We start from the raw sequence: 187720 nt of genomic DNA, 5'->3' as shown, positions 1-187720 counted from the left end.
AGTGTGTTCGAGGACTTAGACAAGTGGATACGTCACCGATTGAGAATGTGCTTCCTTAAGCAATGGAAGAAACCTAAGACAAAGCGACGAAACCTCGTCGTCCTTGGGATTCCCGAGGAATGGGCAGTCCTGATAAGCGGTTCCCGCAAGGGCTACTGGAGACTCTCAAATACCCCACAAATGAATAAAGCCCTCGGTCTTGCCTATTGGCGTGACCGAGGACTGGTTAGCTTAGTTGAGCGATACGATGTGATTCGTTCCACAACATGAACCGCCGTATACCGAACGGTACGTACGGTGGTGTGAGAGGACGGGGGTTAGTCACCCCCTCCTACTCGATTGTCAAAGCTGTCCAATGGGATTGGCTTCAGATGAAAATAAAAATGCAAAAAAATGGAGGTAACGATGTTGGAACACCAAATTACGCTCAAAGACGGTCAACAAATTGCGGTGGAGAGCGGTACCACCTTGCAACAACTTGCTATGCGCCTCTCTGCCCGGCTTGGCAGAGAGGCAGTAGTGGCTAAAGTGAATGGTCATTGGATGGATTTGCAGCGCACTGTTCATGAAGACGCTGTAGTCGAGTTTTTTACTCTAGCAGACGCAGAAGGTTTGGAAGTTATGCGCCATTCCGCAGCTCATGTAATGGCGCAGGCAGTAGCAAGACTGTTTCCAGGTACCAAGTTTGCCATTGGACCCGTGATTGAAAATGGATTCTATTACGATTTTGCCGATCACGATTTTTCTCCTGAAGAGTTTTCTGCTATAGAAACTGAAATGCAAAACATTATTCGCGAAAATCTACCTATCATTCGAGAAGAAATTAGTCGTTCCGATGCGCTCGAATTTTTTCGAACCCGTGGCGATCGTTTCAAGGTAGAAATTATTGAAGACTTGCCTGCGGATACGACACTGACACTCTATCGACAAGGCGAATTTGTCGATCTTTGTCGAGGCCCGCATCTTCCATCTACAGGCTATATTAAAGCCTTCAAAATTATGTCCTTGGCGGGAGCTTATTGGCGAGGAGATAGTCAACGAGAGATGTTGACCCGTTTATACGCAGTAGCGTTTGCAAAAAAATCTCAACTGGAAGATCATTTAAAATTTTTGGAAGAAGCGAAGCAACGCGATCACCGTAAACTTGGCAAGGAGCTAGAACTATTTATGTTCTCTGAAGATGCTCCGGGTATGCCGTTTTATTTGCCAAATGGATTGGTTATTCGCAATGAGTTAGAAATATTTGAACGGCGTTTGCAAGTTGAGGCCGGATACCAGGAAGTCCGCACACCAACGCTGATGAATCAGCGGCTCTGGGTCGAATCAGGCCATTGGGATCATTACAAAGAGAACATGTATGTCTCGGAAGCTGACGATGAACTTTATGCGCTCAAACCGATGAACTGTCCTGGACATATGTTGATTTACCGCAATAAACTGCGCTCTTATCGAGAATTACCGTTGCGCATAGCAGAGTACGGTCATGTACACAGACATGAATTGCGCGGAACACTCGGTGGTATGATGCGTGTGCGGGCGTTTACGCAAGATGACGCTCACATCTTTTGCCAACCGAATCAGATTGGCAGAGAGATTGAGAATGTGCTTGAATTAGTCTCTAAAATCTACGGCGTGTTTGAATTCCCTTATCATATCGAGCTATCCACTCGTCCAGAAAATTCTATGGGTTCGGATGAACTGTGGACAGAAGCTGAGTCAGCTTTGCAGGCAGCTCTTGATGGAGCGGGTGTTGAGTATCGCATCAATCCGGGGGACGGGGCATTTTACGGACCTAAAATCGATTTTCACATTCGTGATGCGATTGGACGTACATGGCAGTGTGCAACAGTCCAATTGGATTTCCAATTACCAGTGCGTTTTGATTTGGAATACGTCGGTGAGGATGGAAAAATGCATCGTCCGGTGGTTATCCATCGCGCAATCTTTGGGTCTATCGATCGTTTTTTGGGAATTTTGACGGAACATTTTTCGGGAGCTTTCCCGGCTTGGCTTGCTCCTGTACAAGTACGTGTCGCTAGTGTCGCTGAAGAATTTTCAGGCTATGCTCAAGAAACGGCGGAGTTTCTCTCTCAACGTGGTTTTCGAGCAGAAGCGGATGTTCGGCCAGAGAAGATTGGCTATAAAATTCGTGAAGCTCAAGTGCGCAAAATTCCATACACACTGGTTGTGGGTGAAAAAGAACGGGATAATGGCAGTGTATCGGTAAGAAGGTATGGAAAAGGAGATATGGGTCCCCTACAATTGTCCGAGTTTACTGAAATGCTCGCTCAAGAGATTGCAGAGAAAAAATTGTTGGTATGATGTTTTTTTTGTGAATTGCTGCTATAATGGTATTGTGTGTTTACACGTAATTCTAAAGAAGAAGCGCTCGCTTCTCACCTGGCTGGTACGGCTGGCGGGTTGAAGAATTGTTGATTTGCGATTATTGGGTGCAAATAAACAAGAGCGCGGATGATTGCCGCGCTTTTTTTATGGCGGGCTTGAATTCATCCGGAGGTGACAGCAGATTAGCAAAGAAGAGTATCAAGTCAATGATGGGATACGCGCCAGAGAAGTGCGGGTAATTGACGAAAACAACAATCAGTTGGGTATTATGCAGTTGCGTGATGCTCGCCGTTTGGCTGAAGAACGCAGCTTAGATCTCGTCAATGTGGCGCCTACGGCGAAGCCGCCCGTTTGCCGCATCATGGACTATGGCAAGTTCAAGTATGAACAGAGCAAGAAGGAAAAAGAAGCTCGTAAAAATCAAAAAGTTATTCTGCTCAAGGAAATTCGCATGACCCCGAATATTGAGGAGCATGACTTTCAGGTTAAGCTAAAAAATGTAATGAAGTTTTTGGCGGATGGGGATAAAGTGAAAATTTCTGTTCGCTTTCGTGGAAGAGAAATTACACACGCTTCTCTCGGTCAGCAGTTGTTGATGAAATTTGCTGAAGCCGTCAAAGATTCAGCAACGGTTGAACGCGTTCCTCGCCTTGAGGGACGGAGCATGATTATGATTCTGGCGCCCAAATCGTCCACTTAAAATGAAGAGGCTCTCGGCAAGTTGTATAGAGTGGTACGACTTGATGTAGGAAGTAAGCGGAACAGTAAAATCTATACCATGTTTTTTGATGAATAGATGAAATCCGCCGCCCGGCGGTGTACTGCAGGTTGCGGCGGGTTTACATGGTTTGGGAGGAAACGAATATGCCAAAAATGAAGACTCATAGTGGTCTCTCCAAGCGAGTAAAGCGTACTGGCAATGGCAAACTGAAGCGAGCCCACGCTTTTGCGTATCATAAAGCCGAAGTGAAGTCGGCAAAACGCAAGCGGACTTTGCGGGGGACGACACTTGTCTCTCCATCAGATGTCAAGCGTATTAAACATTTGGTCAGCTATCTTTAATTAGTTTTGGAATGAATTTAGATTGGACAACCCCATACGCACTCGATAGCGGAGTGAGGTTTGCAGATTCGCTGTGAGGCATCTGAGGAGGAAGTTGGAAAATGGCAAGAGTAAAGTCTGGTAAAGTCACTCGTCGTCGTCATAAAGCGATTTTGAAACTTGCGCGTGGTTATCGCGGTTCTAAACATCGTCTGTATCGTACGGCTAAACAGCAGGTTATGAAATCTCTCGTATACGCGTACCGTGATCGTCGAGTCCGTAAACGTGATTTTCGTCGCCTTTGGATTCAACGTATTAATGCGGCTGCGCGTCAGAGCGGTTTATCTTACAGTAAGATGATGCATGGATTGAAATTGGCAGGTATAGAAGTGAATCGCAAGATGCTAGCTGATTTGGCTGTGACAGACGGTGCGGCCTTTGCTGAATTGGTCAAGGTTGCGCGCGCTAAGATAGAGGCGTAATCAACCGTCGGTCAACACACATTGCAACACTAAGGTCAACCCGGCTTTTGAGCGTTCGGTGAATTTGATCCGAACCGTCTCTTTGTGGCCGGGTTTTCTTTCTTCATTTTGGTGGGGAGATGAATCAATGACCGTACAGTATATCGAGTCGCCGCAAAATCCAAAAATTCGCTCTTTAGCTCGCTTAAAGAAAAAAAACGAGCGTTGGCAAAAGCGTAGCTTTTTGGTAGAAGGTGAGCAACTCGTTCGAGATTTATTGGAAAGTGAACTATGCATCGAGACACTGGTATTGCTCTCCACTCGGCAGAGAGATTTTTCCGCACTCGAGTCACTGTCTGGCTATAAGAAAATTGAACATGTATGGGAAGTATCTGAACAAGCTTATGCTCTCGTCAGTGATACAGAATCTTCACAGGGTATTTTGGCTGTTGCTGTCTGGCCGGAAGAAAAAACTCGCCCTCAATATCCTGAACATGTTCTACTCTTAGATGGACTACAAGACCCTGGGAATGTCGGTACACTGATTCGCAGTGCGGAAGCGTTTGGCGTTCAAGAAGTATGCTGTGGAATAGGGACTGTTGATTTTCTTTCTCCAAAAGTGGTACGCGCTGCAATGGGTGGATTGTTTCGGCTATCGGTTGTGGGAGAAGCATTGTCGGTTTATATTGAAGAATGGAAGCGTTGCTATCCTGGAGGTCACGTGATTGCTGCTCAAGCTGATGCTGAAAGAATGTGCCATGATGTTTCTTTAACTGCTCCAACTCTCTTGGTCATTGGCAGTGAAGCGCATGGAATTTCGGCTAGCCTTTTGCATTTGATTGATGAAACGTTGTCTATTCCCATGCAGAAAACAGTAGAGAGTCTCAATGCTGCAATGGCTGGCAGTGTTCTTCTGTATGAAATGTATCGTCAACGTCTAACTCAAATCCTTTAGTGGGTTCCCACAGCAAGTAAGGATTTGATAATGGAGGAAACTAATGTGATATTGAGAGAATCCGCTTATATCTGGATTGCTCCGCTGGTGGCTATGGTCACTGCCCAGGTACTGAAGCCTATTCTCATCATGATTCAAGCTCGCCGTTTTGATTGGCAGCGTATGCGGCAGTCTGGCGGTATGCCGAGTTCACACACAGCTTTGGTGGTTGCTTTGGTTGTTGAATTATGGCTACGTTATGGCGGTCAAAATCCAGTTTTGGGATTAGGCTTGTTTATTGCCATCATTGTCATGTACGACGCAGCTGGGGTGCGCTGGCAAACTGGTCGTCAAGCCGCTGTGTTAAATCGATTGCTGCACGATTTAAAAGGGCAACACGCTTTGCTCCATTCTCAAAAAAATGTGAACCAGGGAAGTGGGCAAGGTCGAGTGGATTCTACAAACTGGAAAACCAACAAAATACCAGCTATGCGGATTGCAAAATTGCCTTGGTGGCTGACAGATTGGCCCGTACTGAATGAACATGTTGGCCATAGGCCAATTGAAGTACTCGGCGGCGGTGTGGTGGGGCTTGTAGTAGCCTTACTATTGCACTAATATTTTCAAATGAGTCGTGGTATTGCAGCAGTCTGGCGTCTGTAAACTGTCCTATTCGCATATCTCTATGCTATACGTATCGTCATAGAGAAGGGCTTAGCCTTTTTAAAGGCTGCTAAGACCTGCGAAAGCGAGGTTTTGCCAGTGCAGTTTCACCAGTGGGCTGCTTACGCACCCTACCGCAGTCCGTACGATCCTTGTCCCGGCAGGGGATTTGTTCGTTTTGTCATTCCACCCAACCAGTGGATAACCGTACAACCTACGCAATTGAAACAGTATTCTCCTCAACAGGCACTTCGCCACGGAGTACTGTGGCCCGACTTGTTCAGCCCCTATCCTTACCATGATGGCAAAGGGGGGCGATGAGTATGTCAGTTTCCTCCCAATACTATCACTATTTGCAGGAGTTGCAGGCTGTCGATTTTGTACTGGTTGATTTGACCCTCTATTTGGATACGCATCCGAATGATTCAGCAGCACTGGCTCAATTTCAGCAATTTCAAAAGCGTAAAGCCAATTTAATGAGTCAGTTTGAAGCCAAATTTGGTCCTCTTCAACAGTATGGCAACAGCCCAACAGGTGAGAGCTGGGCGTGGTCGAATACGCCTTGGCCCTGGCAAATTTGAAGAGAATATCGTGAAATGTTGAATGGCAGGAGCGCTAGCTGCTGCCTATTTTTATATTGTCTTTCTTGAAGAAAATGTAAACTTTTTCTATGAGGCGCAAAATCCACTTTTCAACCGTAGGATGCCTTACGGGCATCTTGCTTGAAGAGGGGGAAGCGTGTCATGATGAGACATATCCCATCCTATTTGGAGCGAAAAAAAAGCAAGCGGAGAAGTGAAGGGTATTTTAACTGGGATACAATAGGTCAAACTCAGGTATGGGTAGGAGAGAATGGTTACCTGAAGGTCGTGGTTGTGCCATCATTGGGCGGCAAAATCGTCTCACTGTCAACAGTCAACGGCCGTGAGTGGTTATATCCAGCCAATGGCCATATGGAAAATTCAGGATATGATAGTGTGGTTGAGATGGGTGACGCACGTGGTTGGGACGAGTTGTTTCCAAATCTGGATGCGTGCCACGTCGATAAATTTCCCTGGCAAGGTGTGATTCTGCCCGATCACGGTGAGGTTAGGTCGTTGCCGTGGCAAGTGCAGGAAGCTCGTGCAGAAGAGTTGGTATTGTCCGTGCACGGTGTGAGACTCCCATACACGTTGACGAGAGCCTTGCGATTGGTTGCTGAGGATACTCTGCGTCTTGAATATATACTGGAGAACCATTCACCGTTTGAGATGCCATATTTTTGGTCAGCCCACCCTTTATGGACGGTCAGGCCGGGAGATAGAATTGAACTGCCAGATAGCGCTCAGCAATTCAGGGTTGCGCATTCCACTGACTCTGAGCTCTTACCAGAGACAGTCTTCCGCTGGCCCAATCCGGAGACAACAGAAAAGTATCATCTCGATAAACCAGGCTGTTCGTTGAAACCATATGCCCATAAAATTTACTTCGTCAATCCAATCCCGGAAGGTTGGGCAAGAATCGTCACTGCAGATGGCGGAGAGTCGCTTGAATTGCGTTACGATACTCAATACTGTCCTTATTTGGTGCTATGGCTGAATGACAAAGGTTGGAATAATCATCTCAATGTATCCATACAGCCTGCAAGTGGTATGTTGAATCCAATTCAATCCGCAAGGAAATTGTGGACCAGCACGAATGTTCCTGGGTTTGGCAAAGTTTCGTGGTGGGTAGAAATTACAGTCGTTCATCAGAGCGGATCGACTTAAGAGAAGGAATGATTTGATTGGCTACCAGAATTGACGTCGCAAAGCGAGCAGGCGTTTCGCCTACCACTGTCTCACGAGTCATCAATGACAATGGTTACGTAGCTGCTGACGTACGTAAACGAGTTTTAGAGGCAATAGAATTTTATCATTACGTACCGAATAAGTTTGCTCGTGTTTTGCGAACGCGGCAAAAGAAAGAGATAGCGTGCATTACGCATAGTATCACTAATCCTTTTTATGGAGAAGTAGTTTTGGGGATTGAAGAAGTAGCCTTTCAAAATGGTTATACCTTTTCTCTCTATAACGCTAATTTTCACGATCGCGATTATCGCCGTGTGCTGGAAGAAGGTTTTTATGGTGGATTAATTGTGCTTTCACCTGTAGAGTTAAGCAAATTTGTCCGCCTTGAACAGGTGAAAGAAGCATTGCCGACAGTAGTTTATTGGGATTGGCGAGGAGAAGCGCCTGTTCCGGCTGTCTATGTTCAATTGCAAAACGCTATGCGAGAAATGGTTCATTTTTTATTGTCGCAAGGTCATCGGGAGATTCTATTTCTTGGTCATGATTCATCTCAGGAGTGGGAAAATCCAAGACTTTTTGGCTATCGGCAAGCGATGCAGGAAGCTGGCCTGGATGCTGAGAAGCATGTCACGTTAATACCAGAGTGGCAAGACTCGTTGCAAACAGGGTATACAGTAATGAAAAAAATTTTGCAAAGTAAGCAAGGTTTTACGGCAGTTGCAGCCTCAACAGATCTTTTGGCCATCGGTGCTATGCGTGCATTGCAAGAAGCGGGTTTGCGAGTACCAGCAGATGTATCTGTTGCAGGTGTAGACAATCTTGAGATTTCAGCGCTTGTCACACCTTCTTTAACAACAGTTCACCTGCCAAAGCGAGAGATTGGTCAGCGATTGATGCAATTGCTATTGCAACAAATACAAGGAGTTTCCCATTCCCTGAAAGATATTTTTCCTTATCAACTAATGGTCAGGGAGTCAGTAGGAGCGTTCCGTCCTTCTTCATCTGTACACCCATGCTGAACTAAAGAGCATCGGTCAGGACAGGATCTGTTCATCTCCGTTATTGGGATGGTGAGCAGGTCCTATTTGCCGTGTCCCATTTTTCTTAGGATGCGTAAGGTAGCATAGATGAGGAGTCATTTGGCAAAGGATGTGTTGCTTTGGAAAAATTAGTGGATATTGTTGTGGTGAGCTACAATACGCGTTCGCTCCTTTTAGAATGTTTACAGTTGATTTATAAACACACTTCTCTACCATTTCAAATATATGTGGTGGATAACGGCAGTCAGGATGGGTCAGTACAGGCTTTGAAGAAGAACAGTTTTCCTCATCTGCAAGTATTAAGAAATACTCGAAATCTCGGCTATGCACGTGCATGCAATCAAGGTATTTTGCAAGGGAACAGTCCTTATATCGTTTTATGCAATAGCGACGTGATGGTGCAGGAAGGATGGCTTGAACCCTTAATGGCATGTATACAATCTGATCCTAACATAGCCGTTGTGGGACCTAAAATGATAGATGGACAAGGAAGAATTACAGCGGCTGGAGTATTTGGCACTGTTTTTGATCACCAACCTCGAGGTTATTTAGAACCCAATGGACTCCATCTCTACAATGAACAAGAAGATTGTCTCAGTGTCTGTGGCGCACTGTACATGATACGCAGAGATTTGTTGTCCGAACTGGGCTTGTTTGACGAGAACTACTTTTTTTACTTCGAAGAAACTGACTATTCGATAAACGCTCGCTGGCATGGATACAGGGTGGTTTATTGTCCGCAAAGTGTGATTCGTCATGATGTTGGCGGGAGTAGTCGAAATCACCGTCAACTGCGGCAATGGTTTGAAAACAGTCGAAACTATTTTGAAAAGAAATGGAAGACAAATTGGGCAGAACACCCAGGAGAGGAAGTAGGAATATGGCAGGCAGGAAGTCATCAGGAAACAAATTGACCGCCATGATGCAAGTTAAAAATGAAGCTCATCGCTATCTGCGTATGGTTCTTAATGATTTATCGGAATATGTAGATGAAATCGTAATTTTGGATGATGGGTCTACCGATGAAACGGTAGAGATATGCAGGTCCTATTCCAAAGTGGTTTCACTCGCTACTTCCAATGAATCCATGTTTGGAGTCAATGAACGAAACTTGAAAATGAAGCTTTTTTATCGCACTCTGGCCACGAAACCTGACTGGATTCTAGCTATTGATGCAGATGAAATGTTTGAAGAGAGATTTAAACAAGAGGTTCGTTCTATGATCAATCAAGCACGATGGGATTGGTACGCATTCCGCTTCTATCATTTTTGGCATTCTATGACGCACTACAGAGTGGATAAATTATGGGCTCCCGTACAATATGGTCCGAGGCTGTTTCGCTATCTTCCCGGATCAAAATATACATGGAATCCGCAAGCTTTACACGGTGGCAGTATTCCTCAGAATGTCATAGCCGATTTTCCAGGCAAAAAATCAGACCTTCGCATTCGTCATTTTGGGTATGCTGGAACTCTCGAAGAAACGAGACGCAAATACGAGTTTTACATTCAGCGCGATCCCGATTCAGAATTTTGTCCACGTGAACACTATGAATCTATCCTGGATGAGAACCCTGTCTTGGAAGCATGGGTAGAGTGAATTGATCAGGCGGATGAGGAATTCGGAGAGTCTATTTTGGAATATATCCAACGACTGTCCCATTCATTGATTCAATCATTGGAATAATGTAAAAGAAAAAAATTTACTTTCAAGGAGAGTTGAACATGGTCAAACTGGAAGTGCAATCGTTGCAACATTTTCCGCGCTTTCGAAGAAGAGTAAAGATGAAGATTAAGCATCTTGAACATGTTGTCCACAGAATTCAAAGAGAACTGGCAGAAGAAAGAGTTCGATTGCGGCACTTAGAAGGCGAAGTTCATGAATTGACAGGGCGTATACCAGGACGCATGTTCATTGAAGGACAAATTGTAGCTTTAGAACAACAAATTCGTTTTATTAGGCAGGCATTGGAAAGTGGCTTAGCAGCTAACCCAGCCTTGCGCAGTTTTTTTGAACAACACAAAGGCTCGACGGTCACTGTTGTTACACCTTCCGGCAGTTTGACAGGTACAGTTCAAATTGCAGGTATCAATGCAGTGCAATTAATAGAACAGAATAGTGATGTCGTGATAGTTCCGTATAGCAAAATCAGCGCTGTTTATGCATAAGGAGTGAAGACAATGACATTTCAAGAGATGGTAAGGAAATTTATTGGCAACCAAATCGAAGTTGCAGTTAACCCGTCGTATTATGAAGGAACGTTGAAAGAAGTAACAGAAACGGTCATTGTTATTGAAGAATCTACAGTGTATGGCCAGTCAACTGAGGTAATATTGAACGATGCACAAATTGATTATGTGCGTGTGTTGGCGTAAAATTTCCAATTCTCAGGAACAAAAGGTTGGATTTGGCGATTTGGGTACTGGCTAAAATATGCACTGAAAAGCGATGAATAAAGATTTTTTGCTTGTTGGCTGTTACTTTTTCGATGCAGGACGCGATGATAGAGCACGTCATTGCAACGAGCAATTTGATATTGTTGGAGGAGAACGGTTGTCAGAAAAGCATCTTCAAAAAAGCGGCCTTCAGCATAAGCTAGCCACTCTGACCAACCTCTTGCTTGTTCCACTGCTGAGCGGCGATAACATCGAGGAATAGGAACTGAAGCGCGTGTAGGCAATATGAAAATAGGGTAAGCTGCCATGGCTCGACGATAGACCATGCCTCTGACCTTGTCGAAAGACCATAATGTATAAGATGACGTGAGTAAGGCCACGTCCTCCGGAAGATGGGAAAAGTATTGAAATACTTTGCCGGCCGCTTCAGGGGCAAGCCAATCGTCATCGTCAAGTTCTATCCAGATATTTGCACGCGCTATATTTCTAGCCTGTTCGAGCGCCCAAGACTTCCCACGGTTTTTTTCTAAGTGGCAAGCAGTTATTCTAGAGTCTTGAAATGATTGTAAGACTTGTTTGGTTTCATCGGTCGATCCGTCATCAATTACTAAACACTCCCAATCCGGAAAAGTTTGATTGATGACGGATTGCAAAGCTGTTCTCAAAGAAGATGAGTGGTTATACGTACAGAGTAAGATGCTGATTTTAGGAGCGATTTTTGAAACAGTCAATGATAGTCCTCCTCTCTATAGTTTAAAATGACATATAGAGCATTTTCCGGACGGTTTTAGTCTATGCCTGATTAGCTTGCACTGGTGAAAATGTAATGGTTTCGACAATGGACAAGCGTTAGAGGCATATGCTTGACGAATCGCAGACATTCTCATAGCATTACGGGAGAATTGAATGTGTAAGATTTGCTGGTACTCCGTTGTGAGCCAGTGATTTATGATTTGGCGTAAAGGAGTACGGTCAAAATGGGATTTTTTTTGGTGCTTGGTGGTGCCAGAAGTGGTAAAAGCGCATATGCAGAACGTTTAGCTGCAGGTTTAGCCCATCGCCATTCACTCAATGTGACTTATGTGGCAACCGCACAAGCCAGTGATAAAGAAATGCTGACACGTATTGATCGCCATCGCCAAGAGCGTCCGGATACTTGGGAAACTGTAGAAGTGCCTCTTTTATTAGAACAATGGCTGAAAACGTGTGAAACGTCGAATGTGTTGCTCATTGATTGTTTGTCTTTATTGTTGAATAATTGGATGTTTCTGGATGGTTGTGACGAGGATGAGATACGTCGACGCAGTGAAAATTTGCTTCTTGCTATGAAGGAACGGAAGCAACCGGTAGTTATCGTCTCTAGTGAAGTGGGACAAGGTATTGTCCCAATGGATTCTTTCACAAGACAGTATCGAGACAGTCTTGGTTGGATAAACCAAAGGATGGCCAGAGACGCTGAAAAAGCAATCTGGGTTGTGGCTGGAATCCCAATTGACTTAAAAAGTATAGAGGTTACTCTCCCATGAATTTATTTTTCATAACCTTCTTAGCGTTAGTTTTGGACAGGATCATTGGAGATCCGCATTGGATTCCGCATCCCGTTATTATTTTAGGCAAATATATTGCCTGGTTTGAGAAAAGATGGAATACCCCCGGTCATTCTCGACAGATGCAACGGATAAAAGGAATACTATTGACCTTATCAACTCTTTTGATAGCTTCTGTTCCATTCGCTTGCCTACTTTTTCTTCTCTACCACTACATATTCTGGTTAGCTGTAGCCATCAATGTTTTCGTCATTGCTACGACTATCGCCTGGAAAGGTTTGGAGGATGCTGGATGGGGCGTTCTGCACCGATTGCAAAAGGAAGGACTAGATTCCGCGCGTAATGAGGTTGCCAAAATTGTCGGTAGGGATACTGAAAATCTGTCAGAAGTCGAAGTATTGCGAGCAACTGTCGAAACGCTTGCGGAAAATATTGTGGATGCCATTGTATCGCCCGTTTTTTACGCTTGTATAGGTGGAGCTCCGCTGGCGATGCTTTATCGTGCAACTAATACGCTGGATTCTATGGTCGGTTATAAAAATGAACGATATCAAGAATTTGGCTGGGCCTCAGCCCGGTTTGACGATTTTCTCAATTTTATCCCGGCGCGGTTTACGGCTGTGCTTTTGTGGATAGCTATTGGATTAACAGGAAACAATGCGCGTCGGGCATGGAAAATAATGTTTCGCGATGCCCGTAAACATCCCAGTCCAAACAGTGGAATCGCTGAGTCCATGGTAGCGGGTGGTTTAGACCTACAGTTAGGGGGCGTGAATTATTATGGGGGTGTTCCATCCCATCGCGCTCTGCTTGGGAATCCCACTCGTTCTTTGGAATCCAAAGATATTGTACGTGTGATTCGCATCATTCAAGTTACATGCCTTATCTTGCTGATGTTGACTGCACTTGGAGGAGTTCTGATATGGCGATTGTGAGATGGCTCCTTCTGGCTTTTCAATTTACAACCATTGTACCTACGCCTGAAATTCACAACGTTTCTGAACAAGATATTCGCAAAAGTGTAGTTTGGTTTCCAATCATCGGAGGGTTATTGGGGGGTGTCCTCTGGCTTTCAGATTGGTTTTTCTCCAGATATTTGTCCTCAATGGCAGCGAGTGCGATATCGCTTACGCTCTATACATGGCTCACCGGAGCTCTCCATTTAGATGGTTTGATGGATACAGCTGATGCACTAGGTAGCAGACGCTCTCGTGAAATTGCGCTCGAGATTATGAAAGACAGCCGTATTGGTGCCATGGGGGCAGTGGCGGCACTCTTATTGTTGATAGGCAAGTTTTCTGCTTTATCTAGTTTATCTCCTCCCTATTTGGGTTATTTTGTGGTTGTCCCCATGTTCTCCAGATTGAGTATGGTATGGTCTATGGCGTTTTTCCCTTCAGCTCGTCAGGAAGGACTAGGATGGTTTTTTTCTCGAAAACTTCCTTTTTGGGTGACCTTGGTAGCCACATGTATGACATTGTTGTTATCTGTTTTGCTCTTGCCTATCCAGGAAGTCTTTTGGTTATGGCTTGTTTCCGTGTTCGTCGTTTTACTTTTTAATGGATGGATGTTCAAAAAATTTGCTGGCAACACAGGCGATACCTATGGGGCTTTAAATGAAATTGTTGAATGGGTTGGGTGGATGTTACTCGTATTTTTCAATCGATAGGAGAGATTGTCCATGCATGGAGGGCGAATTTATGAATATGCAGAGCAGAGTGGCAGAAGCTTGACAGAACTGCTTGATTTCAGCGCTAACATTAATCCACTTGGTCCTCCAAGCAGTGTGATGTCTGCAATTCAGGATGCATTAAAAGAAATTCGTCATTATCCAGACGCGCGTCAATCTCGAGTCATTGAAACCATACGCAGCAAATACGGCTTATCAGAAGATTATGGAGTATTTTGCGGGAATGGAGCTTCAGAGATCCTTGATTTAACTATCCGGTCACTCAGTCCGAAACGCGTCTGGATTCTGGAACCTGCCTTTTCCGAATATCGTCAGGCAGCATATCGAGCGGGCGCAAAAGTGATGGAAAAAACAATCGGAAATACTTCTTTGCAGAATACTCTCTTGGAAATTGCGGACACTTCCATGAAGGGAGATTTGCTGATTATCAATAACCCGCATAATCCAACAGGATATTGTTGGCGCCAGGAAGAATTCTCGGCTTCTTTGCCCATGCTCTGTAGAAAAGAAGTTACAGTACTTTTGGACGAATCGTTTATGGACTTTCGATTGGATGAAGAGAACAGGACATTGATGCGTCAGGTGATCCACCTGCCCAATTTGGTTGTGGTTCGATCCGCCACTAAAATGTATGCCATTCCAGGACTGAGATTTGGTTATGGCATCGCCCATCGAGAATTGTCTAATCGAATCGAGCATAACCGAGACAGATGGAGTGTCAATCATCTTGCTCAAGCAGCTGCAACAGCAGCTTACCAAGATAGAGCATTTTCTGAAGCTACCTGGAATTGGCTGTCCCATGAACAGCAGTATATTTTAGCTACTTGGGGCAGCTCAAATGCTGGACATCTGTTTATGCCAAGCGTGAATTATTTTCTATTTCGTTTCCATGAAAACATACCTGTGCACAAAATATTGAAACGTCTTGAAGCAGAAGGGATATTTGTTCGGCGCTGTCATGACTTTGCTACGTTGTCAGAAAGGGATATACGAGTAGCTATTCAGACACATTCTGCAAATGAGAGCTTATGGAACGCATTGAATCAAGCATTACAAGCTTTTTAGCGGTTGTCAATCAGCAGAAAAGAGTCATTCTTTCGTTCAACTCGTGTGATGGTACCATGACGAGGTTGCCAATGCCTAAAACGACCTAATGAATCTCCATGCAGAGTAGCTAGCCAGAGTCCTAACAGACCACCGTGTGTCACAACACAAATATGACCATGAGGATGGCGTGAGCAGATCTTATTCAGAGCTGTATGGAACCTTTGCAATGCTTCGCTTCTTCGTTCCCCACCTGGAAACGCAAAATCGGTAAGAGACTCGTCTAGTGCTTCATCGAGTAAAGAACGATAACGTTCGTAGGCGAGAAAGGAAGACATACCATCAACGATACCAAGGTTTATCTCCTGCAGTGAAGGACAAATTTGTACAGGTAATGAATGGTGTGTTTGAGCAATACATTCGGCAGTTTCCAGGCAGCGTTTGAGAGGACTAGTATACACCGCTTCTATTTCCTCATTCATTAATGTTTTTGCAACTTGATGGGCCTGCTCTATACCCTGTGGGTGCAAAGAAGGGTCCGTATGCCCGATGAGCGTATATTGGAGATTTTCTTCAGTTACGCCGTGTCTGACAAAGAACAGCGTAGTCATTTTCATTCACTCGCTTTCAATATCAAACTAACATGATGAAAAATCGTGATCGAACTTATTTTTGCTATGATAATTTGCATAGGTACAAACTATTTTCGCATATCCATCCCTGACAGTATCTGCAACGGGGGTGGTTTCATGTGGATATATGAGAAAAAACTGCAATATCCTGTACGTGTAGGAAAATGTGATGTACGTCTGGCGAAAATATTGATGGAACAGTATGGCGGTTCAGATGGAGAATTAGCAGCAGCTCTGCGTTATTTAAACCAGCGATATACCATTCCAGATAAAGTGATCGGGCTTCTTACCGACATTGGGACAGAAGAATTTGCCCACCTCGAAATGATTGCGACAATGATTTATAAATTAACGAAAGATGCCACACCTGAGCAAATGAGAGAGGCAGGTTTGCAACCTCACTTTCTCAATCATGGTCCGTCTTTATTCTACACCAATGCAGGCGGTGTGCCTTGGACAGCGGCTTATATCGCTTCCAAGGGCGATCCGATTGCTGATTTATATGAAGATATTGCAGCTGAAGAAAAGGCGCGTGCTACTTACCAATGGATGATTGATTCAACAGATGATGTCGATATTCAAGACAGTCTAAAATTTTTGCGAGAGCGGGAAATTATTCATGCTTTGCGTTTCCGCGAAGCTGTTGAAATGTTGAAAGAATATCAAGAGGAGCAAAAAATCTTTTAATAGGGTTTGGAGTTCATTCAGACATGGTAAACTTATATTTGTCGTATACGCTTTCATGAAGATGCAAGAATTTCTGCTCAGAAAGGTCTGGTTGTTTTGCGGAAATTTGTTTTATTGACTGGTTTTGAACCATTCGCCGGAGATATTGTCAATCCCTCCATGGAAGCAACACGCTGTCTACAGGGGAAAACATTTGAATTGAACGGTGACGAAGTTGTTTTACAAGCAGTAGCTATTCCTACTGAATTTCATAGAAGCATAGAAATACTTCAGCAAGCGATTGAAGATATCCATCCAGAGATAGTGATTTGTGTAGGTCAAGCGGGTGGACGTATGCACATGACTCCAGAAAAAATTGCGATTAACCTAGACGATGCGCGTATTCCGGACAATGCAGGACAACAGCCCATCGATAGACCGATAGTGGAAAATGGACCTACAGCTTATTGGAGCAGTCTGCCTGTTAAAGCTATGGTTCAAGCTATGCGCGACGCAGGCATACCTTCTTCCGTTTCCTATTCGGCTGGAACCTATGTATGCAATCATCTCTTTTATGGGTTGATGCATCTTTTGGCGACACAATATCCACATATACGAGGCGGCGGGTTTGTTCATATTCCCTTTTTACCCGAGCAGACCGTGCAGCGTTCGGAACCTTCTATGAGTTTGGAGATGATTGTTCAAGGATTGGAAATTTGCGCGCGTACAGCAATGGCTGAGAAGAAGGATATTTTTCTTGTGACTGGAACGGAACAGTAGGTTTTCATTCTATGAATTCAAGAACGGGTCGATCGTAGAGAATAGAATCTTCAAAGATGCCCAGACAGGGCAAGGCAGTTTATTCCCATCTTAAAATCTGATAGGACACCATGTCTGGGCGATGGTTGTAAGAAGCGTTCATGATAGACAGCGATTTATTGATAGTGACCGTTAGGATACAGAGGAGTATATGCGGAAGTCTGGTTTGGTGGGATGGGTTGTTGTGGCTGTGACCTATGCTGTTGAGCCCATTGACGCGTTTTTTGCTCAGACTGGCGATACTGCTGTACCTGCTTGTCTAATTCGCTGCGTATCGCTGGTGATGATGTGTTATACCAACCTTGCTGTTGCATCAGGTGATAGAGTTCGGCCTGAAGTTGAAGTGAATCGTTTAAAAGACTGACAAACATTTGCCGCACTGCTGGACAATTAGATTCTGTAGCGGCTGTTGTGTATTCGCGGCAGACGCGTTTCAAATCTGCCAAAACGGTATATGCCAAATCCTGATCTTCCATCCAGGAATTCGCTGCCATTGATGTTTGTGTATAGGGATTGGGAGATTGCGGATACACTTCCATTCCTCCTATCTTTGGCTCTGTGAAGGCGCTAAGGGAGCATGCTGTTGAAGAACGTCTAGCAGATGTTGATAGTGTCTTGCGTGACGATCTTGCAATTGGTTGCAGAAATTTTGCAATACCTGACTTTTAGCCTGTCCTGTGGCAATGACACTCTGCTTAAGAAGCAAATCTTCATTGGACATGCTATCCACGATATATTCAAGTTCTTTAGCCGTCAAAGGTTGCATAGGGAGCCTCCTTATCGCATGAATGACAAGCGGGTGTAGTGTATGCGATGAGGAAGCTCCTTATACAAAATGTGGTTCTGGCCTTTGCCCTTGAACAGGAAATTTAATGGGCGATCCGCTCAGGCCATTTGGCATGTTTTCTTCGTTCCCAGAGGCGATTCAGCCATGCGGATTGTTCATCGCTGTTGAGTGTTGTTGGCAATCGTTCAAGCTGTGAGCGAATATCAACTGCGATGGACTGGATGCTGGATGGAGATAGATTGGACATGTGTTGTTGCAATAGTTGCTCGCATGTTTCCATTGTTTCTGGCTGGACTATCTTTTCAACTGCCTGTTGGTATTGATTTAAAAAATTTTCAATCAGAGGCGAATGTCTATGTTCAGAAAGACATGCCGCAACCAGTAACGGATCGTCCAGAGAAGGTGCAGCAAGAATAAACCAGTCGTTTGCCTGTGCCAGATTGGAAAATGGTGCGTGCAGTAAACCAAGTTCTGCTTTACCGTGCAACATTGCTTCATATCGCTGACGTGTGCCTCCAGCGGAGACAACTTCTATATCTTGCAGAGACAAACCTATACTCTGAACTGCCTGATAAGCAATGAGGGCATAGCCGCTCGCAGGATGATCAACTGCCAGTCGCTGGCGTTCTCGAAAGCCCGGAGTTGCCATGAGATAGAGCGGCATCATCGCTGCTGGGTGAATCATTTCTATATCTTTTGCATCATCTTGCAGCAGGTTGTCGGGAGCGGTATAAATCAAGTCAACCTGTCGGTCGTTTAATAGCTGAAACTGTTCATCACGGGATGAAGTGTATTGCAAATCCAGCATAGTCTCCGGGAAATTTTTTTGCATATACCAAAGGGGTAAATTTTGTGCTCCAGGAAAAACGCAAATTCGGCAAGTTTGACTCATATGGCATGCTCCCAAAACCATTCTGTGCTCAGACTGCCCATGAATTCTTCGTGTAATCGCCGCGTCAATGGACCTGCACACCCGTTTTGTACAGGATGATGATCAATCTCTACCACAGCGGCAATTTCTTGCAGAGTTGATGTGACGATGACTTCATCAGCGTTAAGTAATTCCTGTAAAGAAAAAACCCTTTCTTCATAAGGGATTTGTAAGGACTTCGCTAAAGCCAGTACGTATTGGCGAGTAATCCCGTTTAAAATCCATTGGTTTGCTGGATGCGTAATGAGCGTTCCTGATTGAACCATAAAAATGTTAGAACTGCTTCCTTCTGTGATATGTTCGCTAGAACGATAAAGAATGGCTTCATCCGCACCATGCCGATACGCTTTCTCTTTAGCCAGAATATTGGGAAGCAAACTGGTGGCTTTAATGTTGCAGTGCATCCAGCGTTCATCTGGAAGTGTGACCGTTTTTAGTAGTTGAATAGCGTTCTTTGCGGGTAGAGGAGAGAATGTACATATGACATTAGGACGGGTATGCTCAGGAAATCGATGATTTCGTATGGCAGTGCCCCGTGTGACTTGTATGTAGATCTGACCGTCCTGGCCGCTGGCTTTTTGTAAAATTGCCTCAAGAGAAGCTTGCAGTTCGTTTTCCACACACCCATAGTCGAGCATAATAGCTGCGGATGAAGCGGAAAGTCGGGCCAAGTGTTGCTTAAGAGCAAATGGTGTACCGCGATAAAGGCGGATAACTTCGTAAACACCATCACCAAATTGCAGCGCCCGATCTTCTACAGGCAACAGCGCTTCTTCAGTCGGAAGAAGTTTTCCGTTTACACATGTCCAACGATTTTGCAAGATTCAGTCTCCTCCTTCGCAATCTCGCCATCTCTTGATGTTATCTATAGTAGCAGTTCTGTCACGATTTTTGTGCAAATTGACGCAGGGAATTTGGGAATGGAATGTACGGTTATGGTACAATAGTCAAGGTGTAATTTTAGGAGTCGCTCATGAGGAGGACGCTTCAATGCAGGATCCCAGCAGACAAACTGACACAACGTCATGGCGGAGCTTCTATGGTCCAAATCTTGGTTATGCTGCCGAGATGTACGAGTTGTACAAAACCAATCCAGATGCTGTTGACGCTTCATGGCGGGAATTTTTTGCGACGCATGGGGCGCCGTTGCCAACCAGCGAGGAGCATGTTGGTGAGAGCCAATCGGCGGCTGGATCCGCTTATGCGATTCAGAAAGTCGTCGCTTTACATGAATTGTTGCGCAATGTTGTGGAGTATGGTCATCTGCTTGCAGAAACAAATCCGCTCCAACCTGAGAAAGTGGATACCCCTGTACTCGACCCAGCCTATCATGGCTTAAGTGAAGAGGATATGCGTTCTATTCCAGCGCAAATGGTTTTGCCAGACGCGCCAGCATCTGTGGAAACCGGGTGGGACGCTTTTCTCTGGCTGAAGTCGCTCTATACGGGCAACATTTCGTTTGAGTTTGCTCAAGTTCACCGTCCGCGTGAACGGGAGTGGCTACGCAAGTTTGTCGAACAAAATGAAGCTTCTTGCCATCTTGGTTCAGATGAGAAGAAACAACTTCTTGAACGTCTCACAGAAGTTGAAGAGTTTGAGACGTTCTTGCACAGGACATTTGTGGGGCAGAAACGATTTTCCATCGAAGGCGTGGATGCTCTTGTGCCCATGATGGATGAAATTATTCGCAACGCCATAGCTAAAGGTGCGAAAAACGTCATGATTGGCATGGCGCATCGCGGTAGACTCAATGTATTGGCACATGTGTTGCAAAAGCCTTATGCCAAAATATTCTCAGAATTTCATACTGCCGTCAATAAGGAACTTGTCCCTTCTGAAGGTTCTACGGGTATCAACTTTGGCTGGTCAGGTGATGTCAAGTACCATTTAGGCGGAACGCGCACCATGAATGGCGAAGGCGCGCAGTCCGTACGTTTGGTATTGGCGAATAATCCTAGTCACCTGGAATTTGTCGATCCGGTTGTCGAAGGTTTTGCCCGCGCAGCTCAGGATGACCGTCAACGTCCGGGGACTCCACAGCAAGATGTGGATTCCACACTGGCGATACTGGTACACGGTGATGCGGCGTTTCCCGGTGAAGGTGTTGTGGCTGAGACGTTGAATCTGTCTCGACTCGCTGGGTACAGCACAGGTGGAACCATTCATATTATTACAAATAATTTACTCGGATTTACGGCCACATCCCAGGAAGGTCGTTCGACGCGATATGCCAGCGATTTGGCCAAAGGTTATGAGATTCCCATTGTGCATGTCAATGCGGACGATCCAGAAGCTTGTTTATTCGCTGTACGTTTGGCACATGCCTATCGTGCTGAATTTCATAAGGATTTCTTGATTGATTTAATTGGCTATCGCCGTTGGGGACACAATGAAGGTGACGATCCGTCTGTAACCTCACCGCTTTTATACGAGAAAGTCAATGCCCATCCACGTGTGCGTGAGATCTACGCAAAGCGTCTCGAGGCCAACCAAGTCATACGGCAGGGTGAAGCGGATGAGTATGTGGCCCGTATCCAGCAGACGTTGAAAAATGCTTATGCTGATGTGGCTAAGGTAACGGAAGATGAGGCCGACAATGGTATGGCTGCGGAACTGTTGCCGCCTGCTCAAACGGGTGTCAGTAAAGACGAATTGATGCAAATCAATCAAGAATTGCTGCAATTTCCGGAGTCATTCACACCCTATCCTAAGTTGCATCGCATTCTTCAACGTCGCCTGCAGGCATTTGAAAAAGATGGTGCAGTAGACTGGGGACATGCAGAAACGCTTGCCTTTGCTACTATTTTGCGCGAGGGAACACCTATCCGACTGACTGGACAGGATTCTGAGCGGGGTACCTTTAGTCAACGCCACTTGGTTTTGCATGATATGAATGGGGGTTCCAGTTATTGTCCGCTCCATGATTTATCTGGTGCTAAAGCCAGTTTTGATATCCATAATTCGCCTTTGTCAGAGATGGGTGTACTTGGTTTTGAGTATGGATATAACGTATTGGCTCCAGAAACGATGGTTCTGTGGGAAGCGCAGTATGGAGATTTTGCCAATACGGCACAGGGGATTATTGACCAGTTTATTTCAGCGGGCTATTCCAAATGGAAACAACCTTCAGGATTGGTTCTGCTCTTACCGCACGGATATGAAGGTCAAGGTCCAGAACACTCAAGTGCTCGCTTGGAACGCTATTTGTCGCTTTCGGCTGAAAATAACTGGCGTGTGGTTTATCCTACAACCGCCGCACAGTATTTCCATTTGTTAAGAGATCAAGCTCGCCGCTTACAGTCAGAGCCGCGACCTTTGATTGTGATGGCGCCAAAGAGTCTATTGCGTAATCCTCATGCGGCTTCTGCTTGGGAAGAGTTTACTAAAGGCGGCTTCCAACCTTTGTTGTTAACAGCGGGACAGGAATTGCCTGATGCGGATGTTCGTCGTCTGGTTGTCTGCACAGGTAAAGTAGCTGTGGAATTTGAAACTGCCTTGTCTGAAACTAAACAGAAAGTTGAAGATTTGCGTGTTTTGCGTCTCGAACAATTGTATCCTTTCCCGGAAAAAGAGATTCAGGCACAGTTACAGCAGTTGCAAAATCTTAAAGAAGTCGTCTTCCTGCAGGAAGAGCCTATGAATATGGGTGCGTGGTCTTATGTACAACCACGTCTGCTGAATCTGCTTTCCAAAGAAGTGGAGCTTCGTTACTGTGGTCGTCCGGAGCGTTGCAGTCCTGCTGAAGGTAAAGCTGGTATGCATACAGCAATGCAAAAAGCAATTCTGGAACAGGCAATGGTTCCTTCGACAGGGCGCGTTTTGGCGTAAACAGAGTATTTTATGGACGGAATAAGCAATCTCAACTAATAGCCAATATTACTGACGATGGATTGTGATGGAGAGAGGGAGTTGGACAAAATGGCAGAAGTTCGCGTACCAGAAATGGGCGAATCGATTGTAGAAGGCACCATCAGCCAATGGTTGAAAAATGTCGGCGATACAGTCAATGCTGGCGACGCCATTGCAGAGTTGGAAACCGACAAAGTAAATCTGGAAGTCATGGCAGAAGTGTCTGGTGTACTTGCTTCTGTGAATAAACAAAATGGGGATACAGTGACTGTTGGAGAAGTTATTGCTGTGATTGATGAAAACGGATCGGCAGCTACACCTTCTACACAAACGGCTGCCAAGCCGGCAGAACCTGCTGCCCAAGCTGTTCAACCGGCAGCTAGCACGGCGACTTCAACCAATACTTCAACAGCTGCGCACTCGCCAGCTCCACAGCGCGAAGATGTAAACGCGCCACCGTCCATTCGCAAATTGGCGCGTGAAAAAGGTGTGTCAGTGGCAGAATTGCAAAAAACTGTCGTATCAGCCTCCGCTCCTCAAACGCAAACCAAGGCTCCAGATGCACAACCCTCAACAACTTCATCAGCATCGGTGTCTGGAAAGCCGGAAGAACGCGTGCGTATGAGTCGTCGTCGCCAAACAATTGCCAAGAGACTGGTAGAGGCTCAGCATACAGCAGCCATGTTGACTACTTTCAACGAAGTGGACATGACCGCTATTATGAATGTTCGTAAACGTCGCAAAGATGAATTTAAGGACAAGTTTGGTGTTGGACTCGGGTTTATGTCATTCTTTACCAAGGCTGTAGTGGGCGCATTAAAGCAATTCCCTCGTCTCAATGCAGAGATTCAGGGCGAAGATATGATTCTTAAACACTATTACGATATTGGTGTGGCTGTTTCAACCGGAGAAGGATTGGTCGTGCCAGTAGTTCGAGATGCGGACAAGTTGACTTTTGCTGGTATTGAGAAAGAAATTGCTTCATTAGCAGCACGTGCTCGTGAAGGCAAACTCACGCTGGCGGAATTGAGTGGTGGCACATTTACCATCACCAATGGCGGTATTTTCGGTTCGCTCATGTCCACTCCGATTTTAAATGCTCCGCAGGTGGGTATTTTGGGCATGCACGGTATTAAAGATCGTCCAATTGCTGTCAATGGGCAAGTGGAGATTCGTCCCATGATGTACATTGCGCTGTCTTACGATCATCGCATTGTCGATGGTAGTGAGGCTGTAAGATTTTTGGCAGCCGTGAAAAACATGGTGGAAGACCCTGAATCACTGTTGCTAGAAGGTTAATTCATGTAAGCCAGTTTCTTTTTACCCACAGTTCCCGTGTACCCTTGTGGTATGCGGGGATTTTTTTATGAAGCGGAAATGAATTTCCTCTGAAGTAACAATTTTTACATAGGCTATTTTTGAATTCAATGTAGAAAAAAACAAATCAAAAGGCTTCTTTCAAGAGTATTTCAAGAAAGTCTGTCTATACTGTAAGACGTTGAAAGTGATGGTTCGAGACTGTAGTTCATTAGCCCTCAAGGCTTACAAAACCTCTATTTAGAGTTTATGAAAAGCGCACAGTCAGAACCGCAAAGCGAGGAGGAGTTGTGATGGGTTTCTATCGTGATAGAGAGCCAAAACACCTGCAAGCTACTGGCAGCACAATTCGCTCTGTGGGAAAATGGGCAAGCGTTGTCATACTCTCGGCACTTGTCGGTAGCGGAGCTACTTTTGCCTTTTCGTCATTTTTAAATACGCAAAATAGTAACAATACGGGTTCCTTTCTACCCTATGGTTCAACTCCTAATGTAGCACCCGTATCAGAGAATATTAATGTCAATGTAAACAGTGCTATTACTCAAGTTGCAAAAAAAATGAAACCTGATGTTGTGGCAGTGGTCAATTATGATTCGGTCCAGAATCCGTTCAGCAATCAGTCTACTCTCCAGCAATCGGATATCGGATCGGGTGTATATTTCTATCAACATCAAAATACAGCCTATATTGTGACGAACAATCACGTCGTTCAAGGTGGAGCAGGTGTACAGATTGTATTGAGTAATGGTAAAACTGTCAAAGCACAGGTGGTTGGGACAGATCCCTATACCGATTTGGCCGTGCTCAAGGTGCCTAGCAAAGTATTTGCAGGTGTACAGCCAGCACAATTTGTCAACTCGAATCATTTACAGGTTGGAGAACCTGCTGTGGCCATTGGTACACCGGGTGGTTTAAATTTCTCGGAAACTGTGACATCCGGCATCATCAGTGGTCTTAATCGCGATATGCCAGTGGAAGAGCCCAATTCTCAACAAATTCTTGATTATCAACCGGTTATTCAGACAGACGCGCCCATTAACCCTGGCAACAGTGGGGGTCCATTACTGAATTTGCAGGGGCAGGTCATGGGCATAAACAGCAGCAAAATTGTGGCTCAAGGATTTCAGAGTATGGGTTTTGCCATTCCTTCCAATGAAGTGCAAGAAATAGCGTTTGAAATTATTCGCACAGGTCATGCTGTACACCCGGCACTTGGTATCACAGCAATGTCGTTGCAGTCGGTTCCTCAACCGTATTGGCCGAATGTTCCTGTAGATTACGGCGTGTATGTGCAGTCGGTGGATACACCGTACGCTCAAGCATCTGGCTTAAAAGTGGGCGATGTTATAGTGGCTTTGAATGGTCATCAAATTACAGATGCTGCTGATTTGCGTACAGAGTTATTTGGTATGAAACCAGGAGACGTTGTAACGTTGACGGTTTATGACGGTTCGAAAAAAGAGACCTTACACGTAAAACTGAGTGAGTTGAAATCACCAAATACAACTGATATAGGTGGAAACAACAGTCAAAGTAACCAGAACAGCAATCCTTTCATAACGCCGCAAGTTTCTGGCGGAAATAGCAGTTCGCTCTTTAATTAAAATTGGACGATCCGTTCATTTCAGTATGTGGCAGGGACGCGTAACGTCTTTCTGCCACTTTTTTGCTGTTGTATACAGTTGAAGAGAGAAGTTACAGGTTATCTGACATCAAGCCGTGCTTTCGGCGGCGATCAATAAGGGCTTGTTTGTACCAGGTTAGCCAAACGGGTAAAAACGCTTCGTTTAAAAAAGACTGATGGATCGGTCCCTGATAGAGTATTTGTTCATCGGACCAAGCTTGTCCTCGATCTGACCACTTACCATTGTTTACGGTAAGTTTGACATCTTCAGTTCCTTCCAGCATTGTGAGTGTCACAGTACATGCAGCCAAATCGTCCGTTATCAGCAAACTGTTGACTCCAACCGTAGGATTGAGGCAGACGTGAATAGCAGGATCGGTCTGCTCAATCGTAGTTTTCCAGGCTTTTAAAATTTCTGTTAATGTATCCGTATTTTCTTGTATCGTATTTGAGCTTGTTTTTGTCGGAACAGGTTGGCCGGATGGAAGACGCAATTGCTCCTGCAGATGAATCATGCCACTTTCCAGCTTGTCTACGATACCATTCCCTCCTTTCATTCCTCAAAAACATGCCTGATTTCTTCGCAAGGATATGTACATTTTGCCCAAAATTCTCAAGATGAACTCTTTTTTTACGAGATCTTCATAATGGCGTACTATCATAGATGTAGCTGTGATTATATCCTGGTAGTGGAGGAAATCCATTGGAAAAACGTACACAAATTTGGGCGCATAGAGGATATTCTTTAAAATACCCGGAGAATACAATGCTTGCATTTGAACAAGCAAGCATTCATGGTGCGGATGGTATAGAACTGGATGTCCACTTGAGCGGTGATGGTGTGCCTGTCATTATCCATGATAATAGATTGGAACGCACTACGAATGGTAGAGGATGGGTGGAAGAAAAAAGTTCTCATGAACTTCGACAACTTGATGCGGGAAGTTGGAAAGGTGCAGAGTTTTCTGACTGCCGCATTCCTACTTTGGAAGAAGTTTTGGACTGGGTTGTAAAGCGGGCGCCGTATATGACTGTCAATCTGGAATTGAAAAGGAGTAGGGGCAATCCGTCCTATGACAGACTGGCACAACGTGTTTTATCCTTGGTAAAGCAATATCGAATGTTGGAGAAAGTTATTTTTTCGTCTTTTCAGCACCCTTTGCTATGTATTTTAAAGGAAATGGAATCTCAAGCTCAGACAGGTCTTCTGGTAGCAGAGCCAATTCATCAACCATGGGTTTATATGAAACATTGGAAGGCAAACGCTTACCATCCGGACTATCGGCTGCTTGACCTGTCCACGCTTGAGATCCTACAAGCCCAGGGCATACGAGTTCATGTCTATACAGTCAATCACCGAGAGGCAGCGCAAAAACTGACAAGTGCAGGAGTTGACGCTATGATCACAGATTGTCTGGAAGACATTCGCGATGCCCTGGAAGAAAAGAATTGAAGCAGAAGCACAGCGGGTTGATGCATCGGGCCGATGGTTAAGCCGCATCCATAGATTATATAGGATAATCGGCTGTGTCTCTTATGGCCATTTCAATTGCTGTGCGCCGACGGTTATCAAGCAAATGAGTAGCCAGTACTGAGAGAAGCACAAAGGCAACCAGTAACGGGAAAATCCAAAACGCTTTTTGCAGTCCGAGTTCTGTTGCCAAAAAACCAATGATGGTGTTAATAGCCAGGCTGCCAATGCCAGCTGCTGTAAAGAGAATTCCTAAGACTGTTCCTACATTGCGTGGGAATGCGTGACTCGCAATAGCCACAACAGTTGGAAAGATAACGGAGCATCCGGCTCCAGCTACCATAAGGAGGACGGTTGTGGATGGGAAGCATACAGTCACTAAGAGACTGAGCAACAAGAGACTTCCAGCCAAATAAATGGAGCGGTATTCTCCTAAGCGATGTACCCAAAACTGTCCGCTCAAGCGACCACAGGTGAACAAAAAATAGAAGCCTGTTAAGTAGAGTGAGCCTACATGAAGGGTTGTTCTGTGTACATGTACCATATAAGTGGGCAGCCAAGAAGCCAGCCCGCTTTCGATCATGACATAGACGGTAAGTGCAGTAGCAAAGCCAAAAAAAACAGGGCTACGCCACGGGGAATGCTGCTTTGTCACTTTCAAAGTATTTTTTACAGGCGATTCTTTGCTGGGGGCGACTTTGCGATATGGAAAGAAAAGCGTTGCAAGAAATAGGGTTACCATTAAAGCAGATGTGAGCCAGTAACCACTTTGCCAGTTACCGCTGCGATGCATAAGCCAGGCAGCAAGAACTGGGAATATGACACAACCTACACCGTAGAAACCGTGCAAGGTATTGAAACGACGTGAATTGTCGGAAGGTTCTCTAGAAATTAAGGGTACAATGCCGTTGACACCAATTTCCAATACACCTGTACCAGTGCCGACAAAAGCGAAACTAACCATGGCTAGTTCATAGTTTGGAGATTGTAAAACGCCAATAAGACCCATACTGGAAAGCAGTGCACCTGCTTTTGAACAAGCAGATATGCCAAATCTATCAAGAATCCAGCCGGCGATAAAGGAACCGAGCAAGTAGCCGAGAGAGTTGATGGTAAATAAATAGCCTAGTTGTAAGTAACTGAGATGCCATCCTGATTGCATGAGTGGCGCTGCTACACCGCGTGTCATGTCGATCGCGCCAAACGTGAACATGCCAAAGAGGGATAAGAAAAACGCTAGTCTGTACACCAAGGTGCTCACGTTCCTTCCTTACAATCTACAGACGCAAGCATACACGTGTCTTCCTTGGTGAGCAAGACGTAAAATAAAGAATTTAATTTTAGTCGTGCAGGTTTTCAGATGTTTTTGGATTTCCTGGCTGGGGCTGCCCATAATCTATCGAGATGGCTTATGGGCAGCCCCGTTTCAGAGGATTGTTAAAAGTTGTAGGTTGCCGATATGGATTCGCGTCGTGCCACTCCTGAAGCGACTGCTGCTTTAGCCACAGCGTCAGAAACAGCTTTGACTACGCGCGTATTAAATACAGAAGGAATAATATAGTCTTCCGTCAATTCTTCGTCCTTAACACTGTTGGCAATGGCGTGCGCCGCTGCCAGTTTCATTTCTTCGTTAATGGTGTATGCTCGTGCTTGCAATGCGCCTTTAAAAATACCAGGGAAGCAGAGCACATTATTGATTTGGTTCGGATAGTCCGAACGACCAGTAGCTAGTACTCGCACGTACGGCGCAGCTAACTCAGGTTGAATCTCAGGTGTTGGATTAGCCATGGCAAAAACAATGGGATCTTTGGCCATACTCTTAATATGTTCTACTTTGAGGACGCCTGGGCCAGATACACCAACAAAAACGTCTGCCCCCTGAATGGCACTGGCGAGATCGCCCTCAACGTTTTCTGGATTGGTATGTTCAGCATACCAATTCCATATGTCGTTTTCATACGTTTTGCCGCGATGAAGAACGCCTTCCAAAGTTACGCCGAGAATATTTTTGATTCCTGCCGCAAGCATCATTTTTGTGCAGGCTACACCTGCAGCACCAATTCCTACGACGACAACTTTCAGAGATTCCATCGGTTTTTGGACGATTTTGGTGGCGTTAATAAGACCAGCCAAAAGTACAACAGCTGTGCCATGCTGATCGTCATGGAAAACGGGGATATCCAATTCCTGTTTCAATTTTTCTTCAATGTAAAAACAACGTGGTGAAGCGATGTCTTCTAAATTAATGCCGCCAAATGCTGGTGCAATAGCTTTGACAATAGAGACAATTTCGTCAGGGTCTTTTGTATCCAGGCAAATGGGGAAAGCGTCAACATTGGCGAATTGTTTGAAGAGCATGGCTTTCCCTTCCATGACAGGCATTGCGGCACGAGGTCCAATATCTCCCAAACCTAAGACTGCCGTGCCGTCCGAGACCACAGCCACCGTGTTGCGCTTGATGGTCAACTGGAACGCTTTTGATGGGTCTTCGTGAATAGCCTCGCAAATACGAGCAACATGTGGCGTGTATACACGGCTTAAATCGTCGCGGTTTTTCACTTGAAGTTTTGGCGTTACTTCAATTTTACCGCCCAGATGGACAAGGAAAGTCCGGTCTGATACAGCAACCACTGTAATACCGTTTTCTTCATTGAGAAGCGATGCAATTTTATGACCGTGATCGCGATTATTTACATTAATGGTGACGTCGCGGACCATGGTCTCTTTGCTGACGCGAATGACGTCCACAGCGATGATGTCTCCGCCGTTGTCACCAACCAAGCTTGCCACGCGTGCAAAAGACGTGACGTTTGTATTCAACTCAAGGCGGAAAATGAGAGAGATAGCTGCACCATTATGGACTTCCATAAAAAATGATGCCTCCTTGTAAAAGTAGTGGTCTCGGAGGAAGCAAAGACACAAGTCCGTTGAAAAAGAAACCCGCTGACACTGGGAGCAAGGAACTTGCAATGCTTCATGTTGTATTGAATGTCCTTCATTGTATCATGTTTAATAGAATCCTTGGGTCGATTACTGTCGATAGAATCGTACATTTGTTGGGATGGCCTAATTCATGGGGGTGAAATGCTTGTGGAATGAGTTGAAACCTTTGCTGGAGTACTGGTTGCAGGCTGCGCAGGCGGAGTATCGCTGGGTTTCTGCTGCTTCCAGAAGCCAACAGTCACTTTCCAGTGAGGAATCGTTCTTTGCCTTTGATGACGATGTCTGGTTGGTGGTGAAAAATCAATATCTGACGGCATCCTTGCGCAATGCGATAGAAGAGACTCGTCGTCTGTTTCGTGCCCGGGTCGGAATGGGGAGAAAATCTTTTCAACCCCATGTTTGGTTAACAGAGGCCAACTTGTTAACGTTACCAGCGCTCATAGAGCGTTGGTCAACCATAAAGGTGGAAGACGAGGATAAATTGGATACTTTGGTACCGGCTTATTTGCTCTGGTTTCAAATGAAACCAGGTGTTTTAGAAGATGAAATACGTCAATTGACGGAAGAAATTATACTGGCCCATCTCTCTCCCGATTGGATGTATTGGTTTGAGCAAGGAGAATCAGCTCTGCTGTTGGCGCAACCTTTGTCATCTTTGGATACGGGGTTTCAGTTACTGGGCTCTCCTTTGGCAGATGGAGAGGAAAGTGAGCGGACAAGTCTCTGTCAATTGCTCTATAGCGTGATTGCTGCATTGGAGTCGGATGCACTTTTGACGGTACGTGTATTGGTCTCGGAGCGCATGGATGATGCACGGCTGACCAAGCGTGCTATTCTCAGTCTGGCAATGGTCCACCAATGGTTTGTGCAGCGTCACCAACAGGAGGCGCAGCAGCGGCTGCTGACTTTTGCGGAAGGTTTGCCATATCTCACTTTGATGTCGATTGATGGCTCCTATGACCGATTGCTTTTACATGCTGCTTCTTCACGAGTCAATGGGTATCCATTTCCTCTGCCACCCGATTTGGCGGGAACTTTGCAAGCTATGATGCAGGCTCATTTGAATGTCAGTGAGGCAGCACGCAGAATGTTTGTCCATCGCAATACGCTGCTCAATCGAATTGAGCGTTTGCGCGAATCTACTGGATATGATGTACGCCGCTTTGAAGATGCACTTTCTCTCTACTTGGCCAATGAAGTGGCAAAGCGAAACAGCCATCAGAAGTTTCCGGGAACAGAAACCGAATAGGCAGGTTGCCTATCTGAATGAACAAAGAGCGTGCAAGTTGCCCATCGCCTGCAAAACGAATTTCAGTTACGATGGAATGAGCAGAAGACGGGTTCGTCCTGTCATACTTGGAAATGGGGAGGAACTTTTGTGGCACGCGTGAAATTAGATCATATTTATAAAAAATATACTGCTGACACAATTGTTGTAAAAGATTTCAATTTAGAAATTCAGGATAAGGAATTTGTTGTTTTTGTCGGACCATCCGGTTGTGGTAAAACTACCACGTTACGAATGATTGCTGGTCTCGAAGATATTACAGGCGGCGATTTATATATTGGCGATCGCCGTGTGAATGACGTAGCGCCTAAAGATCGAGACATTGCTATGGTTTTCCAGAACTATGCGCTCTATCCTCACATGTCAGTATACCAGAATATGGCTTTTGGTTTGAAGTTGAGAAAATTCTCTAAATCAGAGATTGACAAACGTGTTCGTGAGGCAGCTAAAATTTTGGATATTGAGCATCTGCTCGATCGTAAACCAAAAGCTCTTTCCGGTGGTCAGCGTCAACGTGTTGCGCTCGGTCGAGCTATTGTTCGCGAGCCGCAAGTCTTTCTGATGGACGAACCGCTCTCCAACCTTGACGCCAAATTGCGCGTTCAGATGCGCGCGGAAATTCGTAAATTGCATCAACGGATTCAAACAACCATGATTTATGTAACCCACGATCAGACGGAAGCTATGACAATGGGTGACCGGATTGTGGTAATGAAAGATGGTATTGTCCAACAGTGCGACACACCGCAAATTGTCTACAGTCGTCCTGCCAATATGTTTGTCGCTGGATTTATCGGTTCACCAGCCATGAACTTCTTGCGTGGTGAAATTGCTGAAGAAGCAGGGAAACTTTATTTCCGTGCTCCAGGCTTCTCCATCCTCTTGCCGGAAGGGCGTTATGCAACCCTGAAGAGTGAGGGGGCGGTAGGTAAAGAAATGGTTCTTGGTGTGCGTCCAGAAGATGTACACAATGAAGAAATGATGCTTTCTACTTATCCAGAAGCAGTAGTCGACGCTAAAGTTGAAGTTACGGAGCATATGGGTTCTGAGGTTTATCTGCACGTGTCGGCTGGTAGTCAGTCTATGATTGCGCGTGTAAATTCCAGATTCCATTTCCATCCTGGTGAGCCAGTGAAATTGGCGATTGATTTAAACAAAATTCATCTTTTCCACGCAGACACAGAGCAGGCGGTAGTTTTCCACCACACGGAAAAAACTTCGCCCGTGACAGTAGACGCGTAAGCGTCTGGATGGCAAAATAGTCTGAAGGAAAATCAGGAGGGATTTGCATGCGTGAAAAAGATGTGCAGATTCAACTAGTGCAAGGCTTATCAGCGAGATCGGCGGCAAATTTTGTAAAAACTGCTTCTTCGTTTAGCAGCGATGTAAAAATCGGAAAAAATGGTCAGTTTGTAGATGCTAAAAGTATTCTGGGTGTTATGTCTATGGCCTTTGCCAAAGGAGAACAAATTACACTCCGAGTTGATGGATCGGATGAAGAGGCCGCTCTGGATTCGCTGGTCAGTCTTCTTGAATCGAACGAATAAGCAAATTATTCTTGGGATACCCCGACCATTTCGGTGCGGGGTTTTTCTCTGATAAAAGTTTGTGCAAAATTCATGTCAATCCAAAGCTTGTCTAGTACGTGAAAATGGAAGCTATCCCGTGATAGAATAAATAGAGAAGAAGTTGGATAGGCGAATCAGTGGTTCTGCAGACCTTGCGGGACTGATTTTGTCAATGCGGGACTAAAATTGTCCTTTATTGGAGGTGGCGCTTTGAAAAAAATCGCGGTACTCACGAGTGGCGGTGATGCGCCCGGTATGAATCCAGGTATTCGAGCTGTAGTTCGAGCCGGGATTTATCACGGATTAGAGGTCGTTGGTGTGCGACACGGATATGCGGGTTTATTGCGTGGGGACTTTATCCCTATGACTTTAGAGTCGGTAGGGGACATTGTGCAACGAGGTGGTACGTGTTTGTACACTGCCCGGTGTCCAGAATTTATGACACCAGAAGGTCAACAGCTCGGTTTTGAACATTTGCGCCAATCAGGGATTGAAGCGTTGATTGTTTTTGGGGGTGACGGTTCTTTCCATGGGGCGTTACGTTTACACGAAATGGGTATTCAAACGATTGGTGTACCTAGTACGATTGATAACGACATAGCCTGTTGTGATCTAACCATAGGATTTGATACGGCTGTACAAACCGTGATCGAGGCGATTGACAAAATCCGCGATACTGCCACATCGCATGAACGCACATATGTGGTGGAAGTCATGGGGCGCTCGGCAGGTCATATTGCTTTGCAGGCTGGCTTAGCTGGAGGTGCGGAGTCGGTTTTGATACCAGAAGTGCCGTACCAGTTGGAAGACGTCATCAAACGTCTGGAGCGCGGTATTGCTCGGGGCAAAAAACATTCCATTATTGTAATTGCCGAAGGTGCCGGAAGCGGAGTGGAAGTTGGGCAATATGTGCGTGAACACACGGGTCTGGACGTGCGTGTCACGGTTCTTGGCCACGTCCAGCGCGGCGGTGCTCCCACGGCGACCGATCGCGTTTTGGCCAGTCGCTTAGGGGCATACGCGGTCAATCTTTGTATGGCTGGAGAATCAGGCAAAATGGCGGCGACCCAGAATGGCGAGTTGTGCGCCGTGCCCTTCGAAACAGTTTTCAACAGTGTACGCGCGCCGGAAATGTCCGTTTATCAATTGGCAGATATTCTTTCTATTTAGTCACATTCTCGCATGGTTTCTCTGCGTAGAAAAAGAAAATTGCAAACGGATAAATTCTCTAGGCAAGGAGACGCTAAAGGTCACGAGGTGAGATGAGAGATGAATCAAGTGCGTCGAAGACTCGTGACCCTTTGCGCTTTCATGTTGGCTGGAACCGCCAGTATACTATTTTCATGTGCGAATGCAGAAGCTGCTGCTCCGCATATGCCGCTCAATCGGCAGGATCATCGTATGTTATCTTTAGATCAGCAGTCGCCACACCTCATCTTTGCTGTGGCCCATTTGCAGCCAGAACACCATTCGAATGTTCATGGTAAAGCAGAGCTGATATGGGATGAAGCTACCCAATCCCTCAGTGTTCGAGTAGATGCCACTGGCTTGCAACCACAACATAACTATCCCCTGCGGCTTCACAATTTTACTGTGGCCGATCATGGTCCTACGCTGTATGCATTGACTAGCCTTTACACTGACAAAAACGGCTCTGGTCATTCTCTGACGATACTGCACAATGTGACCTATATACCGGATGGTCACTGGTTTGTTGCGATTCACGCCGGGCTAAATTTTGACACGGAATTGGAAACTCTTGCCGCGGGCAATATTCACGTGTTGCATCCGCTGCTGGGAGAACACCTGGAAGCCCGCTGATGCGTCTTTATTATGAAATAGCCATGATGGTTGAAAATTGCGCCTGATCGCCACAGCGACAGGCTTTTTTTATAGACGGAAAGCTATTCTTTGCCTAAAAAAGATACCGTTTGTTTGGTATGATACACTGTAGAGCAGTCGAGGATGATAAAGAACGAAACAGGTTGTGGAGGAAGATTATACATATGGCACAGCCATGGGTTGGAGTGATTATGGGAAGCCAGTCTGACTGGGAGACCATGGAACATACTTGTAAATATCTGGACGATCTCGATATTCCCTATGAGGCCAAGGTTGTCTCTGCCCACCGTACGCCGGATGAAATGTTTCAATATGCTGAAACTGCCGCAGAGCGCGGTCTGCAGATTATCATAGCCGGTGCAGGCGGTGCTGCGCATTTGCCGGGAATGGTAGCTGCTAAGACCGATTTGCCGGTCATTGGTGTACCTGTGCAATCCAAAGCATTGAATGGGCTGGATTCCTTGCTCAGCATTGTTCAGATGCCTGGTGGCGTCCCGGTTGCTACGATGGCCATTGGCAAAGCAGGTGCCCAAAACGCAGCCCTCTTTGCTGCACGCATCTTAGCGGTACATCATCCAGAGTTGGCTGAAAAATTGGTCACTCGCAGAGAACTCATCCGGCAAAGCGTGGTGGAAGGAGGTCTTCCCCATGTCCAGCGCGGCTAAACATGTGATATTGCCAGGTCAAACCATTGGTATACTGGGTGGCGGTCAACTGGGACGCATGATGGCATTGGCTGGACGAGCTATGGGCTACCGATTTGTGGTGCTCGATCCTGCTCCTGATTCTCCTGCTGCCCAAGTAGCCGATGCACAGGTTGAGGCAGATTACAGCGATGTGAAGGCAGCTCGTCAGTTGGCTAAAGAGGCTGACATTATTACGTATGAGTTTGAGAATGTTGATGCGCAAGTGGCTTCCATTCTTAGCGATGAGGCGTATATGCCACAGGGTAGCCATCTGCTCTTTATCACCCAGCATCGCATTCGTGAAAAACAGACGATGGAGAAGGCTGGCGTACCAGTGGCAAAGTGGCGTGCTGTTTTCACATTCAACGACTTAAAAACTGTCTTTCAAGAATCGGGACAGCGCGGAATATTGAAAACAACTCGCGGCGGTTATGATGGTAAAGGACAGTGGAGAATTGTACCAGAAAGTCGGTTGGAGGATATTTGGAATGAATGCCAGCCGTATTTGCGGGTGCATGGACAAGATGAAGCTGGCCCTTTAATTTATGAGTGGCTGGTACCGTTTGTGCGTGAAATATCAGTCATTGTTACGCGAGGAGTCCAGGGGGAACAATCGCTTTTTCCTGTCATTGAAAATCACCACCAAAACGGCATTTTGTACATGTCTATCGTTCCCGCTCGTATTCCTGAAGAGGCTGTTCGTTTGGCTCAACAAGCTGCGGTGAAAATAGCTGATCAATTGCAATTGGTAGGAACACTCGCTGTGGAAATGTTTCTCACGGAGAGCGGTGAGGTGTTGGTGAATGAGTTAGCCCCGCGTCCTCACAATAGCGGCCATTTAACCATCGAAGCTTGTGCTACTTCACAATTTGAACAGCATATCCGAGCCATTTGCGGACTGCCTTTGGCGGAGAATCGATTGCTTACACCAGCAGTTATGGTCAATGTGCTTGGTCAACATCTTCATCCTTTGCTTGAGCAAATCGACCGTTTGCCGCGTAATGTAAAACTGCATCTTTACGGGAAACGCGAGCCTAAAGTTCATCGTAAAATGGGGCATCTCACATGTCTTGGAGATATCGATACAGCTTTGCAGTTTATCGGATCGTCCAAAATATGGGCAACCGATTCTGAAAGGTGAGGAAAATTGCATGGATATGGATAAGCTACAGCGCGACATTCCCGACTTGCGGAGCAAGGCGCTGGCCGAACTGTCAAGCCTTGAAGACCGCCGGACTTTAGATGCTTGGCGTGTAGAGTATTTAGGCAAGAAAAGTGAGATTGCACAGTGGATGAAAATGCTTGGCAATCTTAGTCCAGACGACCGACGTATGGCAGGGCAGCAAATTCACGCGCTTCGACAGACTTTGGAATCCGCGTTTACTGAACGTATGCGGGAAATGGATGAATTAGAAATCGAGCGGAAGCTGCGAGAAGAGACACTGGATATTACTTTGCCAGGCACACCCCAGGCCATTGGCCATTTGCATCCTATTACTCGAATCTTAATGGAGATTGAAGATATTTTTGTCAAAATGGGATTCGCGGTTGTAGAAGGTCCGGAAGTTGAAACGGACGCCTATAATTTTGAGATGCTGAATGTCCCTAAAGATCATCCAGCTAGAGACATGCAAGACACTTTTTATTTGTCGGAAGAATTGTTGTTGCGCACGCATACATCGCCTATGCAAGTGCGTGTAATGGAGCAGATGCGGCCCAATATTCCAGTTAAAGTGATTGTTCCAGGGCGTGTTTATCGACGCGACGAAGATGATGCTACCCACTCGCATGCTTTTCATCAAGTGGAAGGACTGGTTGTAGATCAAAATATTCGCATGAGTGACTTGAAAGGGACGCTTGAAGAGTTTGCCAAAGCTTTATTCGGTCCGGAACAAGCTGTGCGATTGCGACCCAGTTTCTTCCCATTTACAGAACCTAGTGCTGAGGTTGACGTGCGTTGCATTCATTGCAAGGGCCAGGGATGTCGTGTTTGCAAGCAAACAGGCTGGATTGAAATACTTGGTGCAGGCATGGTGCATCCGAATGTTTTGGCCGCCGCTGGCTACTCGCCCGATGCTTATAGCGGATTCGCGTTTGGCATGGGTCCAGAAAGAATTGCCATGCTAAAATATGGAATCTCCGATATTCGTTTACTCTATCAAAACGATCTGCGTTTTTTGCGGCAATTTTCGCAGTTGCGTTGATGGCCTGGAGAGGATGATGGGTTTTGCGGGTTTCTTATCAATGGTTATCTGAATATGTCGATTTAAATGATGTCACACCTGAGCGTCTGGCTGAACTTTTAACTTCCGGTGGCTTGACGGTCGATGCTGTAACGACGCGCAATCAAGGTGTAGAAGGTGTAGTTGTGGGAGCGGTTCTTGCTTGTGAGCAACACAGCAATGCTGACCGTTTGAAAGTATGCCAAGTGGATGCGGGTACAGGTGAAATTCTGCAGATTGTATGCGGCGCAGCAAACGTACGCGCTGGTGTTCGTGTTCCCGTCGCTTTGGTTGGCGCCAAGCTTCCTGGTGGCGTGGAGATCAAGCGCGCTAAATTGCGCGGGGTAGAATCGAGTGGTATGCTCTGCTCCGCAAAGGAATTGGGTCTTGAGGTTCGACTTTTGCCCACCGAACAAACCAGTGGGCTGTTTCTCTTGCCAGAGGATACTCCGATTGGGCAATCGATTGTAGATGTACTGCATTTGGATGACGCTGTGCTCGATCTCGATTTGACGCCCAATCGTGGTGATTGCCTTTCCATGCGTGGTCTGGCCTATGAAGTGGCTGCTTTACTGGGTCGCCGTTCTCATTTTGAGGAGAAGGCAGAGGGGCATCATCTCGATGTAAGTGATACACCGCAAGTGCGTGTGCGCATTGAAAGTGCAGGTTGCCACGCTTATGCAGGACAAGTGCTTCAACTCACAGGCAACCATCAACCTTCTCCGCTATGGATGCAAATGCGGCTGCTTGCTGCAGGCATCCGTCCCATCGATGCGATTGTCGATGTTACCAATTTTGTCATGTTGGAGTGGGGTCAACCACTTCATGCTTTTGACTTTGCCACAGTTGAAGCTGGACAGATTATCGTGCGTGATGCTGAGCAAGGAGAACTGATAGAAACGCTGGATGGGCAAAAACGTGTTTTAGCTGAGGGCATGACATTAATTGCTGATCCGAAAAAAGCATTGGGCATAGCGGGAGTGATGGGCGGTGCCAACAGCGAAATCAGCGTGGGTAGTCGCTCCGTATTGCTCGAATCTGCCTTATTTGAGAGAAGCCATGTACGCAGAACGGGTCAGAAACTAGGTTTACGTTCAGAGGCTCAGCAACGTTTTGAACGTGGTGTAGATCCGGCAGTACAAATTCCTGCACTGAAACGTGCAGTTGCACTCTTGCAACAAATTGTTGGCGCAACGCCACAGGGGGGCGTATGTCAAGTCACGTCAGACAGCATGCCAAGCATGCTGGCGCATGAAGTCTGTTTTTCGCCCGCACGATGCAATCAAGTGCTTGGCACAAGTTTTCAGGCCAGTGAAATGAGAAATGTTTTTTCCCGGCTAGGATTTACGGTTATTGGTCAGGGAGAGACAGAAAATTGGCGAATTATGGTGCCTTCAAGACGAGCGGATATTCAATTGGAGGCGGATTTGGTTGAAGAAGTAGCTCGTCTCTGTGGTTACGATGCTATTCCTGCTACCTTGCCGATGCTGGCCAATGCTCCAGGGCGTGTCGGAGAAAGTTATAAGTTGCAGAAGATGACACGCAGTCTTTTCACGAATTGTGGTATGGACGAAGTGGTGACCTACGCATTTGGTCATCCAGAATCGATATCCTGTTTGCGATTGCCTGAAAATCATTCTTTGCGACAGAGCATTCCACTTCTGTTGCCTATGTCGGAAGAACGTTCCCATTTGCGCCGACATCTTTTGCCTAGTTTAGCGCAAGTTGCTCTTTACAATTTGAATCATGGTGTGAAGGGCGGAGCCATTTTCGAAATTTCTCGTGTTTTTCACCCATACCAGTTGCCACTTGTTCAGCAACCGGAAGAAAGACACTCGCTCGGGGCTCTTTGGTTTGGACATACGGATATAGAACTGGGGCGTCCGACGCGCGCCTATACATTTTTTGATGCAAAAGGCGTGTTGGAATATTGGCTGATGGTTCTGGGACTACAAGAAAACTTGCAATTTACGCGTTCTCATTTGCCATGGTTACATCCAGGACGAAGTGCGGATATCCTTGTGAATGGCGTCACGATAGGCTCATTGGGTGAGTTACATCCGGAGAGCGCTTTACAGTTAGAGTTGCCGCGGGCTATTTGGGCCGAGATCGACCTGACAACAGTAGCGTCGTTACCTGTACACGCTTGGCAGGTTCATCCTGTATCCCGTCAACCATGGTCATATCGGGATTTAGCTGTTCTGGTAGACCATGAAGTACCGGCCGAGTCTTTGCTTATTCAAGTTCGGAAAAATGCATTGGCCGTCATGCCTCATTTACAGTTGACAGCAAAAATCTTTGATGTGTACAGTGGCAAGGGTATACCTGTGGGCAAAAAAAGCGTCGGTATTTCCATTTCTTTGGGTCTTGAAGACGCAACTTTAGATGACGACTCTATTCAGCGGATTATGGATGCTATTCTTCATGGCTTGCGTTTGGAATATGGAGCGGAATTGCGTGGGCAGGATTCTTAAAGTCAGACGAGAACATTTTTAACGTACAGGTTGGCATCATTTTGTAGAGAAGGCGCTCGAAAACGGGGGGATAAAGACATGGAAGACGCGCATCACAATCGAGTGAAGGTTGAAATTTTCGGAACAGAATATACGTTGCGCGGTGATGCTTCCAGTCAACATATGCGGCAGGTGGCTCAGCGTGTTGATCGGTTGATGGCTGCAATTTCCAGTGCTATCCCCCATCTGGACGAGCGCAGAGTGGCGGTTCTTTCTGCAGTTAATATGGCTGATGAATTGATTCAAACTGAAAATAAGTTAGAGCAATTACAGGCGCAGTATGAAAAATTAGAAAAGGAACATAGAGAACTTTTAGAATTGCTGGATGAGCAAACGAGACAGAGCAACTGATAGCAAGTCAATCTTGCTGGACGGGAAATGTGGTGAACAGTTTGGACGCGTTAGATATCATCATGCTGCTGGTGTTGTTGCTTGGGGCATGGAACGGTTATCGGACAGGTTTCATTCGCCAGGTAACGCGGCTTTTTGGTGGAATTATCGCTTATGCGGTTTCTTATTGGTTGCGCCCATATGTTGCTCCAGTCATTGAAAAATGGCATATCTTGCCGAATATACCGCAAGGTTTTGCTACTGAGATTTTTGGGAACTTATCGGGTGCTGTCGCTTTCCTGCTGATTTTTGTAGTGACTTATTTAATTTTGCGATACGCAGCAGGGTTGTTGGAAACTCTCTTTTCTCTGCCTGTGCTTTCTTTTATTAATCGTCTGGCTGGATTGGCAGCTGGGATATTATTGACGCTGCTCTTTCTGTATATTGCTGTGCTGGTACTTCATTACATCCATAATCCAGCCTTACAAGCCCAGTTGCGCCATTCCCAGTTTGCTGCTTGGCTAAGTGGCAAATCGTTGGAAGAAGCGCATTCCATTACCATAGATTTTCACACGTAATGGATAAAAGTTGCCAATCTTTCCGCATAGGATGTGGAAGGGTTACTGAGGAATTTGGCGCGGCTCAAAAAGCCGCGCTCCAACTTTGTGGGTATGTTATAGAAGAATTTTTAAATGTATATGCTTTGTCTCTTTTGTCAATCGTGTAATCGGCTGCGCCGAAACTCAGTAGGTACAAACAGATCGATAATGCCAATGACCAGGGAGGCCAGCAATGCTCCAAGAATTGTCACGCGCATACCTGGTACAAATAATTGGGCAATGTAGAGGACGACTGCGCCAGAAATAAAACCCACGACGCCTCTTCCATAGGGAGAGATGTGGTGCCCAAAAATAGCTTCAATGACCATTCCCAATAGGGCAATGACCACAGCAGCAACAAGAGCCCAACCAAAAGAAGCCACAGCGAATCCTGGTACAATGAAGCCTACAAACATAAGAACAAGTGCGGAAACAATAAAACGAACAATCGTGCCGATCCAATTCATGCGTATGCCTCCTCGTCGCAAAAAAGTTAAGTCTTAGGGTGCAAAACTTGAGCAAAGTGGTTCCTTACAGTTCGTTATGCGGTCGGTTGACGAACCTGTCCTCAGTTTGCCCGATATGACCTGAATCCTATCCGTCCACTGGGTTTTTTCTTTCTCCATAGGATTATGTTACATTGATTGAAGTTTATTTGTTGATTTCTGGGGCTGCGAAACGAGGGATTACATGTGTTGGAAAAATCGCTAGCCACGCTCGAATTTTTCAAAGTTAGAGCGCAAATAGCGAAATTTGCCGCTTCTGGTTTAGGACAAAATCGATTGGAAGAACTTTCTCCCTATACCCTGTGTACAGAAGCAGAGCAGGAACTCGAAGCTGTAGATGAGGCGTTTGTGTGCATACAGCGTTTCGGTCAACCTGCTTTTGGGGGTATCAGTGATATTCGAGACGCCTTGAAAAGAGCACAGTTAGGAAGCGTGCTCAATATTGAACAACTATTGGCGATTCGTCGTTGTATTGAAGGTACAGCGAATCTCAAGCAATATATCAGAAATGCAGTTGGGCAATACGAGACAGCAGAAGGTTTGGGAACATCCAATATCTTTCCTCACGTCCGTGAATTGAGTGAAGCGCTGTTTGACGCACGGAGATTGGAAGTGGAAATTGCCAGGATTATCTTGGATGATGCCACGATTTCCGATCACGCTAGTCCAGAACTGCGTCAGTTACGCATTGAAAGGCGCACGGCAGAAGCTAGAGCCCGCAAAATATTAGAAGATTTGTTGCGCAAAGAAGCGCGTCACTTGCAAGAGCCAGTGATTGCTCTACGCGGACAATCTCTCTGTTTGCCAGTTCGGGTGGATGCCAAACACCAGATTCCTGGAATTGTGAGAGATACGTCTGCTAGCGGATCGACCGTATATGTTGAACCGCAAGCTGTACTCGAGCAGGGAGAAAAAGTACGGGAATTGCTGGTTCGTGAAGAACGGGAAATTGAAAAAATTTTACAACAACTGAGCGCTTTGGTAGCTGAAGTAGCGGACGAATTGCGAGAAAACTGTCAGCTTCTCAGTAACTTAGACGCCTGGTTTGCCAAAGCCCGCTATGCATTGAAGCATCATTGCAGCAAACCGAAATTGAATTCGGATGGATACTGGTTATTGCGTAGTGCCCGTCACCCACTTCTTGATGAGAAACAAGCGGTCCCAATTGATCTGGAATTAGGCCGCGAATATCGCATGCTTATGATTACCGGTCCCAACACTGGGGGTAAAACGGTCACTCTCAAAACTATGGGTTTGCTAACGCTTATGGCTATGGCGGGCTGTTTTATTCACGCGAATGAAAATAGTGAAATCGCTTTTTGCCGAACTATTTTTGCGGATATTGGCGATGAGCAAAGTATTGAACAAAGTCTTTCCACCTTCTCCTCACATTTAAAAAATATAATTCACATGCTTCAACAGGTTCATGAGCAGGATTTAGTGCTGCTGGACGAACTGGGGGCAGGGACTGACCCGGGAGAAGGGGCAGCGCTTGCCGTCGCTATTTTAGAAACATTAGCCGAATGTGGAGCGCGCGTTGTAGCTACCACTCACCATGCAGAGCTTAAAGCGTTTGCTTTTCGAGAACCGGCCGCCATCAATGCTAGCATGGAATTTGACGTGCAAAGTTTACAGCCAACGTATCGATTGTTAATTGGTGTACCTGGTCGATCCAACGCTTTTGCGATTGCTCGACGTCTCGGTTTACCGGAAAAAATTATAGAACGAGCGTCCCGCTATATTTCCAATGAACAGGAAGAAATGGATCGGTTGATTGGTGAAATGGAAAAAGCTCGCAAACAACATTTGGAGGCCTTGGCGGCAGCTGAAGAAGCGCGAAACAAAGCGCAGTCTTTGGAAGAACAGTACCAACGCGCTTTGGTCGAATGGGAAGAAGCATCTTCCAGAAAAGAAGAAGAGCTTCTTCAGGAAGCGGAACGTGTACTGGTAAACGCTCGCCAAACTGCGGAACGCGTTATTCAAGAATTACGCAGGGAACGAAAGGACTGGAAAGATCACGAGTTTGTCGAGTTGCGTAAATCTTTAGAAGAGGCACTGCCAACACGAAAAAACATTCAGAGAGCCAAGAGTGGCAACAAAAAAGCTATTGCTGTCGGACAAGCCGTGCGCGTGCTTTCGCTTGGACAAAAAGCGGAAGTGATTGAGCTATCTGGCCAATATGCGACTGTCCAAATGGGGCCATTGCGAAGCAAAATTGATGTAAGAGATTTGGAGCCTATTGAAGGCGCAAGTAAGCCACCCGTTCAAGGCGTTCGTGTGAAAGGCGGCGAGAGCATACGTATGGAAATCGATGTACGCGGCGAAACAGTCGAAGATGCCTTGTTACGTATCGATCGTCACCTAGATGCAGCAATGCTACAAGGTCTAGGTCGTATTGTAATTATTCACGGTAAAGGTACAGGTGCTTTGCGTACCGCCATTCGCCAACATTTAAAGCACCATAAAGCTGTTAAGTCGTTTGCTTCCGGAAGCCTTGGCGAAGGCGGCGATGGGGTTACGGTTGTGTCAGTCCAGGTATGAGGTCCGGTGGTTGTGATGCTTCAGGCCATAAATCATCAGGTAAAGGAACTGGCAAATTCGACGGAATTTGCTTGGATTCGGTCTGTATAGGCGAATGTATGCGAGAACAAATTTTGTCTGGCACGCTGCCACGCTCAAAATACTCCTTGACTGCTCGATGAGTCATAAGGCATTGTAGATTGGCTAATTCTCCAGTATCTTTACATATTAAGGCGCTGGTCACAGTTTCTGGTACTGGAAAATTTGCTTGTGCGTTCAAAAGAGGTTTCATCATTGCTTCCCAAAGTTTCATTTTCGTCTGATAAACTCGCATGGGAATGGATTGGTTGTGATTGTAGCCAGTCCACACTCCCAATGTGTAATCAGGCGTATAACCAATAAACCAGCCATTTTCCTCATTGTCTGTGGTGCCTGTTTTTCCGGCTATATTAATATGTGGGTAAGTTTGATGAATATGCCATCCAGTTCCCCGCTTCACTACATCTTCAAGCATAGAAGTGACAATAAACGCTGTGGAGGGACGGAAAACTCGACGTGATACAGGTTTCGCTTGATATAGCAGATGTCCATTGGCATCCGTGATTTTTTCTATGAGATAAGCTTGCCGCCAAATCCCTTGATTGGCGAGCGCGGTGTAGGCGTCCGTCAGTTGTGTGACTGAAAGACCATGTGTCATACCGCCAATGGCGCTGGCTAGTTGCACATCCTTTTCCACCAAGCTGGAGCCACCAGTCAAAGTCTGCGCGCCAATAGGCAGACCTAGACGCTCAAGATAGGCAAAACCTAATTGTGGAGAGATTTTTTGCAATGTTTCGACGGCAGGTACATTGAACGAATGAATCAGCGCTTCGCGAACGGAGACGTCGCCACGAAATTTTCCATCATCATCTTTTGGAGCAAATAAAGGTTTTTTGGAAAAGATCGTAGGTCGGTCAGAAAGAATGCTGGCTGCTGTAAGCTGACCACAATCGATAGCTGGCGCATAATCAAGAATTGGCTTGATGGCCGATCCCGGTTGACGGGCCAAGTTTGCATGGTCAATTTGATCGTCACGGTAGTCGCGTCCTCCACTCATAGCCAGGATGCCTCCAGAATGGTTGTCAATCAGCGTCATACCGGCTTCCAGTAAATCGTATTGTTGTGGATGTACAGGATTTGGCAAATTACAATTGGATAAACTCGGGTTATTTGCAAGAATGTCTTCTAAACGATTTTGCAGATGTGCATCCACCGTAGTATAAATTCGTAATCCAGAGAATGGCAGTGCGTTGATGGCGGATTCTCTATTGGCATATAAACCGTGATCGACCAATAACTGAGCGACAAGTGGCTGAATGTCATCGAGCATTAAGTAAGGGTGATTGCCAAACAGAGGCATGTTGGGGTGCTTCAATTCTTTTAAAATCGGCTCATTCAGCGCCTGTTGATATTCTGCTTTGGAAAGTGTGCCGCAACGGTACATTTCCCCTAGAATCCAATGACAGCGAGTCAAAGTGGCGTGCGGATGTTGAATTGGATGAAACTCGCTTGGATTGTTCGGGATTGTTGCCAAAAAGGCTGCTTCTGCAGGTGTCAAGTTTTGCAAGGATTTACCTAACATAATGTGTGCAGCTGCCTTGACACCATAAATTTGTTTACCATCATACTTGCCGAAATACACATGGTTTAAGTAATCAATTAAAATTTCTTGTTTGCTAAGAAAATGATTGGCTTCTATGGCCAGAACCGCTTCTTCTAATTTGCGCTCTAGTGTGCGTTGTTGCTCTGGAAAATAGACTAGTTTAATGGTTTGTTGGGTAATCGTACTTGCTCCGCTGACAATATGATGCCATACGACGTCTTGATAACAGGCGCGCAATAGTGAAAGCGGTGCAATCCCTGGATTTTTAAAAAAAGTTTTATCTTCAGCGTCTACATACGCTTGCACCAGTAAGGGCGACACTTCTTGAAGAGAATGAATGCTTTCAAAATCTTCGCTGCGGGCAAAATTGCCAAGCCATTTTCCGTTTCTGTCGTATACTTCTGTAATGTGTGGCTGTGATGCCAGGCGATTGACATCAAGCGTTGGCAAATGGTGGGCTGCTACATAGCTGTAACCGCCAGCTGCGCCAATCAGAAAGAGAGCGGTACTGACACAGACACCTGCTACAATTGAACTGACAAAGCGCATTCCTTTTTGCCAGCGAACCACTTTGGAACGGCGTTTTTGGCGATGCTTGTATCTCTTTGTCATGACCGCAGGTCTCCTCTCTTTCTATACATCATGCATCAAACTATGGACAGTTATGAGAGCCATTGACAGCAGATTGGCTTCTGTTATAGATTGAATCAAAATCATTGTTTCATGCTGTTGACGCAGAATCAGTAGGCAGGAAGAATAAAAAGGTCCAGAGAGTCGGCGGTTGCTGCGAGCCGAACCTGCTTCCAGGCTGAACTTACAACTGCTGAGGTTGTGTTTGCACTTTTGCAAAGACACGGATGGGTCCGTTATCGCCTGGAGTGGCTGAAGTGTTTTGAATAGATTCTTCAGCAATTCAGGTGGTACCGCGGGGAATAACACCTCGTCCTGTAGTAGGATGAGGTGTTTTTTATGATTCCTGGGAGTTATACTTCCCATTTTATTTGATGGAGGTCGATCTCAATATGACGGCTGCGCATGTGCCGGTTGAAATTGAAAAAGAAGTGGAAAGACAGTTTGCCATGATTGCTCAAGGTACGGCGGAAATCGTTCCCGAAACAGAATTGAAAGACAAGTTGCGCAAATGTCTGATGGAGAACCGTCCTTTGCGTTTGAAATTGGGAATGGATCCTACAGCTCCTGATATTCATCTTGGTCATGCCGTTGTTTTGCAAAAAATACGGCAAATGCAGGAATTCGGCCATCAAGTTCATTTGGTGATTGGTGACTTTACTGGCCAAGTGGGCGACCCTACAGGCAAGTCGGAAACACGCACACAACTGAGCAGAGAACAAGTTCAAGAAAACGCCAAAACTTATGTCACTCAGGTTTTTAAAATTCTCGATCCGAAACGGACAGAGATTGTCTACAATTCAAGCTGGCTTTCAGCGCTGACATTTGCGGATGTGGTTCGCTTGGCTTCCTACGTGACGGTGGCACGCATGTTGGAACGGGACGATTTTCATAAACGTTATGTAGAAAATAGACCTATTCACATTCATGAGTTTTTTTACCCGCTCATGCAGGCTTATGACTCAGTTGCATTACAAACCGATATTGAATTTGGCGGTACGGACCAAAAATTCAACCTTCTCATGGGGCGCACCTTGCAGAAAGAGTTTCAACAGGACATGCAAGTTGTTTTGATGATGCCGCTTCTCGAAGGGTTGGACGGCGTGCACAAAATGTCCAAAAGTCTCGGCAATTATGTAGGTGTTAATGAAGATTTACACACCATGTTCGGCAAATTAATGTCGATTCCAGATGAATTGTTGCCAAAGTATTACCTTCTGCTTCTCACTCCAGCTCAAACGGAATATGAGAACTGGCTCCAAAGTTTAAAAAATGGCACTCTTCATCCCCGTGATGCCAAAATGCAAGTGGCTGCTGAACTAGTAAGACGTTTTCACGGTGACGACGCAGTACAAAAAGCGCTTGAACATTGGCAACAGGTGTTTCAAAAGCGAGAACTGCCATCCGATATTCCAGACGTATCCGTGTCTGAATCTCTGATCTGGGTGGTGAAAGCTCTGACAGAATTAGGGCTTGCCAAGAGCAATGGAGAGGCTCGCCGGCTGATTGAGGGCGGTGCGGTTCGTTGGAATGGAGAAAAAATTGACAATGTAGACGCTGAGTTGAATTTTTCTGATGGGGATATTTTGCAAGTGGGCAAGCGGCAATTTGTGCGCATTCGCCTGTCCTAGTTTTATTTTTCGATGCATACAAGAAGCATGGGGGGTGCGCATCCATGCTGCGTCGAAAATTTCACGCGCGCCGCTCTGCCCGCTCTTCCTCCGTGGAAGTGCAGGCAGGCGCAAAATTTTTTTTGCGGCTCAGATTACCGATGGTTATCCTTTTATTTACTGCTGCACTAGTATCTATGATGTTTTCTGCAGAACGACGTCTTCAACCCGTCATGGTTAGCCTGGCTGCTACAGAGGCGCGTCATGTTGCTTCAGAAGCGTTGACACAGGCACTCGATACTGAACTGCTCAAAATTTCAGATGCTGATGAACTTGTCAGTCTCTCTCCAGCGCCGGGACAGAGTAATTTAACAGTTGCTCGGTTCCATCTGCACGCTCTCACAGAAATTCAAGCAGATGCTACTCAAAGAGCTAAACAGCTAATCAATCAGGTTAATCACACTACAATCTCTGTACCGATTGGCCAAGCCATTGGTGGACCGCTTTTCTCTTTGGCTCGCATGAGCGTACCTGTACACCTTATTTTACTTGGAAATGTTCATTCCACTTTGTATATCGATTCAAGTAATACAGGACTTAACCAAGCCGTCCATGTTTTAAAATTGCGTTTAGTAGCGGATGTCAACGTGATCGCTCCATTTGTCTCTTTGCCTCTTAGTGTACAGTCCGACGCACCTCTGGCTGTCATTGTTATGTCAGGTCCGGTTCCTGGAGCTTACGCTGCTGGCGGGTGGAACAATTATAGCCATTCAAACGGACAAAGTTCGACAAAATTTTCCGCTCCCCGATAGGAAAACTCATGCTGGAAGTCGAATTCATCTCTGTCATTTTGACTAGGGTATAGGAGATGGGGGCGAAGTTCAGTTGAGTTTGGAACCACAATTACAAAATTCAGAGCTGCCCAATCGCAGTTCGTCACCACTACACAAAGTACGAGATTGGTACAGGAAAAAAGTCCCTTTTTTATCCATTCAAATTAAAATTGGTGGAACATTTGGCATCATTTTACTGAGTATTATCGTGATTGGCGTGGTCAGTACGGTGCAATTGTTAAACATGCGCAGTCAAATACAGACGGTAGCCACAAAAGATGTAGAAATCTTGCAGGACGGGCACCGACTACAGGAAGATCTGCTATCTATGGATTCAACCATGCACAGCTATCTTATGACGAATAATCAAAATCTATTGAACAATGGCTTTTACGATAAATCGGGCGATTTTATAAACACTTACCATGTACTCAAAAACTTGCTGGCCGATAATCCAAAGAGCCTTGCAGAACTTGAGAATGCCAAAGCTCAATTTGTCAATTATTCTACCGAAGCGAATGAATTGGTAACGTATATGATGGACGATGAAGGGAAACAAGCATTGCAGTTGGTTGCAGAGGGCAAAGGCACACAACGATTAGCCAATGCTTCTGACTCCATCAATGAATTTTTAAATACGGTGCAAACTTCCGCCAATCGTTCTGCTTTACACCTCAAACAAACTGTCAATGTTACTTTTGTAGTATTGGGAGTCCTTATTTTATTCACTATTCTCATTGGCCTTATTTTTGGAATTCCTGCAACGTTTCAAACTCCCCGCAATATTAGACGAGTTACGCGAATTCTCGATCAAATTGCCAGTGCAGATGGGGATTTGCGCCGACGTATTGAAGGGGTGCACAGCCGTGATGAGATTGAAAAATTAGCTGAAGCCACCAATCGGGTGTTAGCCTCGGTTGCTGATTTAGTGCGCAAAGTTGTGCAGACAGCCAATACGTTGGCGTCCAATGCACAAGATTTGACAGCTTCCACGGATGAGACAGCCCATGCTGTCAATGAAATTGCTGAAACGGCTGGTGAATTTGCACTTTTAAGTGAAAAGGCCGTTCTCTCCTTGAGTGACATGAAAGAAGGAATGACACGCGTGGAGGAACAGGGGAACGCTACTGCTAACCGTGTACAGCACGTGCTTCAAGCTGTGGATGAAGTGGTGAAAGCGACGGAACAGGGAGAGGCAGCTGTCGTACAAGCAGAAAGTACCATGCAAACTGTCGCTGAAATTGCTGCTAAAACCAATGAGGAAGTTTCTCGCTTGGCTTCATCATCAAAAGAGATTAACCGTATTCTGGATACCATCCGTGACTTGGCTGATCAGACAAACCTTCTTGCGCTCAATGCTGCGATTGAGGCTGCACGTGCTGGTGAAGCAGGACGCGGCTTTGCGGTTGTTGCTCAAGAAGTGCGCGCATTAGCGGAACAAAGTCGCTCTGCGACCTTGGAAATCGACGAGATTGTTCGGCAAAACGCCGAACTCACTGAACGGGTTACCGAAGTGATGCAAGAAGGTGTAGTTTCTGTTGAGGCCGGTAAGGCAGCAAGCGTGCAAACCAAATCTGTACTGAATGGTATTTTGCAGGCTGTGAAACAAGTGGTTCCCACAACAGACAGTATCGCAGAAAGTGTAGAAAAAACCCGTGCAGTTGTACAAAGTTGTCTGAGTGTCATTCAAACTTTAAATGCTTATATGGAACAAGTGGCTGCCGGTTCACAAGCTAACGCCGCTAGTACAGAAGAAAGTTTGGCAACGGTTGAAGAAATATCCGCAGCCTCACACGAGTTATCTCATTTAGCCCAGGAACTGCAATCCTTAGTGGGTACTTTCAAAGTCTAAATTTCCTTTCATTCTTCTCTGACATTCGACTGGGCGCCTGCATATACTGCCGCAGACCGTGCGCGGAAAGTCTGACTTTCGCGCAGAGGAGGGAATCGGTAGTGAAAAAATATGTTGTGCGCCCAGGAGACAGTCTTTACAGTATCGCCAAGAAAACTGGCGTACGAATTCCACTCATCCTAGCAGCCAATCCAGAAATAACATCTCCAGCCAAACTTATTCCTGGCATGACACTCAGTATCCCGGAACTTGGTAAATCATCTGCTGGTGGGCAGAAAAAAAGTAAAACCAGTAAAGCAACCGTGAAAGTGCCCAGTTATTTTGGGTTTGTTTGGCCGCATGTGGTGCAAGAAGGTGAAAACGTAGAATCGCTTTCTGAACTCTACAACGTTTCAGTTTTAGAACTTTGTCATTTAAACGGAATGAGCCCAAGCGATACACTGGATCCCGGACGTGTGGTCTACATTCCCAGTGCTGCACCTCCCAAGAACATGATGAAAGATAAAACGGTGATGCCAACCGGATCGGAAGAAAATATAAACGACTGGGAAGGCCCCCACACACATACAGGAGGATTGCGCAAAGATATAGGCAGTCCAGCGACTGCTGAAAGCAGTTATGATTTGTCTTCTTGGTCTGATATTTTGACAGATACGCGGGGGCAATTAGAAACAGTAGCCTTCAACAATGATTTGCCTGCATCCGGCCAGACTCCTGTGGGTGGATTAGATGATGAGGGATGGTCAGATACCATTACCTATGACAAGGGTTGACTACACATGGCTCTGCTAGCAGAGGGTGCTATTCGTGAAATCGCATCCTATTACGGGCTCAATGTTATTGCCAGTATAGAAAGACGAACTGTGACAGGTTTGATTACCGCAGATGGGCAGAACTATGTCTGGAAATTTGCAGAGGAGAAAGACAGTGAGAAACGTTTAGCAGCGTTGTCGAAAGTCTCTCAACTTTTGCAGGAAAAAGGTATACGTTTTGCTGTAGCTTTGCCTAATCAGAATCATGTATATTTAACCAGACTTCACACCATTCCATCTCTCGGCTATTTGCAACCTTGGTTACCTGGACGGCATTTGAATCTTGGTTTGCCGAATGAACGAATGGCGGCTATCCATGCGCTGGCCCAGCTTCATCAACTTCCAGTCCAGCGCATGGACGCCTCTGTTCTTTCTCACCATACGCCATTGCAGCAGAGAATATTTCTCAAGGCAAGAGCACTCTCCGGTGTCTGGAAGGATGCTTGCGAACGCTGTCCGCCACTTGAACCTTTCTCGGTTGGTGTGCTGAAGCAGGTTTCCCAGGTGCTGGAAGAGCCCGCTCCGTTTTATCGTCAGCTTGTAGAATTTCGCCAGCTATCCTTCTGCCACCGCGATTTAGCTCCCCATAATCTTCTTGTTGGACCAGCGCAGGAGGTACAGTTGATTGATTTTGACCAGTCAGGTTTGGACGATCCGCTTTATGACGTGGCTCAAATAGCTAACCACAGTTTATTTCTTGGGAATCTTCAAGCTGGCGATTGGCGGAAGATGATGGATGCTTATGTGGAGGCTGCGCATTTGTCGCCTTTGCGAGAACGACTTCTTTGGCGGATTTTGGCTTGGCCGGATATTCTGGCTCGGTCTCTTGTGGAATGGGCGAAACGAGGCTATCCGGCTGACGATTGGGCGCGTGTGCATTACGCACTCAAATGTGAATCAAAAAGGCGTCAACTTCTATACAGTGACAGTCCTTATCCGATTCGCATGTAGTTCTCAGCTTGCATTCGTCAGGTGCCTAGGTATACTAAGCCTAGGATTAAGCAGACGAAAGCAGGTCTGTATAGGACAGTAATAGATAGGAGAGTTGCGATCGTGGATCGCCTACAAGTGGTTCTTGCCCAGTTGAGTCCAAGACTGGGCGACTTTGAATGGAATCTGGACAAGCATCATGAGTGGATTAGGGAAGCTCGGGCGCGTGGGGCGCAGTTAATTATTTTTCCTGAATTAGGATTGACAGGTTATCAAGTGCAGGATATGACACTGGACATTGCCAGACCTCTCATTCATCCGCAAATACAATCTTTAATAGAGGCTAGCCGCGAAATCGATATTGTCTTTTCTTTTGTTGAAGAAACATCACACCATTTGTTCCATGTCAGTGCTGTTTACGCATCTGAAGGAAAAGTACGAGCTGTTCACCGCAAAGTATACCTACCCACTTATGGGATGTTTGATGAGCGAAGGTATTTTGCGCCAGGAACACGTTTTCAAACATTTTCTGGTACGCCTGCTGGGACTGCTGGAATGCTTCTCTGTGAGGATGCCTGGCATGTCACCAGTCCATATTTGTTGGCTTTAGGCGGTGCAAATTTCATGATTGTTACAGCTTCTTCTCCAGCTCGTGACGTGACAGACGCTCATTATTTTGGCTCACAACGTTTTTGGCGTGAACTTTTACGAGTGTATGCACAAACGTATGGCTGTCCTATCGCTTTTGTGAATCGAGTAGGTGTGGAAGATGGCATTTCCTTTTTTGGGGGCAGCGGTGCAGTCAGTCCTGAGGGTGATTGGCTGTTTACTGCTCCTACGGTGGAAGAGGGAATGTTCTCAATTCAACTCGATTTGCGATCGGTACGGCGAGCTCGCTTCAGTACGCCTATCTTACGAGATGAAAGACCCTTGTTGGTTCAGCGCGAGCTGGAGAGAATTTTGCGTCAACGAGAAGAAACTCAGTGTGATTGGGCGCCAAACAGTCAGCCAGAGGGGGAGCGAACATGAAACCTGAAGTTGCCAATCGACTGCGTCTGAATGAGGATTTAACACTGGCGCTGCTAGAACGATTTATTCGAGATGAAGTCGATAAGTCAGGGTTTCAACGAGTGGTCTTTGGTCTCTCTGGCGGCATCGATTCGGCGTTGGTTGCTTATCTCGCAGTTCGCGCGCTTGGTCGTGATCGGACGCATGCCGTTTTAATGCCTTATGAGACGAGTAGCCCAGCCTCTTTGACGGATGCGTTTGCGGTTGTCCATGATTTACAAATGCCGCATACGGTCGTTCCTATTACAGCGCCAGTAGACGCTTATTTTGCTCAAGTTGATGCTCTGCTTGGCAGTCCAGCGACACCGCTCAGGAAAGGCAACCGTATGGCGCGCGAGCGCATGTGTACACTCTTTGACTTTTCAGCCCATTTAGCTGCACTTGTTCTTGGGACAAGTAACAAGACAGAGTTGCTGCTTGGCTATGGCACTCAATTTGGCGATATGGCTTCAGCGCTGAATCCCATTGGTGATTTATACAAGTGTCAGGTGCGTCAACTATCCAACGCTGTTGGTGTGCCACGGTCGATTTTAGAGAAAGCGCCAAGCGCTGATTTGTGGGAAAATCAGACAGATGAACAGGAACTTGGATTTACATACGATGACGCTGATGAAGTACTTTATTACTTGGTAGATGAACGGTATTCATTGGACGAGACCGTGGCACTCGGCTATTCGGAGGCTCTTGTTTCGCGGGTGATTCAACGGGTAAGGCGCAATCAGTACAAGCGCAAACCACCTGTGATTGCCAAAATATCGCCGCGTACGGTTGGTATTGACTTCCGATATTTGCGAGATTGGGGGAATTGAAAGATGTCAGGCCACTCTAAATGGCATAACATACAGCGTCGCAAAGGCAGGCAAGATGCCATTCGGGGGCAGTTGTTTACGAAACTGTCCAAGGATATTTATCATGCAGCTAAAGAAGGCGGCGGCAATCCGGATACCAATTTTCGTTTAAAAGTGGCAATTGAAAGAGCGAAACGAGAAAATTTGCCAGCAGACAGCATTGCTCGTACAATTGCTAAAGCTACCGGATCGTTGCAAGGAGCACATTATGAGGAAGTACTCTACGAAGGATATGGTCCAGGCGGAGTAGCCATCTTACTGGATATTGTCACAGACAATCGCAATCGAACAGCAGCGGATATTCGTCATATCTTTAAAAAACGAGGCGGCAATCTTGGTGAAAGCGGAAGTGTTGCCTGGATGTTCCGGCGGATTGGCCGTATCACGCTCAAAAAAGATACGCTTTCTTTGAATGTTGACGAACTGATGCTTCAGGCTTTGGATGCTGGTGCAGACGATTTACGTGAAGATGAAGATGAATGGGAAATTGTCACTTCACCTGAAAACTTTACAAGTGTTCGAGATCATCTGGAAAAACAGGGCTTGCCTTTAGAAGATGCAGAATATACTTACGAAGCGGTAACACCCATGGAAGTTGATCCAAGTCTGACAGAAGAAGTGCTCGATTTATTGGAGTCATTAGAAGCGCACGATGATGTGCAGAGTGTCTATACTAACGCTGAACTATAAAATACAGAGACTTATCGCCGGTTTTGCATAAGAACTGCCTTCCTTGGCATGATAAGAGTGACTTGGAGAACAGTTTTTATGGCAAATGAGGTGATTTTCATGCATTGGCGTTTATCTATGGCTGCTGTCTTTGCGCTGCTTTTTTGCACCACAGAAGTCATGTCTACAGTGCAGTGTAAAGCTGCAACTCATATATCTCAGAATGATTTTCAGCAAGTGAAAGAAAAATCGGGTCATTCAGCAACACGCGCTAAGCGTTTGGCTCTTTATTGGACAGTGGACGATCGCGGTCAACAGACGTTGCAAATGGCTTCGATGGGCGATGGAAGTGTCAGTGCTTTTGCAAACAATGCTTCCGATTGGAAGTTTAATCCATTGCTTTGCGGCTTTTTTGGCGTACCAGTTTTTGAGCGTCATTTGCAGGCATCTGGTACAGCAGAGTCAGAATCCGTTTAATGACTGTTTTTGTCAAGTAGGAAAACGTGTATACTATGGCGAACCTCTTTTATGGACACGAGTCTGTCTCGTTACACAGTCTCGCGATTTATAAAGGAGGCTTTTCTTTTGTCATCCTTGCGCGTTATGGGGATAGACCCTGGACTTGCTCGTATGGGGTATGGCATCCTTGATTCTTATGGAAATCAGCTACGCGCAGTCGTTTTTGGCTGTTTGGAAACACCAGCCAATACTCCTTTGGCAAAGCGTTTATCCATTTTGTTTCATGGTTTGCAAACGTTATTGGAGCAATATCAACCTCAGGTCATGGCGGTAGAAGAATTGTTTTTTAATCGCAATACCACTACAGCATTTACAGTGGGTCAAGCTAGAGGTGTAGCGATTTTGGCCGGTTATGAGCATCAGGTTCAACTAGCAGAGTACACGCCTATGCAAGTGAAACTTGCCGTCACTGGATATGGCCGCGCGGATAAAGTCCAAGTGCAGACAATGGTTAAAACTTTACTCAGTCTCCCAACCGTCCCTAAACCAGACGATACAGCAGATGCTCTTGCTGTTGCTATAACGCATGCTCATATGGCACCCTTTGTGGCGCAGGAAGAACGGATTCGTCGCGCGCTTTCTGGAGGTACAACGCCATGATTGTGTTTTTGCGCGGCAATGTTTTTGCTATTCATGAAAATGCGGTCGATCTCGATGTCAATGGAGTGGGTTATCGCGTCTTTGTGGCCGAACGTGTTCTTCATGCGCTCAGTCTGCATAAATCGGCTTTTCTTTATACTTATCAACATTTGCGTGAAGATACACAGGAATTGTATGGATTTTTACAGGATGAGGAACGCGGTTTATTTCTGAAGCTATTGGCCATATCTGGTGTTGGTCCCAAAAGCGCTTTGGCCATGGTGGGCAGTACGGATGCAGAGACATTCATCCGTTGGATTGAGTCGGAAGATGTTGATACCTTGTGCCGTTTACCGGGGATTGGGAAAAAAACAGCTTCTCGATTGATTCTGGAGTTGAAGGGAAAATTGGTCGTTCCCATCAGTCCGTCAGCCAATGTGTCGACTCCAACAACTATTTCTTTACCTGCCATGGATAAAGAAGTAGTGGAGGCACTCATTTCTTTGGGATACAGTGAGAGAGAGAGTCTCGATGCCCTAGCCAGTGCTAGGGCAGAATTGCCTGATGCCTCTGTAGAGACATTGCTCAAAGCAGCACTCCAAAAATCTTTTCGTGCTTAACATCAAGAAGTTGAGCGTTTCGATATAGTTATGCAAGACTCTTGCAGTTTTAAGAAGAGGGGGACACAGGTGTGGAACATCGAGTGGTTTCAAGTGAATGGGCCCCAGAAGACCCTGCGCTTGACAGTGTTCGCCCGCGGTTTTTAGAAGATTATATTGGTCAGGATGGCGTTAAAGAAAATTTGCGCATTTTCATTCAAGCTGCCAAAGATAGAGGAGAATCGCTCGATCACGTATTGCTGTATGGCCCTCCAGGTTTGGGTAAGACTTCTTTATCAATGATTATTGCGAATGAGCTTGGCGTCAATATTCGCATTACATCAGGCCCAGCTATAGAACGTCCAGCGGATTTGGCTGCTCTCTTGACCAATTTACAAACAGGTGACGTTCTTTTTATTGACGAAATTCACCGTCTTTCACGTTCGGTTGAAGAAGTACTTTATCCGGCTATGGAAGATTTTTCGCTGGATATTATGATTGGCAAAGGGCCGAGTGCACGCAGCGTTCGACTGGATTTACCTCCTTTTACGCTGGTTGGTGCAACGACCAGGGCAGGTTTGCTTTCCTCACCTTTACGTGATCGGTTCGGAGTGATACTCCATCTTGATTATTATTCGATAGATGATTTAGCTCAGATTGTCACTCGTACCAGCCGAATTTTACGCCTTGTAGTGGACGATGAAGCAGCTAGAGAAATCGCCAGGCGTTCACGCGGTACGCCGCGTATCGCCAATCGTATTTTGAAACGGGTTCGGGATATCGCTCAAGTACAAAAGGCGGCTGTGGTGACCGAAGATATTGCTCGACAAGCGTTGAGTCAGTTGCAGGTAGACAGACTTGGTCTGGATCAGACAGATGTTCGCTTGTTAAAAACCATCATTGAAAAATTTTCCGGCGGTCCCGTAGGACTGGATACACTTGCTGCTGCTATAGGAGAGGAAGCTGGAACAATAGAAGAAGTTTATGAACCATTTCTTTTGCAGCAAGCACTTATTCAGCGGACACCGCGGGGGCGCATAGTAACACCTTTGGCTTATCAGCACTTTGGATATCCATTGCCAAGCAGTGCATCAGAACGTTCCATAGAAGAATTGCCGCTATAATTGACAGACGCCAACCCCTGAAAACGTCTGGACATGAGCGAATCTTATGAGCAGAGAGGTGGAACGTGTGGGCCTATTGCCAACGCGGCGTCGGAAAGCAGCCGATACGCGTGACCTGACCACATTGCTCCACGCTGCCAAGGCAGGAGATACAGAGGCGCGTGAGCGAATGCTTCATGAGTACACTCCGTATATCCTGAAAATTGCTTCCCAGGCAGCGCATCGGTACATCGACCGCCAGACGGATGATGAGTTTAGTATTGCCTTGTCTGCTTTTAACGAAGCTATCGACAGTTACGATCCTGAACGCAGCAATGGTTTTTTGGCGTTGGCTGAAACCATTATTAAACGCCGTCTGATTGATGAGCATCGCAGACAGCAACGTTCCGTGCAAGGAAATCCATGGAGTGATTTTGAAGTTTCTGATGAAGAAAACAATGTCATGAACTATGTGGAAATCCGATCCTCCTTGGAAGACTACGCAAAGGAACAGGAAGCAGCAGCGCGTTCGTACGAAATTGAAGAATACGAGCGTGAACTGCAGTTGTTTAAGTTATCTTTTTCTGCTTTGATAAAAGTTTGTCCCAAACATGAAGATGCTCGGCAAAATGCTATTGCTGTAGCTAAAATGATTGTTCGTGATGATCATTTGCTTTCCTATGTACGGCAAAAGAAATCCTTGCCGATGAAAGAGCTCGAGCAGTTGACAACTGTCTCGCGGAAAACGCTTGAACGACAGCGCAAATATATCTTGGCTGTTGTACTCTTGTTGGCTGGAGATTATCCATACTTGCAATCCTATGTAGCAGGGGTATCGGATGGCGATTGAAGGAGGTGTGGCCAGTGAAGGTTGAAAAAGTAAGAGGAGTGGTGTTGAAAAAAAGACGCCGCTCAGCCTTGGTGCTTACACAAAATGGTCAATTTGCACGCGTTTCGCTTCAAAAGGAAATGCGACTTGGGCAAGAAGTATATGCTGAATTATTACCTCGCTTCCCACTCCTTCAAATTTGGTCTGAGTGGTTTACTGGCACTCGGTCACTCTATCCGAAAAAGGTTTTGTTGATTGGCCTTGCTGCATTGCTTGTTCTTGGTGTAGGTGTCGGTCGCGTGGTCTATCGGCTGAGTCCTTACGCTCAAGCGGAAGCGTACGTTGCCCTTGGGGCAGCTCCTAACTTGATTTTGACTGTGGATAATACGGGTCATGTAAGGTCTTGGCAGGTTGTGGGTAATACAACCTATCCTTGGCTTTCCAAAATACAATTGAACGGACGTTCTATAGATACAGTATTGCCTGAAATTATGCAGTATGCCGTGGTGTCTGCACCCAATACGCCCTATCGTCAATGTGATGTGATGGTAGTCACAACAGCTCCTGTAGGAAAAAACCACAATATACATTATATCACAGAACGAACCATGCACGATTTGCAAAAGGAAACCAAAATAGATGGCAAACCATTGCTTATCATGAATTTGCCAATGACCACAAGTTCTTGGCAGCAAGCTATACAAGCTCAAGTATCGCCTGTACAATTGGCTGTGGTGATGGCCCTTACAGAAATTCGTCAAAAACAGCCTAATATTCCCGGTTCCTTAGATCTTTTGGCGAAAATGTCCAGTCATAGTTCTGGAGTAGACGTCAAAGTTACGCAAGCACTTTTACATCCTAGTCCACAGATTCTTCAAGCAGCGATAAAAAAATTGGAGAAGGGCTATTCGGTAAAGAAAATGTTGCCTATGCCGATCCATGTTCCGGCTCTGAATCCTGAGGATCAACCTCGACCGCCTCATTCTTTGCCTTTGAATGCAAATCCCAGGCAACAAAGTAACAACATTCATCCTGAGATTGCAGGTCTTCATCATGCGCAACAGCATCTTGTACCTTCGCTTCCGAAAAAAAACGACAGTCATCAACACCGTCCTGCTATCCTTCCGTCTGCAAAAGGTCTCCCTGCCATGCACATACCGTCGCAGATAAATAAAATACCTAAAAAAGTGATTCAATTGCCTGCCCATGCGCTTCACGCATTGCATCAATTGCCCCGTTGGATACACCATTCATTGAGAATTCCTCAGGGACAAATTCAAAAGATCGTAGCTCCGATCCAAAAGTGGTTGCCCTGATCATATCTACTTGAACATTCACTTGTCTTGTTTTGACCCAATTCTGGACAACCTTTATAATCGTTAAAGATGTAGCGCTATAAAGGCAAGATGGTCCGGAAATGAGGTTTTTACATGCGAGTGGACGAATTTGATTACCAACTTCCTTCTCATTTGATTGCTCAACATCCTATTGAAAATCGTTCAGAAAGCCGTCTCATGGTGGTTGATCCCGTCACAAAGACGTGGCAACATCGGCGTTTTGCACAGATTGTCGAGGAGTTGCAGTCGGGAGATGTCCTGGTTGTTAATGATTCCCGAGTTTTACCGGCTCGTCTGGTGGGTGAAAAATGCGATACGGGTGGGCGCTTTGAACTGCTCCTCTTGCAGCCTACGGGTGAAGATACATACACAGCTTTAGCCCGGCCAGCCAAACGTTTGCGCCAAGGGTCTACATTGCAGTTTTATCCAAAAGGTGATCTGTCTCAACCGCTGGTTGGCGAAGCCGAAGTTTTGAAGGAATTGCCGGACGGGGTTAGAGAAATACGATTTACTCAGATGAGTTCTTCTGATACGTTGCATGCTTATATTGAAAAAATTGGCGTCATGCCGTTGCCTCCCTATATACGGGCACCACTGAAAGATGAAGAACGGTATCAAACAGTTTATGCGCGTGTGACAGGCTCAGTAGCTGCTCCAACTGCGGGGTTGCATTTTACCCAAGAACTGTTGGAAGAGTTACGCAGTCAGGGTGTTTTGATTGCTCCGGTTACTCTACATGTAGGATTAGGTACTTTCCGTCCGGTTCAAGTGGAAGAAGTATCTGCTCATCAGATGCACAGTGAGTGGTATGAAGTGCCAAAAGAAACGGCTGATATTGTGAATCAGGCTCATGCAAATGGCAAACGTGTGGTGGCTGTTGGCACAACAGCTTTGCGTACTTTGGAGAGCGCTGGATCGAGTGGTGTTTTGCAAGCAACTTCTGGCGAAACAGATATCTTTATATATCCAGGTTATCGCTTTCGAATGGCAGATGCCTTGATTACCAATTTTCATCTGCCTAAATCTACTTTATTTATGCTCGTTTCAGCCTGGATGGGACGTGAGTTTGCCTTGCAGGTATATGAAGCTGCCATTGCTGAGGAATATCGATTTTTTTCCTTTGGTGATGCCATGTTTTTAAAACGAAGAGGTGAAGCATGACCAGTTCTATACAATTTAAGATTCTCAGCACAAGTTCAAATACGAACGCTAGGCGTGGTCGATTGATTACTCCTCATGGAACCATCGATACGCCTGTTTTCATGCCGGTTGGCACTCAGGCTACCGTCAAGACACTTTCACCTTTTGAATTACGTGAGATGGGCGCGGGCATCATTTTGTCCAATACTTACCACTTGCATCTTCGTCCCGGAGAAGATTTGGTGGATGAGGCAGGCGGGTTGCACCAATTCATGCGCTGGCCAGGTGCTGTATTGACTGATAGCGGTGGATTTCAAGTGTTCAGTTTGGCCAAATTGCGCAAAATCACCGATGAGGGCGTGACCTTTCGCTCGCATATTGATGGTAGTCCGCGTTTTTTTTCTCCCGAAACGGTTATGGAAATTGAAAACAAGCTAGGAGCCGACATTATTATGGCATTCGACGAATGTCCTCCTTATCCGGCTACCCGAGAATACATTGAGACTTCTTTAAAACGAACGCTGGCTTGGGCTAAGCGTTGTAAGGCGAGTCACCAGCGATCGGATCAACAAGCTTTGTTTGGCATAGTCCAGGGTGGCATGTATGCAGATTTACGCCGAGAAGCGGCACTTTCGCTGGTCGATCTCGATTTTCCAGGTTACGCGATAGGTGGATTGAGCGTAGGCGAGCCGAAGCCTATGATGAATGAAGTTTTGGCGGATGTTGTGTGCCACCTGCCAGTAGATAAACCGCGCTATCTGATGGGGGTGGGCTCTCCAGACGATTTGTTTGAAGGTGTGGAGCGAGGCGTGGATATGTTTGACTGCGTTTTGCCAACGCGCATTGCCCGCAATGGCACAGTCATGACAAGTCGGGGCAAAGTAGTTTTGAAAAACGCTCAATACTCCCGAGATTTCGGTCCGCTTGATGAGAACTGCGATTGTCAAGTATGTAAAGTTTATACACGGGCGTATCTTCGTCATTTGCTCAAGGCTGGTGAAGTGCTTGGTATTCGCCTTACGTCCTATCATAATGTATACTTTTTACTGGACATGATGAAGAAAATTCGCAAATCAATTGAAGAAGATAGGTTTTTAGCCTTTAAACGCGAATTTTATGAGTCTTACGGTTTTGCCAGCAATGACTCGGAATAAACAAGATTAGGTTTTGAGGTATGGTTCTAAATGCAGTAGGCTCACAGAGTAAATCCAAAAATGAGGTGAATTTTTTGAAACCATCCGCTCTTCTTATTATTGTTGTATTTATTGCGGTATTTTATTTTCTCACAGTCTTGCCGCAGCGTCGCCAGCAAAAAGCTCGCCAGGCTATGATGAATCAATTGCAACCAGGTATGCGCGTTGTGACAGTAGGAGGCATTTATGCGACTGTGGTGCGTGCAGCCGACTCTATGGTAGAAGCTGAAATTTCTAATGGTGTAGTGATTGAGATCGACCAGCGTGCCATAGCGCGTGTGGTAGAAGATAGTCTATCTCGTACCCCAGTTGAACAAGAACAACCTACATGGCAAACGTCAGAGGAGGCAGAAGAGGAGACAAACGCTGCTCCTGTTTTGGCCGAACACTCTGACAGTGAAGTGACCCAGGGCAAAGAAGAGAAAGACGAAGAGTAAACCTAAGGGATTGTAGGATAGAGTAAGCAAGAAAACCGAAGCGGCCAGAGTGCAAATCTGTTGCGCTTCGGTTTTTTATGCTATGAAACATCTATCAGTATTTTTCCAAATGACGATGAGCGCCGATAATGCCGACGAAAGATCCAGCCAAGGTCATTAAGAGTATGCGAAGTACTCCACCTGCGTCAAGGGTGAATGTATGAAAAGACCAAAACCCAATCCCTGTCATGATTAACGAGAAGAAAAATCCTGTCATGCCGCCCACATACCAACCGGGTTTGGATACTGTGTGTCTACTTGCTGCGTAGGCGCCGCATACAGTAGCGAGAGCATGTACGATATAACTGCTCGTAATCATCATACCGTCGTCCCACTCATAGGATTCGGCCAACCACAAGGAAATGAGAATTCCTGCTATGGAGAGGACAATAGCCACAGAAATACCCAAAAGGACTGGATAGGTCTTTTGATCAGACGGCTCCCACGCATTGAAAGCGGGCAAGTCGTTCACCTCCAGAGTTCACCTACTTGTCAGGGTTGTTCTTTCGTGATGTTTCACATGTATTCAATGATTATGTTTTCTATGCAAAAATACTTGTTACATTTTTCTGTATATATAGTACAATAACGTCAATCCCTAATATATTTTCAATCTTACATGTCAAATGTTCTGTTGTAAGATTTGATGGATAGAAAGCAGGTGAATCATCCATGATTCACAAATCACTCAAGCTATTTTCCAGTCTAGCTTGGTTAGTGGGTATAGTGGGTATTCTGATGGCTATTCTTATGAGCGGTAATCTATTCAGGGTAGATCCTCTGCCTTTTTTGGTACTTGTGGTACTCTCTGTTTTTTTGGAGATGTGGCCAGTACAAATGGGAGATGTTCTCTCTTCGTTAATTATGGCTGTACCTCTTGGTATGGTTGCAGCTTTTAACGGGAGTTACGCCATCTGGATACCTGCAGTAGCTTTTTTCATTTCTGCTGTAGCCGTGCAACGACGTTCATCGAGTTGGCACGTGATTGTCTTTAATGTAGGGCAATATTGTCTCTCCAGTCTTGCGCTCGTGAAAGTGTTTCATGCCCTCATGCAAACCAATGAAGCGCCGCGTTCGCTAAATCTTCATGTTGCGTATGCTATGGCCATAGCTGGTATTGTGTTTATTCTGGTGAATCATCTTTTGCTCAATTTGTTGAGCAGCGCGATTCGTAAATTTTCTATTCGTTCAGCTTTGAAAATCATTGGCATTGATATCTTAAATTTAGCATTTGTGTATCCGTTTTCTATTTTTATGGTGCTTCTCCGTCCGCTGGGTAGCTGGCTTACAGTTGTCGCATTGATTCCTCTCGTGGTATTAGCTTATACACTGCGTACCCTGCGCATTTTAAAAGATATGCAAATGGTTCATGAGACAACTATACGTTTGACCAGCGAATTTGACTTGACAGAAATCGGTAAAGAAACTGCCCGCGTCATCAAAAAATTATGTAACGCAGATGAAGTCGTTGTGTTTCAACTCAACATGCAGACGAATGTATTGGTTCCGATTGCGGTAAATCCAGAGCATCGCTTTCACAATTATATTGCTGTGGAGGAAAGTTCAACTGGCATCCCGCAAAGTTCTGGTGGTTTGATTTGGAGTGTACTGAATAGCCGTCAGCCTGTTTATGTACCTGATACTCGTAAAGATCAGCGTGTTCGCTGGATTGGTAATGATGGGCAACAGTTATTGAGTATGCTGGTGGTTCCTTTACATAGTCATGGCAAAGCACAGGGCGCTATTGTTCTTTATTCCAAAAGAACGTTCGCCTTTAAAAGTTCAATGGATTATGCTACGGCTCTCGGTGCACAGGTGTCGGTATTGATGGAGAACGCTCGCCTCTATCAAGAATTGAATGAGCGCTCAATTCATGACGAAGCCACTGGGCTTTATAACTACAGATATTTTTATCAACAACTCGAAAAACGTATGGCGTATGCTGTCAGTTCAAAAACTCCTCTATGTGTTTCTATATTAGATATTGATTTCTTTAAAAAATTTAATGATACTTACGGTCATTTGGCTGGAGATGTTGTGCTGCGTGAAGTAGGAAAGAAAATCGAAGAAATTGTTGGAGAATCCGCGCTTGTAGCCAGATATGGAGGCGAAGAATTTGCGCTTGTTTTACCTATGCCTTTGGCCGAAGCTTTTGAACTCATAGAGAAGATTCGTCGCGCTGTTGCAGGAATTGTTGTTGAGTATGGTGATTTTCAATTACAAGGGATTACCGTTTCCATTGGGTTGGCAGCCTATCCGGAACATAGTTCGTACGATCGCGATTTGTTGAGCAAAGCGGATTCAGCGATGTACTGGGGTGCAAAAAAGCGCGGTCGGAATCGTTCAGCTATTTATCTTCCTGAATTTGATAATCCGAATAATATCGATGGTTTAACGGGGCTTTATAAACATCATTTTATCAATATGCGTGTCAGTGAAATGATTGCGCAAGGAATTGTCCGCTGGGGCTTAGTTTGCATTGACATTAAAGATTTTAACTCGGTCAATACTCGGTTTGGATTTTCCACAGGAAATCAGGTACTCTATGACTTTGCTCAAAGGTTGCGCGATACTGTCCGCCACGGGGAATTGGCTTGTCGTTATGGCGGGGATGAATTTTTTTTATTGGTTCCTGACGCGCAAATGAATGAAATGGAATCAATTGCTAACCGATTGGAAAATGTATTAACGCACGCTACTTTTGATGTTGCAGGCAATGTGGCTCTTCGATTGAAAATTAGTATGGCTTACCAATATATGAGTTCTCTTCATGAGTCCACTGAATTATTTGACGAAGTGGGTAGACAGTTTGCGCTCATCAGCAGTCATCTTCCTCTGGTGGGGGAGAGGTAAAATCGATTCGATCCCATAAAATCGTTCAGTCTTGCCATGAACTTACCCTTTCTCGGTCATACTAAAGGCTGGGGGGTAGTTTTTTGTGATGATAATGCCGATTTGGTTACTCATTGTACGAGTGGTCATTCTTTATTTTTTTGTTATGATTGCGCTTCGCATTATGGGTAAGCGTGAGATTGGTCAACTTTCAGTTTTTGATTTTGTTGTTTCGGTGATGATTGCTGAAGCATCCACATTGCCTATTGAAGACGGGAAAATTCCTTTATGGCACAGTCTCTTTGCAATTGCCCTTTTGGTGGCTTTGCAAATATCTGTTGCTTTTTTGCAATTATATAGTCATCGGTTTCGGCATTGGGTTGATGGAGAGCCTGCCATATTAATTAAGCGTGGAGAAATTAATGATCAAGAAATGAAAAAAACAAGGTATACCATGCACGATTTACTCACACAACTGCGACAAAAAGGATATTTTAGCCCTTCGGATGTAGAGTTTGCCATTCTAGAAACTTCAGGAGAATTATCCGTTTATCCTAAACCGCATGCTCGACCAGTCACTCCAGCAGATTTGAAGGTTATAGGAGCAGAAGGCGGTGTACCTGTACCACTTGTAGTGGATGGACAAATAGTGGACAAGTCTTTGCAAACCTTATGTGTTGATGCCTCATGGGTGAAACAGGAATTAAAAAAAAGGGGTTTTTCGAAATTGGAAGAAGTCTTTTTTGCTGAGATTATGCAAGATGGCACTTGGTATATTGATGCTGCTTATTCCCAGGTCCCCTTAGACAGAAAAGGGAACCCAGGAGACTATCGTAGCTAATAATTGACCGATTTTTGGCAAACGTTTTACATTGTCGGTAGTGACAACACGCATGCCGCAAAGTAGAAGAAAATAGAGCAAAAATCCAGCAAATATCGCTAGCCAGAGCTTTCCGCCGACAGCGGTAGTGGTTCTTTTAGTGATGATTTCTAAGAATCCGTAAATGATCAACGAAGCGAAAATGGTTTTGAGCAAACTTTCTAGTCGCACTGGAAAACCAATTCTCCTGCCGACGCTGATCATATGCAGAATGGTGGTTACTACAATGGAAATGGTAACTGCGTATGCAACACCCATAATATTGAGATGGGGTTGACGAGCTAGAAAATAGATCATTCCGAGCCGTAAAATGCCCCCTATAATCGAGTTTCGCATAGCAATTCCAGCGTGATCGAGACCTTGTAAAATTCCGGTTAAGGGGGCTTGTAGATACAAAAAGAATCCAGCTGGTGCCATGACAGCAAGAATTTTTCCAACTTCTGCTTGGTGATAGATAGAAGCGCATAACGGTGTTGCAAACAACGCCAGCATGACAGAAGACGGAAAACCAACAATAGCAGTGGCTAAGAAACTTTGTGAAAGGCGCACGCGAACTCGTCTTAAATTTGAACCAGCAATAGCTTCGGAGACATTGGGGACTAAATTGGTTGCCAATGACCAAGTGAATACGGTAGGAAATAACAAGAGTGGAATAGCCATTCCGCTGTATTCCCCATATGCTGAGGTTGCTGCATGTGTTGTCATGCCTGCTTTCAAGAGTGCCCGGGTTACCAAAATAGGTTCCAAGGCAAAGATTGCCGAGGAAATGAGTCGACTTAATGTGACAGGAGCGGCAATTGCCGCCAATGAGCGCAGTGTTTGACGGACAGTCTCGCTGCTTCTGGCAGGAGCGTTTGGTAAAATTTGATTGATTCTTGCTCTTTTTTTCTGCTGAAAGATGAGATAGAGCAATCCTGACAATTCTCCGAATACCATTCCCATCATGGCTGCTGCAGCGGCAAATGGCAGGGAGAAACGAATAAAATAAGCAGCCAGTCCCCAAATGGTTAAAATACGAACAGTTTGTTCAATGATGGAGGCTACTGCAGTAGGAGTCATATCTTGAATTCCCTGGAAGTAACCGCGATAGATCGTTGCTATAGCAATGATGCTGACAATAGGAATCATGGCTAAATAAGATGGGTAAGCACGTGGGTCGGATAGCCAATGATGGAGAATGAAGTGTCTGGCAAACCACATGATGGCAGTAAAAATAACAGCCAGCACACCGATAACCCAGGAACTGACACGAATGATGCGTAAAATCCGAACGCGATCGCCCGCTGCTACAGCTTCAGCAACAAGTTTGGAAATGGCTATGGGCAAACCAGCGGTTACAAAGGTAAGGACCAGATTAAGCAACGGAAAAACGAGCTGAAAGAGGCCCATTCCAGATGCACCAATGAGACGCGTAAGAAAGATTCGATAGACGAATCCCATAATACGTGTCACCAAACTAGCTGCCATAAGCACGAGTGCGCCGTGCACAAATGTTTGGCGTTTCATGTTGTCGGCCTCCTTTGGCCTGCCCATGGAACGGTCGTTCATAGACAGAATATCGATACAAGCGTATGCCTGTCTGTTGACGGTTAGTCCAAGTGAATGTTCAGATGATTTGTTTGGTAGGAAATTTCACGGGAACGGAGAATCTAGCTGTGTGATAGCCTTTAGAAAATGGTCAGGATGGAGGTACAATGGGTGAATGAACAGGATGTGGATAGAGATGATTTTACAGCAGAAATTCAGTCCATTTGTCAAGTGAAGGTAGAGGAATTTACAGCCCTTGGCTATGAAAGTGTAAAAGTCAGAGATATTTGGCGTTGTGCAAAATGGCTGACGCGAGGAACGAATCGTCTGTATGCTTTGGTAGATGCTATTTTATCTATGCGCATAGACCAATTTATGAATTTTCAAATGGCGAATGCCTATCGAGGCATGTTGGATGAAAATGACGAAGAACACAACGAATCAAATAAACCGATGGTTTGACGATATTTAACAACCGCCATTATACTAAGGTCTGGAACTTTTGGCTCATCGCGAGGAGGACAAGCAATGAAATGGAGCCGTTTTGGCTCGTTTCTGCTGATTGCTGTAATAATTATTGGCCTGGCAGCAGGAACAACCATGAAACTGTGGCGGCAGATTCCACTTGGACTTGATTTAAAAGGTGGCATCAGTCTGCTCTATAAGATTGAACCTGTCAATAATGAACCACTGACACAAGCAGGTATTGAAGCAGCTTTACAAGCGGTGGAAACGAGAGTGAATTCTCTCGGTGTCAGTTCACCGCAAATTAATCTGGAAAACGGCAATGAAATTAGTGTCCAATTGGCGGGAGCTTTCAACCAGGCTCAGGCTGAGCAAATTATTGGCGAGACAGCAGTTTTGCAGATTTATGGAAACATTAAAATGGGCAAGGACAATAAGCCTGTTCCGGTGCCGGGGACGTTGCTCATCACTGGTAGAGATATGGAAAGCAATGCTACAGCCGGATTGGATAGCACAACAGGTCAACCTGTTGTAGACGTAACCTTTAAAAATAAAGCGTTATGGGCTAAAATTACTAAAGAATATCTTGGAAAAACAGTTTATACTTTCTTGAACGGAAACTTGATACAATCGGCAACCGTACAGAGTGTCATTGAAAACGGTCAAACACAAATTTCTGGTGTTGGAAGTATGCAACAAGCGCAACAATTGGCTAAAGAATTAAATGCAGGTTCACTTCCATATCCCTTAAAACAGATTGCTTCAACAAATGTGGGACCGCAATTGGGGGCTGCCTCTTTACGAGCAACCTTATATGCAGGCTTAGTTGCTATTGTCCTTATCTTCCTCTTCATGATTGCGATTTACCGGTTGGCTGGTCTGATTGCTGACATTGCGATTATTGCTTACGCTTATCTGACTTTACTTGTATTTGCTGGATTCCCAATTACTTTGACGCTACCCGGACTCGCGGCGTTGATACTTGGGATGGGTATTGCAGTCGACGCCAATATTATTACGTATGAGCGGATTAAAGATGAAGTGAGAAATGGTAGAAGTTTACAATCGGCTACCATTGCGGGTAGCAAGCGTGCTTTACGGACCATTCTCGACTCCAATGCAACAACTTTCATAGCAGGTCTTGTGATGTTCTGGTTCGGTCAAGGAGATGTTCGTGGTTTTGCCATTGCCTTAATGGTCAGTATCATTGTATCGCTATTAACGGCTGTTTTCTTGTCACGTACCATGTTGTTGCAATTGACAAAATCCAACCTCTTTAGAAACCCTGCTTGGTACGGCGCGCGCAAAGGAGGCGCTGGAAAATGAATGTGAAGTTTGATATTGTCCGCCGGCGCGCTTGGTTTTTTACGCTTTCTTCGTTGATTACAGTTGCAGGACTGATTGTGTTTCTCGTCTCCGGATTTAATCTTGGCACGGATTTTAAAGCTGGCTCACAGGTGCAAATTCAATTGAATGAAAAAGTTCATACGGCAAAAGTGGATGAATGGCTGTCAGATGCTGGTCTACCGGTCGCTTCAAGCAATGTTACTGTAGCTGGCTTAAATGGAGAAACAGCGATTATTCGTTTTCCAGAGGTACTGACAAACCAGCAAATTAATACTCTTACGAATGACGTCACAAAAGTTTTTCCCAATGCTTTGCAGCCCCAAGTGAATACAGTCGATCCGTTTGTTGCCAATCAAACCTCTCGAAAAGCTGTTTGGGCTGTTTTACTGGCCTCGCTCTTTATAGTCATATATGTTGCGATTCGCTTTGAATATCGTTTTGCTCTTGCTGGAATTGTGGCTTTGCTGCATGATGCTTTTATAGTCATGTCAGTCTTTGCTTTATTTCGCGTAGAAGTTAATTTGACTTTTGTAGCGGCAGTTTTAACCATTGTTGGATATTCGATTAATGATACCATCGTTATCTTCGACAGAATCCGTGAGAACATGAAATTAACTCCGCCTAAAAGCTACGAAGAATTACAAGATCTGGTTAATCAAAGCCTATGGCAGACTATGACTCGTTCGATTAATACGGTAGCGACTGTCTTAATAGCAGCGCTCATGTTGTTCTTCTTTGGTGGGCAGTCGATTCATGATTTTACGCTCGCGTTAATCGTAGGCTTGATAAGTGGTGCCTATAGCTCCATCTTTATTGCTGCACCACTTTGGGTCGTATGGCGAGGACGGAGTTATATTCGTAAGACACAGGTGGAATCTGCTTGAGTGGGACTACAGCAAGAATAGCGTGGATCAATACCCTGCTCAATATCTTGTTGACCTTTGGTAAAGGTATAGTTGGAGTCATTACAGGTAATGAAGCCATCATCGCCGACGCTGTTCATTCAGGTGCAGATGTAGTTGGCAGTGTAGCAGTCGTAGTAGGCTTGCGAATTGCTCGTAAACCGCCCGATGATGATCATCCGTATGGTCACGGAAAAGCGGAGTTAATTGCAGCTTCCATTGTTGCGGGCTTTTTGATAGCCGCTGCTTTGGAGGTTGCCTACTCCTCTTTGCGTTCCCTCTTTTTCCCTCCTATTCAACCAGATTGGTTAGCTGCTTGGACAGCGTTTATCTCCATGCTCGTTAAAGAATCGATGTTCCAAGTCAATATCCGTATAGCTAAGAAAAAACGAAGTCAAAGTCTGATGGCCAGCGCTTATGACAATCGCTCCGATGTCTATTCATCTCTGGCCGCTCTGTTGGGTATTCTCCTTTCACTGTTGGGCCGCTATCTTCATTGGGTCTGGCTGATGCAAATGGATGGAGTGGCAGGAGCAGTTGTCGCGATTTTAGTTGTCAAAATGGCTTTGAAAATTGCTCGTGACTCCTTACAACCTTTAATGGATCGCGTGGTTCTTGAGGATGCCGATTTAACACCTTATCGGGAATCGATAGAACATTCAAGTGGGGTCTGCCATATTGACGATTTGCGTGTGCGCGATCACGGTTCATATGTGGTTGTAGATGTTGAGATTAGCGTGGATGCAAATCTCACAGTGGCTGAAGGGCATCAAATTGCCGCCAGTTTGCGTCAATCTATGAAAGCAAATTTTCCACGTATTTTGGATGTATTTGTCCATGTGAACCCGTATGTGGAAGGAGAAGAGGAACATGGACAGACTCATGATTGATGTTTATCAAGAAGTGAATGACAGAGAAGACAAGCTACTTTGGGTCAATAGCTCTGCTGATTCTGAAGAAATAGACAGGATTGCAGAACATTTTTCTGTACCGCATTTGCTCGTCGAACTATTGTGGAAACGTGGATTTCATACTTTATCGGAAATAGCTGAATTTCTTGCTGAATCTCCTTCCTACTCACCACCGGATGATTTTCTGGACATGAATTTAGCTTGTCAAATCATTGCTGAATGTATATCTAGTCATCAACCCATTGTGGTGGTTGGAGATTACGATGTGGACGGCGTAACAGCCTCGACTATACTGACCGACGCTCTAGAACGTCTTGGCGCAAAAGTGGTTTGTTGGATTCCGCATCGTGTAGAAGATGGATACGGTTTGCAAGTTAAGCATGTAGAGAAAGCTGTGCAATTGGAGGCATCGCTGCTTATTACTGTAGACAATGGAATAAGAGCAATAGAAGCTGTGAAAACAGCGAGATTATATCACTTGCCAGTCATTGTTACGGATCATCACGAACACGGTGAGGAACTACCCATAGCTCATGCTATAGTGCATTATATCCGGCATAGAAATGCCATAGTTGCCAAACGATTATCAGGAGCAGGTGTAGCATTAAAATTAGCTGCTGCATTACACAACGGCCATATCGAAAACGAATGGATCGCTTTAGCTTCACTCGGCGCACTTGCGGATGTAATGCCAATGCTTGGAGAGAACCGACGATTGATAAAGGATGGCTTACAGGTACTCTCTCAATGGTCTCATGCGGGTTGGCGTGCACTTCTGCATGTTGCAGGATTACCTGAAGGTGAGTCAATCACTCTCCAACAATTGCTTTGGCGAATGATTCCTCGTCTCAATGCAGCAGGTAGAATGGATTCAGCCGATATTGCATTTCGTTTGTTGCATCGACCAAGTTCAGAAGAAGCGAAGTCACTGGCGGAAACCATAGAGTCATTAAACCGAGAACGAAAGTCCTGGACAGAGATAGCTACCGCTGCGGCCATTGAGCAATACCAAAACCAACTGGAAAATGCTCGGGGCATTGTTGTGTGGGGAGAATGGCCGCTTGGAGTGGTAGGGATTGTGGCTGCTCGTCTTGCGGAAAAATTCCAATCACCAGCTATTGTATTTGCCAATAACGGCCAACATCTCTTGCGCGGATCCGGTCGTTCTTATGGAAATGATTCGCTGCTTGCCATTCTGGAATCCTGTCAGGAAACATTGCACCATTTTGGGGGACATGACTACGCTGTAGGCTGTGCTGTAGAACGCCATCAATTAGAGGCATTTCGGAGACAGTTTCAATCAACTGTAAAAAACCAGGCAAAAGATAAACATGATGTGCATGTCCCACTGACTAGTGATGGAAATCTTATGTTTCGTGAAGCAACGCCTGAACTTGCGCATTGGTTAACAAGGCTCCAACCCTATGGAAACGGTTTTAAATCCTTTTGTTTTTATATGGGACCTGTAGAGTTAATCGACATGCAGTGGATTGGTAAAGAACAGAATCATTTAAGATTTACAGTCCGTGATGAGGAAGCGACAATCGGTCAATGGATTTGGTTTCAAGCTCCTAAAATTTGCAATTCATGGCATCCTGGTGATTGTCTGGGGGCTATCGTTGAAATTGTGGAAAATCAATGGCAAGGACAGAAGCGGGTACAAATACACGTTAAAAATGCTTGGCGTCATTTGCACCCTCTTCGTCGACAAGAAATCTCAAAATATTATCATTGGTTTTCTCAACAATCTCAGATTGACAAGCAAAATCTGCATCATTGGCAAAAAAAATTACCGCGCCTAAATCTTCTTATGTCTATCTTTTGCGAATTGGGATTTGCTGTTGAGGATGCGACTGCGTATTATAAGGTGCAAGTAGAGTCTGCTCGAAAAATCCGCGACTCGTTCATTTACCAACAACATCTCATCGAAAATATGGAGATTGTTGCTGATACAAGTAGTCTTTCATCTGCTAGATAATCAGGAAGACATTCGTTACCAAGTTTATGATTTTGGAGAGGGTATTATGCGATTTCGTGAAATGATTCGGGACATCCCTGATTTTCCAAAGAAAGGTATATTGTTTCGGGATATTACGCCTCTATTGGCTAATGGTTTGTTATATCAACAATCGATACAAACTCTGGCTGAGTTTTGCAACCAGTGTCAAGCGCAAATGGTTGTAGGTCCGGAGGCTCGAGGCTACGTCATAGGAGCTCCCCTTGCCGTCGTAACTGGTTGTGGATTTGCGCCTGTAAGAAAAAAAGGGAAATTGCCATATAAAACGAGATCAGCCAGTTATGCACTTGAATATGGAGAGGATACTTTGGAAATTCATGAAGATGCCATCATGCAGGGTCAACGCGTTTTAGTAGCGGATGACTTGTTGGCCACTGGTGGGACAATGAGCGCAACTATTGATTTGGTTCAACAATTAGGCGGTATTGTGGTTGGAGCGGCGTTTTTGATAGAACTAAAAGAACTTGGTGGACGGCAAGTTCTTTTGGACAAAATTCCTCAGTTGCCTATTCAGACATTGGTTCAGTACGATTGAAAGGGACAAATGGCAACGAGTCACCTATAGACTCGCAAAGCGAGGAGGTTTCGGTGGATGGTAAGCGAAGAACGTTCACTGGACGATCTCTGTCATATTGTGTCGGCGTATAGTGAGGCGGATGAAGTTGAGACGATTCGTCGCGCTTACGAATTAGCGCGTAAAGCCCATGAAGGACAATTTCGCAAATCAGGAGAACCTTACATCACGCATCCGTTGGCGGTTGCAAACATATTAGCTGATTTAAAATTGGACGCAACTACAATTGTGGCGGGCCTGCTTCATGATGTCGTGGAAGACACACAAGTAACAGATGCAGATTTAGTGCAGCATTTTGGTGCGGACGTTGCAGCGCTAGTTGACGGTGTTACGAAACTGAAGCGGATTAAATTTGATTCTCGTGAAGAACAGCAGGCAGAGAATTTACGCAAGATGTTTCTAGCCATGGCACGTGATATTCGTGTACTGATTATTAAATTAGCCGATCGATTGCATAACATGCGCACACTTAAATATCAACCTCCAGACAAACAGCTGCGTACAGCTCGTGAAACTTTAGAAATTTTTGCACCTCTTGCTCATAGATTGGGGATTTACACGGTTAAATGGGAACTTGAAGATATTGCTTTTCGATATTTAAATCCAGAGCAGTATTACAATATCGTGGAACTGATGGCGCAAAAACGTCAAGAGCGCGAACGATTTATTAATGAAGTGATAGACGTATTAAAACATAAGTTGGACGATCTCGATTTGAATGCTGAAGTTTCCGGACGGGCAAAACATATTTATAGTATCTATCGAAAAATGATTACCCAGAATAAAGAGTTTAACGAGATTTATGATCTGTTTGCTGTACGAGTAACGGTGGAAAGTATCAAGGATTGTTACGGCGTCTTGGGGCTGGTTCACACAATGTGGAAGCCAATGCCAGGCCGTTTTAAAGATTATATTGCCATGCCGAAAGCGAATATGTACCAAAGCCTTCATACAACGGTGATTGGTCCTCGGGGAGAACCGTTGGAAATTCAGATTCGCACATGGGAAATGCATCAGACAGCTGAGTATGGAATTGCGGCTCACTGGGTTTATAAAGAAGGGAGCGCAAGAGCGGAAGGCAAATTTGCTCAAAAATTAGCGTGGTTTCGTGAAGTGTTGGAATGGCAGCAAGATTTTCGGGGTGCTCAAGAATTTATGGAGACCCTTAAGATTGACTTGTTTGCTGACGAAGTGTTTGTTTTTACTCCTAAAGGGGACGTGTTTGATTTACCAGCTGGAAGTGTACCTATTGATTTTGCCTATCGTGTTCATACGGATATTGGCAATCGATGCATTGGAGCGCGTGTTAACGGGAAAATGGTTCCTCTTGACTATCGATTGCGTACTGGTGATATTGTAGAAATTTTGACCGCTAAAACAGGCTATGGTCCGAGCAGAGACTGGCTAAAAATCGTCAAATCTTCACAGGCGAAAAGTAAAATCCGGCAATGGTTCAAACGTGAGAAACGTGAAGAAAATATTGCTCGCGGGCGTGAAGCGATTGAGCGTGAATTAATTCGTCAGAGATTGGATGTCTCCTTATTAAATGGCTCATATTTAACGGATATCCTGCAAAAATTTTCATTTACTCGTGAGGAAGATCTCTATGCCGCAGTGGGTTATGGCGGACTGAGTGCAGGACATGTAGTTTCTCGCATCCTTGAGAAATTCCGTCGTGAACAACAGACTAAAGATGTGGATTCTCTCACATTGGAGCGAAAAAATCGTGAACTTGTGAGTGAAATGGGAGTTCGAGTTAAAGGAATTGACAATTTGCTGATTCGCTTTGCAAGATGTTGTCATCCTGTACCGGGCGATGAAATTGTCGGTTTTATCACACGTGGTCGCGGAGTATCGGTACATCGTAAAGATTGTCCTAATGTACAACCGTTAGTTGCAGATGGTAATCGCATGCTCGAAGTCGAATGGGCATCAAGCCGAGATTGGTTTTATCATGTAGAACTTGAAGTCACAGCTATGGACAGGCATGGCTTGATTAATGAAATGATGAATGCTATAGCAGAAACCAAAACGGATATTATGGGCGTGAATGCTCGTGTAGACAAGAAAAAAATCGCTCATGTACATTTGGATTTAAGAATACGCAATCTTGATCATTTGCGTTCTGTTTCGGAACGTTTGAAAAGACTCAAAGATACGCTCTCTGTTGAACGTGTTACTCAGTAGAGAATTCAGGCAGGTGAGGAAAATTCAATGCGCATAGTCGTTCAAAGAAGCCGGGAAGCATGGGTGGATGTAAATAAAAATACAGTGGGGAGAATTCCTTTTGGCTTGGTTTTGTTAGTGGGTATTAAATCTGGAGATAGTGCTAAGGATGCAGACTATTTAGCTGAAAAAATTGTACATTTGCGCATATTTGAAGATGATGAGGGAAAAATGAATCGCAGTGTTTTAGATGTGGGCGGCGCTATTTTATCTGTATCACAGTTCACACTCTTTGGTGATGTTCGTAAAGGAAGACGCCCGAATTTTATGGCAGCGGCACAGCCGGATGAAGCCCAATCACTCTGGTTTTATTTTAACGAATTGCTGAAAGAATATGGGCTGCTCGTGGAAACGGGGCAATTCGGAGCCATGATGGATGTGCATCTTTGTAATGACGGTCCTGTCACTTTGTTGCTTGATAGTGAAAAATTATTTTAAAGAAGAGGCTAGGCTGTTGGTTTGTTTGAATGTATCCATGTATCGGGTTGATTTGGGTAAATGATGTCAAACAATTTCCACAACTTCGCCAAGCGTTGACAAGATTCGACTTTGTTCCATATAATAGAGCCATGATAACCTCTACAGTTCAGCAGGGGTAGCTCTAAAATTTGAGCTGCACCTTGTGGGGACTGTAGATTTTATTTTTTTAAGAAGGTATGATGAAGTCACTTTGATTATCATTGTTTTTTTATATTAATGATGGGATGTACCAAGGGTGGATAGGAAGGTTGGCGAAAGATGAATCGTTGCGCCGTATTTATGGATGGTGGCTATATTGACAGTATACATAAGGGACTTGGCAGCCCGCAGATTGATTTTGTGCAACTGATTGAACGGACAACAGAAGATTGTCAATTATTAAGAGTTTACTATTATAACTGTTTACCCTATCAAACTCAAAATCCGAGTCCAGCAGAAAAGAGTCTCGTCTCAAGTAAGCAAAGATTTTTTGCTGCTGTCAGTAAGCTTCCCTATTTCACAGTCCGTGAAGGAAAACTTGCTTATCGTGGGCAAGATAAAGACGGTCATCCCATACTTGAACAGAAGCGTGTGGATGTGATGTTGGCCACTGATTTGGTCATGCATTCAACGAAACATTTAATTACACATGCCATTTTAATCGCCGGTGACAGTGACTTTATACCTGCAGTTGAAATTGCCAAAAACGAAGGAGTGAGTATTCACTTATTTTCTGTTGGTGGTGTAAGCGCTCGCCCCCATGATGAATTGATTATGGCTTGTGATCGCCATACCATCTTGGCAAAGGAAGAGTATCTATCATTTGAGCGTCAGTCAGGCATTAAAAGTTGCTAGCTAGGGAACAGCTTTGCTATTCTTCCAAGCTCTGAGATTTTTCATTTGTATCAGATTGAACGTGTAGTGATGATTCAATTTTCTTATGAATCAGTCGATAACCATAAATACCTATTCCTATCACAATCAAGGCTGGCAATAAATAAATTTTCCAGTGTAGGCGAACCAGATTCCACAAGAAATCAATAACACTTCCGGCGGCTAGAAATGTAGTCGTCCAAACAATGGATGTAAGAAGAACCGCTGGAATAAAAACTCGCAGGCGAACTTTTTGAATACCGGCAATATAAGGTATAATATCACGCGCCACAGCAATAAAGCGTGATAGGATCAGAGTTGGCAACGTATAACGGCGAAACAGTGCTTCACTTTGCTCAAATCGTTTGGGGGTGATGAAGACATATTTTCCGTATTTCAAAATGACGGGTCTGCCCAGTATTCTGCCAATAGCGTAGGCAATCATCGATCCGCTGAATGTGCCCATTGTGGCTGCTACAATCATCCAGGGCAACTGTAAATGCAGAGCTCCGCTTTTCCATAAGGCACCGCTTGTAGTTAAAGTGGTCTCACCAGGAATAATCAATACCAAATATTCGAGCAACAACATGACGTAAAGAGCAAAGTAGCCGTATGTGTGAAGAAGATAAATAATTTCATGCAAAAGTATAAAACCGCCTCTCAGGGTGATTCAAGAGCTTTCTATCACAGTATAGGATGGTTAAGAGATACCCACAATGCGTAAAATCAACAGTTTATAGACAACACGATAGTTGGACGCTTTCACTCAATATAGTATCATGGGGTAAAGATAATTGTTCGAAAGGAGCTATTTCTTTGCATTCTTATTGGTTCCATATAGGTGCTTTTCCGGTACGCTCTTACAGTACCATTTTTGCTGCAGCATTTTTGCTTGGATTCGGCGTGACATTGTATTTTGTCAAAGCTAAAGGCGAACCGGGTGATGTGGAACATTGGTGGAATCTTGCACCCATTTGTTTGTTGGGCGGAATTATTGGTGCTCGTTTTTGGCAAGTCTTCTTCTTTGATTTCCCGTATTATGCTGCTCATCCTGGACAAATTCCACTTATCTGGCATGGGGGATTGTCGATTCAGGGCGGTATTGTAGGTGCTGTTCTTGCCGCCATGGTTTATCTGAAAAGATATCGATTGAATTTCTGGCGATTTGCCGATCTCGCTGCGCCGGGTATTCTTCTTGGACAGAGCATCGGTCGTGACGCTGATTTTATGAACGGGAGTGCCTATGGGGCACCAACTCATCAAGGATTTGGCATCGTTTTTCCACCTGGAACTTTAGCTCACGATCAGTATGGAGCTCAGCCTCTCTGGCCGGCTGTTATATGGGAAGGACAAGCTGATATTTTCCTTTTTGCCATTTTGTTGATTCTCTGGCAACGTAAAAAAGGGTGGCCACAGGGATTCTCGATTGCTTATTATTTGGTAACCTATAATATTGTACGCTTTTTTATGGAAATGTTGCGTGGTGATTCTCCAAGATATGCTCTTCATTGGGATGCGGCGCAATATACAGCCATACCCATGGTGGCCATTGGGTTAGCCATTTGGATTTACGGATTTATGAAAAATCGCAAGCAGAAACAAAATGTCGAAGTCTAGAGTTGAAGTTTGAGTGTGGAGGAGGGGCTGAATTTTATGGATACTTCGTCCCAGCCAAGTGGAGAACATTTGGATATCATGAAAGATGAGCGCTATGTGTTCATGCTGTTGGAGGAACTGAAAAATTATGAATGGCTGGAGCGCTGTACACAAGTCGCTCTGGAAAGTAAGAGTATTATCGATATGATGCAACGTATCAAGGACTTGTTTTTTGAAAGATTTGAGTTTGACCGGTTTGGTATATTACTAGGGGCATTTCATCATCGTTATTGCGTCATTCATGAAGTGGTAACAAGAAACGGTTTACAAGCTCTTCCCTCGGGCTCGCTCATGATTGTGAAAAACACAGGATTAGAATGGGTTTATCAACAAAAGAAATTGCATTATAACCCAGATTTAATGTAGAATCAACAATTTATTGAAGATGAAACAATGTACAAATTAGGATTGCGGAGTATGGTCCGTATTCCCCTCATGTTTCAACAAGAAGTTTTTGGTGTCATGACCTTAAAAATTCAGTATCCCAACTTTTACTCACCCACAGAGTTGACATTGATGAACAAAGTAGCCCAACGTTTGAGTGGTATTTTATATTCAGCGCAACTTTATTACCAGATCCGTCGGCAAGCTTACACTGATGCACTAACAGGATGTTATAATCGGCATTTTCTTACAGAACTTGAAACCTATACGACTCAACCACTCAATCCAAATGAAATTACTGATTACCTGGAAGAAAAAGTTGGAGTGGTGTTTCCTCCTTCAGAAAAACTGTCGCTTCTATTCATAGATGTCGATAGATTTAAAGATTATAATGACCGATTTGGGCACGCTGCGGGGGATGAATTATTGCGCCATCTTATCAGTGCCGTAAATCATTGGCTTGCCGATCGCGGTTTTACGATTCGTTTTGGTGGAGACGAATTTTTAGTTCTGCTACCTGGTTTAAATTTGGAGGATGTTTTGGATGATATTTCACGTTTACAGGAGAATATTAACAATATAAGATGCATTCCAGATCTTCCTCTGCATGCTCAGCAAACGTCTCTTTCCATTGGCGGTACAGAAGGGGAATGGATGCGTTTAAAAGATTTAGTCAATGAAGCCGATCAACATATGTATGAACAGAAAAAAATCTCTCACAGGAATTTTCGTGATGAAAATATGGACGTTAATTGGGAATCACTATAAAAAATTTTTCAATGTCAAAGTGCATGACCTTATAGTGATTCCTCTAATTTATGCTTTGCTTTAAATTGATTAACTGCTCCGCATTCTGGGCATTGTAATTGTACACCTATTGGCAGATAGCCCTGTTCATCCAGATCTCCTGCAACTGTGAGGGTGGCGTGAATATCACGACCATGTCCTACGGTCCACTCACCACACAAATTCCCTACCCAGGCAATAGGATGCCTGCAAACATAGCAGGTGTGAAATGCGTGAATATCTCTCACTGTTTGTGATTCTCCTTCTCCTGATTTAATTTGTATCCTATTGCATCTGAATCCAATAAGGATGCAATGTATGGACTTCAAGGCAACTTTATAGGCTAATTTGCCCTGCTAGGGGCAGAGATTATACCTTTTTTTTAACATGCAGGTTTCTTACACTTTGGATTCAATTCGATTTTGCATGGTGCTCACAAATATCACAGGTGAAATTAATGCTGTAATGGCTGCAACCAGCACAATAGAATCAGCCACAGCGTGTGTGAGTTGATGGACAGTCACACCAATTTGTGCTGCTGCTGCAATCAGAGAGAGCCTAGCACAAAGCAGGCTTCCACCAGCTATCATATTGCGCCAGCCATAGGGCTTAACTAACCAAAGAGCAGGAATAATTTTGCTGGAAAATGCTAGAAAAAGAAGTATGGGCAAGAAAAGTAGTGCTGAAGAAGAATGGAACGTATCGAGATCAAAATCTAAACCTACGGATAAAAAAAATATAGGAATTAAAAAACCGTATCCAATACCGTGACTGTAGTCACGAATTTTGTCTTTATCACGACTTGGAAGAGCAGATACAAGCATCCCTACAAGAAAACTCGCCAATATAGGTTCTGCTCCTGTGGCTGTAGCAATAATACAAAGCAGGGCAAGTATTGCGAGTATTGCGCGTAAGCGATTTTTGGCATCACCAGCATATTTTCGAATATATGATAGGCGTTGAATAACACGTAGTATTAGATACATCACCAAAGTCATGGGGAGTATAGCAAGCGTCATGAGGGTAGAAAATGCTCCATCTCCGGATAGTCTGCCAAGATATAAGGAAAGAATGACCATGGTCAGAAAGTCGGACAAGAGTGCACTCATGAGAATCGATTGTCCGAAATCTGTGTGAATCAGTTCACTTTCTTCCAAGATGGGCAATATGATACCTAGCGAAGTTGTTGAAAATAATAGGCAGAGAAAGTATGGATTAGCATTCATATGAAACCACTGAACCATACTTAAACACAACAAGTAAGAAAGTAACAAAGTTGAACAGTAGATGAGGATTCCTAATAGCATTGGATTGTTCTTTTGATTGTCCACTTTTGAGGGGAATTGCAAAAGACGCATATCCACTTCCATTCCAGAGATATACATCAGAAACAATAAACCAAAGTCGGCTAAATGATTGAGCCATTGCACATCATCTTCTGAGAGTGGTATCCATTGCGTTTGTAAAATAATCCCGAATATTAAATAAGATACAGTTACGGGAATGCGTAGTATGGGTAGACGACTGCTCAGCTGACTGAAGAGATAAGCAAAAAGTAAAATAATCAGAAATGAGTATAGTGTATGGTTCATAACTTGCCTCCTCAAGGAACAAGTTGAGAAAATCTATTCTCAATTCGGGTTCCATTATAGAGGTATGACAAGCTTTCTCATTTCATCACGAAGAAAATTTTACAAATGGTATGGGTGGGATGATCAGTTATTTAAAACTCTGTTTTTTATGAGTGAGGATGAGACAAGATACTCCATAGTTGTTGAACAATCATGCTACAAGTCATGAGAATAAATACAGGTCGAATGTATTTTACACCGTAACGGATGGCGATTTGAGAACCTGTCAGAGCACCGGCGATCATGCCTATACCTAATAAAAGCCCCCAACTATAAACAACAGTATGGGCATATGAAAAAAAAGCGAGAGCACCAGCATTGGAAGCAAGGTTAACTGATTTCGCATTTCCGGAGGCAGGCACATATTGAAACCCAAGTAAGACAAAACTAAGGATAAGAAAAGAACCGGTTCCCGGTCCAAAAAAGCCATCATAGGCGCCAATGATTAGAGAAGCGAGACATGCACCAAGAAAAGCGAATTTCTTTCCGTCTATATAGCTGTGAATGGAGCCAGCTTGGGGTTTGAAAAGAGTGTAAAGTGTTACAGCAATTAAAAGGATAATGACAAGTGGTCGTAAAAAATGTGGAGATATTTGATGTATAGCTGCAGCACCAAGCAGTGATCCAACAAATCCAAGAGGCATGAGCCACCGGACAAGTCTGAAATGGATATTACCGGTACGGGCATAATTACTAAAGCTGGTAATTGATGATAAAGTGCCAGCCAATTTATTTGTGCCAAGCGCTAAAGTAGGCGGCAATCCCAACACAATCAATGCAGGTAAGGAAATAAGTCCGCCTCCTCCGACTGAGGAGTCGATGAATGCGGCACAAAAACCGGCAAAGAGTAGTAACAGCGCATGAAAAAGAAAAAGATGCAAGGCCATCCTTCCTTCTTGTCGATTAACTTCAATTTTCTTATATATCCTCTTTATTCTACTGATCTTGTCAATCTGTTGTGTAAAATAGCGTATGATTAAATTAAACGGAAAGGATTGATGTTGAATGGGAAAAGATTGGTATTCAATGCTTGCGAGTTATTTTCCAGATGAAGAAATGAAGAAGAGAGCTCAATTTGAAGATTTGCTTGCTGAACACGATGCGTATTTTAAAAAGGAAACAGATGAGTACGTAGTTATATACGCTGAATTTAGAGATTTTATCTTTATCGATTATTTACTGGTTAAACCAAATATTCGTAGTAAGGGAGTGGGCAGTAAAGTTTTACAGGCATTTAAAAAGAAACAGAAAATGATTTTACTTGAAGTGGAGCCTGAAAATGCAGAAGATGCTGACACGCTTAAACGAATACGGTTTTATGAAAAAAATGGTTTTCAAAAAGCAGAAAATATCGAGTATGTAAGAGAAACGGCAGATGGTAAACCCTTATATATGGATATCTATTATTGGAGTCCAGAATCACTTGACGAAAGAGAAATTCTTAATGCTATGACACGAATTTACAAGGAAATTCATAATTTCAAGTCCCACAAATATCAGCGTCGACCACAATTGGATCCTTCCGATGTATTGATCTGGAAAGAAGAAAATGGTTCGGAAATCCAGAAAAATCAGCTTTCTTAATCTTTTTGCTCTATAATATTTAAGATAGAACAAGGATTTCGTTTGAACGGGGGCGCTGGTTGCTTTGGCGGAATCAGAATTAACCATACAGGAGACAAACCAAGCAGCTGCTGTTATTGACGCAGTTTGCAAACGAATTATAGGTCAGAAGCAAGTTGTCAAGGAAGCTTTTGCAGCCATTTTGGTCTCAGGTCATATTTTATTCGAAGATATACCTGGTACAGGAAAAACCACTTTAGCTAATACAATTGCCCGCGTTCTTGGTCTTTCTTTTCAGAGAATCCAGGGAACACCTGATTTACTTCCTAGTGATATTACTGGAACATTGGTACTCAACCCAACCCAAGGTGATTTTAGTTTTCGTAAGGGGCCAATTTTTACACAACTATTGCTGATGGATGAAATTAATCGCGCAACCCCGCGTACGCAATCTGCGTTACTAGAAGCTATGGCAGAAAGACAGGTTACTGTGGATGGAGTGACCTATGCATTAGAGGCTCCTTTTTGCGTAATGGCTACAGCCAATCCGATTGAGTCACAAGGTGTTTTCCCTCTTCCAGAAGCTCAATTAGACAGATTTTTAGTTCAACTCAAACTTGGTTACGTAACTGCGGATGAAGAATTGGAAATGGTATTTCGTCATACTGTCCCACCTGTCATGCCTGAACCCATTCTATCAGCTATGGATTTACTAGAACTGCAAAATAAAGTTCAGAAAGTGAAAATTCACAGTGATGTACTTACTTATTTAGTTCATCTTTGTCGAGCAACACGGGAAGATTCTGAGGTGCTGCTTGGTGCCAGTCCGCGAGCAATTGTAGCGCTTTCGCATTTTGTGCGAGCTATGGCTTGGATAGAGGGCAGGGATTTTGTTACTCCAGATGATGTTCAAACTGCGATTAAGCCTATCCTTCGTCACCGGATTGTGTTTCGAAATTGGTCTTCCACAGATTCCGAAGAGCAATTCCAACAGTTTATCGACCGCATTGTCGACCATGTGCCTGTACCTACAGAATGGGAATATTCGGAGTGAGGTGGAGGGATGGTCTGGTACTGGATTCTTCCCATTCTTTTGCTCATTGCGCCATTGGTATGGCCTGGAATATGGTTTCGCAGGGTGCAATCCTCAATAGAATCCACTGCATCCATTACAAAGCGAGAATGTGCTGTGGGCGATTTTGTCCAGTTAGAAATCTGTATCCAACAACATCGAGGTTTACCGATTCCTTATTTGCACCTTACCTTACATGCACCAGAAGGAACGGCTTTTAATAAAGAAGGGGATTTGCGGTATTTAGAATGGACTTCTTACCTTTTGCCAGGTCAACAGATCTCTTTTGTCTGCCAGCTGTATGCTATGCGACGAGGTCCTAAATCGTTACGAGATATCTGTTCTATAGAAATACATGAAGGTTTTGGACTGCGAAGATTTCGTTTGTCGCCCCATTTCCCGGAACAGCTTGGCGTATATCCTGATGCTGCTTCATCGCAGACGCTTCATTCCATATGGCAGGCGCTCACTGGAACTCGTATGACGCAGCGCTGGATACTGCCTGACGAGTCCCTGTTTAAAGATGTTCGTCCCTATGTTGCGGGTGATCCGCCCAAGTACTTTGCTTGGAAAACCATTGCTCGTACTGGAGATTGGTGGGTAAAGCAGTTTGAAACCACAACTTCAGAAGAATGGGTGGTTATCTTAAATGCTCAAATGCAGAATCCATATTGGATGGAGGCAGATACTCCTACTTTTGATAGGCTCTGTGCATTATTGCTTGCAACTGTCTCTCAATGGCAGAGAGGAGAGCGTGGAAATTCTCTATTCTTCGCAAGTAATGCACTTCTGTCAAATTACCCTCAAAAACATTGGTATGGTTCTGTGACATTTGGTCGATTACGCAGTCTGTTAGCTGTTCTTGAATCTTATCCTACCTGTTCCTTGATAGACGTTCTTCAGGAAGCTCGACGATTTTCAACTTCTCCGCGCACGCCTTGGCTGATTGTGGGTGCTTTTTTTTCTGCCGAACAGGAGCAATGGATGGAGGCTGAAAAGCGTCGCGGACGCCCCATCGAAATTATTAAATTACCAAGATGGAAAGAAGAGGTGGAAAATGATACGCCCATCACTGCGGAAAGATAGAATAGAGCAAAGAGGGAATGATTGTTTGCGAGAATCGAAGCAGGATCGATTGTCACAAGATCCATTTCGCTTTTCATGGTATTGGTGTTTGGTTTCTTTTATATTCCCAGCTATTTTAATTTATGTGATTTCTGAACAGTTTCATCATCAAGATTTGATCTTGTCATCCACTTTGTGGTTGTTTGGATTTTTATTGGTACTCGCTTGGACTAAGTTTTTGGCACCTCGTTCTATGCTGCCGATATTTTTAGTATTTGTTCTCGTTGCTTGCTTGATAGCTATTGTCAAAGATGTCTGGCTATCAATTGTATGGAATATTCTCCTGTTCTCTTTAGCTATTTTTCGTTATCGCCTTTCCATGACTACACGAGATTTACTTCGTCATAATCTTATACAATATTGGATAGATGCTGTGGCTAGCTTTTCAGTGCTTATATATGGATTGTCATTCCTCTCTTCTGTGTGGGCTATTCGCTGGCTGACGGCCATGATTGTTTTTCTTTTGCTGATGCGGTTAGTTCTTTCATGGAAATTAGCAGGGAGTTACTCAGAGAAACGATTTTTCATGTTAAAAACACTACTGCTCCTTGTTGTGGGTTGTGTATTCGTAATGGTTGTATTACCTTTTGCGTTACTTTTTGTGATTGGCGGTTTGGGAGAAGCGACGCTCTATCTGCTGAGTCCATTATTAGAATCATTATTAGGAAAAATCTTCGAGATTTTTAGATTATTGGATCGTTTGAAAAGACATGCGTCTGTTTCGGAGCAGAACGCTCATCAAGCAAATAGCGTGATACATCCAACAGCTGCTTCTCCGTTATCGGAATGGACAGGAATTCTACTGCTTCTTCTTATTGCCATTTTTGCAATATGGCAGATTCGTAGATTTCTTCGTAAGCGTAAAGTTCCTCGTGAAAAAGTGGTTCCTGGTATGGTAATTACCAGAAGCTTGATTGACAAAGAGCGCCATCCCATACCACGCTTTCTGTCTACACAAGATAAACTCAGACTAGAACTTCAAAAGGCTATGAAATTGTATTTGCGCAAAAAGAGAAGATTTTCTTATTCTTGGACAGCGGCAAATTGGTATAAGGTACTCGGTGAAAGTGAAGAAAATTTTCAACTGCCCGATTTACAAGCTTACGAAAAACAACGCTATGATACTACTGGAGAGCCTTCCAATGAAAGCAAAAACCGTTTTACTTCCAATCCTCCGCTGTAACCGCCAAGTTTACCTTGAACAGCGATGACGCGGTGACAGGGAATGAAGATAGGCAATGGATTCGCTCCATTTGCTCTGCCGACTGCTCTATAGGCGCGAGGATGACCAATATTTTGGGCAAGTTTTTGATAGGACCAAGTGTGACCATAAGGAATTTTCAGAAGGGTTTGCCATACTGATTTTTGAAAAAGAGTACCGTGCAAATCGTAATCGAGATCGAACACTACTCTTTTTTTATTAAAGTATTCTTTTAATTGTGTTTTATATTTGTCAATAGGAAGACTATCATGTACCCATTCTGTTTTCCCCCAAATTTTTTCACAATACTCGTGAGCAGTGCTTTCTGTATCGGCTGGCAGGCATACGTAGCATAGTCCCTGTTGGGTAGCGTAGAGACGTATATCTCCTATGGGCGTATCAACGGTATCCCAATATATGGTGGTCTCCTTGGAACTCATGATGTTATTCACCTTTTTTGCTCTCCTTTCTGGGCAATCGATTCAGAAGCCATCAATATCGTTCGATAGACTTTATACCATTGTAAAAATAGAAAAGAAATCAAAATTGTTACGATGAATAAAATAATGGAAAAAAGAATGATTCTCTGAAATTGGCTTCCTGATAGTTGCAATGAGGTAATCAATAAAATATAACGCTCAGCAAACAGTAAAAGGGGAAGAATGGCTGATCCGCTTAGAAAATAAAGCGCCAACTTTCTCTGAACTTGGGGATAAAGGTGACTGAGTCTATCAAGTGCTAAACTGCCACTCACAACTAGCCGTATCCAGTAAGCGAACAATAATAACATGGCTGCCAGTCCAAGATAGAATGGCCATAGTGAAAGGTGGAGTGGTGAACGCTGTGAAAATGTTGAATCGTTCCATTTAGATAAATCGAGCACAAATGTATCTGGATTCGGATTTCCTAAGCCTTGACCAGGTCTCCATCTTGCATCTTTAAAGGCAGTATTTTTTACGGATATAGATGAAAAAGCATGAGGGTCTTGAAGTGCTAGGTGATAAAGCAACGCATTGGCGTTTTTGGGCAAGTGGCGACCAGTATTTTCAACGTGTGCTGCATCGGCTAAAGCAAAGAGAGCTGCAAAAGTTGGCGTAGCCAACGATGTTCCTTCAACTCCCCCTAAAAAACCTCGTGAATCCGAGAGAATGACACCCGGGTTACCACCGAACCACACAACATCCGGTGTTTGTCGATACAGAAAAGGGTGTTTTGCAGCTTCTCGTTGCAAAGAGGATGCAAATGCAGTCCAAACTGCTGGACCAGCACCCTCCCAAGGTGCTACTTGCCATGTATGGTGTACAAACTGACTAGCGCCGACAATGACCATTTGTGGCGCAAAAACAGTTTCTGAAACATGTCCCGGCTGATCTCCAGAAGCTTGAAAAAACGGATAATGACTAGCGATCCATTGTAATACTTGTCGACTGCCAAATGTCCTTTCTTGAAGCAACGGGTTATGCGTCATCAGAGGCTGTAATCCCTGTTCTATAGATGAACTCACTACAGTCACATGTAACTTTTTAAATAAACTTTGCATAGTTGACAAGGTGAGTGGATGTTGAATGCCGGACTGGTGAATATCTACGATAAGTAATCGAGCTTTGGGGGCTACAACATGAGCCCATTCCGTATCTAAAAGTGTCTCTGCATTTGGGCGGATAATTTGTGATGAACGGTTTAAGTGAAGTAGCTTTCCATCTGTCCAAACATCAATCTGATTAGGGTATAGCAAGGATGGATCGGTAGAAGCAAAACTTTTACAGAAAGAGAGGTAAGAAGGCATGCTGAAATAACCATTGGTTTCAAATAAGGCAATGGTTTCACCTTTTCCAAAGTTACCAAGTTGCTGTGCCTTCTTCAAATGAACCAGTTGTATCCATTCGCTTGGTGTTAGACTGTTTTCATAAAATTGATTATGCTTCGCACCAGCAGCAGTTGGATAAGAAGGTGCTGCACTTACCCCTGTCCCTCCGCCGAAAACACTTGGATTCCATAAATTGAGTCCATCGCCAAGAGCGCTGAAAATCCCAAAGCAAATCAGTACAAACAGATAAAATACACGCCATCGAGGAAACTTTCTCATTTCCGCCCTCCTGGGTCTGTTTCCTAAACTTTGTCCCAGCTTACTTCTCTATATTATAGCGTATCCAGAAGGTGGCTCAGGTTAGTCCATATTCATGACTTTTTCCATCTTGCAGAAGTGAAAGGATTACTTTTTTGCGGATTAAGGTAGGAAATACGCGTTTTATGTCGAATTAGGCGTGCAGACCAAAAGGTCAGGAAGATATGAAGAGAAGATAGGAGTTGTGGTGTGTTTGCGTCGAGTGTCTCGCATTCTCTGCTCGGCGGTGGCAGTTCTGGCAATGTCCTTTTCAGCGCAAAAAATTGCCCAGGCTTCCTCGTTGACGCAGGAAAAAACGTTGTTGCAGGAGCTTCAGCAGCAATCCAATCAAACCTATCAACAAATTGCAAAGGAGAAAGTGAAAGAAACCGTACTCCAAAATAAACTCAGTGAATACAAAGATTCGTTACAGAATGTCCAGCAGGCTATTCTTCTCAATCAGCAGCAAATGAAAGATTTGCAGACAGAATTAATCAGTTTACAAAAACAAATCCATCAGAATGATATCAAGCTGAATACGTTTAAAAGCGACTTATACGCTAGATTGCGTTTGATGTATGAGAATGGCAACGTTCAGTATTTATCCGTTCTTTTACATGCAACAAGTTTTCAAGATCTGTTAAATCGATTACATGGATTAGAAGTAATTTCTCAAGAAAACCATGTGCTTTTGCAAGAAGTACAGACGATTGAAGCACGCTTGGCTGCCCAAAACGTTCAAAAATCTCAAAAACTCCACCAGTTAGTTCACAAACATGATGAATTGCTGACTCTGCAGCATACAGACGCGGTTCTTGCAGCAGATGAATCCACACTGTTGCATCAGACACAGAACCAGGTTCAGCAAGAAGAACAACAGCGAGGCTTGCTGGAGAGCCAGATTCATCTTACCCAGTCGCAAATTCAGCAGATTGAATTGCAAACAGAGGAAGCCAATCTGCTCATGCAAAATAAAAGTTATATTAATACAACCATTTCTAATATGCCTACGGGCAATGCAAGTGCGATTATTTCTTTTGCTGAACAGTTTTTAGGTGTCCCCTATGTATGGGGAGGCACTTCGCCAAGTGGCTTTGATTGTTCTGGATTTACTCAATATGTGTTGGCTCATTTTGGCATTCAAATAGAGCGCACTTCTGAAGAACAGTTTGCTGAAGGTATTCCGGTTTCTGAAAATAATTTGCAACCTGGAGACTTGGTGTTTTTTAGCACATATGCCCCTGGTGCCTCGCATGTAGGCATTTATATCGGCAACGGGTTGATGATTGATGCTCAAGATATGGGTGTTAGTATTGATAGTGTATTTAATTCCTATTGGGGACCCAAGTATCTTGGTGCCCGACAAATGTTTAAGTCATAGATTCAACCTTCAAAATAAGTATCAGCAACTTGTGTCCTCTATAATGATTAGACGAAGCAGCGGGAGAAAATGTTACATTCTCCCGTTTGCTTTTTGAATGAAACTGCCAGTTTTTTAAAAAAAACAGAAAGGAGCAAGGTGAGTTTATCGAAAGATTTCAGTATGCATGTACATCCAAGCATCAGTTGCGGTTTTTTGTCCTTGTAAAACACAATCTGGAATACCTACACCGCCATCGTAAGAAGCACCAGCTACCAGAAATCCTGGTGTATGAGTTGCCATGTGTTGCTTAAATGTGCGAATTCTCTCGCGATGCCCGACCAGATATTGTGGCATCGCTTCTTGCCAACGAGTTATATGTGTAAAGTATGGTGACGCCTGAATCCCCATTAAATCCTCTAAATCTCTGCGCACTTTTTGTAAGATTTGTTTGTCATCTAGTTCTAGAATTTCCTGTTGACCGCTTCTTCCCACATAACAGCGAATCAATGAAAAACGTCCTTGAGTAGTATGAGGCCATTTGCTAGATGTCCAAGTGGCAGCCGTAATCGCTCTATTTTCTAAACGTGGAACAACAAAACCAGAACCATCTAAAGAATGATTAAGTTGATCGGGTGTGTAGCCAAGTAAGATGGTAGCTGTGGAAACAGCAGGGACATTTAGCCATTGGTTGCTGCCGACTGGAAGTAGTTTGTTTGCCGCTTTGAGAAGATTTTGAGTATCCGTTGTCCATAAAACGCAATCAAATGAAAAATGTTCATAAGCAGTGGACAGTTCATAGCCACCTGTTTCTAGACGCTGAATTTCAAGAATCGGAGTACGGAGATGAAATTGAGCGCTGTCGGAAAGTACCTCGGAGAGCCTGTCAATTAAGGATTGTAAGCCGCCGCGTAACGTGATAAAGGCACTTCTTCCACTTGTCGAAGCAGTGGTAGGGTGAGCAGTTTTACGTAATCCTAAAATAACACTTCGATATTTTTTTTCTAGATCTGCAAACTGGGGAAAAGTAGCTTGTAAACTCAAATCGTCAACTCTTCCTGCATAAATACCTGCTAAAAGAGGCTCGCAAAGCGAGTCTGTCAATTCATCGCCAAACCTGCGTCGAAGAAAGTGACCTAGTGATTCGTCTGATGGGTCCTCGCGTTTAGGTAAAACGAGATCGGAAAAAACACGTGTTTTCCCGGCGGCAGACAGCAGAGGGGTTTCAAGGAAAGGTGTGAAATGAATAGGTATGCCCATTTGTGTGCCGCCTGGCATATGTACCAATTGTCCGTTTTTGACAATATAGGTTTGGCGAGCGTTTGGATTTTGTTCAATAATCTCGGATTCTAGCCCTAAGTCACGAATGAGCTGAACACCCGCTGGTTTCCGGGCCAACATGGAATCAGGACCGGCTTCGAGAACAAGATTTTGTTCACGATAGGTGAGAATTTTGCCTCCTAGTCGTGAAGAAGCCTCAAAAATATGACAATCTATTTCCTCTTTCGCCGCGTCCGCCAGCTTGAGCAGTTGGTAAGCGGCCGTCAGGCCGGTGATTCCACCGCCAACAATTGCAATTTTGCGGCGCATCAGGCTGTTTCATCTCCTTTATTTTCGCGTTCGCGCACGACTGCTGCCAGAGCTTTTAAAAATTCTCTATCATCGTTCATTTGATGAGTGCGTTCCAGTCGAATACCGAGTTGCGCAGCGAGTTGTTTGGCTTCAATGTCAATGTCGTAAAGTACTTCTAAATGATCGGCGACAAAACCTTGTGAGCAGGAGAGAACATTACGACAACCTGCTTTGGCAAGTTCGCGCAACTTGTCCAGAATATCCGGTCCAAGCCATGGTTCGCCAGTTTGACCGGCACTTTGCCAGGCAAACGTATAATGTTTGAGTTGTAACATACGTGCTACTGCTTCACCTGATTCTTTCAGTTGATCTGGATATGGGTCTCCGATTTGAAGGATTTTTTCAGGTAACGAATGAGCGGAAAAAATAGTGGTTACTTCTGCGTTGGAAGAAAATTTTTGCAACCCTTCGGCAACCCGGTTGGCTAAAACTTGCAAAAAAAGTGGGTGCATATGCCATGAATCAATAAGCCATAATTTTGGGCCACCCAGCGACGCGGAGGCTGTCAGGGCTGTTTTTTGGTATGAGCCGATGCTCATTGTTGAATAGTGAGGAGCTAGGACTATTCCCACGGCTTCTTCAATACCATCATGGTTCATAGCTTTCACGGCATCTTCAATAAAGGGAGACGTGTGTTTCAGGCCAATATAAGGTCGGACCTTTCGCCCACCATCAACATTGAGTATCTCCGCTAAGCCATACGCTTGGCGTTCTGTTATGGCTGCTAGCGGTGAAACGCCGCCTATGGCTTGGTAACGTCTTGTCAAATCATCTAACTGTTCTTGACTGGGTGGTCGACCGCGGCGAATGTGCGTATAATAGGGTAAAATCTCTTCTGCCGATCGCGGTGTTCCATAGGCCATTACCAACAAGCCTAACACTTCATTTTTAGCCATTCGTGCCAACTCCTCTACTATTTTTTCTATTGAGCAGAAGATGTCAATTGTTGAGCAAGCCATTCCTCACTATAAGTGTGAACAAATTCTGTGAGTCTTTTTAAAATTTGTATGTCTACTGAAGGTCGCACACCATGTCCTAAGTTGAAAATATAGCCGGGGTGTCGTAAGCCTTCTTCCAGAAGTTTACGAGTTTCTGCTTCGAGTACGTTCCATGGCGCCTGCAATAGAGCAGGATCAAGATTTCCCTGCAGAGCAATTTTCGTTCCGAGTCTCTCACGAGCTCTACGAATAGGAACTCTCCAGTCTACACCAATGACAGACGCACCCGCATGTTGAAACTGAGTCAGCAATTCGCCTGTTGTGACACCAAATAGAATTAACGGTACACCAAGCGGACGTAATTCATCAAAAATGTGTTTCATGGTTGGGTATACATAAGTTTCATAAGCATCGGGAGACAGTGAACCGACCCAGGAATCAAATAACTGAAGAGCCTGCGCTCCTGCTTTGACTTGCGCCTTACCATAAAGGATGATCATCTCGCCAAGCTTGTCCATCAGCATTTTCCAAACATCCGGTTGGCTATACATGAGCCGCTTGGTTTCAATGTATTCACGCGATGGACCGCCTTCTATCATATAACTTGCCAATGTAAAAGGGGCACCTGTAAATCCAATCAGAGGAACATGTAATTGATGACGAAGTCGTTCAATGGTTTCCAATACATACCAAAGATCTTGGCCGGGTTCAAACAGACGTAAACGATTGACATCTTCCTTACTGCGAATCGGGGTTTCAATGACAGGACCAATATTTTCTTTGATTTCAAAATCTAATCCCATGGCACCAATCGGGATCATGATATCAGAAAACAAAATGGCAGCATCAACGCCCAATTTTTCAACAGGCATCCGTGTAACATCAGCACAAATTTGCGGACGTTGACAAATTTCTACTAGTGAGTATTGTTTGCGAATTTCTCGATAGTCGGCATCATAACGGCCAGCTTGGCGCATATACCAAACGGGTGCGCGTGAAACTGGTTCACGTACGCAGGCTTTGAGAAAAATGGAATTTGAGATAGACATCGAATTTTAGCTCCTCTAAAGAATTCCTCTTTTCGTTATACCGTTTGTAAGCAATGCTCCGCAACTTAAGGTATCTGACTTTATTCGTTTCCTCATCTGGTTTCGTCAAACTGTCATCTTTGTCTGGAGTGAATCCATCCAATCTTTTTACTTGCAGTTCTTTAGGAGATAAAAAAACATTTGCAGTCTGCAGCGGGCATTCTATAATAAAGGAAGAGGTTATCAGGCAAATTGTCTGAAGCATTCTGGTCATGATCCGGTGTGCCTACTTGAGGGCCCGCAAAGCGAGGAGGATTCCTATGAGTTTGGAATTGGATTTTTATGCAATGATGGTGCAGCCGATGCGGGATGAATTGACGCAGCTTGGCTTTCAAGAGCTTCGCAACGCACAAGAAGTGGACGAAGCTATGAAGGATAAACAGGGTACCATGTTGGTGGTGGTCAATTCTATTTGCGGATGTGCGGGTGGAATTGCTCGTCCAGCCGTTGCCCTAGCTTTGCAGAATGATAAAAAACCTGATCGTCTGGTGACGGTATTTGCTGGACAAGACAAAGACGCAACAGCACGTGCCCGTGAATATTTTGAAGGAATGCCACCATCATCACCGTCTATGTTTCTCTTCAAGGACGGAAAGTTAGTAGGAGTTTTACACCGCAGTAATATTGAAGGCAGCGATGCACATCATGTTGCAGCTCACTTAGTGGCTTTGTTTGACGAATATTGTGCCTGACACAACTTGAGCTTTCTCCATACCCATTGATATCCGATAGGGCGGCAGTTATGCCGCCTTTTTCTGTTGAGTGGTTTGGATAATGATTGGACAATTCCCTTCTATTGAACGTAAACTATAGGAAAAACAATGAGGTGACTATCAGTCTATGCGCGTTCTGGTCGCACCAGACTCTTATAAAGGTACTTTATCAGCCGTCACTGCAGCTGAACTAATGGCAAAAGCGCTGAAACGTGTGCAAAAAACAATGGAAGTTGATCTTGCACCCATGGCTGATGGCGGTGAAGGAACGCTGGAAGTTTTACAAAAAAAACTTCATGCTCAAGTCATTCGAATTCATGCAATGGATGCATTTGGAGAACCACACAGCTCGTATTATCTGATACAGGACCACACGGCCTACATTGAACTTGCCAATATCTGTGGTTATGTTCCTCTGAAGGGAAGTGAAAAAAGCAAATTAGAACGTGCCCTGCAGGCCAATACTTATGGGTTGGGCCAGGTCATTCTTGATGCCTTGATGCGTGGAATCACAGAGATTGTGCTCGCGCTTGGAGGAAGTGCATCGACGGATGGAGGTTATGGGTTGCTTGCGGCGCTCGGGGCGCAGTATCTAGATGATACTGATGATCGGCTTTCTGGTAAAGACGCACGAGAGCTTGAACGAGTACGAACCATTTCGCTCCAGGGAGTTCATCCGGCTGTCTACCATGTGAATTTCACAGTATTGGCCGATGTGCAAAATCCGTTGACAGGTATCAACGGTTCAGCTACTGTCTATGGCCCACAAAAAGGTCTTACTTCGCCTGAAGCGATTCAAAAAAGAGATATGGAATTGTCACGTTTTGCTAGTTTGTTGGAAAATAGTCTACATATCTCGCCGTTAGCGCAAGAACCTGGCATGGGTGCTGCTGGTGGAGCAGCTTTACCGTTATTTGCCTTCGGCAAGGCTACTCGTGTTGCAGGAGCGAATTATGTGGCAGAAAAACTGGAGATTCCTGATAGAATAATGAATGCGGATTTTGTGATTACAGGAGAAGGACAAGTAGATGCCTCTACCAGAGAAGGCAAAGTGCCTGCCTATATGGGACAGCTAGCCAGCCAAATGAATAAAAGTTGTGCTGTGGTTGCAGGACGTTTTGGAGAGGGGCATGAACGCCTTTTTGAATGCGGCGTCAGTTATATGGTAGAAGCTGCACCCACTCATAGTGAAGATGATTCCCCGGCGCTTCGCCTGCAACAAGCAGTCATTCAGGTAGCTCAAGAAATGATACGTGAGCTGGAACATAGTCAGCGCACTAAGAAAGGAGACCTCACACATGAGTAATGCACCGGTTACCTTGGATGGTTGGTATGTATTGCATGATTTTCGGAGTATTGACATTGCAAGATGGCAAGCGGCTTCTGCTGCTGAGAGAGTCAACGCATTAACTGGGTTTCATTCACTTATCCAGGAGTATGAGCGTGTCAATGAATCACAGACTGGAAGTTTTGGCATGTTTCGTGTTGCTGGGCATAAGGCAGATATACTACTATTGCATTTTCGCCCAACCATTGAAGAAATGATAGAAACAAAGGAACATTTGCAGCAAACCGCCATTGCCTCCTATCTTGAACCTGTTCATTCCTACTTATCAGTGGTTGAACTAGGAGGGTATCTGGCCAAACCTGGGGTTGATGTAGAGACAGATCCCTATCTGCAGAGCAGGCTGAAACCAGCCATGCCAGACATGCCCTACCTTTGCTTCTATCCTATGTCGAAGAAACGTGAAGGACAAGATAATTGGTATACTCTTGACAATGAGGAACGTGTCCGCTTGATGCGAAGCCATGGCCAAATTGGCCGCGAATACGCGAATAAAATTAAGCAAATCATCAGTGGTTCTATGGGTTTCGACGATTGGGAGTGGGGTGTAACTTTATTTGCCCATGATCCGCTTGAGTTTAAGAAGATTGTTCAAGAGATGCGTTTTGATGAAGTCAGTGCAAAATACGCAGAGTTTGGACCCTTTTGGGTGGGGAAACGTACCGATGCTCCGACCATGGTCCAGGTATGGAGAAATATGCCGCAACGCATGATGGGTCGAAAAAATTTTGAATAAGGTAGATGATTTGCGTGAACCGTGTCATCCATTGGGAACAACCTTGGTTAAAAGTTGAGGATGCTCTGGGGCAGATTAAAAATATCTTCTGTGTAGGCAGAAATTATGTCGATCACGCAAAAGAACTCGGCAATGACGTGCCTGAACAACCCATGATTTTCGCCAAATCGACACATGCTCTGCATAGTGCCCACGAGCTTTTGCAGTTGCCTACAGATATGGGAAGTGTTCATCATGAGCTGGAGTGGGTGTTGTGGATTGATTCAGATATTCACTCGGCTGCAGATTTTCCTTCCGCTATTGGTGGTGTTGCGCTTGGACTTGATTTAACTTTGCGCGATGTTCAGAGTCGCTTGAAAGCGGCAGGACATCCTTGGGAGTTAGCTAAAAGTTTCCCACAATCAGCTGTGCTGACAGATTTTTATCAAGTGGAAGATTGGCAAGAATTGTTGCATACCTCTTTTTCATTAGTGCGTCAGGGTCAAATCCTGCAGCAAGGAAAAGCTGAGGATATGATCTTTGATTTTCCGACTCTGCTTGAGTACGTGGCCAGGTATTTTGGGCTGGCAAAGGGAGATATTCTGTTTACAGGTACACCAGCAGGCGTGGGGCCAGTGCAGCCTGGTGACGAATTGGAATGGCGTATCGCAGAGAAAACGATTGCCAAGACGAAGGTGCAAGAGAGGTAGTTCATGAGCAGAACACGGGGAATAGAATCGTATTTAGAGGCTGTATATATTTTGGAGAGCGAAGGAGAGGAACCTTTACCGTCCAAAGTAGCTGACTATTTGTCTGTAGCCAGGCCAACTGTTACGCAGACCATGCAACGGTTGACCGCTCTTGGATTGGTAGAAGCGGGGGACGGTAAGCCAATTTCTCTCACGGAAGAAGGTCGTCGACGGGCAGAGGCGATGGTTCGCCGTCATCGCCTTTTAGAACGTTGGTTAACCGATCATTTAGGTCTCGATTGGGCTGATGCTCATGTAGAAGCAGAGCGCTTGGAACATTCTATCTCTCCAATGGTGGAAACACGTCTTTTTGAATTACTTGGACGTCCGACTACTTGTCCACATGGAAATTTGATTCCAGGTACGGGTGCATCTAAAGTAGCAGGGATCCCCATTACAGATTTGGAGCCTGGAGAAGAGGCTGTTGTTGTAAGAATCATGGAACTTGCTGAAGAAGATCTTAATTTGCTGCGATATTTTCATCAGTCAGGCGTTGTTCCTGGCGCGTTGGTGACTATGGAGCAGCCAGCCAGTCCTTATGACGTGGGAATTACTTTGGTCACTCGTCAACATCCAGGTGCCACTCCACAATACGCTTCTTTAAATCCGCAGGTTGCAAGACGAGTCATGGTGAAAAAGCAAACAGCCGAATAAGTTTTATGTTTTTCGCAAATGCTCCTCTCGTCTACAGTTGCGAGGGAGTGTCGGTATGAGAATTTATAAAGATCATCGCAAAATTGGTTGGCTAAGGCGGTTTGTTGCCGCCTTTAGCCTCATGATTTTTGCTCTCTTTTCATCAGGATTTTTATCTTCTTCTCAATACGCTGTTCATTCATCGTTGGTTCAAGCTGCCTCGCGTCAAGCGCGTGCAGAACGATTGCGCCCCCCCCATGTGAATGCGCGTGCAGCAATTGTTTACGATGCAACAGACGGACAAATTCTGTATGCTAAATCGGCTGACCATCCGTACTATCCGGCAAGTACAACCAAGTTGATGACGGCCATTCTCTTGGTCACGCATACACAGCCGGACGATCCGATTTATCTTGGTCCTAAAGCGGCTCGACAAGCCAAAGTGCGGCTTGGTGTCAAACCAGGCACCACCATGACATCTGATGAAGCGTTGCGAGCTATTTTGATGAAAAGCGCGAATGATGTGGCCTATGCTATTGCTGAGACAGTTGGTGGTTCTCAGGAAGGTTTTGCTCGCATGATGAATCTCAAGGCGCGCTTGATTGGCTGCCGTAACACCTCTTTTGTAACTCCAAACGGATTGCATGATGATGATCATCGTTCTTCAGCACATGATATCGCTCTGATTTTAGCGGAAGCTATCCGTTATCCAAGAATTATCAATGCTATGCAAACCACGCATTGCACAGTAGCAGGGAAATCGGTGCAAAATGGAAATCGTCTAATATATGTAAAACAAGCTCCCTTTGGTGAAATCATTGGTGGTAAAACGGGATTTACTTCAAAAGCGATGTACTGCCTTGCTTTTGCGGTTCGTCAGCACGGCCATGTGCGAATTTCTGTGGTTCTTGGCGCTCCCCGTAAGAGCCTTATGTATTCAGAAACTCGACGTCTTTTGACTTGGTCTAATAAAATATTGCCATCTCCCAGTCGTTCATAGGGAATCGAGACAGGCTAAGAACACATACGCTTTGCTAAAGGCGCACTTGAACATTCGGGAATGGAGGTTCAGCATGTGCAGCGTTCAGTGGCAATTGCGTACGTGTTGTGGTTTTTTCTTGGATATTTAGGAATTCATCGGATTTATTGTGGAAGAGTTGGCAGCGGAGTCACGATGTTGATACTCTCAGTTTTGGGTACACTTACGGTAGGAGTTGGTATAGGTAGATTTTTACTTTTTATTGTAGGTGTGTGGTGGCTCATTGATTTATTTCTTACAGCGGGAATGGCTATGTCCTACCGAAAATAGAAATGGAGAGGCTGATGGCCGAGGGCAAGCTTTGACATACTGGCAACATAAGCTTGCCCTTCAAACATGAATTTGCTAATCTACAACACGGTAGTCTTCGTTGGAAAGGAGGCGTTACCGTGCTGAAAATTAGAGATGTTCAACTGGACAATCCTGTTATTCTTGCCCCCATGGCTGGTGTGTGCAATCCGGCTTTTCGCATATTGGCCAAGGAACTAGGAGCAGGGATGGTTTGTGCGGAGATGGTCAGTGATAAAGCGTTAGTTCATGGAAATCAAAAAAGCCAAAAAATGTTGACCATATTGCCAGATGAGCATCCTGTCTCTCTACAACTGGTGGGTTATGACAAGGAGTCAATGGTAAAGGCGGCTGAAATGGTTGGCGAAACGAATGCAGATATCATTGATATCAATATGGGTTGCCCAGTTTTGAAAATTTATAAAAACGGATCGGGCGCAGCATTAGCGCGTAATCCTGAATATGCCGCATCCATTGTCAAGGAGGTTGTGGAGCGGGTAAACAAGCCTGTAACAGTAAAGTTTCGCAAAGGTTGGGATGATGACCACGTCAATGCTGTGGAAGTTGCACTGGCTGTAGTTGAGGCTGGGGCGTGTGCGGTTACTTTGCATGGTCGCACTGCTAAACAGATGTATACAGGTTATGCAGATTGGTCTATTATTGCCAGTGTCAAACAGGCTGTCAATGTACCGGTTATTGGTAACGGAGATATTGCTTCGCCAGAAGACGCCTATCGTATGATGATGGAAACTGGATGCGATGGAGTCATGGTCGGTCGAGCTGCGCTTGGTAATCCGTGGATATTTAGAGAAATTGCACATTTTTTAGAAACTGGTCAAAAAATTGAAAAACCTGGGGTGGATGAACGCATAACAGTTGCCTTGCGCCATTTAGAATTGCTAGTGGCTGAAAAAGGTGAAGTTGTGGGTGTCAAAGAGATGCGTAAGCATGCTGCTTGGTATATCAAAGGTCTGCCCGGCTGTGCAGAAATGCGTAATTTTATTAATGAACAGACAACTTTAGCAGGCATGCGCAATACCTTATTGTCCTATCGACAGGAAATTCTGGCGGTAAGTTGAGTTGCTGATTTGCACATAAGGAAACCACGACTCTTAAGAACTGCGGTTTTTTGTCAGTACGCCCTGCATTGGCGGAATCTAGTGGTGTGAGAGGTTGGGGGGCTATGCGCCCCCTCCTACTCGATAGTCTTAATATACAACGCCAGGCGCAGTGGTTGCTGCAGCTGCAGCTGTGTAACCAGGAACCAAAAGGAAGAAGAGGACAAAGATAATCAAAAATACGACTGCCCATTGTGTATAACCACCAAATGCTCCATACATACTGATATCATCCTTTCTAAGTTTAGGTTTGAGGGTGAACAGCGACTCTGTGAAGAACTTTGGCGTTTACAAAGTATTCTTCGTTGTCGCAGAGTCTGGTATATAGTATGGAGAAGGTGTAGAGTTGGAGTGGGCGACGGCCTGCATCAGTTTAATTTCTACTCGTCGAGAGCTTTTCCCCTTGTTTCCCGGCCAAAGAACAGTACAATCAAAAAACCAAACAACGTCACTAGGAAGAACAACCCAAAGATATTCTCAAACGTAACGTGGGTGGCAAGCAGATAACCTGTCAAGAAGGGAGCCACTACCCCACCCAGTCGTCCGAAACCAGCTGCCCAACCCATTCCAGAAGCACGGGCGCGAACAGGAAACTGTTCAACAGTAAACACATAGGTACCGGCGAAGGCGGCCAGCATAAAAAAGGATAACAGTAATCCAAACAGAATTAACATGGCCGTTGATTGAGCAAAACCAAAACCGAGTGCAGATAGAGCAGCGAGCAACATAGCAGGCAATAATGTCCATTTTCTCCCGATTTTTTCGACAAGCCAAGCAGCCGTGAGATAGCCGGGAACTTGAGCAAGTGTCATAATAAGTACATATCCAATCGAGTGGACCAGCGAATAACCATGTAAGGCCATGACGGATGGCAGCCAAAGAAACATACCATAATAGGCAAAGTTCATGACAGCCCAGAGGATCCATGTGACCATGGACTGTTTGGCTAGATGTCCGCTCCAAATAAGACGAAATGTTTGTCTGATGTTTAGACGTTTTTCTAATTTTTGATATTTCGAGGTTTCTGGAAGTGCTCGGCGTAAAACAAGTGTGTAAAGTGCGGGAAGTGCTCCAAGTGCAAATACAATGCGCCATCCGAGTGTGGGTAAGACAAAAAAAGACAAGAGAGCAGCTACCAATGAGCCTACAGCCCAAAATGTTTCCAAATAAACCGCTCGACGAGCGCGTACTGATTCAGGAGACATCTCTACGACATACGTCGTCGCCACTGGTAATTCGCCACCGAGGCCAAGGCCAACAAAAAAGCGTAGTACAAGAAAGATGCCAACTCCCATAGCCAAGGCAGAAAGTCCTGTAGCAAGACTGTAGATCAGCAAAGTAATCATAAAAAGCGATTTTCTTCCAAATCGATCAGCCATTGCTCCAGCCAATGCAGAACCTATTGCCATACCAATTAAGGACATACTGCCGAGTAATCCGGACATCGTTGGGGCCAAGTGCCAATTTTTCTCCAATGAGAGTAGAACATAGGAGAGCAGGCCAACGTCCATGGCGTCAAACAGCATACCAAGTCCAGAGACAGTAATCATTTTTCGAGCCGAAATGTTTGGAACGGCCAATCTTTCTGCCATATCCAGCATCTCCTTTCTGTAGTTTTCCGTCCCAACCGTTGGTTCTATTAAAGCGCATTTTGGCAAACGCATTGGGGGATATACCGTCATATGAATATTGGCTGAGAAACGTGATTTCTGCCTAAAGATAAAAATGTTGCACATGGTTTATAAGTAAGACGAAAAATGGTCGGAGATAAAGGAATGGATTCTTATGACTACAATTGAGTTGTGGATTGGCCCGGCCGGATCGGGCAAAACAGAAGAACTTGCAAGAGTTGCGGCTGAACAGCAGAACCAATTTCCGTTCGGTCCGCCTGTATACTGGATTACACCAACAGCAGTGGCCTTTGTGGCGGAGCAGCAGTTATTGTCCACAGTCAAAGCTGCAACGCGTGTCCAGGTATTGCCATGGGAGCGTTTTGTGGAGACATTATTTTTGCGATCCGGCAAAAAACCACCACGTTTCAATCAAACCGGACGACGGCTATTGCTGAGGCAGGTTTATGAGCAGGTAGCACCTTCGCTTCATCTGCTCCGTCGTGTGCAACCTTCTATTTCCTATCTTGATGCCATACTTGCAGTTTTTGAAGAGTTGACAGCATACGGCGCTCCATTGCATCGAATGGATGGCTGGTTAGAGTCGGCAGCGACTGAACTGGCATCTGTAAGTCATCGAGGTATGCGTCAACGAGGTCAATTGTTGCTTGATAAATTGCGTGAATTGACGATTCTCTATCGTGGATATCAGTCGGCTCTAAATCATTTGGGGGAAACTCAATTTTCAGAAGTGATTCCCTTAATAAAGGAAGCATCGTGGATACAAGGGGGAAAATTTTATTTTGACGGGTTTCTGGAATGGACACCAGCCATGCTGGCAGTGCTTCAGGAATTAGCGGAAAAAGCGGATGATATAGTCATCACCTTGCAAGGAGATGAACGTTTTTTCCTATCCAAAGAGGTACAAGCAGAGCTTGACAAAGTACGCAAAGGAGAAATTCCGCTGCACTCTCTGATGGATACCTTGCTTTCTATGCCAGAAGAAACAGCATGGCAATGGTTAAATCTACGTTCTTTGCTTTTAATGGAGGATGCCTTTACGGCAGAACGGGTGCGTTTTCGGTTTTTTTCTGATAAAGCTGAAAATCGTTTGGGTGAAGTGATGAGTTATAACAGCGTCGCAGAGGAATTGTACGCTGTAGCAGGTCGAATTTTACAACTTGCGGTGGAGAAGGACGCAAATTTTTCTGACATTGCCGTAGTTTTACCAAGAATGGATGAATATCAAGCGCAACTTGAAAGAATTTTTTCTTTGTTCCAGATCCCATACAACTTAGATGTTTTTTCTAAACTTTCTTCCCATCCTCTCGTACGCTATCTCATTTCATCTTTGCAATGCTTTCAATACGATTTCTCTTATGAATCCATGTTGAATTGGGGACCTGCTGAATTTTCCGGGATGAGTGACGAGATGCTGGATAGGCTCAAGAGTTACATCGAAACTTATCGTGTTTCTGGACAGGACATTTGGTTTTGTTCAGAACCTTGGCGGTTTGCATCCTTTCGAGAAAGTGTGAATAGAGAAGATTTTGCGGCTCAAGAAGATGCACGAATGGACGAGTTGCGCCGTAGAGTGGTTGAGAGGCTGACGCCGCTTGCCGTATTTCGTCAGGCTGAACTCACGCCACATCAAGCTGCGCTTGCCATTTGGGATTTTCTGAATACTTCTGGTGCAGGATCTGTGATGGCGCAATGGATTACGGAACCGAAAAGTACGGAAGAATTACAAGTTGCTAGCCAGCACGAACAAGCATGGGACAAGCTGATATCCTTATTGGATAATCTTCACGTTCTATCGACGGAACATCCAATTTCCAATTCAAGCTTGCAAACGATTCTCTTGACTCATTTGCAAGAAGAGCCTTTGGCTGGCATCCCTGCTGGGCTGAACCGTGTATTGGTCACAACATATGAGCGGGCACGTTCTTGGCGCAAACCCTATGTATTTGTACTTGGATGCCATCAAAAAAATCTACCTGCACAGCGAGATAAGCAAAAATTATTGCAAGATGAAGATCGTTTGCTCTTTTATCAACTCTTCCATCATTCGCTTGGCTGGACAAGTAAAGAACAAAGAATGGCAAGTCAGGAAGAAGCTTATCAATTGATGACCCGTGCGAGTTGCAAAACCACTTTTACATGGTCTCGTTTTACAGAGGATGGAAGTGAGACGAGCCTATCCAATTATCTTCATCCAGCATTCTGTAAAGCTTATTGTCATCTACAAATCGGCGTGACAAAAGCTGAAAAAGAACATGCGGATGTTGTTCAAACCATCTGGTTGACACCTAATGCCGCTCAAGAAAGATTGTTTCGTGAATTGAGTGCTGCGTCGCACGGAGAGTCTATAGGCAGTTTGCCGTCGCTTCTGGAATGGTATATTCAGCAATCTCCCGATGGAGAAACCGAGAAATGGCAGGGCTTTCGATTTCAACTGGCATCCAAAAACTTACCTGAGGAACTTATGGAAAAACTTTGCGGCAGTGTTTTGGAGACTAACGCTCACGCGATTGAAAGCTATTATGCTTGTCCCTATCAACACTTTTCTCGTTTTATTTTGCGACTTCCAGAACCTCGCCTTTCTCTATCACGGGATGCGCGCGAGCGGGGCAATCTGTTGCATGAAGTGCTTTCTGTATATACTCAAAAATTCACAAAGAGTCCGGAGTTGTGGCAATCACTGACCCGTGAACAATCCTTGTTTTTTATGGAAGAGACATTACAACAAGTGTTGCATACCGCTCTTTATTCGGTATGGGAAAGTGAGCCGTTGAAGCAGGCAAACTTGCCGCATATTCGAAAGGTTTTAGAACTTGTTGCTGAATTGCAGTCTGAGGCTTCAAAGTACAGTTCTTTTAGACCGGTGTTGAGTGAAGCTTCGTTTGGTATGCCGAACGAAGCTGGCAGCATCATTTCTCCTTTACAAATTGTCGATGAGCAAGGTAGATTGACGAAAATTCGTGGTCGGGTCGATCGCGTTGAAGTAGATCCAGCACGTCAACTGTTTCGGGTTATCGATTTTAAAACCGGAAAGAAAAAAATGGATTTTAATTTATTTTTTCATGGTTTGCAATTACAGTTGCCACTTTATGGTCTGGTCTTGGAAAAAGCTAGTCAGGACTGGTGGAGTGAACCACTTAGCTTGGCAGCCTTACATTATCAGCCACTTCATGTTGAGAGTAAATTATTGTGGGTTCCAGAAGATACGGCAAAAGCACGGCAGTCTATGATTCAATCTTTGCGCAGTTCTGGTTGGATTAAAGGTGATAAAAAAGTAGTAGAAGCTCTTGACCGACGTTTGATGCAAGGTGCTGCTACCCCGCTGTTTACAAAAGTTATGACTAAAAAAGAAGAATTTGATCAACGTGCACCGATCTTTTTGGAAAATATGTGGGATTGGATGAAAGAGCATGCCATTGAGAAGGTCAGCGCTTTTTCTCGTGAAGTGCGGCAAGGGAGTGTGGCTGTGACGCCTTATCGTCTTCCTGGTGGTCAAATGGCATGTCGCTATTGCAATTTCCAGCCGCTTTGTCATTTTGAACCTCATCATCACGGAAATGTAGTGCGACGTTTAAGTCAAGTGACGAAATCTTCATTTTTCCTAGACGAAAATCAACAGGTCCTTGGGAAAGAGAGTGAAGCGGATTGAATTCCTGGTTACTGCCGTCTTTTACCACCAGTCAACTGCAAGCCATCACAGCTAAAGAAGGCGATACCCTGGTTTTTGCGGGAGCCGGATCGGGCAAAACTTCGGCGCTAGTGGAGCGAGTGCTTTATATGTTACTGAACGAACCGGAGATGAGTATGGAGAGAATGCTGCTCGTGACTTTTACAGAAGCAGCAGCGGAACAGATGAAGGCACGAATTGGCAAACGTCTGCAGGATTGTCTGCAAGGACCATTGACAACAAGTGAACGCCGCAAAATCTTGCTCGCCTTGCGGCAGTTACCGTATGCGCAAATCTCCACTCTTCATGCTTTTTGTAACGAAGTCGTCAAGAAAAATTTTTTATTACTTGGTATTAGCCCTGATGTACGTTTGATGGACGAAGCTGAGCAACGTTATGTGTGGCATCAGACGGCGAATGTTGTGGTGGAAGACCAGTTGCAGAATCCGGCGGTGCAACTCCTCATAGAGTCTCTAGGTCTTCAAGCGGAAAAGCTTGCTGAAGTCTTAATGGATTTGTATCGTTTGGCGGTCAGTCAACCTGAACCTATCGCTTGGTTGACGCGAATTCAAGAACAATTCGCTGCAGGTGAACAATTGGTAGATGAACCTTGGTTTAAAGATTTTTTTCAATGGGTAGCTGATGGTGTGGAAGAAGCTGGTATTTATTTACGCAAAGCATGCGATTTGGCGTCTATGGATGAATCTTTGCAGCGTTATCATGATTCTCTTGAGCAAATGCTCCTGCTTTGGCCCTCCTTGTCGAAGGCGCTTGCTGACAGGAAGATAGAGGACGTTTCTGCGTCTATCGAGGAAATGCTCAACCGTACTGGAAGACCGGCTGTCAGAGGAAGTGCGCCTTATATTGAAGAGATAAAACTGTTGCGCAATGAAGCTATGAGCTTATTGAAAAATCGTCTGGAATTGTTGAAGCGAGGCAGCATCGCACTTCATAGTGATCTGATGATTTTAAAACCAGCCGTCGACCAGTTGATCGATTTGACAAAGTTGTATGCTGAACGGCTTTGGAAAGAAAAGTTGATCTTGAATGTATTGGATTTTCATGATTTAGAACAATTAGCGTATCAGGTTTTAAGCAGATCGGATACCGCTGAGCGCCATCTTCTCCAGGAACAGTTTATTGCCGTGTTTATTGACGAATATCAAGACACGAGTCCTATACAAAATCAGATTCTCCAAGCGATTCGTCGGCCTGATGGCAACCTTTTTATGGTTGGAGATATTAAACAGAGCATATATCGATTTCGTATGGCAGAACCGAGTTTATTTCTGGAAGCTTTCACTGAAATGCGTCGTGATCGACCGTCGTCAGTGGTTTATTTGCAAGAAAATTTTCGCAGTCGAGTGGAAGTTGTAGAATTTGTGAACTGGTTGTTTCGTCATTTGTTTCAAGAAGATACCGTAGGTTTTGTTTATGACGAACAGGCCGAGATGCGAGCGGCAGGTCAATATCCGGATGGTCAAGGTAGTGTAGAAATACATTTGATTGAAAATACTCATCAGCCAGAAGATCGAGAGGCAGACCAAGATGATGAAGAGGGTTCTGCAGATTGGCAAGATCTTTTGAACTTTGAGAAGGAAGCTCATTATGTGGCTTGGCAAATTGCTGCCATGATTGGCAAAATCCCTGGACAAATGCCTTATAAAGTTTGGGATGGCGAACAGCAGCAGTTGCGAACAGCGCTTGCTTCAGATGTTGCCATTTTACTGCGTTCACCAAAGGGACGAACGGGCGCGCTGGTCGATGCGTTATTCAAATATGGCATTGCTGCACAAAGTGACGAACAAGAAAGTCAAAAAACTGGACTTGAGATTGTCTGGTTACATGCTTTAATGGCAGTTCTGGTCAATGCTCGCCGCGAGTTTGATCTCGCTGTACTCTTGAAATCGCCGTTTGTACGTTTACAGGATCAACAATTAGCGGAAATCAGGACGTTACCATTTCGCCATCTGACAGAAGCAGTTCGTCTGGCAGCTTCGGCGCAGGAATTGCCTGACGGTAGTCTAATCAGCGAGCAGACACGAAGTGACCTCAGGCGTTTTCTGAGTCAATTACAATCATGGCGTCATGCTTTAAAGGAACGTCCCTTTTCTAACGTACTTCGTCAAATTGTTGCCGAGACCAACTATCTCGAATATGTCCTTGGAATGCCTGATGGTACTTTTCGTGCTCAGCAAGTGGAGGCTTTTCTGAAACGTGCTGATAAATTTGTTGAGGGGCATGCCGATCATCTTAGTGATTTTTTGGCTGTAGAGGAGCGTCTGCAAGGCATGGCTTCTCCATCGGTGACACAGATAGGTGAAGGAGAAAACAATGCGGTACGCATTCTCTCTATCCACAAAAGTAAAGGACTAGAGTTTCCAATTGTTTGGATTGCTGGGCTAGGCTCTGGTTTTAACCGTAAAGATTTAAAACGATCGCTGTTTTTGCACCGACACTATGGGATTGGTCCGCAGATGCGCGATATATTATCGATGCAACGCTGGAAAACAGCCGTCCATTTGGCTATGGAGCATCGAGAAGAGGCCGAGATGATGGCTGAAGAAGCGCGTATTTTATACGTTGCTATGACAAGGGCAAAAGAGCATTTGCGTATTTCTGGTTATTTACCTAAAAGTGAGAATCGTATAGCAGAGTTGTTGCTGCAATCTGAATCTAGCAGTTTCTCCGCCGCTTTTCGCCACGCAGCAAATATGGGGGAATGGTTTCTTTTAGCCTTTTGTCGAACTGCTCCCTTGCGAAATCTTGTCGAGAGTCAATTGGAACAATCAGGAGAAGCTAAGAGCATGCAGTGGGAGAATTTTAGAGTTAAGGTGATTCCACAGTCCTCTCTGGAATCCATGTTTGTCCATCAGATTGAAGAAAAAGGAAAAAATTCCAACCCGTCGTTGCGACTGAAGGATTCAGAGTCAGTGAGTGATTGGTTGCACCGCTTGAAAAGTCAGTTCACTGATAGGAATTCCTTGACCGTTCGAGTGGTTGAATCGCCCCAATCGTTTGATTTTGCAGCCAAAATTTCCGCCACGGAGCTGCGGAGGTTGGTCCGACAGCAAGAACAAACACTTTCGAGTGGGAGAGCAGAGCAGCTTTTAGCCAAACCCATTTTTGCTATGGATGGCACTATAAGTGGGCGTCATCGCGGTACAGCATTCCATCAAGTCATGTTGCATTTACCGTTTGCTGAAAAACTGTCAGAAGAGAAGTTGTGTGAAGTTTTAAATAATCTGGTGGCCGAGGGTAAAATCACAGAAGACATACGTTTATCTGTAGATCTTTCGTCCATTCAACAGTGGTTGAACAGTGAATTGGCAACTCGGTTGCGTCACGCTGAAATCGTATTGCGAGAGCAACCGTTTTTCGGCAAATTATCTCTTTTCTCTCAAGGCACTTCAGATGTAGATCCGTTTGTCATTATTCAGGGTGTGATGGATGTGTTGGCAAAAGATAAACGGGGTTGGTTTGTGGTGGATTATAAGACCGATCGCGTTCAAAAACAGGGTATACAACACTTGCTGAAAGACTATCAACCGCAGATTGAAGTTTATCGACGGATCGCCCAAAATGTAGTTGGTGAAGATGTTCAAGCTTATCTGTATTTCGTGGATGCAGCTGTTACATGGGAGGTACTGCCTATTTCACTGGAGCAGATGCTAAGAAGTGTTATTCTGAGAGAGGATATTTAGGTAAAACAGAGGACGACATCACATAAAATAGGGCAGACATGAAAAGTCCGCCCTATCCGTTCGTTGTCCTACGAGATGTTTGTGAGCCTCGGTTTAAGAAGAAGCAAGTTTTGTGCGCAACATCTCATTTGTAGAAATTTTGTCCTTTAAATCAGAAAGCAGACTTTCGGCAAGAGAAGGAACAGCCATAGCGAAGGATAGATTCGCGCGCAACCATCCTTCCAGGTTTCCAATATCGTGGCGAGTGCCCAGAAAAGGATAAGCTTCAACCAAATTTTTTTGCGCCAGAGTTTCAATGGCGTCTGTGAGTTGAAGTTCCCCTCCCAGTCCAAGCGGTGTCTCTTCAAGGATGTCAAAAATACTGGGTGGCAAAACATATCGTCCTAGTACAGCCAAATTAGATGGGGCATTATCGGAGTTTGGTTTCTCGATCACAGATTGCACGGCGAAAGTACCACTGGAAGGGTTGACGACTCCAGATGGTTTGACGATTCCGTATTTGGATACATCTTTCGCTGGCACTTGTTGCACACCAAGCAATGCCTTGTCGCCCTGTGTATAGTTAGATATCAATTGGGCAGTGACAGGCACTTCTGCCTGAATAATATCGTCTCCGAGGAGAACAGCAAACGGCTCTTGCCCAATGAATGATTTGGCGCAAAGAATAGCGTGTCCCAGCCCGAGTGGAGTTTTTTGACGCACATAATGGATGTCCACCATGTCTGAAATTTTTTTGACCTCTGTCAGCATGCTGGATTTTCGGCTTTGTTCTAAATGAAATTCCAATTCAGGAGAACGATCAAAATGGTCTTCAATAGCTTTTTTCGCTCTGCCAGTAATCAGCAGGATTTCTTCAATACCTGCGTAAACAGCTTCTTCAACAATATATTGAATGCATGGTTTATTCAGGATGGGCAACATCTCTTTTGGAACAGCTTTCGTTGCTGGCAACATGCGAGTTCCAAATCCGGCAGCAGGAATGACTGCTTTCCGCACTTTCATGCCCGCACACCTCCTTCGCGCATTAAAAAAATGAAGAAATTAATCCATGGATTGGTTGTTCATTTTGATATTCACTGAGCATCATTATACTGCACCAAAGACGTAACAGCTAATTCTAGGCACTTCGACATGATTGTGGAGAATCCTGCAATGGTAGTTTTTCATTCAATTCAATGGATACCCTGCGAGTTTTCAATTTTGAACTTCCATCAAAGGAGACAAAATAATGTCTGAATGGACATGGTTGCATCAATATTTTCCTATTGCTGATATAGAGTTGATGGGTCCACCCATTCCTGCCAAAGCGGCTAATGTTTTAGTCCGAACGGTACGACAAGTGAGTTCAGGGGAGGAACGTACATTTACAGTTCGTGTGGCCCCGCATCCAGTCGCTCCATTTCAACATCATCCCTGGCTACAGTCATTTTCAGAAAATGAATTGTTATTCCCCGGAAATGCAGTGCGGGATTTTCGCATAAATATCTATAAAGATTTGAAGGAATTGCCGCCTTTTCGAAAATAATCAGTCACAAATAGATAAATGTGACCTATAATATGATATAAATACTGGATCGACACGATATATTGTGTCATAATTAAATTGGGAAACAAATAGAACCATTGATGAATCAGGAAGGTGTGGATGCGCTCAATGAGGACGCAGCAATTGCAACCCGCTCAATTGGTGGAAGAGGCCATTCGCAGAAATGAAGGTGTACTTTTGTCGAATGGTGCACTATGCGCAGAAACTGGTCAATTTACCGGAAGATCGCCGAAGGATAAATATTTTGTCTCTTCTCCAGGTTTTAGTGCTCCTCCGGATATGCATCGGTGGTTATCTGAAGAGGTTTTTGAAAGTCTTTTGCAACGAGCCATTCTTCACCTTGAAAATACAGGTGCGTATCAATTTGATGCGATTGTCAATCAGCATCCTAAATATGCGGTACCCATTCGCTTCTATACAGAATTTGCTTGGCATAATCTGTTTGTCCAAAATCTATTTTTGCCGGGTCAACCAGATGCGGAACCAGTCTATACGGTTTATGGTGTACCCAATATGAAAGCCAATCCAGAATCAGACGGTACTCAGTCTTCCACATTTATTGTGATTCATCCAGGTAAAAGAATTGTTTTAATTGGTGGTACAGAGTATGCTGGAGAATTGAAAAAATCCATTTTTACACTGATGCATCATGATTTGGTAAGCCGTGATGTACTTCCTATGCATTGTAGCGCATCGTTAGGTCAACATGGAGATGTAGCACTCTTTTTTGGTTTGTCGGGTACTGGAAAAACAACACTCTCCGCTCATCCTGAGCGCTCGTTGATTGGCGATGATGAGCATGGCTGGGGAGACGATGGTGTATTTAATATGGAAAATGGCTGCTATGCAAAGTGTATTGGATTGTCAGAAGAGAAGGAGCCGGATATTTACCGCGCCATTCGTTTTGGAACTGTACTTGAAAATGTGGTTTACGACGAATATCGCCATCCGCTCTATCATGATGATTCAAAGACGGAAAATACGCGCGCAGCCTATCCACTAGAATTTATCGAAAAATCTATTCCCGAACCGAGAGCAGGCCATCCAAGCGCTATTGTTTTCCTTTCTGCTGATGCAACGGGTGTGCTTCCCACAGTTGCTCGTTTGCAACCCGAAGATGTGAAACGCCATTTCTTGCTCGGATATACAAGTAAATTAGCAGGAACGGAGCGGGGGGTAACGGCCCCGGAACCTACCTTCTCTGCTTGCTTTGCAGCTCCCTTTATTACAGATTCTCCTAGTCGATATGCGCAAATGCTGATGGAACGTGTGCAACAGCACCAGGTTCCTGTTTATCTATTGAACACAGGCTGGCCTGGTGGCGGCATTGCACGCACAGGCAGAATGCCTCTCGTCAGTACACGCGCTATAGTGGATATGATCCTGAGCGGACAGTTAGCAAATGTGGAATACCGCCGAGACGATGATTTGATGATGGATATCCCTGTTGCTCTCGACGGTATTGAGTCGCGCTATTTACATCCTGAGGAAGGGTTTACAGATAGTGACGCCTACATGAAGGAAAAAACGAAGCTTGTTCAAGCGTTTCAATCTCGATTACAAACGCTATTGCCGAAAGGGACGGGAGAATGGACAGAGACAGGGCAATTGGCGTCTATCAAAGCTTAAATTTTGGTGGCTGAGAAACCTTGCATCACATGGAAATCCAGACCTGACAGCTTGGTTAGCTGCTGGTCTGGATTTTTCATTCAGTGTGCTATATTTCAGTGAGTGATTTTAGGAAAAGGCAAGAGGAAGAATTTGTATATTTACCCAACTTTCTTTCTTTAGCTGAGATTCTTGACTTTTCATGATAGCTTGACAGTCAGCTAAACCACGTACTAAGCCTGGTGACTGTTGTTCACTTGGCCAAACATGCCATACTCCGTCTATGATGCGTGCTTTAGAACGCAAAAAACGCACATGTGGAACAGATTTTAAATGAATATCTTCGGCCAGTCGCGCACGTGTTTCAAAAAGGTGGATTTGCTCGCTTTGGCTGTACAAAATGGCCGGACGAAGAAGCACATGGTACTGGATATACATAGCAGATGGATTGCCAGAAAGACCAATCAGTTTACACTGGTTCACTTTTCCTGCTACAAAGGGTCCACCTGGACGCATAAGCACACGAGAAATCGATAATTTGCCTGCTATATTTTCTAGAATGCTTGGTACAAAGTCAAAATCGCCTTTGGAAACACCGCCTGTTAGAATAACCCAATCTGACGAATGGGCGGCATTTTCAATCGCCTCTTGCAATTTTTCACGCTGGTCGGGAATGTGAGCGTGTCTTACAATGTGTGCACCGTCGGCCCGCAAAGCGTTTTCCAAAAACATGCCATTAGAGCCATAAATCTTTCCTGGTAGAAGCGGCGTTCCAGGTGAAATAAGTTCAGATCCGGTAGTGAGAATACTGACACGGGGCTTATGGAAAACTCTTACCCGTTCTTGACCAAAGGCTGAAAGAATGGCTAAGTGCTCAGCGTATAGGCGAGTGCGTGCCGGAATTAACAGTTCTCCAGGTTTGCCGTCCATCCCCGCATTTTGAATGGATTCACCGCGAGCTGCAATCTCCAGTATACGAATCATATTTCCCTGTTCAAGCACTTCACACCATTCATGACGAACTACAGCAGCTGTTCCTTCAGGTATAGGTGCACCCGTCATAATTTTATAGCAAGTACCAGGTTGCAACTTCTCCGCCGGCCAGTCTCCTGCCGCCAATCGCCCCATCACTTTCAAAGGTTGATTGCCTTGTCGATCCGCTTCTGTGACTGCATAACCGTCCATCATAGCGCGGTGGAATGGAGGTACATGGGTCTGCGAGAAAACTTCTTCTGCTGTAATTCGCCCTAAAGCTTGAGCAATAGGTAGAGATTCCGCCTCATTTTGGCTGGAAGCTGCAAGTTCCAATATACGTTGTAAAGCTTCCTCATAGTCTATGGGAACCATTTTTGACATATCTATTCGTCCCCGAATTCAGTTGGATAAAATCTCTTCAATTCTCTCCAATGCGTCCGTTGGCAGAGTGCGTCCAACGGCTTTAACATTTTCTACAATCTGTTCAGGGCGCGACGCACCAATTAAAGCAGAACTTACGCTTGGTAAGCGCAGTACCCAGGCAATCGCTAATTGTGCTAAGGACATGCCCAGATCATTGGCGACCTGAATCAAAGACTCAATTTTCGCCAATTTATCCTCAGTTAAGTAGCGTTCTACAAAATGGCTCACTCGTTCCGTTGTGGCTCTTGAACCAGAAGGCAATGGCTGTCCTTTTCGATATTTTCCGGTCAATACTCCTTGGGCAAGTGGAGAAAAGACAACTTGTCCAATACCCGCTTCATCACAAACTGGAATGACATCAGATTCGATGTATCTCTGGAACATGTTGTAGACAGGCTGGTTCGCAGCTAGTTTATGTAAGCCGAGTTCTTTTTGGATGCGGCGTGCGTTTGCGATTTCCACGACGGGCCATTCACTGATACCAGCATAGCGGACTTTACCTGCTATAACGAGATCGTCCAGAGCACGAAGCGTTTCTTCTAAATCAGTGTTAGGGTCGAAACGATGGCAATACAAAATATCGACATAATCAACACCGAGAGACTTTAAGCTTTCATCGATTTGAGCCATAATATGCTTGCGGGACAATCCACTTTCGTTAGGGCGTTTGCCAATTGGAAAATAAACTTTGGTTGTGAGTACATAACTTTCTCTTGGATAAGGTCGCAACGCCTCACCCAGTACAACTTCTGCGGCGTGTGGCACAGAGCCGTAAACATTTGCGCAGTCAAAATGGTTAATCCCCTGCTCGTAGGCTTCTTTCACACAGGCCATAGATGCTTCACGTTCGGTGACAGTTCCGTATGTGAGCCAACTGCCAAGCGCAATTTCTGACACTTGCAAACCTGATTTTCCTAATCTGCGATACAGCAACGCTGACATCCCTCACTTTTGGGGTCAAACATGCTCAATAAGCGCTCGAACCCTCTTTTGAATAGGTCTCTATTTTAGGTATGAAAAAAGACCTTGTATTTATTTTAGCGAAGTTATGTAAGCAGGCGCAAACAAAAAACAGACTTCGCAACGGATTGGCACTTTGCGCATCAGCATGCCCTGTGGTAGTGTACTGGTGAAAAGAGGTAATCTACAAAAGGAGACAGGATAAATGGCTTCATCTTATCAACAACCACCAGCAATGCAACTTCAAGATGGCTCTCGATATGAAGCTCTCGTTAAAACGAATAAAGGTGAATTTACCATTCAGTTGTTTGCTTCGAAAACTCCTTTAACTGTGAATAATTTTGTTGCTTTGGCGCGGGACGGATATTATAATGGAGTGATTTTTCACAGAATCATTCGTGAATTTATGGTGCAAACAGGTGATCCGACAGGTACGGGAGCTGGTGGTCCAGGCTATCGCTTTCGAGACGAGTTGCCGCCTGTAGAACCTTATGGCCCAGGAATAGTGGCGATGGCCAATGCTGGTCCAAATACAAATGGCTCGCAATTTTTTATTTGTACCGGCTCTCAATGTCAACATTTAAACCGCCAACCGAATTATACGGTATTTGGCAAAGTCGTTCATGGCATGGATGTAGTGCTGAAAATAGCGGCTACACCTGTAAGACGATCTCGTTCAGGTGAAATGAGTGAACCGGAAGAAAAAGTCATGATGGAATCAGTGGAGATTTTGCAGTACGACGCTTGATGGGTTGCTTCTCACGCGACACCCTATGCGCAAGGTAGGAAACGTGAAGAGCAAGGAGATGAGGTAATCTGAGCAGAGTCGCATTTGTGACAAGCGGCGGCAAGGGTTTAGGTCATGCAACAGTTCGCTGTCTGTTACGGGCTGGTTTTGATGTCGCTTTTACATATGGCAAGAGTCGTAAACAAGCAGAAGAACTTGTTGCAGAAGCTGAATCTCTTGGCCGGCGGGCAATGATGATAGAAACGGATCTGTTTAGTCGAGCAGAGACGGTAGTAGCGGTACACAAAGCTATTCAGGTGTTTGACAGGATCGATGCCTTGGTTCACAATTTTGGTCCTTTTGTTTTTGAACGAATTCCCCTCTCTGATTATTCGGATGAGAGCTGGCAAAAGTTGCTTGATGGCAACTTGAGTAATTTTTTGTGGATTTATCGTGAGGTATTGCCTGGCATGCGGAGTCGAGGTTTTGGACGCATCGTCACGATTGGCTTTGCCGGTGCTAAAGATGCAGTGGGATGGCGTTATCGAGCGCCCTATGCGGCCATAAAGGCAGGTTTGGCATCACTGACACAATCGATTGCTCGAGAAGAACGACAAAATGGCATTACTGCCAACATGGTTTGTCCCGGAGATATTCGTGGGGCCAATAAAAGTAAGCTGATTGAAGAAGTGTTCGAATCAGATAATCCTTTAGCCCGACCTCCTGTGGGAGAAGATGTGGCACGTGTGATTGCTTTCCTTTGCGCAGATGAGAGTGCGCAAATCAACGGCACCATTACAGAAGTAACCGGAGGCTACGATATACTTGCCTATGATGATGGCACGGATGTAGTTACCGAAACCATTCAATATAACGAAGGAGATAAGGTTTGGGTGGTTCCTTGGCAGAAAACTGCCCATATAGAAGAAGTGATTAAGATTCCCAATCGCCTTACTACTTACAAACTGAAGTCAGCAGAGGGGATGTCTGGGCAGTTTACAGCATACCAATTGCAGCCCGTGTAGAGATCCATTTCTGTGCAACGGTCATGCTGTCTTCGGCGAAAGCATCTTAAACATGAAGCAAATTCCCGAAAAGGCAAAGACTTTTTCGGAGCACCTGAAAAGAGGTGGCAACGATGGCCCATGCGGATACTCTACGGCGCTATTTTCCGGCTGTTCAGCAACAAGTCTATTTGAATACAGGCTCCAATGGCGCTCTGCCGGAAAGCAGCATACAGGCTATGCAGTCGGTGCTTGAATATCTGTTGCACAATGGTCGAAAGAATACGGTTTATACTCGTGAAGTGCAGCGGGTTTCAAGTACCATTAAAGAAATGCTCGGTCAAATGTTGGATGTGCCGAGTCATAGTCTCGCTTTAACGGAGAGTACTACACATGGTATCAACATTATTCTTTGGGGCATAGCGTTGCAACCAGGCGATGAGATCATTGTGAGCGATTTAGAACATGAAGGTGTTCTGCTGCCACTCTTTGTCCAGCGGGATAGGCGTGGAGTGGTTATCAAACGCTTTTCAACTGCAGGAAGAAAAGAAGATTGGCTTCCATCGCTGACTCGTATGATTACTCCACGTACGCGAATGATAGTTGTTTCACATGTTACCCATCTGATGGGAAAACGCTTGCCGGTTGAAGAAATTTCCAAAATAGCGCACGATCACGGTATCTATTTGTTGGTAGATGGTGCGCAGGGAGTAGGGGCAGAGAGAGTCTCCCTGCGTCAGATGGGCTGCGATTTCTATGTGTTTCCTGGACATAAATGGTTGTGTGGTCCTGATGCAACAGGAGCCTTGTATATCCGACCTGACTTGCAAATTGAGATGTTTCAAACGTTTGTCAGTTCCTCGTCTTTGGCAGGCTCTTCGGCACAATCTTTTTCAGCTGACGGAAGCTATCTATGGGCAGAAGGGGCGGCGCGTTTTGAGCACTTGCATGCAGATTTACTTCGTTTGTCTGGGTTGCTAGAGAGTCTAAAAGTCATTCATATTCAAGCAGGACTCGATTTTATTCAAGCTCGCATTGCTGGATTGACATCTCGATTCATGGATGGATTATTGGAGCTCCCTGAATGGCAGATTCTTACCCCCAGAGATGCTCGAGCTGGATTGATTCACGTCCGGTTACCCAGAAATGTTTCTTTGGACGCTTTGCAACAGATGTTTCATCAGCGCGATATCGATGTCAAACTGTATGCGAAAGAACGAGTTTTGCGTGTAGCACCGTCTTTTTACAACAATGAGGACGATGTGGATCGATTCTTACATGCACTGTTTGAATTTACGGAAAGTAAATAAGACCATGTTTTTAGATGACTACTCGTGAGAGAATTTTTTTCTTACCTCGTTAGGCAGGTAAAGGACTGTGGGGGCTATTACCTGCCATTTGCGTCAATTTAATCGAACACATATTTCGTAGATTATTTTCGTCCCGGGTTGGATATCGAACTAAGTGCAATTGAACCGTTGTTTGTGCGACAGAAAATTTCTGTATGTGAAGAAGTATCGGATATTAGACGTTGAAAACGTACAGAGTTTTTAAACGCTCCTAGCTCTCTCTCAGCTGTAAATTCGGTTTCATCAAGTTGGATAGAACCTACAGATGTGCGCAGAGTGCCTGACACTTGTCCTTGATGATGTATACCTGAAATCTCTATTTTGCCGTTTTTGGTATTTGCAGTAAGATGTTCTGTTTTGGAATGAATGGAATCAAACAACTGGATACGACCATTAAAACTCTCCAATCGAATCTGTTCTGCATTTACACCCTGCAGTATAATCGCCCCGTTTAAAGTTTCTACATGCATGGTCTTTACATCGGTATTTAGCGCATCAATTGCACCGTTATGAGAGTGAATACGCAAATGCATTTCCACGTTTTTAGGTACAAAAATATCGATATGAGCACGTAAAAGTAAATTTTTATCACGAGTGTTGGCTAAACGCAATCGGCTAGAACTCTCTGTTTGAGTATTTTCCAGGCACTCTGCAAGATATGTTTTGGCATCTTCTTGAGTTGCCTGGCGCATAGTAGCATGGATATAGACACGCGAGTACGGCTCTGACCACCCCTCCACATGCACTTCTCCATTTTGCAGAGAGAAAGAGAGATCTTTTATGGATGGTGGCAGATGTAACTCATGAACGGCTTTGACGGTGTTTTGCCAAAATAGCCATTCTTCGCCCTGTTGTTCGATATTTCGCCGCAAGTCGGTCATAGAATCGGCAAGAATGGTTTTCAGTTGGGAACCCCACTGTTTCCATTCCTGTGTTGCCTTATCAATGTGTGTACTAAGAGGCGGCAGTGTGAAAGTGCGGACAGATTTTTGATCGATTGCTTGCAGTAGACGATGTGCTTCATCGGCGTTGATTTTACCACTTTCGAGCATCTCGAGAATTTTCATGCGTTCTGAGTCGTGTTGAGCCATGTTCAGTTGTCTCTCCTCTCAGTTCTTCCAGCGCTTCTTCAACAGTAACTTCACCGGCCTCCAGGCGTTCTAGAACAGATATGGTTTCTGTGGCCGGAAACGTTTGTTCTGAGGTCCAACCGAGATCTTTAAGAATTTGATCTAATCGTGATCGGACTGTTGGGTAAGAAATGTTTAATGATTTTTCTACTTCTCGTATGTTGCCACGACAGCGGAGAAATGTTTCCACAAAATGCAGTTGTTCTTCACGCAGGTTCCACAAAGGAGAGGCGTAAAAGTCTCCTTGAATGCGGGTTGCGCAATGAGGACAGGCGAGTTCTGTCACACGCAAACTGCCATGGCAGGCGGGACAGGATTTCGGCAAAGTGTACGGCATAGAATCCCTCCTGAAGAGATATTAACAATGTATTTAATAATATTCAATATCGTCATTGAATTTATTTATAAATGACCCTGTTTAAAGTTTGTTTTTAAATGAATAACAGCCAATTCGTCTAATTTGCCATAGTACAGTACAATGGAGAAGTAAATGATTGAAATTGAGTGAAAAAAGAGGGATAACTATGAGCGGTCAAAGAAACGTTTGGATTCTTAACGGAATGCGTACGCCGTTTGGCTCGTTTGGCGGCTCGTTAGCCACCGTGCGCGCTACTCAACTAGGTGTCATCGCAGCCAAAGCAGCATTGGAAAAAGCGAATGTGGAGCCGCAAGATGTGGATAACGTTGTCTTTGGCAGCGTTATTCAAACGGATGGTGGATCAGCATACCTAGCTCGCCATATTGGATTAGACGTTGGGGTTAAACAAACTGTACCTGCTTTAACGGTCAATCGTCTCTGTGGTTCAGGTTTGCAAGCGGTTGTTTCCGCAGCAGCGAGTATTCAGCTAGGCGAGAGTGAAGTAGCGCTTTGCGGCGGTGCAGAGTCCATGAGCCAGTCACCTTACGTCTTACGCCAGGCTCGTTTTGGTTATCGTATGGGTGATGCGAAAGCAGTCGATATGCTGTCGGAAATTTTGACAGATTGTCGAGGAGATTTACCTATGGGCATTACAGCTGAGAATCTTGCTGAGGACTATGGGATTACGCGTGCAGAACAAGATGAATTTGCTCTTTTAAGTCAGGCAAGAGCTGCGCAAGCACAAGCATCAGGGCGTTTAGCTCAAGAAATTGTCGGTGTACCAGTTCATACGCGTAAAGGCGAGATGATAGTGGATCAGGATGAGCATATCCGTCCCGATACGACACTTGAGGCTCTTGGAAAATTGCGTCCTGCCTTCCGAACGGACGGTACGGTTACAGCGGGTAATGCTTCCGGCATTAATGACGGTGCAGCTGCTCTTTTAATCGCTTCAGATACGGCGGTGGATGCCCACGGATATCAACCGTTAGCCAGACTGGTAAGTACGGCAGTTGTGGGGGTCGATCCGTCACGCATGGGTATTGGTCCTGTGCCTGCCATTCAGCTTGCTCTGGAACGTGCAGAGTGGAGTTTGTCGGATGTTGATTTATTTGAGGTTAATGAAGCTTTCGCTGCTCAGTATTTAGCAGTCGAGAAAGCTTTACAACTTCCGCGTGACAAAACCAATGTAAACGGTGGTGCGATTGCATTGGGACATCCTGTAGGAGCGAGTGGGGCACGCGTATTGTTGACACTTATCCGTGAGCTTCAGCTTCGCGGACTCAAACGTGGTGTTGCATCGCTTTGTATAGGCGGTGGGCAAGGGATTGCCGTAACTGTTGAACGCGTATAGAAGAAATTAGCTGTTTAGTACCCGGCGTAATCCTTTTGGATACAAATTGTTAAGTCGCCCCGGTACAGCCTTGGCAAAACCAAGGGGTACGGTATCAAGCCAGGTTAAAAGCAGGTACCCCCTTTGATTTGTAGAGATAGCCATGGCCTCTCCGCGTAAATAAGCCAGAGCTTCTTGCCCCGGTAAATCTAGAGACTTTGCAAATGCGCTAGGATGTGCGCCGCTTGCAAGAGCTTGGTGAGGTATAAGCTTTCCCTCTCGAAGATGCGCCAGGGCAAGACCGGGGCGCAAGGTTTTGACAGGGACTAAGGGTTTCGGCAATGGAGATTGGGAAAAGAGTACATTTCCCTGTTGGATGGGGAATCTCCATTCATCAGGTATGGATGCTTGCCAAGTTTCGTTAAGAAAGTCGAGCCATAGATGAGTCGAGTCCTTTGGGTTCGACTTTGTTTTTTCTCTTTGCGGTGATTTCTTTATAGAATGATTGAATGATGTAGTTTGAGACGGAGCTACTTTTTCTAAAAGAGCAATAAAATGTCCTTCTCCTGCTAGCAAATGAGGCCAGCATCGACGCACATGTTTGACAATGTCCGGATGAATACCGGGAATATCAAGCCCCAAACTCCAATTGGGTAAGTTGTTAATCGGCAATAAGCGTAAGGGAAAGTGTTTCAATAGCCAGTCTATCATCCACTCGTTTTCTATAGGGTTCAGAGTACATGTGGAGTAAACAAGTCGTCCACCAGGTTTGAGCAGTTTGACTGCTTCATGGAGGATGTTTTTTTGTCGTTCGGCGCATTTGGCAGGTAGTTCTGGATTCCATTCTTGGCGTGCCTCCGCAGATTTGCGAAACATTCCTTCACCAGAACAAGGTGCATCTACCAGAATAGCATCGAATATTTCTGGCCAAGCAGCAGCAAGAATCGAAGGATCGGATTGGGTAACGGTTGCCTGAACGCCACATCTTTCTAAATTTTCTGCGAGTACCGTGACACGTTCAGGATGTATTTCATTAGCGACTAACCAGCCACTCCCGTGCAATTTTTTTCCTATTGCTGTGGATTTACCACCAGGAGCTGCACACAGATCGAGAATCCATTCGCCTGGCTTAGGCTGCAGAACTTCAACAACGCCCATGGCTGACGGTTCTTGGACATAGAAGCAGCCAGTTTGGTGAACGAGGGTCTGACCTATCTTTACTTCTTCGGGGAGATAAAATCCATCTTTACACCAAGGAACCTGATTTTGTAGCCATGTTGTCAATTCGTCTGGTAAAGTCGGTAATTTTTCCATGGCATATATAGGGATTTGCTGATTTCCTAATGGCTTCTCAGCAGTTTCGATTTCAAACCGTTGCAAACGTGCTCCGCGAATGCGCGGCATATATAAACTTTGCGTAAAATCTTTGAGAAAATTCTCGGAAACATAAGGAGCTAACGTTTTTGTAAACGTTTGGATAACGTCATCCATTCTTAGTGGGAACCAACCTTTCTTTGGCTTGAGTATTTGTAGAAGACCTATTCTATCTCGTGAAAAACGACTTGTCTTCACCAAATGTGGCGTGTATCATGTTGCGGTAGATTTTAATACGCACCAATATGTACAAAGATTGTACACTTTCAAGATGAGTGAAATTGTTATCTTGTCGTCCGGAACGCTTTGTGAGAGGAGAATGCAGCATGTTGACTCAACCAACGCGTGAACTGGTTGTGGTTCCTAATCCACATCCAACGCGTGTTTATACGGTAGAAATGGACTGCCCGGAATTTACTACGCTTTGTCCTATGACAGGACAACCTGATTTTGCAACCATCTATATTCAATATCAACCTGGAGAACATCTGGTTGAACTCAAGTCGCTTAAACTTTATCTTTGGTCATTTCGAAATGAAGCTCACTATCACGAGGACGTGACCAACCTCATTCTAAACGACTTCGTGGCTGCTGCCAAACCGCGCTATGCCAAAGTGGTAGCAGATTTCACAGTGCGCGGGGGAATTCATACAAAAGTAACTGTGGAGTATTCAGAAACAAATTGATTGATATTGGGATGAATGAAAAAATTGGCCCCGATTCATCTGCTAAACGACTGAATCGGGGTTTAATTCATAGTTTTTACCTATCGATAAAGTACATGTTCAGTTCTCTTGCGGAGCATCAAGACTATACTCAGGTGGCCATGGATGATGGCGGACTATTGATTGAATGTGGTTCTGCTCATCAACAAACACGACTTTGGCCTCCAGTGAATCCCATTCTTCATCGGAAATCCATGCTGTAGAAAGCACGATAATCGTATCACCCGGTTGAAAATGCCGAGCCGGAGGACCATTGAGGCAGACAGTACCAGCGCCTTCTGTACCTGGTATGGCATAAGTGTGCCAGATAGTTCCGTTTTGCAAATTAGTAATCTGAACCATTTCATGTGGGCGAATGTCGGCCGCTTTCATTAACAGCGGATCGAGCGTAATAGAGCCCATATAATTTAAATCCGCCTGTGTGACGGTAATTCGGTGTAGCTTGCCTTTGCAGACATGACGAAGCATGAAAATCCTCCTTAAAAAATAGGTTCACCGACAAAGTTGGCTTCTATTTACTGACTCTCCTCAACAACACTCCTCTGCATATACTGTGGCGATGTGACGGCTACGGTACGAAACGGAGTGTGGGTTCTCAATGCTCAACAATCAACCGGTGATTGGCGTTGCCACCACCACAGGATGCAGAAAACAAGCAGATGGTCACATTCGCCCCGCCTCTTTTTATTGTCAAATAGCTGAGCGGGCAGCCGAATATGGAACACAAGTTTGTTTGTTCGATCCGGCTCAAGCGCATTGGAAAGCAGAAAAAATGGAAGCTTATTTTCCTGTTTCAAAACGTGCGCCCTATGGACATTGGAGCAAAAAAGAGGTTTCGTTGCCTAGTGTAATTTATGAAAATATCTTTGTCCACTTGAATATTCGCGGATATTCAGATGAACTGAGACGTCAGGCAACTTTGCGGGGGATACCTCTTTTTAATCCAGTATTGCCAGGCAAGTGGCGTATGGCGGAGTGGATGCGGTCGTCTGGTTTAGACAAATACATGCCAGAAACAGAAAAGTTGAAATCGACTGAACAATTGCTGGATCGTTTGCGGCATTGGGATACAGTTTACATCAAGCCGACAGGTGGATATGGGGGGGTTGGAGTCACCCGTGTCCGCAAATTGGGACACAATAGATTTGCCGTAGCTTGGGATCGTTCACAAGGAAGTATTGCGCAAGTGCGTAAAGAGATGGATGAACGCAAATTACGGGATTGGGTCACAACCCGACTTCGACGACCGCATCTGTTGCAGGAAGGAATTAATCTGTTAACGATTGAGCAACGGAAAGTTGATTTCCGTGTGGTTTTGCAGCGTAACTTGCAGGGGGAATGGAAATTGGTCGGTATCGTACCTAAGTGGGCGGCAAAGGATGGAGTGGTCACAAACGTCATTGCTGGCGGCGAACGCGTGTCTTTGCTTCAAATCCAAAATGCAGCACATGCAGAAGGAAAAGAAATTTCAATCCAACCTATGCAGCAGGCTGCCTTTGAAATTGCTCGGATGATGGAGAGAAAAAAACCTTTTATCGGCTTGGTAGGTTTTGATATGGGAATAGACGAAAAAGGAAATCCTTTGATGATTGAAATGAATCCCAAGCCTGCGCGTAGCTTGCTGGATTCAGGCATGCGGCGCAAAGCGGCGTTTCTTGCAGCGGAATTCGCCATTTATTTGAATAACCAGAAATGATTTATAAGTGAAATGGTTCGTAGGAAAGTCAAAACGTTGCTATAAGTTGTTATAATGAGTGAGCGCCAAACGGGCTCACTTTTTTGATACCCATTCTAGCGGTTAATGGAATCTGTAGGGACTTATGATTCAAATTGGGAGAATCGATTTTATGGACAATCGTCAGGCAACTTTACGATGGAAACAAGCGGTTCCTCGCGAATCGTATACGTTTGTAGCAGCGAGTCTTGTCAATTCTATTGGCTCATCGCTACTCTGGCCACTGATAACGATATACGTTCATAATGTGCTGCATCGCAACTATGCTGAAGCTGGCTTTGCTCTACTTTTGCAAGCGCTGATGGGGGTATTAGGCCAGTTTGTTGGTGGGGCGCTTTATGAAAAAGTTGGACCCAAACGTCTGATTGTAGGTTCACTTCTGATGACCGGTTTCGCCCAGTTTAGCCTGATATTTGCCAAGGCTTGGGTTCCTTATCTGATTGCGATGATGATTATAGGTTTTTTGAATCAGACAACGATGCCAGCCGTCAATGCGTTTGTTGGATTCCGTTGGCCACAGCATCGTAACCAGCTGTTTAACCTGATGTATGTGAGCAACAATATAGGAGTAGCAGTAGGTACTTCTCTGGCGGGCCTCCTTGCTTCTATTTCGTTTAATTTAACCTTTCTTTTCAATGGGCTTACTACCATTTTTTTTGCTTTATTTTTTTATCAATATCTACGCAAGCTTGGGCTTTCGCTCGATCAATTCATACCGTTCTCTGGGCAAGCTGGTGAACAAAGCAGTCTTTTCAGTTTGCTCTTAAACATGCGTCTCTATCTCTTTTTGGCTATTGGCAGTCTTTTGACGTATTTAGCCACATCTGCCTGGAATTCTGGTGCTGCTCCATATCTCAATCAACATGGGCAACCACCGAGTATGTATAGTTGGCTGTGGACTGTCAACGGATTGGTTATTCTTTTAGGTCAGCCCTTTACGTCCATGTTGAATCGTTGGCTCACCAAGTCACTGAATTCGCGACTGATTGCAAGCGCTCTATTTTACGCTTGCGGGTTTTCTGTCATATGGATAAGGCACTCTCCTTATATTTGGCTTATGATGGGGATGATTATAGCCACTTTTGGAGAAATGCTCATGAGTCCTGTTGTGCCTGCCATCATCACCCAGACGACTGGTCGCAATGCTGCTTTTTATCTTGGAGTAGTAGGTAGTGTGGGAACGGTTGGACGCTTGGTTGGACCGCCGTATTTTGGCTATTTGTTTGATCAAAAAGGAATTTCACCAATCCTTTTGGCGGCGACAGTCAGTTCATTGCTTGCCGCTTTCTCTTTTATAGTTTTTTCCTGGTGGCTAAAGCAGGGAACATATGCTGGCGAAGAGCAAAATATCCCGCAATCCATGTGAGTCATATCTAAAAGCAACGTATTTTTTGTCACAGAGAAGATGCTTCAAATCTGGGTTTTAGATTTACACTTTTATAAAGTATAGAAAAAAGGACAGAATGCTATCAAAATTGAACTATTTATTGCAAACAGTTTGAGCAACGTGATATAGCTTTGGCAATGGCTGGAGTAGTGATGACTCAGCAAATGGATTGGGTGCGTTAGGATGGTTTATCAATTTTGGAAACAAAACGTTGGATTTTGGAGACACAAGGTTCTTGTCTCTTTTTTGCTGTTTTTTGCAGTCGTCATTACGACGTTTTCTGTGCGTATTCCTGTTGCTTTGGCGGCAAATGGCACAAGCCTTTCAGCATCGGTGGGGTTTTCTGGTTATTTTGCAGAAGACGACTGGGTTCCTGTCACATTGCGCATTTCTCATCAAGGTCCTGCTGAATCAGCGGTATTAAAAGTGAGTATCAACCAATCTATGGGAAACAACACCAACGCTATAGGTACATTTCAATGGCCGATTGAATTACCGGCCAATCAGAACGTGATCAAACAAATCAGCCTGCCGGGAGATGTAGTCAATGGAGCTGAGGTCGATCTCGTTTTATACAACGGCAATCGTATCGCTTCCACGTTTTTAAGTGGAAATGCGCTCGGACATGTAGCTCTGGTCTCTGTAATCTCAGATTCTCTGCAAACTGCCGCTTATTGGACAGGCAGTAGCGATGGCGTGAATCCTGTACAGCCGGTTGTCGTCTCTCTTTCTACTTTTCCGGAAACTGCTGGCGCGCTAGGCGGAATTCGAGCTGTGGCTGCTTCCCCTGACTTATTGGCTAAACTTTCACAGGCTCAAACAGAGGCTTTGATTACATGGGTGCAACTCGGTGGACTATTGGTAGTGACTGGGACCCACGGTACCGCTTCAGACTGGCGAGGAATTTTACCCATTAAACCAGGAAAGGAAGAAAAAGTATCTGCGGATGGTCTGGGAGCTTTCACCAACACTATACCTCCTTCTGGGAATTTGACGGTTGCTGCGAATGGCATTTCTCGTTCAGCAGAGGAATGGGCGAGTGAAGGCAACACACCGCTTATTGCCAGTCGATTATTGGGGCGTGGTGAGATTTGGCAGACTTCCTTTTCGCCCAATGAGGGAACTTTGCTCGCTTGGTCAGGGAATCCGGCACTTTGGACGACGATTTTACGCAACAGTACTCTTCCTGGGCAATCTGCTTTGGTGAAGCCTTTAAGTCCGAATGGAGTTTTGTCACTGACTTCAGTACGCGACGCTTTGTCGCCTATGCGCGTACCCTCGCTCAAATTTTGGGCTATGGTTTTTTTGCTTTATTTGTTGGTCATTGGCCCACTTCTCTTTACCTGGCTAAGAAAATCTGGAAGAGCAGCTTGGGCTTGGTTTTTTCTACCCTCTATTGCCTTAGTTGTGACAGTTGGTATGTACACGTTTGGTTTGGCGATTCGTCCACCAGGATTGTTAAATGAGGCTGTTGGGGTGTTGGAGTTAACAGGTAATGGGATTGGGCAGGCGTATAGTATGCAAGCATTGATGTCGCCCTTTCGTAATCAGATGACCTTTGCTTTGCCGCCTGGGACTTTTGCGCTTACATTGGAACCGAGCAATAGTACGAATCTCAATACAAATTTGATCACGCACGAAGCAAATCATACTCTCGTAAGTTTTGGGACTTCACCTCGTTGGAGCGTGCGTTATCTTTATGCGGTAGATACACTTTCTAAACAAGGTAGTTTGAGCTGTACTTTATCTTCTTCCTTTGGACTGCTACTTGGAGCAGTAACCAATAATACCCCTTATCCATTACATGATGTCGCGCTTTTTTGGCAAGGCAGATTGTATAATCTGGGAAATTTTTCGCCCGGACAGACCAAGAGTGTGGATCGCGCTGTAGAATCGGCACAAAATTACAGTAATTGGTTATTCGCTTATAGTAATTACAACCATACCATTACTCACAGTATTGGCAGGAGCCTGATTCAATTTGTCAGTTCTGAAAATTGGACAGACGATGATAGTTCGGGCAATATGGCTATGCTTATTGCCAGTACGAGTGCACGTATTCCTACATTGCCAATGGTGTCTAATCGACAGAAAGTGGCTTCAGCAGAAACACTTGTGCTCATTCGTCAATACACCACGGTTTCCACAGATTCGGGGGGGCCGTTTGTATGATACAAACCCAACATTTGACCAAGAAATTTGGCCGATTTACAGCGGTAGATAAGTTGAATTTATATGTACCAGAGGGAACAGTTTTTGGGTTGGTTGGTGAAAATGGCGCAGGTAAAACGACAACCTTATCTATGTTGGCTACATTGTCTACGCCAACATCAGGTAAGGCGGTTATCAACGGTTACGATGTGGTTCGCCATCCTTCGGATGTCCGCCGTTCCATCGGGTTTATGCCGGACAGCTTTGGTGTATATGACGATTTAAGTGTAGATGAGTATTTGGAATTTTATGCGGATTGTTACGCTGTACCGCGTGCTGTCATGCAAAAACGTCGGCAGGATTTATTAGAGCGAGTACAGCTTGTGGACAAGCGGCACACGTATGTCAACGCCTTGTCACGAGGTATGCAGCAAAGATTGGAAATTGCTAGATGCTTAATGCACAACCCACCCGTTTTAATTTTAGACGAACCTGCCTCAGGGCTTGATCCACGATCGCGTATTGAATTGCGCAGCGTACTCAAGGAACTAAAAGCATTGAAAAAAACGGTTGTTATTTCTTCTCATATTTTGTATGAATTAGCGGAGTTTGCGGATGAAATTGGTATTTTGCGACGTGGTCAAATTGCTGCAGTTGCTTCTGTGTCTGTCATGCTTCAACACAGTAGTTCACAACGTACGTTATGGATTGCCACTAAGTCCTCACAGCATGTACTTGAACAGGCTTTGCGCGATGTGCCAGAGGTGAGTTCGGTTACCTACTTTCCTGAAGGAGTAGAAGTTATCTACCAAGGTACACTTGAAGAGCAATCAGAATTGTTGCTTAAACTGTTGCGACGGGGCGTCAGGGTAAGTCAATTTGCAGAACGGCCAACTGACATTGAGGCGTTATTTTTACGCCTCACCAGTGAACGGGAAGAAGGGGGGAGCGCATGAAAAATCCGATATTGCTGAAAGAGTTTCGACAACGTATGCGAACTTCCAGGGCGCCTATTGTAGTTACAGGATATGTGGCGAGTATGGGCATACTAACTTTTTTTCTTCTATACGAGAATGTACAGGGGCAGCTCTATCTTTTTCAGCCAGCGCGAAGTCAACAAGTCTTTACGATTCTCTCACTGATTCAGATGATTATTGTCGCTTTTCTAACGCCCGCTTTTTCGGCAGGGACAATAAGCGGTGAACGAGAAAGGAGAACATTGGCTGTTTTGTTGACCACGCCGCTTTCTCCTTTTTCCATTTTATTCGGGAAAATTATTGCTTCGAGCGCGCTTCAATATCTTCTTTTGCTGGCTTCTCTACCACTGTACAGTTTAGTTTTCCTGTTTGGTGGTGCTGTTCCGCAAGAAGTCCTGGCAGTGCTTGTTTTTCAATTGTTTACGATTTTTATAATTGCGACGATCTCGGTCATGTGGTCTACAGTTGCTTTGCGTTCTGGTTGGAGTACGGTGTTGTCCTATGCTACGGTCTCCTTTATGATTTTTATCACAGGCTCCATTGGCTTAGGGCTTCAATCTCTTGCTTCGAATCCGGTGGACGCTGATGTCGCTCGCTACGGACAGTTTTTTTTGTCGCTCAATCCGCTCTGGATTGAAGCTGAATTAGAGAATGCTGTACATTCTGGAAATGCAGAATGGGTGTTGTTTGTGATTTTTTATTTTGCTGTTGCCTGTTGTTTATTACCTTTTTGCATATGGCGCTTACGTCCTCAGTGGCTATGGCGTATTCCAGGCTTGACGAGGGTCAACGAAAGAAATTACCAATAAGAAGGAACCGTGATTAACTGCAGATTGATGAGTTCAAAAAGGTCTTTTTGTGATTCAAACCATCTGCTTCGGGAGGTTTAAGAATGCACAACCTGTTGGGGTGGATTTTGGGAATTATCGTCTTGCTTGTGTTGGTACTTGGTGTTGTCAATTTATCCATATGGCGTCAACGCGATACCCAACAAAAGCGTTCATCAGCGCAAGCGTACCCGTTAGAACATTCAATCAACAACGGAAATGTATGGCAGGAAAAATATTCAGTCCATCTTAACAAGGAAAAATCCAAAGATGAGCAAGGTATACATGCGGTATTACAAGCGGAGAAATTGTCGCCTGCAACGGTCATTGAAGAATCGGGCGACCTGGATGAATCCGCTTTAGTATGCAAAAAATTGGCACGCATACCGGGCGTGTTAGGGTGGGTAATGGTTCGCAATCAGCGTGTCGTTGCATCCGATCGTCCTTATGATGATGCGCTGATGACCACACTTCGTCAGTATTGGATGGCGGCTCGACAATTGCGGAGAGAGTTGGGTGTCAGTATGTCCATGGAAGCCAGTTTGTTTGGTGCAGAAGGTGGCGTTCGTATTTTCTCAAAAGACAATCAGTGGATTGCTGTTATCGTTGAACCGGAGGTCGCATTGGATGATTGGCTATTTAAAGATTGGAATCGTTTGTCCTAAATCACGAATATCTTTGGTCTAGTTTGGTTCCTCCCCACGTAAAAATAATTGGGACAGGGCGTGGGGAGGGGAAAAAGTGACTGCAGTAACCACTCTGTTTGCGCTGGCGATGATATTGTTTGGGGCAGAACTGTTTACCAACGCGATTGAGTGGCTAGGCGTTAAACTTCAGCTTGGCCAAGGCGCAGTCGGCAGTGTATTGGCAGCCATAGGTACTGCTCTTCCTGAGACGGCAGTGCCTGTGACAGCCATTTTGTTTGGCACATCGAAAGAAGCGGCGGATGTAGGAATTGGCGGCATTCTTGGTGCACCATTCTTGCTCTCAACCTTAGGCTCCTTAGTCATGGCACTCGCTTTGCTCAGTTCCCGTAACCGAACTATTCGTTTACCCCTTTCGATTGAACAGAAATCGTTTATGCGTGACATGGGCTTTTTTATTTGTGCCTATATTTGCGCTATGGTTGCGGGATGTGTGCCGATTGTATGGGTACATCATCTGAGCGCGCTCTTGCTCGTGTTTCTATATGCTTTGTTTGTCTGGCGAACTTTGCGTGACAAACCCATAGCGTCCGAAGAAGAGCCTGATCTACACGCTTTGTACCTATCTTTTTCTAAAGATGAACCGAAACTTTCACATATTGTTCTTCAGGTATTTTTATCAATTGCTTGCATAGTGGGCGGTGCCCATTTTTTGACCAACGCGGTAGAACACATGGCAAGCGTCTGGAGATTACCCGCATTTGTTGTATCTGCTCTCTTGATTCCGCTTGCTACAGAGTTGCCGGAAACTTTGAACAGTGTGATGTGGATTCGCCGATCGCGAGATAGTTTGGCAGTAGGCAATATCACAGGTGCTATGGTCTTTCAATCCACTTGGGTGCCAGCACTGGGCATTTGGATGACACCATGGTCGCTAACAACAGACGCTCTTCTGACAGGTTCACTGACCTTGGCGGCTGCCGCTTTCTTATATGGCATGTATAGACTTTATGGCGGACTTTACGCCTGGATGCTCTGGATTGCCTCTATTTTCTATTTTGTCATGCCACTGCTGTCGATCCCGGTAGTACGTCATAGCCCGCACTGGTTCTTTATATTTGTCTTCATCATCTTCTTCTTGCTCTTTTTGGCGTATGTTTCTTTTCGCAGGTCTACCAATCAGGAGATCGTGTAGTAAACTGAACATAAGGATACAAAAATGCGTCCTCAATGACGCATTTTATAAAGAATCGCATTTTATAAAGAATATTGAAAGAATGGCTAAAATGATTGTTCGCGAAGTGAGGGGTTCATTGTTTGACAGAGTTACAGTGTATTACCTCGGAAAACGTGTCTGTCTTGGCGGTTAAGCATAGTCATCTTTTTTTATTGGCTGACGCTGATTGGTGTGAAGCGTCACAACTGTTTCGAAAAGTAGTGGACGAAGTTAGAAAAGAGTGTCCGGACCAATTTTTTTGGGCCTGCATTCAGGCGGATAAAGAGGAAGATTTTTGCAATCGCTACGGTGTTCAAGCTGTTCCAAGTCTACTGATCTTTCTTCAAGGTTCATTATTTCGCCGTATGGTTGGCTATAAAAGCAAAGAAGATTTGATTTCTCAACTTGCAGATGTCTGGATTCAATAAAAGGGCTGTTTACCATTAGGTGCACAGCCCATTCCCAGCATAAATAAAATCATTGTGTATTTTGCATAGCATGAAAGCTTTCATCCACCGCTTGCAATGTTTCTTCAATATCGGTTTCTGTATGGACAGCAGAAACAAACCAAGCCTCGTATTTTGAAGGAGCAATAAAAATTCCTCTTTGAATCAATTCGTGAAAAAATTGGGCAAATTTTACGCCGTCCGTCGCTTCAGCGTCTGCATACTGGCGAACAGGTTGAGAACCAAAAAAGATGGTAAAGGCTCCCCCCACACGATTGATTGTAATTGTTTCATGATAGTGATGGGCTAGTTCAAGAATACCTTGAGTCAATCGTTTGGCTAGGTCTTCCATTCTTTCGTAGATGCCTGGTGTTTTTAACACACTCAAGCAAGCTAGACCCGCTTTCATGGATAAAGGATTACCTGCCATAGTACCTGCTTGATAAGCTGGACCGAGTGGAGCTACTTGATTCATGATATCGAGTTTGCCCCCATACGCGCCAATTGGCAGTCCGCCGCCAATAATTTTACCAAGTGCGTAGAGGTCAGCGTGAACCCCATAAAGTTGCGCTGCTGAACCGTAGTGGAAACGAAAACCTGTAATCACCTCGTCAAAAATAACCAAAGCGCCGTGTTGGTGTGATATGTCAATCACTTTTTGTAAATAATTTTCAGATTCAGGAGCTACAATACCAAAATTCCCTACAATGGGTTCCACTAAAACGGCAGCAACTTCCATTCCATGGCATGCAAGTGCTTTTTCCAGAGATGATAAGTCATTAAAAGGAACCGTAATAATTTCGGCCGCCGTATTTGCGGTTACGCCTGCACTATCCGGCACGCCTATAGAAGATGGGCCGCTTCCAGCAGCAACAAGCATAGCGTCAGAGTGTCCATGGTAACATCCGGCAAATTTGACAATTTTATTTCTTCCCGTTACAGCCCGTGCTACACGAATGGTAGTCATGACTGCTTCTGTTCCGGAATTGACAAATCTCAGACGTTCTAAATCAGGAATCGCTTGACGCAGTGTTTCTGCAAATTCTACTTCTGCCGGGCAAGGTGTTCCATAAAGTATGCCGTCCTGAGTAGCTTTACGAATGGCGTCCATGACGACGGGATGAGCGTGACCTAGAATAGAAGGTCCGTAGGCAGCAAGGTAATCAATATACTCCTGTCCGTCAACATCGATAAAACGACTACCGTTACCCTTTTGCATGACAATAGGTGTTCCACCACCAACTGACTTAAAGGAACGCGATGGACTGTTAACACCGCCAAGAATACTTGCCGTTGCTCGTTCAAACCAAAATTTTGTCTGTGCTCGTTCGCGAGTAAGATGTGACACAATGATCCTCCCCAAAACAATTTACCAGCCCTCAGGCTATCACAATTTGCGGAGTTTGGGCAGACGATTTTATTGTTGTAACTTTCGTATGGCAATTTGCCGACTAGGTAAAACTTTTCTCAACCATACTTGGAATGGAGGAAGAGATGGTGACGAGAAAACTCGACAGCAAATGGCAGCAAGGTTTTCACGCCGCTGCAGAATGGAAGATGCAGACCTCCGATGAGCAGATGCAGAATCTTTCCTTTGGATTTTGTCAAAATATTCACGACAAAACAGCAGAAGGAAGAGTGATGAAAAAATTAACAGCGATGACTATTCGTTGACCTTTGGAAACATTGACACAAGTATACTCGGATTCGTATAATCCCTTCAGACAACGTCCAGTAGGCGAGACGTTCACATGGATTTGCAACGAATGGCGGACGTGAACGCGGAAAACTTCAGGCCTTTTCGTCCCTGAACCATGTGTTCAGTCGATGGAAGGCTTTTTGTTGTTTTTCGCCTATCCAAAATACGTGAGAAGTCTTTTTCCCTGCAGGGCTCGTATTGCAAAATGAGGAGGCCGACCCATGCAAATTCAAAAACCACGCGGAACGTATGACTTGCTGCCTGGCGAAATTGAACTCTGGCAAGCATTTGAAAAAAATGTTCGTCGTCATTTTCATGTCGCTCATTACACAGAAATTCGTACGCCCATTTTTGAACATACCGAGTTATTTGTTCGCGGCGTGGGTGAAACAACAGACATCGTAGAAAAAGAAATGTATAATTTTGTCGATCGTGGTAATCGTTCTTTGACATTGCGTCCTGAAGGTACAGCAGGCGTAGTGCGGGCATATGTGGAGAATAAGCGTTATGGCAAGGTAGATTTGGACAAGCTGTATTACCTTGGCCCCATGTTTCGCTACGAGCGCCCACAAGGCGGCAGAACAAGGCAATTTTACCAGTATGGATGTGAAGTGCTTGGTTCAAACGCGCCAGAATTGGACGCGGAAGTGGTGCAATTGTCATACCGTATTCTGGCGGATTTTGGACTGCAGCATTTGCAAGTCGAATTAAATTCTGTCGGTTGTTCTGTCTGTCGACCACTGCATCGTGATGAGATGTTGGCCTTAGTGTTACCGCGACAGGAAGAATTTTGTTCGGACTGTCAGCGTCGTATGGAAAAAAATCCTTTGCGCATGTTTGACTGTAAACACGAAAATTGTCAACGGTTATTGACAGAACTTCAGGTACCTAGTATTGCCGAACGGTTATGTGCAGAATGTGCAGAGCATTTTGCCACCGTACAAGAACATTTGACGGCTATGTCGGTCCCATATCAACTCAATGGAAAATTGGTGCGCGGTCTTGATTATTATACACGCACAGCTTGGGAAGTAACGACTGAAGGTAGCAGTACATTGGCTGGCGGTGGGCGCTACAACGGTTTGATTAAAGAACTGGGCGGGCCTGATATACCTGGAATCGGTTTTGCTGGCGGTATGGAGAGAGTCATTCAATTGGCTGTTGAGCAACAGGTATATGTGCCTGTGTCAGATTCGATAGATGTCTACGTTGCGGTTGCTGATGCTTCTGCCTCCCTGCCTGCTACCGAGCTTGTAGCTGCTTTGCGTGCTGAGGGCATTGCAACGGAAAGAGACTTCAACGGTAAAAGCTTGAAATCACAATTGAAAACAGCAGATCGGCTCCACGCTCAGTGGGTTCTGTTGCTTGGCGAACAAGAAGTGGCGAAAGGTGTAGTGGGGATGAAATCGCTCGCCAGCGGTGAGCAGATGGATGTGCCCGCAGACAAGGTTGTAGCGACAATCATCAACAGCCTGAAAAAGGAGAGGGCAAGCCAATGATTTCATCATCACCAGTAGAACGTACAGATTTTCCTCAAAGGACGCATTTTATAGAAGATTTGTTAGAAACTGTTGGCCAAACAGTTAAAGTAGCGGGTTGGGTTTCGCGCCGCCGGGATTTAGGAAGTGTCATTTTTATCGATTTGCGTGATCGAACAGGTACACTTCAACTTGTTTTCAATCGCGACTTAGGAACGCCCGAAGAAATGATGCAGTTAGCCGATACACTGCGCAATGAATTTGTTATTGCGGTTACAGGTTGCTTGGTAGAGCGTGACAAGCAGACCATCAATCCTAAAATCGCTACAGGCCATATTGAACTTGTTGTAAAAGAGGTACAACTGGTCAACCGCGCTAAGAATCCTCCTTTCTATATTCAAGAAGGTATTGAAGTTGATGAGCAGGTTCGCCTTAAGTATCGCTACCTGGATTTGCGCCGGCCTGAGATGCAGCGTACTTTACGCTTGCGTCACCAAGTATTCAGCGCTTTTCGGGAATTTTTAAACCAACATGATTTTCTTGAAATTGAGACGCCTATGTTGACTCGCAGCACACCCGAAGGTGCGCGTGATTACATTGTGCCAAGTCGTTTGCAACATGGAGAGTTTTATGCTCTTCCACAGTCACCACAAATTTTTAAACAGCTTTTGATGGTGGCTGGGTATGAACGTTATTATCAAATTGCCCGTTGTTTCCGTGACGAGGATTTGCGTGCCGACAGACAACCGGAATTTACACAATTAGATATTGAAACTTCATTTTTACCCACGGACGATTTACTCAAAATGATGGAAGAGATGTTCGCCTATGTCTTTGCCAAGGTACTTGGTGTCAATTTAACCTTGCCGATGAAAAGACTTACTTATGCAGACGCCATGCGCCTGTATGGCTCGGATAAACCAGATCTGCGCTTTTCCATGGCTATGGTTGACGTTGAAACGTTTGCTCGAGAAAGTAGTTTGGAACCTTTCCACAAGGCCTTGGAGAATGGCGGGATAGTTACTGCGTTGGTTGTTCCTGGCTGTGCTGCTTATTCGCGTAAGCAATTGGATGAATTGACGCAGTTTGTTAAAGACTATGGGCTTAGTGGGCTGGCTACCGTGGCTTGGCAGTCAGAAGGCATCAAATCGTCGATTCAAAAGTTTGTCACACCTGAACAATTGACCCGGCTCATGGATACGGTTCAAGCTAAGCAGGGCGATCTCGTTCTCATTGCAGCTGGTAAGGAGAAAACAGTACGTCAAGCAATGGGAGCGTTACGTCTTAAGCTTGGCCGTGATTTGTCGTTGATAGATGAGGGAGCTTATTGCTTCCTTTGGGTAGTGGATTTCCCGCTGTTTAGTTATGACGAAGAACTGGGTAGATACGTAGCCGAACACCATCCATTCACCATGCCTAAACGAGAGGACTTGCACCTTTTGGAAAATCATCCTGAGCACGTGCGAGCGCAGGCTTACGATTTAGTGCTGAACGGTTACGAATTATCTTCTGGATCCATGCGTATTTATCAAAGAGATTTGCAAGAACGCATGTTTCGAGCACTAGGATTTAGTGAGGATGAAGCGAGAAAACAGTTTGGCTTTTTGTTGGATGCTTTTGAATACGGTACCCCGCCGCACGGAGGAATCGCCTTTGGCCTAGACAGACTGGTTATGCTCATGGCAGGTGGTAAATCCTTGCGTGACTGCATTGCTTTTCCTAAAACCGCCAGTGCCACTGATTTGATGATGGATGCTCCGTCGCCTGCTACACCTGAACAGTTAGCAACACTTGGTATTTCTTTACGTACAACTGTGAAGTAGATTAAAATTTACGTTAATCGGTTGCAAGCCCAACAGCTTCGTGTTAACATAAATCCACAATCGATATTGCCCTGCGGTGTACGTGATGCCCATTGTGTTTTGTTCCAACACTTTTTTAAACGGGAGTTCGGCGTCTCTACCGTAGTAATGCCTGCCTGCTAGTTCAGGACGCATGATGCGGATGAGCAGGACACCCACCTGCGAGAGCAGGATCAAAACCTCGGGTGACACGGCAGTTGCGGGGCGGATGACAGATACCATCAGCGAGACCGCTTGGTCTCGCTTTATATTATGTTTCAATACTGTTTACAGTTTTCAGATTGACGTCAGTTTAAGAAAAGGTATAAAGTTGACTTAATTACTAGGAATTTGTTTTCAGAAGTGGGGGAATTCAGTTCGTGATGGCAACCATTATTGATTTGCGCAGCGATACGGTGACAAAACCGACTGACGAGATGCGTGAAGCTATGTTGCGCGCAGAAGTGGGTGACGATGTCTATGGCGAGGATCCAACGGTAACTCAAATACAAGAAATGGCTGCGGAGATGCTGGGGAAAGAGGCGGCTTTATTTGTGACCAGTGGGACACAAGGCAATCAGGTTGCTATTGCGGCACAAGCAGGTCGAGGTGAAGAAATTATTGCCGAAGCAGAGTCTCACATTTTTTATTATGAAGCTGGGGCTGTAGCTGCAATAGCTGGAGCACAGTTGCGCCAATTGCCAGGTACGAGAGGTTCTTTGCTTCCGGAAAGTGTGGAAGCGGCCGTTCGTCCCCTGGACATTCATCAACCGCCAACACGCTTAATCTGCTTGGAAAATACGCATAATCGTGCTGGTGGAGCGATTTTGCCACTGGCTCATCTGCAGGGTGTGGCGAAAGTAGCTGAACGATATGGAATATCCGTACATATGGATGGAGCACGTTTGTTTAACGCCGCTGTAGCACTGGGGATACCTATACGGGAGATTGCTCAATATGCCGATACGGTGCAAGTTTGTCTATCCAAAGGTTTGGCTGCCCCCATTGGTTCAATCGTTGCTGGATCGACAAAATTTATAGAGGAAGCCCGTGTTTGGAGGAAACGGCTTGGTGGTGGAATGCGTCAAGCAGGTGTCATTGCAGCACCTGGTATGATAGCGTTACAGACGATGGTTGAAAGATTGGCTGTTGATCATGAAAATGCAAAGCGATTGGCGAATGGTCTGAAGAATTTGCCGGGATTGCGTGTGGATGTGGAAAGTGTAGAAACGAATATTGTATTGGTACAAGTTGAAGAGCATTTTCCTATCTCTGCGGAAGAACTCATTCGGAAATTAGCTGCTCTCGGCGTGCGTGTTTCTCAATTTGGGGCACAAACGATACGTATGGTTACGCATAAAGATGTTCTTGAAGAAGATATTGAAGACGTGATTGAACGCGTAACGAACTGTTTGGGAGCGATTTCTCCATGAATGATTTGTTTGCCATGGCCAGTGCTTCTTCAGCAAATCGAGAAGCACCGCTTGCCTATCGCATGCGCCCCCGCTCACTCGATGAAATTTATGGACAGCCAGAACTCACAAACAAAGAGGGTATTTTAGCAAAAGCGATTCGTGCAGATCGATTGATGTCGGTAATTTTGCATGGACCCCCTGGAACAGGAAAAACCTCCATAGCCCATGTGATTGCCAAATCGACTCGGTCTTCTTTTACTGAATTAAACGCTGTTTCTTCGGGTGTTCAGGATATTCGTCGAATTGTCGAGGAAGCTAAAGAAAATCGAGAACTTTATCAAAAGCGCACTTTGGTCTTCATAGATGAAATCCATCGTTTTAATCGAAGCCAGCAGGATGCTTTGCTGCCACATGTTGAGAGTGGCTTATTAGTTTTGGTAGGAGCGACTACAGAGAACCCTGCTTTTGCAGTTAATGCTGCACTCCTTTCACGTTCCTTACTTTTTCAATTACGGCCGCTGGCAGAGAAAGATATGGAGCATTTGATTGATCAAGCACTTAAAGATGAAGAACGTGGGTTAGGCAGTTTGGGGATACGTATGGACAAAAAAGCGCAATCTATTTTAATTCGACTCGCCAACGGCGATGCTAGGCGGGCTCTCAACACTCTGGAAATGGCAGCCGTTTCAGCTCATATGGATGCAGATGGTTTCGCAACGATTCGTGAATCGGATATTTTATCTGTGATGCAAGCTCCTGTCGTACTCTACGACCGCGCTGGAGATGAGCATTACGATACGATTTCTGCCTTTATCAAGTCAGTACGAGGCTCTGACGTGGATGCTGCAATGGTTTGGTTGGCTAAAATGATTGTCGCAGGGGAAGACCCTCTATTTATTGCACGGAGATTGATCATACTAGCTGTGGAAGATATTGGGGATGGAGATCCGTCTGCGCTTACTGTTGCAGTATCAGGATTGCATGCTCTGGAAGCTATTGGGATGCCGGAAGGACGGATTGTCTTAGCGCAGGTGACAGCTCATTTGGCTAAAGCTCCTAAATCCAATAGAGCTTATCGGGCTATTCAAGCCGCAATTGCTGATGTGAAAGCAGGTATACCGTTAGCAGTTCCTACACATCTGCGTGGTACAAGTTATGCAGGGGCGAAACGGCTTGGGCGGGGAGAAGGTTATCTTTATCCGCACGATTATCCGGGTCACTACGTCGAACAAAACTATTGGCCAGAAGGAATGTCCAAAAAAACTTATTATCCTGAATAAACCTTTTGCTCGAGGTAAATCGGCAGAGAATAGCGAGGCGAATCAAAAAGTGAAGATTTCTACCAAGGGTCGCTACGGGCTTATGTTGATGGTTGATTTGGCCGTTCATGATGATGGTCAACCTGTTTCCTTAAAATCAGTAGCCGAGCGACAAGGGCTGTCCGAACACTATTTAGAGCAACTGATTTCACCGCTGCGCAATGCTGGCTTTGTCCGTAGTGTGCGTGGCGCTTATGGTGGCTATCAATTGACCAAAGCCGCTAGCGATATTTCTGTTCTGGATTTATTTTCTCTATTGGAAGGACCTTTACAGTTTGCGGAAAAAGACATTGAGGATGGGCTGGGGCAGCTTTGGACGCGAATGGAACAAGCGTTGCAATCAGTTCTCGGCTCTCTTTCTTTGGCCGATCTCGTTTCTTTCCGGCAATCGGACGAGCACGGTTACATGTTTTATATATAAAAGCTCATTGATAGTGATATCTTATGGAGTGAGACGGAAATATGATTTATTTGGACAATGCAGCCTCTACCCCTATGCATCCTCATGTTATAGCCGCTATGCAATCAGCTATGGATTCACTGGCTGGTAATCCTTCGAGTGTTCATCAAATGGGACGCCAAGTGAAAATGCGCCTGACAGAAGCGAGAGAGCGGTTGGCCGATTGGCTTCATTGTCAGTCTACGGAAATCGTATTTACAAGCGGAGGAACGGAAGCCAATCATATGGCATTATTCAGCGCTTTTCTAGCTGGACGGAAAAGAACGGATCGACCTCATTTTCTAACGACAGCTATAGAACACCATGCGGTACTGGAAAGTTTGGAACTGATACAAGAGTTGGGGGCGGATATAACACTTTTGCCGGCCAGTTTGGGTGGTAGAATATCTGTGGATGCGCTTTTAGATGCCATACGCCCACAAACAGTTTGTGTCAGTTTAATGATGGTGAACAATGAATTAGGCAGCCGCTTGCCGGTAGAAGAAGCGGTTCAGAGAATCAAGTCGATTCGACCAGATATTCATTTGCATACAGACGCTGTCCAAGCGTTGCCCAATTTGCGTCTATCCCTATCTTCTCTTGGAGTAGATAGCGCTGCTTTCTCAGCACATAAGATTCACGGTCCCAAAGGAATTGGGGCGCTCTATATTCGCAAGGGACAACCCTTTTTTAGCAGTTTGCGCGGTGGGCAGCAAGAACGTAAGAGACGTGCGGGGACGGAAAATATTCTTGGGATTATTGGTTTTGCGGAGGCGGTGAAGATGCTTCGCGAAGAATGGGAGATTCGCCAGGAGAAATTATACCGTTTAAACCGACTCATGCGTTCTGTATTCCAACAAATTCCTGATTGTGAAGTTCTCAGTCCGGACGATGCTGTGCCTAGTATTTTATCTACAGCGTTCTCTGGTACAAGCAGTTCGACGATGCTCATGCAACTGGATTTGGCCGGTTTTGCAGCCTCCGCAGGATCAGCTTGTACAGCGGGAGTTATAGCGCAAAGTCATGTTTTATCTGCCTGCGGATACCCCGAGAACATTAGAAAAAGCGCCATCCGATGGAGTTTGTCTGTCATGAACACGGAATCTGAAATCGAAAAATTAAAAGATTGGTTGCAAGGACACTTTAAATCAAGTTGATTTTTCTATGAGTGCAAAATTTGCATTGCTTCCTGTGGCCAAGAAGTGTATGATAGTCATCGGGTTATCAATCGTTACTTTATATATATTTCGTGTATAGCAATTTTCATGGTTTGTATGTCTTTTTTAAAATTTCTGATTTTATTCTGTTTGCCTTGCGGATTTCTTGGTTATCTTGAGAAGTACATAAGGTAAAACGGGTTGGTAAATTTGACAGTTTCTGAAAAGGGGACCTGTTGGATGAGATGTCCACACTGTCATTGTAGAGATATTGGGAAAATTGGAGCTAGCCAATTTTATTGTTGGAATTGTTTTAAAGAGTTTAATGTATCCGGTGAAGAAGTCAAAGTATATGATGTCGCGGAGGATGGTTCGCTCGTCTCTGTTGAAGAAGCACTTGCGGAAGAGCTAGAGTATGGAACAGGCGCCTGAAAGGCGCCTGTTTGATTCAGATGGAATGGAAACATGCTGTTTCCGAATTACCTGCCGGATAGACCAATTCCGTACAAACCGAGTGCCGCTGCGGCTAGTCCAAAGAGCAATGAGCTGAAAACGTACAGGGTTGCTGCTCCATAACGCTCTTCACGGAGCATTGCGAGTGTTTCGTATGTAAACGTGGAAAATGTAGTATATGCCCCACACATGCCTACTCCTAGTATGAGCATAGGAATATCGCCAGCTTGTGGGAAATAGGCGTTTAACGACGAAGTAAACCAACCGAGCAAAAATGAGCCGCTCACATTGATGAAAAGTGTAGGATAAGGGAAGGTCAGGGTCCATCTCTCATTCATAACTGTAGCAATCCAGTAACGAAGCAATGCCCCTATGATGCCTCCAAAGCCCACATATAAAGCGTTCAAGCGTTTGTTCTTCCTTTCTTCTGTTGCCATTCTGCTAAAGCAAAACCTGCAAAAGCAAGTGCTGTACCGAGCAAGATAGAGAGCGCCACATAGAGCACCGATTCAAGCCATAAATCAGCAGTCCAAAGCGACCAAAAATTAATACAAAAAGTGGAGAATGTTGTAAAAGCTCCTACGATGCCTGTCCCTACACCCAGTCGGATTGACGCAGGGAAATGAACCTTACCGCTTGTCCATGTATAAAACCAAGCAAGAAAAAAACTGCCAACCAAATTAATAATTAAAACGTCTGCTGGGAAACCGTGTATGGTGCCCATCCATTCAGAGATTCCATAGCGCAGAATAGCGCCAATAAATCCACCTGCAGCAACTGCTAGAAAATTCAATTCTATTCACCCGCCCAGCTTGTCCCAATAGCTTACTCAGTTAGTATAGTGCAGAGCTTTCTTACGTACAAATAGTGCAGGACAAGGTTGCATATACTGAAAAGTAGCTTCGTCTGTATGGGAAGGAGTATGCAGTTGAAAATTCGCCTGTCCCGATATACGCAAGGAGCATTAGCGGTATTGCTCACTCTGCTTTGTCTGTATCTATTAGGCCAATTACGTGGGTTTTTTAACGATATTTGGCTGGTTTTGCGAGCTGTTCTGTTTCCATTTCTGGCAGCATTGATTATTACTTATATTTTGCAACCTGTTGTGGGACTTTTAACAAGACGCAGGGTTCCCAAAAGTATGGCCATTTTAATTATTTATTTGTTCGCGACTATGCTGATTGTAGTGGCATTGTTACATGCGGTACCAGCCGTAACTCGTCAAGCCAATCAATTAATGAACAATTTGCCCAGTATGATGAACAATGCGAATAGCTGGATTGATGAGATTATGCGGAGAAAGCAGTATTTACCGGATGCTTTGCGAGTAGGTATGGAAAATGCGTTAAATCAGGTGGAATCACGTGTGGCAAGCTGGTTCAGCAGTCTCTTTACGGTAGTGAGCGGCGTGGTCAGTACGGTATTTTCGCTCTTTCTTGTGCCGTTTCTCGTTTTTTATATGCTTAAAGACGGGCGGGGTATGGGGCGAGCCATTGTGAATCTTTGGCCGAAGGAAAAACGTGAGGAAGTACGTGAGCTGCTTGTTCGTGTGGATGAAACGCTGGGTCGCTACATACGCGGTCAGTTACTGGTTATGCTTGCAGTAGGGATTCTCACTTATATAGGCTATCTGATTGTGGGTATGCCCTATGCACTGATGTTGGCACTGTTTTTGGCCATTGCCGATATGATACCGTATATTGGTCCGTTTATTGGTGCTGCACCGACGATTTTGCTTGCTCTGCCGCTTGGCTGGCCCATGGTGCTCAAAGTGTTGCTTGTCAATGTCATTGTTCAGCAATGTGAAGGCAATTTTTTGTCCCCGCAAATCATGGGCAGAACGCTTTCCTTGCATCCCATGTCGATTGTGGCTGCTTTGCTTCTTGGCGGCGAACTCGGTGGTGTGTTAGGGCTGATCGCGGCTGTACCGTTGCTTGCGGTAGGAAAAGTCATTTGGATGCAACTGCGGCCCCAACATTGACAGTACTCCCCAAAGTTCGTTACAATTTCGCCAATCTGATTTATCTGTGTGTCCTACTGGGGCAACCGCTAGATCCAATGATGATAAATGGTGAGCGATGCGGAAGAATCGATGGAAGCTTTGAGATTTGGTTCAGAGAGGACGTCCTTTTGGCTGTAAGTCGTCCCCAAATCGCTTCATCGTGCCACTTCCAAGCGCGTTAAAACGCCGGGTGCGCCCGTTATTGCGCGTATGAGTGACAGTGGAGCAGACAATATTTTGTTCACTGTAAGCAGGGTGGTACCGCGAGCGCCTCTCGTCCCTGACGGGTAAGGGCGCTTTGTCTATTTTATTGAAGGGTTAAAGGAGTGTTTGTATGAAGCCGTTGAGTGGGCAAACCATTCGCCAAATGTACAAGCAGTTTTTTGCGGAGCGCGGCCATCAGGTGATGCCAAGCGCCAGTTTAGTGCCTTATGATGACCCAACACTGCTTTGGATTAACGCAGGTATGGCTCCTCTCAAACCCTACTTCGATGGAAGAGAGATACCAGAAAATCCACGTATTGTTTCATCACAAAAGTGCATTCGAACCAACGACATTGAAGAAGTCGGAAAAACAGCACGTCATCAAACTTTTTTTGAAATGCTCGGAAATTTTTCCTTTGGCGACTATTTCAAAACGGAAGCCATCACATGGGCCTGGGAATTTCTAACTCAACATTTAGATCTCGATCCTCAATTATTATCAGTCACTATTCATGTCGAAGATGAAGAAGCTTTTTCAGTCTGGCATGAAACTGTAGGACTGCCCACGGAACGAATTTATCGTGGCGAGGAGGATAACTTCTGGGAAATCGGCGAAGGACCATGTGGACCTTGTTCAGAAATTTTTTACGATCGCGGTGAAGAATTTGGCTGTGGCTCTCCCGATTGTAAACCTGGATGTGATTGTGATCGCTTTCTTGAAATTTGGAATCTTGTTTTTACACAGTACAACAAGGAATCAGACGGCAGCTATACGCCGCTTCCGAAAAAAAATATAGATACAGGCAGCGGTCTGGAGCGCTTAGCATCTGTATTGCAGCAAGTTCCCAATAATTTTGAAACGGATTTATTTAAACCGCTTCTCGACGCTACGAGTAAAATCGCCAATCGTGTTTACGGATCTGATAATGCTGCAGATGTGCATTTTAAAATTATTGCCGATCATGTACGTACCGTTTCCTTTGCTATAGCTGATGGCGTACTGCCAGGTAATGAAGGCCGTTCGTACATCATCCGCAGGCTATTGCGTCGAGCGGTGCGTAGTGGCCGCAGACTTGGGGTTGAACGTCCTTTTCTTTACCAATTGGCCAACGTTGTAGCTGACATTATGGGCGAGGACTATCCTGAAGTGCGTGATAAGCTCGACTTCATCATACGTGTGATTCGCACTGAAGAAGAGCGGTTTCTTGAAACACTCAGTGAAGGAGAAGCATTACTGGCAGATAAAGTGAAACAACTGGAAACATCTGGACAGACAGAACTGCCAGGAGAAGATGCTTTCATGCTCTACGATACGTTTGGATTTCCAATTGATTTGACGATAGAAATTGCAGCTGAACGAGGCATAACGGTCAACCGTGCAGCGTTTGAAGCTCTGCTAGAGGAACAGCGCGAGCGTGCACGTAACGCACGTCAGCAAACAGAGGGTATGCAGAGCGAACGAACCGAGATCGAACAAATTACTGAAGCGTCTCAATTTGTAGGTTACCATACTCTGCGAGCGGAAGGTTCAGTTTTTGCTTTGCTTGCCAATGGCAGGCGTGTTGAACGGTTGGAAGCTGGGATGGAAGGATTGCTCTTTCTCAGCGTAACACCTTTTTATGCTGAAAGCGGCGGCCAGGTGGCAGATGAAGGCACCATTACCACAACTACAGGTGCAGCACAAGTTGTAGCGGTAGCTAAAGCTCCGCATGGGCAGCATGTGCATACTGTTCGGGTGTTGACTGGCAGTTTGCAGATAGGTCAGTTGGCAATTGCCCAGGTCGATGAAGAGAGACGGCGCGAAACCGTCAAAAACCATACAGCTACGCATCTTCTGCACAAGGCTCTACGCCGCGTGCTGGGAACGCATGTCGCGCAGGCAGGTTCCCTAGTAGCTCCCGATCGATTGCGCTTTGATTTTTCTCATTTCGGGGCTATGACAGCTGAAGAAATAGAGATGGTTCAAGATTTGGTCAACCGCGATATTCAAGCGGATGGTATGGTTCATATTGAGGAAATGGATATTGAAGCAGCTAAAGCCAAGGGAGCTATGGCTCTGTTTGGTGAAAAATACGGTCAGCGTGTAAGGGTTGTCAGTGCGCTGGACAGTATTGAACTGTGCGGTGGTTGCCATGTGGCAAGGACAGGACTTATTGGTCAATTTATCATTCTGAGTGAATCAGGTATTGGTTCAGGAGTACGCCGCATCGAGGCAGTCACTGGAAAGGCTGCTTATGAAGAGTTTAAACGTCAATCCAATCAATTGGATTATATTGCAAGTCTGTTAAAAGCAGGACGTCATGAATTGGTCGATCGCGTTTCGCGCATGCTCGAAGAGAAACGCAAGGATGAACGTGAACTGGAGTCGCTTCGAGCAAAATTGAGTCAAAATCAGGCGCAAGATTTATTGGCTGTGGTGAAACAGGTCGCTGGCCTACCTCTGTTAGCTGCGGCTGTGGAAAATAGCGATGGTGAAGCGTTGCGTCAAATGGTGGATTCTCTTAAAGAAAAAATGGATTCCTATGTGATTGTATTAGCTTCGGCACAAGGCGCTGATAAAGTGCATTGGGTTGCAGCGGTGTCTAAGGATTTGCAAACTCAGGGAGTGCATGCTGGTAAGCTTGTCAAGTCGGTAGCTCAAATTACAGAAGGCTCTGGTGGAGGGCGTCCTGATTTTGCCCAGGCTGGCGGCAAGAACGCGAGCAAGATAAGTACCGCATTGTCTAAAGTATCATCAATCCTTGAGGAGATGAAGGGAATTCGCGCTTAACAGTCGAATTGCTTAGACAAATCCTGCTGCTGATCAGTACGAGGGGGCTGGTCGGGCTAAAGAGTAGTGAGGTGTTGGTAGGTGGACGGGCAATTGGATGAAACCATGCGATTCCCCACCAAACGGGTGAACGCTGAGGCGCGTTCGGCGTTTCAGTTGGCATATCGAGCGTTGATTGAAAAAGGGTATAATCCAATATATCAAATATCTGGTTATTTAATTTCGGGAGATCCTGCGTATATCACCAGCCATCTTGGCGCTCGCAACGCTATTCGACGCATGGAGCGAGATGACTTGATTGAAGAATTGGTGCGCGCGTATGCGGAGATGGTTCAAGATGAGAGCACTCGGGATTGATTATGGTACAGAACGGATTGGACTTTCGCTCTCTGATCCAAGCGGTTTGATTGCCCAAGCTCATAGTGTATTGCAAAAACTTACTGACAAGGAAGCTATCTCCACCATTGTCCAGCTTGTCCATACTGAGCAGGTCGAGACGGCTGTGCTCGGCCTGCCTAGAAATATGAATGGCAGCGAAGGTGAATGGACCAAGAAGGTGCGCCAGTTTGGCCACCTTTTAGAACAGAATCTGTCAATCCCGCTCGTCTATATCGATGAGCGGTTAACCACTGTAGCGGCTGAAAGGACCTTGTTGGAAGCCAACATCAGCCGTAAACGCCGTCGCCAGGTGGTAGACGCTTTGGCAGCCACCCTTTTGCTGCAACAATATCTAGATTTTCGGTCAAGAAACGTTTAGTACGTTTTGTAGAAGGTTTTGCAACCTTCCAGAACTGACCTCTGGTAAGGAGAGTATGTAGTGAAAAAGAATCTGTCGTCCCGACTGCAACTGGCGGATATGAAGAAAAACCGACGACGTGCGGGGATGATTTTCTTGTTGCTTTTCGTCTTATTGCTGGCAGGCTATATTTGGATGCGAGAACAATTAGCCCCCGTCACGGTGACAAGCTCGCAGAAAAGAGTTTTTTTTCAGGTGAAACAGGGTGAGAGCCTGTCTCAAGTTGCCTTGCAACTTGAAAAATTGCATTTGATTCGCAATGCTTCCGCCTTGCTTTGGTATGTACGGCTATTTCAGCGAGATATGAATATTCAAGCAGGACAATATGCACTGGCTCCTTCTATGGGGAGTTTGCGCATTTTGACCCTATTGGAACAAGGCCAAATTACATTGCAGGTAGTCAAAGTTACTTTTCCAGAAGGGTTTACGGCTCGCCAGATGGCTGAACGACTCCAGGAAGATGGGATATGTTCGGCAAAAGCATTCATGCAGGCAGCCAATTCAAGTCAATATTCCGAATGGTTTGTGCGCTATATACCGAATAACCCGGAAGTTCATACACACTTAGAAGGATATCTGTATCCGAATACTTATGATTTTTATAAAGGTGAGCCGGCGCATCAAATTGTCAATGAATTGCTGCAGGAGTTTGGACGCGTGGTTACACCTGCCATGTATCAAGAAATCATTAAAGAAGGACAGACGTTGCCAGCGATTATTACAGAAGCATCATTAATTGAGAAAGAAGCCTATTTGGAATCGGATAAGCCTTTAATAGCCAGCGTGATCGACAACCGACTCAAACGAGGCATGCCTCTGCAAATTGACGCTACACTGGAATATGTTCTTGGTTATCGACAGCAGCTTACGGTAACTGATGAAAATGCACCTAGTCCTTACAATACTTATCTTCATAAAGGGTTACCACCTGGTCCCATTGCCAATCCAGGTATTGAATCCATTGAGGCTGCCATACATCCGGCGCATACCAATTATTATTATTATGTCGCAAAATTTAATGGTACAGGTGGTTCTTATTTTGCTAGCACATATGCTCAGCAATTAGCTAACGAGAAAAAAAGTCAAGAAAATTATCAGAAGTATATGGAGCATCATCAGTAGTCTACAAGGATTCATTGCATGAAAAGCTTGACGCTAGTTAGGACAATGCCAGCAGGCAGGTTTATTGTCCATTTCGCATAAGCTTGCACTGTGAGCGAATGCGGAGGTGACCATATGCCGGGAGTCATTGCTTTGCTGGCATTTCTTTTAAAAGATGTCTCACTGTTTGTTTCTCATGTCAAGAATCATACATTTCCCCAGCCCCTTTCTGCAGAGCAAGAGGCAGAGTTCATTAGGCGTATGGAAAATGGTGACGGAGAAGCAAGGAATCTGTTAATTGAACACAATTTGCGTTTGGTTGCCCATGTCGCAAAAAAATTTACAACGCGCCAAGAAGACGCGGATGATTTTATTTCCATAGGCACAATTGGTTTGATTAAAGCAGTGGAAAGTTACCATTCGGGTAAAGGAACCAAACTAGCCACGTATGCTGCTCGATGTATTGAAAATGAGATTCTTATGCATTTACGTTCTGTCAAACGGCATAGAAAGGATGCTTATCTCTCGGATCCAATCGGAACAGACAAAGATGGTAATGAATTGACCATTGCAGATTTGCTTGGCTCAGATCCAGATGCAGTGGTCGACCACGTTGATCTCACTTGGGAGAAACAAAAAATGTTCGAATTAATGCCAACCTTGCCCGAGCGTGAACGTGAAGTGCTTTGCAAGCGCTATGGTTTGCCGTATGGAGAAGAGAGGACTCAGAGAGAGATTGCACAAGAATTAGGAATCTCCCGTTCGTACGTGTCTCGAATTGAACATCGAGCTTTGACCAAATTGCATGAACGGATGCGGGGGAGCAAGACGAGGATCGAATAAACTCTGTTCTCATAAAGGAGGTTTTTCTCCTGTTAGAAAGTTTCAAGCCGGACGAATGGATTTCGTCCGTCTATGAATTAAATTTGGACAAACTACGAAAAAATGGGCGTCGACTATTATTGTTTGATCTCGATAACACGCTTGTGCCTTGGAATCATCCTGATCTTCCAGAACCATTGATGCAGTGGCTTGAGTTAGCACGGAAACATGGTTTTGAGATTTGTATTCTCTCAAATAATAGCGGACCCAGGGTGAGGGAATTTGCAAAACGGGCTGGTGTGGCTTACATTGCAGATGCGGGAAAGCCGCAGACTGCTGCCTACTATGAAGCTATGAACAAGTTTTCCGCTTCGCCTGAGGAGACTGTGATGGTTGGCGATCAGTTGCTGACGGATATACATGGTGGTAGAAAAGCTGGCGTCTATACCGTTCTCGTGTTGCCTATAGCTAAAAGTGAGTGGTGGGGAACACGGATCAATCGTCAAGTAGAAAAACTGATTCTCTACATGCTACACCGAAAATTTCGATTTTCATCACCTGTACAAAAAAAGGAGTTTCATGAATGAAAATATGCAGTGGCTGTGGGGCAGAATTGCAAATTCAGGATGAAAATGCGCCCGGTTACGTTACTTCATCTGCCTTTACGCGTGAGAATCCACTTTGTCGACGCTGTTTTCGCCTTCGGCATTACGGTGAATTTATTCGTGTTCAGTTGGGGGCAGACGATTATCGACAAGAAGTTTCGCGTATTCGGGAAGTTCCTGGACGAGTTTTGTATGTGTTGGATGTATTCGATCTGTCGGGTTCTATGATACCTGGTGCTGCAGATATTTTACGTTCATGCGAGGTTGATCTCGTTGTGAATAAAATCGATCTTTTGCCTCGTGAAGTAGTACCTGCACGTTTAGAGCACTGGATTCGCAGAGAAGTTGAAAAAACGGGAGTACAAGTGAACGGCGTCTTTTTTGTTTCAGCAGAAACTGGCAAAGGAATGAAAGAGATAAAAGAACATTTGGCACGAGTCCCAGAATCTATTATTTATGCTTTAGGGACAGCCAATGTAGGCAAATCAACTTTGCTCAATCGACTGATTCGAAATTCAAGAGAAGAATCCGTATTTACTACATCACGTGTACCAGGAACTACTTTGCGAATGGTAGGCCAAAAAGTTGAGATCGAAGGAAATACAAAACAAATTATGGATACGCCAGGACTTTTGCAAGGAACAAGAATCAGCGAATGGCTGTGTCCGAAATGTTTGAAGATTGCTGTGCCGCGTGCGCAACTGCGGCCCAGAATTTATCAATTAAGGCCAGCTCAGACGATTTTTCTTGGTGGGTTAGTACGATTTGATTTTGTATCGGGTGCGCCGCAGTCCGTGGTGTTTTATGTCAGTAATGAGTTGCCCGTTCATCGTACCAAGTTGGAAAGAGCCCCAGAGATTCAAGAACATCGGCATCAGGAAATTTTGAAAATTCCTTGTCGGGATTGTCAGGAGAATTATCCTTCGCTTCTCCCCCACAAGTTGGCTACACGTCGTATAGTTTCTGCGCTTTCATCCAATGTTCAAGTTTTGGATGTGCATGGAGTTGATTTGGTGTTGCCTGGGCTGGGATGGATTACTCTTTTTGGATCCCGCTTTGAAGGTACTCTCTGGTTGCCGGAAGGTGTGCCGCTCACGATTCGTCGCCGTTTCATTGGTGATATTAGCCGATTGCCCATTGAGAGGCGGAGCCAGCTTTCTCTACATCGTCAAAAAACCTTTACGTCGGCAACAGAAACTACTTTTCGCTCAGAAAGGATTCAAACACAAAGAAGAGATACGAGGAACAAGGCAGAGATTCGAAACAGATCGTTGAAACGAGGGAGAGACCACTGAACAAAAATCAAGAATATGCTTCAGCAGCTCGACTATTTGGCCTCATCGGTTATCCAGTAGCACACTCTGTTTCTCCACAAATGATGTCAGCTGCTTTTACCGCTATGAGTATAAAGGCGTATTATGTTCCGTATCCAGTTCATCCGGAGCGACTTGAAGATGCACTAAAAGGTTTGGCGGCTGCAGGATGCTTGGGACTCAATGTTACCATTCCGCATAAAGAAAGTGTTTTTGCCAGGGTTTCTGAAAGAACTGAAATTGCTCAAAAAGCTGGAGCAGTCAATACACTTCTTTGGGATGGTATGCAATGGATAGGTCATAACACGGATGTCGACGGTTGGTGGTCTTCGGTAAAGTCTGATTTTTCTATACAGGAAACGAAACGTGTGCTTTTACTTGGAGCAGGCGGTGCTGCGCGTGCGATTGTAACAGCTTTAGCGAAATATGCACCTGGAACGCGTGTGCAAATTACTTCTCCTTCTGGAAAAGCTGTAAACTGGATACACCCATTTTCTCGTCATTTAGAAGTAAACTTCGTTTCGTGGGCCAATCGCCATCAAGATTTAGACAGTTACGAATGGATTATTAATGCTACGCCTGTTGGGATGTGGCCCAATATAGATGAAAGCCCACTCGAACAGATAGATGGACTTCATGCTGGACAAATCGTGCAAGATATTGTCTATCGTCCGTTGCAAACGAAGTTTTTGCTGGACGCCAAGAAGCAAGGAGCCAAAGTTCTTGATGGCGTAACTATGTTGGCTGGTCAAGGGGCGGAGTCTTTGCAGTTTTGGCTGAGTGCTCCTGCACCATTATTGGAAATGGAAACAGCAGCGCGGCAAGCACTTTTATCAGACAATAGTCGTTCATCTAAATGATGATTTTTTGCGTATGTTATACTGAAGCGGAAAGAGGAGAGTCTTGTCAATGCTTGAAAAAAATCAGATAAAGTTTTTAAGAACGCTTGCGCAATCCTACAAACCAGTGGTTCAAGTAGGGAAAGGTGGAATTACCACAGGTGTGCTAGAACAAGTGGAAATGGCTTTGGAGGCACACGAATTGGTTAAAGTCACGTTGTTAGAAACAAGTCCTATTGAGCGGAACGAGGCGGCAGATGCTATAGCGGAAGCGACCGGATCGGAAAAAGTGCAAGTCATTGGCAGAACGTTTGTCTTGTATCGGAAATCTGACAAAGAACGTATTCTGTTGCCAAAGAACTAATGTCAAAGCGGATTGTTTTATTTGGTGGTACATTTGATCCGCCCCACATTGGACATCTGCTGATGGCTACGCTTGCCGCCGAGCAGACAGAGGCAGACGTTTGGTTTATGCCCGCTCCAGTTCCTCCGCATAAACAGGGGCAGGTTATGGCGTCTTTGGCGGATCGAAAAGATATGATTCGTCAATTGATTTCTCGATCGACAGGCTTATCTATCTGTGATATAGAGGAGTCATTGCGCGCTCCTTCTTATACAGTGGATACTTTACGCGTTCTGAGAGACAAGTATCCTGCGTATTCGTTCAGCTTTTTGATGGGAGCCGATAGTCTGGAGAATATACAGACTTGGAAAGAATGGGAAACCGTTTTGGCGATGACAGACTTTCTGGTGGCTGCTCGGGAAGGACATGATTTAACGCCTGTTTTTTCTGAATTAAGACGAGCTAGCTCTCATTTTCAATATTCGTTGCTGCGAATGCCTTTGGTGGATGTTTCTTCCACGTGGATTAGACAGCGTGTAATTGAAAAACTGCCGCTTTGTGGTTTGGTACCCTTCGCACTTGAAGAAAAGCTAAGAGAAATATATGTAAAATGATAAATTGGGATTTTATCTTTTGATGTGTTTACGCAAAGAGGCAAGAAGAAATGAGGGACGAAATATGACAGAGTTGGCGTTGCAACTCCAGCGCGCAGCACGGAAAGCGTTGAGCGATAGGCGCTTTCGTCATGTGCAAGGTGTGGTGGAGACGGCTGTCACTCTGGCAAGGCACTATCATTTGCCTGAAGAGAAGGCAGAATTAGCGGGTTGGCTGCATGATTTGGCAAGAGAATGGCCAGCTGAGAGACTTGCCCAAGAAGCAGAACAAATTGAAGTACCAAGTGGATTTGCAACAATTCCCATGTTGTTGCACGGACCTGTGGCTGCACATATGGGAAGGGTAGAATATGGAATTTTGGATGAAGATGTTTTGAATGCTGTCATCTATCATACGAGTGGTCGCATGGCGATGAGTGAATTGGAGAAAATTTTATTCATTGCCGATGCCGTCGAACCTGGTCGTTCTTATCCGGGAGTAGATTCTATTCGACAGTTAGCTTTTTCCGATCTCGATAGCGCTGTTCTGCGCTGCTTGGAGAGTTCCATTTTATATCTCTTGGAGCGTGGGGAACCTATTTTTCCTCTAACTGTCATGGCACGCAATGAGTATCTCATGTACACAAATAGTAAACCAAAAACTACAGCCGCAATGCCAAAACAGGGTGCTGTGGAGTGAAAATGAATGAAGGGAGATCATCCATGACCCATATGATGTTGTCCGAATTGGCTATGCAAGCTGCTCAAGCTGCGTCTGATAAAAAAGCGAAAGATGTTCTAATTCTTGATATTCACGAATTAACTCCTATGGCAGATTATTTTGTTATCTGTTCGGCCAATTCGGGAACGCAAATTCAAGCGGTCTCTAAAGCAATCAAAGATAAAATGGGTGAAAACGGTGTTTATTGTAAGGGTATGGAAGGGCTCGAAGATGCACGCTGGGTTTTAATGGATTTTGGGGATATTGTAGTTCATATCTTTCGTCCAGAAGATCGCGAGTTTTACCACTTGGAAAGATTGTGGGGCGATGCACCTGTTCTGAGCCTGGAAACAGAAGCGGAGTGATCGTCTTGGACGACAAAAGATTTTCTGTAGATTCCAGTCCATACACAGGGCTAGCTAATGTGTATGATGAGTTAACCGAAGATGATTTACCTGACAAATGGATAGGCTTTTTGGCACAGCAGCAACTTCTGCCAAATCCACCTGTCAGTTTGGGTGACTTAGGATGTGGTACGGGTGTTCTGGCTGTGCGGTTAGCTCAGCGAGGTTACCATGTAGTGGGTGTCGATAACTCATCTTCGATGCTTACATTCGCTCACCAACGAGCTATGGAAGAAAAAGTAAAAGTGCGGTGGTTGAATCAGGATATGCGTTATTTGCGTTGGCCACAAGGCCTTCCTGCCCCTGCTGGATTTCTGTGCACGCGCGATGCGTTGAATTATATGCCTAGTTGTGAAGATTTGCTTAAGCTATGTCATTGTGTGTATGGTTTGCTGGATAAGAATGGATGGTTTGCCTTTGATGTCCTTGGACCGATGCGTATCCAACAGTTGCAATCAGGAGCATGGCATGTGGTTGATGATGAAATGGCCATTATTCATGCTACAGAAGTGGATGTAACTGGGAAAATATATCATGATGTTACAGGATTTCAAAGACTTCAAGGCAATAACTATCAGCGTTTTGATGAGCATCACATACAAATGTTTTATCCACAAAACGATATTGAAGGACTTCTTAAAGAAGCTGGATTCGCCAAAATTCTTGCTTTTGGAGATTTTGGTGAGTCTGAAATATCATTATCTGATCGTATGACGTTTGTTGCGATTAAAAAATAAGCGGATTATTTACAAAATTAATACCAATTCATACAAAACGAAACAGGAGCCACTGTTAACTCCTCGAATTCTAAACATGTAGTTTGTTCGGTATTTTTACGAAACCAGCGAACTACTAAAGAGATGGATAGTGGGGATAGCATGACAGCATCCTCACAGCGAGGAGGACAAACAGTGAGCAATCCATATGATTCATGGAATCAGGAAGATTCTCAATTCGATTGGCAAGTGTTGAAAAATCAATTATATCCAAATGAAGATTTATCTTTTACGCAAACAGAAACAGAATCCTCCGCAGTTCCTCTGCAGACTTCTTTGATTAAAAATTCTTATCCATCCCAAAAACATATTTGGTTGAAAAGAATATTTTGGATAGGTTTTCCGGTTGTTCTACTTTTTTTGGGATTCTGTATTTTACTGTCCAAACATTTAAATCAATATGGGGCTTTAGATGAATCATCAGCAATGAGTACAGCCGAGTCGTCTCCTACGAGTGCCATGATGGCTCGTCCAGACGAAGTAAATCCGCTGATGAAAATTGATGTCACAGGAGATGTCCGTCATCCAGGTGTTTATTCATTGCCATCCAGTGCCAGAGTAGAGGATGCTGTGAAGGCTGCGGGTGGATTTCTCCATCCGCAGGATTCGTCAATGCTCAATCTTGCAGAACAGTTAAGTGATGGTGAAGAAGTATTCGTACCTGCACCAAATGGACAGGGATTCGCTGGACAGCCATCCACTGCCTTTGTTGGAAATGCCCAAGTCCGTGTGCAGTCGATGGATAACTCAACGGTTGCTAGTCATACTTCTCACAAAAAAGTAGCTTTACCTGAGAATCCAGTTGATTTAAATACTGCAAGTGCAGCCTCACTGGAAACTGTTCCGGGTATTGGACCTACTCGAGCGCAAAGAATCATTGCATATAGACAGTTACATGGTGGTTTTAAAAATGTTTCCGATTTAAAAAATATAAAAGGAATTGGTGAAAAAACTTATGAAAAAATTGCTGAGTTCTTTAGTGTTCAATAATCATGTCTTTACGAATGATTCTCATGGATTGGCGATTAAGATCAGGTTGGTTCGCTTTGATAAGTTCAGTTCTAGGAAGCGTCCTTGGGATACTTCATATCGTTCCTCTCCTTTATAGGTCTCTATTTGTCATCATGGCGTGCTTGTTGTTGATTATGATTCTGGCGTGGAAGTCAGGCTGGATGAATTCATTACCATGGTTGGCCTTAGCTTTCCTTTCTCTGTTCTTTTTTTCTGCAGGCGATTGGAGAGCGGAGCAAGTTTACTTACGATTTCCTACTACTTTATATGGAGAAAAAATAAGTTTCTTGGCTACTGTTCATCAACTCGAGGTTAAACGAAATTGGGAAATCATACATTTAATAGTTACGAATATTTCTAATTCAAATCGTGTTCAACGCGCATATTTTCAAGCAGTTTGGATTCCGAATCGAGAGGATAGACAACCTTATCAGATAGGTGAACAATTGCAGTTAGAGGGTACATGCTTTCCTGATAGAATAAGTTCAAAAGTAAAGTCAACCTTTCCTTCCAACGTGCTTGTCCAATTTTTGTATCCGCAATATGAACTACAGGCCACATTGGTACAATCACTAAGTATGAACCCTAAGCGTAACTTAGGTGTATCAATATTACAAAAATTGCAAAGTCTTTTCTATAACAATAGTCCACCCGCTATGCGTCCACAAGCTCGTATTTTGTTGGCGATGTTGGTCGGTTCACAAAATCTGTCCAAAAGTGAAAAAAATATATTTTTAACAGCAGGAATACCACATGTTGTATCAGCAAACGGCATGAACGTGAAATTTTTAGTTCAAGTTTTATCGTTATTGGAGAAATGGCTACTTCGCTTCATTCTTGTTCCTGTTTCTATCCGAATTATCGCGTTACTCTGCAGCGTTTGGATTTATACGATTATTTGCGGCAGCACAGCTTCTATGGTTCGATATTCCTTGATGGAAACTTATCGATTAAGTGGTGTTTGGGTTCATCGACAACCTTCTTCTACAGTGTCTTTTGTGCTTTCCTCCTGTTTTTTGATATGGATTTGCCCCAGTGTGGCATTTTCAAGCTCCTCGCTATTGTCATTTGCAGCATCTTATGGGATTCAAAAAGCTGTTCTGTTTTTCCCGAAACGTTATTCTAAAAAGAGAATTGGGCGTTTTAGAATCATGCATTATATTTATTGCAGCTTTTTGCTCGATCTTTTTGCTGAATTATATATTGACCCGCTCTGCTTAGAATTGTTTGGACAGTGGACACCTTACGCATTATTGAGTAATTTGCTGCTCGTTCCCGTACTCCTCTGGTTTTTGCCCGTTTTGTATGCATGGATAGGAGTTTGTCTTTTAGCCTCCATCATGCCATTCTTTCATTCGGTTGCCTATGGTATGGGCTGTATACTCACTAAAGGTACACAGCAAATCTTACAAGTCATCAGCGTTTTTGGAAATGCACCTCATGCCATGATGCAGTTGCCAAGTTGGCCATTTTATGATTTATGTGCCTATTACCTGGCTCTTGAATGGTTGTTTATCATTTTGAGAAAAATTTTTCTGTCACCTCGTTAAGTTCATATCATTCTTGCCGGTTTTTATGTAGACGGTTGCGTCATGCATCTTCTGAGAAGCTCATGCCCTTAGGTATGGGGAGTGGTCACAAAATTGTAATGGTTTACAAACAACAGAGCATACTGCAAATGAAAGATGTATGCATTGTCGTATCGTCATCATTGCTCTTCACAGAATGAATTGTGATATAGTAGCTAATGGAGCATAACATAACTTTCTTTAATAAAGGGTAAGTTGGATATCCAGAATGGAGTTGTCTGAAGAATTATTGCTTCAAGGGTGAGTCTGACTTTGAGGAATTTGCTTTTTAGGCAGTGTCCTTTGGAGAAAAAATCATTTTTCAGATGACTCAACTCGGCAATCGAGATATCCTAGTTTTTGGTGTGCCAAAGAAGCGCACGCAGTCGGATGGAGGAGACAGAATGGCCAAAATTGTAATTTTGGGCGGCGGTTACGCAGGAATGATGGCAGCAACACATTTGGAACAATTAGGTGAGAGTTTCACTCTAGTGAATGCTCATGAATACCACTATCTCACCACGCTTTTACATGAAGCAGCGGGTGGGCGTAGCGACGTCCATAACTATTGCATCCCAATTCGTGATATTCTTACGAAACGTACTTCTGAACTTGTAGTTGACAAAGTGAAAACTATCAATCGAGAAAATCGCACTGTTACACTGGAAAACGGCGAATTATCCTATGATTACCTTGTGTATGCGATAGGTTGGGTGCCTGAGTTTTTTGGAATTCCTGGGTTAGCAGAATATAGTTTGGGTATTCGTGACTTGGAAAGTGCTAAAGAAATTCGTCAACACATCGAAGAACGTTTCAAGAAATACAAAGAAACTCAAGATAGTCGAGATCTGCGAATTGTTGTTGGCGGAGCTGGATTGACAGGAATAGAATTACTTGGAGAATTGATGGAATTTCTGCCACAACTATGCCAACAGCTAGATATTGACTTCAGCTTAGTGGATGTTCAATGTATTGAGGCCATGCCTTCCATTTTGCCGCAAGTTGCACCGCCGTTACGTGATGTCGCAGCCAAAACGCTGACGGATAAAGGAGCTAAATTGCGCATTGGTATCAAAATTTTAAAAGTAGAGCCGAATAAAGTCATACTTGAAGGGGCCGATCCAGTAGAAGCTTCGACGATTATCTGGACAGGTGGAGTTCGTGCTAACCCGCTTCTTCAGGAACTTGGTTTTACCTGTGATCGCAGAGGCCGCGCTAAAGTGACGCCGTATTTACAATCAGTGGATGACGAGCGTATTTTTATCGGCGGTGACAGTGCTTGGTGTGACGATGAGCAAGGTCGCCCGCTGCCTCCGACAGCTCAAGTAGCGACACAAATGGGAACGACGATTGCCAAGAATTTACACGCTCTTGTTCATGGGCACAAAGAGGAAATGAAATCATTCCGTCCATCCCTCAAAGGGACACTGGCGTCTTTAGGTCGAGAAGTTGGCGTAGGTGACATGGGTGGTATTCCTGTTCGCGGAATGGTTGCTAGTTTGGCGAAAGAAGCTACAAAGGTGAAATATTTGTGGGAACTGGGTGGTATGCGACTTACTGCTGAGAAAACGCAGCAGGTTGTACAATTGTAAGTTATCAAGTCTTCGTTAATTATGAAGGAGTGACTGGTCTTGGCCGAGTAGCTGACCAGTCACTTTTCTATTCGTGGAGGGTGACCGGGTATGCGCTTCGGACAGGCTTATCTAGCTTTGGAAAAAGGAGAACTCTCTCCAGTTTATACGCTTTTGGGTCAGGATGGAGCGCTGGTTGATGCTTGGATCGAAAGAGTATATCAAAAATTAACAGAAAAGAATCAAGTTATGCGTTTGGATATCCAATTTGACGAGCAGGGAATCGATGAGATTTTAATGGCTGTTGATTCACCATCGCTTTTTGGAGATAGGACGTTGGCTGTGATTCGCCATTTCACCGGAATGCAGAGCGGGGGGAAAAGCAAGTGGGATTTTACAGAGCTAGAAACCTATCTCGAATCTCCCTCACATCATGCTCATTTAATTTTGTGTGTAGATGCTGATAAATTGGATGAACGTCGCAAATTAAGCAAATTGCTCAAGCGCTATCCCATGATTCAATGTTATACGGAGAAAAGTTCGGAAAGGATAGAACTAGCGCGTATACTTGATGAACGGGCCAGACAGCTTGATCATCAAGTTGCACAAGATTTAGCTGAACGCGTGGAATCAGTAGGACAATTTATTCGAGAATTAGATAAGATCTTTACTTTTTCTCATCATCATCCCATCACAATGGAAATATTGGCTGAATTAGCTGTTCCTCGCCTAGAAGACAACCTATTTGCTTTTGTTTCTGCAGTATGGAGCGGGCATTTATCCAAAGCTTGGGCTATTCGTCAAGAACTCGCACAACGCGGAATCGACGAATTTTCTCTGTTGGGTATGCTGGCTCGACAGATACGATTAATGTGGTATGCCAAAGTCGTGGGAACAAGCAAGAAGGCTGCAACAGAATTGGGTGTTCACCCTTTTGCACTGAGCAAAGCGGGGGAAGAGGCCGTCTATTGGGATCGTAAAAAATTAGAATCTTGCCTTGTCTCTATTGCTGATGCGGAATATTTTGTTAAGTCAGGTCGATGGGAGGCGGAGGGGGCTCTTCTTTGGGTTGTTTCCAGTCTTACTGTAAGTGTTGGGCAGATTAAACAGCCATACAATCGGGCACAGTAAGCATGGAAGGGGGTCTCAAGCATGGCTCGCCGACGTCGTAAACTATTGGTTCCCGGTGCTCGTGAAGGATTGGAACGTTGGTTGCAGCAAATGCAAGAACAACAACCCAATGATTTGCCATCTCACGATCACCATTTATCGGGGGCATCGACCAGACCGTCCAAGATTGGACATTCCACAAGAAGAACCACCATTTCAAGTGATAGTATGTTAGAACGGCTCGTTCAAGCGGCCAAAGAAGAGACCAGATTGACCGCAAGTGAAAATTTTGGACGGATGGATTAAAAATGAAAACGACCCTCTGCAGGGTCGCCTTTGCGTTTTTTGCTCTTATTACGCCATGTTCTTTTCATAAGTGTTGAAGCGGCGGGTCAATCGCGACTTTTTGCGGCTCGCCGTATTGCGGTGAATAATCCCCTTGGTCGCCGCTTTATCCAGAGCTCGTGTGGCAATGCGCAAAGCTTGACGAGCTTGTTCCACATCGTTTTGCGAGAGTGTCACATCGAACTTTTTCAAAGTCGTGCGAAGGGCGGAACGCAGCGAGGCATTGCGCAAAGTGCGCCGCTTGGTGACGTGCACGCGTTTTTCAGCGGACTTGATGTTCGGCACAATCTCACCTCCTTCGCAACATGCATGCTTACAGACAGTCGTCAGCATACCATAGCCTTTACACTCGCGCAACTGAAGGAGAGAGATTTATGACAAAATCTATCCATAAACGCTTAGGAAGGCCGATATCCATATTGCCCACCAAACAGCGTTTAGCCTATAGTCCAAGGACCGATTTGGCTATTGAGGCACGCGAGATGATGGTTGGTAAACCCGCACCTATTGAAGGACTGGACGAATCAGAAGAACATTTAGAAGGAATAACGATTACGCGTGTACATGTGAAAACCAAAGTTGCTGAACGAAAAATCGGCAAAAAAAAGGGTCAATATATTACACTCGAAGCTCCAGGGCTTCGTCGTCGAGATCCAGACTTACAGGAACGGGTAACAGAAGCTTTTGCAAATGAGTTAAAATCTCTCATTCAACTTCCCGAACGAGCTTCCATTCTTGTCATAGGTCTCGGTAACCGCGATGTAACGCCTGATGCACTAGGGCCACAGGTGGTGCAAAAGCTTTTTGTAACTCGGCATTTATTTCACTATATGCCACAAATACTCGGGGATGGCAAAGGATATCGTTCGGTCTCTGCGGTTGCGCCTGGCGTTCTTGGCATTACAGGAATTGAGACGAGCGAAATTGTTCAGGGGCTTGTAGAAAATATGCGCCCGGACGCAGTCATAGTCATTGACGCTCTTGCTGCCCGCTCCTTGTCTCGTGTTAATTCAACCATTCAGATTGCCGATTCTGGTATCCAACCTGGAGCTGGTGTGGGTAATCATCGCAAACCGATTAATCAAGAGACACTGGGAATTCCAGTATTGGCTATTGGCATTCCTACAGTTGTGGAAGCGGCAACGATTGCTGGAGATACGATAGAATTGGTTTTGGAAGAGTTGCGTAGAAAAGTTCCAGGTAATGCGGCTAACGCCATTTTTGATAGATTTAACACTCGAGAGAAAGTAGATTTAGTTCGAGAAGTTTTAACCCCCGTTGGACACAATTTAGTAGTCACGCCCAAAGAAATTGATGAATTTCTCACAGATATGGCTAAAGTTGTAGCCCAAGGTTTGAACGTTGCCTTGCATCCAGCCATGACGCTTGAGGATGCTGCCCTCTTCATGCATTAATCCTAACTTAAGAAAGTTTTTCAAACCATCTTCATTAAAAACGGCTCTGAGTGACAGCTGTCGACGCAGCCTTTCAGAGCCGTAGGGATAGAAGGTTGGATGATTACAGTTTTTGAAGAATATTAGCAACATAATTTTGTGTCTCTGGAAAGGGTGGGATTCCCCCATAAGAATCAACCGCACCTGGACCTGCATTATAAGCTGCTAGTGCGAGTGCCGTATTCCCATGATATTGTTGCAATAATTGGGACAAGTATTTTGTTCCACCGAATATGTTTTGTTGAGGATTCAGTGGATTTTCTACACCCATTGCAGCAGCAGTGGAGGGCATTAACTGCATCAATCCCAAGGCACCCGCACTGGAAACAGCTGTTGGGTTCATTCCCGACTCCTGTTCAATGACTGCCTGAATCAAATTTGCAGGTACATTGTACATATCTGCAGCAGCTTGAATCGCCTTTTGAATGGATGCAACCGACACTGATGAATCCAGCGAATCGTTGGCTGGGATAGGGTTGGATGAATTGAGTAAATTGGATATCGCTGCTCCATTGGAAGGAATCGCGGTAGACGCTGTATGACCTGTAGATTCATTCGCCAGCAAAGATTCTTCTATGTCTGCCCATAGATTTTCATTGCTTATTTCAGATAACGGATTAGATGCCATCTCTAGGTTATCTATTGAATTGCTCAGTGGATCCAGATTTGTCGACATGACTGAAGTGTCAAGTCCGTACAGGCTGCTGTCTTCTGTGGCAGCATTCAGGGAGTCTTCAGCATTGAGTAGTCCGGGCAACGCATTGAGGTAGGCTTGAATGCTGTCCGTCAAATTGGTGAAAGAGTTTCCGCCGCCATTTTCGTTCATAGGTTGACTCGCATCCAACAACAAGGCTGCCGTATTAAGGCCACTCGAAAGATTGTCTGTAGAATAGCCGTTTTCCTCCATGCTGAGCAGTTCAGAGAGCAGGAGACTGGCAAAATCATTCTTAGCATTGGCAGCAGAATCAGAATTTGTTGGATAGGTATGGAATGAAGACGAATTGATTTTTGGCCTTGGCCGATCTACTGACAAAGGCAAACTGATATTTGACATTCTTTTCCTTCTTTCATTACCTCATAAATGCTTTTCCTACAATGAGTCAAATTTCGCTATTGGGTTCAGGTTTCCTTCTTACTTTTCCATGACATCAGAAAATCTATGAATCTCGCAAACAGCTTGTCATAACTTTATAGATGTCCGCATACCTTTTTGACAAATGCAAGAGTATCAGGAGGAATCGTAAATGGTATCGGATCCGTCGTGGATAGCTATAAAACGCAAGTTAAAAACGTTAGTGGCAGGCGTTATTTTTACCACAATGTTTGTTGGTGCGGCAACTGCCGCTTTTGCTGGGCTTGCGGCTAGCGTATCTGCGCTCGGCGGCGCTGTATCCCAACCGAGCACCTCTGTGACAGCTATGGCTAACCCTGTGCCAGAAACCAGTCCATCGTATGGCGCAAATTCAGGAAGCGATTCATGGGTAACACCTGATTTTTCTTCTTCTGCTCCTGCTTCGGTCAATATCACGCCCAGCAATGGTTCGACGAACTATGGACAAGGCGGTATAGGGTCTGTTGATGGACCTATCAGTCAGGCACTTGACCGCATGCAAAGCCCGCTTGGCAATGCGGTAGACAGTGGCGGAGCCTTTCTTGGCAATCGCGTACAGAACGGATTTGGTCAGATGCTGGCGAGTATTATCAAAACCCTCTTTTTAGAACAACCAGATCCAAGCAGTACACAAATGGGAGGCTGAAATATGGGCAATCATCTACTCCACGAACGCGGTCGCTGGCTGTTGCATGCAGTGCAAATTGAACTACTATCGGTTGGCTGGATAGCCGCAGAAGCAGCTTTATCTGCTGTGGCTGCTCATCAGAGCGGCAGTTTGTCTCTGTCAGCCATCAGTATGGACAGCGCCATTGAACTCATATCCGGTATGATTTTGGTTGTGCGTTTGTGGATAGAACTGCAGACTGGTCAAGTGCGCATCTCCAAGCGTGCGGAGCAAGTGGCCAGCGCTTTAGTCAGTGGTCTACTTTTTTTATTAGCCGCTTATATTGCGATTCGCGCTGGAGAAGATTTACGCACACACGCTAGCATTGAATTTACACCGCTTGGCCTTGCGATTACTGCAGCCTCTTCTGTCATCACACCTTGGTTTGCTGTTCAAAAACGTCGAATGGGCAGAGTGTTATGCAGTACATCACTGATGGGCGATGCAGCTTGTAACGTCGTCTGTACGTATATGAGCTGGATCGTTCTGGCCGATCTCGGTTTGCACTATCTTTTCGGGTGGTGGTTTGTCGATCCGATAGCTGCTCTATTTCTTCTCTACTTTATTGTACGCGAGGGATTGCATGCCGCTGAAGGTATCAAAACGGGTCAGCACGTTCATCATCATTAAATTGCAATCGGATCGGCCAAAACTGCAGGGTGATTGATTGCCATTTGTGCTATACTGTGCCGAGAGACGATGTGCCGCGCGTTGTACGCGGCCTATTTCATGCGGCGCCAAGGGGGCAATGAATTTCCCATGCACGAACGCCAGTCGCGCATCAGGAATTTTTCTATAATAGCTCATATCGATCACGGTAAATCGACACTTGCCGATCGGATTTTGGAATATACAGGAACTGTTGCTGAACGAGAAATGCAAGATCAATTGCTCGACCAAATGGATCTGGAACGTGAACGCGGTATTACGATTAAGCTTCAGGCGGTTCGCATTGAATATCAGGCGGAAGATGGCAACACTTACGAATTGAACCTGATTGATACGCCAGGTCACGTAGATTTCACTTATGAAGTCTCGCGTTCGCTTGCAGCTTGCGAAGGTGCTCTGTTAGTAGTGGATGCGGCGCAGGGAATTGAGGCGCAGACTTTAGCCAATGTCTATTTGGCGCTCGAAAATAATCTGGAAATCCTCCCTGTGATTAATAAAATTGACTTGCCCAGTGCGGAACCTGAACGAGTTAAGCAGGAAATTGAAGATATTATTGGTTTGGATGCTTCTGAAGCCGTTTTGGCGTCAGCAAAAGCAGGGATTGGTATCCGTGAAATTTTGGAGCAGGTTGTCCAGAAGGTTCCTGCCCCAGCAGGAGATGACAGCCAACCTCTGCAAGCGCTCATATTTGACTCGCATTACGACTCCTACCGCGGTGTGATCGTCTATTTGCGGGTAGTTAACGGTGCGCTGCGAAAAGGGATGCGCGTACGAATGATGGCGACTGGAGCCACTTTTGAAGTCGATGAAGTAGGTGTTTTTCGACCTCGCATGACTCCTGTGGACGAGCTTTTAGCTGGAGAAGTTGGATATTTTGCGGCCAGCATTAAAAATGTTCGCGATACACGTGTAGGCGATACGGTGACGGAGGCTGACCGTCCGGCTAAAGAGCCGTTGCCTGGTTATCGCAAGTCCAATCCCATGGTCTTCTGTGGACTTTATCCTGTCGATTCTGCAGAGTACCAAGATTTGCGTGAAGCGCTAGAGAAATTGGAACTGAATGACGCGGCGCTGACTTATGAACCAGAAACTTCAAGTGCTCTTGGATTTGGTTTTCGTTGCGGGTTTTTAGGGATGTTGCATATGGAGATTGTGCAAGAACGTCTGGAGCGAGAGTACGGACTCACGCTGATTACGACCGCGCCTTCGGTGGTTTATCACGTCTATACTACGGATGGAAATCGCTTGGAAATTGACAATCCGAGTGAAATGCCAACTCCAGATCGGATCGAACGGATTGAAGAACCGTATGTGAAAGCCTCTATAATTGTCCCTAAAGATCATGTCGGGTCGGTTATGGAGTTGTGCCAGGAGAAACGTGGACATTTCAAAGACATGCAATATCTGGATGCTACACGTACCACGTTAATTTATGAACTGCCATTATCTGAAATTGTTTATGATTTTTTTGATCGCCTTAAATCGTCCACCCGGGGCTATGCGTCTTTTGACTATGAACTGAGTGGGTATCAAGCGTCCAATTTGGTGAAAATGGACGTGCTTTTAAATGGTGAAGCCATTGACGCGCTTTCCTTCATTGTTCATCGCGATAAAGCTTATCAGCGGGGGCGTGTGCTCTGCGAGAAATTAAAAGAACTGATTCCGCGTCAAATGTTTGAAGTGCCCATTCAAGCGGCGATCGGTCAGCGTGTGATTGCTAGGGAAACCATTCGCGCCATGAGAAAAAATGTATTGGCGAAATGCTATGGCGGCGATATTACGCGTAAACGCAAATTGCTTGAAAAGCAAAAAGAAGGTAAAAAACGCATGAAACAGGTAGGGAATGTGGAGGTGCCACAAGAGGCATTTATGGCCGTGCTGAAAATGGAGTGATGAACGTGTTTGCCAAGCAGGGACAAAAACGGCGGGATGCGATGTGGAGTGTCTGTCCCACATCTTTATATGTGCACATTCCTTTTTGTCAAAGCCGCTGTTTTTACTGCGACTTCAACACCTATGTAGCGCCACCCTCCCTTATGGAAAGTTATACGGAAGCGCTCGTTCAGGAATTGGCATGGCTGGGTAAAGAAGCTCGGCAACCGTTGCAAACGGTCTTTTTTGGAGGTGGAACGCCTACACGTCTGCCGATACCTTTGCTTAAGAAAGTGCTAGCGGCAGTCCGAGCCTATTTCCCGCTTGCGCCAGACGTTGAGTGGACCGTGGAAGCGAATCCCGGTTCGGCGGATGTGGGAAAATTAGAAACATTATTGGAAGCTGGAGTCAATCGCATTTCGTTTGGTGCACAGACTTTCTCCGAACGGTTATTGATGTCGATTGGTCGCATTCATAATGTGGATGATATTGCTTCTAGTGTAGAACGAGCTCAATCTCTGGGCTTCCAACGCATCAATTTGGATTTAATGTTTGGGTTGCCAGAGCAAAGTAAAGCGGACGTTGAAGAATCGGTCAAATGCGCCTTATCACTTCATGTACGACATATTTCTGCATATTGGCTGAAAGTTGAAGAAGGCACGCCTTTTTTTCAATGGCAAGCTGCCGATCAACTTCCCTTGCCGGGAGAAGATGCTGAAGCTGATATGTATGGACAGGTACGCGAACTATTAGAGTCAGCGTATCTGCGCCAATACGAAATTAGCAATTTTGCTGAACGAGGAGCAGAGGCGCGGCACAACCTGGTCTATTGGCGTAATGAACCTTTTTTTGCTGCAGGCGCGGGCGCGCATGGCAACGTGAATGGTACTCGCTATGAGAATGTTTCATCTCTGCTGGAATATTGCCAAATGGTTGCAAATGGACGTCTCCCGCATGCAAGCGCCATTTCAGAAACTTATGCCGAAGCTGCTGAGACGACGATGATTCTTGGTTTGCGATTGCGTGATGGAATTTCTTTGCGGCGGTTTGAAGAACGGTTTTCTGCAGTTCCACAACAGTTGTTTGGAGAAGTATGGGAATCTCTGTTCCAGCAAGGTTATCTGCAGCAAAAAGGCGATTTTGTTTCTCTACCTCTTCAGTATTGGGCGGTATCTAATGAAATTTTTGAGAAGTTTGTGGCGACGGTCACGGAAGATTGACAGAAGGCATTTACGTTGCTATTGTCAAAGAGTAACTTAGCACTCGAATAAATGGAGTGCTAACAAAGGAGGGTTGGCCATGTTATCACATCGACAGCGTTTAATTTTGCATGCCATTGTCGATGACTACGTGCGGTCGGCTGAACCTGTAGGTTCGCGGACACTCTCCAAACATCATGACATTCAATTTAGTGCTGCCACAATTCGCAACGAAATGGCGGATTTGGAAGAGTTGGGATATTTGGATCAACCGCATACATCGGCAGGCCGCGTGCCATCACAAAAAGGCTATCGTTTTTATGTGGACAATTTGATGGATGAACCGTCTGTTGACAGAAAAACTGTAGCCACATTGCGTTCATTGTTCGAGCAAAAGTTAAGTGAAATGGAACGTTTGATACAGCAGACAGCGCAGGTTGTTTCCCACATTACACAACAGACATCTGTCGTGCTTGGGCCACGTACTCATCAGGAACGTGTGCGAAAAATTGAAATGATACCGATTGCGCCAAGCCGAGCCGTGGTCATACTGGTAACGGACACGGGCCACGTTCAAGACCGACAAGTGCAACTGTCAGATGATGTAGCAGGTGAAGATATCGCTTCGCTTGTCAAGTTACTGAATGACAAGTTGGTTGGCGTACCCATTTCCCGTTTGCGATCTCGATTGCATCGTGTAGCTTCTGCGGAACTGTCCACACTTTTGGCGAGTTATGAGGACGCCTTGGCTTTTCTTGATGAATTGTCTGAAGCGAGCCAACGTTCGCATCAAGTATACATTGGTGGGGCTGCAAACATTCTGGCACAGCCGGAATTTCGCGATGTTGATAAAGTTCGCCCACTGTTTGAACTGTTTGAGCGAACAGAGGAATTGGGGAACTTGTTACCCAACGCGGAGCGTGGCAGTATTGGTGTGCGGATTGGCTCGGAAAACGTTGCGCTGCCTTTACAGGATTGTGCAGTGATTGGCGCTGAGTATAGAATTGGCAACGAGGTAGTCGGCCGTCTGGGTGTGATTGGACCAACGCGAATGGACTATGCAAGAATTGTCAAAGTACTCGATTACGCCGCCAGAGCATTGTCCAAACTGCTTACCGAACGAAATGATTTTGGAGGATAATCTGCGCCAATCGTTCACTTGGCTAGCGTATTAAAATAGCAAGGTTGTGGAGGGAAGAGCGTGTCAGAAGAACAACAGCAAAATGACTTCGACGCTAGCGAGGAAAACTCGAATGATGAAAGAGTCGAAACCGCTGATGCTGTCCAATCTTCTTTGGAAGAACCGATAGAGGCGGGAAACGCATCCGGATTGGAAGAGGATTTACGGATAGCAGAAGAACCGGATATGTTGGGGAAATTGCAGTCAGAATTGGAGGAAACTCGCCAGCAGTTACTTCGCACCATGGCGGACTTTGATAATTTTCGTCGACGAGTTCGTCAAGAGCGGGAAGAATTAGTCAAATCAGCAGCCCGCACTTTACTGGCTGAACTCTTGCCAGTGCTTGATAATTTTGACCGCGCGCTTCCTGCTCTTGAGCAGGAAGGAGTTTCAGAGCAGGTTTCCACTGGCATTGGCATGGTTCATCGCCAATTGCAGACACTTTTGCAAAAGCAGGGTGTTGAACGAATGGAACCGTTGCACCAACCATTCAATCCAGAATTTCACGACGCCGTGTTGCAAGAAGCTGCTTCAGAGGAGTATCCGTCCGGAACGGTCGTCGAAGTTCTTCAGGCAGGTTATTTACTAAACGGCAAAGTATTGCGGCCGGCAATGGTTAAAGTAACCATGTAGTTAGACTCTCGACCGCCGCTTTTCTGCCGTTACATACATCAAATATAGTTGTTTATCTACCTTAGAAGAAGTTTAGGGTCATCAGGAGGGGTTTACGAATGGCAAAAGTAATAGGAATAGACTTAGGCACCACCAACTCGTGTGTCGCTGTTATGGAAGGCGGAGAAGCAGTGGTCATTCCGAATGCCGAAGGCAATCGGACAACGCCTTCAGTAGTCAGCTTCACGAAAGAAGGAGAACGCCTGGTTGGAGATGTGGCGAAACGTCAAGCCATCACCAATCCAGATCGAACGATTATCTCTATTAAGCGCCATATGGGTACAGATCACCGTACTGAAATTGACGGCAAATCCTATACACCACAAGAAATTTCAGCCATGATTCTGCAAAAACTGAAAGCAGATGCAGAAGCCTTTTTAGGCGAGAAAGTGAGCCAGGCCGTCATTACGGTGCCTGCCTATTTCAGTGACGCGCAACGTCAGGCAACGCGCGATGCAGGTAAGATTGCTGGTTTGGAAGTTTTGCGTATCGTCAACGAACCGACCGCCGCTGCTCTTGCTTATGGTCTTGATAAAGAAGGCGAACAAACCATTTTGGTTTACGATCTCGGTGGTGGAACGTTTGACGTTTCCATCCTCGAATTGGGGGATGGAGTATTTGAAGTCAAAGCAACCAGTGGTAACAATCGTTTGGGTGGCGATGACTTTGATGAACGGATCATCCAATATCTAGCGGATAGTTTCAAAAAAGAGTACGGCATCGATCTGCGTCAAGACAAGATGGCTTTGCAGCGACTGAAAGATGCAGCTGAAAAAGCCAAAAAAGAGTTGTCTTCGACGCTTACAACAACGATTTCTTTGCCGTTTATCTCAGCGGACGCTACAGGTCCCAAACATTTGGAAGTCAATTTGACACGTGCCAAATTTGAAGAAATAACGGCAGATTTAGTGGAGTCCACGCTCGGCCCAACACGCCAAGCTCTTTCGGATGCGGGTCTTTCGGCAAATGATGTTGATCGTGTGATTTTAGTAGGTGGCTCAACACGTATACCTGCAGTGCAGGAAGCCATCAAAAAATTGATTGGTAAAGAGCCGTCAAAAGGCGTTAATCCTGACGAGGTAGTAGCCGTGGGTGCTGCCATTCAAGCGGGTGTATTGACGGGTGAAGTAAAAGATGTCGTCTTGCTTGATGTAACCCCGCTATCTCTTGGCATTGAAACGCTGGGTGGCGTGTTCACGAGATTGATTGATAGAAACACCACCATCCCGACTTCGAAGAGTCAAATTTTCTCCACTGCGGCTGACAATCAGACATCTGTGGAGATTCATGTGCTCCAGGGTGAGCGGGAAATGGCGCTCGACAACAAGACATTGGGTCGCTTTACATTAACGGATATTCCCCCGGCACCGCGTGGTATTCCGCAAATTGAGGTCACTTTCGATATTGATGCTAATGGCATTGTCCATGTGTCAGCTAAAGACTTGGGAACAGGCAAGAGTCAGCGTATCACCATTACAGCTTCCAGCGGCTTGTCGAAAGACGAGATCGATCGCATGGTGCGTGAAGCGGAAGCCAATGCTGAAGCAGACCGTAAACGCCGTGAGGGAATTGAGAAACGAAACCAAGCGGATAGTTTGCTTTATCAAACCGAAAAGACCCTGAAAGACTTGGGTGACAAAGTTGACAGCGAGTTGAAGTCAGAAGCGGAAAGCAAACTGCAAGCTTTGCGGGATGCGTTACAGGGAGAAGACGATGCTGCAGTGGATAAAGCTTCTCAGGAACTGACAGATGTTTTGCATAAACTGTCCACCAAACTCTATGAGCAAGCTGCTCAGTCGCAACAACAGAGTGGACAGGAAGCTGGAGACACTGACAAGAAAGATGACAATGTGGTTGATGCTGAGTACAATGAGGTAGATAACAACAAATAAACTTGTTCACAAATTCGCGTCTTCGCGCGGCCGTGCCTGCCACGCCGCGCGTTTACTTGTGGTTAGGAGAGGGGGTAGGTAGCCAGTGGATAAGCGCGATTATTACGAAGTCTTGGGCGTCTCAAAAACCGCGACAGTTGACGAGATCAAGCGCGCCTACCGCAAATTGGCCCGCCAGAACCACCCTGATGTCAATAAAAATGATCCAAACGCTGCCGAAAAGTTTAAAGAGTTGACGGAGGCTTATCAGGTTTTGTCCGATCCCGATAAAAGGGCGCGTTACGACCAGTTTGGTCATCAGGCTACTTCGGGAAATGGCGGTATGGGAGGATTTTCAGGTGCTGAAAATCCGTTTGGCGATTTTTCGGGTTTTGGCGATATTTTTGACATGTTTTTTGGTGGGCGGACTGCTCGCGGTCCACAGCGCGGAGAAGACTTGGAATATGAATTGGTGATTGATTTCGAGGATGCTGCCTTTGGCGTGGAAGAGGAAATCCAGGTGCCGCGCACAGAGACTTGCGATAACTGCGGAGGTACGGGTGCAAAGCCCGGAACAGAGACGCGGCGCTGCACAGCTTGTAACGGATCGGGCGAACAGCAAAACGTCGTCAATACGCCTTTTGGTCGCATGGTGAATCGTCGACCTTGTCCAGTATGCCACGGACGTGGCGTAATCATTGAACAACTCTGTCGTGAATGTGCGGGGCAGGGACGGAAAAGAGTTCGTCGAGCCATCCATATCAAGGTACCGCCTGGTGTCGACAACGGCACGCGGTTGCGTATGCCGGGTGCTGGTGAAACGAGTCCGAGTGGCGGACAGCCAGGTGATTTGCATATTGTGATTCGAGTTCGACCTCACGAAGTGTTTGAACGCGATGGAACCAATGTCTATGTAGATGTGCCATTGACTTTTGTTCAAGCGGCGTTGGGCGATGAAATTGAAGTACCGACGCTGGATGGCAAAGTTAAATTGCGTATTCCAGAAGGCACGCAGAATGGTACGTCGTTCAGGCTTCGTGGCAAGGGAATTCCCAAACTGGGTTCACAGACCCAACGCGGTGATGAGCATGTGCGAGTTCATGTGATTACGCCTACAGGACTGAGTGAACGAGGCAAAGAGTTGCTCCGCGAACTGGGGCGAGAATTGGGAGAGTCGCCATCAGAGCAAACTCGCACGTTTGTCGATCGGATGAAAAGTTTTTTGGGTAATTCCTGATTCAATTTTGATGGATGCTCGCTGGGTCAAAGACTGCTAAAGACAGCCCTTGGCTGTTGGCGGGCAGTCTTTTTCTTCACTGATGATAGAGTGGGTGCAGACCTGGGGAAACGAGGGATAAAAATTGAAATGGTGGGAAATCAAGCAAACTGTCTCGCGCAACCAGGCGGATGTCATCAGTGCTCTCTGGTTAGAGATGCAGGATGTTCAAGGTGTGGCGGTAGAAGGTCGAACGGAAGACGAACCGCCCCATCCGGAGTTTGGTGAATGGTTTGATGAATCACTGTTGGAAACCGATCAACAGGTGGTTCGTGTTTATTTTCCGGAAACTTATAAAGAAGCCGATATTGCTGCGCTTGTTGCAGGTGTTGAGCGTTCAGTTTTTCAGATTCTTTCTGAAGAAAGAAATGTGTTGAGTGAATGGTCGTTGGTAGATGAAGAAGAGTGGGCCGACGGGTGGAAGCATGAATATGTTCCTGTACCGGTCGGGCGTCGTCTGCTCGTTATTCCGAATTGGGATCAACATGTAGATACACAACGTGTCTCTGTTCGCCTTGAACCGGGAATGGCGTTTGGAACAGGCACACATGAAACCACTCAGCTTGCTATGGAAGCTCTGGAGCGAATTACACTTGCGGACAAGCGAGTGCTTGATGTAGGGTGCGGTACAGCGATATTGGCGATTACAGCTGCGAAGCTTGGCGCGAAAGAAGTTCAAGCTCTGGATGTCGATCCGGTGGCAGTCTCTGTAGCCAAGGAAAACGTGCGATTGAACGAAGTTCATGTAGAGGTTTCGCAAGGCGATTTACTAAAGGGTTTTTCAAAAGAAGTCCGCTATGATGTCATTGTGGCCAACATTTTGCGTGATATTGTCATTGAACTGATACCTGAAGCGCGTTCAAGATTGATGCCAGGCGGTTTGCTGCTTGTCTCGGGATTCGTCGAACAGCATGCTCCACAAGTCGAAGAAGCGCTTCTTCAAAGTGGTTTTCAAACTATCCATCGCTATCAAAAAAATGATTGGATACTGCTGGAGGCTTCTTACACGTGATGCCGCGTATTTTTATGCCTGAACAAGAATTGAAAATGGGACAAGTTTGGATGGTAGATGAGGCTCAAGCTCATCATTTTGTGCGTGTTCTTCGTGTGCGAAATGGCGAGCGTTTAGTTGCGGTTGTCCAAGGGGAGCCGTGGTTGTGCGAAATTGACGAGGCGCAACAGTCGCCGTTGCGATTGACGCTGCGCCCAATCTCCCGTTATCCTGGCCATGAGCCGCACATACGTTTGACTTTAGTACAAGGTGCGGCCAAAGGCGAAAAAATGGATGATATTTTTCAGCACATGACAGAACTGGGTGTCAGTCACTTCATAGCTTATCAAACAGAGCGTTCTGTGATACAACTGACGAAGAAAAGGCAAGAAAAAAGGGACAGATGGCAAAAAATAGTCAATGAAGCGGCTGCTCAGTCGCAAAGAGACATCCAGCCACTAGTAACAGTTGCCTGCTCGCGCAATGAACTGGAGCAACAGTTGCCGGATCGGGCAGAGGCGACATGCTTAGTGTGTGACGAGTTGCCACAGGGAAACAGCTTGGGAAAGGCAGTGGAGCATGAACTGAAATCTGGCAAACGTCATTTTGTCTTGTTTATTGGCCCGGAAGGTGGATTTTCTGACGCTGAACGGCAATGGTTTTACCATCAACTCGGTGCCATTGGTGTGCAGTTAGGACCGAGACAACTTCGCACGGAAACTGCTGGACTGGTAGCTGCGAGCATAGTCCTGCAACTTTCCGGTGACTTGGAGGGAAATTTGTGACAACGGTTGCGTTCCATACCCTCGGGTGCAAAGTGAACTTTTATGATACAGAAGGAATTTGGCATCGTTTTCAACAAGCAGGTTATCAACAAGTTCCGTTTACGGAACCAGCAGATGTGTATGTGATCAACACTTGCACAGTGACTCATCTGGGGGATCGCAAGTCTCGTCAAGCCATTCGCCGAGCGGTGCGCACCAATCCAGATGCTCTTGTGGTTGTGACAGGCTGTTATGCACAGATGGCGGCGAAGGAAATTGCGCAAATTCACGGTGTGGATTTAGTTGTAGGTAATGACCGCAAAATGTCTATTGTTGATCTCGTTGAACAAGTTCGCGCAGGAGATCAGCCGCTGATTGATGTTGGCAATATTTTGAAATCTAAAGAGTTTGAAGAAATGGATGTACCTTTTTTCCACGATCGAACTCGCGCCAATTTAAAGATCCAGGATGGCTGTAATCACTTCTGCACATTTTGTATCATTCCGCATGCTCGTGGGCTCATTCGCAGCCGTCAGCCAGAATCGGTTCTGGCTCAAGCGCGTAAACTGGCTCGTGCGGGGTATCGAGAAATTGTGTTGACGGGCATTCATACAGGCGGCTATGGAGAAGATTTGGACAACTATCGTTTAGCGGACTTATTGCGGGATTTGGAATGTGAAGAGGATCTTTATCGCCTGCGTATTTCTTCCATTGAGGCCAGCGAGATTGATGATGCTTTGATTGAAGTTTTACAATCGTCGAAAAAAATCTGCAACCATTTGCATATCCCTCTACAGTCAGCAAGTGACACAGTATTGAAGCGTATGAATCGCCACTACCGTATGGCGGAGTATTTGGAGAAACTTGGTCATTTACGCACAGCACTTCCCGACTTGGCTGTTACGACGGACATTATTGTTGGTTTTCCGGGTGAAACCGATGAAGAATTTCAAGAAACCGTCGACTTTTTAACGCACCAGTCGTTCGCCCAGATACATGTTTTTCCTTATTCGCAGCGCAAAGGCACACCTGCAGCAAAATTTGCGCAGCAGGTTAATGAAGATGTGAAAGAAGAGAGAGTGCAGCGTTTAATTCAGCTTTCACGGGAGCTTACACAGAAATACGCGCAGGGTTTGTTAGGTGACTCCTTCGAAGTCATTCCCGAAGAACCGTGGTTGGAAAGCGGTTTGAATGAGAAGGAATTAACGCGCAAGGAAGACGGTCCTATGCTGGTGGGTCATGCAGCGAATTATTTGCGTATGGCCTTTACTGTTCCAGAGGGTATTCGAGCGGAATCGCTCATCGGTGAGGTTTGTCGCGTGCGGCTTAGTGAAGCGAGATCGGACATCCAAATGGGACAATTTGAGGCGCAGGTGACTTTTGCGGCCTTGGATAGCGATGAAGAAGGGAGCTGTTCCGCGTGAAGCGTCTTCAACCAATTGAGCGGGCTGCTGGTGGGCTGGTGATTCGCAGAAAGAACGGTGAACGCGAGGTATTGCTGATTGACGACGCCTATGGGCACGTTGCTTTACCTAAGGGGCATTTGGAACCAGGGGAATCCTGGGAGGCGGCTGCGGTTAGAGAGATTGAGGAAGAGACGGGGATTCGCTCCAGACTAGTAGCTAGCCTTGGCCGTGTAGAATATCCAGTGATGCGTCATGGAACGACTATCCATAAAGAAGTGCGAATGTTTCTTTTGGAAGCGGATGATGCGCTTCAGGAACCGAGGCATCAGGCAGAGGAGATTCAATCCGCCTATTATTTGCCATGGGAAGACGCGAAGCAACTTCACGCAGAAAAAGGTTACATGAATTGGCATTGGATCTTTGACAAGGCTAAAGTGTTTCTGGATGGAGGGCAAATGCTTCGTCAGACATGGGACGACACCGAGCCAGACACGCAGTTGCGCGTCCATAAAGTGCGGCCGCTTGTGATTTCGTTGCTTGATTCTGTTGTAGAAGAAATTTCTGCGACTCATCCTGCCATCATGTCTGCTTATCTTCAGCGTGTCGGTCAATCGGTGAGCACTGAGACACCTCAAGATGCGCTGGCCAAAGTTCACCATGTTCTACAATCGTTACCTTATCCCACCGTTTCACGCGATGCGTTAAACACGATGATAGATCACACGTTGCTTCGTCCAGACGCTGGATTGCTTGATGTACTCACCCTTTGTGAAGAGGCCAAAGAGCATCAGTTTGCTGCTGTTTGTGTTCAGCCCCGCTACGTTCGCGATGCAGTCGAAGCTCTAGCCGGATCGACCGTATCTGTTTGCACAGTGCTTGGATTCCCTCATGGTGCTGTGACTCCCGAGCAACTGGTATTTGAAACGTCACTTGCTTTAGCTTCTGGAGCGGAGGAATTGGATGTAGTTATTCCGTTTGGGGCTATGGTAGAAGATGATGTGCAAGCAGTGATGACTTCTGTCTCTGCCGTTGTCGAGACGGTGAATCGTTTAGCACCGCAGGCGATGGTCAAGGCCATTTTGGAGACGAGCGCTCTGACGGTCGATCGCGTTATGAAAGCTTCTATTGCGGCACTTGCGGCTGGGGTTGATTATATTAAAACATCTACCGGATTTCATACAGCAGGCGCTCATGGTCTTGATGTCTATATCATGCAAGCGTTAGCGTCGCCGGCAGGAGCGCACGTAAAAGCGTCGGGAGGCGTGCGTACCATGGAGGTAGCCAGTATGATGCTCAGTTTAGGTGTCGAACGGATTGGCACTTCTTCAGGAGTTCATTTGGTTCGGCAATAATCGTTCAATGAAACGGGCGTAAGTACGTGTGAATGGCCAAACTAACAGGGTGCTGAAGACATTAAACAGGGTATGGGCATTTGCTACCACTTGTTCCGGATGATGATCTAAACGCACAAGCCAACGGCTAAAGGGATGAATCCAAGGCCAAATTGCCAATACGCCAAATATGTTGAGCAAAACGTGAAACAGCGCAACCTGCACAGCAGCTCGTGACTGCCCAATCGAGGCTATGACCGATGTGAGACAAGTACCAATATTGGCGCCTAGAACAATAGCGATGGCTGATGTAAGTGATATGCTGGAATCGTGGACCAACGCCATGGTTACTAGGGTTGTAGCTGTACTGGATTGAAGTAATGTGCTGGCCAGTATGCCGCAAAGAATAGCACCTTCAAGATGGAAAGTGCTGTTACGTAAAAGTTCGGCAAAATATGGGCTTTTACTGAGGGGTGCTAGTGCGTTTTCCAACGTTTCCAGACCAAGATAGACGGCTGAAAAACCAACGGCGGCTAGAGCCGAGAATCGCCATTTGCGCTCACGCGAGAGTAAACCAAGCAGTCCAACCACGAGAGTAGGGTAGACCAACCAGCGCAGGTTTAACTGCATCATTTGTGGTGTTACTGTCGAGCCGACGTTGGCGCCAAGCACGATACCAAGAGCTGAGCGAAAGGTTAAGCTTCCACTGGAAACTAATCCCACGGCGATGGCTGTGACAGCCGCGCTGCTTTGCATGAGAGCAGTGACTATAGTTCCTGTAAAAATACCACGTGTAGGGGTGCGGACGAGCTTTTCTAATAGATCTTCAACACGTTTACTTGCTAATTGGCGCAATCCATATCGCAAAGCCCAAAGGCCGGAGAGAAAGGCGCTAAGAGAAAAAAAGGCCAGCAAGAGATGAGAGATCATTTCTGATGGAGCCACCTCGCTTTTTAGGTCGATGGGCTTGTACCGCACGAGTTGCAGTTGCCGAAGAGACCTATTTTTGGTATCGGTATCAGGGTGGACAAAACGTTCTCTAAGAGAATTATGCTGGCAGATAAACTGTCATGAATTGAATTCGTGTTTGACACTCAAAAAAGCGCTATACTATAATACGCCTGATACGTCATTGCTTCGTGCCGGAGGGAGGGAGAAAGATGTCCGAAGTAAAGGTTCGTAAAAACGAATCGTTGGACAGCGCGCTTCGTCGCTTTAAAAAGGCGACGGCCCGGGACGGTGTCTTGGCGGAAATCCGCAAGCGGAAGCACTATGAAAAGCCGAGTGTGGCCCGCAAAAAGAAGTCTGAAGCCGCTCGTAAGAATCGTCGCAAATCTTATTGAGGAAGTGAAGACGTTCCATGGACTTGTCGGCTCGTCTAGCAGAAGATATGAAACAGGCGATGAAAGACAAGGACAAGGTGCGCCTGTCCGTCATCCGAATGATTCGCTCTGCTGTCAAAAATCGTGAAATTGAACTGGGCAAAACGCTTGAGGAAAGTGAAGTCCAGGCAGTTATTTCACGTGAATTAAAGCAGCGTAAGGACTCCCTCCAAGCTTTTGAATCAGCTGGTCGAAGCGATTTAGTCGCTGAAGCCGAAGCTGAAATTGCTATTCTGACTGAGTATTTACCTAAACAGCTTTCAGAAGCTGAGATTCGTGAGATAGCAACCCAAGTGATGAACGAAGTTGGCGCCACTGGGAAAGCGGACACGGGTAAAGTGATGGGGCCATTGATGTCCAGGTTGCGTGGTCAGGCGGATGGGAAACTGGTGCAGAGCGTTGTCGCAGAATTGCTTAGTGGCAAAGAAGCCTAAGCTTCTCAAGACGCAGATATTCATCAGCGCCTGAAATTTGAAGAAATACCATAAAAGAAATCTCTCTATTTTAAACCCGGATGTGTCTATCCGGGTTTTTGTTTTGCCTGTACCACAATAAACACAAGGGCAAGAACTTCTATTTTCTCTCGTCTCTCTGATATTCAAAAGGTGATAGTTAAGTGGACTCGGACATACTTTAAAGAATAGCGTTGCCGAGAAAGGGTGGTACGGTTGTCGCGTTGGACGCAAAAAATGAAGGGTGCTGCAACGGAATGGCTGTCTTTACCACAAGACGTTCTACTCGACGCAAGTAGAGTGACGTGCATCAACGCCTCTGAGATTGTCATTGAACGCCTAGAGTCGCTCCTTCATGTGTCAGCCAACGAAGTATGGTGTGATGTGGGAGATTACCAACTTAAGATTATAGGCAACGATTTCGAAGTGATTTTGCTTACAGCCAGCGAGATTCATATTCGAGGCGATGTTCAGGAAATGAAGTATATCAAAGGTGGCAAAGCAAGATGAAGAAGCCATGGCTAAAATGGTTCCCAGCAGGAAGTGTCATCCTGGAGTTGCGAGGCGAACGTCGTCAAGAAGTCTTGACGCTTCTCCATCGTGCAGGTGTGAAAGTTCGTTCTATTCAATTTTCTACCCATACGTTACGTCTACATCTGGACGTTCGGGAGATTGGTCTTTTATATACATTTTGCAGACGAACACAAGTGAAATTTCGAGTCCTTGAACGTCGTGGGGGAATTTTCATACTGCGCCGTCTTTGGCAAAGACGCGTATTTGCTGGTGGAGCAATTCTCTTTGTCTGCTTGCTCTATGGATTGTCACAAATGGTTTGGCGTGTAGACATTCAGGCTCCGAATGAAGCTATCTATGAATCGGTCCAAGAGGCTGCCCAAGATTCTGGGCTGTATGTAGGCGCATTTCAGCATCATTTGCCGCCACTTCTGCAATTACAGGAAGAGATTCGCGAACAGTCTAAAGATGTAGTGTGGGTTGGAGTGCGAATGGAAGGTTCTGTGGCTAAAATACAGGTCATTCCTAAAATTGAAGCCCCAAAGGCACTGAATCAGACACCTGTGAATATTGTGATTAGTAAACCGGCCGTCATTCTTCATGTATACGCCACACGCGGGCTAACGATGGTGAGGGATGGACAGACTGTTATGCCAGGCCAAGTGGCCATCAGCGGAACCCTGGCCGATGGAGCTGCGCAAGTATCCGCATCTGGAGATGTTCTGGGTGAAGTTTGGTACACCTCAATCGTTCAAGTACCTCTTAAAGTGTCTCAGGGCCGTCTGACAGGAGAATATGTTACTCGCTACTATTTACGGTCCGGTCAGTTTTTGCTGCGTGTATGGGGATTTAGAGAGCCAGACTATCATCATGTGCTCGATGTGCCGAGTCAGACAGATTGGCGCTTGGGTCAATATGTTTTGCCGATTCAATGGGAAACGGTACGTCGTTATGAAGTCTCTCCTAGCCTTTTCCTTAAATCACAGCAGAAAGCAGAAGCTGAAGCATTACAGTTAGCGCGATCGGACGTCGCCACACAAATTGGAGAAGAAGGGCATATTCTTGGTCAGACCGTTTTACACCGAAGAGTCGAGCGTGGTACTCTATATGAGACCATTCTTACAAGAACTGAGGAAAACGTCGGCGTTCCGGCTCCTATACCGCCAGTAACGTCAGGAGAGAATGGTTCTTCACCGTCAACTTCGAGTCATACATAAAGCAAATTGAGGGAGTGGCTCATCGATTGACCTCAGAGACGTCCATACGCAAATGGACATTTGCGAACAATGAAGAAGCTGTTATTGTGCTCGGACCTAATGATTTATTATTGGAACTTATGGCGCAAGCGTTCAAGGCACGAGTGACTACGCGTGGTACGGATATAACCTTTAGCGGCACATCAGTGGAAACAGAACGCATGATTGCCCTGATGCGTACGTTAACTCAACTTTCACATTTAGGAGTTCACTTGACGGACGCTGATTATCGGTATGCTATTGAACTCGCGTTACAGGATGAATTGGAAGAATTGATTCCCATTTACACGACGGAAGTAGCGGTCACTCATAAAGGGAAACCGGTACGTGTGAAGACGCTCGGACAACGGCGTTATGTTGAATATATGAAGCAGCAAGAAATTGTCTTCGGCATAGGACCGGCTGGTACGGGAAAAACCTATCTCGCGGTAGCTATGGCTGTCATGGCATTAAAAAAAGGTGAGGTCAAACGGATTATTCTCACCCGTCCAGCGGTTGAGGCGGGCGAAAAACTCGGATTTTTACCTGGAGATTTGCAGGAAAAGGTCGATCCGTATCTTCGCCCTCTGTACGATGCATTAAATGATGTCTACGGACTTGAACAAGTGCAAAGGGCTATGGAACGAGGTTTAATAGAGGTAGCTCCTCTGGCGTATATGCGAGGTCGGACGCTTGACGACTCGTTTGTCATATTGGATGAAGCACAGAATACGACTGTAGAGCAAATGAAGATGTTTTTGACCCGACTAGGTTTTGGCAGTCGAATGGTGATTACAGGGGATATTACCCAGATTGACTTAGCTGCAGGACGAGAGTCAGGTTTGGTTCAAGCCATTCGTGTTCTATCAGAGGTCAAGGGCATTGCATTTCACTTTTTTAGTCCGTCAGACGTTGTGCGTCACCATTTGGTTCAAAAGATTATTGAAGCCTATGATGCACATGCCAATCTATTGACGAAGACGCAAGGTGTGTAGAATATCTTGCCGATAATGACTGACTGTTTCAAGATGTAATATAGTAGTCTTTGCGTAACAAGGAGATTGAGTGCATGACCACGTCCAAGTGGTATATGGTTTTGCGACGTATATTGGACAATCCAGATTTTCGAGCGTCCAAACGGATTCGCCTGGCCATTTATATGCTGATGGTCATTTTGGTGTACGCCATTCTTCTCTCTTCAGTGCTGCCTCCTAAATATCATCTCGCTGTGGGACAGGTGAGCCCGGTCACCATTCGTTCTCCCATCACCACAGTCAATACTCAGGCAACAGAAGAGGCGCGCCAAGAAGCTATGGCACACGTGCCCAAACAATATGTACAATCGCCTGCAGTATTAGAACAGGCTTTACAACAGATAGACGAGCTATATAATGCAGCGATTTCTGAATCCACAGATAAATCGCTCAGTCAGGCTCAACGTATCGAGTCGCTTCAATCTATTGCCCCTAAAGGGGTGTCGATGGCTACTTTACAGGCGCTTTCAACATTGTCCTCTCAAGATGTAGGCATCTTGCAGAGTGTTTCGGAACGCATTGTCAAAGAACTACTCGGGGTGCCTTTTTATTCTGACTCGCTTCAGCAGGCCAGTTTGTTGGTTGATCGGCAGATGCTCAATTACGACCTGAATCGTGTATCCCGTTTGATCGTGCAAAATGTAGTGAGCAGTGTGCTTAAACCTAACATGATTTATCAAAAGCAGGCTACCGAAGCTGCGCGTGAGGCAGCTGCCAAAAGTGTGGCCAATATAATGATTCATCAAGGCGATGTCATTGTAGCGAAAAATGGTATAGTCACCAACAGTGTCCAAAGTGAACTGATGGATGTAGGTCTTTACAGTGGTCATCCTAATTTCGGCATTGTATTTGGTTTTGCTCTCTACGTTATCCTTTCTGTGGGTTTGCTTGCTGCTTACGTGGAAAGGCGAGATCCGCGTCGCAGGCTGGATAATTTAATGCTTTTGGTTTTACTGATTGTTTTTGTTCTCGTGTCCATTCTGATAGCTTTAACCAAGTCTGTCGTGGACAGCGGTCCTTCAGCAGCTCCTTTTTTGATGCCGATCTCGCTCGGTGCGATGCTGGTATCGGTTATGATGGACGGTTCATTAGCGGGGGTCACGTCATTTTATTTTTCTTTTTTGGTAGCGGCTGCTTTTGGATTTCAATTTGAATATGTGCTGTACAGCTTTATCGGTTCATTGGTAGGAGCCTATAGTGTGGGCCGTGTGACGAGTCGCAGTACGTTTATGCGTGCAGGATTTTTAGTTTCTGGTGTGAATGTGATAAGTGTATTGGCGACTCATTTTATGCAAATGGACAATGGTGCTTCTTTCCATGATTTATCTGTTCATTTGGGGTTGGCGCTTTTAAATGGCGTCTTAAGTGCAGTACTGGTTATGGGGATTTTACCGTTTTTTGAAACGACGTTCGGTTTGTTGACAGCGATTCGTTTGTTGGAACTATCAAATCCTAATCATCCCCTTTTGCGAAAAGTGTTATTGGAAGCGCCAGGCACATATCATCACAGTCTCATTGTCGGCAATTTGGCTGAAGCAGCAGCTGAATTGGTAGGAGCCGATCCACTTATTTGCCGCGTTGGTGCGTATTATCACGATGTCGGCAAGACGAGACGGCCTATGTTTTTTGTAGAAAATCAGATGACCAAAGAAAATCCACACGAAAAGATTGCGCCAAGCCTTTCCCATCTCATCATCACTTCCCATGTGACGGATGGATTGGTCATGTTGCAGCGGGCAGGATTGCCGAAGCCAATTCAAGATATCTGTGCAACTCACCACGGAACGACGATTCTTTGGTATTTTTATAATAAGGCTAAAGAGATGGATAAAAACGGAACAGTACGGGTAGACGATTTTCGCTATCCCGGACCTAAACCTAAAACGCGTGAATGTGCAATTGTCATGATTTGTGATGCGATTGAAGCGGCTGTGCGCAGTATGGCGCGTCCTACGCCCAATCGCGTAGAAGGCGTTATTCGGAAAATAATCAAAGATCGTTTACAGGATGGTCAATTGGATGAATGCGACTTAACCCTGCAGGATTTGGATGTTATGGTCTCGGCGTTTATGAAAACACTGAAAGGGATCTATCATTCGCGAATTGAGTATCCGGATATCGATAAATTGCGTAAGGAAGTGGGAAAATGAGTGAGACTTCACTATCGGTCATTCTAGATGCAGAAGTTGCCGTTCCAGATGAGTTAATGCCGATTGAAGAGTATGTGGAGACTGTACTCATGGCTGCGGCCAAGCATTTGCATTGTTCGGGCGAGGTTTCGGTACTGTTGGTCGACAACAAGACCATTCATCAGTTAAATTTACAGTATCGTAATGTGGACAGGCCAACAGATGTCCTATCTTTTCCTCAGTTAGAGGGGGAGGATATCGGTGGTTTGCCTAACGAACCGATTTTACTGGGTGATATCGTCGTTTCTTTACCCATGGCTATTCAACAAGCAAAGGATTATAATCATTCGTTACGCCGTGAGTTTGGTTTTTTGCTTGTACACGGATTTTTGCATTTGTTAGGTTTTGATCACGGTTCAGAAGAAGAAGAAAAAGAGATGTTTGGCCTGCAGGAAGAGATTTTGCAAAGTCTCCAGCTGACCAGATGATACGAATGCCCATGTCATTGCATACACAGTTCAAAAACCGATCTTTCTTACATTCGTTAGAGATGGCCTATCAGGGCATCCTTAGCAATTTACGAAGAGAACGCAATATGCGCATTCATTTTTTTATTTTTCAGTTACTTTTGGTGTTTGATTTACTTATCCAGCCGACTTGGTGGCAAATCATTTTAGGGCTAATGGCGGCTGGTGGAGTTTTTGCTTTAGAATTGATCAACTGTTCTTTGGAGGCTGTGGTTGACTTACTGGTACAGCATCAATGGAATACTCTGGCCAAAGCTGCGAAAGATGCAGCGGCTGGTGCTGTGTTGGTCTTTGCTTTTATGGCGGCAATGCTGGCTATTGCCTTAGCTTTTGTGAATTGGCCATGGCGTTTAAATCTTATTTTTCATCCGCGCTTTTTATCTACCGGGCTTGTGCTGTTGACTGCTGTACTGAGTTGGATAACTTGGTTTGCCGCCGACAAGCAAAACCTAAAAAACGATGAAGTATGGACAGGAGAGTAATGTAAATGGCTCAAGAGCACCCTGCTTTTCGTTCCGGATTTGTGGCGATTGTTGGTCGTCCGAATGTCGGAAAGTCGACTTTACTCAATCAACTGGTCGGCAGAAAAGTAGCAATTATGTCCAATCGTCCCCAGACAACGCGCCATCAAATTCGCGGTGTAGTGACAACGGATAGTGGACAAATGATTTTTATAGATACTCCAGGTATCCATAAACCCAAACATCGACTTGGAGAAGCGATGGTAGAGACTGCCTTGGCAGCTCTTAGGGAAGTCGATGTTGTGCTCTTTGTAGCCGATATCACTAGTTCGCAAATCGACCAGGATAGACAGATTTTACAGCGTATGAAGGATTTAACAACACCTGTATTTTTGGTATTAAATAAAATCGATGCCGAAGAAAAAGGCAAAATTTTAAGCAAAATTGAGCAATATCAGTCGCTCTATCCTTTTGCCGAGCATATCCCTGTGTCGGCTAAACGTGGCACTCAATTAAATGTACTGACCGAGCAAATCATGTTCGTTTTGCCGGAAGGTCCAAAGTACTATCCTGATCATATGGTCACCGACCATCCAGAAAGTTTCCTCATTGAGGAGATGATTCGAGAAAAAGTAATCCATTTGACTCGTGAAGAAATCCCTCATTCAGTCGCAGTCGTTTTAGAACAAATGGAACAGCGTCCGAGAGGGACTTTATATGTTCAGGCAGTCATTTACACTGAGCGGGACAGCCAAAAAGGTATTTTGATTGGTAAACAGGGGGCTATGTTAAAAAAAGTAGGGGAGTTAGCCCGGGCTGAATTGGAAAGATTGCTTGGCAACAAGATGTATTTGGAATTGTGGGTCAAGGTCAAAAAAGATTGGCGTAATGATGATTCTGTCTTGCGCAGATTTGGTTTTGAGAATCTTTCTTGAATGTCCATCGGGATCGACAAATGGGCATTTATATAGAATCTGTGGTAATTGAGGACAGTTTTGTTTATCAGCCTTCACCAGTTTACCAATGGATTCATAGTATATCCACACCCGTCCTCCACACCCTAACAACAGAAGCGTGTCACGTTTCCGACACCATCCCAATTTCATCAGAGGAGTTGAGTTCGGTTGCGGGATTTTACGTGGCAAATCTTCACGTTGACAGGTGATATTGACGCCTATTTGCTGTACAGGGATTTTACGCAAATACGGGATGTCAAAGATCAGGTTGAAGAAATAGGCTCAGAGTCCGAAGAGTAAAACTCTTGATTTCAAAACACATTGGAAAGCAGAGGGTGGTTCATTGTGCAACTACAATTGCCGGCAAGAGTGTTGCGCAGCCAACCTTATGGGGAGTCTCATGCTATTTTACAATTGCTTTCCGAAAGTGGCACGCTTTCTGCAATAGCTCGTGGCGCTAAAAAACCTCACAGCAAGCTTCGCGCTACTACGCATCTAGGGTCAAAATCCATCTATCAAATGCGTTTGGGTTCGGGGATGGCCACCATTTTGCAGGCAGAATTATTGGAGTCTCCCAAGGGACCACAAGTAAGTGTCGAAAAGGCAGCGTATGCTGCCTACTTTTCTGATCTCGTTCGTCTCTCTGTTCCTGAATACCCTAATGGCAACAAAGAACCTTTTCAGGTGCTCGATCGCATTTATGACCTGATGGAAAATTTAGACGAATCGGATATAAGCATGCTTGCCATGCTTTTGGAAGCTCGGGTCTTGCGCTGGTCAGGCGTCGCTCCTGATGTGGAATATTGCGGGATTTGTGGGAATTATTTAAATGAAGATAAGGTTGATGCTACTCACGGGTATGCAGAACGATTGGGGCAATTTCTCTGTCAGCGATGTTGGAATTCCAGGAATCCACTTTCTGGTGAGCGGGCTATACCTTTGTCTGAAAAAGAGTTAAAAATTTTGCGCGCTCTAATGTGGGTCCCTATTCAAAGACTGGGCCATTTGTATCTATCCGCGCCTATTGTGCAAAATTTGCGGCGCATTCTCCGTTATCACCTTTCAGAATTTGCAGGAATTCGACCGAGATCGGCCAAAATACTTGAAGA

Annotated in this window: 186 protein-coding genes, 1 other RNA gene and 1 other annotated feature (1 of these 188 cut by a window edge); of the genes, 150 read left to right on the top strand and 37 right to left on the bottom strand. The window is 45.1% G+C overall.

Annotated elements, in window-relative coordinates; translation table 11 throughout:
- Positions 1-3 precede the first annotated feature (3 nt).
- From BUA75_RS16490 to BUA75_RS01175, 15 genes are all read left to right on the top strand, one after another.
- Entirely contained in the window at positions 4-270 is a 267-nt protein-coding gene (locus BUA75_RS16490) for a group II intron maturase-specific domain-containing protein (protein WP_423219861.1), read from the top strand.
- A 135-nt stretch (positions 271-405) separates the two neighbouring features.
- On the top strand, positions 406-2322 hold the full coding sequence (gene thrS, locus BUA75_RS01240; RefSeq protein WP_072872738.1) for a threonine--tRNA ligase: 1917 nt from the start codon (positions 406-408) through the stop codon (positions 2320-2322).
- 205 nt (positions 2323-2527) lie between these two features.
- The gene (infC, locus tag BUA75_RS01235) at positions 2528-3046 is read left to right on the top strand and encodes a translation initiation factor IF-3 (RefSeq protein ID WP_072872737.1); all 519 of its coding nucleotides are present in this window, start codon (positions 2528-2530) and stop codon (positions 3044-3046) included.
- A 164-nt stretch (positions 3047-3210) separates the two neighbouring features.
- Positions 3211-3408 carry a 50S ribosomal protein L35 gene (rpmI, locus tag BUA75_RS01230; RefSeq protein ID WP_072872736.1) on the top strand — a complete coding sequence of 66 codons (198 nt, stop codon included), beginning with the start codon at positions 3211-3213 and terminating at the stop codon, positions 3406-3408.
- Positions 3409-3509: 101 nt separating this feature from the next.
- Positions 3510-3869 carry a 50S ribosomal protein L20 gene (gene rplT / locus BUA75_RS01225; RefSeq protein ID WP_072872735.1) on the top strand — a complete coding sequence of 120 codons (360 nt, stop codon included), beginning with the start codon at positions 3510-3512 and terminating at the stop codon, positions 3867-3869.
- A gap of 127 nt (positions 3870-3996) precedes the next feature.
- Entirely contained in the window at positions 3997-4803 is an 807-nt protein-coding gene (locus tag BUA75_RS01220; protein WP_072872734.1) for a TrmH family RNA methyltransferase, read from the top strand.
- A 45-nt stretch (positions 4804-4848) separates the two neighbouring features.
- Entirely contained in the window at positions 4849-5400 is a 552-nt protein-coding gene (locus BUA75_RS01215) for a divergent PAP2 family protein (RefSeq protein ID WP_238413657.1), read from the top strand.
- Positions 5401-5544: 144 nt separating this feature from the next.
- On the top strand, positions 5545-5766 hold the full coding sequence (locus BUA75_RS01210; RefSeq protein WP_072872733.1) for a spore coat associated protein CotJA: 222 nt from the start codon (positions 5545-5547) through the stop codon (positions 5764-5766).
- Positions 5763-6026, top strand: a complete 264-nt coding sequence (locus tag BUA75_RS01205; RefSeq protein ID WP_203115278.1) for a spore coat protein CotJB — start codon at positions 5763-5765, stop codon at positions 6024-6026. The genes BUA75_RS01210 and BUA75_RS01205 overlap by 4 nt, the downstream gene beginning before the upstream one ends.
- 162 nt (positions 6027-6188) lie before the next feature.
- Positions 6189-7193 carry an aldose epimerase family protein gene (locus BUA75_RS01200; protein WP_072872731.1) on the top strand — a complete coding sequence of 335 codons (1005 nt, stop codon included), beginning with the start codon at positions 6189-6191 and terminating at the stop codon, positions 7191-7193.
- Positions 7194-7210: 17 nt separating this feature from the next.
- Positions 7211-8233, top strand: a complete 1023-nt coding sequence (locus BUA75_RS01195) for a LacI family DNA-binding transcriptional regulator (RefSeq protein WP_072872730.1) — start codon at positions 7211-7213, stop codon at positions 8231-8233.
- Positions 8234-8373: 140 nt separating this feature from the next.
- Positions 8374-9168, top strand: a complete 795-nt coding sequence (locus tag BUA75_RS01190) for a glycosyltransferase family 2 protein (RefSeq protein WP_072872729.1) — start codon at positions 8374-8376, stop codon at positions 9166-9168.
- Between the two features lie 8 nt (positions 9169-9176).
- Positions 9177-9854 carry a glycosyltransferase gene (locus tag BUA75_RS01185; protein WP_207549676.1) on the top strand — a complete coding sequence of 226 codons (678 nt, stop codon included), beginning with the start codon at positions 9177-9179 and terminating at the stop codon, positions 9852-9854.
- Positions 9855-9979: 125 nt separating this feature from the next.
- Positions 9980-10423: a hypothetical protein gene (locus BUA75_RS01180; protein WP_072872727.1), complete on the top strand. Its 444-nt coding sequence runs from the start codon at positions 9980-9982 to the stop codon at positions 10421-10423.
- A 12-nt stretch (positions 10424-10435) separates the two neighbouring features.
- Positions 10436-10630 (top strand): hypothetical protein, encoded by a 195-nt coding sequence (locus tag BUA75_RS01175; RefSeq protein ID WP_072872726.1) that lies wholly within the window; start codon positions 10436-10438, stop codon positions 10628-10630.
- Here BUA75_RS01175 and BUA75_RS01170 read toward each other — a convergent pair.
- Positions 10609-11382: a glycosyltransferase family 2 protein gene (locus BUA75_RS01170; RefSeq protein ID WP_072872725.1), complete on the bottom strand. Its 774-nt coding sequence runs from the start codon at positions 11380-11382 to the stop codon at positions 10609-10611. The genes BUA75_RS01175 and BUA75_RS01170 overlap by 22 nt on opposite strands.
- A 246-nt stretch (positions 11383-11628) precedes the next feature.
- On the opposite strand from BUA75_RS01170, the gene cobU reads away from it, so the two are divergent.
- From cobU to BUA75_RS01150, 4 genes are read left to right on the top strand one after another with little or no spacing between them, the layout of a single operon-like run.
- Positions 11629-12177: a bifunctional adenosylcobinamide kinase/adenosylcobinamide-phosphate guanylyltransferase gene (cobU, locus tag BUA75_RS01165; RefSeq protein WP_072872724.1), complete on the top strand. Its 549-nt coding sequence runs from the start codon at positions 11629-11631 to the stop codon at positions 12175-12177.
- Complete coding sequence (gene cbiB / locus BUA75_RS01160; RefSeq protein WP_072872723.1) at positions 12174-13133, top strand: adenosylcobinamide-phosphate synthase CbiB; 960 nt, start codon at positions 12174-12176, stop codon at positions 13131-13133. Before cobU ends, cbiB begins: the two co-directional genes overlap by 4 nt.
- Positions 13121-13867, top strand: coding sequence for an adenosylcobinamide-GDP ribazoletransferase (cobS, locus tag BUA75_RS01155; protein ID WP_072872722.1), 747 nt, complete (start codon positions 13121-13123; stop codon positions 13865-13867). The genes cbiB and cobS overlap by 13 nt, the downstream gene beginning before the upstream one ends.
- Before the next feature lie 12 nt (positions 13868-13879).
- On the top strand, positions 13880-14953 hold the full coding sequence (locus BUA75_RS01150; RefSeq protein ID WP_072872721.1) for a pyridoxal phosphate-dependent aminotransferase: 1074 nt from the start codon (positions 13880-13882) through the stop codon (positions 14951-14953).
- Here BUA75_RS01150 and BUA75_RS01145 read toward each other — a convergent pair.
- Positions 14950-15543: a histidine phosphatase family protein gene (locus BUA75_RS01145; RefSeq protein WP_072872720.1), complete on the bottom strand. Its 594-nt coding sequence runs from the start codon at positions 15541-15543 to the stop codon at positions 14950-14952. The genes BUA75_RS01150 and BUA75_RS01145 overlap by 4 nt on opposite strands.
- 138 nt (positions 15544-15681) lie before the next feature.
- Between BUA75_RS01145 and BUA75_RS01140 the strand changes: the two genes are divergently transcribed.
- Both BUA75_RS01140 and pcp read left to right on the top strand, forming a co-directional pair.
- Positions 15682-16251, top strand: coding sequence for a manganese catalase family protein (locus BUA75_RS01140; protein ID WP_072872719.1), 570 nt, complete (start codon positions 15682-15684; stop codon positions 16249-16251).
- Between the two features lie 96 nt (positions 16252-16347).
- Positions 16348-17010, top strand: a complete 663-nt coding sequence (gene pcp / locus BUA75_RS01135) for a pyroglutamyl-peptidase I (RefSeq protein ID WP_072872718.1) — start codon at positions 16348-16350, stop codon at positions 17008-17010.
- Positions 17011-17165: 155 nt separating this feature from the next.
- Here pcp and BUA75_RS01130 read toward each other — a convergent pair whose 3' ends face one another.
- From BUA75_RS01130 to dat, 4 genes are all read right to left on the bottom strand, one after another.
- Positions 17166-17582 carry a spore coat protein gene (locus BUA75_RS01130; RefSeq protein ID WP_238413658.1) on the bottom strand — a complete coding sequence of 139 codons (417 nt, stop codon included), beginning with the start codon at positions 17580-17582 and terminating at the stop codon, positions 17166-17168.
- A gap of 11 nt (positions 17583-17593) precedes the next feature.
- A complete protein-coding gene (locus BUA75_RS01125) occupies positions 17594-17815 on the bottom strand; it encodes a hypothetical protein (RefSeq protein WP_072872716.1) in 222 nt (73 codons plus the stop codon).
- A 103-nt stretch (positions 17816-17918) separates the two neighbouring features.
- Complete coding sequence (locus BUA75_RS01120; RefSeq protein ID WP_072872715.1) at positions 17919-18728, bottom strand: substrate-binding domain-containing protein; 810 nt, start codon at positions 18726-18728, stop codon at positions 17919-17921.
- Positions 18725-19588 (bottom strand): D-amino-acid transaminase, encoded by an 864-nt coding sequence (gene dat / locus BUA75_RS01115; RefSeq protein ID WP_072872714.1) that lies wholly within the window; start codon positions 19586-19588, stop codon positions 18725-18727. Before dat ends, BUA75_RS01120 begins: the two co-directional genes overlap by 4 nt.
- A gap of 169 nt (positions 19589-19757) precedes the next feature.
- Between dat and BUA75_RS01110 the strand changes: the two genes are divergently transcribed.
- From BUA75_RS01110 to BUA75_RS01100, 3 genes are all read left to right on the top strand, one after another.
- The gene (locus BUA75_RS01110) at positions 19758-22595 is read left to right on the top strand and encodes a 2-oxoglutarate dehydrogenase E1 component (protein WP_072872713.1); all 2838 of its coding nucleotides are present in this window, start codon (positions 19758-19760) and stop codon (positions 22593-22595) included.
- Between the two features lie 90 nt (positions 22596-22685).
- Complete coding sequence (gene odhB, locus BUA75_RS01105; protein WP_072872770.1) at positions 22686-23915, top strand: 2-oxoglutarate dehydrogenase complex dihydrolipoyllysine-residue succinyltransferase; 1230 nt, start codon at positions 22686-22688, stop codon at positions 23913-23915.
- 311 nt (positions 23916-24226) lie between these two features.
- Positions 24227-25537 carry a S1C family serine protease gene (locus BUA75_RS01100; RefSeq protein ID WP_072872712.1) on the top strand — a complete coding sequence of 437 codons (1311 nt, stop codon included), beginning with the start codon at positions 24227-24229 and terminating at the stop codon, positions 25535-25537.
- A gap of 91 nt (positions 25538-25628) precedes the next feature.
- On the opposite strand, the gene BUA75_RS01095 is transcribed toward BUA75_RS01100, so the two are convergent.
- A complete protein-coding gene (locus BUA75_RS01095; RefSeq protein WP_129583468.1) occupies positions 25629-26114 on the bottom strand; it encodes a hypothetical protein in 486 nt (161 codons plus the stop codon).
- Positions 26115-26260: 146 nt separating this feature from the next.
- Between BUA75_RS01095 and BUA75_RS01090 the strand changes: the two genes are divergently transcribed.
- Positions 26261-27010, top strand: a complete 750-nt coding sequence (locus BUA75_RS01090; protein WP_072872710.1) for a glycerophosphodiester phosphodiesterase — start codon at positions 26261-26263, stop codon at positions 27008-27010.
- 55 nt (positions 27011-27065) lie between these two features.
- On the opposite strand, the gene BUA75_RS01085 is transcribed toward BUA75_RS01090, so the two are convergent.
- Entirely contained in the window at positions 27066-28289 is a 1224-nt protein-coding gene (locus BUA75_RS01085; RefSeq protein ID WP_165611916.1) for an MFS transporter, read from the bottom strand.
- 176 nt (positions 28290-28465) lie between these two features.
- Positions 28466-29896, bottom strand: coding sequence for an NAD-dependent malic enzyme (locus BUA75_RS01080; RefSeq protein WP_072872708.1), 1431 nt, complete (start codon positions 29894-29896; stop codon positions 28466-28468).
- Positions 29897-30116: 220 nt separating this feature from the next.
- Between BUA75_RS01080 and BUA75_RS01075 the strand changes: the two genes are divergently transcribed.
- From BUA75_RS01075 to BUA75_RS01025, 11 genes are all read left to right on the top strand, one after another.
- Complete coding sequence (locus BUA75_RS01075) at positions 30117-31220, top strand: PucR family transcriptional regulator (protein ID WP_072872707.1); 1104 nt, start codon at positions 30117-30119, stop codon at positions 31218-31220.
- A 129-nt stretch (positions 31221-31349) separates the two neighbouring features.
- Positions 31350-32501, top strand: coding sequence for an ABC transporter ATP-binding protein (locus BUA75_RS01070; RefSeq protein ID WP_072872706.1), 1152 nt, complete (start codon positions 31350-31352; stop codon positions 32499-32501).
- 47 nt (positions 32502-32548) lie between these two features.
- Entirely contained in the window at positions 32549-32806 is a 258-nt protein-coding gene (locus BUA75_RS01065) for an HPr family phosphocarrier protein (RefSeq protein ID WP_072872705.1), read from the top strand.
- A 231-nt stretch (positions 32807-33037) separates the two neighbouring features.
- Positions 33038-33997, top strand: coding sequence for a 6-phosphofructokinase (gene pfkA / locus BUA75_RS01060; RefSeq protein WP_207549675.1), 960 nt, complete (start codon positions 33038-33040; stop codon positions 33995-33997).
- Positions 33998-34096: 99 nt separating this feature from the next.
- A complete protein-coding gene (locus tag BUA75_RS01055; RefSeq protein ID WP_072872704.1) occupies positions 34097-34648 on the top strand; it encodes a CHRD domain-containing protein in 552 nt (183 codons plus the stop codon).
- A gap of 185 nt (positions 34649-34833) precedes the next feature.
- Positions 34834-35334 carry a 5-(carboxyamino)imidazole ribonucleotide mutase gene (gene purE / locus BUA75_RS01050; protein WP_072872703.1) on the top strand — a complete coding sequence of 167 codons (501 nt, stop codon included), beginning with the start codon at positions 34834-34836 and terminating at the stop codon, positions 35332-35334.
- A complete protein-coding gene (gene purK / locus BUA75_RS01045; protein WP_072872702.1) occupies positions 35318-36496 on the top strand; it encodes a 5-(carboxyamino)imidazole ribonucleotide synthase in 1179 nt (392 codons plus the stop codon). The genes purE and purK overlap by 17 nt, the downstream gene beginning before the upstream one ends.
- 16 nt (positions 36497-36512) lie before the next feature.
- The gene (pheS, locus tag BUA75_RS01040; RefSeq protein WP_072872768.1) at positions 36513-37559 is read left to right on the top strand and encodes a phenylalanine--tRNA ligase subunit alpha; all 1047 of its coding nucleotides are present in this window, start codon (positions 36513-36515) and stop codon (positions 37557-37559) included.
- A 23-nt stretch (positions 37560-37582) separates the two neighbouring features.
- Positions 37583-40051: a phenylalanine--tRNA ligase subunit beta gene (gene pheT / locus BUA75_RS01035; RefSeq protein ID WP_072872701.1), complete on the top strand. Its 2469-nt coding sequence runs from the start codon at positions 37583-37585 to the stop codon at positions 40049-40051.
- A gap of 78 nt (positions 40052-40129) precedes the next feature.
- Positions 40130-40441 carry a cell division protein ZapA gene (locus BUA75_RS01030; protein ID WP_072872700.1) on the top strand — a complete coding sequence of 104 codons (312 nt, stop codon included), beginning with the start codon at positions 40130-40132 and terminating at the stop codon, positions 40439-40441.
- A 32-nt stretch (positions 40442-40473) separates the two neighbouring features.
- Entirely contained in the window at positions 40474-40998 is a 525-nt protein-coding gene (locus BUA75_RS01025) for a CvpA family protein (RefSeq protein ID WP_129583467.1), read from the top strand.
- Positions 40999-41135: 137 nt separating this feature from the next.
- Here BUA75_RS01025 and BUA75_RS01020 read toward each other — a convergent pair whose 3' ends face one another.
- On the bottom strand, positions 41136-41486 hold the full coding sequence (locus BUA75_RS01020; protein WP_072872699.1) for a phage holin family protein: 351 nt from the start codon (positions 41484-41486) through the stop codon (positions 41136-41138).
- 225 nt (positions 41487-41711) lie between these two features.
- On the opposite strand from BUA75_RS01020, the gene BUA75_RS01015 reads away from it, so the two are divergent.
- Positions 41712-44066 carry an endonuclease MutS2 gene (locus tag BUA75_RS01015; RefSeq protein WP_072872698.1) on the top strand — a complete coding sequence of 785 codons (2355 nt, stop codon included), beginning with the start codon at positions 41712-41714 and terminating at the stop codon, positions 44064-44066.
- On the opposite strand, the gene BUA75_RS01010 is transcribed toward BUA75_RS01015, so the two are convergent.
- The gene (locus BUA75_RS01010; protein ID WP_072872697.1) at positions 44041-46299 is read right to left on the bottom strand and encodes a transglycosylase domain-containing protein; all 2259 of its coding nucleotides are present in this window, start codon (positions 46297-46299) and stop codon (positions 44041-44043) included. The genes BUA75_RS01015 and BUA75_RS01010 overlap by 26 nt on opposite strands.
- A 108-nt stretch (positions 46300-46407) precedes the next feature.
- Positions 46408-46638, top strand: a binding site (T-box leader).
- A 71-nt stretch (positions 46639-46709) separates the two neighbouring features.
- Between BUA75_RS01010 and tyrS the strand changes: the two genes are divergently transcribed.
- The 17 genes from tyrS (at position 46710) to yajC (ending at position 62675) form a co-directional block, all read left to right on the top strand.
- Positions 46710-47948, top strand: coding sequence for a tyrosine--tRNA ligase (gene tyrS / locus BUA75_RS01005; RefSeq protein WP_129583471.1), 1239 nt, complete (start codon positions 46710-46712; stop codon positions 47946-47948).
- 44 nt (positions 47949-47992) lie between these two features.
- Positions 47993-48739: a sporulation protein YunB gene (locus tag BUA75_RS01000; protein WP_072872695.1), complete on the top strand. Its 747-nt coding sequence runs from the start codon at positions 47993-47995 to the stop codon at positions 48737-48739.
- A 73-nt stretch (positions 48740-48812) separates the two neighbouring features.
- Positions 48813-50612, top strand: a complete 1800-nt coding sequence (locus BUA75_RS00995) for a methyl-accepting chemotaxis protein (protein ID WP_072872694.1) — start codon at positions 48813-48815, stop codon at positions 50610-50612.
- A 101-nt stretch (positions 50613-50713) separates the two neighbouring features.
- Entirely contained in the window at positions 50714-51385 is a 672-nt protein-coding gene (locus tag BUA75_RS00990; RefSeq protein WP_072872693.1) for a LysM peptidoglycan-binding domain-containing protein, read from the top strand.
- Positions 51386-51391: 6 nt separating this feature from the next.
- Complete coding sequence (locus BUA75_RS00985) at positions 51392-52375, top strand: aminoglycoside phosphotransferase family protein (protein WP_072872692.1); 984 nt, start codon at positions 51392-51394, stop codon at positions 52373-52375.
- A 102-nt stretch (positions 52376-52477) separates the two neighbouring features.
- Positions 52478-53383, top strand: coding sequence for a nitrilase-related carbon-nitrogen hydrolase (locus BUA75_RS00980; protein WP_072872691.1), 906 nt, complete (start codon positions 52478-52480; stop codon positions 53381-53383).
- Complete coding sequence (locus BUA75_RS00975) at positions 53380-54231, top strand: NAD+ synthase (RefSeq protein ID WP_072872690.1); 852 nt, start codon at positions 53380-53382, stop codon at positions 54229-54231. Before BUA75_RS00980 ends, BUA75_RS00975 begins: the two co-directional genes overlap by 4 nt.
- 3 nt (positions 54232-54234) lie before the next feature.
- Positions 54235-54960 (top strand): YebC/PmpR family DNA-binding transcriptional regulator, encoded by a 726-nt coding sequence (locus tag BUA75_RS00970; RefSeq protein ID WP_072872689.1) that lies wholly within the window; start codon positions 54235-54237, stop codon positions 54958-54960.
- A gap of 78 nt (positions 54961-55038) precedes the next feature.
- Entirely contained in the window at positions 55039-55416 is a 378-nt protein-coding gene (locus BUA75_RS00965; RefSeq protein ID WP_072872688.1) for a hypothetical protein, read from the top strand.
- A 117-nt stretch (positions 55417-55533) separates the two neighbouring features.
- Positions 55534-56058: a crossover junction endodeoxyribonuclease RuvC gene (ruvC, locus tag BUA75_RS00960; protein ID WP_072872766.1), complete on the top strand. Its 525-nt coding sequence runs from the start codon at positions 55534-55536 to the stop codon at positions 56056-56058.
- Positions 56055-56657, top strand: a complete 603-nt coding sequence (gene ruvA, locus BUA75_RS00955) for a Holliday junction branch migration protein RuvA (protein ID WP_072872687.1) — start codon at positions 56055-56057, stop codon at positions 56655-56657. The genes ruvC and ruvA overlap by 4 nt, the downstream gene beginning before the upstream one ends.
- A gap of 71 nt (positions 56658-56728) precedes the next feature.
- Positions 56729-57760, top strand: coding sequence for a Holliday junction branch migration DNA helicase RuvB (gene ruvB / locus BUA75_RS00950; protein WP_072872686.1), 1032 nt, complete (start codon positions 56729-56731; stop codon positions 57758-57760).
- Positions 57761-57806: 46 nt separating this feature from the next.
- The gene (gene sigI, locus BUA75_RS00945) at positions 57807-58589 is read left to right on the top strand and encodes an RNA polymerase sigma-I factor (protein ID WP_242650217.1); all 783 of its coding nucleotides are present in this window, start codon (positions 57807-57809) and stop codon (positions 58587-58589) included.
- Positions 58590-58603: 14 nt separating this feature from the next.
- The gene (locus BUA75_RS00940; RefSeq protein ID WP_072872685.1) at positions 58604-59884 is read left to right on the top strand and encodes an anti-sigma factor domain-containing protein; all 1281 of its coding nucleotides are present in this window, start codon (positions 58604-58606) and stop codon (positions 59882-59884) included.
- Positions 59885-59998: 114 nt separating this feature from the next.
- The gene (gene queA / locus BUA75_RS00935; protein WP_072872684.1) at positions 59999-61066 is read left to right on the top strand and encodes a tRNA preQ1(34) S-adenosylmethionine ribosyltransferase-isomerase QueA; all 1068 of its coding nucleotides are present in this window, start codon (positions 59999-60001) and stop codon (positions 61064-61066) included.
- Positions 61063-62199, top strand: a complete 1137-nt coding sequence (tgt, locus tag BUA75_RS00930) for a tRNA guanosine(34) transglycosylase Tgt (protein WP_072872683.1) — start codon at positions 61063-61065, stop codon at positions 62197-62199. The genes queA and tgt overlap by 4 nt, the downstream gene beginning before the upstream one ends.
- Positions 62200-62273: 74 nt before the next feature.
- Complete coding sequence (gene yajC / locus BUA75_RS00925; RefSeq protein WP_165611915.1) at positions 62274-62675, top strand: preprotein translocase subunit YajC; 402 nt, start codon at positions 62274-62276, stop codon at positions 62673-62675.
- A 94-nt stretch (positions 62676-62769) separates the two neighbouring features.
- On the opposite strand, the gene BUA75_RS00920 is transcribed toward yajC, so the two are convergent.
- Entirely contained in the window at positions 62770-63186 is a 417-nt protein-coding gene (locus tag BUA75_RS00920; RefSeq protein ID WP_207549673.1) for a TIGR04086 family membrane protein, read from the bottom strand.
- A 200-nt stretch (positions 63187-63386) separates the two neighbouring features.
- On the opposite strand from BUA75_RS00920, the gene BUA75_RS00915 reads away from it, so the two are divergent.
- Complete coding sequence (locus BUA75_RS00915; protein ID WP_072872681.1) at positions 63387-65567, top strand: sensor domain-containing diguanylate cyclase; 2181 nt, start codon at positions 63387-63389, stop codon at positions 65565-65567.
- An 88-nt stretch (positions 65568-65655) separates the two neighbouring features.
- Entirely contained in the window at positions 65656-66387 is a 732-nt protein-coding gene (locus BUA75_RS00910) for a DUF421 domain-containing protein (RefSeq protein ID WP_238413723.1), read from the top strand.
- On the opposite strand, the gene spoVB is transcribed toward BUA75_RS00910, so the two are convergent.
- Positions 66349-67932, bottom strand: a complete 1584-nt coding sequence (gene spoVB / locus BUA75_RS00905; RefSeq protein ID WP_072872680.1) for a stage V sporulation protein B — start codon at positions 67930-67932, stop codon at positions 66349-66351. The two genes, BUA75_RS00910 and spoVB, sit on opposite strands and share 39 nt — an antisense overlap.
- Before the next feature lie 192 nt (positions 67933-68124).
- Between spoVB and BUA75_RS00900 the strand changes: the two genes are divergently transcribed.
- The 9 genes from BUA75_RS00900 to BUA75_RS00860 all read left to right on the top strand — a co-directional run bounded on the left by BUA75_RS00900 (position 68125) and on the right by BUA75_RS00860 (position 77709).
- Complete coding sequence (locus BUA75_RS00900; RefSeq protein ID WP_165611914.1) at positions 68125-68415, top strand: post-transcriptional regulator; 291 nt, start codon at positions 68125-68127, stop codon at positions 68413-68415.
- A 66-nt stretch (positions 68416-68481) separates the two neighbouring features.
- Positions 68482-69744 carry a protein translocase subunit SecD gene (gene secD, locus BUA75_RS00895; protein ID WP_072872679.1) on the top strand — a complete coding sequence of 421 codons (1263 nt, stop codon included), beginning with the start codon at positions 68482-68484 and terminating at the stop codon, positions 69742-69744.
- The gene (gene secF / locus BUA75_RS00890) at positions 69741-70649 is read left to right on the top strand and encodes a protein translocase subunit SecF (RefSeq protein ID WP_072872678.1); all 909 of its coding nucleotides are present in this window, start codon (positions 69741-69743) and stop codon (positions 70647-70649) included. The genes secD and secF overlap by 4 nt, the downstream gene beginning before the upstream one ends.
- Positions 70646-71557: a cation diffusion facilitator family transporter gene (locus BUA75_RS00885; protein WP_242650216.1), complete on the top strand. Its 912-nt coding sequence runs from the start codon at positions 70646-70648 to the stop codon at positions 71555-71557. Before secF ends, BUA75_RS00885 begins: the two co-directional genes overlap by 4 nt.
- Positions 71538-73556 (top strand): single-stranded-DNA-specific exonuclease RecJ, encoded by a 2019-nt coding sequence (gene recJ / locus BUA75_RS00880; RefSeq protein ID WP_072872676.1) that lies wholly within the window; start codon positions 71538-71540, stop codon positions 73554-73556. Before BUA75_RS00885 ends, recJ begins: the two co-directional genes overlap by 20 nt.
- A gap of 46 nt (positions 73557-73602) precedes the next feature.
- Entirely contained in the window at positions 73603-74130 is a 528-nt protein-coding gene (locus BUA75_RS00875) for an adenine phosphoribosyltransferase (RefSeq protein WP_072872761.1), read from the top strand.
- Between the two features lie 57 nt (positions 74131-74187).
- The gene (locus tag BUA75_RS00870) at positions 74188-76356 is read left to right on the top strand and encodes a RelA/SpoT family protein (RefSeq protein WP_072872675.1); all 2169 of its coding nucleotides are present in this window, start codon (positions 74188-74190) and stop codon (positions 76354-76356) included.
- A 27-nt stretch (positions 76357-76383) separates the two neighbouring features.
- A complete protein-coding gene (dtd, locus tag BUA75_RS00865; protein ID WP_072872674.1) occupies positions 76384-76833 on the top strand; it encodes a D-aminoacyl-tRNA deacylase in 450 nt (149 codons plus the stop codon).
- Positions 76834-77133: 300 nt separating this feature from the next.
- The gene (locus BUA75_RS00860) at positions 77134-77709 is read left to right on the top strand and encodes an NYN domain-containing protein (protein WP_072872673.1); all 576 of its coding nucleotides are present in this window, start codon (positions 77134-77136) and stop codon (positions 77707-77709) included.
- Between the two features lie 16 nt (positions 77710-77725).
- Here the strand turns inward: BUA75_RS00860 and BUA75_RS00855 are convergent, their stop codons facing one another.
- Positions 77726-78370 (bottom strand): DedA family protein, encoded by a 645-nt coding sequence (locus BUA75_RS00855; RefSeq protein WP_072872672.1) that lies wholly within the window; start codon positions 78368-78370, stop codon positions 77726-77728.
- 173 nt (positions 78371-78543) lie between these two features.
- Between BUA75_RS00855 and lgt the strand changes: the two genes are divergently transcribed.
- The 3 genes from lgt (at position 78544) to BUA75_RS00840 (ending at position 80535) form a co-directional block, all read left to right on the top strand.
- Positions 78544-79344: a prolipoprotein diacylglyceryl transferase gene (gene lgt / locus BUA75_RS00850; RefSeq protein ID WP_072872671.1), complete on the top strand. Its 801-nt coding sequence runs from the start codon at positions 78544-78546 to the stop codon at positions 79342-79344.
- A 36-nt stretch (positions 79345-79380) separates the two neighbouring features.
- Positions 79381-79749, top strand: coding sequence for a hypothetical protein (locus BUA75_RS00845; protein WP_072872670.1), 369 nt, complete (start codon positions 79381-79383; stop codon positions 79747-79749).
- A 69-nt stretch (positions 79750-79818) separates the two neighbouring features.
- The gene (locus BUA75_RS00840; RefSeq protein WP_207549672.1) at positions 79819-80535 is read left to right on the top strand and encodes a GGDEF domain-containing protein; all 717 of its coding nucleotides are present in this window, start codon (positions 79819-79821) and stop codon (positions 80533-80535) included.
- A 29-nt stretch (positions 80536-80564) separates the two neighbouring features.
- Here BUA75_RS00840 and BUA75_RS00835 read toward each other — a convergent pair whose 3' ends face one another.
- The 3 genes from BUA75_RS00835 to BUA75_RS00825 form a co-directional block, all read right to left on the bottom strand.
- A complete protein-coding gene (locus BUA75_RS00835; protein ID WP_083573966.1) occupies positions 80565-80801 on the bottom strand; it encodes a hypothetical protein in 237 nt (78 codons plus the stop codon).
- 150 nt (positions 80802-80951) lie between these two features.
- Positions 80952-82145, bottom strand: a complete 1194-nt coding sequence (locus tag BUA75_RS00830; protein WP_072872668.1) for a cation:proton antiporter — start codon at positions 82143-82145, stop codon at positions 80952-80954.
- Between the two features lie 146 nt (positions 82146-82291).
- Positions 82292-83071, bottom strand: coding sequence for a TSUP family transporter (locus BUA75_RS00825; protein ID WP_072872667.1), 780 nt, complete (start codon positions 83069-83071; stop codon positions 82292-82294).
- Between the two features lie 118 nt (positions 83072-83189).
- Between BUA75_RS00825 and BUA75_RS00820 the strand changes: the two genes are divergently transcribed.
- From BUA75_RS00820 to BUA75_RS00805, 4 genes are all read left to right on the top strand, one after another.
- Positions 83190-83768, top strand: a complete 579-nt coding sequence (locus BUA75_RS00820; protein ID WP_072872666.1) for a GNAT family N-acetyltransferase — start codon at positions 83190-83192, stop codon at positions 83766-83768.
- Positions 83769-83832: 64 nt separating this feature from the next.
- Complete coding sequence (locus BUA75_RS00815) at positions 83833-84801, top strand: AAA family ATPase (RefSeq protein WP_242650215.1); 969 nt, start codon at positions 83833-83835, stop codon at positions 84799-84801.
- 9 nt (positions 84802-84810) lie between these two features.
- Positions 84811-85905 (top strand): DUF58 domain-containing protein, encoded by a 1095-nt coding sequence (locus tag BUA75_RS00810; RefSeq protein ID WP_072872665.1) that lies wholly within the window; start codon positions 84811-84813, stop codon positions 85903-85905.
- Between the two features lie 25 nt (positions 85906-85930).
- Entirely contained in the window at positions 85931-87127 is a 1197-nt protein-coding gene (locus BUA75_RS00805) for a hypothetical protein (protein ID WP_072872664.1), read from the top strand.
- Here BUA75_RS00805 and BUA75_RS00800 read toward each other — a convergent pair.
- A complete protein-coding gene (locus tag BUA75_RS00800; RefSeq protein ID WP_072872758.1) occupies positions 87061-87585 on the bottom strand; it encodes a methylated-DNA--[protein]-cysteine S-methyltransferase in 525 nt (174 codons plus the stop codon). The genes BUA75_RS00805 and BUA75_RS00800 overlap by 67 nt on opposite strands.
- A gap of 8 nt (positions 87586-87593) precedes the next feature.
- Entirely contained in the window at positions 87594-89231 is a 1638-nt protein-coding gene (locus tag BUA75_RS00795) for a hypothetical protein (protein ID WP_072872663.1), read from the bottom strand.
- 241 nt (positions 89232-89472) lie between these two features.
- On the opposite strand from BUA75_RS00795, the gene BUA75_RS00790 reads away from it, so the two are divergent.
- On the top strand, positions 89473-90630 hold the full coding sequence (locus BUA75_RS00790) for a C40 family peptidase (protein ID WP_242650220.1): 1158 nt from the start codon (positions 89473-89475) through the stop codon (positions 90628-90630).
- Between the two features lie 144 nt (positions 90631-90774).
- Here the strand turns inward: BUA75_RS00790 and hemG are convergent, their stop codons facing one another.
- Genes hemG through hemE form a run of 3 tightly spaced genes read right to left on the bottom strand, consistent with a single transcriptional unit; the run spans position 90775 to position 94228 of the window.
- Entirely contained in the window at positions 90775-92199 is a 1425-nt protein-coding gene (hemG, locus tag BUA75_RS00785; protein ID WP_072872661.1) for a protoporphyrinogen oxidase, read from the bottom strand.
- Positions 92199-93137, bottom strand: coding sequence for a ferrochelatase (gene hemH, locus BUA75_RS00780; RefSeq protein ID WP_072872660.1), 939 nt, complete (start codon positions 93135-93137; stop codon positions 92199-92201). Before hemH ends, hemG begins: the two co-directional genes overlap by 1 nt.
- A gap of 26 nt (positions 93138-93163) precedes the next feature.
- Entirely contained in the window at positions 93164-94228 is a 1065-nt protein-coding gene (hemE, locus tag BUA75_RS00775) for a uroporphyrinogen decarboxylase (RefSeq protein ID WP_072872659.1), read from the bottom strand.
- Positions 94229-94527: 299 nt separating this feature from the next.
- On the opposite strand from hemE, the gene BUA75_RS00770 reads away from it, so the two are divergent.
- The 8 genes from BUA75_RS00770 to dusB all read left to right on the top strand — a co-directional run bounded on the left by BUA75_RS00770 (position 94528) and on the right by dusB (position 100828).
- Positions 94528-94959: a BrxA/BrxB family bacilliredoxin gene (locus tag BUA75_RS00770; protein ID WP_072872658.1), complete on the top strand. Its 432-nt coding sequence runs from the start codon at positions 94528-94530 to the stop codon at positions 94957-94959.
- 148 nt (positions 94960-95107) lie between these two features.
- Positions 95108-96286 carry a glycerate kinase gene (locus BUA75_RS00765; protein WP_072872657.1) on the top strand — a complete coding sequence of 393 codons (1179 nt, stop codon included), beginning with the start codon at positions 95108-95110 and terminating at the stop codon, positions 96284-96286.
- A complete protein-coding gene (hemQ, locus tag BUA75_RS00760) occupies positions 96279-97061 on the top strand; it encodes a hydrogen peroxide-dependent heme synthase (protein WP_072872656.1) in 783 nt (260 codons plus the stop codon). The genes BUA75_RS00765 and hemQ overlap by 8 nt, the downstream gene beginning before the upstream one ends.
- A gap of 14 nt (positions 97062-97075) precedes the next feature.
- Positions 97076-97750 carry a fumarylacetoacetate hydrolase family protein gene (locus BUA75_RS00755; RefSeq protein ID WP_242650214.1) on the top strand — a complete coding sequence of 225 codons (675 nt, stop codon included), beginning with the start codon at positions 97076-97078 and terminating at the stop codon, positions 97748-97750.
- Between the two features lie 3 nt (positions 97751-97753).
- A complete protein-coding gene (locus BUA75_RS00750) occupies positions 97754-98443 on the top strand; it encodes a metal-dependent transcriptional regulator (protein WP_072872655.1) in 690 nt (229 codons plus the stop codon).
- 55 nt (positions 98444-98498) lie between these two features.
- A complete protein-coding gene (locus BUA75_RS00745) occupies positions 98499-99422 on the top strand; it encodes a D-alanyl-D-alanine carboxypeptidase family protein (RefSeq protein ID WP_242650213.1) in 924 nt (307 codons plus the stop codon).
- A gap of 75 nt (positions 99423-99497) precedes the next feature.
- The gene (locus BUA75_RS00740) at positions 99498-99731 is read left to right on the top strand and encodes a TM2 domain-containing protein (protein ID WP_072872654.1); all 234 of its coding nucleotides are present in this window, start codon (positions 99498-99500) and stop codon (positions 99729-99731) included.
- A gap of 119 nt (positions 99732-99850) precedes the next feature.
- Entirely contained in the window at positions 99851-100828 is a 978-nt protein-coding gene (gene dusB, locus BUA75_RS00735; protein WP_072872653.1) for a tRNA dihydrouridine synthase DusB, read from the top strand.
- Positions 100829-100957: 129 nt separating this feature from the next.
- Here dusB and BUA75_RS16340 read toward each other — a convergent pair whose 3' ends face one another.
- Positions 100958-101089: a hypothetical protein gene (locus BUA75_RS16340; protein ID WP_255567416.1), complete on the bottom strand. Its 132-nt coding sequence runs from the start codon at positions 101087-101089 to the stop codon at positions 100958-100960.
- Between the two features lie 158 nt (positions 101090-101247).
- Entirely contained in the window at positions 101248-102459 is a 1212-nt protein-coding gene (locus BUA75_RS00730; RefSeq protein WP_238413667.1) for an MFS transporter, read from the bottom strand.
- Between the two features lie 193 nt (positions 102460-102652).
- On the opposite strand from BUA75_RS00730, the gene BUA75_RS00725 reads away from it, so the two are divergent.
- Together BUA75_RS00725 and BUA75_RS00720 are read left to right on the top strand one after the other, a co-directional pair.
- Positions 102653-106147 carry a PD-(D/E)XK nuclease family protein gene (locus tag BUA75_RS00725; RefSeq protein WP_072872652.1) on the top strand — a complete coding sequence of 1165 codons (3495 nt, stop codon included), beginning with the start codon at positions 102653-102655 and terminating at the stop codon, positions 106145-106147.
- A complete protein-coding gene (locus tag BUA75_RS00720) occupies positions 106144-109869 on the top strand; it encodes a UvrD-helicase domain-containing protein (RefSeq protein ID WP_072872651.1) in 3726 nt (1241 codons plus the stop codon). Before BUA75_RS00725 ends, BUA75_RS00720 begins: the two co-directional genes overlap by 4 nt.
- 93 nt (positions 109870-109962) lie before the next feature.
- On the opposite strand, the gene galU is transcribed toward BUA75_RS00720, so the two are convergent.
- The gene (gene galU / locus BUA75_RS00715; protein WP_072872650.1) at positions 109963-110871 is read right to left on the bottom strand and encodes a UTP--glucose-1-phosphate uridylyltransferase GalU; all 909 of its coding nucleotides are present in this window, start codon (positions 110869-110871) and stop codon (positions 109963-109965) included.
- Between the two features lie 226 nt (positions 110872-111097).
- Here galU and BUA75_RS00710 point away from each other — a divergent pair, with 226 nt between their 5' ends.
- Together BUA75_RS00710 and BUA75_RS00705 are read left to right on the top strand one after the other, a co-directional pair.
- The gene (locus BUA75_RS00710; RefSeq protein WP_072872649.1) at positions 111098-111394 is read left to right on the top strand and encodes a hypothetical protein; all 297 of its coding nucleotides are present in this window, start codon (positions 111098-111100) and stop codon (positions 111392-111394) included.
- Between the two features lie 129 nt (positions 111395-111523).
- On the top strand, positions 111524-113044 hold the full coding sequence (locus BUA75_RS00705; protein WP_165611913.1) for a phosphoenolpyruvate carboxykinase (ATP): 1521 nt from the start codon (positions 111524-111526) through the stop codon (positions 113042-113044).
- 108 nt (positions 113045-113152) lie between these two features.
- Here BUA75_RS00705 and BUA75_RS00700 read toward each other — a convergent pair whose 3' ends face one another.
- Positions 113153-114379 carry a molybdopterin molybdotransferase MoeA gene (locus BUA75_RS00700; protein WP_072872647.1) on the bottom strand — a complete coding sequence of 409 codons (1227 nt, stop codon included), beginning with the start codon at positions 114377-114379 and terminating at the stop codon, positions 113153-113155.
- Positions 114380-114397: 18 nt separating this feature from the next.
- Positions 114398-115354, bottom strand: coding sequence for an aldo/keto reductase family protein (locus BUA75_RS00695; RefSeq protein ID WP_072872646.1), 957 nt, complete (start codon positions 115352-115354; stop codon positions 114398-114400).
- Between the two features lie 232 nt (positions 115355-115586).
- Here BUA75_RS00695 and BUA75_RS00690 point away from each other — a divergent pair, with 232 nt between their 5' ends.
- From BUA75_RS00690 to BUA75_RS00680, 3 genes are all read left to right on the top strand, one after another.
- Complete coding sequence (locus BUA75_RS00690) at positions 115587-116129, top strand: peptidylprolyl isomerase (RefSeq protein WP_072872645.1); 543 nt, start codon at positions 115587-115589, stop codon at positions 116127-116129.
- Between the two features lie 86 nt (positions 116130-116215).
- Positions 116216-117133 carry an SDR family oxidoreductase gene (locus BUA75_RS00685; protein ID WP_072872644.1) on the top strand — a complete coding sequence of 306 codons (918 nt, stop codon included), beginning with the start codon at positions 116216-116218 and terminating at the stop codon, positions 117131-117133.
- A gap of 113 nt (positions 117134-117246) precedes the next feature.
- The gene (locus tag BUA75_RS00680; protein ID WP_072872643.1) at positions 117247-118422 is read left to right on the top strand and encodes an aminotransferase class V-fold PLP-dependent enzyme; all 1176 of its coding nucleotides are present in this window, start codon (positions 117247-117249) and stop codon (positions 118420-118422) included.
- 122 nt (positions 118423-118544) lie between these two features.
- On the opposite strand, the gene BUA75_RS00675 is transcribed toward BUA75_RS00680, so the two are convergent.
- Both BUA75_RS00675 and BUA75_RS00670 read right to left on the bottom strand, forming a co-directional pair.
- On the bottom strand, positions 118545-119552 hold the full coding sequence (locus BUA75_RS00675) for an SHOCT-like domain-containing protein (protein ID WP_072872642.1): 1008 nt from the start codon (positions 119550-119552) through the stop codon (positions 118545-118547).
- Positions 119497-119928 (bottom strand): DUF2089 domain-containing protein, encoded by a 432-nt coding sequence (locus tag BUA75_RS00670; RefSeq protein WP_072872641.1) that lies wholly within the window; start codon positions 119926-119928, stop codon positions 119497-119499. Before BUA75_RS00670 ends, BUA75_RS00675 begins: the two co-directional genes overlap by 56 nt.
- Positions 119929-120115: 187 nt before the next feature.
- Here BUA75_RS00670 and BUA75_RS00665 point away from each other — a divergent pair, with 187 nt between their 5' ends.
- Positions 120116-121303: an acetyl-CoA C-acetyltransferase gene (locus BUA75_RS00665; protein WP_072872640.1), complete on the top strand. Its 1188-nt coding sequence runs from the start codon at positions 120116-120118 to the stop codon at positions 121301-121303.
- 6 nt (positions 121304-121309) lie between these two features.
- Here the strand turns inward: BUA75_RS00665 and BUA75_RS00660 are convergent, their stop codons facing one another.
- Complete coding sequence (locus BUA75_RS00660; protein ID WP_072872639.1) at positions 121310-122773, bottom strand: methyltransferase RsmF C-terminal domain-like protein; 1464 nt, start codon at positions 122771-122773, stop codon at positions 121310-121312.
- A gap of 209 nt (positions 122774-122982) precedes the next feature.
- Here BUA75_RS00660 and queF point away from each other — a divergent pair, with 209 nt between their 5' ends.
- Positions 122983-123342 carry a preQ(1) synthase gene (gene queF / locus BUA75_RS00655; protein WP_072872638.1) on the top strand — a complete coding sequence of 120 codons (360 nt, stop codon included), beginning with the start codon at positions 122983-122985 and terminating at the stop codon, positions 123340-123342.
- A 99-nt stretch (positions 123343-123441) separates the two neighbouring features.
- Here queF and panD read toward each other — a convergent pair whose 3' ends face one another.
- Positions 123442-123849, bottom strand: a complete 408-nt coding sequence (gene panD, locus BUA75_RS00650; protein ID WP_072872637.1) for an aspartate 1-decarboxylase — start codon at positions 123847-123849, stop codon at positions 123442-123444.
- A 130-nt stretch (positions 123850-123979) separates the two neighbouring features.
- On the opposite strand from panD, the gene BUA75_RS00645 reads away from it, so the two are divergent.
- The 8 genes from BUA75_RS00645 to BUA75_RS00610 all read left to right on the top strand — a co-directional run bounded on the left by BUA75_RS00645 (position 123980) and on the right by BUA75_RS00610 (position 132746).
- Positions 123980-125077 (top strand): YheC/YheD family protein, encoded by a 1098-nt coding sequence (locus BUA75_RS00645; protein ID WP_072872636.1) that lies wholly within the window; start codon positions 123980-123982, stop codon positions 125075-125077.
- Positions 125078-125228: 151 nt separating this feature from the next.
- Positions 125229-126482: an MFS transporter gene (locus BUA75_RS00640; RefSeq protein ID WP_072872635.1), complete on the top strand. Its 1254-nt coding sequence runs from the start codon at positions 125229-125231 to the stop codon at positions 126480-126482.
- Positions 126483-126749: 267 nt separating this feature from the next.
- A complete protein-coding gene (locus tag BUA75_RS00635; RefSeq protein WP_129583465.1) occupies positions 126750-128675 on the top strand; it encodes a DUF8725 domain-containing protein in 1926 nt (641 codons plus the stop codon).
- The gene (locus tag BUA75_RS00630; protein ID WP_072872634.1) at positions 128672-129610 is read left to right on the top strand and encodes an ABC transporter ATP-binding protein; all 939 of its coding nucleotides are present in this window, start codon (positions 128672-128674) and stop codon (positions 129608-129610) included. Before BUA75_RS00635 ends, BUA75_RS00630 begins: the two co-directional genes overlap by 4 nt.
- Positions 129607-130440 carry an ABC transporter permease gene (locus BUA75_RS00625; RefSeq protein ID WP_072872633.1) on the top strand — a complete coding sequence of 278 codons (834 nt, stop codon included), beginning with the start codon at positions 129607-129609 and terminating at the stop codon, positions 130438-130440. Before BUA75_RS00630 ends, BUA75_RS00625 begins: the two co-directional genes overlap by 4 nt.
- 83 nt (positions 130441-130523) lie before the next feature.
- Complete coding sequence (locus BUA75_RS00620) at positions 130524-131123, top strand: hypothetical protein (RefSeq protein ID WP_072872632.1); 600 nt, start codon at positions 130524-130526, stop codon at positions 131121-131123.
- Between the two features lie 76 nt (positions 131124-131199).
- Complete coding sequence (locus BUA75_RS00615) at positions 131200-132297, top strand: sodium:calcium antiporter (RefSeq protein WP_238413670.1); 1098 nt, start codon at positions 131200-131202, stop codon at positions 132295-132297.
- 122 nt (positions 132298-132419) lie between these two features.
- On the top strand, positions 132420-132746 hold the full coding sequence (locus BUA75_RS00610; protein WP_072872631.1) for a thioredoxin family protein: 327 nt from the start codon (positions 132420-132422) through the stop codon (positions 132744-132746).
- Between the two features lie 49 nt (positions 132747-132795).
- Here the strand turns inward: BUA75_RS00610 and BUA75_RS00605 are convergent, their stop codons facing one another.
- Positions 132796-134112 carry a glutamate-1-semialdehyde 2,1-aminomutase gene (locus BUA75_RS00605; RefSeq protein WP_072872630.1) on the bottom strand — a complete coding sequence of 439 codons (1317 nt, stop codon included), beginning with the start codon at positions 134110-134112 and terminating at the stop codon, positions 132796-132798.
- Positions 134113-134261: 149 nt separating this feature from the next.
- On the opposite strand from BUA75_RS00605, the gene BUA75_RS15805 reads away from it, so the two are divergent.
- The 9 genes from BUA75_RS15805 (at position 134262) to BUA75_RS00565 (ending at position 142544) form a co-directional block, all read left to right on the top strand.
- Positions 134262-134438: a hypothetical protein gene (locus BUA75_RS15805; RefSeq protein ID WP_165611912.1), complete on the top strand. Its 177-nt coding sequence runs from the start codon at positions 134262-134264 to the stop codon at positions 134436-134438.
- A 246-nt stretch (positions 134439-134684) separates the two neighbouring features.
- Positions 134685-135962 carry a histidine--tRNA ligase gene (gene hisS / locus BUA75_RS00600; RefSeq protein ID WP_072872629.1) on the top strand — a complete coding sequence of 426 codons (1278 nt, stop codon included), beginning with the start codon at positions 134685-134687 and terminating at the stop codon, positions 135960-135962.
- Complete coding sequence (gene aspS, locus BUA75_RS00595; protein ID WP_072872628.1) at positions 135959-137764, top strand: aspartate--tRNA ligase; 1806 nt, start codon at positions 135959-135961, stop codon at positions 137762-137764. Before hisS ends, aspS begins: the two co-directional genes overlap by 4 nt.
- Positions 137765-137829: 65 nt before the next feature.
- Positions 137830-138013: non-coding RNA, 6S RNA (gene ssrS, locus BUA75_RS00590), on the top strand.
- Positions 138014-138165: 152 nt separating this feature from the next.
- Entirely contained in the window at positions 138166-139215 is a 1050-nt protein-coding gene (ltaE, locus tag BUA75_RS00585) for a low-specificity L-threonine aldolase (RefSeq protein WP_072872752.1), read from the top strand.
- A complete protein-coding gene (locus BUA75_RS00580) occupies positions 139212-140477 on the top strand; it encodes a replication-associated recombination protein A (RefSeq protein WP_072872627.1) in 1266 nt (421 codons plus the stop codon). The genes ltaE and BUA75_RS00580 overlap by 4 nt, the downstream gene beginning before the upstream one ends.
- A 49-nt stretch (positions 140478-140526) precedes the next feature.
- The gene (locus tag BUA75_RS00575) at positions 140527-140937 is read left to right on the top strand and encodes an RrF2 family transcriptional regulator (protein ID WP_072872626.1); all 411 of its coding nucleotides are present in this window, start codon (positions 140527-140529) and stop codon (positions 140935-140937) included.
- Positions 140938-140978: 41 nt separating this feature from the next.
- The gene (locus BUA75_RS00570; RefSeq protein WP_072872625.1) at positions 140979-142112 is read left to right on the top strand and encodes a cysteine desulfurase family protein; all 1134 of its coding nucleotides are present in this window, start codon (positions 140979-140981) and stop codon (positions 142110-142112) included.
- A 240-nt stretch (positions 142113-142352) separates the two neighbouring features.
- Complete coding sequence (locus tag BUA75_RS00565) at positions 142353-142544, top strand: YrzR-like zinc ribbon domain (protein ID WP_072872624.1); 192 nt, start codon at positions 142353-142355, stop codon at positions 142542-142544.
- 47 nt (positions 142545-142591) lie between these two features.
- On the opposite strand, the gene crcB is transcribed toward BUA75_RS00565, so the two are convergent.
- Positions 142592-142972: a fluoride efflux transporter CrcB gene (gene crcB, locus BUA75_RS00560; RefSeq protein ID WP_165611911.1), complete on the bottom strand. Its 381-nt coding sequence runs from the start codon at positions 142970-142972 to the stop codon at positions 142592-142594.
- Positions 142969-143358 (bottom strand): fluoride efflux transporter FluC, encoded by a 390-nt coding sequence (locus BUA75_RS00555; RefSeq protein WP_072872622.1) that lies wholly within the window; start codon positions 143356-143358, stop codon positions 142969-142971. The genes crcB and BUA75_RS00555 overlap by 4 nt, the downstream gene beginning before the upstream one ends.
- 135 nt (positions 143359-143493) lie before the next feature.
- Between BUA75_RS00555 and BUA75_RS00550 the strand changes: the two genes are divergently transcribed.
- The 19 genes from BUA75_RS00550 (at position 143494) to BUA75_RS00460 (ending at position 161420) form a co-directional block, all read left to right on the top strand.
- On the top strand, positions 143494-144546 hold the full coding sequence (locus BUA75_RS00550) for an AI-2E family transporter (protein WP_238413671.1): 1053 nt from the start codon (positions 143494-143496) through the stop codon (positions 144544-144546).
- 355 nt (positions 144547-144901) lie between these two features.
- Positions 144902-147541, top strand: coding sequence for an alanine--tRNA ligase (gene alaS, locus BUA75_RS00545; RefSeq protein ID WP_072872620.1), 2640 nt, complete (start codon positions 144902-144904; stop codon positions 147539-147541).
- Between the two features lie 105 nt (positions 147542-147646).
- Complete coding sequence (locus BUA75_RS00540; RefSeq protein ID WP_072872751.1) at positions 147647-147898, top strand: IreB family regulatory phosphoprotein; 252 nt, start codon at positions 147647-147649, stop codon at positions 147896-147898.
- The gene (gene ruvX / locus BUA75_RS00535; protein WP_072872619.1) at positions 147879-148298 is read left to right on the top strand and encodes a Holliday junction resolvase RuvX; all 420 of its coding nucleotides are present in this window, start codon (positions 147879-147881) and stop codon (positions 148296-148298) included. The genes BUA75_RS00540 and ruvX overlap by 20 nt, the downstream gene beginning before the upstream one ends.
- Before the next feature lie 60 nt (positions 148299-148358).
- A complete protein-coding gene (gene mltG, locus BUA75_RS00530; RefSeq protein ID WP_083573959.1) occupies positions 148359-149459 on the top strand; it encodes an endolytic transglycosylase MltG in 1101 nt (366 codons plus the stop codon).
- A 114-nt stretch (positions 149460-149573) separates the two neighbouring features.
- Entirely contained in the window at positions 149574-150281 is a 708-nt protein-coding gene (gene sigK / locus BUA75_RS00525) for an RNA polymerase sporulation sigma factor SigK (RefSeq protein WP_072872618.1), read from the top strand.
- A complete protein-coding gene (locus BUA75_RS00520; protein WP_083573958.1) occupies positions 150278-150847 on the top strand; it encodes a YqeG family HAD IIIA-type phosphatase in 570 nt (189 codons plus the stop codon). Before sigK ends, BUA75_RS00520 begins: the two co-directional genes overlap by 4 nt.
- Positions 150844-152160: a ribosome biogenesis GTPase YqeH gene (yqeH, locus tag BUA75_RS00515; protein WP_072872616.1), complete on the top strand. Its 1317-nt coding sequence runs from the start codon at positions 150844-150846 to the stop codon at positions 152158-152160. The genes BUA75_RS00520 and yqeH overlap by 4 nt, the downstream gene beginning before the upstream one ends.
- Positions 152133-153038, top strand: coding sequence for a shikimate dehydrogenase (aroE, locus tag BUA75_RS00510; RefSeq protein WP_341350421.1), 906 nt, complete (start codon positions 152133-152135; stop codon positions 153036-153038). Before yqeH ends, aroE begins: the two co-directional genes overlap by 28 nt.
- A gap of 49 nt (positions 153039-153087) precedes the next feature.
- On the top strand, positions 153088-153381 hold the full coding sequence (gene yhbY, locus BUA75_RS00505; protein WP_072872614.1) for a ribosome assembly RNA-binding protein YhbY: 294 nt from the start codon (positions 153088-153090) through the stop codon (positions 153379-153381).
- Entirely contained in the window at positions 153381-153974 is a 594-nt protein-coding gene (nadD, locus tag BUA75_RS00500; RefSeq protein ID WP_072872613.1) for a nicotinate (nicotinamide) nucleotide adenylyltransferase, read from the top strand. Before yhbY ends, nadD begins: the two co-directional genes overlap by 1 nt.
- Positions 153975-154038: 64 nt before the next feature.
- Positions 154039-154653 carry a bis(5'-nucleosyl)-tetraphosphatase (symmetrical) YqeK gene (yqeK, locus tag BUA75_RS00495; RefSeq protein WP_072872612.1) on the top strand — a complete coding sequence of 205 codons (615 nt, stop codon included), beginning with the start codon at positions 154039-154041 and terminating at the stop codon, positions 154651-154653.
- 32 nt (positions 154654-154685) lie between these two features.
- Entirely contained in the window at positions 154686-155039 is a 354-nt protein-coding gene (rsfS, locus tag BUA75_RS00490) for a ribosome silencing factor (protein WP_072872749.1), read from the top strand.
- Between the two features lie 5 nt (positions 155040-155044).
- The gene (locus BUA75_RS00485; protein ID WP_072872611.1) at positions 155045-155815 is read left to right on the top strand and encodes a class I SAM-dependent DNA methyltransferase; all 771 of its coding nucleotides are present in this window, start codon (positions 155045-155047) and stop codon (positions 155813-155815) included.
- Between the two features lie 174 nt (positions 155816-155989).
- Complete coding sequence (locus BUA75_RS00480) at positions 155990-156844, top strand: ComEA family DNA-binding protein (protein ID WP_072872610.1); 855 nt, start codon at positions 155990-155992, stop codon at positions 156842-156844.
- 182 nt (positions 156845-157026) lie between these two features.
- Positions 157027-158415, top strand: a complete 1389-nt coding sequence (locus tag BUA75_RS00475) for a ComEC/Rec2 family competence protein (protein WP_072872609.1) — start codon at positions 157027-157029, stop codon at positions 158413-158415.
- Between the two features lie 422 nt (positions 158416-158837).
- On the top strand, positions 158838-160025 hold the full coding sequence (locus BUA75_RS00470; RefSeq protein ID WP_072872748.1) for an NAD(P)/FAD-dependent oxidoreductase: 1188 nt from the start codon (positions 158838-158840) through the stop codon (positions 160023-160025).
- 90 nt (positions 160026-160115) lie between these two features.
- Positions 160116-161135, top strand: coding sequence for a DNA polymerase III subunit delta (gene holA / locus BUA75_RS00465; RefSeq protein WP_072872608.1), 1020 nt, complete (start codon positions 160116-160118; stop codon positions 161133-161135).
- A gap of 21 nt (positions 161136-161156) precedes the next feature.
- A complete protein-coding gene (locus tag BUA75_RS00460; protein WP_072872607.1) occupies positions 161157-161420 on the top strand; it encodes a hypothetical protein in 264 nt (87 codons plus the stop codon).
- A 48-nt stretch (positions 161421-161468) separates the two neighbouring features.
- Here BUA75_RS00460 and rpsT read toward each other — a convergent pair whose 3' ends face one another.
- Positions 161469-161744 (bottom strand): 30S ribosomal protein S20, encoded by a 276-nt coding sequence (gene rpsT, locus BUA75_RS00455; RefSeq protein ID WP_072872606.1) that lies wholly within the window; start codon positions 161742-161744, stop codon positions 161469-161471.
- Positions 161745-161833: 89 nt separating this feature from the next.
- On the opposite strand from rpsT, the gene gpr reads away from it, so the two are divergent.
- Positions 161834-162874, top strand: a complete 1041-nt coding sequence (gene gpr, locus BUA75_RS00450) for a GPR endopeptidase (RefSeq protein ID WP_083573952.1) — start codon at positions 161834-161836, stop codon at positions 162872-162874.
- A gap of 103 nt (positions 162875-162977) precedes the next feature.
- Here gpr and BUA75_RS16485 read toward each other — a convergent pair whose 3' ends face one another.
- Positions 162978-163967, bottom strand: coding sequence for a lytic transglycosylase domain-containing protein (locus BUA75_RS16485; RefSeq protein WP_278247816.1), 990 nt, complete (start codon positions 163965-163967; stop codon positions 162978-162980).
- Positions 163968-164157: 190 nt separating this feature from the next.
- Here BUA75_RS16485 and BUA75_RS00440 point away from each other — a divergent pair, with 190 nt between their 5' ends.
- From BUA75_RS00440 to deoC, 12 genes are all read left to right on the top strand, one after another.
- The gene (locus tag BUA75_RS00440; protein WP_072872605.1) at positions 164158-164670 is read left to right on the top strand and encodes a hypothetical protein; all 513 of its coding nucleotides are present in this window, start codon (positions 164158-164160) and stop codon (positions 164668-164670) included.
- A 3-nt stretch (positions 164671-164673) separates the two neighbouring features.
- Positions 164674-165321, top strand: a complete 648-nt coding sequence (locus BUA75_RS00435) for a cation efflux transmembrane domain-containing protein (protein WP_072872604.1) — start codon at positions 164674-164676, stop codon at positions 165319-165321.
- A 99-nt stretch (positions 165322-165420) separates the two neighbouring features.
- Positions 165421-167253 carry a translation elongation factor 4 gene (gene lepA / locus BUA75_RS00430; protein WP_278247815.1) on the top strand — a complete coding sequence of 611 codons (1833 nt, stop codon included), beginning with the start codon at positions 165421-165423 and terminating at the stop codon, positions 167251-167253.
- Positions 167253-168452, top strand: a complete 1200-nt coding sequence (gene hemW, locus BUA75_RS00425) for a radical SAM family heme chaperone HemW (protein WP_341350419.1) — start codon at positions 167253-167255, stop codon at positions 168450-168452. Before lepA ends, hemW begins: the two co-directional genes overlap by 1 nt.
- A gap of 79 nt (positions 168453-168531) precedes the next feature.
- Positions 168532-169572: a heat-inducible transcriptional repressor HrcA gene (hrcA, locus tag BUA75_RS00420; RefSeq protein WP_072872602.1), complete on the top strand. Its 1041-nt coding sequence runs from the start codon at positions 168532-168534 to the stop codon at positions 169570-169572.
- A gap of 60 nt (positions 169573-169632) precedes the next feature.
- Entirely contained in the window at positions 169633-170244 is a 612-nt protein-coding gene (grpE, locus tag BUA75_RS00415) for a nucleotide exchange factor GrpE (RefSeq protein WP_072872601.1), read from the top strand.
- Between the two features lie 98 nt (positions 170245-170342).
- Complete coding sequence (gene dnaK, locus BUA75_RS00410; protein ID WP_072872600.1) at positions 170343-172175, top strand: molecular chaperone DnaK; 1833 nt, start codon at positions 170343-170345, stop codon at positions 172173-172175.
- Between the two features lie 85 nt (positions 172176-172260).
- A complete protein-coding gene (gene dnaJ / locus BUA75_RS00405; protein WP_072872599.1) occupies positions 172261-173391 on the top strand; it encodes a molecular chaperone DnaJ in 1131 nt (376 codons plus the stop codon).
- A 124-nt stretch (positions 173392-173515) separates the two neighbouring features.
- Complete coding sequence (gene prmA, locus BUA75_RS00400) at positions 173516-174442, top strand: 50S ribosomal protein L11 methyltransferase (protein WP_072872598.1); 927 nt, start codon at positions 173516-173518, stop codon at positions 174440-174442.
- The gene (locus BUA75_RS00395; RefSeq protein WP_238413726.1) at positions 174442-175206 is read left to right on the top strand and encodes an RsmE family RNA methyltransferase; all 765 of its coding nucleotides are present in this window, start codon (positions 174442-174444) and stop codon (positions 175204-175206) included. Before prmA ends, BUA75_RS00395 begins: the two co-directional genes overlap by 1 nt.
- Positions 175203-176609 carry a tRNA (N(6)-L-threonylcarbamoyladenosine(37)-C(2))-methylthiotransferase MtaB gene (mtaB, locus tag BUA75_RS00390; protein WP_072872596.1) on the top strand — a complete coding sequence of 469 codons (1407 nt, stop codon included), beginning with the start codon at positions 175203-175205 and terminating at the stop codon, positions 176607-176609. Before BUA75_RS00395 ends, mtaB begins: the two co-directional genes overlap by 4 nt.
- Positions 176606-177943, top strand: a complete 1338-nt coding sequence (deoC, locus tag BUA75_RS16330) for a deoxyribose-phosphate aldolase (protein WP_083573951.1) — start codon at positions 176606-176608, stop codon at positions 177941-177943. The genes mtaB and deoC overlap by 4 nt, the downstream gene beginning before the upstream one ends.
- On the opposite strand, the gene BUA75_RS00380 is transcribed toward deoC, so the two are convergent.
- Positions 177917-178852 carry a Na/Pi cotransporter family protein gene (locus BUA75_RS00380; RefSeq protein WP_072872594.1) on the bottom strand — a complete coding sequence of 312 codons (936 nt, stop codon included), beginning with the start codon at positions 178850-178852 and terminating at the stop codon, positions 177917-177919. The two genes, deoC and BUA75_RS00380, sit on opposite strands and share 27 nt — an antisense overlap.
- Positions 178853-179082: 230 nt before the next feature.
- Between BUA75_RS00380 and rpsU the strand changes: the two genes are divergently transcribed.
- The 11 genes from rpsU to recO form a co-directional block, all read left to right on the top strand.
- A complete protein-coding gene (gene rpsU / locus BUA75_RS00375; protein WP_072872593.1) occupies positions 179083-179265 on the top strand; it encodes a 30S ribosomal protein S21 in 183 nt (60 codons plus the stop codon).
- 17 nt (positions 179266-179282) lie between these two features.
- Positions 179283-179738 carry a GatB/YqeY domain-containing protein gene (locus tag BUA75_RS00370; RefSeq protein ID WP_072872592.1) on the top strand — a complete coding sequence of 152 codons (456 nt, stop codon included), beginning with the start codon at positions 179283-179285 and terminating at the stop codon, positions 179736-179738.
- Positions 179739-179972: 234 nt separating this feature from the next.
- Positions 179973-180266, top strand: coding sequence for a YabP/YqfC family sporulation protein (locus BUA75_RS00365; RefSeq protein ID WP_072872591.1), 294 nt, complete (start codon positions 179973-179975; stop codon positions 180264-180266).
- Entirely contained in the window at positions 180263-181486 is a 1224-nt protein-coding gene (locus BUA75_RS00360; RefSeq protein WP_072872590.1) for a sporulation protein YqfD, read from the top strand. The genes BUA75_RS00365 and BUA75_RS00360 overlap by 4 nt, the downstream gene beginning before the upstream one ends.
- Positions 181487-181512: 26 nt before the next feature.
- Complete coding sequence (locus tag BUA75_RS00355; RefSeq protein ID WP_072872589.1) at positions 181513-182499, top strand: PhoH family protein; 987 nt, start codon at positions 181513-181515, stop codon at positions 182497-182499.
- 74 nt (positions 182500-182573) lie between these two features.
- Entirely contained in the window at positions 182574-184688 is a 2115-nt protein-coding gene (locus tag BUA75_RS00350; protein WP_072872588.1) for an HD family phosphohydrolase, read from the top strand.
- Positions 184685-185155: an rRNA maturation RNase YbeY gene (ybeY, locus tag BUA75_RS00345; RefSeq protein ID WP_341350417.1), complete on the top strand. Its 471-nt coding sequence runs from the start codon at positions 184685-184687 to the stop codon at positions 185153-185155. Before BUA75_RS00350 ends, ybeY begins: the two co-directional genes overlap by 4 nt.
- Positions 185152-185676, top strand: coding sequence for a diacylglycerol kinase family protein (locus BUA75_RS00340; RefSeq protein WP_072872587.1), 525 nt, complete (start codon positions 185152-185154; stop codon positions 185674-185676). The genes ybeY and BUA75_RS00340 overlap by 4 nt, the downstream gene beginning before the upstream one ends.
- A gap of 5 nt (positions 185677-185681) precedes the next feature.
- Positions 185682-186590 (top strand): GTPase Era, encoded by a 909-nt coding sequence (era, locus tag BUA75_RS00335; protein ID WP_072872586.1) that lies wholly within the window; start codon positions 185682-185684, stop codon positions 186588-186590.
- A gap of 189 nt (positions 186591-186779) precedes the next feature.
- On the top strand, positions 186780-186911 hold the full coding sequence (locus BUA75_RS00330; RefSeq protein ID WP_072872585.1) for a YqzL family protein: 132 nt from the start codon (positions 186780-186782) through the stop codon (positions 186909-186911).
- A 45-nt stretch (positions 186912-186956) separates the two neighbouring features.
- Positions 186957-187720: the 5' portion of a DNA repair protein RecO gene (gene recO / locus BUA75_RS00325; protein ID WP_072872584.1), read on the top strand. 97 nt of this gene lie beyond the right edge of the window; only the first 764 of its 861 coding nucleotides appear in the window; the start codon lies at positions 186957-186959; the stop codon falls past the right edge of the window.

The sequence above is a fragment of the Alicyclobacillus tolerans genome, from assembly GCF_900142255.1.
Classification (GTDB): Bacteria; Bacillota; Bacilli; order Alicyclobacillales; family Alicyclobacillaceae; genus Alicyclobacillus_I; species Alicyclobacillus_I tolerans.
This window is presented reverse-complemented; position numbering and strand designations above follow the sequence as displayed.

Coding starts and splice junctions, on each gene's coding strand:
- BUA75_RS01125 (WP_072872716.1), bottom strand. CDS start 17,815: ATGCAACCTTTGACGGCTAAAGAACTTGAATATATCGTGGATAGCATG.
- odhB (WP_072872770.1), top strand. CDS start 22,686: ATGGCAGAAGTTCGCGTACCAGAAATGGGCGAATCGATTGTAGAAGGC.
- BUA75_RS16340 (WP_255567416.1), bottom strand. CDS start 101,089: ATGTATGGAGCATTTGGTGGTTATACACAATGGGCAGTCGTATTTTTG.
- hisS (WP_072872629.1), top strand. CDS start 134,685: ATGCAAATTCAAAAACCACGCGGAACGTATGACTTGCTGCCTGGCGAA.
- BUA75_RS00370 (WP_072872592.1), top strand. CDS start 179,283: ATGGACTTGTCGGCTCGTCTAGCAGAAGATATGAAACAGGCGATGAAA.
- queA (WP_072872684.1), top strand. CDS start 59,999: ATGCGAGTGGACGAATTTGATTACCAACTTCCTTCTCATTTGATTGCT.
- tyrS (WP_129583471.1), top strand. CDS start 46,710: ATGACGGCTGCGCATGTGCCGGTTGAAATTGAAAAAGAAGTGGAAAGA.
- BUA75_RS00630 (WP_072872634.1), top strand. CDS start 128,672: ATGATACAAACCCAACATTTGACCAAGAAATTTGGCCGATTTACAGCG.
- BUA75_RS00395 (WP_238413726.1), top strand. CDS start 174,442: ATGCCGCGTATTTTTATGCCTGAACAAGAATTGAAAATGGGACAAGTT.
- BUA75_RS00765 (WP_072872657.1), top strand. CDS start 95,108: ATGCGCGTTCTGGTCGCACCAGACTCTTATAAAGGTACTTTATCAGCC.
- BUA75_RS00435 (WP_072872604.1), top strand. CDS start 164,674: ATGGGCAATCATCTACTCCACGAACGCGGTCGCTGGCTGTTGCATGCA.
- BUA75_RS00675 (WP_072872642.1), bottom strand. CDS start 119,552: ATGGCTCAACACGACTCAGAACGCATGAAAATTCTCGAGATGCTCGAA.
- BUA75_RS00985 (WP_072872692.1), top strand. CDS start 51,392: ATGGCTCTGCTAGCAGAGGGTGCTATTCGTGAAATCGCATCCTATTAC.
- nadD (WP_072872613.1), top strand. CDS start 153,381: ATGTCAAAGCGGATTGTTTTATTTGGTGGTACATTTGATCCGCCCCAC.
- BUA75_RS01080 (WP_072872708.1), bottom strand. CDS start 29,896: ATGGAAGTCCATAATGGTGCAGCTATCTCTCTCATTTTCCGCCTTGAG.
- BUA75_RS00745 (WP_242650213.1), top strand. CDS start 98,499: ATGAGAATTTATAAAGATCATCGCAAAATTGGTTGGCTAAGGCGGTTT.
- BUA75_RS00770 (WP_072872658.1), top strand. CDS start 94,528: ATGAGTTTGGAATTGGATTTTTATGCAATGATGGTGCAGCCGATGCGG.
- BUA75_RS00620 (WP_072872632.1), top strand. CDS start 130,524: ATGCACAACCTGTTGGGGTGGATTTTGGGAATTATCGTCTTGCTTGTG.
- era (WP_072872586.1), top strand. CDS start 185,682: ATGGCTCAAGAGCACCCTGCTTTTCGTTCCGGATTTGTGGCGATTGTT.
- hemH (WP_072872660.1), bottom strand. CDS start 93,137: ATGGCTAAAAATGAAGTGTTAGGCTTGTTGGTAATGGCCTATGGAACA.
- rsfS (WP_072872749.1), top strand. CDS start 154,686: ATGATGTTGTCCGAATTGGCTATGCAAGCTGCTCAAGCTGCGTCTGAT.
- BUA75_RS01140 (WP_072872719.1), top strand. CDS start 15,682: ATGTGGATATATGAGAAAAAACTGCAATATCCTGTACGTGTAGGAAAA.
- BUA75_RS00915 (WP_072872681.1), top strand. CDS start 63,387: ATGATTCACAAATCACTCAAGCTATTTTCCAGTCTAGCTTGGTTAGTG.
- galU (WP_072872650.1), bottom strand. CDS start 110,871: ATGAAAGTGCGGAAAGCAGTCATTCCTGCTGCCGGATTTGGAACTCGC.
- BUA75_RS00670 (WP_072872641.1), bottom strand. CDS start 119,928: ATGCCGTACACTTTGCCGAAATCCTGTCCCGCCTGCCATGGCAGTTTG.
- aspS (WP_072872628.1), top strand. CDS start 135,959: ATGATTTCATCATCACCAGTAGAACGTACAGATTTTCCTCAAAGGACG.
- BUA75_RS00710 (WP_072872649.1), top strand. CDS start 111,098: ATGTCTGAATGGACATGGTTGCATCAATATTTTCCTATTGCTGATATA.
- BUA75_RS01150 (WP_072872721.1), top strand. CDS start 13,880: ATGCATGGAGGGCGAATTTATGAATATGCAGAGCAGAGTGGCAGAAGC.
- hrcA (WP_072872602.1), top strand. CDS start 168,532: ATGTTATCACATCGACAGCGTTTAATTTTGCATGCCATTGTCGATGAC.
- purE (WP_072872703.1), top strand. CDS start 34,834: ATGGCACAGCCATGGGTTGGAGTGATTATGGGAAGCCAGTCTGACTGG.
- gpr (WP_083573952.1), top strand. CDS start 161,834: ATGACAAAATCTATCCATAAACGCTTAGGAAGGCCGATATCCATATTG.
- BUA75_RS00750 (WP_072872655.1), top strand. CDS start 97,754: ATGAGCAGAACACGGGGAATAGAATCGTATTTAGAGGCTGTATATATT.
- yqeK (WP_072872612.1), top strand. CDS start 154,039: ATGACAGAGTTGGCGTTGCAACTCCAGCGCGCAGCACGGAAAGCGTTG.
- BUA75_RS00625 (WP_072872633.1), top strand. CDS start 129,607: ATGAAAAATCCGATATTGCTGAAAGAGTTTCGACAACGTATGCGAACT.
- BUA75_RS00825 (WP_072872667.1), bottom strand. CDS start 83,071: ATGGCCTTGCATCTTTTTCTTTTTCATGCGCTGTTACTACTCTTTGCC.
- BUA75_RS00460 (WP_072872607.1), top strand. CDS start 161,157: ATGGCTCGCCGACGTCGTAAACTATTGGTTCCCGGTGCTCGTGAAGGA.
- dtd (WP_072872674.1), top strand. CDS start 76,384: ATGCGCATAGTCGTTCAAAGAAGCCGGGAAGCATGGGTGGATGTAAAT.
- BUA75_RS01020 (WP_072872699.1), bottom strand. CDS start 41,486: ATGAATTGGATCGGCACGATTGTTCGTTTTATTGTTTCCGCACTTGTT.
- rpsU (WP_072872593.1), top strand. CDS start 179,083: ATGTCCGAAGTAAAGGTTCGTAAAAACGAATCGTTGGACAGCGCGCTT.
- holA (WP_072872608.1), top strand. CDS start 160,116: ATGCGCTTCGGACAGGCTTATCTAGCTTTGGAAAAAGGAGAACTCTCT.
- BUA75_RS00680 (WP_072872643.1), top strand. CDS start 117,247: ATGGCCCATGCGGATACTCTACGGCGCTATTTTCCGGCTGTTCAGCAA.
- BUA75_RS01030 (WP_072872700.1), top strand. CDS start 40,130: ATGGAAGACGCGCATCACAATCGAGTGAAGGTTGAAATTTTCGGAACA.
- BUA75_RS00475 (WP_072872609.1), top strand. CDS start 157,027: ATGAATTCATTACCATGGTTGGCCTTAGCTTTCCTTTCTCTGTTCTTT.
- pheS (WP_072872768.1), top strand. CDS start 36,513: ATGGATAAGCTACAGCGCGACATTCCCGACTTGCGGAGCAAGGCGCTG.
- BUA75_RS00440 (WP_072872605.1), top strand. CDS start 164,158: ATGGTATCGGATCCGTCGTGGATAGCTATAAAACGCAAGTTAAAAACG.
- lepA (WP_278247815.1), top strand. CDS start 165,421: ATGCGGCGCCAAGGGGGCAATGAATTTCCCATGCACGAACGCCAGTCG.
- BUA75_RS01220 (WP_072872734.1), top strand. CDS start 3,997: ATGACCGTACAGTATATCGAGTCGCCGCAAAATCCAAAAATTCGCTCT.
- BUA75_RS01200 (WP_072872731.1), top strand. CDS start 6,189: ATGATGAGACATATCCCATCCTATTTGGAGCGAAAAAAAAGCAAGCGG.
- panD (WP_072872637.1), bottom strand. CDS start 123,849: ATGCTTCGTCATGTCTGCAAAGGCAAGCTACACCGAATTACCGTCACA.
- BUA75_RS00565 (WP_072872624.1), top strand. CDS start 142,353: ATGAGATGTCCACACTGTCATTGTAGAGATATTGGGAAAATTGGAGCT.
- dnaK (WP_072872600.1), top strand. CDS start 170,343: ATGGCAAAAGTAATAGGAATAGACTTAGGCACCACCAACTCGTGTGTC.
- BUA75_RS01205 (WP_203115278.1), top strand. CDS start 5,763: ATGAGTATGTCAGTTTCCTCCCAATACTATCACTATTTGCAGGAGTTG.
- recJ (WP_072872676.1), top strand. CDS start 71,538: ATGGACAGACTCATGATTGATGTTTATCAAGAAGTGAATGACAGAGAA.
- BUA75_RS01180 (WP_072872727.1), top strand. CDS start 9,980: ATGGTCAAACTGGAAGTGCAATCGTTGCAACATTTTCCGCGCTTTCGA.
- BUA75_RS00350 (WP_072872588.1), top strand. CDS start 182,574: ATGACCACGTCCAAGTGGTATATGGTTTTGCGACGTATATTGGACAAT.
- BUA75_RS01095 (WP_129583468.1), bottom strand. CDS start 26,114: ATGAAAGGAGGGAATGGTATCGTAGACAAGCTGGAAAGTGGCATGATT.
- BUA75_RS00640 (WP_072872635.1), top strand. CDS start 125,229: ATGGACAATCGTCAGGCAACTTTACGATGGAAACAAGCGGTTCCTCGC.
- BUA75_RS00470 (WP_072872748.1), top strand. CDS start 158,838: ATGGCCAAAATTGTAATTTTGGGCGGCGGTTACGCAGGAATGATGGCA.
- BUA75_RS00340 (WP_072872587.1), top strand. CDS start 185,152: ATGATACGAATGCCCATGTCATTGCATACACAGTTCAAAAACCGATCT.
- BUA75_RS00690 (WP_072872645.1), top strand. CDS start 115,587: ATGGCTTCATCTTATCAACAACCACCAGCAATGCAACTTCAAGATGGC.
- queF (WP_072872638.1), top strand. CDS start 122,983: ATGTTGACTCAACCAACGCGTGAACTGGTTGTGGTTCCTAATCCACAT.
- secF (WP_072872678.1), top strand. CDS start 69,741: ATGAATGTGAAGTTTGATATTGTCCGCCGGCGCGCTTGGTTTTTTACG.
- BUA75_RS00860 (WP_072872673.1), top strand. CDS start 77,134: ATGAATCGTTGCGCCGTATTTATGGATGGTGGCTATATTGACAGTATA.
- rpmI (WP_072872736.1), top strand. CDS start 3,211: ATGCCAAAAATGAAGACTCATAGTGGTCTCTCCAAGCGAGTAAAGCGT.
- alaS (WP_072872620.1), top strand. CDS start 144,902: ATGAAGCCGTTGAGTGGGCAAACCATTCGCCAAATGTACAAGCAGTTT.
- BUA75_RS01000 (WP_072872695.1), top strand. CDS start 47,993: ATGCTGCGTCGAAAATTTCACGCGCGCCGCTCTGCCCGCTCTTCCTCC.
- thrS (WP_072872738.1), top strand. CDS start 406: ATGTTGGAACACCAAATTACGCTCAAAGACGGTCAACAAATTGCGGTG.
- sigI (WP_242650217.1), top strand. CDS start 57,807: ATGAGCAGAGAGGTGGAACGTGTGGGCCTATTGCCAACGCGGCGTCGG.
- BUA75_RS00840 (WP_207549672.1), top strand. CDS start 79,819: ATGTTTCAACAAGAAGTTTTTGGTGTCATGACCTTAAAAATTCAGTAT.
- ybeY (WP_341350417.1), top strand. CDS start 184,685: ATGAGTGAGACTTCACTATCGGTCATTCTAGATGCAGAAGTTGCCGTT.
- BUA75_RS00975 (WP_072872690.1), top strand. CDS start 53,380: ATGAAACCTGAAGTTGCCAATCGACTGCGTCTGAATGAGGATTTAACA.
- BUA75_RS00730 (WP_238413667.1), bottom strand. CDS start 102,459: ATGGCAGAAAGATTGGCCGTTCCAAACATTTCGGCTCGAAAAATGATT.
- BUA75_RS00970 (WP_072872689.1), top strand. CDS start 54,235: ATGTCAGGCCACTCTAAATGGCATAACATACAGCGTCGCAAAGGCAGG.
- BUA75_RS01110 (WP_072872713.1), top strand. CDS start 19,758: ATGCAGGATCCCAGCAGACAAACTGACACAACGTCATGGCGGAGCTTC.
- ruvA (WP_072872687.1), top strand. CDS start 56,055: ATGATTGTGTTTTTGCGCGGCAATGTTTTTGCTATTCATGAAAATGCG.
- BUA75_RS00580 (WP_072872627.1), top strand. CDS start 139,212: ATGAATGATTTGTTTGCCATGGCCAGTGCTTCTTCAGCAAATCGAGAA.
- BUA75_RS01175 (WP_072872726.1), top strand. CDS start 10,436: ATGACATTTCAAGAGATGGTAAGGAAATTTATTGGCAACCAAATCGAA.
- BUA75_RS00660 (WP_072872639.1), bottom strand. CDS start 122,773: ATGGATGACGTTATCCAAACGTTTACAAAAACGTTAGCTCCTTATGTT.
- cbiB (WP_072872723.1), top strand. CDS start 12,174: ATGAATTTATTTTTCATAACCTTCTTAGCGTTAGTTTTGGACAGGATC.
- hemQ (WP_072872656.1), top strand. CDS start 96,279: ATGAGTAATGCACCGGTTACCTTGGATGGTTGGTATGTATTGCATGAT.
- BUA75_RS01185 (WP_207549676.1), top strand. CDS start 9,177: ATGCAAGTTAAAAATGAAGCTCATCGCTATCTGCGTATGGTTCTTAAT.
- BUA75_RS01100 (WP_072872712.1), top strand. CDS start 24,227: ATGGGTTTCTATCGTGATAGAGAGCCAAAACACCTGCAAGCTACTGGC.
- BUA75_RS16485 (WP_278247816.1), bottom strand. CDS start 163,967: ATGTCAAATATCAGTTTGCCTTTGTCAGTAGATCGGCCAAGGCCAAAA.
- ruvX (WP_072872619.1), top strand. CDS start 147,879: ATGAGAGCACTCGGGATTGATTATGGTACAGAACGGATTGGACTTTCG.
- BUA75_RS00830 (WP_072872668.1), bottom strand. CDS start 82,145: ATGAACCATACACTATACTCATTTCTGATTATTTTACTTTTTGCTTAT.
- BUA75_RS00665 (WP_072872640.1), top strand. CDS start 120,116: ATGAGCGGTCAAAGAAACGTTTGGATTCTTAACGGAATGCGTACGCCG.
- BUA75_RS00360 (WP_072872590.1), top strand. CDS start 180,263: ATGAAGAAGCCATGGCTAAAATGGTTCCCAGCAGGAAGTGTCATCCTG.
- rplT (WP_072872735.1), top strand. CDS start 3,510: ATGGCAAGAGTAAAGTCTGGTAAAGTCACTCGTCGTCGTCATAAAGCG.
- yhbY (WP_072872614.1), top strand. CDS start 153,088: ATGCTTGAAAAAAATCAGATAAAGTTTTTAAGAACGCTTGCGCAATCC.
- BUA75_RS01055 (WP_072872704.1), top strand. CDS start 34,097: ATGAATCAAGTGCGTCGAAGACTCGTGACCCTTTGCGCTTTCATGTTG.
- hemW (WP_341350419.1), top strand. CDS start 167,253: ATGAACGTGTTTGCCAAGCAGGGACAAAAACGGCGGGATGCGATGTGG.
- BUA75_RS00795 (WP_072872663.1), bottom strand. CDS start 89,231: ATGAGAAAGTTTCCTCGATGGCGTGTATTTTATCTGTTTGTACTGATT.
- BUA75_RS00870 (WP_072872675.1), top strand. CDS start 74,188: ATGGTAAGCGAAGAACGTTCACTGGACGATCTCTGTCATATTGTGTCG.
- BUA75_RS00810 (WP_072872665.1), top strand. CDS start 84,811: ATGGTCTGGTACTGGATTCTTCCCATTCTTTTGCTCATTGCGCCATTG.
- BUA75_RS00800 (WP_072872758.1), bottom strand. CDS start 87,585: ATGAGTTCCAAGGAGACCACCATATATTGGGATACCGTTGATACGCCC.
- BUA75_RS00910 (WP_238413723.1), top strand. CDS start 65,656: ATGATAATGCCGATTTGGTTACTCATTGTACGAGTGGTCATTCTTTAT.
- hemG (WP_072872661.1), bottom strand. CDS start 92,199: ATGCGCCGCAAAATTGCAATTGTTGGCGGTGGAATCACCGGCCTGACG.
- BUA75_RS00845 (WP_072872670.1), top strand. CDS start 79,381: ATGGATACTTCGTCCCAGCCAAGTGGAGAACATTTGGATATCATGAAA.
- BUA75_RS00725 (WP_072872652.1), top strand. CDS start 102,653: ATGACTACAATTGAGTTGTGGATTGGCCCGGCCGGATCGGGCAAAACA.
- BUA75_RS00700 (WP_072872647.1), bottom strand. CDS start 114,379: ATGTCAAAAATGGTTCCCATAGACTATGAGGAAGCTTTACAACGTATA.
- BUA75_RS00705 (WP_165611913.1), top strand. CDS start 111,524: ATGAGGACGCAGCAATTGCAACCCGCTCAATTGGTGGAAGAGGCCATT.
- hemE (WP_072872659.1), bottom strand. CDS start 94,228: ATGTCTATCTCAAATTCCATTTTTCTCAAAGCCTGCGTACGTGAACCA.
- cobU (WP_072872724.1), top strand. CDS start 11,629: ATGGGATTTTTTTTGGTGCTTGGTGGTGCCAGAAGTGGTAAAAGCGCA.
- sigK (WP_072872618.1), top strand. CDS start 149,574: ATGCCGGGAGTCATTGCTTTGCTGGCATTTCTTTTAAAAGATGTCTCA.
- spoVB (WP_072872680.1), bottom strand. CDS start 67,932: ATGAAACGCCAAACATTTGTGCACGGCGCACTCGTGCTTATGGCAGCT.
- secD (WP_072872679.1), top strand. CDS start 68,482: ATGAAATGGAGCCGTTTTGGCTCGTTTCTGCTGATTGCTGTAATAATT.
- BUA75_RS00570 (WP_072872625.1), top strand. CDS start 140,979: ATGATTTATTTGGACAATGCAGCCTCTACCCCTATGCATCCTCATGTT.
- ltaE (WP_072872752.1), top strand. CDS start 138,166: ATGGCAACCATTATTGATTTGCGCAGCGATACGGTGACAAAACCGACT.
- BUA75_RS00820 (WP_072872666.1), top strand. CDS start 83,190: ATGGGAAAAGATTGGTATTCAATGCTTGCGAGTTATTTTCCAGATGAA.
- BUA75_RS01145 (WP_072872720.1), bottom strand. CDS start 15,543: ATGACTACGCTGTTCTTTGTCAGACACGGCGTAACTGAAGAAAATCTC.
- cobS (WP_072872722.1), top strand. CDS start 13,121: ATGGCGATTGTGAGATGGCTCCTTCTGGCTTTTCAATTTACAACCATT.
- BUA75_RS00645 (WP_072872636.1), top strand. CDS start 123,980: ATGCTCAACAATCAACCGGTGATTGGCGTTGCCACCACCACAGGATGC.
- yqeH (WP_072872616.1), top strand. CDS start 150,844: ATGAAAATATGCAGTGGCTGTGGGGCAGAATTGCAAATTCAGGATGAA.
- BUA75_RS00965 (WP_072872688.1), top strand. CDS start 55,039: ATGGCAAATGAGGTGATTTTCATGCATTGGCGTTTATCTATGGCTGCT.
- BUA75_RS01065 (WP_072872705.1), top strand. CDS start 32,549: ATGCGTGAAAAAGATGTGCAGATTCAACTAGTGCAAGGCTTATCAGCG.
- tgt (WP_072872683.1), top strand. CDS start 61,063: ATGACCAGTTCTATACAATTTAAGATTCTCAGCACAAGTTCAAATACG.
- BUA75_RS00875 (WP_072872761.1), top strand. CDS start 73,603: ATGCGATTTCGTGAAATGATTCGGGACATCCCTGATTTTCCAAAGAAA.
- purK (WP_072872702.1), top strand. CDS start 35,318: ATGTCCAGCGCGGCTAAACATGTGATATTGCCAGGTCAAACCATTGGT.
- BUA75_RS00540 (WP_072872751.1), top strand. CDS start 147,647: ATGCGATTCCCCACCAAACGGGTGAACGCTGAGGCGCGTTCGGCGTTT.
- BUA75_RS00380 (WP_072872594.1), bottom strand. CDS start 178,852: ATGATCTCTCATCTCTTGCTGGCCTTTTTTTCTCTTAGCGCCTTTCTC.
- BUA75_RS01120 (WP_072872715.1), bottom strand. CDS start 18,728: ATGAGTCAAACTTGCCGAATTTGCGTTTTTCCTGGAGCACAAAATTTA.
- BUA75_RS01010 (WP_072872697.1), bottom strand. CDS start 46,299: ATGACAAAGAGATACAAGCATCGCCAAAAACGCCGTTCCAAAGTGGTT.